The organism is Rhodoferax sp. LS1P39 (assembly GCF_056521425.1).
In genome coordinates, this window is sequence record NZ_JBWMAV010000001.1 from 570312 (window position 1) to 771571 (window position 201260).

The window sequence follows — 201260 nt, forward strand, 5'->3', positions numbered from 1 at the left end:
TCGGCCGGGCTGGACAAGGTGGTGCCCGAGGCCGATGCCAAGCTGCAGCCCGGCCCGGTCACGCTGGGTGACAACAACGCCGTGGTGGGCAGCCAGATCGTTACCCAGATCTTCAAGCTCAACTACGAGAACGCTGCCAACCTGGTGCCGGTGCTGCGCCCGCTGATCAGCCCCAACAACACCATCAACCTGAACCCCGGCAACAATTCGCTGGTCATCACCGACTACGCCGACAACCTGCGCCGCATTGGCCGCATCATCGCGGCGATGGACGTGTCCAACGCCACCGACGTAGAGATCATTCCGCTGCGCCACGCGGTGGCAGGCGACCTGGTGCCGCTGCTGAGCAAACTGGTCGAATCTGGCAGCACCGGCGGCGGTGCCGTGGCCCCCGGGCAAAGCGACAGCTCGTTCAAAACCACCATGCTGGCCGAGCCGCGCAGCAACGCCATCATCTTGCGCGCCGCCAACCCGGCCCGGGTCTCGCTGGTCAAGTCGCTGATCGCCAAGCTGGACCAGCCCACCATGAACGGCGTGAACGGCGACGCGGGCAACATCTACGTGGTGTATCTGAAGAACGCCGATGCCACCAAGCTGGCCACCACCTTGCGTGCGGCCATGAGCGGCGAGGCCCGGAGCAGCACCGGCAGTTCCGGCGGCAGCAGCTCGGGCAGCACCTCCAACCCGCTCAGCGGCCTGAACCCGACCAGCAGCGCGGCATCCAGCAGCAGCGCGACCAGCAGCGCCAACACCGGCGCTCTCAGCGGCACCACCAGCAACCAGCCCTCTACCGGCGGCCAGATCCAGGCCGACCCCAGCACCAATTCGCTGATCATCACCGCGCCCGAGCCGCAGTACCGCCAGTTGCGCGCCGTCATCGACAAGCTCGATGGCCGCCGCGCCCAGGTGCTGGTGGAGAGCCTGATCGTGGAAGTCAACAGCGACAAATCGGCCGAGTTCGGCATCCAGTGGCAGGGCGTGCTGGGCAATGTGGGCCTGGGCACCAACTTCGGCAGTGGCACCAGCAACCTGGCCACGCTGGCCGCCAGCATTGCCACCGGCACCGTCACCACCCTTAGCAGCGGCCTGAACCTGGGCGTGGCCAGCAAGGTGGGCGGCACCTATGTGCTGGGCGCATTGGCCCGGCTGATGGACAAGACCGGCACGGGCAATGTCTTGTCCACCCCCAATTTGCTGACGCTGGACAACGAAGAGGCCAAGATCGTCATCGGCCAGAACGTGCCCTTTGTCACCGGCACTTACACCAGCACCAGCTCCACCACCACGGCCAACCCGTTCCAGACCATCGAGCGCAAAGACGTGGGCCTGACCCTGCGCGTGCGCCCGCAAATTAATGAGAACGGCACGGTGAAGATGGCCATCTACCAGGAAGTCTCCAGCGTGGACCCGTCCACCAAGACCAACAGCAACGGCCCCACCACCAACAAGCGCTCCATCGAGTCCAATGTGCTGGTCGAAGACGGCTCCATCGTGGTGCTGGGCGGCCTGCTGCAGGATACCTACGGGGGCGGTGTGGAGAAAGTGCCCCTGCTGGGCGACGTGCCCTACCTGGGCAACTTCTTCAAGAGCGAAAACCGCAGCCGTGTGAAGACCAATCTGATGGTGTTTTTGCGCCCCATCGTGGTCCGCGATGCCGACACCAGCGACACCCTGGCCTCGGACCGCTACGACATGATGCGCGTGCAGCAGCAAGGCATGAAGCCGACACCGCACCCCATGCTGTCCGCCGTGCCCACGGCCAATGAATTGCCCGAACTGGCGACCACCGAGCGCAAGGCCAGCGTGCCCAAGCCGTTGACCACACTGCCCACCGACGCAACTCCTTGATCCCCGCCTGACCATGCGCCACCCCCTGCCCTACGCCTTCGCCCGCACCCAGCAAATGCTGCTGGAGGACAACCTGGGCGACTTCACCCTGTGGCTGCACCCGGCCAGCGCGCCCTCTGCTTTGAGCGAGGTGATGCGCAAATACCCCGTGCGCCAGATCGAAACCCTGGCCCTGGATGCCCTGCTGCAGCGCATCAGCGCCGCCTACGCGCAGGGCGAGTCCAGCGCCGCGTCGGTGGTCAGCGAGGTCGAGAGCGATGCCGACCTGTCGCGCATGATGCAAGAGCTGCCCGCGGTGGAGGATTTGCTGGAGATGAGCGACGACGCACCCATCATCCGCATGCTCAACGCCCTGCTGACCCAGGCCGCCCGCGACGGTGCCAGCGACATCCACATCGAACCCTACGAGCGCCATTCCAGCGTGCGCTTTCGGGTAGATGGCACGTTGCGCGAGGTGGTGCAACCCAACCGCGCCCTGCACGCCGCGCTGATCTCGCGCCTGAAGATCATGGCCGACCTGGACATTTCTGAGAAACGCCTGCCGCAGGATGGCCGCATCAGCCTGCGCATCGGCACCCGGGCCGTGGACGTGCGCGTCAGCACCCTGCCCAGCGCCCATGGCGAGCGCGCCGTGCTGCGTCTGCTGGACAAAAGCGGGGCCAAGCTGACACTGGAGGCGGTGGGTATGCAGGGCGAGGTGCTGGGCCAGCTGCAGAACCTGATCAACCAGCCGCACGGCATCATTTTGGTGACCGGCCCCACCGGCTCCGGCAAAACCACCACCCTGTACGCCGCCCTGAGCCGCCTGGATGCCAGCAGCAGCAACATCATGACGGTGGAAGACCCGATCGAATACGAGCTGCCCGGCGTGGGCCAGACCCAGGTCAACGCCAAGATCGACCTGACCTTCGCCAAGGCCTTGCGCGCCATCCTGCGCCAAGACCCCGACGTGATCATGATCGGCGAAATCCGCGACTTCGAGACCGCGCAGATCGCCATCCAGGCCTCCCTCACCGGCCACCTGGTGCTGGCCACCCTGCACACCAACGATGCCGCCAGCGCGGTCAACCGGCTGATCGACATGGGCGTGGAGCCGTTTCTTTTGAGTTCTACGTTGCTCGGCGTGCTGGCCCAGCGCCTGGTGCGCAAGCTGTGCCCCGTGTGCCAAGGCAAAAACTGCGAAGCCTGCAACCACACCGGCTACCAGGGCCGCACCGGCATCTTCGAGCTGCTGGTCACCAACGATGCCATCCAGGCCCAAATCCACAACCGCGCCAGCGAGGCCGACATCCGCACCGCCGCCCGCACCGCAGGAATGGCCCTGATGCGCGAAGACGGCGAACGCCTGGTGCAGACCGGCATCACCTCGCGTGAAGAGTTGCTGCGTGTGACGCGGGACTGATATGGCCTGCCACAACCCCTTGTCGTCCGCGCCCCCACCCCAACCCTCCCCCGAGGGGGGAGGGAGTGAACCAGGAGCCCGCATGGCCCCCTCCCCCACCGGGGGAGGGTTGGGGTGGGGGCCGGATGCCCTGACCCAAATTCTGAGCATGGGCGAACAGCAGATTACCCAAGGCCGCACCCTCCCTGCCACCCAAGCCGTCGCCCACATCCGCCAGCGCATTCTGCAAAGCTAAATCCCCATGCCCGCCTATTCCTTCGAAGCCCTCGACAGCCAGGGCCAGACCCGCAAGGGCGTGATGGAGGCCGACACGGCCAAGGCCGCGCGCGGCCTGCTGCGCGCGCAGGCGCTGGTGCCGCTGGCGGTGGAGCCGGTGAACGCCAGCGGTAGCCAGAGTGGCAAGGGCCTGCGCACCAACTTGTTTGAAAGCCGGGTCTTCAACTCCACCGGGCTGGCGATCTGGACCCGGCAGGTGGCGGGGCTGGTATCTAGCGGCCTGCCGCTGGAGCGGGCCCTCACCGCGCTGACCGACGAGGCCGAAGACGAGCGCCAGCGTAACCTGCTGGCCTCACTGCGCGCCGAGGTGAACGCGGGTGCCAGCTTTGCCAAGGCCCTGGGCCAGCACCCGCGCGAGTTCTCGGGCATTTACGTGGCGGTGATCGGCGCGGGCGAGCAAAGCGGCAGCCTGGGCCTGGTGCTGGAGCGCCTGGCCGACGACCTGGAAGAGCGCCAGGCGCTGCAGTCCAAGCTGATTGGCGCGGCACTCTACCCGGCCATCGTCACCCTGGTGGCGATTGCCATCGTACTGTTTCTGGTGGGCTATGTGGTGCCGCAAGTGGCGAATGTGTTTGCCGGGAGCAAGCGCGCCCTGCCTTTCCTGACGGTGGCCATGCTGGCCATCAGCGACGTGGTGCGCAACTACGGTTGGGCCATGCTGATTGCTATTATTGTGCTAGCTATCAGCGCCCGTGCTGCCTACGCTAACGCCTTACTACGCCAAAAAATAGATGCCGCCTTCTTGAAACTGCCGCTGCTGGGCCCGCTGGCCCGGGGCTACAACGCCGCGCGGTTTTCCGGCACGCTGGCGATGCTGGCCTCGGCGGGTGTGCCGATTTTGAAAGCCCTGCAGGCGGCGGCCGAAACCCTGAACAACACCGCCATGCGCGCCGATGCGCTGGATGCCCTGGTGCTGGTGCGCGAAGGCGCGCCGCTGGCCTCGGCCCTGGCGCAGAAGAAGCGCTTCCCCGGCCTGCTGGCCATGTTTGCCCGGCTGGGCGAGCAAACCGGCCAGTTGCCGGTGATGCTGCAACGCGCCGCCGTGCAGCTCAGCACCGAGGTGCAGCGCCGCGCCATGGCCCTGGCCACCATCCTGGAGCCGCTGCTGATCGTGGCCATGGGCCTGGTGGTGATGCTGATCGTCCTCGCAGTGCTCATGCCCATCATCCAACTCAACCAATTCGCGAAATAGCCATGCCCATCTCTCTCGACGACAAACTGGTGGTGGCGATTTCCTCGCGCGCCCTGTTCAACCTCGAAGAAGAAAACCGCCTCTTCGATGCGGGCGACGACAAGGCCTACATGCAGTTGCAGTTCGACCGGCTGGACGTGCCCGCCAAACCGGGCGTGGCGTTTTCGCTGGTCAAGAAGCTGCTGGCCTTCAACGACGACGGCATCCGCCGGGTCGAGGTGGTGATCCTGTCGCGCAACGACCCGGTCAGCGGTATGCGCATATTTCGCTCCAGCAAGGCGGGCGGTCTGCAACTGGAGCGGGGCGTATTCACCCAGGGTCGCGCACCCTTTGGCTACCTGCGGGCCCTAGGCGCGCACCTGTTTTTATCGGCCAACGAGAAGGATGTGCGTGACGCGCTGGCGGCGGGCTTTCCGGCGGCCCGGGTGCTGACCGAATCGACCCAGGCGGGCCACAACTACCCCGACGAAGTGCGCATTGCCTTCGACGGCGATGCCGTACTGTTCAGCGACGAGGCCGAGCGGATCTACCAGAGCCACGGGCTGGATGCCTTCCAACGCCATGAGACCGACAAAGCCACCATGCCCTTGCCCGACGGCCCGTTCAAACCGCTGCTGGTGGCGCTGAACCGGCTGCAGCAGGCCAACAACCCCCACATGCGCATCCGCACCGCCCTGGTCACCGCCCGCAGCGCCCCGGCGCACGAGCGCGCCATCCTGACGCTGATGGACTGGCACATCGCCGTGGACGAGGCCATGTTCCTCGGCGGTCTGCCCAAGGGCGAGTTTCTGCGCGAATTCGAACCCGACTTCTTCTTCGACGACCAGACCGGCCACGTCAACTCCGCCGCCCGCCACGTGCCTGCCGGGCATGTGAACAGCGGCGTGTCTAATCCTTCCACGTAGACCGGCGAACTAAATCGCCCCCTGCAGGTCCATCCGCCCTGCTTCCCCACCAAAAAGACCCCATGCGCCTTGCCAACCTGAAAGCCCAGACCGCCCAAGTCTGGAAGCTGTCGATCCCGTACTTCCAGTCCGAAGACAAATGGAAGGCCCGCGCCATGCTCGCCGCCATCGTGGCGCTGAACCTGCTGGGGGTCTACCTGCTGGTGCTGCTGAACGAGTGGAACCAGGTGTTTTACGACGCGCTGCAGAACAAGAACGCGGAGGTGTTCTGGCAGCAGCTGGGGCGTTTTACCTACATCGCCTTTGCGCTGATCATTCTGGCGGTGTACAAGTTCTACATCACCCAGCTGCTGGAAATGCGCTGGCGCGCCTGGATGACCACGCACTACCTGGCGCGCTGGCTGTCCAACCAGGCCTTCTACAAAATGGAGCTGGCCCGCTTCGCCAAGGCCAACCCAGAGGCCGGGCCGGACAACCCCGACCAGCGTATCCAGGAAGACCTGAACCAGTTCACCAGCCTGACCATCGGCCTGAGCATGGGCGTGCTGAACGCGGTGGTCACCCTGGTCAGCTTTGTCGGCATTTTGTGGAAGCTGTCGGGCGAATTCTCGTTCCACCTGGGCGGCAGCGAATACTTTGTGCCCGGCTTCATGGTCTGGATGGCGGTGCTGTACTGCCTGGCGGGCAGCATCATCACCTTCTACATTGGCCGCCCGCAGATCAAGCTCAACTTCCAGCAGCAGCGCGTAGAGGCCGACTTTCGCCACCACATGGTGCGGGTGCGCGAATACAGCGAGTCGATTGCGCTGGACCACGGCGAAAAGGTCGAGCGCGCCCACCTGGACACGCGCTTCGGGGCCGTGCTGGCCAACTACCTCAAGCTGTTAAAGGCCCAAAAGCGGCTGATCTGGTTCAACAGCTTCTTTGGCCAGGCGGCGGTGGTGTTCCCGTTCATCGTGGCAGCGCCGCGCTTTTTCAGCGGGGCCTTCCAGCTGGGCACGCTGATCCAGATCTCGTCCGCCTTTGGCCGGGTGCAGGACTCGTTGAGCTGGTTTGTCGACAACTACAGCAGCCTGGCCACCTGGCGCGCCACCACCGACCGCCTGACCTCATTTGAGGAACAAATTCAGGCCCTGGCGCTTATTCCATCAGCGCAAGAAGCTACAAAAACCGTAGCAGACGACACCCTGGAAGCCCGCGACCTGACGCTGCGCCTGCCAGACGGCAGCGTGCTGCTGGACGGTGTCAACCTGCAGGCCCAGCCCGGCGACCACATTTTGCTCAGCGGCCCCTCGGGCAGCGGCAAATCCACGCTGTTCAGGGCGTTTGCCGATATCTGGCCGTTCAGCAGCGGACAGATCGCGCTGCCCGCCGACGCGATGTTCATCCCCCAGCGCCCCTACTTCCCCGACGGCACGCTGCGCAGCGCCCTGGCCTACCCCACGGCCGCCAGCGGCTACAGCGACACCGACCTGCGCCAGGCCCTGGTAGACGCGCTGCTGCCCCACCTGGCCGACCAACTGGACCAGGAAGCCGCCTGGGGCCAGAAGCTGTCGGGTGGCGAACAGCAGCGGCTGGCGGTGGCCCGGGTGCTGCTGCGAAAGCCACGTTGGATTTTTGCCGACGAAGCCACCAGCGCGCTGGATGGCCCCGCCGAGAATTTACTCTATAAACGGCTGCTGGAGCAGGTGGAATCGGCACAAGGAGCTATTATTTCTATAGCACATCGACCGGGTGTGGCGGCCTTCCATTCCAAGCGCTGGACGCTGGAGCCGCTGCCCGCAGGGAGCGCGGCACGCTTCCAGATTGCGCAGACCGCGGTATAAAAAAAGCCGCTCAATGAGCGGCTTTTTGGATCAGATCCCGGTGGTCTTCTTGACGGCGGAGGGGTCTTCGTAGGTCAGCGGCCCCTCGCCCAGCTTGTCGGGGTTGAGGGTCTGGTTGGCCACCTGCGCCACATCGACGGCGTTGCCACCGGCGCGCCAAAGCTGTTGCAAAAAGTCCAACAGCTTCTTGGAGATCGGCTCGGGCGGCGGATTCTCGGGCTTCTTTTCCACCGCCTTGGGCGTGGTGGTCCAGTCGGTGGACGGGTCTTTTTCAGTGCTTAGCGGCTGGTTGGGGCCGGGCTCTTTGCCCGCCTCCAGCAGCTTGGCCGCTTTGGCGGCGCTTTCGGGGGATTCGTTTTGCAGGCCGTTGTCTGCATTTTGGGCTTTTTTGGCCGTGTCAGAGACCGCCACCTTCTGGGTGGTGGCCGCAGCCGTGCTGGCTTCCACACCGCCCACGGCTTTCACCGCCTGGGCGGCCTGCGCGCCCTCGCCCTTGGGCACGTTGCGCACGGCGGCGCGCGCCAGTTCTGCGGCCTCCAGTTTGGCAATGTCTTCCTGGGTGGCGGAAATGATGAGCTTGACCGACGGGATCGGCTTGCTGGCCGCCTCCACCTTGGTGGTTTCTTCCTGGATGGCGGCCGTCACCGGCGGGGTGCTAGGCCCCTGGGTCGCCGCCGTTCCGGCGCCAGAACGCGTGCCAGCCGCAGCGGGCGGCCAGTTCACGGTACGTTCGACAGGCGGAATTTGCATTGTATTCACCAGGTAAGTCGGTCCGGACATACTTTTTTCAGACCTCGTACTGTGGTTAACGGCAGAAATGCAGGGTTATTTAGGCCTATTTCTCAAAATATTTAAAAAACTTTACGTCCAGGCCGGTCGCTTACAGAAAACGCTCCAGCAGCTTGCGCGAACCACGGTCCAGCGCCGTCATGTCGCGCACGCTGAACTGCACACCCACGCCCGCGGCAATCAGCAGGCCGCCACGGCCCAGGCGGCGGATGTCTTCCTCGGTCTTGAGCACAAACTCGGTGTCGCCCCGGTCGGTTTCCACCGTCCATACGCTGGGCGTGGAAAAGGTGGAAACGGCCTTGACGCGGCGGATCTCGGGCACAAACTCCCGGGCGGCCAGTTCTTCCACCAAGAGGCTGTGCACGGCAGGCGGCGTGGCAGCCAGGCTGTCGATCCACACCAGTTCATGGCCCTCGGTGCCGACCAGGGACACGCCCTCGTCGGGGGCAGCCAGCGGAAAAGCGCGCACCGGCACCACGCCTTCATGGCGCTCGCCAGAGGCTAAAACCAGCACCAGGCGGCCAAACGCGTCGCGCTCCAGTTGGAAGTCAGGATTCTTGTTGCTCATAGATAGTCACTCAGGTAGTCGCTCGTCAACAGTGAGAACACACATATTCGTGGGATGCCGTGGAACCGGCTTCGCCGGGCCACTGGCATCGCCCCCTGCAAGGGGGTTGGCGAAAACACGCAGTGTGCAGCCTGGGGGTGTGCCATCAATTACCGGCAGGGTGGGCCGAGTGTTCGGCGGGGCGCGACAGGGTCATGCCCTCGTCTTCGCTCTCGGTGCGGCGCAGTTGCGCCTGGTACAGCCGCCAGTACGCGCCCTCGCGGGCCATCAGCTCTTCGTGCGGGCCGACCTCGACCACGCGGCCCCGGTCCATTACCACCAGGCGGTCGGCCTTGCGCAGGGTAGACAGGCGGTGGGCGATGGCGATGGTGGTGCGGCCTTGCACCAGGTTGTCCAGCGCCTTCTGGATTTCGTTTTCGGTTTCGGTGTCCACCGACGAGGTGGCTTCGTCCAGGATCAGGATGCGCGGGTCGATCAGCAGCGCCCGGGCAATCGAGATGCGCTGGCGCTCGCCGCCCGACAGGCCTTGGCCGCGCTCGCCCACCAGCGAGTCATAGCCCTGGGGCAGGCGCAGGATGAATTCGTGTGCATGGGCGGCGCGGGCGGCAGCCACGATTTCGCGGCGCGTCGCATCGGGCTTGCCATAGGCGATGTTCTCGGCGATGGTGCCAAAGAACAAAAACGGCTCTTGCAGCACCAGGCCGATGTTGCGCCGGTAGTCGGCCACGGCGTAGCGGCGGATATCGGTGCCGTCCACCTGGATGGAGCCGTCGGTCACGTCGTAGAAGCGGCAAATCAAATTCACCAGCGTACTCTTGCCCGAGCCGCTGTGACCCACCAGGCCGATCATTTCACCGGGGCGGATGACCAGGTCCAGCTCGCGGATCACGGCCCGGTTACCGTAGCGGAAGCCAATGCGCTTCATCTCGATCTGGCCCCGCATGCCACGCTCCACCTTGCTCACCGGCACCGGCTGGGCAGGCTCGGGCACATTGGACACGTGGTCCAGGATGTCAAAAATCCGCTTGGCTCCGGCGGCGGCCTTTTGCGTCACCGAGACGATGCGGCTCATCGAGTCCAGCCGGGTGTAGAAGCGGCCGATGTAGGCCAGAAACGCAATCAACACACCCACGGTGATCTGGCCCTTGCTCACCTGCCAGATGCCGAACGCCCAGACCACCAGCAGGCCGATATCGGTCAGCAGCGACACGGTGGGGGTGAACAGGCTCCAGGTTTTGTTCAGCCGGTCGTTCACCACCAGATTGGCCTGGTTGGCGGCATGGAAGCGGTCGGCTTCGCGGCGTTCCTGGGCAAAGGCCTTGACCACCCGGATGCCGGGAATGGTATCGGCCAGCACATTGGTGACCTCGCCCCAAACCCGGTCGATCTTCTCGAAGCCGGTGCGCAGCCGGTCGCGCACCGCGTGGATCATCCAGGCGATGAAGGGCAGCGGCAGCAGGGTGACCAGGGCCAGCCAGGGGTTGATGGAGAACAGGATGGCCGAGGTCATCAGCAGCATCAGCACGTCGGTGGCGAAGTCCAGCGCGTGCAGCGACAAGAAGACGGAGATGCGGTCAGTCTCGGAGCCGATGCGGGCGATCAGGTCGCCGGTGCGCTTTGCGCCAAAGTAGTCCAGCGACAGGCCCAGCAGGTGCTCAAAGGCAGTGGTGCGCAGGTCGGCGGCAATGCGCTCGGACACCAGGGCCAGCAGCCAGGTGCGCACCCAGCCCAGGCTCCAGGCCAGCAGCGCCGAGCCCAACAGCCCGGCCAGCAGCCACTTCACCTGCGCGACATCAATCTGTTTGCCGCTCTGGAACGGGATCAGCACCTCGTCCATGAGCGGAATCGTCAAATACGGCGGCACCAGCGTGGCGGCGGTCGAGGCCAGCATCAGCAGGAAGCCGGTCAGCAATTTGCCCTGGTAGGGCTTGGCAAAGCGCCACAGCCGCAGCAGCACCCAGGTGCTGGGTACTGTGTTGAGCTCACGGGTGCAGACGGCGCACTCATCGCTGTCGGGCGGCAACGGGGCGTGGCAGGTGGGGCACTGGCCGGGTTCATCCAGGCTGGCTTCCACCGGCTTCAGGCGGTGTTCAAACAGTTTGACCAGCTTGAGCGCCTGGGCGTCCACCCCCAGGGTGTAGCGCCAGCGGGCCAGCCGGGTGTGGGCGTTGTGCAGCTCCAGCGTGCCGACACCGGCATGGTCGAAGTGGCGCAGGACCAGATCGGGCGTGAGCGGCCAAGCTTGCCAGGTGCCGTCCTGCAGGCTGAGAAGGCGCTGGTCGGTCAGGGCCAGCAGCCCGGGCGCAAAGCGCAGCTGGGCATCCAGGTCAACGGACAGGCTGACTAGGGCGTTCTCGTGGGGAAGGAGCTGCGATTGCAAGCCACTATTGAGTTCGACGGGATGATGGTGTTGCATTTAATTGAAGACCCTCGAATTTCTGGCCCAGCGCCGGTGCTTCGTCGGGGACTGAGATTCTCGCCGATGCCAAGTCCATTTCTAATTACCATATGCACCTGCGCACATTAGCCACCAGCAGCCGGGCCGCCCGGACACTACTTACGCCAAAAACATGAGCCCCAAGGACGACATCCAACTGCTGCGCATCAACTATTTGCGCGGCCCCAACATCTGGACCTACCGGCCCGCCCTCGAAGTCTGGCTCGACCTGGGGGAACTGGAAGAATTTCCCTCCAACCTGCTGCCCGGCTTTACCGACCGCCTGGTCGCCCTGCTGCCCGCCCTGGTGGAACACCACTGCGGCGTGGGCGAGCGCGGCGGCTTCCTGCAGCGGCTGGTGGAAGGCACCTGGGCCGGGCATACGCTGGAGCACATCGTCATCGAGCTGCTGAACCTGGCGGGCATGCCCACCGGCTTTGGCCAGACCCGCAGCACCAGCCAGCGCGGCGTGTACCGCATGGTGTTCCGGGCCCGCGATGAGCAGGTCGCCCGTACCGCCCTGGCCCAGGGCCATCGCCTGATCATGGCAGCCATCAACGACCAGCCGTTTGACGTAGCCACCGCCGTAGCCGCCGTGCGTACCGAGGTGGACGACTGCTACCTCGGCCCCAGCACCGCCTGCATCGTGGGCGCCGCCACCGACCGCAGCATTCCGCACATCCGCCTGAACGACGGCAACCTGGTGCAACTGGGCCACGGGGCCCGCCAGCGCCGCATCTGGACAGCCGAGACCGAATTCACCAGCGCCATCGCCGAGGGCATTGCCCACGACAAGGACCTGACCAAGACCCTGCTGAAGTCCTGTGGCGTGCCCGTACCCGAAGGCGTGGTGGTCGACAGCCCGCAAGCCGCCTGGGAAGCTGCGCAAGACGTGGGCTTGCCGGTGGTGGTGAAGCCGTCTGACGGCAACCATGGCCGGGGCGTGGCGCTGGACCTGAGCACCCAGGCCGATGTGGAAGCCGCCTACCTGGTGGCCGAGCAGCACGGCAGCGAGGTGCTGGTGGAGCGTTTTGTGCGCGGCAACGAACACCGCCTGCTGGTGGTGGGTGGCCGTGTGGTGGCCGCCGCCCGGGGTTCGGTGGCCTGGGTCACGGGCAACGGCCAGTCCACCGTGGCCGAGCTGGTGGACGCGCACATCAACACCGACCCGCGCCGTGGTACCCACGAAGACGCGCCGCTGGGCCTGATCGAAACCTACAAAGACGAAGCCGTGCTGCTGGACCTGCAGCGCCAGGGCCTCACGCCCGACTCGGTGCCCGCCGCGGGCAAACAGGTGCTGATCCAGCGCAACGGCAACGTCGCCATAGACTGCACCGACCTGATGCACCCCGAGGTAGACCACATCGTGTCGCTGGCCGCGCGCATCGTGGGGCTGGACATTGCCGGGGTGGACGTGGTGTGCGAAGACATCTCCAAGCCGCTAGGCCCCCAGGGCGGCGCGATTGTGGAGGTCAACGCCGGCCCCGGCCTGCTGATGCACCTGAAACCCGCCGAGGGCTCGCCCCGCCCGGTGGGCCGCGCCATCGTGGACCACCTGTTTGACGAAGACGAGACCGGCCGCATCCCCATCGTGGGCGTGGCCGGCACGCAAGGCACGCACACCATCGCCCGGCTGGTCGCCTGGCTGCTGCACCTGAGCGGCAAACGCGTGGGCCTGGCCTGCCGCGACGGCCTGTTCCTGGACACCCGGCGCATCGAAACCAAGGACTGCGCCCACTGGGAACCCGCCCACCGCCTGCTGATCAACCGCTCGATGGAAGCCGCCGTGATCGAAAACGGGGCCGCCAGCATCCTGCGCGATGGCCTGGCCTACGACCGCTGCACCGTCGGCATCGTTACCGACCTGGGCGGCGCGGAAACCCTGGCCCACTTCGACATCACCGAAGAAGACCAGTTGGTGAAAGTGCTGCGCACCCAGGTAGACGTGGTGCTGGCCGAGGGTGTGGCTGTGCTGAATGCCGTGGACGAGCGCGTGGCCGCCATGGCCGAGCTCTGCGACGGTTCCGCCATTTTGTATGGAATTGACCCGCTACTGCCCGCCACCATTGCACACCGCGCTATAGAAGGTAGAGCAGTCGTGATCCACAAGGGCGACATCGTGCTGGCCACCGGCAGTTCTGAGGTGCCGCTGGTGAACCTGGAGCGCCTCACCGCCAGCTGGACCACCCCGGCGCAGCTGGAGCCCATCCTGGCCTCGATTGCCGCCGCCTGGGCGATGGATATTTCGCCCGACCTGATCGTGGCCGGGCTCAAGACCTTTGAGCTGGAACTCCCTGCCGACCGCCCTGCGCCTGCTGTGCGCCCCACCCAGCCCCCAGCCGCCCCCCGTACCGAACAAGAAGATAGAAAGACCGACTGATGGAAGTCTCACGCATCCGGGCCCTGCGCGGCCCCAATCTCTGGAGCCGCCACACCGCTGTGGAAGCCGTGGTGGCCTGTGCGGAATCCGAACAGGCCATCGCCCAGCTTCCCGGCTTCGAGGTCGCCCTGCGCGCCCTGTTCCCGGCCATCGGGCCGCTGCGCCCCAACCGCGAACACGCCTCAGTCTCGCTGGCCCATGTGCTGGAAGCCGCCACGCTGGCGCTGCAGGCCCAGGCGGGCTGCCCGGTCACCTTCAGCCGCACCTCGGCCACCGAACAAACCGGCATCTACCAGGTGGTGGTGGAGTACAGCGAGGAAGCCGTAGGCCGCCAGGCCCTGGAGCTGGCCCAGGCCTTGATACAGGCCGCGCTGAACCACACCGCTTTCGACAAAGATGCTGCCATCGCCCAACTGCGCGAAACCGACGAAGACGAACGCATGGGCCCCAGCACCGGTGCCATCGTGGATGCCGCCGTGTCCCGGGGCATCCCGTACCGCCGCCTGACCAAGGGCAGCATGGTGCAGTTTGGCTGGGGCTCGCGCCAGCGCCGCATCCAGGCCGCAGAGTTCGACCTGACCAGCGCCGTGTCCGAAGCCATCGCCCAGGACAAAGACCTGACCAAAAAGCTGCTGCACGCTGCCGGTGTGCCCGTGCCGCTGGGCCGCCCGGTGGAAACGCTGGAAGAAGCCTGGCAAGTGGCGCTGGAAATCGGCCTGCCCGTGGTGGTGAAGCCGCAAGACGGCAACCAGGGCAAGGGTGTCACGGTCAACATCGTGGACCGCGCGCATCTGGACATCGCCTTCGCCGCCGCCGCCGAAATCGGCGAAGTGATGGTGGAAAAATTCTTGCCCGGCAGCGACTTCCGCCTGCTGGTGGTGGGCAACAAGCTGGTGGCTGCCGCCCGCCGCGACCCGCCCCAGGTGCTGGGCGACGGCGTGCACACCGTGCGCGAGCTGGTGGACATCGTCAACTCCGACCCCAAGCGCGGCGAAGGCCATGCCACCTCGCTAACCAAAATCCGCTTTGACGACATTGCCATCGCCCGGCTGGCGCTGCAAGACCTGGCGCCCGCGTCCGTGCCCGATAAAGGCCGCCGCGTCATCCTGCGCAACAACGCCAACCTGAGCACCGGCGGCACCGCCACCGATGTGACCGACGACGTGCACCCTGCCGTCGCCGCCCAGGCCGTGGCCGCCGCCCAGATGATCGGCCTGCACATCTGCGGCGTGGACGTGGTCTGCGAAAGCATGCTCAAGCCGCTGGAAGACCAGCACGGCGGCATTGTGGAAGTGAACGCTGCGCCCGGCCTGCGCATGCACATCTCGCCCTCGTTCGGCAAGGGCCGCAATGTGGGCGAGGCCATGATTGGCAACCTGTATGCCGCAGGCGACGATGGCCGCATCCCGGTGGTCGCCGTCACCGGCACCAACGGCAAAACCACCACCGCCCGCCTCATCGCCCACCTGTTCACCAGCAGCGGATTGCGCGTGGGCATGACCAACACCGACGGCGTGTACGTCAATGGCCGCCAGATCGACAGCGGCGACTGCTCCGGCCCCAAGAGCGCCCGCAATGTGCTGATGCACCCCGACGTGGATGCCGCCGTGTTTGAAACCGCCCGTGGCGGCATGCTGCGCGAAGGCCTGGGCTTTGACCGCTGCCAGGTGGCCGTGGTCACCAACATCGGCGCGGGCGACCACCTGGGCCTGAACTACATCACTACGGTGGAAGACCTGGCGGTGCTCAAGCGCGTGATCGTGCAAAACGTGCCCTCCACCGGCTACGCGGTGCTCAACGCCGCCGACCCCATCGTCGCCGCCATGGCCACGGCCTGCCCCGGCAACGTTATCTACTTCACCGCCGACCGCCACCACCCGGTGATGGCCACCCACCGCGCCCAGGGGCGGCGCACGGTGTATGTGGATGGCGACCACATCGTGGCCGCCGTGGGCTCGTGGCGCGAGCAGATCGCCCTGCGCGACGTACCGCTCACCCGGGCAGGCACCATTTCCTTCCAGGTGGACAACGCCATGGCCGCCGTGGCCGCCGCCTGGGGCGTGGGCATGAACTGGGACACCATCCGCCGCGGCCTCTCCAGCTTTTCCAACGATGCCGACAACGCGCCGGGCCGCTTCAACGTGATGGACTACAAGGGTGCGACGGTGATTGCCGACTACGGCCACAACCCAGATGCCATGCGTGCCCTGGTGTCCGCCGTGGAGGCCATGCCCGCCAAGCGCCGCTCAGTGGTGATCAGCGGCGCGGGTGACCGGCGCGACGAAGACATCCGCGAACAAACCGTGATTCTGGGCGACGCGTTTGACGACGTAATCCTGTTCGAAGATGCCTGCCAGCGCGGCCGTGCCGACGGCGAAGTGGTCAAGCTGCTGCGCGAAGGCCTGGCCAACGCCCAGCGCACCCGCCAGGTGGACGAGATCTACGGCGAATTCATCGCCATCGACCACGCCCTGGCCCGCCTGCAGCCGGGCGACCTGTGCCTGATTCTGGTGGACCAGGTGGAAGAAGCCCTGGCGCACCTGGCGCAACGGGTGGCCGCGGCCTAAAAAAGCAGTTTTGCTGCACTGCAACAGGGCAGGATGGTGAGAGCCATCCTGCCCTGTTGCCTTTGGATGGTGCACACCAGAGTAGTTACAAGCTTTTTAGGCCGCTTGCGCTTATGGAATGGGCGTGGGCAGCTATAAATTTTGAAAAATATGTAAAACTTTGTTGGCATGGTGTTTGCACTGTGGAAGTGGGCATTCAGTTCACTTAACCACCAGGGATACACGATGAAAACTACACGTACAGGCGCGGTGCTTTTGGCAACCGCAGCAGCTTTGGCCACCGGCGCACAAGCTGCCGACTGGAGCGACACCTCCATCGGCTACCGCTACGGCACCAGCTTTCGCGAGCCGTTCAACAGCAAAGACCTGTCCAAAAACATCATCAACATCACCCACGTCAGCGGCTACAAGTACGGCACCAATTTCCTGAACCTGGACCTGTTGCAGTCCGACGCCGACGACAGCAGCGCCCAAGAGGCCTATCTGGTCTACCGCCATACGCTGGACCTGGGCAAGGTCAGCGGCAAAAGCTTTGCCATGGGCCCGGTGCGCGGCCTGGGCCTGACCGCCGGGTTCGACTGGAACACCAAGAACGATGCCAACTACGCGTCCAAAAAGCGCATGCTGGTCATCGGCCCCACGGTGATGGTGGACGTGCCGGGCTTCTTGAACGCCAGCCTGCTGCTGCTCAAAGAAAGCAATATGCCCAAGTCCATCACCAGCCGCTACACCTACAAGACCCACCCCATGCTGAACCTGGCCTGGGGCATCCCGATCAGCGGTACGGGTTTGTCGTTCGAGGGCTACCTGAACTACATCGCCTCCAAGGGGAGCAATGAATTCGGCGGCCCCACCTCGCCCGAAACCAATTTCGATGGCACGGTTTTCTACGACCTGAGCCCCGCTCTGGGTGCCAGCCCCAAGACCCTGCGCGTCGGTGTGGGCTACCAATACTGGCGCAACAAGTTCGGCAACCCCGACACCATCACCGGCACCACGGCCAAAACGCCGATGGTCCGCGCCGACTACCATTTTTAAGCGCAAAAGCTATCCTGCCGGACTTCCAACCGGCAGGGCCTGCCCGCAGCGGGAGTCGGGAGCACGGGCAGCGGTAAAATCGCGCCTTTGTCGCCCTTTCCCCCTCCTACTCCATCCATGTCGTCTGTAACCGCCGGGTCCACCCGGGCCTGCTTTGACCTGAAAAGTGCCACGCTACCCCTGATTGCGGTGGTACTGAAAACCGCCGACCTGGCCGCCCTGGCCCAAGAGATGGAAGTCCGTTTTGGCGACACCCCCGATTTTTTCGACCAGGACCCGGTCGTCATCAACCTGCTGCCGGTAGCCGATAGCGCCGACCCCATCAATTTCAAGCTGCTGGTCGAGCTGTTGCGCAGCTACCGCATGCAACCGATTGCCGTGCACGGCGGCAGCGCAGCGCAGCGACAGGTGGCTGTGCAGGCCGGGCTGGTGGACGCACCCGACATCACCAACGCCGCGCCCCTGCCCCCCGCTGCGCCCCCCGTGGCCGCGCCTGCACCCGAACCTGCTGCGGTGGTGCCCAGCGGTGCGCTGGTCATCGACAAGCCCTTGCGCTCGGGCCAGCAGGTCTACGCCCGCGGCAGCGACCTGGTGGTGCTGGCCATGGTCAGCAACGGTGCCGAGGTGCTGGCCGATGGCAGCATCCACGTGTACGCCCCGCTGCGGGGCCGCGCCATTGCCGGGGCCAAGGGCAACGAAGACGCACGCATTTTCAGCACCTGCCTGGAGGCCGAGCTGGTCTCCATCGCCGGTGTGTACCGTACCTCCGAAATCCCCCTGCCCGCCGAGGTGCTGGGCAAACCGGCCCAGGTGCGGCTGCTCAGCGAAAAGCTGGTCATGGAAGCCCTGTAATGGCCACACGCCGCAAGCAAAACCCGGTTCGCCGCCCACCGCCGTCGGCATCCATCACCCCATTCAAACCCAGAAATCTGAAAGACCCGCAACCCATGACCAAGATCATTGTGGTGACATCCGGCAAAGGTGGCGTTGGCAAGACCACCACCAGCGCCAGTTTTGCCTCCGGCCTCGCGCTACGCGGCCATAAAACCGCCGTGATCGACTTCGACGTCGGCCTGCGCAACCTCGACCTGATCATGGGCTGCGAACGCCGCGTGGTGTACGACCTGATCAACGTGATCCACAACGAGGCCAACCTGAACCAGGCGCTCATCAAGGACAAGCAGTGCGACAACCTGTTCGTGCTGGCCGCCTCGCAAACCCGTGACAAGGACGCGCTGACGCAAGACGGCGTGGAGCGCGTGCTCAAAGATTTGGGCGAGATGGGCTTTGAGTACATCGTCTGCGACTCGCCTGCGGGCATCGAGACCGGCGCGCTGATGGCCATGCACTTTGCCGACGAGGCCCTGGTGGTCACCAACCCCGAAGTGTCTTCGGTGCGCGACTCCGACCGCATCCTGGGCATGCTGGGCTCCAAGACCAAGCGCGCCATCGAAGGACTGGCCCCCATCAAGGAGCACCTGGTCATCACCCGCTACAACCCGGTGCGGGTGGAAGATGGCCAAATGCTGTCGCTGGAAGACATACAGGACATCCTGCGCATCCCGCTGATGGGCGTGATCCCCGAGTCGGAAACCGTGCTGCAGGCCTCCAACCAGGGCCTGCCCGCCATCCACCTGACCGAAACCGATGTCTCGGAAGCCTACAAGGACGTGGTGGCGCGGTTTTTGGGCGAAGACAAGCCCATGCGTTTTGTCGAAGCCGTGAAGCCCGGATTTTTCAAGCGCCTTTTCGGAGGGAAATAAGCCATGTCTTTCCTGTCGTTCTTCCTGGGCGAGAAGAAAAAAACCGCCACGGTGGCCAAAGAGCGGCTGCAAATCATCCTGGCGCACGAGCGCAGTGGCCGGGGTGCCAGCCGCCCCGACTACCTGCCCGCCCTGCAGCGCGAGCTGCTGGCGGTGATCTCCAAGTACGTGTCGATCAACGCCGAAGACATCAAGGTCCACCTGGAGCGCCAGGACAACCTGGAAGTGCTGGAAGTAAAGATCGAACTACCCGAAGCATTGCGCTAGAACTGGAGACTCGGATGAAGCTGAGGACTTTTACAACAGTTACTTTGGCACTGGCAGCCACCTGCATGGCGGCCCAGGCCGAGCAAATCGGCGCGGTGGATACGGCTTTCCAGTGGATCGGGCCCGACCACAAAATCGTGGTGGAAGCCTATGACGACCCGCTGGTGCAGGGCATTACCTGCTTTGTGTCGCGGGCCAAAACCGGCGGGCTCAAGGGCGCGTTTGGCCTGGCCGAAGACAAGGCCGAAGCCTCGATTGCCTGCCGCCAGGTGGGCCCCATCAGCTTTACCAAACCGCTGCCGCAAAGCGACGAGGTGTTCAACGAGCGCCTGTCCATCCTGTTCAAAAAACTGCGCATCGTGCGCATGGTGGACAAAAAGCGCAACGCCCTGGTCTACCTCACCTACACCGACAAGCTGATCGACGGCTCGCCAGAAAACGCGCTCACCGCCGTAGCGGTAGACCACGCCACCGCCATTCCGCTCAAATAAGGCTCAAGCCCAGTCGCTGGCGCTGTCGCCGCCCATATCCAGCCCGTCATCGTTGCCAAATACGTCGGTGTTGGCATCTGCGACCGATGGCACCGCCTCGGACGCAGCCGCTGTCGGCTCGCTCAGGCCAAAGGCCGTAGCCGGTGTGCCCGCCAAGGCACTACTGCTGCTGTGGTGACCCATCAGGCTCTCTATTCCCTGGAACAAAAACGCCCCTGCGGCCACGCCCGCGGCGGTGGTCGCCATGCTGGTCAGGAAGCTAGGGGCCTGGAAGCGCGAGGGTGTTGGAGCGGCTTGCGGGTAGGCCGGTGCAGGGGCATAAGCCGCGACCGGGGCCACAGCGGGCGCTACCGGGGCCCGGCCCCAGCCGTTGGCATCCAGAAAGTTGGCGACAGGCTTGGCCTGCTGCAACTCGGCTTGCAGGCTAGCGATCTGCGTCTGGGCGGCTTGCAAGGCGTTGTCTTGCAGCAGGCAGCGCTGCACCAGCAGATAGGCCGCGTCGGGCTGGCGCGCCAGTGCGGTATCGATCAGCGTTTGTGCCTCTGCGTCCTTCACCGCGGCCCGTGCCTGGCCGAGTTGCTGCAGAAAAGTAGTGAGTTGCTCGCGCTCTAGGGTGTTCATGGAAACCTCAACGGTATTGGTGAATGCACAGTAGATACCGCCCAAGTCCCAAAAATTCAATGCCTGCACCGGCTTGCGGTGGTGAAGTGGCCGTAAAGATGGAGGTGGCCCACTTCACAAATGCTACTTTTTTAGTAGCTGCTTGCGCCCATTCCATCAGCGCTAGGGCCTTATTTTTTATAAATTTTTGCTTATGGACTGCTGCGGGCCGTGGTGGCCTCTGGCCGCACATCCCGCTGTAGGGCACCAATGCGATACTTGAAGGCTTGCCCGTTGGGTAAGTTTGCCCCCTCCGCCGCCCAGAAACCAACCGCCTCCGGATGCGAACCGCCACAGCCACGCCCTCCACGCCAACCCGCGCCACCGCAGTACCGCCGCAGACCAAGGGCTGGTGCCCGGGTGCCCTGCGCCCGATGCTGTCGGGCGACGGCCTGGTGGTGCGGGTGCGCCCGCACGGGGGATGGCTGACATCGGCCCAGGCGGCAGGTATCGCTGCGCTGGCCCGCCAGTACGGCAACGGCCTGCTGGACCTGACCAGCCGCGCCAACCTGCAACTGCGCGGTATCCGCCCCGAAGCCCACGCCGACTTGCTGCTCGGCCTGCAGGCTCTGGGCCTGGTGGACGGCAGCGCAGAGCAAGAATCCCGCCGCAACATCCTCGTCAGCCCGTTCTGGCAACCAGAAGACGACACACAAGCCATCGCCGCCGCACTGGCCCAGGCCCTAGCCGCAACCGATGCCCCCGCCCTGCCCGGCAAGTTCGGTTTTGCGGTGGACTGCGGCGCGCAGGCGGTGCTGCGGGCCAGCTCTGCGGACATCCGTATTGAACGCGGACCCGGCGGCTTCACCGTGCGCGCCGAAGGCTATGCCACGGGTGCCTGCGTCAACGCCGAGGACGTTGTGCCCACCGCGATGGCGCTGGCGCGGTGGTTCATGGCGCAGGGCGGCAAACGGATGGCCGCGCTGGCACCAAAGCATGCGCTGCCGCAGCGCTTTCAGGCGACCCGCGACTTTTCTGCGTCCGCCCCCCCACCCCAGCCAGGTCCAACCGCCGTCGGCTGGCTGGTGGGTGCCGAATTTGGCCAGTTGCAGGCCGACACCCTGGCCGCCCTGTCCACTTTGGGCGCGCTGCGGCTGACACCCTGGCGCATGCTCCTGGTCGAGGGCCTGCAACACGCATCCAATATCAAAGGCCTGGTCGCCCAGCCCTTGGACCCCCGCATGCGGGTCGTGGCATGCACCGGCGCACCGGGCTGCCTGCAAGCTGCCGCAGCCACCCGGCCACTGGCCCGTGCACTAGCCGCCATGGTCCCGGTAGACCAGTTGCTGCACATCTCCGGCTGCAGCAAAGGCTGCGCCCACCCACGCGAAGCCCTGACGCTGGTGGCCACACCTGCGGGCTTCAACCTGATTCGCCATGGCACAGCAGCAGCCATCCCCGATCTGCTGGCCTTGGCCCCTGAAACGATTGCTTCCCATTTGTTCCCGACACCCCATGCGCCACGAATTTGAAACTGACGGAACCGCCATCTACCGCCAGTCCTTTGCCATCATCCGGGCCGAGGCCGACCTGGCCCGCTTCAACCCCATTGAAGAGCTGGCCGTGGTCCGCATGGTGCACGCCACCGGCATGGTCGGGCTGGAGGCCCATGTGCGCTTTACAGACGGCATGGCAGAAGCCACGCGCGCGGCCCTGGAGGCTGGAGCCCCCATCCTGTGCGACGTGCGCATGGTCAGCGAAGGCATTACCCGCAGCCGCCTGCCTGCCGACAACCAGGTTATCTGCACGCTGAACGATCCCCAGGTGCGCGAGCTGGCCCAAAGCATGGCGACCACCCGCAGCGCTGCCGCGCTGGAGCTGTGGCGACCGCATCTGGCCGGTGCCGTGGTGGCCATCGGCAATGCACCCACCGCGCTGTTTCACCTGCTGAACATGCTGCAAGACCCCAGTTGCCCACGCCCGGCAGCCATCATCGGCTGCCCGGTGGGCTTTGTGGGCGCAGCCGAATCCAAGGCCGCGTTGATGGCCGCACCGCCCGTGCCCGCCATGGTGGTGCAAGGCCGACTCGGTGGCTCGGCCATCACCGTCGCCGCCGTGAACGCACTCGCCTGCCGGAGGGAAATTTGATGGGCCGCATCCTCTGCGCAGGGCTCGGCCCTGGCGACCCAGACCTGATGAGCGTACGCGCCGACCGCGCCATCCGCAGCGCCCGCCATGTGGCCTATTTCCGCAAAAAAGGCCGCCCCGGCCAGGCCCGGCGCATCGTGGACGGCATGCTGGCCCCCGATGTGGTCGAGTACGCCATGGAATACCCGGTGACCACCGAGCTGCCGTTCGACAGCCCGGAATACATCGCCTGCCTGGCCGCGTTCTACGACGACTGGACCACCCGGCTAGCAGCCCTGGCGCAGTATGAGGACGTACTGGTGCTGTGCGAGGGCGACCCGTTCTTTTACGGCTCGTTCATGCACCTCTACACCCGCCTCCAAGGCCGGGCCACGGTGGAAGTGATACCCGGCATCCCCGGCATGGTGGGCTGCTGGTCGGCCACCGGCACCCCCATCACCTGGGGCGACGATGTGCTGGTGGTGCTGATGGGCACGCTGCCCGAGGCCGAACTGCTGCGCCACATGCAATCGGCCGATGCCTTGGTGATCATGAAAACCGGTCGCAACCTGCCCCGCGTGCGCAGCGCGCTGGCCGCGGCTGGACGGCTGGACCAGGCCTGGCTGGTCGAGCGCGGCACCATGCCGGGCGAGCGCGTTGTGCCCCTGTCCGAAGTGGATGGCACCGACTGCCCCTATTTCGCCATCGTGCTGGTCCACGGCCAGGGCCGCCGCCCCGAGGTGCAGGAATGAGCGGCTGGCTGTGCATCGCCGGTCTGGGCCCGGGCGATGCGGCTCTGGTCACTCCCGAAGTCACCCATGCGCTGGAGGCCGCCACCGACATCGTGGGCTACATCCCCTACGTGGCCCGCATCGCAGCGCGCCCCGGCCTCACGCTGCATGCGTCTGACAACCGGGTGGAAATGGACCGCGCCCGTGCTGCGCTGCAGATGGCTTCTGAGGGCAAACAGGTGGTCATCGTCTCATCTGGCGACCCGGGCGTGTTTGCCATGGCCTCCGCCGTGTTCGAAGCGCTGGAAGGCCGCGCGGACTGGCAGGCGCTGGATATCCGCGTGCTGCCCGGCATCACCGCCATGCTGGCCGGCGCGGCACGCGCCGGTGCGCCACTGGGCCACGACTTCTGCGCCATCAACCTCAGCGACAACCTCAAACCCGCCGCGCTGATCGAAGCCCGCGTGCGCGCCGCTGCCGGGGCCGACTTTGCCATGGCCTTCTACAACCCCCGCTCGGCCAGCCGCCCGCACACTTTTGGCCGTGTGCTGGAGATATTGCGCGAGACTTGCGGCCCAGACCGGCTCATCACCTTTGCCCGCGCCGTGAGCACGCCGGAAGAAAAGCTGCTGACCGTCACCTTGGCAGAGGCCACGCCCGAGATGGCCGACATGCGAACCGTGGTCATCGTGGGCAATAGCGCCACCCGCCGCGTGGGCCGCTTTGTCTACACACCGCGCTCGGCGCTATGAATTTTCTAGCTGCTCACGCCATGGATACGGCGCAGGACCTCGTTTACGCTATGAACCACCGTGCGCGTAGGAATGAAGGGCCGGGCTATCAGAATCACCGGCACGCCCAGCTCCCGCGCCGCCGTCAGCTTGGCCTGCGCGCCTGCGCCACCCGAGTTTTTGGACACCACATGGGTGATGCCGTGCGCCTGCAGCAGGGCCAGGTCGCCCTCCAGGGTGAAGGGGCCCCGGTCCAGCACCACCTGGCCGCGCTCGGCGGGCAAGTCCAGTACCGGGTCTACCAGCCGCAGCAAATACCAATGCTGCGCAAACGCCAAAAACGGTGCCAGGTGCTGGCAGCCAATAGCCAGGAACACGCGGGCGGGCTCGGTGGGCAGGGCCTGCACAGCAGCAGCCATATCCGGCACGTATTGCCACACATCACCACTCTGGGCCTGCCACGCGGGCCGCTCCAGCGCCAGCAGGGGCACGCCCGCCGCCGCACAGGCCAGCACGGCGTGGCTGCTCATCTGCGCGGCAAACGGGTGGGTGGCATCGACTACCTGGGTGATGCGCTCGGCCTGCAGAAAGGCCTGCAAACCCGCCACCCCGCCAAAGCCCCCCACGCGGGTGGGCAGCGGCTGGGCGATGGGCGCGCTGGTACGGCCTGCGTACGAAAAAATACCGTCCACGCCCGCCTGCGCCAAGGCCTGGGCCAGGCGGCTGGCTTCCGTGGTGCCGCCCAAAACGAGGACCCGTGGAAGGAGGTGCTGAATGGCTGAACCCTGGCTATCAATCATAGGTATCGGAGAAGATGGTCTGCATGGCCTGGGCGATGGTAGCCGCTCGGCCCTGGCGCGCGCGCAGCACGTCTTTGGCGGCGCGCGGCACCTGGCGCTGGCCGGTGTGGGCAGCCGGGGCCTGGAGTGGCCGCTGCCGTTTGACATCGCCCCGGTGCTGGCCCTGCGCGGCCAGCCGGTGGCCGTGTTGGCCTCGGGCGACCCGTTCTGGTTTGGTGCGGGTGGCAGCCTGGCAAGCCATTTGGCACCCGGCGAATGGCAGGCTTTTCCGGCACCCTCGACCTTCTCGCTGGCCGCATCGCGCCTGGCCTGGCGGCTGGAAACCGTGCACTGCCTGGCCCTGCACGCCGCGCCCTTTGCCCGTAGCCGCCCGGCATTGCACCACGGCGCGCAACTGCTGTGCCTGCTGCGCGATGGCCCGGCGGTGCGCGACTTTGCGCAGTGGCTGACCCAGCAAGGCTTGGGTGCGTCCCCCGTCTGGGTGCTGGAAGCCCTGGGCGGCCCGCGCGAACGCATACGCCAGTGCGTGGCCAGCACACTGGACTTTGCAGACATCCAAAGCCCTGTTGCGGTCGCTGTACAGGTATCGGGCCCTCTGGGCTTACCGCACACACCCGGCCTGCCCGACGACGGCTTTGCCCACGACGGCCAAATCACCAAATCACCCATCCGCGCCCTCACCCTCAGCGCCCTGGCACCCCGCCCCGGCGAACACCTGTGGGACCTGGGCGCAGGGTCGGGCTCGGTGTCGGTGGAGTGGTGCCTGGCGGGCGGCACGTCCAGCGCGGTGGAGCAGCACGCCGAGCGGGTAGTGAACATCCGCGCCAACGCCGCATCCTTTGGGCTAGACCACCGCCTGGGAGTGCACTTTGGTGCCACACACGACCTGCTGGCTGAGTTGCCTTCGCCCCACGCCATCTTTGTCGGCGGTGGTTTTGATGCAGCCTTGTTCGGCAGCTTGCAGTCCGCAGCCCCCGCAGGCTGCCGACTGGTGGTGAACGCGGTAACGCTGGAAACCGAATCCGCCCTGCTGCAATTGCACGCCCAGCATGGCGGCACGCTCCTGCGCATCGAGCTGGCCCAGGCCGCCCCCCTGGGCCGCATGCGCGGCTGGCAGCCCAGCCGCACGGTGGTGCAGTGGAGCGTGGTGCTGTGAGCGTGGCGGGCCTGGGCTTTCGCGCCGGGAGCAGCGTGGCATCTCTGCGTGCAGCACTGGATGCCGCACTGCAAGCCCCCACCCCAACCCTCCCCCGGAGGGGGAGGGAGCAAGACCTGAACCCCGCATTACCCCCTCCCCCTCCGGGGGAGGGCCGGGGTGGGGGCCGGTATGCCCGCCTCACCGCCCTGGCCACTGCCGCCGACAAGGCCAACCACCCAGCACTGCTGCAACTCGCCACTGAGCTGCAACTGCCCATCATCCCCATCCACCTGCCGCTGCTCGCAGCCCAAGCCGCCACGCCCAGCGCCCACGTGCCCTCCCGATACGGCGCGCACAGCGTGGCCGAAGCGGCGGCGCTGGCCGCTGTAGGCCCGGCGGCCGTGCTGCGGGTTGGCCGCTGCGTCAGCCCCGACCGCCTGGCAACAGCCGCCATTGCCTCAACTGAAAAGACCCATTCATGACCGTTCACTTCATCGGCGCAGGCCCTGGCGCACCAGATCTGCTGACCCTGCGAGGCCGCGACCGGATTGCCGCCAGCCCGGTGTGCCTCTACGCGGGCTCGCTGGTGCCCGAAGGCGTGCTGGCCCACTGCCCGCCCGGTGCGCGCATCGTCAACACCGCGTCGCTGTCGCTGGAGCAGATACTGGACGAGATCGGCACCGCGCATGCTGCCGGGCACGACGTGGCGCGCCTGCACTCGGGCGACTTGTCGGTATGGTCGGCCATGGGCGAGCAACTGCGCGGCCTGCGCGCGCTGGGCATTCCGTACACCGTCACGCCCGGCGTGCCCGCGTTTGCGGCAGCAGCGGCCACGCTGGAAGCCGAGCTGACGCTGCCGGGCCTGAGCCAATCGGTGGTGCTCACCCGCACCTCGGGCCGCGCATCGGCCATGCCCAGCACCGAATCCTTGGCGAACTTTGCCGCCACCCAGGCCGTGCTGGCCATCCACCTGTCCGTCCACGTGCTGCCGCGCGTGGTGGCCGAGCTGATCCCCCACTACGGCGCGGACTGCCCCGTGGCCGTGGTCTGGCGCGCCAGCTGGCCTGACGAGCGCGTGGTGCGCGCCACGCTGTCCACCATCGAGGCCGCCGTGGGCGAAGGCATGGAGCGCACGGCGTTGATCTTGGTAGGCCACACCCTGGGCGCAGAAGAGTTCGCCCACAGCCGCCTCTACGCAGGCGACTACGACCGCCGCTACCGCCCACTGGGCACCGCACCCCGCTTCCCGGCAGGCACAGAATGATCGACCTCTGCCTCGTCGGCATAGGCACCGGCAACCCAGACCACGTGACCCGCCAGGGCGTGAAAGCGCTGAACGCCGCCGATTTGATTCTGGTGCCGCGCAAAGGCGCAGGCAAAGCCGATCTGGCCGAACTGCGCCTGCAACTGTGCAGTGCATTGGTAACCAACCCCGCCACCCAGGTCGTGGGCTTCGACATGCCCGTGCGCGATGCCGACGACCCCGACTACCCCAGCGCCGTGCACCGCTGGCACGACGCGATTGCCGAGGTGTGGCTGGCCACCATCCGCGCCCATTTGCCCGCCGGTGGCCGTGTGGCCCTGCTGGTATGGGGCGACCCCTCGCTGTACGACAGCACCCTGCGCATCGCCGAGCGCCTGGCGGTGCACCTGCCGCTGAAAGTGTCTGTGGTCCCCGGCATCACCGCCCTGCAAGCCCTGACCGCTGCGCACGCCATCGCCTTGAACGACATCAACGCCCCCGTCACCATCACCACCGGCAGGCAACTGCGTGACTTTGGGTGGCCGGTGCATGCGGATACGGTGGCGGTGATGCTGGACGGGCACTGTGCGTTTCAGCATCTGCCGCCGGAGGGGATCACGATTTGGTGGGGTGCTTTCCTGGGGATGCCGCAGCAGATTTGCATTGCGGGACCGCTGGCCGAAGTGAGCGCGCGGATTCTGGTGGAACGGCAAACGGCGCGGGCGGCGCATGGGTGGGTGATGGATACTTATTTGATGCGGCGGAACACGCGGGGTTGATCGGCAGCTACGTCTGCAAAGCAGCGGCAGCGGTCTACCGCTTCATCAAACTCGCCGTCGTATAGCAGGCCTTCAACATTCTGAACGATCAGCGGTTAAATGCCCGGGCGTTCCAGCGCTGTGCGCGCTGAAATCAGAGGCTTGAGCAGCAGCAGGTAGTCGTGACGAATTCGGGGGCAGGTGCGCTGCTTGACATGTCAGTGGTGATCGGAAAGTCGTTGTGCGTGCATTCTCAATGGATTCCGAAGCCACAGAACCACGGACATCGCCAGCCTTTTTTTCGTGAGTTGGAAGCTCGCTGGCGGGGTGCATCGTGTCGTGCTCGAATGGCGCGTTCTGCCTGCTAGACTGACCCGCCGATCAGGCGCTCGGGGGAGTGCACTGGGTTTGCGCCTTGCTCGTCCCCGCCAAGGAGTCAGTGCCTGATGTATCCACCATTCAACGTACTCAGACGCGCATGCTCAAACTCGAAGAAATCGCTAAGGACGAGCAAATCACCGGGCTGGTCCCAGATGCCTGAACGCGCAGCAAGGAACAAAGATGCTCAAAGCACTCAAAGTTAGTAATTTCACGGTGTTTGGTAGCGACGTGGAGCTCATATTTTCCCCAGGCTTGAACGTCATCGTTGGCGAGAACGGTGCGGGCAAGACCCATGTGCTCAAACTGGGCTACCTGTTTTCGCGTGCGTGGCCCGATCTCACAGCCCAACGGCTTGCGGTGAACAAGGAGCGTGCGCAGGCGTACTTGGCTGAGCGCCTGGCCGATTTGTTTCAAGTGTCCGATCTTTCGGCCTTGATACGACGTAATGCCAGAGGCGGCGCGGTGCTGCAAGCACAGGTCGATGGTCACATTCCCACCGTGCAGATTCGCATGGCAGATGAGCCTGAGTTCACCTCACCAGGGTTGCCGGAGACCATGCCGTGGAAGGTGCAGATTCAACGAAAGGACCAGTCCGGCCTGCTCAAAGCGACGGTGCTGCCAGACGAAGTGCCAGATGCCGCAGCACGGAATGCTTTTTTGCCGCAACAGGTGCTGGTGCCCAGTAAGGAGATGGTTTCCCTGTTTAAGGGGTTGATTGGACTGTTCGACAAGTACCGTGATTTCCCGTTGGACATCAGCTACCGCGATTTGGCCGTCGCCATGTCCACATTGGAGCCACGCGAAAGACCGCCGTTGATGTCGGATGTGGCTCAGCGCATGCAGAGCCTATTGGGCGGAAACTTGAAGCTGGAAAAGGGAGAGCTGGTCTTCGAGCGCGCTGACGGATCGCAGATGGACATTTCTTTGATGGCAGAGGGCTATCGCAAGCTGGCCATGCTGATTTATCTGCTGCGTTACGGTGTGGTGGAGCGTGGTTCTACTTTGTTCTGGGACGAGCCAGAGGCCAACCTCAACCCTGCCGCGTTGAAGCTGCTGGCTGAGGCCTTGTATGCACTGGGTAACGCTGGGGTTCAGGTGGTTGTGGCCACGCATAGTCTCTTCTTGCTGCGCGAGTTCGAGATTTTGCAGATGAGGTCAGGGCAAGGACATGCCAACCAGCTTGCCAACAAATACTTTGGCCTGGGTCGCCAGAAGAAAGATGGCCCGGTTTCCGTGACCCAAAGTACGGACATCGCCGACATCGAGCCTTTGGTTCTGTTGGACGAGAGCTTGCAGCAGAGCGACAGGTACATGGAGGCGAACCCATGAGTCGGACGGCAGATGTGGATGGCATGCGCCTGACCATGCCGGCGGGGTGGTGGGTGTGGAAGTACGACGACTCCGACTTTCACCAGACTCAGTTCCAGAACTTTGCAGGTGGTGTCAAGGCCATGGATGCTATCGCGCTCGATCCCGCACAGACCTTGTGGCTGATCGAGGTGAAAGACTACCGACAGAACAGGCGGCGAAAACCCAGTTCTGTATTTGCCGAGGTGGCGGATAAGGCACGCGATACCTTGGCAGGTTTGGCGGTTGCGCGCGTCACTGCGATGGTGCAGCTAGAGCGCTCTTTGGCGCAGCAGGCGCTGGGTTCCAGGCAAATTCGCGTGGCGTTGCAATTGGCCCAATCAGCCCATCCCCACCGGCTGTTCCCACAAGTGGTTGAGTCCGCCGATGCGGATATCCAATTGCGCAGAGCGGTCAAGCAAGTGGACGCAAAACCAGTTTGTGCCGTTGGCAGCTTGGGACAGCACAACAGCGTGCTTCCGTGGAATACGGTTGCCATTTGAAATACGCACCTCTCGACCATAAAACCCTGGCGCGAAATCGCTCCCCACAAGGACGTGCTGGAAGGTACCTTCAAGCAAAACGAATTTGCAGCTGACATTTCGCAGGTGCATGCAGGTATCCGATTCACCCGGAGGTGCTTGATCGGCTGTATCAGGACTGGTCCACGCTGGACAAGTTTCAGCGCACGCGGGGGGTGTTGCGGTACATGGCCATCGTCATCCACAGGCTGTGGGACACCGTCACCGTCGAAATCGAGGCGCGCACGCGCGATGGGTTTGAGGCAGGCTTGCAGCGGACCATCAAGGAAAACTGCGGGTGCTGAAATTCCGCTCCGCCAACTTCGAGCAGGAATAGCCTGCTGTTGCTGTTGCTGTTGCTGTTGCTGTTGCTGTTGCTGTCGCTGTTGCTGTTGCTGTTGCTGTTGCTGTTACTGTGGCTGTGGCGGAGGTGCGCAGAGCGGACGTTGGTGAGCTTCTGCTTTCAGCCTTTTGCCGACCACCGATCTAATCACCCCCAAGAACGCGTCAACAGTTCATCCAACGCATCAGCAATAGCCTGCCCATGCTCGGCCAAGGAGGTGACATGCCCCCCAAGCTGGTCCAGCGCCACCGAAACCATGTCCAGCGGATGCAGCACCACCGGCACGCCCTCCACTTCAAACACAGGATTCATGCGGGAGCCCACTGTGGCCGTATTCCCGGGTAGTGCGCTGCGGCGCACCAGCGGCACCACCATGCGCCTGCGGTAGCGGTCAAACAAGGACGACTGGACAAGCACCACAAAAGGTATGGACTCTTTCAGCGCGCCCTTGTTGCGGTGGACATCAAACTGGGCCATTACAGGGTGGAGTGCTCGTCTGCAAATGAACCCACGGTGGCATGCACGGCATTCCAATCCATAGCCACCGCATCCGCCTGCTGCTGGCGCGATAGGCGAGTTTGCTGTTGCTGGACCACATAGGCCGCCAGCAGCTCTTCCATGGTGGCAGAGAGGTTGCTGGTATAGGTCTTGGCCTGTGCGACCAAGCCTTCGTTCAAGGTCAGGTTGACCGCGCGTTTACGAACAGGGGCAGTGGATGTGGCCAGCATGGTGGGTTCCGGGTGTTGAATCTATGCGCATATTATGCGCATAGATTGCAGCAACACATTTGCTACTCTATTCATAGCTTCTCACGCCGATTGAATAAGCGCCAGGGCCGATTTTTCTTAGAAACCCAATTTGGGAATGTTCCAACCCAAACTGGGTATGACAAGCACCCCGCCTACCGAGCCGCGCCTACCGCCCCCGCATCAGCCACGCCCGCACCTTTCAATAAAGCCAACAACCCCGGCTGCACCCAGCGCTGGAACGCCAAGCCGCCCACCAGGCCCATGCTGGCCCAGAACGACAGTGAGATCCAGGTGGTGGCCCAGATGAACTGGGTGCCGAGTTGGCGCAAGGCGGTTTGGGCCTCGGGGCCAAAGCCTGCCAGGGGGTCGGTACTGATGTGCGGCGCGCCCACCACGTAGGGCAATGCCAGCCATGCTGCCGCAGCAGCCCAGCGCAAATGGCTGCGCAAACCGGCGATGGACGCACAGGCCAACGCTGCGCTGCCAGCAGCCAGCAGCCACCAGCCCTGGCGCGAACCCAGGCGGGCTGCGTCCATGCCGGGTATCTCGGCATGCAGCCCCAGCGACGGCCAGAAGTGGAACACCAGCCAACCGGCGGCTGCTGTCCACAGGGCCAGGGGCAGCGCGCGCAGGGATGCGCCGCGCCACAGGCACACACCCATCACCGCAAACACCAGCAGCGCCATGCTGAAGGCGTGCAAGGTATTGGCCACCCAGGTCCAGCCGGTGCGCTCCAGGCCGTTTTCGGGCTCCCATTCGGGGGCCGCGGCGTGGTCATGGGCCGCTGCTTCAGCGTGCACATGGGTGACAGGAGCCACGGGTTCAGGGGCTTGGGCTTTTTGCGATTCAAAGACCTCGGCGGCCAGAATCAGCGGGGCGGCCTGCAGGTGCTGCACACCGGTTTGCACGCTGCCCACCACCACGGCGGTGGCCAGCGCCGCCCAGATCAAGCGTTGAAAAATCATGGTGTGCTTTCAGTGGCAAGGCTTGACGGTGATGTGGCGCACGTCGTGCGCGGCGTTGTGGGCCAGCGGGCTCTCGGCAAAGGCCACGCCGTACAGCACGACCATGCCGAGGGCGGCACCGGCGGCAAGCTGCAACAAGAGGCTGCGCACCGCGCTGGAGGTGCGAGGCAGTTCGGTGGTGGTGGATGGATGCATGGAGGACTCCTTTTAAAAAACAAAAAAACCGTGCGGCCGCGGGATTACGGATGCACTACGGAAAAGCTATGCCAGCGCAGGCAGGCGCGCCAGGATGCCACTGCGCAGCCGCTCGGGCCGCTCCTTGCGCAGCAGGTTGCCGTCGGCACTCAGGGCGTGCAATTGGGCGCAGGCCAAGACTTCGGCGGCGGTCACGTCATCGGCGACCAGATCGCCGAAGTAATAGGTGTACTTGCCCGGTGCCTGCAGCGCCACGGTGCAGGCCCGGGAGCAGCCGCTCATGCAGGCCAGGCCGCGCACGTGGACGCGGGCTTGCTGGGCATCGTCCAGGTCCCAGGCCGCTACCTGCACGGCTTCCAGCAGCGCCTCGCCCGCAGCGGGCATATCGCGCGAGACGCCAGCGGGGCGGCAGGTGGTGCAGATGATCAGCTCGGTGATGGGAGAAGCGTTTGTCATGGCTGGCATACCATCACCCTCTCCCGCGCGGCGGGAGAGGGAGTAAGGCAGGACATCCGGCCCCCACCCCAACCCTCCCCCGGAGGGGGAGGGAGCAAGACAGGACGATTTACTTTGGATGGGGTTGGCATAGGTTGTTTGTCTCAATAGGGTTGAATGGTCACGTCACCCGCCGGTACTCTGCGCCCCAGCGGGCGGCCCAGGCGGCGCAGCGGCCAATAGTGGGGGTGCGGTCGTCAAAATCCATCACCACGGCATGCTCCACGCCGGTGGGTGCGGCGGGCTGCTCCAGGGCGCGGCCATCGGTGAGCAGCCACAGCCAAGCGGGGCCACTACGACCACGCCGATCCGCCTGCGCCAGCAAGGTGTTCGCCACCGCCAGCGCCTGCCGCAGCGGCGTGCCGCCGCCACCGCCGCATTGGCGTACCCGTGCTGCACCGGCGGCCCGGGCCGGACCGGGGGGCAGCACCAGCTCCACACCACTGCCGCCAAAACACAGCAGACCCACGTGGTCGCCAGCCCGCGCCGCCAGCTCGACCAGGCGGACGGCATGGCCTTTGGCCAAAGCCAAGCGGCCACCCTGGCGCATGGAGCCCGAGGTGTCCAGCACGATCAGATGCAGGCGCGGCGCGGCTGCAGCCTGGGGCTGGTAGCGCAGGTGGTCGCGCTGCAGCGCCCGCGGGCCCTTGGCCAGCAGGGTGCGCAGCCAGGCAATCGCGGGGCTGTCGCCCTGCGACTGCACCGCGGGTTTGAGAGAGGGTGGTGTCTGCATGGTGGGGTTGCGCCACCGCACACTGCCCGCCGCTGTGGACGGCTGGCGGATGCGGTGGCTCAGGCTTTTTTTGCGGGCCAGGCTCCTGGGGATAGCACCCGGGTAGTGGGTGTGGGTTGTGGAGGCAGTGCGCCCCAATCGCCTTCAGAGATGGCGTTGGATGGTCGTGTCGCCTCGGGCTTTGGGCCCGCGCTGTCGTTAGCCGATGGCTCCACCGTGCGGCGGTGCGCCAGCGCCAGCTCGGCCACGGCATCCACGTCTTGCAAGGTCACGGCATCGCGGCCCTCCAGGGCGGCCAGGGCGCGGGCAGCGCGCAGCATCACCAGGTCGGCACGCATGCCATCGACACCGGCGGCCAGGGCCAGCGTGGCGGCGTGTTGCAGCACGGCATCTGGCCAGGCCAGGTGAGACAAAGCAGCCTGCGCTGCAACTACGGTGGCCGCCAAGGTCTTCAACGGTGCGGCGTGCGCTGCCATCAGCGCCTGCGGGTCTTCGTCGAAGGCCAGACGGGTGCGCAAAATGTCCAGCCGCTGCTGCGGGTCCAACGGGTTGCCCAGCACGACCGACAGGCCAAAGCGGTCCACCAGCTGGGGCCGCAGTTCGCCTTCTTCGGGGTTCATGGTGCCCACCAGCGCAAAGCGGGCGGCGTGCTGCTGCGAGATACCATCACGTTCCACCGTGTTGACACCGCTGGCGGCGACATCCAGCAGCGCGTCCACCAGCGCGTCGGGCAACAGATTGACCTCGTCCACGTACAGCACGCCGTGGTGGGCGCGCGCCACCAGGCCGGGTGCCAGGCGCAGCTGGCCCGCGCGCAGTGCGTCTTCCACGTTCAACGTGCCCACCAGCTGCTCCAAGCTGGCCGCCAGCGGCAAGGTGACAAACGGCGCATCCGGCAACAGGGCCGCCAGGGCCCGCGCTGCCGTGGACTTGGCCGTGCCGCGTGGGCCGCTGACCAGCACGCCGCCGATGCGCGGGTCAATGGCCACCAGCAGCAAGGCGCGCTGCAGCAGCGGCTGGCCGACCAGCGCGGTGAAGGGGAAGGCCACGCGGGTGGCGGTGTGCACAGAGGTCATGGTCAGGAGGCTTCCAAATGGTTTTCCAGCGCCAACAGGTGGTCTGTTATGCGCTCGCGCTGGTCGCCCGGCTCAGCCCACAGGCCGCGGTCCATGGCTTCGAGCAGGCGCTCGCCGATGCTGCGCAGGGCCCCGGGGTTGTGCTGCTGCAGAAAGTCGCGGGTGGCATCGTCGTGCACATAGGCATCGGCCACCAGCGCGTACTGGTGGTCGCCCACTACGCCGGTGGTGGCGTCAAAGGCAAACAGAAAATCGACCGTGGCGGCGATCTCGAACGCACCCTTGTAGCCGTGGCGCTTGATGCCGTCCAGCCACTTGGGGTTCACCGCGCGGGAGCGCACCACGCGCGCCACTTCCTCGCCCAGCGTGCGGATGCGCGGCGCACCGGGCACGCTGAAGTCGCCGTGGTACAGCGCGGCGGGCGTGCCGCTCAGGTGCTCTACCGCCGCGGCCATGCCACCCATGAACTGGTAGTAGTCACCGGAATCCAGAATGTCGTGCTCGCGGTTGTCCTGGTTGTGCAGCACCGCGTCCAGCCCGGCGATGCGCTGGGCGAACGCCTCGGGCGCGGCCGTGCCGTGCGCGTCCTGCCCATAGGCGAAGGCCCCGGCGCGCAGGTAGGACTCGGCCAACTCGGACCGCTCGGTCCAGTTGCCGCTGGCAAGGCTGGCCTGCAAGCCCGCACCGTAACCGCCGGGCCGGGGGCCGAACACGCGCCAGGTAGCAGCACGCTCATCCGTTTGGACGGCCATCTCGGCCTGGACGCGCACGCGGATGGGGTTGACATCGTCCGGCTCATCTTCAAACGAAATGGCAGCCACGGCGCGCACGGCCGTGTCAAACAGGTCAATCACATTGGGAAATGCATCGCGGAAGAAGCCGGAGACGCGCAGCGTCACGTCCACGCGCGGGCGGCCCAGCACGGTCATGGGCATGACTTCAATGTCCACCACGCGGTTGCTGCCCGGTGCCCACTTGGGCCGCACGCCCAGCAGCGAGAAGGCCTGGGCCACATCCTCGCCGCCGGTGCGCATGGTGCTGGTGCCCCAGACCGACAGGCCCATGGCCGTGGGATAGGCACCATGGTCTTGCAAGTGGCGCTCCACCACCCGGTCTGCGCCCTTGGCACCCATGGCGTAGGCAGTCTGGGTGGGGATGGCGCGCGTGTCCACCGAATAGAAGTTGCGCCCGGTGGGCAGCACATCGGGCCTGCCGCGCGACGGTGCGCCGCTGGGGCCGGGGGGGATGAAGCGCCCGTCCAGCCCGCGCAGCAGCTGGCCGATCTCGTTGGGGCCACAGGCATCCAGACGCGGGGCGAGCGTGGTGTGCAGGCGCTCCAGCACCGGGGCGGTGTGGGGCCACGCCTCTGGCGCAAGCGCTACGCCGTCTTGCACCAGTTGCACGGCCAGAAACTCCAGCCGCTCGCGGGTGTGGCCCGCATGGCGCCAGGGGTCGGTGCTCAGGGCTTGCAAGACCGGCGGGCGTTCGCCGGTCCAGGGTGTGGCCCAGTCGGGGCTGAGGGCATCGAAGTCTTTCAGGCCCAAGTCGTGCGCCAAGGCGACCGTCAGGCTGCCTTGCGCGGCACCCGCACCGCCGGGGTAGCGGGCCAGGGCGACCAGCGTGTCCACCCGCTGGCGGCCGGTGGGCGACTGGCCGAAGATATGCAGGCCATCGCGGATTTGCGATTCCTTGATTTCGCACAGGTAGGCATCCAGGCGGCGCAGCAGGGCTTCGCGCTGCGCGTCGTCGGTAGGAGGGGTGAAGCCCAGCTCGGCGTGCAGGCCGTCTGCCAGCACTTTCTCCAGAATGCTGGCGCGCAGCAGCTTGGCGCGGCGCGGGTCCAGCGAGAGGGCCTCGTAGTACTCGTCCATGCGGCCTTCGAGCTGCTGCAAGGGGCCATAGGTTTCGGCCCGGGTCATGGCGGGCATCAGGTGGTCGATGATGACGGCCTGGGTGCGGCGCTTGGCCTGCGCGCCCTCGCCGGGGTCGTTGACGATGAAGGGATACAGGTGCGGCAGCGGGCCCAGGATGGCATCGGGCCAGCAAGCCGCCCCCAGCGCCACGCTTTTGCCGGGCAGCCATTCCAGGTTGCCGTGCTTGCCCACGTGCACCACCGCATCCACCGCGTAGGCACGGCGCAGCCAGAAGTAGAACGCCAGGTAATTGTGGGTGGGCACCAGATCGGCATCGTGGTAGGTGGCGACCAGATCCAGGTCGCGCCCGCGTGCGGGCTGGTTGCCCACAAACACATTGCCGTAGCGCTGGCCCGACACCATGAAACGGCCAGCGCGCACCAGCGGGTCGTGCTGCGGCAGGCCCCAGAGCGTGTTGATGGCGGCCTGGCTCTCAGCAGGCAGGGCACAGAAGTCGAGCAGGTAGTCGGCCATCGCCAGGCTTTGGCCTGCGGGGCGATCGTCGTTGGCATCCAGCTTGTTGGTGATGCCGCGCACCAGGTCGGCCATCAGCGCGTCACCATGCTGCGGCACATCGCCGGTGGCGTAGCCTGCGGCTTGCAGGGCTTGCAGAATGACGACGGTGGACGCAGGCGTGTCCAGGCCCACGCCATTGGCCAGGCGAGAGTCGTCATTCGGGTAGTTGGCCAGCACCAGGGCCACGCGCTTATCGCTATTTTTCTTATAGCGCAAGCTGCACCAGCGACGGGCGAGGGCAACCACAAAGGCTATGCGTTCTAACTCGGGCTGGTAACGCACCACGTCGATCTCGGCGCGCTCGCAGCGCCAGGCCAGGCCCTTGAAGCTGATAGGCCGGGTGCCGATGCGGCCATCCACCTCGGGCAGCACGATTTGCATGGCCAGGTCGCGCGGGGTGAGGCCGTGCGGGTCGTCTTGCCACTGGGCTAGCGAGCAACCGGCGGTGATGAGCTGCAACACCGGGGCATCGCCTGCCAGTAGCACGGGCTGGGCGGCATCGTCGTTGCCATCCATCGCGCCCACGGCAAAACTGGTGGCGTTGAGCACTATGTCTACCCGGTGCTCTTGTGCCAACGATTGCAGCAGCGCCATGCTGCCGGGGTTTTTAAGCGAGTCCAGCGCCACGGCCAGGGTGTTGAGGCCCTGCCCTTCCAGCGCGGCCAGCATGGCATCGAAGGCCACGGTGTTGCCTGACTGCCAATGCGCTTTGTAGAACACCAGCAAGGCCACGGGGGCCGCCTCGCGCCACGGTGTCTGGCCCATGGCGGGCGTGTAGCGGATGGCGGCGGGCACCACGGCTGCCGGTGCGGGGCGCTCACCCTGGCCGAAGGCGGCGTGGGCAATCAGGTTGAAGAAGTTCTGGGCGTTGTCGCGCCCGCCTTCGCGCAGGCAGCGCCAGAGGTGGGTGCAGTCGTCTTTGGTGGCGGTGCTGCGCAGCAGGAGTTGTGCGTCTTCTACGCACTCGCCCGACACCATCACCAGCCACTGGCCGCGCGCCTGGGCAGACGCGCACACCTGGTCCACGATGTAGGCCCAGTCGCTGGGGCTGCCCAGGTGTTCGATGATGATGGCCTTGGCGTGGCGCAGCACGTCGTCCATGTACATGTCGATAGACGCGGGCTGGCGCAGCCACATCAGGTTGGCCAGGCGCACACGGGGGAAGTCCTCTGGCAGGCTGCTGGCGACTTCGGCCAACAGGGACAGCGTGGTGTCTGCCACGGTAAGCACCACGATATCGCCCGGCGTTTGCTCCACGCGCACCACGCCCAGGCCATCGTCTTCAACATGGCCGCCGGGGCGGGTGGAGAGTAGGTGCATGTTTTAGTTCAGTCAGCAGAAACGGTTGTGGCGCGCCGCAGAGGGCGGTGTGGGTAGCTACGCGGATGTCCCCCGCAGCGGCCTAGGGCCGGCTGCTCCTCCTTTATTCCGCTGCGCCACCCACACCACCCTCTACGGAAACCAGCGTGCGGCTTGCGTAACGGTTGATTCAGTCCAACCGTAATTGGCGCTGGTCGATGGGGTGCTTTGCGCAGCGACATAAAGGAGGAGCCCGCAGGGCGGAGGACAGTCGCGGAGCAGAGTACCCCGTCGGCCTGCGACCACCCCCAACGGCAAAGGCCAGCCCGCATCACCCCAAAGCCGCCTGCAACTCGCCCTGCAACACACCCGCATCCAGGTGGTCCCCAATCACCACCAAGCGCGTTACACGGGCTTCATCGGCGCGCCAGGCCCGGTCGAAATAGCTGTCAAACCGCTGCCCCACGCCCTGCACTACCAGGCGCATCGCAGCCCCCGGCACGGCCACAAAACCTTTGACACGGTAAATCTCGTGGCGCTGCACCAGGGCGGCCAGGGCGGTGAGCAGCTTGGCGCGGTCTTTCACGTCCAGCGCAATCGACACCGAATCGAAGGCATCGTGGTCGTGGTCTTCTTCTGCGTCGTGGTGGGTTTTGCGGGCATCGATCACGTCTTCTACCGCGCGCTCCAGGCCCAGCAACACGTCCATGGGCACGTTACCGTGCGATGCGCGCACCAGCTTCACACCGGCGGGTGCTTCGGCGCGGATGGTGGCTTCTACGGCTTCGAGTGCGGCGGCATCCATGCCGTCTACCTTGTGCACGATCACCAGGTCGGCGGTGGCCAACTGGTCTTCAAACAGTTCGTGCAGGGGGGAGTCGTGGTCGAGGTTGTCGTCGGCGCGGCGCTGGGCATCCACGGCCACCGGGTCTTCGGCGAAGGTGCCTGCGGCCACAGCGGGCGCGTCCACCACGGTGACCACCGCGTCCACGGTGAAAGCGTTGCGCAGCGCGGGCCACTGGAAGGCCTGCACCAGCGGCTTGGGCAGGGCCAGGCCGGAGGTCTCGATCACCAGGTAATCGATCTGTTCGCGGCGGGCGGCCAGTTGCTCCATCACCGGGGCAAATTCTTCCTGCACCGTGCAGCACAGGCAGCCGTTGGCCAGCTCGAACAGCTGGCCGTTTTCGACCCCGTTCTCGTCGCAGCCAATGCCGCAGCCGCGCAGCAATTCACCATCAATGCCCAGTTCGCCGAACTCGTTGACGATGACGGCGATGCGGCGGCCCTGGGCGTTGGTCAGCAGGTTGCGCAAGAGCGTGGTTTTGCCGCTGCCGAGGAAGCCGGTGACGATGGTGGCGGGGATTTTTCGGGTTTGCATTTTGTTTTCTTTCAATCTTCAATGCCACGTTGGGCGGGAACACCGGCTTTGAAGTGGTGCTTGATGAGGGTCATCTCGGTCACGGTATCGGCCAGCTCCACCATTTCGGCGGGTGCGCCACGGCCTGTGAGCACCACGTGCACGTGCGGCGGGCGTTCGCGCAGGCAGGCCAGCACGGGTTCCAGCGCGATCCAGCCGTAGCGCAGCGGGTACATGATCTCGTCCAGCACCACCATGAAGTGTTCGCCCGCGCGCACCGTGGCTTCAGCCTGGGCCCAGCCGGCCTGGGCCAGCTCGGCGGAGTGGTCGAGATCGCGGCTTTTCCAGCTGAAACCGTCGCCCAGCCCGACGATGGGGATGCCTAGCTGCTCAAACAAACGGTGCTCGCCAAAGCGCGCGGTGGGCACCTTCATGAACTGGTAGACCTTGACCGCCTTGCCCCGGCCATGGGCGCGCAGGGCCAGGCCGAATGCAGCCGTGCTTTTGCCCTTGCCGGTGCCGGTGTGCACGATGACCAGGCCGCGCCGTTCGCCCTGGGGCTTGGGGGTGTCGCGCAGCAGCGGTGGGGATTCGATTTCCATGGTGAGGTCTTGGTTAGTCAGGCGGGCGCGAAGAGCTTGGCGACGGCGTTGGGGTTGGACGGAAAGTACAGGTGCATGAACGAGGCGTGGAGCCGCCCGCGGCGGAACACCGGCTCGGCGTGGCTGCGTTCGCGCTGCGGCTCGGTAAAGGCGGTGGCAGGCAGCGGCGTGTCCATGCGTGCATGGTGGAAGCTGTGGCCGCGCAGCCGCCCCTCGGGCAATTGGGCGGCGTGCATGCCGAGGTTGACGAAGCGTTTTTGCAACGTCCCGGTCCCGGGCAGCAAGCCCCACATGGGCACGGGGGTGCCGTCATGGCCCGCCAAGCTGTCCAGCAGCGCCAGCATGCCGCCGCACTCGGCCACGGTGGGCTTGCCCTCCAAATGGTGGGCGTGGATGGCTGCGCGCATGGGCTGGTTGGCGTGCAGGGTGGCGAGGTGCAGCTCGGGGTAGCCGCCGGGCAGGTACAGGCTGTGCGCGTCGGGCAAGCTGGCATCGGCCAGGGGCGAAAAGAACACCAGCTCGGCCCCCAGCGCGCGCAGCGTATCCAGATTGGCGGCGTAAATGAAGGAGAAAGCGGCATCCCGTGCCACTGCGATGCGCACACCGGCCAGCAGCTGGGGCGCGATCTCTGACGGGCTGGGCTCAAACCGCACCGGGCTGGCCATCCCCTCCACGCTAGGCCCGATGGCCTGGGCGGCCAGGGCGATGCGCTCGTCCAGATGCGCCACCTCAGAGGCCTGCACCAGGCCCAGGTGCCGCTCGGGCAGCGCGAATTCGGCAGAGCGCGGCATGGCGCCAAACCAGCGCAGGCCTGTTGGCAGGCTGTCTTGGAGCATCTGCGCATGGCTGGCGCTGCCGACGCGGTTGGCCAGTACTCCGGCAAACTGCAGGCCAGGGCGAAAGGTGGACAGGCCGTGCGCCACGGCACCAAAGGTTTGCGCCATGGCCGAGCCGTCGATCACGGCCAGCACCGGCAGGCCCAGGGCCTGGGCCAGGTCGGCACTGCTGGGCGTGCCGTCGAACAGACCCATCACGCCCTCAACCAGAATCACATCGGCTTGCAGCGCTGCCGTGTGCAGCAGCGCCCGGCAGTGGGCCTCGCCGCCCATCCACAGGTCGAGCTGGTACACGGGGTGGCCGCTGGCGCGCTCCAGAATCGTGGGGTCCAGAAAATCGGGGCCGGTTTTGAACACGCGCACCCGGCGGCCCTGGCTGCGGTGCCAGGCGGCCAGCGCTGCTGTCACCGTGGTTTTGCCCTGGCCGGACGCAGGCGCAGCCACCAGCAACGCATGGCAGGTTTTAGGCATCAAATAGCCCCTCTGTGCTTATGGATTAAGCGTGAGCAGCTATAAATAAAATAGTAAATGGTTGACCCCTGCACGCCCGCCGCGTGGTTGTGGAACGGTGTGACTGGGGATGGGGAAAGGGATCAGTAGGCGGGACGCAAACGGACCTGTACTGGGACAGAGTTGCGCGGGGGCCTGCTGAGATCTTCGCCCGCCGCAAAGTCACGCTAAATCAGCAGGCCGGTCTCCGGGCTCACAGGTGCAGAGTGGAGACTCTGCTGCGGGGCCACCTTCCCATGCACTTGCACAGTGGTGGGGACATACGTCCCGGGCCTCGCTTTGACCTGTTTACCGTTGCGGGGGCAGCGTGGGCATGGCGCAGTAGCAACTACTGCGCTTCACCAACTTCCCGTTTAATCCGCAGCGCGCAAGCTGCAAGACACCTATTGAAGTTTTCAGTGTAGCAGCAGCCGTTTTGCCGAGCCTGGACGATGCCGTCGTTACATATCGTTGCCATAAAACAACAACCAGAAGTAACAAGTGTCGATATTTATTACAAGCTTCGTGACATATTTCCGTTTTCTCCATGCAAATCAACGACATAAGTAACTGGTGCGAAGATTGCTTTACAGGCTGAAATAAGGCGTTCACAAAAATTCACGCAGTGGATGTCGCCTTGAAACAGGGGAGATTTTTGAATGAAAATCATCGACCGGGGCTGCTCCAGCCCCCGCTGCCACGCTAGCCACTCCAGCGGCGCGGCCTGCTCCCTGCCCGCGCAGCGGGTTGCGCCGGTATCGCACGGATGCCCCTGTCCGACGCACCCCATTCCCCTGCCTTCGTAAGCCCCCGGCGCCCAGCCCGGCTGGCCACGCCCCCCGTTTTGCACCCATTGAACTTGTTCCGCCACTTGCTTTGGCGCGCCTAAGGCCGCCTTCTTACACCTCGGAGATTTCGTGCCATGAGCCTCTATCCTGAATCCACGGTCAACACCTTCAACGCCAACACGCAAAGCAACCCCGATACCGCGGTATTGGCCGATGGCAGCTATGTCACCGTGTGGCAGTCGTATGACCAGGATGCCAACAACACCTGGGGGGTGTACTACCAGCGGTTCAGCGCGTCGGGCGTGCCGCTGGGTGGCGAATTCCGCGCCAACACGGCCACGGCAAGCGCGCAAGACTATCCCCACGTGGCCGCCACGTCAGACGGTGGATTTGTGATCGTGTGGGACGACGACAGCGGCGTGGATGGTTCCGGCCAAGGCGTGATCGGGCAGCGCTTCAACGCCACCGGTGTGGCCCAGGGTGCCAACTTTGTGGTCAGCACCGTCACGGCCAGTACCCAGTACCAAAACGCCGTGGCGGGCTACACCGGCGGCTTTGCCACCGTCTGGGTGTCCTACATCAACAGCAATTACGACGTGTACCTGCAGCGCTGGGACAACACCGGTGCCAAGGTGGGTGGTGAGACGCTGATCAGCAAAACGCCCGGTGCCGCCACCGCGCAATCGGGTACCCAGCAGTATCCCGACATTGCCGCCAGCGCCAACGGCAACCTGGTGATCGTGTGGACCGACACGAACGGTTCCGACGGCAGCGGCTACGGCGTATATGGCCGCTCGTACAACGCCAGCACCAGCACCTACTCCGACACCTTTTTAGTCAACACCACCGTCTCCAGCCAGCAGTCCCAGCCCAGTGTGGCCATGCTGAGCGGCGGCGGCTATGTGGTGGTGTGGACCTCCGCTGGCACAGACGGAAGCGGTGATGGCGTGTACGGTCAGCGCTTTTCGGCGGCTGGAGCCAAGGTGGGAAGTGAGTTCCTGGTCAACCAGTCCACCAGCGGTGGCCAGTACCAGCCCAGCGTGGCCGGCCTGTCCACCGGCGGCTTTGTGGTCAGCTTCTACAACGACAACTACGGCGTGGGCGACACCAGCAGCTACCAGGACGTGTACGTGCGCGAATACGACGCCGCTGGCGCCCCCCTGGGCAGCCAGACCAAGCTGGCATCGGGTTACGGTTTCGACCAGGAAAGCACGCCGGTAGTGGCCAGCCTGGGCAACGGCAACTATGTGGTGTCGTACACCAACGGCATCCGCGTCGCAGACGGCGGCAACGGCACCGCCGAAATCGGCCAGCAGATCTTTGGCAGCGCCGCCACCCTGCCCCGCCAGCAAGATCCACAACTGGGTGGCTTCAGCGGCACGGTCACGCTGGGAGAAAACCTGGTCAACGCCACACCACAAGTCATCCGTGCCACCGTGGCCCTGACCGACATCGACTCAGTCAACTTCGAAGGTGGCCAGATCGACCTGTTTTACGTGCAAAACGGCGACACCACCGACCAGCTGGGTGTGCGCAGCGTGGGCAACGGCAGCAACCAGATCAGCGTGACCGGCAGCACGGTGCGGTATGAAGGCAACATCATCGGCACCATCAGCGGCGGCAGCAATGGCAGCAACCTGGTGGTCACCCTGACCGCTGCCGCCACCCTGGATGCGGTGGAAGAGCTGGTACAAAACCTCACCTACGCCAGCACCTCGTCCAACCCCGCGGCCAGCCGCAGTGTGGGCATCCGGGTGTCCGATGGCGACGGTGGAGCCAGTGCCTCCAGCACGGTGGAGATTCTTGTCACGCCCGAGCTGGACGGCGCACCGGTGGTGTATGGCGAGTCGCAGGTCAACACCTATACCGACAGCACCCAGGCCGTACCGCAGATTGCCGTGCTCACCGACGGCAGCTACGTCATCGTATGGGAGTCTTATGGGCAGGATACGGTCAACACCTACGGCGTGTACGGCCAGCGCTTCAGCGCCCAGGGCGTGGCCATCGGGGCCGAGTTCCGCGCCAATACCGCCACCGCCGCCGCACAAGACGGTGCCCACGTGGCGGCACTGAGCAACGGCGGCTTCGTCATCACCTGGGACGATGCCAGTGGCGTAGACGGCAGCGGCCAGGGCGTGATTGCCCAGCTCTACAGCAGCACCGGTGCCACGGTGGGTACCAACTTTGTGGCCAACACCACCACTAGCAGCACCCAGCAGTACAGCGATGTGGCGGGCTATGCCGGTGCAGGCGCGGTGGTGGCCGGTTTCACCACGGTGTGGGCATCTGCAGGCAATTCCGGCGGAAGCAGTTACGACATCTACCTGCAGCGCTTTGACAACAGCGGGGCCAAGCTGGGGGGTGAGGTGCGCGTCAGCACCACGCCAGGGGCTGCAACAGCCCAGGTCGGGAACCAGCTCTACCCGCGCGTTGCCTCGCAGAGCAATGGCGACCTGGTAATCGTGTGGACCGACCAGGGCGGCAACGACAGCAGCGGCCAAGGGGTCTATGCCCAGCGCTACACCGCCGCGACCGGCCTGCTCTCAGGCAGCTTCCTGGTCAACAGCGTCACCGACGGTACCCAGTACGAGCCCGATGTGGCCATCCTGTCGGACGGCGGCTTTGTGGTTGTGTGGCGCTCGGACAGCCAGGACGGCTCCAGTGCCGGGGTGTACGGCCAGCGCTACAACGCAGCGGGTACCAAGGTGGGCGCAGAGTTCAGAGTGAACGAGACCACCACCGGCGGCCAGTACCAGCCCGTCGTCACCGGCCTGTCCACCGGCGGCTTTGTGGTCAGCTTTTACAACGACAACTACGACTTCACCGGCGCGGGCAGCTACAACGACGTGTACATCCGCGAATACGACGCATCCGGCACACCCATTGACGGCCAGCGCAAACTGCCCACCGCTACGGCCACCGGCAGCAACCAGGAATACCAGCCCGCCATTGCCGACCTGGGCAGCGGCAACTTCGTGGTGGCCTACACCGACCATGTGCCCACCATAGACGGCGGTAACGCCACCTTCGAGATCACGCAGCAAATCCTGGGCTCTGCGGCCGAACTGGCACGCCAGCAAAACCCGGTGCTCAGCGACTTTACCGGCAGCGTAACTTTTGCCGAGAACCTGATCAACGCCACGCCCCAGGTCATTGATGCCGCCATCAGCCTCAGCGACCTGGACTCAGCCAACTTTGCAGGCGGTGCGGTCAACCTGTTTTATGTACAGGGCGGCGAACCCAGCGACCAGCTGGGTGTGCGCAACGTCGGCACGGCGGCCGGGCAAATCGGGGTCAGCGGGGCCAACATCAGCTATGGCGGCACCAGCATTGGCAGCATCAGCGGCGGCAGCAACGGGGCAAATCTGCAAATCAACCTGAATGCCGGTGCCAGCCTCAGCGCCGTCGAGGCCTTGCTGCAAAACCTCACCTATGGCAGCACCTCGTCCAGCCCGACCAGCGTCCGCACTGTGGGTTTGCGCGTCTCCGACGGAGACGGCGGCAGCAGCAACGCCACCACAGTGCAGATCACCGTCACCCCCAGCCTGGACGGCGCGCCGGTGGTGTATGGCGAATCGCAGGTCAACACCTTCACCACCAACACCCAAGGCGAGCCGCAGATTGCCGTGCTCACCGACGGCAGCTACGTCATCGTCTGGCAGTCCTACGACCAGGATGCCAACAACACCTACGGCGTGTACGGCCAGCATTTCAGCGCCCAGGGCGTGGCCATCGGGGCCGAGTTCCGCGCCAACACCGCCACCGCCGCCGCACAAGACGGTGCCCACGTGGCGGCCCTGAGCAATGGCGGCTTCGTCATCACCTGGGACGATGCCAGTGGCGTGGACGGCAGCGGCCAGGGCGTGATTGCCCAGCTCTACAGCAGCACCGGTGCCACGGTGGGTGCCAACTTTGTGGCCAACACCACCACCGCCAGCACCCAGCAGTACAGCGATGTAGCGGGCTATGCCGGTGCGGGTGCGGTAGTGGGTGGTTTCACCACCGTGTGGGCCTCCAGCGGCAACACCGGCGGCAATGGCTACGACATTTACCTGCAGCGTTTTGACAACAGCGGGGCCAAGCTAGGGGGGGAGGTGCGCGTCAGCACCACGCCAGGGGTGGCCACCGCCCAGGCCGGGCAGCAGTACTACCCGCGCGTTGCGGCGCAAAGCAACGGCGACCTGGTGATTGTGTGGCGTGACGATAACGCCAATGACGGCGGAGCCTCGTACGGGGTTTTCGCCCAGCGCTACACCGCGGCCACCGGTACGCTGTCGGGCACGTTCCTGGTCAACAGCACGGTGGTGGGCAACCAGTACGAGCCCGATGTGGCCACCCTGTCCGATGGCGGCTTTGTGATCGTGTGGCGCTCGGACAGCCAGGACGGTGCAAGTGCCGGGGTCTACGGCCAGCGCTACAACGCCGCAGGCACGGCCGTGGGTGGCGAGTTCCGGGTGAACGAAACCACTGAAGGCGGCCAGTACCAGCCCAGCGTGACCGGCCTGTCTACCGGCGGCTTTGTGGTCAGCTTTTACAACGACAACTACGACCTCACCGGTGCGGGCAGCTACAACGACGTGTACATCCGTGAGTACGACGCATCCGGCACACCCATTGACGGCCAGCGCAAGCTGCCCACCGCTACGGCCACCGGCAGCAACCAGGAATACCAGCCCGCCATTGCCGACCTGGGCAACGGCAACTTCGTGGTGGCCTACGCCGACCATGTGCCCGCAGTGGACGGTGGCAACGCCACTTTCGAAATCACCCAGCAGATCTTTGGCTCCGCCGCTGAACTGGTGCGCCAGCAAAACCCCGAGCTGGGCGACTTCATCGGCACGGTGACCTTCGCCGAGAACCTGGTCAACGCCACGCCGCAAATCATCGACGCAGCAGTCAGCCTGACCGACCTGGATTCGGCCAACTTTGCAGGTGGCAAGCTCGACCTGTTCTATGTGCAGGACGGTGAATCCACCGACCAGCTGGGCGTGCGCAACACCGGTACCGCCGCCGGGCAAATCGGCACCAGCGGAGCCAACGTCACCTACGGTGGGGCGATCATCGGCACCCTGGGCGGCGGCAGCAACGGAGCCGCACTGCAAATCACCCTGACCAGTCTGGCCACAGTGGAAGCGGTAGAGGCGCTGATCCAGAACCTCACCTACGCCAGCACTTCGTCCAGCCCCGCCGCCAACCGCACCGTGGGCATCCGCGTTTCCGACGGAGACGGCGGCAGCAGCAACGCCACCACAGTGCAGATCACCGTCACCCCCAGCCTGGACGGCGCGCCGGTGGTGTATGGCGAATCGCAGGTCAACACCTTCACCACCAACACCCAAGGCGAGCCGCAGATTGCCGTGCTCACCGACGGCAGCTACGTCATCGTCTGGCAGTCCTACGACCAGGATGCCAACAACACCTACGGCGTGTACGGCCAGCATTTCAGCGCCCAGGGCGTGGCCATCGGGGCCGAGTTCCGCGCCAACACCGCCACCGCCGCCGCACAAGACGGTGCCCACGTGGCGGCCCTGAGCAATGGCGGCTTCGTCATCACCTGGGACGATGCCAGTGGCGTGGACGGCAGCGGCCAGGGCGTGATTGCCCAGCTCTACAGCAGCACCGGTGCCACGGTGGGTGCCAACTTTGTGGCCAACACCACCACCGCCAGCACCCAGCAGTACAGCGATGTAGCGGGCTATGCCGGTGCGGGTGCGGTAGTGGGTGGTTTCACCACCGTGTGGGCCTCCAGCGGCAACACCGGCGGCAATGGCTACGACATTTACCTGCAGCGTTTTGACAACAGCGGGGCCAAGCTAGGGGGGGAGGTGCGCGTCAGCACCACGCCAGGGGTGGCCACCGCCCAGGCCGGGCAGCAGTACTACCCGCGCGTTGCGGCGCAAAGCAACGGCGACCTGGTGATTGTGTGGCGTGACGATAACGCCAATGACGGCGGAGCCTCGTACGGGGTTTTCGCCCAGCGCTACACCGCGGCCACCGGTACGCTGTCGGGCACGTTCCTGGTCAACAGCACGGTGGTGGGCAACCAGTACGAGCCCGATGTGGCCACCCTGTCCGATGGCGGCTTTGTGATCGTGTGGCGCTCGGACAGCCAGGACGGTGCAAGTGCCGGGGTCTACGGCCAGCGCTACAACGCCGCAGGCACGGCCGTGGGTGGCGAGTTCCGGGTGAACGAAACCACTGAAGGCGGCCAGTACCAGCCCAGCGTGACCGGCCTGTCTACCGGCGGCTTTGTGGTCAGCTTTTACAACGACAACTACGACCTCACCGGTGCGGGCAGCTACAACGACGTGTACATCCGTGAGTACGACGCATCCGGCACACCCATCGACGGCCAGCGCAAGCTGCCCAGCGCTACCGCCACCGGCAGCAACCAGGAGTACCAGCCCGCCATTGCCGACCTGGGCAACGGCAACTTCGTGGTGGCCTATGCCGACCATGTGCCCGCAGTGGACGGTGGCAACGCCACTTTCGAAATCACCCAGCAGATCTTTGGCTCTGCCGCTGAACTGGTGCGCAGCAGCGCCAACCCGGTACTGAGCGACGTACGCGCCCAGCGCACCCTGACCAACAACGCCGCCGATGCCCTGTTTGCGGGTAATGCGCAGCTGCTGGACACCGATGTGTCGGTGGTGGATACCGACTCCGTCAATCTGGACGGCGGCACGCTGGTGGTCAACATACTGTCGGGCGGTAGTGCCACCGACGTGCTGGGCATCCGCAACCAAGGCAGCGGCAACGGCCAGGTCGGGGTATCGGGCAGCAACGTCACCTACAGTGGCGTGGTCATCGGCAGTTTTACCGGCGGCGGTGCGGGTGGAGCTACGCTCACCATTACCTTCAACGCCAACGCGCTCACGGTGGATATCCGCGCGGTGGTGCAAAACATCACCTACCAGAACACCGCCCCCCCGGCGGGCACGACCAGCCGGACCATCGGCCTGCGCCTCACCGATGGTGACGGTGGTGCGAGTGACCCCAGCGATATCGAGGTGTTGATCCAGAACAGCTTCGTCCCGCCGACCGTATTTCTGGACGATATTGCCCCCAACGTGTCCATCACGGAGACACAGGCCCAGGCAGGCGTGCTGCTGGACAACGCGGTGCAGCTCAACTACGCAGGTGCCACCGGCTTCCTCAACGGCCATCTGGTGGTGTCTTACCTCAGCTCTACCAGCCGACCAGACGACCAGATCACCGTGCGCAACCAGGGCACAGGTGTCAACCAGGTCAGCCGCGTAGGCAGTGATGTGCTGTACGAGAACGTCTCCATCGGCACTATCAGCGGCACGTTGAACGGCACCAATGGGGCCAACCTGGACATCACCTTCAAAGCCACCGCTACTGACCAGGCCATCGAGCGGGTGATTGAAAACCTGGTCTACACCAACCCGTCTGCCGGGCCACTGGCCGACCGGTCCATCCGCGTCGTCGTCACCGACGGTGCCGGAGCCTCCAGCACCGCCCGCGATGTGGACATCCATATCGACGCGGTCAATGCCCCTACTGCCGCCGTGCCGCTACTGGCCGAGCAACAGGTCAACACTTTTGAAGCAGGCCAGCAAACCGCCCCCTCTGTGGGCCGCCTGCAGGGCAGCAACAGCGGTAGCTACGTGGTCACCTGGGCATCACAAGACGGCCAGGATGGCAGCGGTTACGGTGTATTTGCCCAGCGCTACGCCGCCAACGGTGCAGCCATCGGCCCCGAATTCCAGGTGAACAGCCAGACCCTGGGCACCCAAACCGATACGGCGGTGACCGGCCTGGCGAATGGCGGCTACGTGATCGTCTGGCGTGCCGACAACCAGGACGGCAGCGGCACCTATGGTGTGTACGGCCAGCGTTATGCGGCCAACGGCAGTGCCGTGGGCAGCGAGTTCCGCGCCAACACCACCACCACTGGCAACCAGTACGAACCCGCCTTGCTGGGCCTGTCGGACGGCAGTTTTGTGGTGGCCTACCGCAGCGACTACTCCAACGCAGCGGCCAACTACACCTACGACGTATTGGCACAGCGCTTTGATGCCAGCGGCAACGCGGTGGGGGCCGAGATCACCCTCAACGCCAGCGGCGGCGCGACCCAGTACCAACCCCAGTTGTCGGCCCTCACCGGCGGCGGCTACGTGGCCATCTGGACGGACACCAGTGGTGATGCCAACGGCTCTGGTGTGGTCGCGCAAGTGTTCAACAACGACGGCAGCAAGGTCGGCTCCCAGATTGCCGTCAACACCTCTGTCACGGGCAGCCAGACCGGCCCCGACGTGGTGGGGCTGGCGGGTGGTGGATTTGTGGCCGTATGGGAATACTCCAACACCGTCTACATGCAGCGCTTTACGGCAGCAGGTGCTGCGGTAGGTGGGGAAATCACCGTCAACACCGCCGACTCGCCTGCCAACCAAAGCGACTATGTACGGGTGGCGGCACTGGAAACCGGCGGTTTCATCGTGGCCTGGGACGGCAATCCGAGCAACGTTCTCGGCGGCAGCGGCGCGGATGTGATGACCCAGCAGTTCGATGCCAGCGGCAACAAGATAGATGGCGTGCGCGTGGTCAACAGCACCATTGCCAGCACCCAGTACCTGCCCGATATCGTGGGCCTCACCGGCAACAACGCCGTGGTGGTGTGGGCCGGCTACAACCAGGAGCGTGACACAGATACCACCTATGGCGTGTTCCAGCAGATTCTGGGCACGGCGGGGTCGCTTGCCACCTCCAGCGCCCCCGTGCTGGTGGATATGGTGCAGACGCTGAGCTTTGACGAAAACCTGGTCAACGCCACACCGCAAACCATCGACGCGGGTGTCAGCCTGACCGATGCCGATTCGACCAACTTCGACGGCGGCCGCCTGTGGGTGAGCACCATCTCGGGCTACGGCACGGTAGAAGCCGCCCAGCTCTCGGAAAGCCTGCCTGCGCAGGACCAGTTTGGCATCCGCAACCAGGGCAATGGCGCGGGCCAGGTGGGCGTGGCGGGCACCGTGGTGCGTTATGGCAATGTGGTGATCGGCAGCATCGAAACCACCGGTGCCTTTGGTGCCGATCTGGTGGTGCTGTTCAACGCCAGCGCGTCGGCCCAGGCGGTAGAGGCGGTGATCGAGAACCTGACCTACGCCAACACCTCGTCGGCCCCGGTGGCCAGCCGCACCGTGAGCATCAGCGTGAGCGACGGCGACGGTGGCACCAGCATTCCGCGCACGGTGACCATCAACGTCGACCCTGAAGCCGACGGTGCCCAGCCCTTGTTTGGCAACGAGACCGTCAACACCTACCTGGCCAGTACCAAGTCTGCGCCGGCCACGGCAGCGCTCTCGGACGGTGGCTACATCACCACCTGGGTGTCCGTCGGTCAGGATGGCTGGGACAACGGTGTCTATGCCCAGCGCTACGACAACCATGGCGTGCCCGTAGGGGCCGAGTTCCGCGTCAACAGCACTACCGCCTACCACCAGACGGAGCCCACCGTGATCGGACTGACCGGCGGCGGCTATGTGGTGGCCTGGACCTCGGCCAACCAGGACGGCAGTGGCAGCGGCATCTACGCACAGCGCTTCACCAACGATGGCACGCTGCTGGGCAGTGAGTTCCAGGTCAACACCGAAACCTACCAGGGCCAGTCCAACCCCACGTTGGCCGCCACCGCCGACGGTGGCTTCGTGGTGGGCTGGGAAAGCGACTACTACGAACCCACCTTCACCGAATACCGGGACATTTACTTCCAGCGCTTCAACGCGGCGGGCGTGGCCCAGGGCAGTGAGACCCAGGCTAACCCCATGGGCGAAGGCACGGTCACCCAGTCGGAACCCAGTTTTGTCGGCCTGGCCGGTGGCGGTTTTGTCGCCCTGTGGACAGACCACAGCAAGGACGGCAGCAGCTACGGCGTGTACGGCCAACGCTTCAATGCCGACGGCAGCGTGGCGGGGGCCTCTTTCAAGGTCAACACCTACACCGAGAACGGCCAGCTGCAGCCCAACGTGACAGCGCTGAACGACGGTGGGTTTGTGGTGGTGTGGACCTCGGACTCTGGCCAGGACGGCAGCGGCTACGGCGTGTTCGGCCAACGCTACAACAGCAGCGGCACGGCGGTGGGCAGTGAATTCCGGGTCAACACCGCCAACAACAGCACACAGTACCAGCCCTCGGTAGCGGCCCTGTCGCACGGCGGCTTTGTGGTGACCTGGAACTCCAACAGCACCACCATCGCCCAGCAGTTCGATGCCAGTGGAGCGCGCATCGACGGCGAAGTGCGGGTAGACACGGCAGACAACAACGCCACCGCCTCGACCCCCACCGTGGTGGGCTTGGCCAATGGCGGGTTTGTGGTCACTTGGCCCGACTACGACTACAGCATCGGCAACTACGAAATCTACCAGCAGGTGTTTGGCAACCCTGCCACCCTCACCCGGCAAGCCAATCCGCAACTGGTGGATGTGAGCAGCGAGGTGACCTTTCTGGAAAACAGTGTCAACGCCGCACCCCAGTTGATCGATGCCCAGGTCGGCCTGACCGACCTGGATTCGGCCAACTTTGCCGGTGGCATGCTGGAGGTGAATTACCTCACCGGCTACGACCTGCAAAACCAGCTCGGCCTGCAAGGCCTGTCGGTGCAAGACCAATTGGGCCTGCGCAACGAGGGCAGCGGTGCGGGCCAAGTGGGCATCGTCGGCAATTCGGTGCGTTACGGCGGGGTCGAGATCGGCACCATCACCAGCAACGGAGTGAACGGCAGCAAGCTCACCGTGCTGTTCAACGCCCAGGCCACCCCCGACAAGGTGGAGCAGGTGGTGGAGAGCATCACCTACGCCAACACCTTCTCGGATGCCAGCCTGGAGCGCAGCATCTCCATCCGCGTGTCCGATGGCGACGGCGGTGCCAGCGTGGCCCGCGCGGTCACCATCCACGTGACCCCCGAGTACGACGCAGCCCAGCCACTGTTCAGCAACGAACAGGTCAACACGTTTGAACCCGACACCCAAAACGCGCCCGCCATGGCCTTGCTGTCCGACGGCAGCTACCTCACGGTGTGGACCTCCAATACGCAGGACGGCTGGGGCTACGGCGTTTATGGCCAGCGCTTTGCGGCCAACGGCGTGCCCATCGGCACCGAATTCCAGATCAACACCTACACGCCAACCAACCAGACCGAACCCAGCGTGATCGGCCTGACCGGCGGCGGCTATGTGGTGGCCTGGACCTCGGCCGACCAGGACGGTAGCGCCGCAGGCATCTACGCACAGCGCTTTGCCAATGACGGCAGCTTGCTGGGCGACGAATTCCTGGTCAACGCGCAAACCTACCAGGGCCAATCCAACCCCAGCCTGGCCGCCACGGCGGACGGCGGCTTTGTGGTGGGCTGGCAGTCGGACTACTACGACCCCACCTTCACCACCTACCGGGACATCTTCTTCCAGCGCTTCAACGCGGCGGGCGTGGCCCAAGGTAGCGAAATCCAGGCCAACCCCACAGGCGAAGGCACGGTCACCCAGTCAGAACCCCACTTTGTGGGCCTGGCCGGTGGTGGCTTTGTCGCCGTGTGGACGGATGACAGCAAAGACGGCAGCAGCCAGGGCATCTATGGCCAGCGTTTTGACGCCACCGGGGTCGCAGCAGGCACATCGTTCCTGGTCAACACCTTTACCGAAAGCACCCAGTTCCAGCCCTCTCTCACAGCACTCAACAACGGCGGCTTTGTGGTGGTGTGGACATCCGTGAACCAGGACGGCAGCAGCTACGGCGTGTACGGCCAGCGCTACAGCAGCAACGGCACCGCCGTGGGCAGCGAGTTCCGCGTCAACAACACCACCACGGGCAACCAGTCCCAGGCCCATGTGGCATCCCTGTCCACCGGCGGCTTTGTGGTCACCTGGGAATCCGGCAGCCACACCATCGCCCAGCAGTTCGATGCCAGCGGTGCCCGGCTGGACGGTGAGCTGCGGGTGGACACCATCGACAACAATGCCAACGGCTCCACACCCGTGGTACTGGGCCTGGCCAACGGCGCGTTTGTGGTCACCTTCCCCGACTACAACTACACCACCAACACCTATAACGTCTACCAGCAGCTCTACGGCAACCCGGCCCAGATCGTGCGCCAGGCGAACCCCGAGCTGGTGGATGTGTCGACCCGCGTGACCTTTGCCGAGAACCTGGTCAACGCCGCACCCCAACTCATCGATGCCGGTGTGGGCTTGACGGATACCGACTCCAGCAACTTTGCCGGTGGCATTCTGGAGGTCAACTACCTGACCGACTACGGCGCACAGGACCAACTGGGCCTGCAGGGCCTGGACAACCAGGACCAGTTGGGCATCCGCAACCAGGGTAGCGGCGCGCACCAGGTGGGCGTGGCGGGCAATGTGGTGAGCTATGGCGGTACGGCCATTGGCACCATCAGCAACAACGGTGCCAACGGCGGCAAGCTGACGGTGCAGTTCAACGCCAGCGCCACGGCCGATGCGGTGGAGCACGTGATCGAGAACCTCACCTACGCCAACACCGTCTCCAACCCCATCTCCAGCCGCACCATCTCCATCCGCGTCACCGACGGTGATGGCGGTGCCAGTGTGCCGCGCAATGTAGAGATCGTCGTCACCCCCGAGATCGACGGTGCGGTGCGCTTTGGGCTGGAAAAAGTGGTCAACACCACCATCACGGGTGCGCAGCAAGAGCCCTCCATCGCCCACCTGAGCGACGGTGGCTACGTCGTCGTGTGGCAAGACGAAAACGGTGCCGACGGCAGCAGCAACGGCGTGTACGGCCAGCGCTACGACGCCAACGACAACGCGGTGGGCGCCCAGTTCCGCGCCAACACGTTCACCGCAGGCAGCCAGTACGAAGCGCAGGTCACCGGCCTGAACGGCGGCGGCTTCGTCGTGGTGTGGCGCTCGGACGGCCAGGATGGCAGCGGTGCCGGGGTCTATGGCCAGCGCTACAACGCCGCAGGTGTGGCGCAGGGCACCGAATTCAAGGTCAACACCTCCACCGACCAGAGCCAGTACCAACCCACCATCACCGCCACCGCCGACGGCGGCTTTGTGGTGGGCTGGTATGACAACTACTACACCAACGCCACCAACACCGAGTACGCGGACATCATGTTCCAGCGCTTCAATGCGACCGGCGTGGCCCAGGGTGTGGAAACCCGCGCCAACCCCAATGGCGAAGGCACGGTGGCCCAGTACGAGCCCAGCATCACCGCCTTGGCCGGTGGCGGCTTCATGACCGTATGGACCGATGCCAGCAAGGACGGCAGCGGCAGCGGCATCTACGGCCAGCGCTTTACCGCCCTGGGCGTGGCGGCAGGGCCTGTGCTGCAGATCAACTCCTACATCACCACCACCCAGAACCTGCCCTCGGTAGCCGGGCTGAAGGATGGTGGCTTTATTGCGGTGTGGCAATCAGAAGGGCAAGACCTCTCCGGCACCGGCATCTACGCCCAGCGGTTTGATGCCACCGGGGCCAAGGTGGGCACCGAGTTCCGGGTCAACACCCATATCAGCAGCACGCAATCCGAACCCACCGTATCGGCCCTGGAAAACGGCGGGTGGGTGGTAGGCTGGACCGACAACAGCAACCCCGCAGGCAGCAGCAACGACGTGTTTGTGCAGCAGTACAACGCCTTGGGCCAGGCAGTCGATGGCGAAACCCGGGTCAACACTTACACGCCCCATAACCAGTTCGCACCCAGCATCACCAGCATGGCCGATGGGGGTTTTGTGGTGGCCTACACCGGGCTGGTGTACTCAAGCGACCAGAACGGCGACGGCACACCCGACGGCGGCAACGACACCTACGAGATCCGCCTCCAGCGCTTCAGCAACACCGCGCCCAATGTGTCCAACGTCAGCGCCAACGGCCTGGAAGACACGGTGCTGGTGCTCACCAACACCTTGTTTGAGGGCGGCTTTGTGGACCCCGATGGGCAGTCGCTACAGGCCATCAAGATCATCAACCTGTCGGCCGAGGGCACCCTGCGGCTGAACGGTGTGGCCGTGACGACCAACCAGGAAATCGGCCTGGCCGATCTGCAGGCCGGGGCCCTGACCTACCAGGGCCGGGCCGACTACTTCGGGGCCGACCAGTTCCGCTGGACCGGCTCAGACGGCATTACCTTTGCCAGCACCCCGGTGTTTACCAACATCCTGCTGTCCAACGTGAACGACGGCCCGCGCCTGGGCACACTGACCAACGCTACCAGCAGCGAAGGCAGCTTCTTCAGCCGCACCCTGGCCATTGGCGACCCCGACCCCGAGGGCCACCAGATCACGGTGAACTGGGGCGACGGCAGCGCCAACTCGGTGTTCAGCACCAGCTCGGCTGCGCCGCAAATCCAGCACGTGTATGCCGACAACGGCAACTACAACGTCAGCGTGACGGTGAACGACCAGCAAGGCCTGGCCAACAGCATCGAGAGCACCGGCTTCAGCGTGGCCGTGGCCAATGTGGCCCCCACCATAGGCACCACCGGCAACACCACGGTGCAGCAAAACGTGGCCTACACGCTGGACCTGCACGGCGTGAGCGACCCCGGCACGGACACCGTAGACCAGTACACCATCAACTGGGGCGACGGCAGCGCCGCCGAGGTCTACACCCCCGCCACCCTGCCCGCCAACGGCATCCTGACGCACACCTACGCCACCACCGGTGACAAGACCATCACCGTGGGCCTGCGCGACGAAGACGGCACCTACGCCAATGCCGGTGCCCGCACCGTCACCGTCAGCGCCCCCGCCGAAGTCATCACCGTCAATGCGGGCAGCGACATCACGGTCAACGAAGGCACCACCTTCACCAAGACCATCAACTTCACCGATGCCACCGACCAGGGCCCTGCCGGGCGCACCTACACCGCTGTCTGGGGCGACGGGCAAACCAGCACCGGTGGCATTGCCGCCGGGGCCACCAGCGTGAACATCAGCCACGCCTACGCCGACAACACCGGCCCGTACACCGTGGATGTCACGGTGCACGACAACGACGGCGTGGTGCTGCAGTCGGGCAGCGACAGCTTTGTGGTCAACGTCAACAACGTGGCACCCAGCGTGGGCTTGAGCGGCGCGGGTTCGGTCAACGAGGGCGGGGTCTATACCCTCACGCTCAACCCGTCCGACCCCGGCACCGACACCATTGCCCAGTACAACGTGCAATGGGGCGATGGCCAGGACCAGATCGTGCTGGCCGCCAACCTGCCCGCCAACCGCCAGCTCACCCACACCTATGCCGACGGCAGCGTCAGCTACACCATCAAGGTCGATGTGGTCGATGAAGACGGCGTGTTTGTGAACGTGGGCACCGGTGGCAGCCTCACCGTGTTCAACGTCGCCCCCACCGCACCCGTCACCGGGGCCAACACCGTGGCCGAGGGCAGCGTCTACACCCTGAACGTGGGCGCGGTCACCGACCCCGGCCAGGACACCCGCACCGGCTACAGCGTCAACTGGGGCGACGGCACGCCCACCGACAACTTCACCCCGGCCCAGTGGACCACCTTGCAGGCCGCCGGGGGCAACATCACCCATACCTTTGCCGACGGTGCAGGCGTGGGCACGCCGCGCACCGTGACCGTCACCGCGTCGGACGAAGACGGCACCTTCGTGCTGGGCAGCAAGATCCTTAACGTCACCAACGTAGACCCCAACCTGGTGCTGGGCGGCAATGCCGCCACCAACGAAGGTGCCAGCTACACCCTGGCCATTACCGGCACCGATGCCGCCGGAGCCGCCGACCCGCTGAGCTACAGCATCGACTGGAACGACGGCAGCGCCGTGCAGACCCTTACCGCCGCGCAACTGCTGGCCTTGTCGGGCAATGTGACCCACACCTTCGCCGACGATGCCGATGGCGTGGTGAACAGCACGCCCCGCACCATCAGCGTCACCGCCAACGACGGCGACGGTGGCGTGACCACGCAGACCAAGGTGGTCAACGTCAACAACGTCGCCCCATTGGCCGCCGTCAGCGGAGCCGCCACGGTCAATGAAGCCAGCGTCTACACCCTGAGCGTGGGCGCAGTGACCGAGCCCGGCGCAGACACCCGCACCGGCTACACCATCGCCTGGGGCGACGGCAACACCAGCAGCTTCACCCCGGCGCAATGGGCCACAGCCGCAGGCAGCTTCACCCACACCTATGCCGACAACGCGGCGGCCACCATCACGGTAAGTGCTACCGATGAAGACGGCACGTTTGTACTTGGCACCCAGGCTGTAACTATTAATAACGTAGCACCTACCGCCCAATTGACGGGCGCTGCAAGCACAAATGAAGGTGCAAGCTACAGCCTGAACATCGTCGGCAGCGACGTGGCTGGAGCCGCCGACCCGCTGAGCTACAGCATCGACTGGAACGATGGCAGTGCGGTGCAGACCCTCACCGCCGCGCAGTTGCTGGCCTTGTCCGGCAATGTGACCCACACCTTCCTCGACGACCAGGACGGAGCCGTCAACAGCACGCCCCGCACCATCAGCGTGACGGCCAACGACGGCGACGGGGGCATCACCACCAGCACCAAGGTGGTCAACGTGAACAACGTGGCCCCCACCATCGCGGTCACGGGCGCAGCCACCATCGAGACCGGCCAGACCTACACCCTGAACCTGGGGGCCGTCACCGACCCCGGCACCGACACGGTCAGCAGCTACAGCATCAACTGGGGCGACGGCAGTGCAGCCCAGGTGGTGACCACCGGTGGCAATGTGACCCACAGCTTTGCCACCGCAGGGCCACGCACCGTGCAGGTGTCACTGACCGACGAAGACGGCACCTACACCAACGTGGCTTCGGTCGCCGTGACCGTGGGCACGCCACCGGCCACCGTCAGCGTGGAAGCCGGTGCGGACACGGCACTCAATGAAGGGGCCACCTTCAGCCGCACCATCGCCTTCACCGACGGCACCGACAACGACGCGGCAGGTTGGAGCTACAGCATCAACTACGGCGACGGCAGCGCAGCGGTGACCGGCACCACCCTGGTCAACAGCATCAATCTGAGCCACCTGTACGCCGACGGCACCGCCACCCGCACCGCAACCGTCACGGTGACCGACATCACCGGCGAAGCCTCCACCGACAGCTTCCAGGTCACCGTGGACAACGTAGCCCCGGTGGCGGTGGTCAGTGGTGCCAGCACCGTGAACGAGGCAAGCGTCTACACCCTGAGCGTGGGTGCCATCACCGAACCCGGTGCCGACACCCGCACCGGCTATACCATCGCCTGGGGCGACGGCCTCACCAGCAGCTTCACCCCGGCCCAGTGGACGGCAGCAGCAGGCAGCTTCACCCACACCTATGCTGACAACGCGGCTGCCACCATCACGGTGAGTGCGACCGACGAAGACGGCACCTTTGTGCTCGGCACCCAGGCCGTTACTATCAATAACGTAGCTCCTACCGCCCAATTGACGGGCGCTGCAAGCACAAATGAAGGTGCAATCTACAGCCTGAACATCGTCGGCAGCGACGTGGCCGGAGCGGCCGACCCGCTGAGCTACAGCATCGACTGGAACGACGGTAGCGCCGTGCAGGTGTTGACGGCAGCACAACTGGCTGCGCTGTCGGGTAACGTGATCCACACCTTTGCCGACGACCAGGATGGGGCCGTCAACAGCACCCCACGCACCATCAGCGTGACGGCCAATGACGGCGACGGTGGCACCACCACCGCCACCAAGGTGGTCAACGTGAACAACGTCGCCCCCCTGGCCGCCGTCAGCGGAGCCGCCACGGTCAATGAGGCCAGCGTCTACACCTTGACGGTTGGCCCGGTCACCGAACCCGGCACCGACACCCGCACCGGCTACACCATCGCCTGGGGCGACGGCCTCACCAGCAGCTTCACCCCGGCCCAGTGGACGGCAGCAGCAGGCAGCTTCACCCACACCTATGCCGACAACGCGGCGGCCACCATCACGGTAAGTGCTACCGATGAAGACGGCACGTTTGTACTTGGCACCCAGGCTGTAACTATCAATAACGTAGCACCTACCGCCCTATTGACAGGCGCTGGCAGCACAAATGAGGGTGCACTCTACAGCCTGAACATCGTGGGCAGCGACGTGGCCGGAGCCGCCGACCCGCTGAGCTACAGCATCGACTGGAACGACGGTAGTGCCGTGCAGGTATTGACCGCCGCGCAACTGCTGGCCTTGTCGGGCAATGTGACCCACACCTTCGCCGACGACCAGGATGGGGCCGTCAACAGCACCCCACGCACCATCAGCGTCACGACCAACGACGGTGACGGTGGCAGCACCACCGCCACCAAGGTGGTCAACGTGAACAACGTGGCCCCCACCATCGCGGTCACGGGCGCAGCCACCATCGAGACCGGCCAGACCTACACCCTGAACCTGGGTGCTATCACCGACCCCGGCCAGGATACGGTCAGCAGCTACAGCATCGACTGGGGCGACGGCAGCGCGGCGCAAGTGGTCACCACCGGTGGCAACGTGACCCACAGTTTTGCCACGGCGGGCGCACGCACCGTGCAGGTGTCGCTGACCGACGAAGACGGCACCTACAGCAACCTGGCCTCGGTGGCGGTCACCGTGGGCACGCCACCGGCAACGGTCAGCGTGGAAGCCGGTGCGGATACGGCGCTCAATGAAGGCAGCACCTTCAGCCGCACCATCGCCTTCACCGACGGCACCGACAACGGCGCGCAGGGCTGGAGCTACAGCATCAACTACGGCGACGGCAGCGCGGCTGTCACCGGCACCACCCTGGTCAAGAGCATTGACCTCAGCCACCTGTACGCCGACGGCACCGCCACCCGCACCGCAACCGTCACGGTGACCGACATCACCGGCGAAAGCAGCACCGACAGCTTCCAGGTGGTGGTCAACAACATAGCCCCCACTGCCACCGTCAGCGGCGCGGCCACGGTCAATGAAGCCAGCCTCTACACCCTGAGCGTAGGTGCCATCACCGACCCCGGTGCCGACACCCGCACCGGCTACACCATCGCCTGGGGCGATGGCAACACCAGCAGCTTCACGCCCGCACAGTGGACCGCAGCCGCGGGTAGCTTCACCCACACCTATGCCGACAACGCCGCCACCACCATCACGGTGAGTGCTACCGATGAAGACGGCACGTTTGTACTCGGCACCCAGGCCGTTACTATCAATAACGTAGCTCCTACCGCCCAATTGACGGGCGCTGCAAGCACAAATGAAGGTGCAAGCTACAGCCTGAACATCGTCGGCACCGATGCCGCCGGAGCGGCTGACCCGCTGAGCTACAGCATCGACTGGAACGACGGCAGCGCCGTGCAGACGCTGACGGCGGTGCAACTGGCCGCCTTGGCGGGCAATGTGGCCCACACCTTTGCCGACGACCAGAATGGCCCCGTCAACAGCACGCCCCGCACCATCAGCGTCACGGCCAACGACGGTGACGGTGGCACCACCACCGCGACAAAGGTGGTCAACGTCAACAACGTGGCTCCCGTGGCCGCCGTCAGCGGGGCCACCACCGCCACCGCAGGCAATGCCTACACGCTGAATGTGGGCGCGCTCACCGACCCCGGCACCGATGTGCGCTCCGCCTACAGCATCGACTGGGGCGACGGCAGCACCACCACGCTCACGCCAGCGCAATGGGCTGCGGCAGCGGGCAGCTTCTCGCACACCTTTGGCAGCAGCAGCCCCAACCCCACCATCGTGGTCACCGCCACCGACGAAGACGGCAGCTTCACCCTGGGCAGCCAGCAGCTCACGGTAGGCAGCCAGGCCACGGAAACCCTGCGCATAGGCGGTGGCCCCGACCGGCAGGTCGGCGCGGGTGGCCAGTGGGCCGCGGCCTGGGGCAATGCCGATGTGGCCATCGGCCACAAGCTGGACTACACCAGCGCGCTGGAAGCCTGGTCTGCCGCCAAGTTCACCGCCGTGTCGCCCCAGCTCCTGGCGGGTGGCGATATCTACGCGGGCGACCTGGGGGTGAGCGGGCAGTCCATGGCCACCTCGGCGGTGCGCCAGGAAATCGACGGCAAGGAAGGTCTGCGCTTTGCCCTGACCGACCCGCAAGACTCCGCCACCAGCATGACGCTGTACCTGTCTCGCCTGTTCACACAAGACGACGGCGGTGCCTTTGTGGAAAGTGGCCGGGTGCGCTTGCTGGATGCGGCCGGCACGGTAGTGGGCGAATCGGTGTTCCACGCCAGCGATGCCAGCGGGCAACTGCAAGTCACCCTGTCCTCCACCACCGCCTTCACCACGATCGAGCTGAGTGCCGGGGTTTACGACGGAAGCACCTTCGTCTACGGCGGCTATGCGCTGGCGAATGGCAGCTTTGGCTCGGGCGTGACCACCGACGGTAGTGGCGTATTGCACGGCAGCGACTTCCTGGTGGACGCGGTGGAATTCAAGCTGCCGGTACTGGGCGTGCCCCCGGTGGTTGTTTAAAACACTTGTTACATTTTGTCGATTTTTTTTACACAAAAATCGACACGATCGCACAAGTTATTGATTTATTTGGTGAATTTCACCTGGCCTCATTCTTGCGCATAGGGCAGGAATTACCTTGATTGGAGAGCGGCATGGCGTTTTTGAACTCTGTAGGCACATGGCTGGGTGGAGCGGTTCTGGGGGCGGCACTGCTGGCATCCCCCGTGCAGGTATCGGCTGTGGTGTTGTCCAGCATGGGACCCAGCACCGCGCTGGCAGGCCAGCAATCTGATGGAGGCACGACTCCCTACGTCGAGAACATCAATATTACCGGCCCTGCCTTCGTCACCGGCATCACCTGGTGGGGCTACTACCTTGCGGGCGAAGACCCCAACATCGATAACTTCGTCATCAACGGCACCGCCCTGACCAGCTTCCCCGCGATCGTGCGCACCGATGTCGGCGACCTGGACGACGGCAACGGCGGCACGGTCAACCTCTACCAGTACTTTCTGGACCTCAGCGGTATCAATGCCGAATACTTTCCGGGCGGCCCCGTCGACCTCGGCATCCTCAACGACAGCCTGGACCTGGAGTGGTACTGGCAGGGCGCGTCAGCCGACCCCTTCGGTCCACGCGCTTACCTGGTAGAGGGCGACCTGGTGCGCCAGGAAATCCCCGAGCCCAGCTCCATCGCCCTGTTTGGCCTGGCGCTGCTGGCCCTGGGTGCATCCCGCGCCCGCAAGCTGCGCTAAGTTTTTTGGCCCGTTTTCGGAATGGCCCAAGCCCCCCCAAAGACAGGCGAACTCAAACAGGCGCTGCTGGCGTTCCATAGCGCCTACGTCACCATCGGGGCGTTCAGCTTCATCATCAACCTGCTGATGCTGGCCCCGTCGATCTACATGCTGCAGGTGTACGACCGGGCGCTGGGCAGCCGCAACATGACCACCCTGGCGGCCCTCACCGGCATGGTGCTGGGCATGGTGGCCCTGATGGCCTTGCTGGAATGGGTGCGCTCCATGGTGCTGGTGCGGGTGGGCGCGCGGCTGGACATGGACATCAACGTGCGCATCTTCAACGCCACCTTCGAGCGCAACCTGCGCCTGGCAGGCCAAAACCCCGCCCAGGCCATGCACGACCTGGCCACCATCCGCCAAACTCTCACCGGCGCGGGCGTGGTGGCCGTGATGGATGCGCCGTGGATGCCGGTCTACATCTTCGTGATCTTCTTGTTCCACCCCTACCTGGGCATATTTGCCATTGTGGGGGCGTTGATTTTGATTGCCCTGGCTTTCGCCAACGAACGCGTGTCCAAAGTACCCCTGGCCGAAGTGCAAAAGCTGGCCATGGCCACCAACGCACTGGTCAACAACAACTTGCGCAATGCCGAGGTGATCGAGGCCATGGGCATGCTGCCCGCCATCCGCGCGCGCTGGTTCGACCTGCAGCACAAGCTGCTGGTGCAGCAGGCCCAGGCCAGCGACAAGGCCGGTCTGCTGGGCGCGCTGACCAAGTTTGCCCGCATCGGCATGCAGTCGCTGACCCTGGGCTACGGCGCGCTGCTGGCCATCGAGGGGCTGATCACCTCGGGCATGATGAGTGCCGCCTCCATCCTGGTGGGCCGCGCCCTGGCCCCGGTGGAGATGCTGATTACCAACTGGAAGCAACTGGTCAACGCCTACTCGGCCTATGGCCGCCTGTCCGAGCTGCTGCGGGTGTTCCCCGCCCGCGAAGGCGGAATGCCCCTGCCCAAACCCAAGGGCGCGCTGGTGCTGGACAGCGCCTGCACCGCCGCGCCCGGCACCAATGTGATGATCCTGAAAAACGTCAGCCTGAAAATCGCCGCAGGCGAGGTGGTGGCGGTGATCGGCCCCAGCGCCTCCGGCAAGTCCAGCCTGGCGCGGCTGCTGGTGGGCATCTGGCCGGCCGTATCGGGCTCGGTGCGGCTGGACGGTGCCGACGTGTACCGCTGGAACAAGGACGAGCTCGGCCCGCATGTAGGCTACCTGCCGCAAAACATCGAGCTGTTTGACGGCACCGTGGCCGACAACATTGGCCGCTTTGCCACGCCAGACTCCGAAAAAATTATCGCCGCCGCCCAGGCCGCCGGTATGCACGAGCAAATTTTGCAGCTACCCAAGGGCTACGACACCCCGCTGGGCGACCAGGGCAGCGCGCTCTCGGGCGGGCAGCGCCAGCGCATCGGCCTGGCCCGCGCCCTGTACGGCGACCCGGCCCTGGTGGTGCTGGACGAACCCAACTCCAACCTGGACGAACTGGGCGAGCAAGCCCTGGCCACCACCATCCGCGGACTCAAGGCCAAGGGCTGCACCGTCATCATCATCACCCACCGCATGACCACCGTGGCCGTAGCCGACAAGCTGCTGGTGATGCAAGACGGCACGCCCAAGATCTTCGGCCCGCGCGACGAGGTGATCGACGCGCTCAAGCAACCCCAGGCCCCGGCCCGGCCGCACCCCGTGGCACATCCCGCCCTGGCACGCCCCACTGCCTGACCTTATGGCCAACGAAACTCCCACCGATGCCCCGACCAGCCTGGACATCAACCACGCCAAAAGCTCGCGCCTGGGCTGGTGGATTGCACTGCTGGGTTTTGGCGGCTTTGTGCTGTGGGCAGCGCTGGCCCCGCTGGACGAAGGCGTGGCGGCCACCGGCCAGGTGGTGGTATCGGGCAACCGCAAAATAGTGCAAAACCTGGCCCCCGGCATGGTCGAGGCCATCCTGGTGAAGGACGGCGACACGGTCAAGAGCGGCGACGTGCTGGTGCGCCTGGATGCCACCGCCGCCCGTGCGCTTTTTGAAACTGCCCGCGCGCAGTGGATCACCGCCAAGGCCAGTGAAGCCCGCTTTCTGGCCGACACCACCGGGCAAAAAGACATCCGCTTCCCCGCCGAATTCACCAGCAGCACCAACACCGCCGCCGACCAGCGTTGGAGCGCCGCCATGGCCGTGCAGACCCAGTTGCTGCGCGCCCGCCGCGCGGCCCTGGAAGCCGACCTGAATGTGCTGCGCAGCAGCGTGGTGGGGCTGGAGTCCACCCTGGTCGGCATCGAGGCCACCCGCCGCGCCAAGGAAGACCAGGCCCAGTTGCTGCGCACAGAGCTCACCGGCCTGCGCACCCTGGCGGGCGACGGCTACCTGCCGCGCAACCGGCTCTCCGAACAAGAGCGGCTGCTGGTGCAGCTGCAAGGCGCGGCTTCCGAAGATGCCGCCAACCTGGGGCGCACACGGCAAAGCATCGTCGAGCTGCGCATGCGCATGCTGGCCCGCCAGCAGGAGTACCGCAAAGAAAACGAGGTCGGCCTGTCCGAGGCCCAAAAGGAAGCCAGCAGCCTGGACAGCCGCCTCGAAGGCCTGGCGTACGAGCTGGCCAACACGGTGGTCAAAGCCCCCAGCGAAGGTGTGGTGGTGGGCCTGAACGTGCACACCGTAGGCGGCGTGGTGCCCGCTGCCCACCCGCTGATGGAAATCGTGCCCAAGAACGAAGAGCTCAAGGTCGAGGTGCAAATCCCCACCAACATGATCGACAAGGTGAAGATCGGCCTGCCGGTGCAGATTATGTTCCCGGCATTCAACCAGCGCACCACCCCGCAGATCCCGGGCCGGTTTGTGCAGGTGGCCGCCGATGCCACCACCGACCCGCAGGGCAAGATGCCCCCGTTCTACAAGGGCCAGGTGGTGGTCACCCCCGAAGGTATGGGCAAGCTGGCTACCTATGAGATCAAGGCCGGCATGCCCGCCGACGTGTTTGTCAAAAGCGGCGAACGCACCCTGCTGAACTACCTGTTCAAACCGCTCAGCGACCACATGCGCGCCGCGCTGACGGAGCAATAGGCATGCGGTGCACCCTGCTGGCGGCGGCTCTACTGGTGTGCACGGCATCCCACGCAGGCGGCCTGCTCGAGGCCTACCAGCAGGCACTGGAAAACGACCCCACGCTGCGCGCCGCCCGCTACGAGCGCGAGGCCGGGCGCATGGCCCCGGCGATTGCCCGGGCCGCGCTGCTGCCCAACCTGTCTTTCAGCTCCAGCCGCTCCGGCAACCAGGGCGACCGCAGCCTGGCCCCCGGTACCCCAGAGCAAGACCTGAAATACCGCTCCGCCCAAGACACCCTGGCGCTACGCCAGGCGCTGTACAACGGTGAAGCCAACGTGCGCTACCAGCAGGGCCTGGTGCAATCCGAGTACAGCGAATTCGTGTTTCTCAAGAAGCAGGACGACCTGGCCGTGCGCGTGGCCGGTGCCTATTTCGACCTGCTGCTGGCCGCCGAAAAGCTGGCCTTTGCCAACGCCGAAGTCAATGCCTTCAGCGCCCAGCAGACATCGGCCGAGCGGCGCTACAAGGCAGGCGAAGGCACGGTGACCGAGATTGCCGAGGCCAGCGCCCGGGGTGCCATTGCCGAAGCCAACCGGGCCGATGCCACCGACCTGCTGCTGGTCGCCCGCCAGGCCCTGGAGGCCATGACCGGCCAGCCCGCGCTGGGCCTGCCGGTGCTCAAGCCCGGCTTCGCCCCCAGCGTGCTGCAGCCCGGCAGCCTGGAGGCCTGGACCGCCCTGGCCCTGGACCAGAACCCCGATCTCGCCGCCCAACGCAAGCTGGTGGAATCCACCCGGCTGGACATCCAGCGCAGCCGCGCCGGGCACCTGCCGCGCCTGGACCTGGTGGCCAGCATCAGCAAATCCACCAGCGACAGCCTGACCACGCTGAACCAGCAATCCACCGTGCGCTCGGTGGGGGTGCAGCTGACGATTCCGCTGTTCTCGGGCCTGGGCGTGGTGTCGCAAACCGACCAGGCCCAGGCCAACCTGCAGCGGGTGGAGGCCGAGTTGGATGCCAGCACCCTCAAGGTGCAACTGGACCTGCGCCGCTGGTTTCTGGCCACCCGCACCGGCATCACCAAGGTGGCTGCGTTTGAGCGCGCGGTGGAATCCAGCCGGGTGGCGGTAGAGGGCACGCAGCGCGGCCTGGCCGCAGGCATCCGCACCAACACCGAGGTGCTGGATGCCGAACGGCAGTACTTCTCGGCCCTGCGGGACCGGGCTCAGGCGCGTTACGAATTCCTGAACAACCGCCTCAAGCTCAAGGCCACCGCTGGTGCACTGGATACCGCTGACATCGCGGAGGTCGACCTGCTGCTGGAGCCCCAGACCCTGGCTGCAAAAAAACCATAATAATCTGCCTTCAGCGCTTATTTCATGAGCACGAGCAGCTATAATTAGCATAGCAAAATTTACTTTGCTGTATCTTTCATCGTGGCGGGTGCACCCGTCAGTTTTGTAACAAAGCCATACCAAGAACTCTTTTAACCTCTAGCAAAGGAGCGAAGTGCCACGGTAACATTCTTCCCATGCAGTCCTCACCCCGTGCTTACAGCCGATTTGGCTGGGTCCATACGCTCAAGTTCAAGATCATTGCGGTGGCGGTCATAACAGGGGTTTTGTCGGCCTTGGTCACCACCCAGTTGGTGCTGGTAACCACGCAGGCCCACATCCAGCGCATGCTGATGCAGGGCGAAAGCAACGAGGTGGAGCGTACCGCCGCACTGCTGGGCACCAAGGTGGGCATGCTCAGCGGCGCATTGCAGGCCGTGGCACAGCGGGCACCTGCCGAGATATGGCATGAAGCCACTTCGGTCCAGCAGTTTCTGGCGGGCCAGTCGGCATTGAATACGCTGTTTGAGAACCTGCTGGCCATGCGTACCGATGGCCAGATGCTGGCACGCGTGGGTGCCGATACGGGCTCCAACGATATGCCCAATATTGCTGACCGGGCCTATTTTCAGCAGGCACTGACCAGCAACCCACCGGTGATTTCCGACCCGCTGCTGGCGAAGATCGCCAAAACGCCCGTGGTGGTCATCGCCACTGCGACGCGGGATGCCAAGCTCCAAGTCACCGGGGTGCTTGCCGGAGTCGTGCGACTGCAGTCCAGCAGCCTGTTTTCAGAGGTAACCCGCGTGGCCCGCCAGGATGGTTCGCGCGTGCTCATCATGGACCAGGCCGGGGTGCTGCTGGGCCATACCCACACTGCCCGCTTGATGGCCCAGGCGGCGGATGAACCGGGCCTGGCGGGCGTGTTCCAGCGCTGGCAGGCCAGAGGCGGCCCGATCGAGACCACCGGAACCGCCGTTCTGGAACAAGGCCACCTGGTGGCCATGGCCGGAATTCCCGGCTCACGCTGGACGCTGGTGCGCCTGACCCCGCTGGAAGTGGCCATGCAGCCCGTGAAAGCGGCCCAGGCCACCGCCTGGAAAGCCGCTGTGGGGGTCGGGCTGCTGGTAGCCCTGCTGGCCGGTGTCATGGCCTGGCGCCTCACCCGCCCCATTTCCGAACTGCGCCTGCGCGCCAAAAAGATGCTGTGGGAAGGGGCCAACCCCGCCGAGGCCTGGCCGAGCGACCGGGGCGAAGTCGGCCAACTGGCCCACGCGTTCCAACAGGTGGTCGAGCAACGCCAGCAAAAACAAAGCGAAACCCAGGCCCTGCTGGCCAAGCTGGCCGCGGTGCTGGACCATGCCGAGGTCGGCATCACCCTGACCCGCAATGGGCACTTTGAACTGGTCAGCCGCCAGTTCTGCCAAATCTTTCAGCTCGACAAGCACCAGCTCGTGGGCCAGCCCACGCTGCGCATCCACCCCTCGCCCGAGGCCTACCAGGCCCTTTCGGCACGGGCCCACCCGGCCTTCATGCAGAGCGGAGCTTTTGAGGGCGAAGTGGAACTGCAGCGCAGCACGGGCGCGCTATTTTGGGCCCATATGCGGGGCCGCGCCGTGGTGCCGGGCGACCGCTCGCAAGGCACCGTCTGGACGGTGGAAGACGTCACCGCCTCGCGCGAACATCGGGAACGCCTGGCCTGGACCTCCAACCACGATGCGCTCACCGGCCTGGCCAACCGCCCGGCCTTTGAGGCCCTGCTGGCCCGCGCCACCGACCGCGCCGCCAGCGTGCCGTTTTGCGCCATGTTCATCGACCTGGACCACTTCAAACTGGTCAACGACACCGGCGGCCACGCCGCAGGCGATGCCCTGCTGCGCGACGTGGCCCAAACCCTGGCCGCCCAGGTCCGCCAAACCGACACCGTAGCCCGCCTGGGCGGTGACGAGTTCGCCATCTACCTGGGCAGTTGCCCCCTGCCCCAGGCGCTGGAGATCGGCGAAAAACTGCGCAGCGCCGTAGAAGCCTACCGCCTCCCCTGGGAAGGCCAGAGCTTCAGCGTCACCACCAGCATCGGCCTGGTGGCGGTAGACGGCAGCTACACCACGGTCGCCGACGTGCTGCGCGCCGCCGACGCCGCCTGCTACGCCGCCAAGGAGAAGGGGCGCAATGCGGTAGCGGTGTTTGAGGCGTTGGGGGTGAAGGTGGAGGCGGGTTAACTATCCGCTCCGATCCGCTTGATGATGAAAACCTACTCTATTCTGTTTGTCTGCATGGGCAACATCTGCCGCAGCCCAACCGCCCACGGTGTGTTCCAGCACAAAGTGAACGCGCTCGGTCTGGGCCATCGCATCCAGGTGGATTCCGCGGGTACCCACAACTACCACCCCAACAGCCCGCCGGACACCCGCTCCCAGGCCCATGCGTCCCGGCGCGGCTACGACTTGTCAGGCTTGCGGGCGCGGCAAATCCTGGATGCCGACTTTGAAAAGCACGACCTGGTCCTGGTGATGGACTGGGACAACCTGGCTCTCGCGCAAAGCGCCAGCCCACCCCGCCACCACCCCAAGATCCGCCGCTTGACCGAGTTCTGCGAAAGCCACGACAACCCGGTCGTGCCAGACCCGTATTACGGGGGGGAGCGCGGGTTTGAGGAGGTGTTGGATCTGGTGGAGGATGCGTGTGAGGGCTTGCTCAGGCATGTGCGGCGGGAGTTGGGGTGAGGTGGGGGTGAGGTGGAGGCATACTTTGAAGGACCGGCCTTTACGAAAGCTGGTGCGGCTCAGTTCGTCGGCCATATACACACAAACACTCGGTAAAAGACCTCTATCTTCATGTCTTGTCTTCTCTGTCGGTGCGCGTCGCGGAAGAGGCCTTCGGTCGCAGTAGCGCGTGCGCCGCCATACCCAAAACCACGCCCCAGAATGCCGAGCCCAGACCGAACAGCGACATGCCCGAAGCTGTCGCCAGGAACGCAATCACCGCAGGCTCGGTGGAGCCACTGTCCTGCGCCAGCAGGCTGATGTTGGAGACGATGGCGCCGATCAGTGCCAACCCCGCCAGCGCTGCGATCAAAGCCGACGGGAAGGCACTGAACACCAGCACGATGGTGCCGGCGAACGTGGCGCCGACGAGATAGAACACGCCGCTGGAGATGCCGGCCACGTAGCGCTTGCCGGCGTCAGGGTGCGCGTCCTTGCCGGTGCACAGGGCCGCCGTGATGGACGCCAGCACGATGGTGATGCCGCCGAAGCAGGCGACCAGCATGGACGCCAGGCCCGTGCCCATGACCACGGCGCGCGATGGCGTGCGGTAGCCGGCCAGCCGCAGCACCGCCATACCCGGCAGGTACTGCCCGGTGAGGCTGACCATCAACAGCGGCACCGTGAAGCTGAGGAAGACTCCAGCGTCGAACTTTGGCACGGTGAACACAGGCAGGGCCATAACGAGTTCCAGCGTGCCCAGGTGCGTCGTACCCGTCGCAACCGCGACCGCCAGCCCGATCAGTGCCACGAGCACGATGGCATAGCGCGGCCACCAGCGTTTCCCTAGCAGGTAAGCGGCCAGCATCGCGAACACCACGGACGGCAACTCCATGCTGGCGCGAAAGGCCTGCGTACCGAACTGGAACAGGATGCCGGCCATCATCCCCGCCGCGATACCTTTGGGGATGCGGTTGACGATCTTTTCGAAGCTGCCCGTCACGCCGATGGCGATGACCAGCGCCGCCGCCATCAGGTAGGCCCCCACCACCTCGGGCATGGTGATGTGGGGAAACAGGCTGAGCAGCAAGGCCGTGCCGGGCGCGGACCATGCCGTGATGATGGGCTGGCGCAGCCACACGCTCAGCACCAGGCCACTGACGCCCGCACCGATGGAGATCGCCCAGATCCAGGACGTCAGCATCTGCTGCGACATGCCGCCCGCCTGCGCGGCCTGGATGAAGATGACCAGCGGGCCGCAGTAGGAGATCAGCACCGCCAGGAAGCCCGCCACCCAGGCGCTGATGGAGAAGTCCTCGCGTCGCATGGCGGCGGCCAGCAAGGCCAGGGGGCTTCTGTGCAAGGCCATGGACTAGACGATGGACGAGGGATGCTTGGCCAGCGGTGTGACCGTGATCTGCATGAACGGGAATAGCGGCAACTTGCTTAGCGTATCGTGCAGCTCGTCGTTGCTTTCCACGTCGAACACGCTGTAGTTGGCATATTCACCCACCACGCGCCAAAGATGGGGCCATTTGCCCGAACCTTGCAGTTGCTGCGAGTAGGCCATCTCCTCGGCCTTGATGCGGGCCGCTTCCTCGGGTGCGAGTGTGGACGGGATGTTGACGATCATGTGAACCAGATACAGCATGGGATGTCCTTGTCGGTCAGGAAATGGGTTGTGGGGTGGCGAGAAAGTGAAGCACCGCCTGGTCGAACGCACGCGGCGCCTCCAAGTTGGAAAGATGGGACGCGGGCACCACGGCAAGCCGCGCGCCCCCAATGCCCGCCTGCATGGCCTGGGCATCGGCCACAGTGGTCACCGGGTCAGACGCGCCCGCCAACAACAGGGTGGGGGTGGTGATGCGGTGCAGGTCGTCACGCAGATCCGATGCCGCCAGGGCCTCGCAGCAGGCGGCGTAGCCTTGCGGGGCGAGGCCGGCGATCCAGGCTTGGGCGCGCTGCACCGTGGCCGGTTGAGCGTTGACGAAGTCCGCGGTGAACCACCGGCCGGGGGAGGATTCGGCCAGCGCCTGCATAGCGGCCTGGCCGCCGTCGCGGACCATCGCCGCCCGCTCGTTCCAGCCCTGCGGCGTGCCGATCTTCGCGGCACTGTTGCAGACCGAGATGGCGTTGAAGCGGTTGCCCGCATGCACGCCCAACCATAGACCGGTGTGGCCGCCCATCGAGATGCCGCAGAAGGCAGCCTGTTCGATGCCCAGAGCGTCCAGCACGGCCAGCACGTCTTGCCCCAGGTCCGCAAAGGTGTAGGGGCCGGGCGTGACCGGACTGCCACCGTGGCCCCGCGCGTCGTAGCGGATCACGCGGTAGTGCTCGGAGAACGCGGTGACCTGCGGGTCCCACATTTCCAGCAGGGTGCCCAGCGAGTTGGACAGGATCAGCGCCGGTGCGGCGGCATCGCCGTCGATGGTGACGCGGAACGCGCCGCGTGCGGTCTGCAGCGATACGGGTGGTGAATGGTGGGCTTGCGACATTCCTTGTCTCCCTCAAACGCGTTCGATGATCAGCGCGATGCCCTGCCCCACACCGATGCACATGGTGCACAGCGCGTAGCGGCCACCCGTGCGGTGCAACTGCTGGATGGCCGTGGTCACCAGGCGCGCGCCACTCGCACCCAAAGGGTGGCCCAGCGCGATCGCACCACCATAGGGGTTCACGCGGGCATCGTCATCGGCCAGGCCCAACTGGCGCAGCACCGCCAAGCCTTGCGAGGCGAAGGCCTCGTTGAGCTCGATCACATCCATCTGCGCCAGGCTCAGTCCGGTCTGCGCCAGGACTTTCTGCGTGGCGGGCGCGGGGCCGATGCCCATGGTGCGCGGTGCCACACCAGCGGTGGCCATGCCGACCACGCGGGCGCGCGGCGTGAGGCCGTGCTGTTGGGCTGCTGCCGCGCTGGCCAGCAGCAAGGCGCAAGCACCATCGTTGACACCGCTGGCATTGCCCGCCGTCACGCTTCCGCCTGGGCGCACCACGGGCTTGAGCCTGGCCAGCGCTTCGAGCGTGGTCTCGCGCGGGTGCTCGTCCACGCTGACCAACACCGGCTCGCCCTTGCGCTGGGGTACCGCCACCGGGACGATTTCGGCGGAGAAAAGGTCAGCCTTCTGCGCCGCGGCGGTCTTGGCCTGGCTGCGCCAGGCGAACAGGTCCTGGTCCTCGCGCGATACCTTGAATTCGTCGGCCACGTTCTCGGCCGTCTCGGGCATGGCGTCGACACCATGCAACGCCTTCATCTTCGGGTTGACGAAGCGCCATCCGATGGTCGTGTCCTGGATGGAGTTGGCACGCGAAAAGGGCGAGTCGGCCTTGGGCACCACGAAAGGCGCGCGGCTCATGCTCTCCACGCCGCCCGCGATCATCAGGCCGGTCTCGCCCGACTTGATGGCCCGCGCCGCGATGCCGATGGCGTCCATGCCCGAGCCGCACAGGCGGTTGACGGTAGTGCCCGGCACCTGCAAGGGCAGGCCGGCCAGCAGCAGCGACATGCGCGCCACGTTGCGGTTGTCTTCACCGGCCTGGTTGGCGCAGCCAAAGATCACGTCGTCGACGGCGCTCCAGTCCACTTCGGCGTTGCGCTCGGTCAGCGCCTTGAGCACGACCGCGCCCAGGTCGTCGGGCCGCACGGAGGACAGCGCGCCGCCGTACTTGCCGAAGGGGGTGCGAATGGCGTCGCAAATAAACACGGTTTCAGTCATGGGTTTTCTTTCGTGGCGGGCGCAACAGGTGCAATGGGCAGACCCACGATGCCTTCCAGCGCTTCGCGGCTGAGCCCTTCGACGGCATCGATGAGCTGCAGTCCCTGGGGTGTGCAGGCGAACGTCGCCAGGTCCGTATAGACGCGCTTGACGCAGGCTAGGCCGGTCAAGGGATAGCTGCACCTCTCGACCAGCTTGCTGGTCTGCTGCTTGGTGAGCAGGTCCATCATGACCCAGGTCTGCTTGGCGCCGATGGCCAGGTCCATGGCCCCGCCCACGGCGGGAATGGCACCGGGCTCACCTGTGCTCCAGTTGGCGAGATCGCCGGTGGCGGAGACCTGGAACGCGCCCAGCACACAGATGTCCAGATGGCCTCCGCGCATCATCGCGAAACTGTCGGCATGGTGGAAGTAGGCGCCACCGGGCAGCAGCGTCACCGGCTGCTTGCCGGCGTTGATCAGGTCGTAGTCCTCGTGCCCCTCGGCCGGCGCAGCGCCCATGCCCAGGATGCCGTTCTCGCTGTGCAGGATGACCTCGCGCCCGGCGGGCAGGTGGTTGGCCACGGCGGTCGGCTGGCCTATGCCCAGGTTGACGACGGCGCCGGCGAAGATGTCGGCAGCCACGCGCGCGGCGAGCTGGTCCTTGGTGCGACGTTGGTAGGTGGGTGTTCCCATGCTCATGCTGCCTTCTTGAAACCACCTGCCTGGGTGGCAATGCGGTCGATCTGGACGATCTTGTGGACGAAGATGCCGGGTGTCACGATGGTCTCCGCGTCCAACGCGCCGAGCTCCACGATGTCGTGCACCGTGGCGATGGTGCGCCGCGCGGCCATGGCCATCACGGGGCCGAAGTTGCGCGCGGCCTTGCGGTAGACCAGGTTGCCCCAGCGGTCGCCCGCCTCGGCCTTGATCAGGGCCACGTCGCCGTGGATGGGGTACTCCAGCACATAGTGCTTGCCGTCGATCACGCGCGTCTCGCGGTCGCCGGCCAGCTCGGTGCCGAAGCCCGTGGGGCAGAAGAACGCGCCGATGCCGGCACCGGCCGCGCGGATGCGCTCGGCCAGGTTGCCCTGCGGCACGAGTTCGAGCTCCAGCTTGCCTGCGCGGTACAGGCCGTCGAACACCTGGCTGTCCGCCTGCCGCGGGAAGCTGCAGATGATCTTGCGCACGCGGCCCGCCTGCAGCAGCGCGGCCAGGCCGACCTCGGCATTGCCGGCGTTGTTGTTGACGACGGTGAGGTCTTTTGCGCCCTGCGCGATCAGGTCGTCGATGAGTTCGTTGGGAATGCCGGCGGTGCCGAAGCCGCCGATCAGGACGGTGGCGCCGTCCTGGATGCCGGCCATGGCGTCGGCGACCGAGGGGGCGATCTTGTTGATCATGAAAACGTCTCTTTCAGGGAAATGTGGCGTAGCGTTGAAGCGACTGGGTCACTTGGCGGCGACTGCGGGTTGGCCCGGCGTCGCAGCACTATCTGCACCATGCGTTTGCGCGGCACGGCCGTGCCGGATGCAGAACACCGCCACTGCCGCGATCACCGCCGGCAAGCCGATAGCCAGGAAGTTCTGCTCCAGCGGAAGCGCCATGGCGACCAGGCTGCCGATCACGATGGGTGCCAAGATGGCGCCGCTGCGGCCCACGCCTGACGCCCAGCCGATGCCGGTGGCGCGCACCGCCATCGGGTAGTACTGGCCCACATAGGCATAGGTCACGATCTGCGTGCCGATGGTGGATGCGCCCGCCAGGCCGACCAGCAGGTACAGCACCTCGGTCGGCACCGGGTAGCCCAGCAAACTGATGGATACTGCAGCCAACGCATACATGCCCACCAGCACGTATTTGATATGGAAGCGGTCGGCTAGCCAGCCGCCGCCGATGGCGCCGACCATGCCGCCGAAGTTCAACACCAGTACGAAGGTCAGCGCCGAGCCCAGCGTGTAGCCAGCGCCTGCCATCAGCTTGGTGAGCCACGAACTGAGTGCGTAGACCATGAACAAACACATGAAGAAAGCGATCCAGAACATCACGGTACTGAAGCCCCGACCGTCCTGGAACAGCTTGCCGATGGGTGCGCCCGCCGCGCGGTCCTGCTGCGGAAGGTCGAACGAATCACCCGGTTGCGGCCGGTAGCTCGGGTCGAGCCGAGCGGCGATTTCCTGCAGGCGTGCCTTCTGCCCCGTCTTGATCAGATAAGGCATGGACTCGGGCATGGACTTCAGGATCACCGGGATCAGCAGCACCGGCAGGCCCGCCGCCAGGAACACGGACTGCCAGCCGTAGCTTTCGATTAGCCCCTTGCCCACCACGGCGGCCAGCATGCCGCCCACCGCGTAGCCGCTGAACATCAGCGTGACCATAGTGCTGCGGATCTTGCGCGGCGAGTACTCGGTCATCTGCGCCACCACGTTCGGCATCACGCCGCCGATACCCAGGCCCGCCAGAAAGCGCATCACGCTGAAGCTGACCGGGTCGCTGGTGAAGCCCGCCGCTGCGGTGAACACGCTGAAGAGTGCGATGCAAATGGCGATGGCGCGCCGGCGGCCGATCTTGTCAGCAATCGTGCCGAGAAAGATCGCGCCGAACATCATGCCGAACAGCGCCGAGCTGACCATGAAGCCCGCATTGGTCGGGCTCACGCCCATCTCTTTCATGATCGACGGCAGGGCGATGCCCGCGACGGCCAGGTCGTAGCCGTCGAAGATGATGATGAGGGCGCACCAGAGCAGCACGCCCCGGTGGAAGCCGTTGAACCTGGCGTTGTCCGCCAGTTTGTGCAGGTCGATATGTTTCATGTTTTGTCTCTGTGGTGTTGTAGGTGGGCTCAGCCGAGATCGCCGCCAGCGACGGCGAGGATCGAGCCAGTGATGTACGAGGATTCGTCGGACGCGAGGAACAGGATCGGGGCCACCTGCTCATCGATGGTTCCGTAGCGGTGCATGAGGCTCGATTCCTTGGTCTGGTCGACCACGCCCTGGTACCACTGCGTCTCGATGGCCGATGGCTGGCTGGCGGGGGCCTGGTTGCGCGGCACGCGTCGCGGCGGCGCGTCGGTGCCGCCGGGCGCGGTGGCGTTGACGCGGATGCCATTGCGCGTGTGCTCCATCGCCAGCGACGCGGTCAGCGCGTTCACGCCGCCCTTGGCCGCCGAATACGGCACCCGGTGCACGCCCCGCGTGGCCACCGACGACACGTTGACGATCACGCCCTGCTGGCGCACCACCATGTGCGGCAGCACCGCGCGGCAGCACCACAGCGTGGGGAACAGCGAGCGGCGGATCTCCGCCTCGATCTGCTGCTCTTCGTAGTGCTCGTAGGGCTTGGCCCAGATGGTGCCGCCCACGTTGTTGACCAGCACGTCGACGCGGCCGAAGCGCGCCAGGCATTGCGCCACCACGTGCTGCGCGCCCGCATAGGTTTCGAGATCGGCTTGCGCCGCAGCAGCCACACCACCGGACTCGCGGATCTGCGCGACCACCTCGTCGACGATGTCCGACCGGTCTACGGCCAGCACCTGGCCGCCTTCGGCCGCGATGCACAGGGCCACGCCACGGCCGATGCCCTGGGCTGCGCCGGTCACCAGAACGACCTTGCCCTGGAAGCGTTGTGCCGTGTTCATGCCGCCACCGCCGTCTGGTTGGGTGTGAACTTTTCGTAGTGGAAGCTGGTGGGCGCAATGCCTTCGGCCTTGAAGTACTTCTGCACCGCGTCCACCATCGGCGGCGGGCCGCACAGGTACACGTCGACATTGCCGCCGTGCAACGCCTCGGCGGGCATGTGCTGGGTCACATAGCCCTGGCGCTCGTGCACGGTTTGCGGGTCTGCCACGCAGGTGCCGTAGGTGAAGCCGGGGATGCGGCGGGCGTAGTCGGCCAGCCGGTCGACCATCACCAGGTCCTGGTCGCGCGTCACGCCGTAGATCAGGTGCACGGGTTGCTTCGCGTCCTGCTGCGCGAGGACTTCGAGCATCGACAGGAACGGTGCCAGGCCCGTGCCACCCGCCAGGAACAGCAGCGGCCGCGTGACGGCCCGCAGGTAGAAACTGCCCAGCGGGCCCGTCATCTGCAGCGGCTGCCCGGCCTGGGCGCTGCCCAGCCAGCCACTCATCAGGCCACCGGGCACCTGCTTGATCATGAACGTCATGCGCTTGTTGCCTGGCGCAGAGCTGAACGAGTAGGAGCGGTGCTGGCCACTGCCCGGCACGTCGATGTTCACGTACTGGCCAGGCAAGAACACGGGTGCCTCGGCCGGGATATCGAGCACCAGTTCATAGGCTGCGTCAGCAAACGCCGTTACCTCGCCAACCGCGGCACCGAACTGCGCCGTGCCAGTCTTGCAGGCCGTCGACGGCACGGGCACGGCGATCACGCAGTCCGATTTTGGAATCATCTGGCAGGTCAGCACCAAGCCAACGGCTGCCTCGTCGGCCGTCAGTGCCTCGTCGATGTAGTCGTCGCCCAGGTCGTAGCTGCCGTTTTCGGCGCGGCACTTGCAGGTGCCGCACACGCCGTCGGAGCAGTCCATGGGCAGGTTGATGCGGTTGCGGAAGGCTGCGTCGAGCACCTTCTCGTTGGCGCCGCAGTCCACGAAGCGGGTGACCCCGTCCTCGAAGTTGAGCGCGATGCGGTAGTGGTTGTTCATTGTGTGTCTCCTGTTGCTTCTTCGTGCATCAGAGGTGGTAGATGTCGACGACCTGGCTGATGTAGTCGTCCTTCAGCACGATCTTCTTGCGCGCGATCAGGTAGCCCGTGTCGCCGCCCTGGCGCAGCGTGGCGAAGATGGTGCCGAAGTAGTGGTCGGTCTTCTTGTAGCGGTGGCTCAGCGTGTGAAAGTTGTAGCGAATGTCCACCTCGTCGCCCCGCTCGGCCAGCACCTCCACGTTGGCCAGCATGTGGTTGGTGCGCGGCTCAGGCATGGACGCGCTGGAGCGCTCCGTCTTGATGCGGAACACCCGGTCTTCCAGCCCATTGCGGTTGGGGTAGTAGATCAGCGAGATCTGGCTGTGCGGGTCTTCGGTGAGCTGGTCGTCATCGTCCCAGGCCGGCATCCAGTACTCGACATCCGGCGCATAGAGCTGGAGCCAGGGCTCGAACTCGCGGTCGTCCAGATGGCGCGCCTCGCGGTACAGGAATGCGCAGATGGCTGCGAGATCGGCGAAAGATGTTGTGACTTCGCCTTCGGCTACGAAGCGAGCGCCTTCGGGCGGCCGGGCGGCGCTCATGCTTGCTCTCCTGCGCGTTCCTGCTGCACAGCCTTGCGCATGGCCTTGGCCCAGTAGTCGTGCTGGCAGACGAAGAGGCCTTCGTCTTCGCTGCGCGCCCCGCTGATCAAAGGCTTCATGCCCATCTTGGTGGCGTTCTCATCGGCGCCCTCGACCCACAGCGGCGCACCGCGGCTGAGGTCGTTCCAGGGCGCGGCCTTACCGGCATAGCCAGTCTGGCAGGAGCGGAACTCTTCCAGGTCATCGGCCGTGCCCATGCCGGACACGTTGAAGAAGTCTTCGTACTGGCGGATGCGCACGGCGCGGTCTTCCGCGCTCTCGCCCTTGGGCGCAAAGCAGTAGATGGTGATCTCGGTCTTATCCACGCTGATGGGGCGCGTCACGCGGATCTGCGTGGAGAACTGGTCCATCAAATACACGTTGGGGTACAGGCACAGGTTGCGCGTCTGGCTGACGATGAACTCGGCCTTGCTCTCACCCAGGCGCTCCTTGAGCTCTTCGCGGCGGCTGTAGACCGGACGCACTTCCGGGTTCATGGTCTTGGTCCACAGCAGGATGTGGCCGTTCTCGAAGCCGTAGACACCGCCCACGCTCTTGCTCCAGCCGGCCGCGTCCACGGCCTTGGTACCGCCCTCGGCGCGGCGGCCCATGGTGGCGGCGTAGTTCCAGTGCACGGAGCTGACGTGGTAGCCGTCGCTGCCGTTTTCCATCTGCAGCTTCCAGTTGCCGTCGTAGGTATAGGTGGAGCTGCCGCGCAGCACCTCTAGCCCATCGGGCGCCTGGTCCACGATCTGGTCGATGATGACTTTTGTCTCGCCCAGGTAGTCGTCCAGCGACTGCACGTCGGCATTCAGGCTGCCGAACAAAAAGCCCTTGTAGCTCTCGAAGCGCGCCACCTTTTTGAGGTCGTGCGAGCCTTCCTTGTTGAACTGCACCGGGTACTCGGTCGTCTTCTCGTCCTTGACCTTGAGCAGCTTGCCGGTGTTGTTGAACGTCCAGCCGTGGAAGGGGCAGGTGAAGCTGCCCTTGTTGCCGTGCTTCTTGCGGCACAGCATCGCGCCGCGGTGGGCGCAGGCGTTGATCACCGCGTTGAGCAGCCCGTCTTTGCCGCGCGTGATAACGATGGGCTGGCGGCCGATGGTGGTGGTGAAGTAGTCGTTGATCGCGGGGATCTGGCTCTCGTGCGCCAGGTAGACCCAGTTGCTTTCGAAGATGTGTTTCATCTCCAGTTCGAACAGCGCGGGGTCGGTAAAGATATCTCGGCGGCAGCGGAAGATGCCGGCCTCCTTGTCGTCCTGCAGGGCGCTGTTCAGCAGCTGTTCGACATCGGCGTACCGGTCGGTGGTGGCGGTCGTGTTCATGGTGTGAGGTCTCTTTGGGGTGAGGTCATCCCCCACGACCTGCGTCGCGGTTGAAAACCTGTGGGAATGACGGTCTGACTGGTGCTGCGACGGCCTGCGCCGCAGCACGCCTGCACTCAGGCGGCCAGGCGGGGGCGGTCGACGATCTGGTTGTCCACGCCCTGCACCAGGGCGCTGAGCCGGATGTCGAACACGATCTCGGCGAACGGCCCGTTCAAGCCTTCGGCCTGGATGCTGGCCGCGTCCGTGCGCTCCAGCAGCGGTGGCACCAGACCTTCGCGCGTGGCGTAGGCGAAGTCATCGAACACCAGCGGGTCGCCGTCGATGTTGATCTGCGTGGTCAGCTTGCGGTGCCCGTCGGCGGTGACGAATAAGTGGATGTGCGCCGGGCGGTTGCCGTGGCGGCCCAACTGGTTGAGCAGCGCCTGCGTGGGGCCGTCGGGCGGGCAGCCATAGCCGACCGGCACGATGCTCTGGAACTTGTACCGGCCCTGTGCGTCGGTGACGATGGTGCGGCGCATGTTGAAGGGCTGCTGTTCGCCTGTGGGGTCGAAGTGCGAGTAGAAGCCCTTGGTGTTGGCGTGCCAGACCTCGACCGTGGCGTTGGGCAAGGGCTTGCCGTTGGCTGCGTAGACGGTGCCGTGCATGACCAGCGTGTGGCCAGCCTTGTCGCTGCCGTCGTCCAGGCGTGCATAGCCCTTCTCCACCGGTGCACCCGCCACGTACAGCGGGCCCTCGATGGTGCGCGGCGTGCCGCTCTCGACACCCAGCGCCGCATCCTCTGCATCCATGCGCATGTCAAAGTACCGGTCCAGGCCCAGGCCCGGCGACAGCAGGCCAGCCTCGCCACGTGCGCCGAGCTGGTTCAGATAGGCAATGCCAGCCCAGTATTCGTCGGAGGTCACGTCCAGGTCTTCAATGGCCTTGAACAGGTCGGTCAGGATGCGGTGGACGATCTTCTTGGTGCGGGGGGTGCCGCCGTCCTGGTCAAGGCCGCAGGCCAGGCGCAGGAAATCCTGGACTTCGGTGGTGTTGAAAATGTGAACGCTCATGGGGTGTCTCCGTTTCGTGGGGGGGGGGGAAGGGGTCAGGTCAGGGATGTGGCGGCCGGGCCGACGGTGGTGCGCGTGCGGTCGCGGCGGAAGTGCGCGACGCGGTCTTCGTCCAGCGCTATGCCGAGGCCTGGCAATGTGGGGACGGTGAGATGGAAGTCCTTGTATTCAAGCGGCTGGGCCAGAATCTCCTCCGTCAGCAGCAGCGGGCCAAACAGCTCGGTGCCCCAGCGCAACTCGCGGAAGGTGGCGAACACATGGGCCGAGGCGATGGAGCCGACTGCCCCCTCCAGCATCGTGCCGCCGTACAGCTCGATGTGGGCCGCATCGGCAATGGCTGCCACGCGCTGGGCTGCCTGAAGGCCACCGGATTGCTCGGTTTTGATGGCAAACACGTTGGCACCGCCGACCCGTGCCAGTGCAAATGCACTTTCAGGGCCGACCAGCGATTCATCGGCCATCACCGCAATGGGGTACTTGCCGGTGAGCCGGGCCAGGGCGTCTACGTTTGCGACGGGCTGCTCGACCAGTTCGCAGCCCGCATCCACCAGAGCGGCCAGCCCATGCTGGGCCTGCAACTCGCTCCAGGCCATGTTCACGTCTACACGCACCGAGGCCAGATCGCCCAGCGCCTTCTTGATGGCGGCAACATGCGCTACATCTTCGCGCACCGAACGGCGACCGATCTTGAGCTTGAAGATCTGGTGCCGACGCAATTGCAGCATTTGCTGCGCTTCTTCGATGTCTTTGCCGGTGTCGCCAGAGGCCAGGGTCCACGCCACTGGCAGCCGGTCGCGCAGCCGCCCACCCAGCAGTTCCGACACGGGCAAGCCGGTGCGGTGGCCCAGCGCATCGAACAGCGCGGTCTCGACAGCGCATTTGGCGAAGCGGTTGTCGCGGAAGGCGGTGTTCAGGCGGTCCATCAATGCGGGCACACGGTTCGCGTCCGCGCCGATGAGTTGGGGGGCGAAGTAGGTGTCGATGGCCAGCTTCATGCCCTCGGGCGATTCGGCGCCGTAGGCCAGGCCACCGATGGTCGTACCCTCGCCAATGCCCACTGTTCCGTCCGAGCAGCGGATGCGCACCAGCATCAGCGTCTGGCCGTTCATGACGGCCATCGACAGTTTGTGCGGACGGATCGTCGGCAGATCGACCAGCATTGTCTCGACACGTTCGATGACGACGGCGCCGATGGCGGCTTGTTGATAGACAGTGTGTTGCATAGGCTGTATTGGACGATTGCAGCCGCTTACCAGCAAACACTAAATTCATCTGGGTCAATACCTATTTGGTATCATGTGCTAGTTTTTATTTGGAAATCAAACACTTAGAGCGCAACCAACTTCATTAACTATGGTTTTCCCCTATGGATCTGCGTCAACTCCGATACTTCGTGGCGGTGGCTACCACCAAAAACTTCACGCGCGCTGCAGAGCAGATGCACATTGCACAGCCGCCGCTCAGCCGCCAGATCCAGCTACTGGAAGAGGAACTGGAAGTCCAACTCATCCAGCGCAGCAGCCGCCCGGTGCGACTGACCGAGGCAGGCCGGTTGTTCTACGAGCAATCGCTACAGGTGCTGCACCGGGTCGACCAGATGAAGAACACTGCGCGGCAGGCGAGCCGCAACCAGCGGCAGTCGATTTCCATCGGCTACGTTCCATCCACGCTCTACGGCGGCCTGCCCATGCTGGTGCGGATGTTTCGCCAACGCTACCCCGATACCGACGTCCATCTGGTCGATCTGGGGTCGATCCAGCAGATCAGTGAGCTCAAGTCCGGGCGTATCGACCTGGGGTTCGGTCGCATTCGAACCAATGACACCACGGTGGCTCGCACGGTGCTGCGCGAGGAACGGCTGGTGCTGGCCATCCCGTCGGCCTGGCCGTTGGCGGCTGATAAAGGATCAGTGGACCTTGAAGACCTCGAACACCACAAGTTGATCGTGTTTCCGAAAGAGCCACGCCCCAGCTTTGCAGACCACGTGCTGGGCATGCTGCATGAAAAGGGCATCAAGCTGGCCGAAGTCCATGAGGTGCGCGAGTTGCATGCCGCGTTGGGCCTGGTCGCCGCAGAGGTGGGACTGTGCATCGTGCCAGCCGCCGCGCGGCTACGTTCGGACCTCGTCTACCGCTTGATTGCCGACGAAAATGCGACCTCGCCCATCATCCTCAGTCACCGGCTCAACGACGACTCGTGGTATCTCGTGGCGATCAAACAGCTCATCGTTGAGATGTATGCCCAGAACCCGCCGTGGCTGGACTTTCAGACCAACGCCTTTCCGTCCAGTCTGGCGACGGACGCGGCGGTACTGTCTGATCAAAGTGTTCCCGCCAACCCAAAACTGACCACCTAAGCCCGCAAGTGCCAATCCAAATTGGACCAGGGTGTTCCACTGACCTGCTGAAACTTTCGGCGGGGATACAAGGTGATCACCATGGACATGATTGGCAAGGTCAGACGCTACAAGCTTCTTCCGAGCAAGGCTTCTGTTCTTCGCCATTAATGTGTGAGACAGACTCTCCACTGAAAAGCGCTGCTTTATGTGCTGCGTCTACAAGCTGAAGTCTGAGACAAATGCAACTAGAGCGGGTTGCAATCACAGACCTCGGCAGAGAACTCTGAGACCCCCTCCATTCGTAGGTCCGAGAAAACTCTTACCTCAACACCACCGTGCGCAAGCCGTTGATGAACACCCGGTGCTCCAGCACATAGCGCAGCGCACGGCCCAGAGCCAGGCATTCGACATTGCGCCCGGTGCTGAGCAGTTGCTCGGGACTGAAGGCGTGGTCTACGCGCTCCAATGCCTGCTCGATGATGGGGCCTTCGTCCAGGTCGCTGGTGGCAAAGTGGGCAGTGGCACCGATCAGCTTGACACCGCGGGCATGTGCTTGCTCGTAAGGACGTGCGCCCTTGAAGCCGGGCAGGAAGGAGTGGTGGATGTTGATGACCCGACCGGCCAGGGCGTGGCACAGCTCCTCCGACAAAACTTGCATGTAGCGCGCCAGCACCACCAGTTCAGCGCTGTATTGCGTGATGCGTTGGAGCAGCGCGGCCTCCTGCTGCGGCTTGGTAGTGGGGGTGATGGGCAGGTGGTGAAAAGGAATGCCTTCTGCTTCGGCCAAGGAGCCTAGGTCGGCGTGGTTGGACACCACGGCCACGATGTCCATGTTCAGCTCCTTGCGGCGCCACTGGGCCAACAGGTCACGCAGGCAGTGGTCGGCCTTGGACACCATGATCAGCACCCGCGTGGGACGGCTCATGGCATGCAACGCCCCCTGGCCGTCGGCGAAGCTAGCCACTAGCGTATGAAAGGCATGCCGCAATACCTCGATTTCGGAAACATCCAGGCGAAACACGATGCGGATGTAGAAGCGCGACACCAGGCTGTCGTCGAACACGGCGAATTCTTCGATATAGGCACCATGCCGCTCCAGCAGGGCCACCAGGGCAGCCACCTGGCCCCGGTCGCTGGCCACGGAGAGGGTCAGCACATAGCGGCCGGCATCGGGTGTAGGCGTGGGTTTCAGAGTCTGCATGGGGAGACTCATGGGAAGCGGTGGGTGACCAGCCCGCAGGCCTGGGTGGTACGCTCCAGCATCAGCCAGACGTAGCCTTTGAAGCTGCTACGCACCAGCATTTCGTAGACGGGCACGTCGTCGGTCTGCCACAGCCAGACGGATGCCTTGAAGAACAACGAGCCCGCGCTGGAGCCCGGCCCGAACTGCCGGGGGTGCAGGTCCAGTGGGCAGCCCTGTGCCAGCACCTGCCGCACCGGTGTGCCGCTGAGCTGCAGCACGGTGTAGCCGCTGCTGACATCGGTGACGGCATGGTGCTGGCCCACCAGGGCCTGGCGCAGCAGCGAAGCAATGGCGGCAGCCTGGCCTTTGGGGCCGATCACAAACCAGTCGTCCGGCCCGACCCAGACCAGCCGGTGCGCGGCATTGGCATGGCTGGTGCACGGACGCACTGGCAGTTCCAGCCCCAGCGCCTGGGACACCGCAGCGCAAAACAGTGGGTCTTCGCCGTTGCCGCGCAGGTTGACGATGGACAGGCCGGTGCGCCAGCCGGCCAGCAAGGCCTGTTCGGTGACGGAGCGGTTGGGCGCTGGGCGGCCAAGGGTTGGGGAAGATTCACGCATTTTGGCGCTCCGCTTTGGGGTCGAAGAAGACTGGGCTGGCAATGGTGGCGGTGGCGGTGCGGCCACCTTGCATGGAGACGAACACGCGTTCGCCCATGCGGCTGGCGCCGCCCTTGACCAGGGCCATGGCGATGGAGCGTTGCAGCGTCGGGCTCATGTAGCTCGATGTCACGTGGCCCACCATAGGCGCGATGGCGGCCACCGGCGCGTGGTTGAGGATTTGCGCGCCTTCGCTAAGCACACAGGAGGGGTCGTCGGGCAGCAGCCCCACGAGCTGCTTGCGGTCGGCACGCGCCGTGTCCTCGCGGGACAGCGAGCGCTTGCCCAGGCAGTCCTTGGTCTTGGTGACCAGGCCACCCATGCCGAGGTCGCCGGGGGTGACGGAGCCATCGGTGTCCTGGCCGATGATGATGTAGCCCTTTTCAGCGCGCAACACGTGCATGGTTTCGGTGCCGTACGGGGTGATGCCGAACTCGGCCCCGGCAGCGTGGATCGCCGACCAGACCCGCAGGCCGTCTTCGGCGGCCACGTTGACTTCGTAGCAGCGTTCGCCCGAGAAGCTGATGCGCATGATGCGCGCTGGCAGGTCTGCCACCGTGCCTTCGCGGTACGACATGAAGGGAAACGCGGCGTCGTCAAAGTCCACGTCGGGACAGATCTTCTGCAGCACGGCGCGGCTCTTGGGGCCGGCCACGATGGAGGTGGACCAGTGGTCGGTGGCGCTGGTCAGATAGACCTTGAGGTGGGGCCATTCGGTTTGCAGCCAGCGCTCCATCCAGGCCAGTACACGGGCTGCACCGCCCGAGGTGGTGTGCATCAGGTAGTGGTTTTCGGCCAGGCGCACGGTGACGCCGTCGTCGAATACCATGCCGTTTTCATCGAGCATCAGGCCGTAGCGGCATTTGCCTATGTCCAGCTTGGACCAGGCGTTGCTGTAGACCCAGTTCAGCAGCACGCTCGCGTCCGGGCCTTGGATGTCAATCTTGCCCAGGGTGGAGCCGTCCAGCGTGCCCACGCCGTTGCGCACCGCCAGCGTCTCGCGCGCCACGGCGGCATGCAGATCTTCGCCCCTGCGCGGGTAGTACCAGGGGCGCTTCCACTGGCCCACGTCCTCGAACAGCGCCCCCTGCTGCACGTGCCAGTCGTGCATGGCGGTGGTGCGGATCGGGTCAAAGGCATCGCCCAGCTCCAGCCCAGCCACGGTGCCAAAGGTGACCGGGGTGTAGTTGGGGCGGAAGGTGGTGGTGCCCACCTGGGGGATGGTCTTCCCCAGCACCTGGGCCGCGATGCCCATGCCGTTGATGTTGCCGGTCTTGCCCTGGTCGGTGCCAAAGCCCATGGCGGTGTAGCGCTTCACGTGTTCGATCGACTCAAACCCTTCGCGCACCGCCAAATGGATGTCGGACGCGGCCACGTCGTTTTGCAAATCGACAAACTGCTTGGGTGCCCGACTCACCTTGCGGGCATGCGGCACCAGCCACAGGGGGCGAATGTTGCCACTATCGATGGCGGCCACCAGGGGAACAATGGGGGCCGAAGGCGGCAGGCCGAGCTTTTGCACCGCCAGACTGCCTGCAGCTGCGCCATCCTGCGCGCATTCTTTCAGGGACAGCATGCCGCCACAGGCACCAGCCGAATGCTCAGCCTGCGCGGGCGTGCCGGGTAGAAAGGCCGCCTGGCCATCGTTCCACGCGGCTTTGCTGCCCGCCTGGCACTGCAGGTGGATCACCGGGCTGAAGCCACCCGACACTGCGACCAGGTCACAGGCCAGCGCGCGCGGGGTACCGGTCAGCCGGTCTTGCGCATCGATGGGCTGTACCCATACGCTACTGACGCGTTTGCCGCCACGGGCTTCGGTGACGAGATGGCCGGTCAACACCGCAATGCCTTGGCTCCGGGCGCGCTGGCCCAGCGTACCGGTGGGAGACGTGCGGGCATCAACCACCTGGACCGTAGCGCCCGCGGCTGCCAATGCCAGTGCCGCGTCATAGCCCGCGTCGTTGTTGGTGAACAGTACCGCCTGGCGGCCCGGCAGCACGGCGTAGCGGCGCACATAGGTGGATACGGCACCGGCCAGCATCACGCCTGGCAGGTCGTTGTTGCCAAACACCAGCGGGCGCTCGTGTGCGCCCGTGGCCAGCACCACCTGCTTGGCCCGCACGCGCCACAGCCGTTCGCGGAACACCGGGGCCTGGGCGGTGGGCAGGTGGTCGCCCCGGCGCTCGGCCAGGGTCACCAGGTCGTGGTCGTGGTAACCAAAGGCGGTGGTGCGGGGCAGCACCGTGACTTCGGGCAATGTGGCCAGCTCGGCCAGTGCCTGGGCCACCCACTGCGCAGCGGGAATGTGGTCGATCAGCGTATCGCTGGACAGCAGCCAGCCGCCGGGTTCGGACTGCTCATCGCACAGCAGCACACGCGCCCCGGTGCGCCCAGCCGTCAGCGCCGCCGTCAGGCCTGCAATGCCCGCGCCCACCACCAGTACGTCGCAGTGGGCAAAGCATTTTGCGTAGCGGTCAGGGTCACCCTCGGTGGGAGACGTGCCCAGACCGCTGGAGGCGCGGATGTGTTTTTCAAAGAAGTGCCAGGCCGCTTGCGAGGCCATGAAGGTCTTGTAATAAAACCCCGCCGGGATCAGGCGCGAGAACCAGCCGTTCACTGCGCCGGTGTCGAATTGGATACTGGGGCGGGCATGGATGGAGCGGGCGCTCAGACCCTCCACCAGCGCCACCTCGGTCATGCGGGCATTGGGCACGGTGCGTTCACCGTCAAACAACTGCACCAGCGCATTGGGCTCTTCCACCCCGGCGGACAGAACGCCCCGTGGGCGGTGGTACTTCCAGCTGCGGGCCACCATGCTGACACCGTTGGCCAGCAGAGCCGAGGCCAGGGTGTCGCCCTCTAGGCCCTGGTAGGCGTTGCCGTTGAAGCGGAAGTTCAGGATGCGTTGGCGGTCGATCCGGCCACCGGTGGACAGGCGGGCGTTCATTGGGCAGCTCCGGTCGACACATGGGCCGCGGCTGCGGCGGGTACGGGTTCGCTGATCTTCCAAGTGGCCTCAAAGCGGTAACTCACGGTATGGCGCAGCGCATTGAACCAGCGCCCGCAGCCGCTGCTGTGTCGCCACTGCTCATGGTGCAGGCCCTTGGGGTTCTTGCGCATGAAGACGTAGTCGCCCCATTGGGTGTCGCTCAGGGTGTCGGTGGCCAGGGGGCGCACGATGCCGCCCTCCCCGCCACAGGTAAATTCAATTTCGGCGCGTGTGCCGCACCAGGGGCAGTCGATTTGCAACATGGGTGTGTTTCCTCAGTGGGCGACGCCTGCAGCGCCGTGTTCGTCGATCAGGTGGCCGTTGTAGAAGCGGTCCAGGGATAGCGCTTCGTTGAGCGCATGCGGGCGGTCCTGGGCAATGGTGTAGGCCATGGCCCAGCCGGAGCCGGGCGTGGCCTTGAAGCCGCCGGTTCCCCAACCACAGTTGATGTAGAGGCCCTTGACCGGGGTCAGACCCATGATGGGGCAGGCGTCGGGCGAAACATCGACGATGCCGCCCCACTGCCGGTTCATGCGGACCCGCGAGAACAAAGGGAACATCTCCACGATGGCCTGCAAGGTGTGCTCGATGGTGTGGTAGCTGCCGCGCTGACCGTAGCCGTTGTACTGGTCCACCCCCGCGCCAATCACCAGATCGCCCTTGTCGGACTGGCTGATGTAGGCGTGGATGGCGTTGCTCATCACCACGTTCGGGAAGATGGGCTTGAGCGGCTCGGACACCAGTGCCTGCAAGGGCTTGCTCTCGATCGGCAGGCGGATGTCGGCCATGCTGGCCACCACGCTGGAGTGCCCGGCGGCCACGATGGCCACCTTCTTGGCCTTGATGAAACCTTTGACCGTGTCCACCCCCACCACCTGCCCACCTTCGCGGCGGATGCCCGTGACCTCGCAGTTCTGGATCAGATCGACACCATGCGCATCGGCCGCCCGGGCAAAGCCCCAGGCCACCGCATCGTGGCGGGCCACACCGCCCCGGCGCTGCAATGAAGCGCCCAGCACCGGGTAGCGCGTGTTCAGGTTGATGAACGGAATCATCTCCTTGATCTGCGCGGGGGTGACGACTTCGCCGTCCACCCCGTTGAGTCGGTTGGCATTGACGCGGCGCTCGATGTCGCGCATGTCCTGCAGCGAATGGCCCAGGTTGAGTACGCCGCGCTGGCTGAACATGACGTTGTAGTTCAGGTCCTGCGACAGGCCTTCCCAGAGTTTCATCGACTTCTCGTACAGCGCGGTGGACTCGTCCCACAGGTAGTTGGAGCGCACGATGGTGGTGTTGCGCGCGGTGTTGCCGCCGCCCAGGTAGCCACGTTCGATCACGGCGATATTGCGCACGCCGTGCTCCTTGGCCAGGTAGTAGGCGGTGGCCAGGCCATGGCCGCCCGCGCCGATGATGACCACGTCGTATTCGCGCTGGGGCTCGGGTGAGCGCCACTGCTTCTGCCAGCCTTCGTGGTAGGACATGCTGTTGCGCAGCAATGACCAGATGGAAAATTTTTGCATGTGTGTGTTCCTTGGCTCAGCACTCGATGATGTTGACGGCAAGACCTCCACGAGAGGTCTCCTTGTATTTGGTCATCATGTCGGCACCGGTTTGCCGCATGGTTCGGATGACCTTGTCCAGACTGACGATGTGGGTGCCATCGCCCCGCAGCGCCATGCGTGCGGCGTTGATGGCCTTGACCGAGGCAATCGCATTGCGCTCGATGCACGGGATCTGCACCAGCCCGCCGATGGGGTCGCAGGTGAGGCCCAGGTGGTGTTCCATGCCGATCTCGGCCGCGTTTTCCACCTGCTCGGGTGTGCCGCCCATGACCTGGGCCAAGGCCCCGGCCGCCATGGAGCAGGCCACGCCCACCTCGCCCTGGCAGCCGACTTCGGCCCCCGAGATGGAGGCGTTCTCTTTGTAGAGGATGCCGATGGCGGCGGCGGTCAGCAGGAAGTCGATCACGCCCTGGTCGTTCGCACCAGGTACGAAGCGGCTGTAGTAGTGCAGTACCGCCGGCACGATGCCCGCCGCGCCATTGGTGGGAGCCGTCACCACCCGCCCGCCTGCGGCGTTTTCTTCGTTCACGGCCAGTGCGTACAGGTTGATCCAGTCCATCACCTGCAGCGGGTCTTTCAGCGCGGCTTCGGGGTGGGCCGTCAGGTTGCGGTGCAGATCGGCGGCGCGCCGCTTGACCTGGAAGCCGCCCGGCAACATGCCTTCGGTGGCGATGCCCCGGCGCACACAGGCCTGCATGGTGTTCCAGATATGCAGCAGACCCGAGCGCACCGCTGCCGCATCGCGCCATACCAGCTCGTTGTGCCACATCACCTGCGCAATACCCATACCGCTGTCGCGGCAGCGTTGCAGCAATTCATCGCCCGTGGTGAAGGGGTAGGGAAATGCCTGGGTATCGGGCACCAGCAGGGGTTGGCCCGCCTCGGCCTGGCTGATGATGAAGCCACCACCCACCGAGAAGTAGGTCTTTTCCAGCAAGGTCTCGCCCTGTGCATCGAATGCGTACAGCCGCATGCCATTGGGATGGAACGGCAAGGGCCTGCGCAGCATCTTCAGGCACTCACGCTCGTTGAAGGCAATCGCGTGGATGCCCAGCAGCTTGAGGGTCTGCGTGTCACGTACGGTTTGCAGGCGCGGCGAAATGGTGTCGGGGTCGATGTGGTCGGGTTCTTCCCCCTCCAGGCCCAGCAGTACGGCTTTGTCGCTGCCGTGCCCCTTGCCGGTGGCCCCCAGCGAACCATACAGTTCGCAGCGCACGGCATGCACGGCAGGGAGTAGCCCACCGGATTGCAGCGACTGCGCAAACAAATGTGCGGCGCGCATCGGGCCCACGGTGTGTGAGCTGCTCGGACCGATGCCGATTTTGAACAGGTCGAAAGTGCTGAGTGCCATGGGTCAGGCCGGTGGTTCAGCGGTAGACCGGGAAGGCGGCGGTCAAATCCGCCACGGCGGCGCGCACGCGGGAAACCACGCGCTCGTCTTCCGGGTGGTCGAGCAGGTCGGCAATCAAGTGGCCCACCTGCTGCGCCTCTGCTCCCTTGTAGCCGCGTGTGGTCATGGCCGGAGAGCCCAGGCGTATGCCGCTGGTCACCATCGGCTTTTCGGGGTCGTTGGGAATGGCGTTCTTGTTGACAGTAATGTGGGCACGGCCCAGCAGGGCTTCGGCAGCCTTGCCCGTCATGCCCTTGGCGCGCAGGTCCACCAGCATCACATGGCTCTCGGTGCGGCCCGAGACAATGCGCAGGCCGCGTTGCACCAGCGTTTCGGCTAGTGCGACGGCGTTCTTCACCACCTGCTGCTGGTAGGCTTTGAATTCGGGTGCCAGGGCTTCGTGGAATGCCACGGCCTTGGCTGCAATCACATGCATCAGCGGCCCGCCTTGCAGGCCGGGAAAGATGGCGCTGTTGATCGCCTTCTCGTGTTCTGGCTTCATCAAAATAATGCCGCCACGAGGGCCACGCAGGCTCTTGTGCGTGGTGCTGGTGACAATGTCGGCATGGGGGATCGGGTTGGGGTACTCGCCCGCAGCGATCAGGCCAGCGTAGTGCGCCATGTCCACCATCAGCAGCGCCCCCACGTCTTTGGCAACCTTGGCGAATCGCTCGAAATCGATCCGCAGGGCATACGCCGAGGCACCGGCGATGATGATTTTGGGGCGGCATTCATGGGCCTTGCGCTCCATCGCGTCGTAGTCGATTTCTTCCTGTGCGTTCAGGCCGTAGCTCACTACGTTGAACCACTTGCCGCTCATGTTCAGCGCCATGCCGTGCGACAGGTGGCCGCCCTCGGCCAGGTTCATGCCCATGAAGGTATCGCCCGGCTGCATGAAGGCCATGAACACGGCCTCGTTGGCCTGTGCGCCCGAATGCGGCTGCACGTTGGCGGCCCAACCATGTTGGTCGGCCCCAAACAATTGCTTGACCCGGTCAATCGCCAGTTGCTCCGCCTGGTCCACAAACTCGCAGCCTCCGTAGTAGCGGCGGCCCGGATAACCCTCGGCATATTTGTTGGTGAGCTGGCTGCCCTGCGCCGTCATCACGGCAGGCGAGGTGTAGTTCTCGCTGGCAATCAGCTCGATATGCTGCTCCTGGCGGCGGTGCTCTTGCTGGATGATGGACCACAGGGCCGGGTCGGTGGCTTGGAGAGACTGTGTGCTATAGCTGAACATGGCGGGTTTCCTTGGGTGAATCAGATGGAACAAAGCGCCTGGCAATCGTCGTTGCCAGGCGCTTTTCAGGTCATGCAGATCACGACAATGTGTGTGCCGTCTCCGACATCCGCATGCCGTTCAGACTTGGCTAGAAACCCCGCTGCTTTGCCCGCGTACGCTGGATGGTGTGACCCCAAACTCGGCCCGAAACCGGCTGGCGAAATGCGACTGGTTTTTGTAGCCGCACTTCAGCGCCACGGCATACAGCGGCTCGGTGGCGGTGCGCAGCAACTGCCTGGCCCGGGCCAGGCGGAACTTCTCGCCAAAGACTGCGGGCGTCATGCCCAGGTCGCGCAGAAACAGGCGTTCGATCTGCCGCGCACTCAGGTGAATGCGCTCGGCAATGGCATCGATGGTCAGAGGCTGGTCGCATGACTGCTCAATCAGCAGCACGGCTTTGCGCACCCGCGCGTCGATCTTGCCTGGTGTGGGCAGCGATAACGGCTGCGGTGTGGTGGCGGGCAAAGGCTGGTCTTCGATCAGGATGCGCAGCGCTTTCTGAGCCTGGCCGCTGCCGAAGTGCAAGGCGATGAGGTGCGAAGCCGCGTGCACGACGCTGGTGCCACCGGCGCAGGTGATGCGCTGGTGGTCCACCACGAACAGCTCCGCCGATGTGGCGGCAATGTCCGGAAACTCGGCCACAAAAGCCTCGTGGTGGAACCAGCTGACACAGCACCTGCGGCCCTGCATCAGCCCGAGCCGGGCCAGTACAAAGGACCCCGTACACAAGCCCACCAACGGCACCCCCAATCCGTCGGCTCGTAGCAAAAATTCCTGTAGGGGCTGCGGGCAAGGTGGGCCATTGGTCAACCCGCCCACCACCACCACGTAGTCGAAATGGGCGGGGTCCACAATCTCGGCGGTGGGCATGACCTCGATGCCCGCGCTGGAGCGGATGGGCCGCATGTCGTGGCTAAGAATGGTCCAGCTGCAGTGGATGGGGCGGCTACGGTCGCCGTCGTCGGCGGCCAGCCGCAAGGCATCCAGAAAGGCAGACAGCGCCACCAAGGTAAAACTGGGACACAGCACAAACCCCACCGACAGCGTGGCCCGGGCCGCGCCGTTCATTTTCTCGCGCCCTTGGTATTGCGTTTGCCCTGCAAGGCAGCCCGCGACAAACGGTCCAGCAGCAGCGCTACGGCCACGATACACAGCCCCGAGCGCAGGCCCAGGCCCATGTCCATGCGCGTCAGCCCACGGGTCACTTCGGCCCCCAGACCACCCGCTCCCACCAGCCCCGCCAGCACCACCATGCCCAGGGACATCAGAATGCACTGGTTCAGGCCGAGCAGAATCGTGGGCTTGGCAGCCGGGATCTCAATCTTGAACAGAATGGTGTTGCGGGTGGCACCCAGTGCTTGGCCCAGCTCGATCAGTTCGCGGGGCACTTGCTTGAAGGCCAGGGTGGTAAGCCGGAGCATGGGCGGAATGCCGTAGACCACGGTAGCGATCAAGGCCGGGACACGGCCCAGGCTGAAGAAGATCACCGCCGGTATCAGGTAGACCCATGGCGGCACGGTCTGCATGATGTCGAGCACGGGACGGACGGCGGCCTCCAGCCGCTTGCTGCGCGATGCCAGCACGCCCAGCGGAAAGGCCACTACTACCGAAATGCACACCGACACGGTCACCAAGGCCAAGGTTTGCATTGCACCGGTCCACAGGTTGGTCAACACACAAAAGCCCAGCGTTGCCAGGCACATCAAAGCGGTGCGCCCGTGGAGCAAGACCGCCACAACCACCGTCACGGTAGCGATCATCCCGTAGGCAGGCACGGCCAGCAGTCCGGCCTCCAGGCTGTCAAGCACGGCTTCAAGCACCTGGCTGATCAACAAGAACACAGGGTGCAGATTGCGGTTGAGCCAATCGACAGCCGGGGCCACCAGTGCACCTGGCGAAAAAGTGAAAGGGGTCATTGGGTGCTCCCAGTGCGGGTTTTGGCGGCGCTTTGGGTCATGCGGTCCAACACCATGGTGAGGATGACAATCGCCACCGTAGCGTCGATGGACTGCGCGATATTGAGGGTGCGAATGGCGCCGTAGATGGTCTCGCCCAGGCCGCCCGAGCCTACGATGCCCGCGATCACTACCATGCCAAACGCCATCATCAGGCTTTGGTTGATGCCCGCCATGATGCTGGGCACCGCAAACGGCAAGCGGATCTTGAAGAACATTTGCAACGTGGTGGTGCCGGTGGCCTGCCCCAACTCGATGAACGCATGGGGTGTGCGGCGGATGCCCAGCGAGGTCAGCTTGAAGGCGGGCGGAATCGCCACGATGACGGTGGCCACCAGCGCCGTGGCCGGCCCGTAGCCCATCAACGCAATGGCAGGCAGGAGGTAAATGTACGGTGGCAGGGTCTGCACCATGTCGAGAAGTGGTTCCACCAGCCTGTCGAGTGCGGGAAAGAATCCTGCAATCACCCCCGCCGGAATGGCAAACACCAAAGCCAGCGTGGTAGCGGCCAACACCAGAGCCAGTGTGTCCATGGTGACCGACCACAGGCCCATGGCGGCACAGGCCAACATGCCAACGCCGGCCAGCACGCCAAAGCCCAGGCCCACCAGCCACCAGCCCAGGGCCAGGATGAGTGCGCAGACCAGGTAAAAAGGCGGGGTGGACAGCGCCCAGTTGATGGCGTGGTAGAGGCCCTCCAGACCGCTGCGTGCGGTGTTGAAGATGTTGCCCGCGTTGTCACTTAGGTGGGCCAGCGCGGCCTCGACACGGGCATCGAAGTCGGCGGCGAATTGTTCGGTGTCCATTCAGCCCGCCTTTGCCTGTGGTTCTGGTTCAGGCTGCGCTGCAGCGCCCTTGAAACCCATCAACAGGGTCTGTACAGTCACGATGCCCAGAATGCCATCCCCCTGGGTGACGGCAATGGCTGCGTCCTTGGCCACCAGCATGAGGGAGATAAGGGCATCCAGATCGGCCTCGCTGCTGGCGCGCGGTAGCTGCGCAATGTCTACCTGCGGATGTGTGGCCTGGTACTGTGCGACCGGGCAGACCACCGAGTGGGCCTTGACCAGGTGCAAGGGCGAGATGCCACCCACAAATTCACGCACGTAGTCGTTGGCGGGGTGCATCACGATGTCTTCAGCGGTACCGGTTTGCACGATCACGCCGTCTTTCATGATGGCGATGCGGTCGCCAATGCGGATGGCCTCTTCCAGATCGTGGGTGATGAAGACTGCCGACTTGCCCAGCTCTTTGCTCAGTTGCCGGAACTCGTCTTGCAACTGGCGTCGAATCAGTGGATCGAGCGCGCTAAAGGGCTCGTCCATCAAAATGATGTCAGGGTCGGCCGCTAGGGCTCGGGCCAGACCCACACGCTGCTGCATGCCGCCCGAGAGCTGGCCCGGATAGCGGTTCGCCCAGTCGGAGAGTCCTACCTTGGCCAGCGCCCTTTCGGCCACCTTGAGCCGTTCGGCCTGTGCTACGCCTTGCACCTCCAGGCCGAATGCCGTGTTCTCCAGCACGGTGCGTTGCGGTAGCAGAGCCACGCTCTGGAACACCATGCCAATGTGCTTGGCACGCATGGCGCGCAGCTCCTTGGCGTTCATGTCCATCAGGTTCTGGTTCTTGATGCGGATAGAGCCGCCACTCGGATCAATGAGCCTGTTGAGCATCCGGATCAGCGTGGATTTGCCGCTGCCCGACAAGCCCATGATGCAAAAGATCTCACCCTTGCGCACCTGCAGGTTGACGTTGGATACGCCGACCACGCAGTCAAATTCCTGCAGCACCTGGGTCTTCGTCAACCCCCGTGCCTCAATCGCCTGCAGGGCCTGGGGTGCTTTGTCCCCGAATATCTTCCACATTGATCGACAGTCGATCAGTACTTCATCCACGCCGGTGTCTTGCTTCATCATGATTGCCCCATTTACCGCTCTGGCGGCATCGACTGGCTGCTTGTGCCAGCCGCTGCGACCGTTTCATTGGGAAATACCTTGGCGGTATCTCCGGCTTATTCCGCCTTGATGTTTTTCCAACGTTTCATCAGGTCGGCGTTGGCATCGGTCCAGTCTTTCACGGCGACATCCATGGTCTTGCCATCTTTGACGGCACCGTTGATCTCGGTGATGGCTGGCAACGGTACATAGACGCTGGAAATCACTTCACGGGCACGGGGGTAGCTGGCGGAGAAACCCTTTTGGCCAATCCAGTAGTAGCCCTGGGCCGGGGGAAAAACGCCTTTGGGGTCACGCAAGAACTTCACGTCAAACTTCTGCATCATCCAGGAGGGGTCCCACAGCGTGGCAACGATCCACTCTTTGCGGTCGATGGCCGATTTCAGGGCTGCCGTCATGGCTGCCGTACTGCCTTCCACCAACTTGAGCTTGAGGCTGTATTTGCTAACGGCACTGGTGGCATCCCGCATCAGACCCGAGCCTGGTTCGATGCCAATGATCTTGCCGCCGAACTTGGCGGCATTGGCATTAAGCTGCTCAATGGAGTCGATGGGCACGTACTTGGGCACAACGAAAGCCTGGTACAAACCGTGCGATACCGGAGAAATTTTCTCCAATCGGGCCTTATTTTTGTCCCAGAAATCGTGGGCTGCGTAATCTGTCTGCGAGGCCAGCATCTGGATGTCACCCTTGGCCAGAGCCGCATAGGCAATGCCCCATTCGGCGAAGGTGGTGACCTTGACGGTGTAGCCCTGGTCCTCCAACGCCTTCTTGGTGATGCCGGTGATGGGTGTGAGGTCCTCCCAGGACAGTGTCCCCATAGAAATGGTTTTTTCCTCTGCTTGTGCCGAGAAAGTGGCCATACCGGCCAGTGCCAGGGCACATAGTGTTTTCCAGAAACGCTTCATACGAGACTCCTTACCTTGCTTACATTGAAAGTGTGAAGACTGGCTTGCGGCCAGAACTTCGCTGTTGCGACAGCCCGTTGCATGCGGTTTCATGCTTCGCGGCCTGCGCGCAATTCCTGCCACCGGATCACCGCATTGATGCCCAACCAGGCCATGGGCTCGGGCGGGATTCTTTGCGGGGCGGCTTGATTTCTGAAGGACTCCAGGGCCAGGGACTGGACCCCGGCTGCCAGGTCTACGGCCATCACCCCGGCCAGCGTGCTTTTGACGGTGCCCAGGCCGTTCTCACAGCAGGCCGAATACAGGCCGTCGTCGATCTCGCCGAAGGCGGGTACGTTGTTGCGGCTCAGGCACAGGCGGCCTGCCCAGCTGTACTCCAGTGGCACCGCGGCCAACTCGGGAAACCGGGCCACAAACGATGCGCGTTGGTCGGCGGCAATGCCCGCCACCCGCGCCGGAGTCACCTGCATGCTGGGGTCGTAGGTAAACCGGGTGCGCACGACGATGCGGCTCTTGCCCTGGTCGGAGATCTTGCGCACCGTGGCCCCCATGGGGTCGGCTGGCAGCAGCGCCCAGCGGGGCGCACCGGAAGCATTCTGGCCAAAGCCGGTGGAGTCAAAGGCAGCCGTCATCGATGCATAGGTGAACACGTGCATCAACCGGCCCTTGAAGTAGCCAAAGTCCTGGATGTGCCCGTTGACGGCCAGGATGACTTTAGGAGCGGTCACCGCGCCCTGGGGCGTACGCACCGTCCACACCTGGCCGGTGCGCTCCAGGCCTGTCACCGGCGAGTTTTCATAAATCTGCACCTTGGCATGCAAACCTGCCGCAAACGAGCGGATGTACTGCGCGGGCTGGATCAGCACGGCACCCGGTGTTTTCAGGCCGCCCAGGTAGTAGCGGCTGCCGGTGATCTCGCGCATGGCCTGCGCGTCGAGCAGGGTGCTGGCTTCACCAATACGTGCCAGCGACGCGGCGTACCGCGCGTTGAAGCCCATGCCCCGTGGAGTGGCGGCGGCGTTGATTTTTCCGCAGGGGTCGAAAGTGGCTGCGTCCATGCCGTATTCCGCGGCTGCCGAGGCGGCAAACTCGATGGCAAAACGGTTCTGGGCAATTTCCAGCGCCGTGGCCTCTTCGCCTGCGGCCGAGTATTCGCCAGACGACAGGTTGTGCGGCACATCGATCATGTAGCCAGAGTTACGCCCGGCAGGCCCTTCGGCCAGCGCCTTGGCATCGAGCACCACCACCTTGTCCTTCGGGCGCATCTGGGTCAGCCTGCGTGCCGCAGACAACCCGGCAAAACCGCCCCCCACAATCACCCAGTCCGCCTGCATGGGCGCATCGAGCACCCGCAGGGGATGCTGGCGCGCGCAAATCGCCTCCCAGCCCGAGCGGCCGGTTTCCACAGGCAGGCGTTTGACGCTCAGGCGGGTCATGGGGCGCTGGTCTCGGCGGGTTCCGACACATCAATCCACACCGTCTTGATCTCGGTGTACTGGTCGTGCGCATGGATGGATTTGTCGCGCCCGCCGAACCCGGACTCCTTCTGGCCGCCGAAGGGCGTGGAGACATCGCCCTCGCCAAAGCAGTTCACGGTCACGGTGCCGGTGCGGATCTCGCGCGCCAGCTTCATGGCATGGCGCTGGTTGGCGGTGAACACCGATGCGGCCAGGCCGTAGTCGCTGTCATTGGCCAAGGCAATGGCTTCCTGCACCGTGGTAAAGGTAGTGACGCACAAGACCGGGCCAAAGATTTCTTCGCGGAACAGGCGCGACTGGCGGGTTACGCCATCGATCACCGTGGGTTCGACAAAGATGCCGCCGCTGGCCGTGCCGCCAAACACCACAGTGCAGTTTTCTGCCTTCGCCAGTTCCAGGTACGACACCACCTTTTGGTAGTGCGCGGTGCAGATCAGCGCCCCAATGCGGTTTTGCGGGTCCAGCGGGTCGCCGGTCTTCCAGGCCGCCAGGGACTTGCCGATTTCGGCGAGCAAGGCATCTTTGATGGATGCGTGGACGATCAGGCGGGAGGTGGCCGAGCAGTTTTCGCCCATGTTCCAGAAGGCCCCGTTGGCCACGTGTTGGGCCACCGCTGCCAGGTCTTCCGCATCGGCCAGCACGACGGCAGGATTTTTTCCACCGCACTCCAGCACGATGCGCTTGAGATTGGAGTCGGCGGCATAGCGCAGAAAGCGCCGCCCCGTGGCCGTTGATCCGGTGAAGCTCACCATCGCCACGTCCGGGTGCAGGCCAAGGGGTTCGCCCGCATCCTTGCCCGTGCCCGTGACCACGTTGAACACCCCGGCCGGAATACCCGCCTGGGCCGCCAGCTCCGCCACGCGCAGCGTGCTCAGGCTGGTCAACTCGGCGGGTTTGACGATCACCGAGCAGCCCGAGGCCAGTGCCGGGCCGATCTTCCAGGCCAGCATCAGCAGCGGAAAGTTCCAGGGCAGCACGCAGGCCACCACGCCAATGGCTTCGCGGGTGATGAGTGCCAGGGTGCTAGGGCCTGCAGGTGCGGTGGTGTCGTAGATCTTGTCGATCAGCTCGGCGTGCCAGCGCAGCGTTTTCACCGTCTCGGGCACATCCACCGCCGCGCATTCGCAGACCGGTTTGCCACTGTCCAGGCTTTCCAGCACTGCCAGTTCCTGCTGGTGGTCTTCGACCAGTTGCGCCAGACGCAGCAGCGTGGCTTTGCGCTCAGCGGGGTGCAGCTTGCTCCAGCGGCCATCCTCGTACGCCGTCTTGGCCGCTTGCACCGCCACATCCACGTCGGCGGCGCCACAGGCCGCAATCTCGGCCAGCACCTGGCCTGTGGCCGGGTTCAGGGTGGCAAATACCTCGCCCGAGAGCGCGGGGCGAAACGTACCGTCGATGTAGGCCTGGGTCGGGAAGGACAGGGCCTTCGCGATGGCGATGTAGTCGGTGTGGGTGGGCAAGTCACTCATGGTGGGTTCCTGAAGATGTAGGCTCAACAATTCGCCCAGACGCGGCTCTCCCTGCGCAGGCTTCTGCGCTATTCAAAATGGGAGGGAGCCGGGCTGGCTAGGTGGTCAAAAAGGGCGCAGTTATCCAGACCTGTGTCAGGCCTGCATCAGGTGCTCGTACACCCGCTGGAACTGGGTTTTCTCGTCCGCGCTTAGCGGCAGCAAGGGGCGGCGCGTCACGCCCACCGGCGTACCGGCCAGCTCGCAGCCGTACTTCACGTACTGGCAGAACTTGCCGCCCTGCTCCAGCAGATTCAGCATTGGCAGGAAGCGGGCCGCCAGTGCCCGGCCAGCGACCATGTCCTGGTCCACCACGCAGGTCTTGTACAAGGCCACATGCTGCTGCGGGGCGAAGTTGGAAGCCCCTGCCGTCCAGCTGCGTGCACCCCAGGCAAAGAACTCCAGCACCTGGTCGTCCATGCCGCAGCTCACCTGGAGCTGGTCTGCGTGCTCGGTGATGAGGCGGTGCATGCGCTCCACCGAACCCGTGCTCTCCTTGATGGACTGGAAGTTGGGGCGGCTGCGCAGCGCGTTGATGAAATCAAAGCCCATCTCCGTGCCGGTGCGGGCCGGAAAGTTGTAGAGCATGGCGGGCAGGTTCAGGGCGTCATCCACCGCCAGGGCGTGGGCCAGCAGCTCTTGTTGCGTGGGCTGGCAGTAGTAGGGGGCGGCCAGCAGAATGCAGTTGTAGCCCACATCCTTGGCGTAGCGGCCCAGGTCCAGCGATTCATCGGTGCTGGTGGCGTTGATGCCCGCCATCAGCGGCAGGCGGCCCCGGTTCAGCTTGGCGATCACATCCAGCAGTTGCTTGCGCTCGGCATTGCTCTGGGCGTAGTACTCGCCGGTGGTGCCGCCAACGATGATGCCGCTCACCGCGTGCCGCACCAGGTTCTCCAGCAGCGGTTCGAGTGCTGCGGTATCGATGTTGCCGTTTGCCCCGAAAGGGGTTGCGATCGGTGTCCAAATGCCGTCAAAGTTCATGCTTCTTCCTTGTGTTTGCGCGTCCAGCATGGCTTGCTGAACAGGCCTTAAGGTTAGGTTGAATGCCCATGTCACACAAACGACATTTCCGTCCTGCGATCGATAACGGCAGGTAATGGATCAGTATTAACCCTGAAAAAATAAGCAGGTAAAGCACCGTTGCAGTGCAGTTCGAGGGGCTGTGTGGTGCATGCCTGCAGGCCCACGCACAGCCGGGGTGCTGGCTTGCAAAACCTGGCAGTTTCAGCCGGGAAACTGGCCCAGGATCCAGTCGCGAAACGTCGAGCAAGCCGCGTTGTGCTCCACATCCGAGCGGATGCTCAGGTAGTGGCACCGCTCGGTGTGCGACACCTCTTCGGCAATCGGGCGCACCAGCAGGCCATCGGCCACCAGATGGCCCACCAGGTGGTCCCAGCCCAGCACCACACCCTGGTGTTGCAGCGCCAACTGCACCAGCATGTTGTAGTCATTGGTGCTGAACGGCGGGCGGGCAGCCGGAGCGCGTTCACCCAGGTCGATGCCGTGGAAAGCCAGCCACACCGACCAGTCAATGTGCTCCGCCAGTTGCGAGCGCCCATAGGGGCTGAGGTCCAGCAGATCCGCTTCCCGCAGGCTCTGTAGCGTGCGCAGCGTGGGGTGCTCGTCCAGGTACTGCGCCGAGCACACCGGGTAGATCAGGTCGTGGAAAAGCCGCACACTGCTGTACCAACTGCGCACATGGGCCATCTTGGAGATGAACACGTCCGGGCGCAGGCTGGACTCCATCGCCAGATAGTCTTGCGTCACCACCACGCGCAGCTCAATCTCGGGGTTGGCGTAAAAGAAATCCGGCAGCCGGTCTTGCAGCCACAGCGACGCAAACGCGGGCGAACAGCAAACCGTCAGCGTGTGCCGCGCCCGGTCCTTGGAGCGCAGCCGCTCCGCCGCCTGCGAAATGTTGATGAACGACAGTTGCGCAGCGTCAAAAAAAACCAGCCCATCGGCACTGAGCTTGACCGTGCGCCCCGAGCGAATGAAAAGCTCCGTCCCGAGATGGTTTTCCAGCTCCCGGATCTGGCGGCTGATGGCGGCTTGCGTTACGCAGAGCGCTTCGGCCGCCCGCGTAAAGCTCTGGTACTTGGCCGCCGCCACAAACGACTTGATAGCCCGCAGCGAGGGCATGCGGACCAGGGTCTGGTCGGGGTCGGAGCGTGGTTCCATGGTGGTCAATAGCCGCGTAGGTGGTGCATGGCCAATGGTAGTGCGCCTGGGCCGGTGGAGCGGCTCAGGCTATTTTCTAGCCAAATCGGCCTCTAGCGCTTTATTTATAAGCGCCGCTAGCTATATAAAAAATAGTGAATTCTGATAAGACATATGGATGCCCCCGTCATTCGACGGTCACGCTCTTTGCCAAATTACGCGGCTTGTCCACATCCGTCCCCCGCGCGCAGGCCGTGTGGTACGCCAGCAATTGCAGCGGCACCACGTGCAGGAGCGGTGACAGCGCGCCGTAGTGTTCGGGCATGCGGATCACGTGCAGGCCTTCGCCGCTGGCGATGTGGGAGTCGGCATCGGCCAGCACGTAGAGCACGCCGCCGCGGGCGCGGACTTCTTGCAGGTTGCTCTTGAGCTTTTCGATCAGCGTGTCGTTGGGGGCCACGGCCACCACGGGCATTTCGCTGGTCACCAGGGCCAGGGGGCCGTGCTTGAGCTCGCCTGCGGCGTAGGCTTCAGCGTGGATGTAGGTGATTTCCTTGAGCTTGAGCGCGCCTTCCAGGGCGATGGGGTAGTGCAGGCCACGGCCCAGGAACAGGGCGTTTTCTTTGGGGGCGAAGTCTTCGGCCCAGGCGATGAGCTGGGGCTCCAGCGCCAGCACGGCTTGCAGGGCGGCGGGCAGGTGGCGCATGGCTTTGAGGTGACCGGCCTCTTCTTCGGCGCTCAGGCGGCCCTTGGTTTTGGCCAGGGCCAAAGTCAGCAGGAACAGGCCCGCCAACTGGGTGGTGAAGGCCTTGGTGGAGGCCACGCCGATCTCGACCCCGGCGCGGGTGATGTAGGCCAGCTCGCACTCGCGCACCATGGCCGAGGTGGAAACATTGCAGACCGTCAACGTGTGTTGCATGCCCAGGCCCTGTGCGTGGCGCAGGGCGGCCAGGGTGTCGGCAGTTTCGCCCGACTGGGTGATGGTGACGATCAGGGTCTTGGGGTTGGGCACCGAGTCGCGGTAGCGGTATTCGCTGGCAATTTCCACCTGGGTAGGCACCTTGGCGATGGATTCCAGCCAGTACTTAGCGGTGCAGCCGCTGTAGTAGCTGGTGCCGCAGGCCAGGATGAGGACCGAGTCGATGTCGGCAAACACCTTGGCGGCATCGCCACCGTTGGGGCCGTCAAACAGGCCGGGCACGATGGCGGTCACGCCTTCCAGCGTGTCGCCGATGGCGCGGGGCTGCTCGAAGATTTCCTTTTGCATGTAGTGGCGGTACGGGCCCAGCTCGGCCGCGCCGCTGTGGGCGTGCACGGTTTTAACGGTGCGCTGGGTGGGCTTGTGGGCCTTGTCCACGATCCAGTATTTGCCCAGTTGCACGTCCACCACGTCGCCCTCATCCAGGTAGACGATCTGGTCGGTCACGCCAGCCAGCGCCATCGCGTCGCTGGCCAGAAAGATTTCGCCCTGGCCCACGCCCAGGATCAGGGGCGAACCGGCGCGCGCACCGATGATGCGGTGCGGCTCGTCTTTGCTGAACACGGCAATCGCGTAGCCGCCGCGCAGTTGCAGCACGGTGGCTTTGACGGCTTCGAACAGGTCGCCGTTGTACAGGCTATCGACCAGGTGGGCGATGACTTCGGTGTCGGTCTGGCTGGTGAACACGTAGCCCTTGGCTTGCAAGGCGGCGCGGAGTTCGTCGTGGTTTTCGATGATGCCGTTGTGCACCAGGGCGATACGGCCCACGCGGTCGGCGGCATCTTTGCCAGGGCCGTGGCTGAAATGGGGATGGGCGTTGTGCACCGCCGGTGCGCCGTGGGTGGCCCAGCGGGTGTGGGCGATGCCGGTGCCGCCTTCGATATGGTCCTCGGCCACCTGGGCCATCAGCTCGGCCACGCGCGAGGTGCTGCGGGCGCGGCGCAGGGCACCGGTGTTTTGCGTGGTCTGGCCGTTGTCCTGGATGGCCACGCCGCAGGAGTCATAGCCCCGGTACTCCAGCCGTTGCAAACCCTGAACCAGGATAGGGACGATATTGCGGGTAGAGACTGCGCCGACGATGCCACACATAAAAACTCCAGTTAGTTGAGTGTGCGGATGTTAAGCCTACGCCTCACAACAAAGGTTTCAATATTTCACATTTTTTGCAGTTTAATTTCTCACTCACAAACACAAGAAATTAAGTTTCATATACATTTAATTTATGGAACAAATAGAACTAGACAGCACCGATCTGCGCCTGCTGCACCAGCTGCAAGTGGATGCGTCGCTGAGCAACCTGGCCCTGGCCGAACTGGTGCATGTGTCAGCCCCTACCTGCCTGCGGCGGGTCAAGCGGCTGGTGGAGGCGGGGCTGATCGAGCGGCAGGTGGCGATTTTGAGCGCCGACAAGCTGGCAGTGCAGCAGGGCCACGGCCTCACCGCCATTGTGGAGATCACGCTGGACCGGCAGGACGAGGAGCGCCTGGCCGCCTTCGAGCTGCGGGTGGCCTTGGATGAGTCGGTGCAGCAGTGCTACCGCGTGTCGCCCGGGCCTGATTTCTGCTTGGTGGTGTTTGCGCACGACATGCCGGGCTACCTGGCGCTGGCGCAGCGCTTGTTTACCAGTGACGCGAATGTGCGCAACGTGAAGGCATTTTTCAGCCTGAAACGCAGCAAATTCGCGCCGTTTGTACCTGTGCTCCCTGCGTGACACACGGCTTTACCGCCTTGGGAGGCAGAGCCGCCCTGTATGCATTTACATTACCCGCACCATGACGCATTACAAAACGATTTACAAATGCAGCCAATGCGGTGCCACCAGCTACCAGCCCGTGATTGGCCGCGATGCCAGCGGCGCTCTCATGCCCACCGGCGTGTACCGCTGCACCGGCTGCCGGGTCACTTTTACCGATCCCAAAGACTGGTGGGGCCACCCCGGTGCCACCGCTGCTGCCCCCGCACCCGCCAACCCGCATGCAGGCACTTCGCCGGGTAGCTGATTGCTATATTTTTAACCTAAAATTTAAGACATAAAAATAGCTGCTACCGCTTATTTATTAAGCGTGAGCAGCTATTTTTTTAGGAGTGAATTTGCACACCCCTAGGCTGCAGTGCTTCGCATCTTCCTCCAACCCCCTTGCAGGGGGCAACACCAGCAGCCTGGCAAAGCCAGTTCTGCGGTGTTCCTGGAAGAGAAGCGTTATGTCTGCACGAGGGAGCTCGATCATTACTTTTCAGGAGTAACAACGTCGGTCAATGCGCGTCGGCCATCTTGGCGGCGGCGATGGCCTCTTCGGCCCCGCCCTTGGCACCGTTGAAGTACAGGTTCAGCGCCACGGCGGCGATGGATGCCAGCAAGATGCCGGACTCAATCAGCGAATGCAGGCTGTGCGGCATCCACTGTTTGAAGTTGGGCGCAATCAGCGGCACCATACCGATGCCGATGGAAATGGCCACGATCAGCGCGTTGAAGCGATTGGTTTTGAAGTCCACCCCGCCCAGGATGCGGATGCCGGTGGCGGCCACCATGCCAAACATCACCAGCCCCGCGCCGCCCAGCACCACGGTGGGTAGCGACTCCACCAGCGCCGCCATCTTGGGCAGCAGACCCAGCACGATCAGCAGCAAGCCCCCGGCCACGCAGACAAACCGGCTCTTCACCCCGGTTACCGCCACCAGGCCCACATTTTGCGAAAAGCTGGTGTAGGGGAAGGTGTTGAAGATGCCGCCGATCAGCGTGCCCAGGCCGTCGGTGCGCAGGCCCCGGGTGAGTGCGGCCTGGTCCACTTTGCGCCCGGTCATGTCGCCCAGCGCCAGAAACATGCCGGTGGACTCGATCATCACCACCACCATCACCAGCGACATGGTGAGGATCAGCATGGGGTCGAAGATGGGCAGCGCAATCTCGAACGGCAGCACCAGGTCAAACCACGCGGCCTTGCCCACTTTGTCAAAACTCATCAGCCCCAGCGCGGTAGACACCACACCGCCCACCACGATCCCGAGTAGCACCGAGATGTTGGCGAAAAAGCCCTTGGCGTGCTTGGCAATCAGCAAAATCGTCACCAGCACCAGGGCGGCAATGCCCACGCCGGTGAGCTCGGCGTACTTGGGATTCGGCACGCTGGGCGCAATGGCCAAGCCGCTGGGCACGGGCGGCAGCGGCGAGCCGGGCGCGGTGGCCACGGCGGCGGCGTTGGCCAGCCACTGGGCGTGGTCGGGGTTGACCACGCTGGGCGCGGTGGGGCCAAACGGGTTGCCAAAAATCCAGTTGATGCCCACCCGCATCAGGCTGATGCCGATCACCGCGATGATGGTGCCGGTGACCACCGGCGGAAAGAAGCGCAGCAGGCGGCTGACCAGCGGCGCAATCACGATAGACACCACGCCCGCGCCAATCACCGCGCCAAACACCAGGCCCGCGCCCTCGGCACCGGGGTGGCTGTTGGCCATGGCCACCATGGGGGCCACCGACGCAAAGGTCACGCCCATCATCACCGGCAACTTGATGCCAAACCACTGCGTAGCCCCCAGCGCCTGGATCAGCGTGACCAGGCCGCAGCAAAACAGATCGGCCGAAATCAGCATGCCCACCTGCTCCGGGCTGAGCTTGAGCGCGCGGCCCACAATCAGCGGCACGGCCACCGCACCGGCGTACATCACCAGCACATGCTGCAGGCCCAAAGCAGTGAGCTGGGTGGCGGGCAGGCGTTCTTCTACGGGGTCTGGCGGGGCGGAAGACATGGGCTGGCTCTCTGGTGAATGGAGGTACGCGGGTGTGAAGCATGAAACAGGCCACCCACGCGCACAGATTTCTTCACCGTTTGCCACCAGAAATTTCAGCCCCCCGCAGGGCGAGCGCTGCTTATAGTCACCCACCCGCTGCACACACCTACGATGAACACCGCCCCACCCCAAGACCGCACCCCGATACAGGCCCGCCGTGCCGAGGTCGCCAGCGCCCTGGCCGCCGCCCTGCCCCGCCACGCCATCCTGTCGCGCACCGAGGACACCACGCCCTACGAGTGCGACGGCCTCACCGCCTACCGCGCCCAGCCGCTGGTGGTGGTGCTGCCCGAAACCGAGGCCCAGGTGGCGGCGGTGCTGCAGATCTGCCACCGCTTGAATGTGCCGGTGGTGGCCCGGGGCGCGGGCACCGGTTTGTCCGGCGGGGCCATGCCCCACACCCTGGGTGTGACGCTGTCGTTGGCCAAGTTCAACCGCATCCTGAAAGTAGACCCGCTGGCCTGCACCGCCACCGTGCAGTGCGGCGTGCGCAACCTGGCCATCAGCGAAGCCGCCGCGCCCCACGGCCTGTACTACGCCCCCGACCCCAGCAGCCAGATCGCCTGCACCATCGGCGGCAACGTGGCCGAAAACTCCGGCGGCGTGCACTGCCTGAAGTACGGCCTCACCCTGCATAACGTGTTGCGGGTGCGCGGCTTTACCGTGGAAGGCGAGGCGGTGGAGTTTGGCTCGGAAGCGCTGGACGTACCCGGCCTGGACCTGCTGCCGCTCATCATCGGCAGCGAGGGCATGCTGGCCGTGACCACCGAGGTCACCGTCAAGCTCATCCCCAAGCCGCAGATTGCCCGCTGCATCATGGCCAGCTTTGAGACGGTAGAGGCCGCGGGCAACGCCGTGGCCAGCGTGATCGCCGCGGGCATCATTCCCGCCGGGCTGGAGCTGATGGACAAGCGCATGACCGCCGCCGTAGAAGACTTTGTGCACGCCGGGTACGACCTGAACGCCGCCGCCATCCTGCTGTGCGAAAGCGACGGCACCCTGGAAGAGGTGGAAGAAGAAATTGCCCACATGCGCAGCGTGCTGGAGGCCAATGGCGCCTCCGGCATCGCCATCAGCCGCGACGAGGCCCAGCGCCTGAAGTTCTGGAGCGGCCGCAAAAACGCCTTTCCGGCCTCGGGCCGCATCAGCCCCGACTACATGTGCATGGACTCCACCATTCCGCGCAAAAAGCTGGCCGAAATTTTGCGCGCCATCGAGGCGATGGAGGCGCAGTACGGCCTGGCCTGCGCCAATGTGTTCCACGCGGGCGACGGCAACCTGCACCCACTCATCTTGTTTGATGCCAACGACCCCGACCAGATGCACCGCTGCGAGCTGTTTGGTGCCGACATTCTGGAAACCAGCGTGCGCCTGGGCGGCACGGTGACGGGTGAGCACGGCGTGGGCGTGGAAAAGCTCAACTCCATGTGCGTGCAGTTCAGCGCGCCCGAGCGCGAGCAGATGTTTGCCGTCAAACGCGCCTTCGACCCGGTAGAGCTGCTGAATCCCGGCAAGGTCATCCCTACGCTGCAGCGCTGCGCCGAATACGGCAAGCTCACCGTGCTGCGCGGCCTGCTGCCCTTCCCCCACCTGCCAAGGTTCTGATGAACGCCCCCATCCTCCAGCGCCTGATCGACCAGGTGCGCAGCGCCCACAAGCCCCTGGACATCCAAGGCGGCAATACCAAGCACTTTTACGGCGAGATCTCCCACGGCGAGGTGCTGGACATGCGCCCTTTGAACGGCATCAGCAGCTACGAACCCAGCGAGCTGGTGGTCACCGTGCGGGCGGGCACCAGCCTGGCCGAGCTGGAGCACCGGCTGGCCGAGAAAGGCCAGTGCCTGCCCTTCGAGCCGCCACGCTTTGGCGATGGCACGGTGGGCGGCATGGTGGCCGCCGGGCTGTCCGGCCCATCCCGCGCCGCCGTAGGCTGCGTGCGCGACTACGTGCTGGGCACCACGGTGCTGAACGGCCACGGCGAGGTGCTGAGTTTTGGCGGCCAGGTCATCAAGAACGTGGCCGGGTACGACGTGTCGCGGGTGATGGCCGGGTCGCTGGGCGTGCTGGGCGTCATCTGCGAGGTGTCTTTGAAAGTGCTGCCCATCGCCACGGCCACCGCCACCCGGGTGTTTGTGATGGACGAAGCCGCCGCACTCAAGCAACTCAATGCCTGGGCGGGCCAGCCGCTGCCCATCAACGCCAGCGCCTGGCACCACGGCCAGTTGCACCTGCGGCTGGCGGGTGCGCAGGCGGCTGTCAACGCGGCCTGCGAAAAGTTAGGCGGCACGGTGGTGGAGCCCGAAATAGCGGCCAGCTGGTGGGACAGCGTGCGCGACCACCAGCATGCCTTCTTCCGCCTCGACAGCACGCACCTGGCCAAGGGCGAGCACCTGTGGCGCATTGCGGTGCCCGCCACCACCCCGCCGCTGGACCTGCCGGGCCTGCAGTTCATCGAATGGGGCGGGGCCCAGCGCTGGCTGCGCGGCATCGCCACGGCCAAACAGGTGCGCGCCGCAGCGGCCCAGGCGGGCGGCCACGCCACCCTGTTCCATGCCGCCGCGCCACGGGCGCAGATCTTCACCCCGCTGTCAGAACCCCTGCAGCGCATCCACAAAGGCCTGAAAACCGCCTTCGACCCCCGGGGGATCTTCAACCCTGGCCGCCTGTACCCAGGGCTTTAAAGCATGCAAACCAACCTAGCCCCCGAATTCAAGAACACCGCCGACGGCCAGGCCGCCGAGGCCATCCTGCGCAAATGCGTGCACTGCGGCTTTTGCACCGCCACCTGCCCCACCTACCAGCTGCTGGGCGACGAGCTGGACGGGCCCCGGGGCCGCATCTACCTGATGAAACAGGTGCTGGAAGGCGCGGAAGTCACCCGCAGCACCCAGCAACACCTGGACCGCTGCCTCACCTGCCGCAACTGCGAAACCACCTGCCCCAGCGGCGTGGAATACGGCGCGCTGGTGGACATCGGGCGGCGCATCGTCGATGCCAAGGTAGAGCGCCCTACCCTGGAAAAAGCCGCCCGCTGGCTACTCAAGGAAGGCCTGACTTCGCCGCTGTTCGCCCCGGCCATGAAAACCGGCCAGGCCCTGCGCCCGCTGCTGCCGCCGGTGTTGAAGAAAAAAGTGCCTGCTGCCCACCCCGCAAAACCCTGGCCGACCCGCGAGCACGCCCGCAAGGTGCTGATGCTGACCGGCTGCGTGCAGCCCGCCATGATGCCCAACATCAACAGCGCCACCGCCCGCGTGCTGGACGCGGCGGGCATCCAGACCCTGGTGGCAGACAAGGCCGGTTGCTGCGGCGCCCTGCGCAGCCACCTGGGCGACCACGCCGGTGGCCTGGATGACATGCGCCGCAACATCGATGCCTGGTGGCCGCTGCTGCAAGCCCACAAACCCGAGGCCATCGTGATGAACGCCAGCGGCTGCGGCGTGATGGTCAAGGACTACGGCCATGCCCTGGCCGCCGACCCGGCCTACGCCCACAAGGCCACGCTCATCAGCGAACTGACCCGCGACCTGAGCGAACTGCTGCCGGACCTGGTGGAGGCCTTGCGCGGCAAGGTAAAAGTGGGCGCTGTGGGCCAGCTTGCGTTCCACCCGCCCTGCACGCTGCAACACGGCCAGAAGCTGCGCGGCGGGGTGGAGACGCACCTGGGCGCGCTGGGCTTCAAGGTGCAGATTGCAGGGTCAGAAAGCCATTTGTGCTGCGGCTCGGCGGGCACCTACTCGGTGCTGCAGCCCACCCTGTCCACCCAGTTGCGCGACCGCAAACTCAAAAACCTGGAGCCGCTGGGTGCGCAGGTCATCGTGTCGGCCAACATCGGCTGCATCCAGCACCTGCAAAGCGGCACAGCCACACCGGTGAAACATTGGGTGGAAGTGTTGGACGCGGCAATTATTTAGGACCAAATTGGCCTCTAGCGCTTATAGGATAAGCACGAGAAGCTATAAAAAACGCAGCATCAGTCTACCGGTGCGGTGGCTACGGTAATCTCACCTTCCAGCACCCGGTGGATCGGGCATTTGTTGGCAATCTCCAGCAGCTTGGCGCGGTCTTCGGGCGTGATGTCGCCCTCGATGTGCAGGCTGCGCTGGAGCTGGTAGCGCACGCGGCCATCCTCGGTTTTGCCTTCCACGTGGCTGATGTCCACCCGCAGGTCGGTCACGGCCAGCTTGCGGCGGCGGATGTACAGCTCCAGCGTGAGCACGGTGCAGGCGGCCAGGGCCGAGTCCAGCAGGTCGTGCGGGTCGGGGGCCAGGTCGTCAGAGCCCAGGGTCTTGTCCACGTCGGCGTGCCAGGCGTGGTGGCCGTTGGTGAGGGTGGTGAGTGCGCCTTGGGCGCGGTGCAGGCGGGCTTGGATGGGCATGGTGGGCTCTGGTAGGTGGGTCGGTATCGGCACTGTACAGCCCTGGCATGGAACTTCGCACCCCAGCGCCACTCCTAGTAAATACCCGTATTGCAAGTGAAATATAGGGCCCTTAGCACTCCACCCTATAGAGTGCTAATATTGCCGCTTAGAGAAAAGGAATCTGGTATGAACCTTCAAACTGGAACGATGTCCTCCGCGCTGGCCGCCCCCAATCCCTGGGCAATGGTGCCGTCGCTGGGCAACCTCGACGCTTATATTTCGGCAGTCAACCGCATGCCCATGCTCACGCTGGAGCAGGAGCAGAAGTTTGCCCGCCAACTCCGCGACGACCACGATGTGGATGCCGCCGGGAAGCTGGTGATGTCGCACCTGCGTCTGGTCGTTTCGGTGGCCCGCCAGTACCTGGGCTACGGCCTGCCCCACGGCGACCTGATCCAGGAAGGCAACGTCGGCTTGATGAAGGCCGTGAAGCGCTTCGACCCCGACCAAGGCGTGCGTCTGGTGAGCTACGCGCTGCACTGGATCAAGGCCGAGATGCACGAATACATCCTGAAAAACTGCCGCATGGTCAAGGTGGCCACCACCAAGGCGCAGCGCAAGCTGTTCTTTAACCTGCGGTCGATGAAGCAGGGTTTCAAGTCCGACTCCGCTGCGGCCGATGCCGGTACCCACCGCGAGACGCTGAGCGAGTCCGAAATCGACTCCATGGCCACCCAGCTCAAGGTCAAGCGCGAAGACGTGATCGAGATGGAAACCCGCTTGTCGGGCGGCGACGTGATGCTGGACCCCGGCCCGGGCGACGACGGTGAAGACAGCTACGGCCCCATCGCCTACCTGGCCGATACCCACCAGGAGCCCACCGCCCTGCTGGAAGCCCGCGACCGCGACTACCTGGCGGGCGACGGCATCCAGAGCGCCCTGGACGGCCTGGACGAGCGCAGCCGCCGGATTGTGGAAGAGCGCTGGTTGAAAGTGGCCGATGACGGCTCGGGAGGCATGACGTTGCACGACCTGGCAGCGGTCTACGGTGTCAGCGCCGAGCGGATTCGCCAGATCGAAACTGCGGCGATGAAGAAGATGAAGAAATCACTCGCCGAATACGCCTGACCACACGGTCGGCCCCATGAAAAAAGGACCCTACGGTCCTTTTTTTACGCCTTCTGCTTGAGCAGCAGCTGCAAATCCCCGGCCAGCGCCGCCGCGCCACCGCCGTAGCGGGCGTACAGGCGCAGGCGGCCCTGGGTGTCGTACACGTAGCTGCCCGCAGAGTGGTCCATGGTGTAGCTGGTGGGCGTGGTGCCCTCCACTTTCTTGTAATAGGCCTTGTAGTCTTTGGCCACTTTGGCCAACTGTTCGGGCGTGGGGATCAGTGCCAGGAAGCTGGGGTCGAAGTTGGCCATGTAGGCCTTGAGCACCTCCGGCGTGTCGCGGGCGGGGTCTACCGTGATGAAGATGGCCTGCAGCTTGTCGCCATCCGCGCCCAGGGATTTTTTGACCTCGGCCAGCTCGGCCATGGTGGTGGGGCACACGTCGGGGCACTGGGTGTAGCCAAAGAACACCACTACCAGCTTGCCCGCGAAGTCTTTGATGCTGCGCGGCTGGCCGGTGTGGTCGCTGAGCTGAAAATCTTTGGCGTAGTCGGCCCCGGTCAGGTCGATGGCAGCAAACTTGGCCGCAGGCTCAGAACAAGCAACAAATAGGCCGCTAGCGCTTATGGTAAGGGCGTAAGCAGCTATTTTTTTAATAGCATCACGTTTATGCATATCAGACCAGGTAATGGTCCAGCAGCAGCGCGGCAAACAAGGCGCTGAGGTGGATGAGGGAGAAACGGAAGGTTTTGCGCGCCAGGGCATCCGAGTAGTTGCGCCACAGCGCAAAGCCATAGCCGCAAAAGCCCAGGCTCAACACCACGGCCACCGCCAGATACAGCCAGGAACTCATGCCGTAGATGAAAGGCATCAGGCAGCCCGCAAACAGCACCAGGGTGTACAGAAACACCTGCAGCCGGGTGAACTCGTTGCCGTGCGTCACCGGCAGCATCGGCAGGCCCGACTTGCGGTAGTCCTCCACCCGGTACAGGGCCAGCGCCCAGAAGTGCGGCGGGGTCCACAAGAAGATGATCAAAAACAGAATCAGCGCCTCGGGGCCGACGTTGTCGGTCATGGCGGCCCAGCCCAGTACCGGCGGCATGGCACCCGAGGCCCCGCCGATGACGATGTTTTGCGGGGTCAGCGGCTTCAAGATCATGGTGTAGACCACGGCATAGCCCACAAAGGTGGCAAAGGTCAGCCACATGGTCAGCGGATTGACCCACACGTACAGCAGCACCGAACCGGCTGCGCACAGCAGGGCCGAGAACAACAGGGTTTGCCAGTCTTGCAGTTCGTTGCGCGCGGTGGGCCGCCAGGCGGTGCGCTTCATGCGCGAGTCGATGCCTTTTTCGACCAGGCAATTGAACGCCGCCGCCGCGCCCGCCACCAGCCAGATGCCCAGGCAGGCGATCAGCCCCTTTTGGGCTTCCATCCAGGTGGGTACGCCGGGCACGGCCAACACCATGCCGATCAGCGCGCAGAACACGATGAGCTGGATCACGCGCGGCTTGGTCAGCGCGTTGTACTGCCGCAGACGCGACGGCAGGCTGGTCACGGACGGGGCGGTGGGTTCAACAACACTCATGCAGACAATCTCGATCTATTAGGGGAAACAGCCGGGGTGGCCACCCGTGCAGTGCGCTGGGCGCAGACCGCCCAGGTCAGCACCACCACCAGCGCAGCGGCACCGCCGGTATGGGCCACGGCGGCCAGCAGCGGCCAGCCCAGCACCACATTGCTCAGGCCGGTGGCGAACTGTAGCAAGGTCAACCCGGCCAGCCAGCGGGCCTGGCGGCGGGTGGCCGGGCTGCGGTGCAAACGCCAGGCCACCCACGCCAGCACCAGCAAGACCAGGTAAGCCATCAGCCGGTGGGCATAGTGGATGGCGGTGAGCCCGGCAAAGCTCAGGTAGCTACCGTCCTGCATCCGCCCCAGGGGCCGCCAGATTTCAAACGCGTGCTGAAAATCCATCGCAGGCCACCAGCTGTCTTGGCACAGCGGGAAGGTGTTGCAGGCCAGCACCGCGTAGTTGGTACTGACCCAGCCGCCCAGCACGATCTGCACCGCCAGCAGCACGCAGGCCAGGCCCAAGCCCACACGGGCGACAGGCATGGCGCGCGGGCGGGTAAAGCCTACGGCCTGTGCGCACAGCAGAGCCAGCAAGACCAGCCCGCCCACCAGATGCAGGGTGACGATGGCCGGAAACAGCTTCATGGTGACGGTGAGCGCGCCAAAAGCGCCCTGCACGCAGACCCACACCAGTGTGAAGGTGGGCCACCAGGGGTTGATGGAGGCGTCCTTTTTACGCGCCCACCAACTGGCGATGGCCAGCGTCAGAATCAGCACGCCCACGCCGGTGGCCAGGTAGCGGTGGACCATTTCGACCCAGGCTTTGCTGTGGGTGACGGGACCGCTGGGCATGGCCGTTTGCGCCTGGGTGATCTCGGCCACTGCGCCCAGTGGGCTGGCGTTGCCGTAGCAGCCGGGCCAGTCGGGGCAGCCCAGGCCGGAATCGGTCAGGCGGGTGAACGCACCGAACAGCACCAGGTCGAAGGTCAAAAACAGCGTCAGCACCGTGAGGGCCTGCAGGCGCCGTGCGGGTGCGGCGTTTTTATTGCGCAGCCAGACCCAGGCCAGCGGGCCGAGGGCAATCACCACGCCCATCAGCATCAGGCGGATAGCGGGCGACAGGTCGTACAAGGCTTGGGATTCCATTCAGCGCCCCGCGTCGTCCCAGGAGTTGGAGCCGCGCAGCAAGCGGTCGAGGTCGCGCTTGGCTTTGGAGGCACCTTCGATGTCCAGCCCGGCAGGAAAACGCATCATCCAGTTGCCCATGGGGTCCACCACGTACAGGTGGTCAGGCAGCAACTGGCCGACGGCGGGCGACAGCCATTGGGACAGTTGCAGCTCGCCCACGCGCAGCACGGTGGCGGTTTTGAGGGCCGGGCGCAGGGCTTCGGCAATGGGCGCGTCGTCGGTGACCAGCCAGACCCAATCGACACGGTCTTTTTCCTTGCCCAGGGTTTCGCGCAGTTGGCGCTGCAGGTACAGGTGCTTTTGGCATGCGTCGTCGCACGCCCCGCCCGCCACGCTGACCAGCAGCCACTGGCCCTTGAGGCTGCGCAGGTTGCCGGGCTGGCCATCCAGCCCCACCACCGCCTGGTCAGGCAACGGGCGCTGCGGCTCGATCAGCTCGCCCAGGTTGGCACGGCCCTGGGGACGCACCACGTAGTAGGTGAAGTAGGAGGCAATGACTGGCGCGGCGCAGGTCAGCAGCACGCCCAGCATCTTCCAGCGGCCCATGACCGTGCGGCGGCGTGCGCCGTCCATGGCCTGCTCGGGCGTGGGCAGGTTGTGCACGGTGAGCCCCAGCGGGTGGTCTTCAGGTGGACCGCTTTGGGGCCGGAAAGATGGTGCGTCGGACAATTTGGAACCAGACATAAAGAATTGCGATCAAGGCGCTGAGCCCAAACCATTGGAATGCGTAGCCGTGGTGTTTTTCAACACCTAGATTGGCGGCCGGCCAGTCGCGCTGCAGGCGGCCCTCGGTGGGGCCGGATTGCAGCACCGACAGCGGCAGCAGGGCCAGCCCGGTCTCGGCGCTGAACTCTGCAAGATCGAGATTTTGCCGGATGGCACCGGACTCAACACCTTTGAAGGCATAAAGCTTGGACGGCGGCGGGGCCATCCGCCCTTGCACTTCGACCTCGCCTGCCGGACTGTCCACCACGGGCAAGACGGTGCGGTCCAGAAAATTGCGCGCCACCCAGCCGCGTTGCACCAAGATGGCGGTGTTGCTGCCTGCCAGCTTCAGGGGTGTGACGACGTAAAAACCGGCCAGGTCGTGCATCTGGCGGTTGTCCAGAAACACGGTGTTTTGCGGCACCCACTGGCCACGCAGGCGCACCTGGCGGTGTAGCACATCATCCACCTTGAAGGGCGCAGTCAGGTCCGCAAAGCCTACAGCCGGGCGCGTGTGCTGCGACTGGATGGCCGCGTACAAGGCCTCTTTCTGGGCAGCGCGCGACAACTGCCAGCGCCCCAGGGAGAAGGTCACCGCCAGGCCGATCAAAGCCCCTGCCGTCAGCAAGGCAAAGCGTAGCTTGGGGCTCACGGGATAATACCGGGCATGACTTATCTCGCCCTTGTCGCTTTTGCGGCCATCTTAGCCAGCCTTGGTGCTGCCCTGTACTTCATGCTCAAGGGGAGCGGGAAAACCGAGGCCGAGCAGGCAGCCAAATCCGGACGCATGGCCAAAGCGCTGGCGTTTCGTATCGGACTGTCGGTGCTGCTGTTCATCTGCATCCTGGTGGGCTGGAAGTTGGGGTATTTGCACCCGACGGGTATCCAGTCGGGTCAATAAAAAAGCGCCGGGTGGCGCTTTTTTGTTTTGGCGAAAGCAAGTCCATCAAGTCCAGTAGACAACGACGTACAGACCCAACCACACCACGTCCACAAAGTGCCAGTACCAGGCAGCACCTTCAAAACCGAAGTGTTTGCTGGGGGTGAAGTGGCCCTTCATCAGGCGCAGAGTAATGAACAGCAGCATCAACATGCCCACGAACACGTGGAAACCGTGGAAGCCGGTCAGCATGTAGAAGGTGGAGCCGTACACACCGGAGGTCATCTTCAAGTTCAAATCGTTGTAGGCATGGACATACTCATAGCCCTGCACAAACAGGAACACCGTACCCAGCAAGACCGTAGCCCACATGAAGGCGATGGTTTTGCCACGCTCGCCCTTGACCAGCGCATGGTGGGCGATGGTCAGGGTGACACCCGAGGTCAGCAGCAAACCGGTGTTGATGGTCGGCAGCCAGAACGGGGTCATGGTCTGGAACGGCTCGATGATGTTGGCAGGAGAAGCCGTCACACCGGCGGCAATGCTGGGCCACACGGCTTTGAAGTCGGGCCAGAGCAAGGCGTTGTCCAGGCTGCCCAGAGCAGGCACCGAATGGCCGCGCGCCCACCACAGGGCGGTAAAGAACGCGCCGAAGAACATCACCTCGGAGAAGATGAACCAGGTCATGCTCCAACGGTAAGAAAGGTCGATCTTGTGGCTGTACAGGCCGCCTTCGCTCTCGTTGATGGCATCGCGGAACCACTGGTACAGCACGCCCCACCAGAACAGCATGCCGAAGGCCAGCGACCACTTGCCCCAGTCCGCTCCATTGATCCACTGGCCTGCGCCCAGGATGACAAAAAACAGGCCCAAAGAAGCCATGGCCGGATGGCGTGACGGGCCGGGTACAAAGTAGTACGGTGTTGCAGCGTGTGCGGTTGAACTCATGTCAGCTCCTTGCTCTCTCGATTCTTGTAAGACCTATTGGGCAAATTTACTTTGCCACCACCCAATTCACCAAAATAACCAAACCCACCACGATCAACAGCACCGCCACCAAGCCCACCGCAATCACATGCAAGGGGCTGATTTTGGCCAGATCATCCTCAAAACCGCTGCGTTTGCGGATGCCCACAAACGACCACGCAACCGCCTTGACCGTTTGCAGCAAGCTGGCCTTGCCAGCAGGCGCACTCATGACCCCTGCCCGGCTTCTACATGCCGACCGGCATCGACGGTGGAGGTCGGCGCAGGCGGTGTCTTGCCACCCACTTCAAAGAAGGTGTACGACAAGGTAATCGTGGTCACATCTTTGGACAGCTTGGGATCGATGATGAACGCCACCGGCCATTCTTTCTTCTCGCCCGGGTCCAGCGTGTACTGGTTAAAGCAAAAGCATTCCAGCTTGTTGAAATGCGCCGCCGCCTGGCGGGGGGCGTAGCTGGGAATCGCCTGCGCTGCCATGCGCCGGTTTTGCGTGTTCTGGAATTCGTAGACCACCGTGGCCAGCTCACCGGGATGGACTTGCAGCGAACGCTGGGCGGGCTTGAATTCCCACGGGCCACGCGCATTGGCATCGAACTCGACGGTGATGGTGCGGCTCAAATCCACCTGCGTGTTGGCAGGGGAACTTGCGCTATTGCCCGGCGTACCCAGGCCGGCCACCTGGCGCTCGGCGATCGACAGGATGTTGATGCCCGTCATTTCGCAAATAGCCTTGTACAGCGGCACCAGACCGTAGCCAAATGCAAACATGGCTACGGTGATGACGGCCAGCTTGCCGACCATTTTGAAATTTTCGCTGCGAACGTTCATAACCGCTGGATGGCCATTCAAGGCTGGTTCAACAGGACCATCTTGGCGAAGAATCCAATGAAAAACACCACCGCAATGGACGCCAGGATGAGCCCGGTGCGCAGGTTGTTTTTCTTTTGCTGGGGAGTCAACATGCTTAAGCAATCACGCGGGTTGCGGTGATGTCCAGCTTGGGCGGTGTCTCGAAGGTGTGGAATGGTGCAGGCGAAGGCACTTCCCACTCCAGACCTTCGGCAGCTTCCCAGGGCTTGGCCGAAGCCTTTTCGCCCTTGCCCAGCATGGCTGGCAGCACGATGAAGAAGAAGAAGTACACCTGGGCAAAGCCAAAGAAGAACGCGCCCACCGAAGCCACCGCATTGAAGTCGGCAAACTGCATGGGGTAGTCGGCATAACGGCGTGGCATACCGGCCAGGCCCAGGAAGTGCATCGGGAAGAAGGTGATGTTGAACGAAATCAGCGACCACCAGAAATGAATCTTGCCGCGACGCTCGCTATACATCACACCGGTCCACTTGGGGCACCAGTAGTAGAAACCGGCAAACATGGCGTAGAGCGAGCCCGCCACCAGCACGTAGTGGAAATGCGCCACCACGTAGTAGGTGTCCTGCAGCTGGATGTCGATCGGTGCCACGGCCAAGATCAGGCCGGTGAAGCCACCCATGGTGAACACGAAGATGAAGCCCACCGCAAACAGCATCGGGGTTTCAAAGGTCATGGAGCCCTGCCACATGGTGGCGATCCAGTTGAAGATCTTCACGGCGGTCGGCACGGCAATCAGCATCGTGGCGTACATGAAGAACAACTGGCCCGTCACCGGCATGCCGGTGGTGAACATGTGGTGCGCCCAGACGATGAAGCTCAAAATCGCAATCGACGAGGTGGCATACACCATAGAGGCGTAGCCAAACAGCTTCTTGCGGGCAAACGCGGGCACGATGTGGCTGATGATGCCGAAGGCCGGCAAGATCATGATGTACACCTCGGGGTGGCCAAAGAACCAGAAGATGTGCTGGTACATCACCGGGTCGCCACCGGCGGCCGGGTTGAAGAAGCTGGTGCCAAAGTGGCGGTCGGTCAGCGTCATGGTGATGGCACCGGCCAGCACGGGCATCACGGCGATCAGCAGGTAGGCGGTGATCAGCCAGGTCCAGCAGAACATGGGCATCTTCATCAGGGTCATGCCGGGGGCGCGCATGTTCAGGATGGTGACGATGATGTTGATCGAACCCATGATCGACGAAGCACCCAGGATGTGCATGGCAAAAATACCCGCGTCCATCGACGGGCCCATTTGCAGGGTCAGCGGTGCGTACAGCGTCCAGCCCGCAGCGGGTGCGCCGCCGGGCATGAAGAACGAACCCACCAAGGTAGCCGCCGCCGGAATCATCAGCCAGAAGCTGAAGTTGTTCATGCGGGCAAAAGCCATGTCGGAGGCGCCAATCTGCAGCGGAATCATCCAGTTCGCAAAACCCACGAAGGCCGGCATGATGGCACCGAACACCATGATCAGGCCGTGCATGGTGGTGAGCTGGTTGAACAGCTCAGGGTTGACGAACTGCAGGCCAGGCTGGAACAACTCGGCGCGGATGACCAGCGCCAGCAGGCCGCCGACCATCAACATCGTAAAGCTGAACAGCAGGTACAGCGTGCCAATGTCCTTGTGGTTGGTGGCAAACACCCAGCGCCGCCAGCCGGTGGGGGCGTGGTGGTGGTCGTCATGACCATGCTCGTCGTGTGCGTGGTCGTGGGGATGGAGAACTGCACTCATCTTGGCTTTCCTTGGGAATCTTGTACGTTAACGAGTGCAGCTTATTTGCCGCGCTGGGCCAGGATGTCAGCGGGCTGCACCAGTTGGCCCGTCTTGTTGGACCAGTTGTTCTTGGTGTAGCTGATGACCGCCGCAATGTCGGTATCGCTGAGTTGCTTCCAAGCGGGCATGCTGCCGTTGTTCTGGCCATTGAGCAGCACATGGATCTGCTTGTTGATGTCGGAGTCCAGCACCACAGCCGCGCCATCCAATGCCTTGATCGGACCTGCGCCCTTGCCGTTGGCCTGATGGCAGGCCGCGCAATTAGCCGCGTAGACCTTTTCACCGCGCTTGGAGATGTCGTCCAGGGTCCAGACCTTGGATGGATCGTCGGCCTTGGCGGCCATCTTCTTTTTCTCGCCGTCAACCCAGGCGGAGTAGTCTTCGGCCGACACCACCTTCACGTGGATGGGCATGTAGGCGTGTTCTTTGCCGCACAGCTCGGCGCACTGGCCGTAGTAGCTGCCGATCTTTTCGGCGCGGAACCAGGTGTCGCGCACAAAGCCGGGGATCGCATCCTGCTTGATACCGAAGGCCGGTACCATGAAGGCGTGGATCACGTCGTCGGCGGTAGTGATGATGCGGACCTTTTTATTGACCGGCACGACCAGGGCGTTGTCGACCTTGAGCAGGTAGTCATCGACCACTTCGCCCGCCTTGGGGCCGCCGTTGTTGGACATGGCGCGCTGGGTACTGTCGAGCGTGGACACAAAACCAATGCCTTCGCCTTCGCCCTTAAGGTAGTCGTAGCCCCATTTCCACTGCATGCCGGTGGCCTTGATGGTCAGGTCGGCGTTGGTGGTGTCTTTCATGGCTACCACCACCTTGGTGGCGGGCAAGGCCATCAGGATCACAATGACAAACGGAACAATGGTCCAGATGATTTCCACGGTAACCGACTCGTGGAAGTTGGCCGCCTTGTGGCCCTTGGACTTGCGGTGCTTCCAGATGGAATAAAACATCACGCTGAAGACCGCGATGAAAATGACCAGGCAGGTGTAGAGCATGCCCATGTGCAGGAACTGCTGCTCTTCCGAGATCTTGGTGACACCCATGGGCAGGTTCAATTGGCGCACGCCGGGGCCACCCGGAAGATCATTGACCGCATGGGCAGCCGCCGCAGTACAGACAGCAGCGGATACGCCGATTTTTTGCAGCAGTGAAGCCAACTTGTTAGGAATCATCTTCATCGTTTTCACTTATTCAACACCTCAATTGAACCAATCTTGCCGCGCCAGCCATATGCCCCTAGGGACCTGTCTCATGCGCTGCGCAACGCCATCCGAATTTCCCGTGCCAGAGCCGACCGCAGCTCCGGGCTCACATACCGCCCTACTTCTACCGACCGCCCCTGGCCCGAGACCTCGATCAGGGAGCGATCGCCCGTTTTGGGCTCGATACGGACCCATTCACGGCGAAACTCTGCCCGCTCCAGGCGACCGGCGCTCTCCAACTCGACCACCAGCTGCGTACCTTGCAGCGAAATCTTCTCGCCATCGGTGGCGTGCCGGGAGTACACCAAAAATGCCGCCCCCACCGCCACCAATTCCAGCCATGCAAACGGCAACACCAACTTGGCCCCTTGCATCCAGAAAAACGTCGCAATACCCATGGACACCACACAGATCGATGCATACATCCAACCCAACTGGGCCGGTGTCACCGAACAGTTGCGCTTCAGGAACCAGTGGATGTTCTGGCCCGAAACTGTGGCGAAGCGAAATACCAAGTTCGGCACGTTTGGCACTCACAAAAATGAGGCAGATGCCATGGCGAACGTGCCGCCTGTGGGTCTGCCTAGATGCGTGGGGAGATACCCAAATTCATTTTTCTTCATGTGAATTGTAGCCTTGCTTTCCAGGGCCAAGCCCGGTAGGGGGCTTGAAACTCACCTGTCAAACCCCATGTGCCTTGCCCTGTTGCAGCATGTCGCGCATGTCGCGCAGCGAAACCGCGCTGTGGGCACTCACGCGCAGTTTCGGTTTGGGCTTCAGGGCGTGGCCATAAATCAGCTCAAACGTCAGTGGCAAACGGCCATTTTCCGCCGTGTCGGCCAGTTGCAGGGCCAATTCGCGCTCCAGTTTTTCACGCCACTGCCGCCCGCGCAGGCCGACAAAGCGCTGCGGATGCAGGTTGCGCCCCACCTCGCGCAGCTCTTGCAGCAGGCGCGCCGGGCTCTCGTAGGTCAGGCGGATGCGCTCCATGTCCATCACCGGCTCGGCAAACCCGGCGTGCACCAGCATGTCACCCCAGTCATGCATGTCGGTGAACTGGTGGCCGGGCAGCGGCCAGCCCAGGGCGCTGTAGACACCGCGCAGCTCCTGCACCGTGTCCGGCCCCAGGCACGAGAACATCACAAAGCCATCCACCGCCAGCGCCCGGTGCCATTGGGCGATCAGCGCCTGCGGGTCGGCAGCCGAGTGCAGCACCATGTTGGCCCACAGCATCTGCACGCTGCCGTCGGGCGGCAGCGTGGCCTGCTGCGCGGGCGCACGCCAGCCACTGGGCTTCCACCACGGCTTTGCTACGGATTGAATAGCTGCTTGCGCTTGTTCCATATGGTTTTCAACCACAAAACATGCTGAATTGGGATACCGCTCGGTGAGTTTGGCGTGGGCCTGCAGGCCGCCGCGCGTGGGCTGCCAGTGCGCCCAGGCCTCGGGCTGCAGCTTGATCCACTGCAGGCGGTCTTCCATGCGCCTGGCGACTTCTTCGTGCAGCCAGGGGGATTGGGCCGTGCGCAAATGGGCCCAGCGGGCGGCAGCGGCGGGGTCGATAGTGGGGGGAAGTTGGGTCGTCATACGGTAGCCTGCGAGTATATTGATGCGATGTTTCGCGCGCTTCTGCACCGGGCGACAACCCTGCTTCCCAGCCAGTGCGCCGTGTGCCGCGCCTGGCCCAGCCAGCCGGTGTGCGGGGCCTGCGTGGCGCGCTTTGCCCAGCCGGTGCCGCGCTGCCGTACCTGCGCCCTGCCTGTGCCCGAGGGGGTTGGCCAGTGCGGAGCCTGCGTCCTGCGCCCGCCTGCGCTGGATGCCTGCCTGGCCGCAGTGGCCTATGCCTACCCGTGGTCGATGTGTATTGCGCAGTTCAAATTCAACCAGCAGGTGGGCTGGGCGGGCACGCTGGCAGATTTGCTGCGCCACAGCCCCTGGGTAGAGCCCGCGCTGGAGCAGTGCGACAGCGTGCTGCCCATGCCCTTGTCGGCCCAGCGGCTGCGCGAACGCGGCTTCAACCAGGCGCTGGAGCTGGCCCGCCACCTGTCCCCGCAGAAAACCCGCGCGCAATTGCTGCTGCGCACCCGCCACACCGCGCCCCAGCCCACCCTGAAACGCGCCGAGCGCCTGCGCAATGTGCAGGGCGCGTTCGCGCTGGAGCCGCTGCAGGCCGATGCCCTGCGCGGCCACCGCGTGGTGCTGGTGGACGACGTGATGACCAGCGGCGCGTCGCTGTTTGCCGCCGCGGAGGTGCTGAAACAGGCCGGGGCGGTGCATGTCACCGGGCTGGTGGTGGCGCGCACGCCAGTGGATTAAAAACTGCGAATCACCTCGGCCACGCGCCGCACGTCGGCCTCGCTCACGTCCAGATGGGTCACCAGGCGCAGCTTGTACAGCCCAGTGGCCAGCACCTGGTGGCCGCGTAAATGGGCCAACAAGGCCTCGGCCCGCTCCGGGGTGGTCTGCAAAAACACCATGTTGGTGGGGCCCGCCTCCACCTGCAGGCCCGGCACATCGGCCAGCAAGGCCGCCAGCAGCCGGGCGTTGGCATGGTCGTCGGCCAGCCGGGCCACGTGGTGTTCCAGCGCGTACAAACCGGCAGCGGCCAGCACCCCGGCCTGGCGCATGCCGCCGCCCAGCATCTTGCGCCAGCGGCGGGCCTGGGCGATGAAGTCCTTGCCGCCCAGCAGCACCGAGCCCACCGGCGCACCCAACCCCTTGCTCAGGCAGATGCTGACCGAGTCAAATCCCGCCACCAGCCGGTGTTCCGCCTGCGCCAGGCCCTCGCCCGCGTGCTGCGAGGCCACCACGGCGTTGAAAAACCGCGCGCCATCCAGGTGGCACTGCAAACCCCGGCCATGGGCCAGGGCCACTGCCTCCTCCACGTAATCCTGCGGCAGCACCTTGCCACCGAGGGTGTTTTCCAGCGCCAGCAAACGCGTGCGGGCGTGGTGAAAGTCATCCGGTTTGATGGCCCCGGCAATGCGCTCCAGCGGCAGGCTGCCGTCGCTGGCGTGGTCCAGCGGCTGGGGCTGCACACTGCCCAGCACGGCAGCGCCGCCCGCCTCCCATTTGTAGCAATGCGCCTCCTGACCCACGATGAACTCGTCGCCGCGCTGGCAGTGCGTCATCAGCGCCAGCAAATTGCTCTGGGTGCCGGTGGGGCAAAACAGCCCGGCCTCAAAGCCCAGGCGCTCGGCCAGCGTGGTCTGCAGCAGGTTGACGGTCGGGTCGTCGCCAAACACGTCGTCGCCCAGCGGCGCGCTGGCCATGGCGGCTTGCATGCCTGGGGTGGGGCGGGTCACGGTGTCGCTGCGCAGGTCAATTGTTTGCATGGGGTTTCATAGGTTGGGGACTGGGCCCGAGTCTCTCGGATAATTGGCTTCTATGTTTAACATCGTCCTGGTCGAACCCGAAATCCCGCCGAACACCGGCAACGTCATCCGCCTGGCGGCCAACACCGGCTGCAATTTGCACCTGGTCGAGCCGCTGGGCTTTTCGATGGACGACAAGCACATGCGCCGCGCTGGCCTCGATTACCACGAGTACGCCACCCTCACCCGCCACGCCGACTGGCCAAGCTTTCTGGCTACCGCCCAACCCGACCCCCAGCGCCTGTTTGCCCTGACCACCCGCGGCACCGGCAGTGTGCACGGCAGCGCCTTTGCCCGAGGCGATTGGCTGGTATTTGGCTCGGAAACCAAGGGCCTGGCCGAGAACGTGCGCGCCGCCTTTGCGCCGGAGCGGTGCCTGAAGCTGCCCATGCGCCCCGGCCAGCGCAGCCTGAATTTGTCCAACGCGGTGGCGGTCACGGTGTTTGAGGCCTGGCGGCAGTGCGGCTTTGAGATGCTATAGATTAAGTAGCTTGTCACGCTTACGGAATAAGCGCTAGAGGCTTATTTCTTATAAATTTACAAGGTATAGCGCAGCAGGGATTCGGCCACACAGGCGGGCTTGGGGTGGCCCTCCAGCTCCATGGTGGCTTCCAGCGTGATCTGCACGCCAGACGCAACCAGCGGGCTGCAGTCCAGCAGCTTGAGATGCGCGCGCACCCGGCTGCCCACCGGCACGGGGGTGATGAAGCGCACCTTGTTCAGGCCGTAGTTCACCGCCATGCCCGCCTCGGTAATGGCAAACGAGGTTTCAAACAGGCGCGGCAGCAGCGCCAACGTGAGGAAGCCGTGCGCAATCGGCCCGCCAAACGGCCCGGCGTTGGCCCGTTCGCCCGCCATGTGGATCCACTGGTGGTCGCCCGTGGCATCGGCGAACTGGTCCACCTGCTGCTGGGTGATCGGGCTCCAGTCGCTGACGGCGATATCCTGTCCCACGGCCTGGGCCAGGGCGGCAAAGGTGTCAAAGCTGCGCAAGATCAGGCATCCAGCCAGGCGGCCAGGGGGGCCCATTGCTCCAGGTCTTTTTCGACCCGGCTCGGGGCCACGTCGAACAGGCTCAACCCACCCGCGGCCAGGTGCAGGTAGTTTTGCGTGTCGCGCAGGTTGGTGATCACCGGCACCTCCAGCCCGTCCAGATATTCGCGCAGGCGGTCGGCGGCAAAAGTGCGCTCGTCCACCCGCATGCCCACCAAGCCCACCTGCATCTTGTCGATACGGCGGTGCTCGGCCAGGCGGTCCAGAAATTTGCGGGTGGCAAAGATGTCGAACACGCTGGGCTGCAGCGGCACCACGATCTTGTCGGCCAGGCGCATCACGTCCTTGAAGCGCTTACCGTCCAGCCCGCCAGGCGTGTCCAGCACCACCACGTTGCCCGCCTTGCCACCTTTAGGCGGCTTGGCAATATCGTCCGCATCCACCTCCCAGGCCTGGATGGGGTTGGCCGTGGCCGGGCGCAGACCCAGCCACAAATGGGACGACTGCTGCGGATCCGCATCACCCAGCAGCACGGTGTGCCCCTGCGCAGCGTAATAGCCCGCAATCTGGGTGGACAGCGTGGACTTGCCGACTCCGCCTTTGGGGCTGGCAACAACGACGATGGGCATGGGAACTCCTGAAAAAGACGGGCGACAAAATTTTGCTATGTTAGCGGGATGCATCCACCTTCCCTTTCACCCAATCTTCCTACACCCCCAAAGATCTATCTGCTCGCCGCGCATCCCAACTGGCGTGCTTCTCGCGTCAACCAGCGCCTGCTGGCGGCGGCCCGCACGCTGGCAGACGGCAACCCGCAGCTCGACGTGCAAGACCTGTACGCCAACTACCCCGACTACGCCATCGACGTGGCCGCCGAGCAGGCCCGCATGGAAGCCGCTGACCTGCTGGTGCTGGTGCACCCCATCCAGTGGTACTCCATGCCCGCGCTGCAAAAACTCTGGCTGGACGAGGTGCTGACCTACGGCTGGGCCTTTGGTGCGGTGTCGGCCGAGACCGAAGAGGCCGCCCCTACCGGCGCCCCCGGTACCGCCCTGCGCGGCAAGGCGCTGTGGCTGGTGGTGACCACCGCTGGCCAGGAGGACTCGTACCACCCCGAGAGCTACAACCGCTACCCGTTCGACGCGTTCCTGCCGCCCTACGCCCAGACTGCTGCCCTGTGCGGCATGCGCTTTTTGCCGCCACTGGTGCTGCACGGTGCCCACAGCGCAGGCAAGCAAGAGGTGCTGGACCACATCGCCCTGTTCAGCCAACGGCTGCAGACCTATCCCCACTGGCCTACACCGTAAACCGCTATGGAACATGCACCTTCGTGGCTGATCAACAGCTTCATTTATCTGAGCGCCGCCGTCATCGCCGTGCCGCTGAGCAAAGCCCTGGGCCTGGGCTCCATCATTGGCTACCTGGCCGCAGGCATTGCCATCGGCCCCTGGGGCCTGGGCCTGGTCACCGAGGTACAAGACATCCTGCATTTCGCCGAATTCGGCGTGGTGCTGATGCTGTTCTTGATCGGCCTGGAGCTGGAGCCCAAGCGGCTGTGGAGCCTGCGCCGCCCGATCTTCGGCTGGGGCACGGCCCAGGTCGTGGGCTGCGCGGTGGTGATTCTGTTGGGGGCCATGGCTGCGGGCGTGCCGTGGCGCATTGCGCTGGTGGCGGCGCTGGGCCTGGCCTTGTCCAGCACGGCGATTGCGCTGCAGGTGTTTGGCGAACGCAACCTGCTGCCCACGCGCAGCGGGCAGGCGGGGTTTTCCATCCTGCTGTTCCAGGACGTGGCGGCCATTCCGATTCTGGCGCTGATTCCCTTGTTGGGCAGTATTTCTGAACAAAATGAGGCCTTAGGCCATACAGGACAAGCGCTACAAGCTCTTAAAACAGTAGCAGTCATTGCGGGCATCGTACTAGGTGGGCGCTTGCTGTTGCGGCCCTTGTTCCGCTGGATTGCGCGCTCCAATACGCCCGAGATCTTTACCGCTGCGTCTTTGCTGCTGGTGGTGGGCATCGCCTCGCTGATGCTGTCGGTGGGCCTGTCGATGGCGCTGGGGGCCTTTTTGGCCGGCGTGCTGCTGGCCGAGAGTGAGTACCGCCGCGAGTTGGAAACCGACATCGAGCCTTTCAAGGGCCTGTTGCTGGGCCTGTTCTTCATCGCCGTGGGCATGAGCGTGGACTTTGGCGTGCTGCGCCAGTCGCCGGGGTTGATGGCGCTGATCGTAGCGGGCTTTCTGCTGGCCAAGCTGGCCGTCATTTACGCCATTGCCAAGTACATGGGCGTGCCCTTCCAGGAGCGGCCGGTATTTACCGTGCTGCTGGCGCAGGGCGGCGAGTTTGCGTTTGTGGTGTTCCAGACCGCCACGGCGGCCAACGTGTTCTCCAGCCAGACCTCGTCGCTACTGATTGGCTCGGTCGCCATCTCGATGCTGGTCAGCCCCATGCTGCTGCTGGCCATCGACAAACTGCTGCTGCCCCGTCTGGCGCAGCGCGGCGGCAGCCAGATGGAAGAGCTCGCCGAGCAACAGGAAGCGCCCATCATCATTGCCGGTTTTGGCCGCTACGGCCAGATCGTGGGCCGCACGCTACAGGCACAGGGCCTGAGCGCCACCGTGCTGGACCACGATGCCGACATGGTGGAGGCGATCCGCCAGTTTGGCTTTCGGGTGTTTTACGGCGATGCCACCCGGCTGGACCTGCTGCGCCTGTCGGGCGCGGCCACCGCCAAGATCCTGGTCGTCGCGGTGGACGACAAAGCGCAAAGCCTGAAGATTGTGGATATGGCCCGCGAACACTTCCCCAACCTGGAGATCGTGGCCCGCGCCCGCGATGTGCCGCATTGGAACGAACTGCGCGCCCGGGGCGTGCTGCGGGTGGAGCGCGAGCTGTTCGAATCCAGCCTGCGCAGTGCCCGCTCGGTGCTGGAGATCCTGGGCTACCCGGCGCACGAAGCGCGCCAGCAGGCGATGCGCTTTCGCCAGCACAACCTGGCCTTGTTCGAGCAGATGTACCCGCACCGCAAAGACCGGGCGAAATTCATCGCCGTGGCCACCGAGGGCCGCCAGCAGCTGGAAGAGCAAATGGCCCAGGAGCGCGCGCAGCAGGCGCAGCGGCGGCCCAAGGGCTGGGGGAAATAACGGGTTCAGTCGAGCGCAGCGTCGTCCAGCATGCCGTCTTCGTCCAGCGGCGCGGCCGACTGGTACATGGTGGCCATCTGCGCCACCTCCTCGGTCACCGCCTGGCGCAGGCTGGCCGGGCCCAGCACCTGGCATTGCGCCCCGTACTGGAGGATTTTCTCCATCAGCTCGCGTGGGTCCATGTAGGGCACACGCAGCAGGTAGGTGCCATCGTTTTGTTGCTTTCCCTGCTGCAAGGGATGCCATTGCACATTCGCCACACTGCAGGCTTTGTCGCGGCTGAACTGCAACCGCGCCCAGCGCACCCGGCCGCTGGCAAACACCCCGTACGCCGGGCCAAACTGGGCATCCAGTTTGTCCTCGCCCACTTCGATGGCGCTGCTGGGCAAGACGCGCGCGTCGGTGATGGCATCCACCGCAAAGCTGTACAGCTCGGCCTGCGGGTGGCACCAGGCCTCCAGGTGCCAGCTGCCGCGGAAGTGCACCAGCCGCTGGGGCGACACCTCCCACTCCAAAGGCCCTGCGGTCGAGTCAGCATAAGCCACCACCAGGCGCTTGCGCCGCACCAGTGCCAAGCCAATCCGCTCAAAGTAGCGCGGTGTCGCGGTTTCCTGCACCAGGCCAGGAATGCGCACCCGTTGCCGCAGCTCTTGCAGCTCGATATCGTCACTGGTCAGCAAGGCATTGAGCCGGTCGGCCACGGGCACCGGATTGATGATCAAACCACCCGTATCCAGATGCACCAGCAACTGCTGCATCGTCAGTAGGGCGTGGATTTCAGTCGATGAAAACCACAGGCCCGGAAGCTCATGGGTGCTGGTGGGTGGCTCACCGGTCGATGCCAATCGGTAGCCACCTGCTGAGCGGCTCCATTCGATAGGCAGCTTGAGGCGGGTTCGCAGATCATCCAGATCGCGTTTCAAAGTGGCTCGCGAGACATTCAGCTCCGCTTGCAAGGCAGCAAAGCTAATCACTTTGTGCTGGCGCAAAAGCTGGTCAATTTTGTAGAGGCGCCCGGTCTGGTCCATGTCGTTGCCGAAAGTCGATTCGGTTTTTTGTAATAGGTGTAACTATTTGATTCCATAGCGAGGAAGAGAGCAAGGCACTTTCGCACAGACGATGTGCGCATGGTCCTGCGAAGCCAGTGCATTGCGGTATTAGTGCGCACTCCACTGGGATTTATTGGACATTTTTCGAATACCACCAAAGATATCCATACCACCGAAAAGCCCGTCAAAAGGCGCTTCCCAGCCATTTCCAGAAAAGACTCCAAACGCAACAGACTGCAGCAGCGACAACGCAAAAGACACACTTTGTGGAATTGCGTGCATTTCGCAACAACCCGCTCTTGCCCAACGGCACAGTCCGCCAGGGCCTCCAGCGTGGGCCATGTGCGCGTGGTTTCACCGTGGTAGGCTCATACCCATGTTCAATCCATCCCAAGCCGATGTTCGCCGTTTCTTTTGCGCTGTGTATGCCAAGGCAAGGACCGGGCAGGCGCTGGAAGCTATTGAAACCATAGCAAGCCAGTGGCTGGACGAACACCCTGAATACCATGCCGACATGCTGGATGCAGAAGCTGCAGTAGCGCGCAATTACGACGCAGAAGCCGGCAAAACCAATCCGTTTCTACACCTTTCGATGCATTTATCGATCAGCGAGCAGTGCTCGATTGACCAGCCGCGCGGTATTCGGCAGTCGGTTGAATTGCTGACGCGCCGCCGCGACTCATTGCACGATGCCCACCACGAAACCATGGATTGCCTGGGTCAAATGCTATGGGAAAGCCAGCGGGCAGGCCGCCCTCCCGACGGTGCCGCCTACATCGACTGCGTACAGCGCCGCGCCACGCAAGACTGACCCGAGAGACGCAAAAAAGCCCGCTTACAGCGGGCTTTTTTATGGGATGGACTTGTTTAGCGAAAGCGCGACTGCGGCACGACCTTCAGATCGCCGTCCAACGAGTGCATATAGCTGGCCATCGCCTTGAGCTCCGCATTCGAAAACTGCTTGGCCACGCCGCCCATGATGGCGTTGGATCGCCCCACCAAGGCGTTGCCTTCGGTTTTGTACGACTTCAAGGCCACGAACAAGTAATCTGCGTGCTGGCCCGCAATCTTGGGATAGGTGGGGTCGATCGGCTTGGAGAAGTTGTCACCATGGCAAGAAACGCAGGCACCCTTGGTCAACAGTGCGGCCACCTGGGCACTGGGCACGGCAACGGGTTTGGCGGGCAACGCGGCCCCCTCGACCACACCACTGGCGCTGTAGTACGCCGCTACGTCGGCCATGTCCTGGTCGCTGAGCGAATCCGAGATACCGCGCATGGTGGGATGCTTGCGCTCGCCCTTTTTGTAGGCGTTGAGTGCCGAAATGATGTACTTGGCACCTTGTCCCGATATTTTGGGCACCTTGTGCACTTCGGGAAAGCTGGCCTGGTAGCCAACGATGCTATGGCAGCCGATGCACATATCCACCTTGGCGTGGCCTGCTTTGGCATCCCCCACGATGTCTTGGGCACTGGCCACATTGGCAATACCTGCTAGCGAAACAGCAGCAAACGCGAACACCGTGGTCAGTAATTTATTCATTTTTGCGCGCACAATCTGGGGAAAAATCAAGCCTACATTCAGCCCTGTTTAGCAGGCTTGCCATCAACCGCAGATTATATGCGGCCCCATATTCATCCCCCGCTCTTGTCCCACCACCATGAAGTTCCAAGGCTCCAACAACTACGTCGCCACCCAGGACCTGATGCTGGCCGTCAATGCCGCGGCCACCTTGAAACGCCCGCTGCTGGTCAAGGGCGAGCCCGGCACCGGCAAAACCATGCTGGCCGAGGAAGTGGCTGCCGCTTTAGGCATGCCACTGCTGCAATGGCACATCAAATCCACCACCAAGGCACAGCAGGGACTGTATGAATATGACGCGGTCAGCCGCTTGCGGGATTCGCAATTGGCCGGCATCGAAGATTCGGCGCGGGTTAAAGACATCCACAACTACATTGTCAAAGGCGTGCTGTGGCAGGCTTTTACCGCCGACGAACCGGTGGCGCTGCTGATCGACGAGATCGACAAGGCTGATATCGAGTTTCCCAATGACTTGTTGCGCGAAATCGACCGCATGGAGTTCTACTGCTACGAGACCCGCGAGCTGGTCCGAGCCAAGAACCGCCCGCTGGTGTTCATCACCTCCAACAACGAAAAAGAGCTGCCCGACGCTTTTTTGCGCCGCTGTTTCTTCCACTACATCAAATTTCCCGATGCCACCACGATGCAGCAAATTGTGGACGTGCACTTCCCCGGCCTTCAACGCGAGCTGCTGGCAGCGGCCATGAAAACGTTCTACGACATCCGCAACCTGCCCGGCCTGAAGAAAAAGCCCTCCACCTCGGAGCTGCTGGACTGGCTCAAGCTGCTGGTGGCCGAGGACATTTCGGCCGAAGCCTTGCACAGCCAGGACAACATGGTGTCGGTGCCACCACTAGTAGGTGCGCTGCTGAAAAACGAGCAGGATGTCAGCCTGTTTGAAAAACTGGTGTTCATGCAACGCCACCACCGATAGCTTGAACCAATGCTTATCGACTTCTTCTACACTCTGCGCTCCGCCAAACTGCCGGTTTCGGTAAAGGAGTATCTGAGCCTGCTGGAAGCGCTCAAGGTGGGAGTAGTAGGCCCCAACAGCGAAGATAGCTACAAGATCGACGATTTTTACTACTTAAGCCGCTGTACGCTGGTCAAAGACGAAAAGCACTACGACAAGTTCGACCAGGCCTTTGCTACGTATTTCAAAGGCGTGGAAGCAGTTACGGACTTCACCCAGGATATCCCCCTGGAATGGCTGCGCAAAAACCTGGAGCTCGAACTCAGCCCCGAAGAAAAGGCCAAAATCGAAAAAATGGGCTGGGACAAGCTCATGGAAACGCTCAAGAAACGCTTTGAAGAACAAAAAGACCGCCACGAAGGCGGCAGCAAATGGATCGGCACCGGCGGCACCAGCCCCTTTGGAGCCAATGGCTACAACCCCGAGGGCATCCGCATCGGCCAGGACAAGAGCCGCAACAAAAGTGCAGTGAAGGCGTGGGACCAGCGGGCCTACAAAGACTACGACGACAGCCAGGAGCTCGGCACACGGAACATCAAGGTGGCATTGCGCCGCCTGCGTAAATTTGCCCGCGAAGGCCATGCCGACGAACTGGACCTGGCCGATACCATCCGCTCTACTGCTGCCAACGCCGGTTATCTCGATATCAAAATGGTGCCGGAACGGCACAACAACGTCAAAGTGCTGCTATTGATGGATGTGGGCGGCAGCATGGACGAGCATGTACAGCGGGTGGAGGAGCTGTTCAGCGCCAGCAAAAGCGAGTTCAAGCACCTGGAGTTTTACTACTTCCACAACTGCGTCTACGACTTCATGTGGAAGCACAACCGCCGCCGCTACACCGAGAAATTCTCTACCTGGGACGTGATCCGCAAGTACAACAAAGACTACAAGTTGCTGTTCATCGGCGATGCGACCATGAGCCCCTATGAGATTTTGCAGCTCGGCGGCAGCGTGGAATACAGCAACGAAGAGGCCGGAGCCGTGTGGCTGCAGCGGCTCACCAACGCCTTCCCCAAGTTTGCCTGGATCAACCCCGAGCCCCAGGGCCTGTGGGAGTACCGCCAAAGCATTAGCATCGTCCAGCAGCTGGTGGGCCAACGCATGTTTCCCCTGACGCTGAAAGGTCTGGAAGACACCATGCGGCTGCTGTCGAAGTAAGCAATGCGCAGATTCGGCATGCGGGTGTGGGCTTGGTGCGGGCTGTTGTTACTGCCCGGGCTGCTGTGGGCACAAACTCCCGCCACTGCAGCGCCTGCGTTTGCCTTCGACCTGCAAGTCGTGGCCCCAGACAAAATCCGGGATCTGCTTCTAAAACACCTGGAACTGCAGCGTTATCGCAGCCTGACGGACCTGGACAGCACCGAACTGGCGCGGCTCATGCAGGCCGCCGAACGCAACGCGCATGACTTGCTGGCCACGCAAGGCTACTTTGCGGCCCAGGTTACGCTCAAGCTGACTCTGACCCCTCAGAGCACCAGCGCCCCGCGCGACATCACCATCACCGCGGAGCCAGGTGAACCGGTCCGCATCCAGGCAGTGCAGGTGGACTTCACCGGCCCGATCGCCAACGACCCGGCGGACGCATCGCTGCGCGACACCATCCGCAGCGACTGGTCGCTGGGCCCCGGCACGCCGTTTACCCAGGATGCCTGGGACGATGCCAAGACCCAGGCCCTGCGCAACCTCACGGTGCAGCGCTTTCCCACGGGTGAGATCCGCAACAGCCTGGCCGATATCGACCCCGACACGCAAACTGCCCAGCTCAACGTCACCCTGGCATCCGGCCCAGCCTACCGGTTTGGCCCGCTGGACCTGCGGGGCCTGCAGCGCTACGGCCCAGAGTTGGTCAGCCGCCTGGCCCAGTTGCCCACCGGGGCCGATTACAGCCAGGCGCAACTGCTGCAAACCCAGCAACGGCTGGCCGACAGCGGCTACTTCGACTCGGTATTTTTGACCCTGGACACCAGCGGCGACCCGCAGGCGGCCCCGGTGGTAGCCCAACTGCGCGAGGCCAAACTGCAAAAACTGGTGCTGGGCGTGGGCTTCAGCACCGACAGCGGGCCGCGCCTGTCGGCCGAGCACACCCACCACCAGTTGCCCTGGCTGCAATGGCGCGCTATCTCCAAGCTCAGCCTGGACAAAGACACCCAAACCCTGGGCACCGAGCTCACCGCCCCACCCGATGCCAGCAACTGGCGCTGGGTGACCTCGGCCCAGGTACAGCACCAGAAGCTGAGTGAAACAGTCACCCGCAGCCAACGCCTGCGGGCCGGGCGCACCCAGGGCAACGACCACATCGACCGCAACATCTACCTGCAATTCGACCACGCGCTGACCACCAGCGGCACCGACCCCACGGTGGCATCCAGCGCCATCAGCGCCAACTACGCCTGGACGCAGCGTAACTTTGACGATATCCGCACCCCTACCCAGGGCTACGGCGTGGCCGTGGAGCTGGGTGGCGGCTTCACCCTGGGAGGCAACCGCCAGCCCTACACCCGCAGCCTGGCACGTTGGCTGGGCTATGTACCCCTGGGCAAACTGCTGCCCGGTGATGGCCTATTCATGCGCGCGGGCCGCCTGGCGCTGCGGGCCGAAGTGGGTGCCGTGGTGGCCAAGGCCGACGCAAATGTGCCCAGCACCCAGCAGTTCCTGACCGGTGGCGACACCACCGTGCGCGGCTACGGCTACCAGGAAATCGGCGTGGCGGGCAGCAGCGGATCGGTCACCGCCGGGCGCTATATGGCCTCGGGCAGCTTTGAATGGCAGCGGCCCATCGTCCTCAACGGCAAGGCCAGCCCTTGGGAGACGGCACTGTTCGTTGATGCCGGGGCCGTCGCCAATACCGTGGGGGCCCTGGAAGCCAAGGTGGGCGTGGGCGGCGGCATTCGCTGGCGCAGCCCCGTGGGGCCGGTGCAGATGGACATCGCCTATGGCCTGGCCAGCCGCAAGGCTCGCCTGCACATGAGCGTAGGGTTCAGCTTTTGAGTACCGAAGCAGCCCCATCCACCCAGCGGCGCTGGATGCCCTCTGGCAAACGCCTGCTGTGGCTGCTGTGCGCGCCGCTGCTGGTACTGGCTGCACTGGCTGCGGTGGTGGGCGCGCTCTGGGTCTGGCTGGGGACCGACACCTCGCTGGCCACCACACTGGCCCGCGCCGCCGCCTACCTCCCCGCAGGCCACACGCTGGAGGCCCGCGGCGTGACCGGCTCGGTCCGCCAGGGTGGCCACATCGGCAGCCTGGCCTACCGCAGCCCCAGCCTCCAGGTGGATGCCCAGGACATCGCCGTGGACTGGCGGCTCGACCGGCTGCTGCAGCGAGAACTACAGCTGGGCAAGCTGCACATCGCCCAGCTCAGCATTGCGCAAACCCCGTCTACCGAACCCACGGCGCTACCCACCGAGATCGTGCTGCCCCTGCAGGTAGACCTGCCCTTCGAGATTGCCGACCTGCGCTGGCAAGGCCCACCGCCGCTGCAACTGTCGCAGATAGCCGGCCACTACCGCTATGACGGCACGCAGCACCAGCTCAGCGTCAGCAGCGTCCAGGTTGCTTCAGGCCAGTACGCAGGGCAGGCCACCCTGCTGGCCCGCAGCTCGCTCACGCTGCAAGCCGCCGTACAAGGCCGCGTGGACACCACCCTGCCCGGCAACACCCGCCCCACCACCATCACGGCCACCGCGTCCGCCAGCGGAGCCTTGGCCGGGCAAGATGCACTGCTGGACATCCAGGCCCAGCTCACGCCCGCCACCCCCAAGGCCTTGCAGGCCACACTGGCCGCACAAATCCACCCCTGGGCGGCGCAGCCGGTGCACCAGGCCGATGCCACGTTCCAACAACTCAATCTGGCCGACCTGTGGCCTGACGCACCGCACACCCTGCTCAGCGGCAGCGCCCACGTGCGGCCTGATCCTCTACCTACTGGCAACGCCTGGCGCGCCGAGGCCAACATCGACAACCGCCTCAGCGGTCCCTGGGACAAAAACCGCATCCCGCTGGACCACGCCAACACCCGGCTGCAGTACCAACAAGGTGCCTGGGTCATCGAGTCGCTGAGCGCCCAGCTCGGCAAAGGCGATGTGCAACTCCAGGGCCGCTGGACAGGCGCGGGCGCCACCGACTGGACGGCCGAGGCCAAGCTCTTGCGCATCAACCCCGCCGCCCTGCACACCCGCATGGCACCTGCTTTACTGGACGGTCGGGTCACCGCCAGCAGCACCACCGCCGCCATCCACTTCGATGCCGCCCTGCAGCCATCGGCCAAAGCGCCCGCCATTGCCGCCTTGCAAGGCCTGCGCATCCAGACGGCCCAGGCCACAGGCCGATGGGCTGCAGGCACCCTGAGCCTGTCGGCCCTGAAACTGCAAACCGACGACGCACTGCTGCAAGGCCAACTGGACCTGACCCTGGCCACCCGCGCCGCCAAAGGCCAACTGCAGCTGAGCCTGCCCGGTGCGCAGGCCGATGTACAAGGCCAGATCAGCGCGTCACAAGGTGCGGGCGACTTTGCCCTGCGCGTGCCCGACGCAGGCAAGGCTACCCGTTGGCTGGCCCGCCTGCCCGGTGTGGCGGCCAGCCTGCCCGGCACCATCCTGGGCCAGGCCGAGCTGACCGGGCGCTGGACCGGTGGCTGGGCCAATGCCCTCTCTACGGCACCGGTGAAGGCGGGCACGCCCCCTTTCCAACTCAACGCCCAACTGGCCGTACCAACCCTGGAAGTACGCCCCGCCACCGGCAACCCCATCCGCCTGAACAAGCTGCAGCTGGATGCGTCCGGCAGCCTGGGTGCGCTGGACGTTGCCCTGCAAGGTGAGCTGGCCACCGGCACCCAGCGCGCCAGCCTCAGCACCCGTGCCACCGGCGGCCTGGGCACCGCCAACCAGTGGCGGGCCCGCATCACCAGCCTGGCCCTGGAAATGCAGGACAGCACCCGCCCCGGGCCCTGGATGCTGCAGCTGGACCAAGCCCTGGCGCTCAAGGGCACCCGCACCTCGCTGGATGCAGCCGCAGGCAGTGCCAGCGTCAAAGGCCCGGTCCCCGGCAGCGTGCGCATTGCCTGGCAGCCCGTGGCATGGTCGCGCAACGGCACCCAGACCCTGCTGCGCACCCAGGGCACGCTGCAAGGCCTGCCCATGGGCTGGCTGGAAACCCTGGCCGCGGGTAACGGGCAACTGGCCCAGCTGGGCCTCAAAGGCGATCTGCTGCTGGACGGCGACTGGAACGTGCAGTCCGCCCAAACCCTGCAGGTCAGCGCCAACCTGTACCAAAAAAGCGGCGACCTGCAACTGCTGACCGGCGACGATGCCGCCAACGGCACACCCAACACCATCAGCGCAGGCATCCGCACCGCCCGCATCGGCCTGCGCACCGACGGCAACAAGCTCAGCGCCAGCTTGCGCTGGGACAGCGAACGCGCAGGCCAGGCCGAGGCCGAGCTGAGCACCCAGGTGCGCCAAACCGACGGCACCTGGCTCTGGCCCGCCGACGCACCGCTCAACGGCACGGTGCGCGCATCGCTGCCCCGGGTCGGCATCTGGTCGGTGCTGGCACCGCCCGGCTGGCGGCTGCGCGGCACGCTGGCCGCCAACGCCACCCTCAGCGGCACCCGCCTGGCACCTCTGTGGACCGGCACGCTGCAGGCCGACGACCTGGCGCTGCGCTCGGTGGTCGAGGGCATCGAGCTGCGCGATGGCCGCCTGCGTGCCAGCCTGGACGGCCAGCGCCTGAACATCACCGAATTCAGCCTGCGCGGTGCCCCCAGCGCCACCAACACCGCGGCCAACACCACCACGGCCCCGCCCAGCGGCGACGGCGGCAGCCTCAGCGCCACTGGCAACGTGCGCTGGAACAACACCGCCCCGGCAGGCATCCAGATGGACATCCAGGCCCGGGCCAAAACCTTGCGCATCTCCGCCCGCGCCGACCGCCGCCTCACCGTATCCGGTAACCTGCAAGCCACCCTGGCACAGGGCAAACTGGCGCTGCAAGGCGCGCTGCGGGCCGACCAGGCCTTGTTCATCCTGCCCGACGAGACCGCACCCACACTCGGAAGCGATGTGGTAGTGCGCAAACGCAGCGCCACCCTACCCACCCCATCCACCACCACACAGCCCACCGCCGTGCCCGTGGCAAACACCAACACCCCCGAAGTCAACATCACGCTGGACCTGGGCGACGATTTCCACTTGGTCGGCCGGGGCCTGGACACCCGCCTCACCGGCAAGCTCGTGTTGCGCGCGGGCCCCACCCTGGCCGGGCCACGCATCACCGGCGAACTGCGCACCGCGCGCGGCAGCTACAAGGCTTACGGCCAGGCGCTGGACATCGAAGAAGGCATCCTGCGTTTCAGTGGCCGCTATGACAACCCGTCGCTCGACGTGCTGGCCATCCGGCCCAACCTCAGCGTGCGCGTCGGCGTGCAGATCAACGGCACCGCGCTGTCGCCCAACATCCGCCTGTACTCCGACTCCGACCTGTCCGATGCGGAAAAGCTGGCCTGGCTGGTGCTGGGCCGCAGCGCCGCCAACGGTGGGGCCGAAGGTGCCGTGCTGCAACAGGCCGCGCTGGCCTTGCTGGGCGGCAACGGCAAAGGCCTGTCGGGTGGGCTGGCCTCGGCCCTGGGCCTGGACGAATTGTCGCTCAGCGGCACCGGCAGCAACGCCGACGGCACCACCAGCGCCGCCGCCGTCACCTTCGGCAAGCGCCTGTCGCGTAATTTTTACGTGGCCTACGAGCACAGCCTGGCGGGCACACTGGGCACGCTGTACATCTTCTACGACCTGAGCAAGCGCTTCACCCTGCGTGGCCAAACCGGCGAGCAAAGCGCCATCGACCTCATCTTCACCTTGCAATACGACTAAGCGCGGCTAGAAAAACGGCCCGGCGCAGGCCCTACAATCCGCCCTCCCCCTTGTAGTTCAATGGATAGAACGAGTGCCTCCTAAGTGCTAAATACAGGTTCGATTCCTGTCGAGGGGACCAACTCTCCTGCTGTACAGGCACCCACCGATTTATAAAAAATCGGCACTCTGCGCTTATCCAATGGGCGTGGCAAGCTCTCATTTCAATAGCAACGGCAATCCACCGAAGCCACCGACCTGGAGACCCCCTGTATGGCCGAATTCACCGCCACCGTGGTCTGGCAGCGTGCCACCGACCCGCCAGAGCCCTTTACCGACCAGCGCTACAGCCGCCGCCATGCCTGGCAATTCGACGGCGGCTTGGCGGTGCCTGCCTCGTCCTCGCCGCATTCCGTACCGCTGCCGTTCTCGGACCCGGCGGCGGTAGACCCCGAAGAAGCGTTTGTGGCGGCGCTCTCCAGCTGCCACATGCTGTGGTTTCTGCACCTGGCGGCCAAGGCGGGCTGGGTGGTGGACCACTACGCCGATGCAGCCGTGGGCCAGATGGGCCGCAACGCGGCAGGCCGCATGGCCATGACCCAGGTGCTGCTGCGCCCCCATGTGCAATTCGCGCCAGGCCACGCGCCCACCCGCACCGCACTAGAACAACTGCACCACGCCGCGCACGATGCCTGCTACATCGCCAATTCGGTCACCACCGAAGTGGTGTGCGAACCCGTCTGACAAACCGCATGACCTACCTGCCCAAGCACTTCGAAGAAACCGACCCCGCCACCCTGCACACGCTGGTGCGCGCCCACCCGCTGGCCACCTGGGTGGTGCCGCAGACGGATGGCGAGCTGCTGGTCAACCACATCCCGTTTCTGCTGGATGCCGACCGAGGCCCTCACGGCACGCTGGTCGGCCATGTGGCGCGGGCCAACCCGGTTTGGCGGGCGCTGGGCGCTGCTGCCACGGTGGCGGTATTCCAGGGGCCCGAGGCCTATGTGTCGCCGTCCTGGTACCCCAGCAAGCCGGTGCACGGCAAGGTCGTGCCCACCTGGAATTACGCCGTGGTGCACGCCCACGGCATCGCCCGGGTGTTTGACGACCGAGAGCAGTTACGGGCCCTGGTGACGCGGCTCACCACCCGGCACGAAGCCGCCCTGCCCCTCCCCTGGCAGGTGGCCGATGCACCGGCTGCTTACATCGACACCATGCTGGGTGCTATCGTCGGCATCGAGATCCCGGTGCAGCTCTGGGTGGGCAAGTGGAAAGTCAGCCAGAACCGCACGGAAGACGACCGGCTGGGTGTGGCAGCAGGCTTGCAGGCGCGGGGCACAGCGCAGGCGGAGTCAATGGCGGTGCTGGTGCGAAATGCAGCAGATTCAAAAAGCAAATGAAATAAGGCTCTTGTGCTTACTCTATAAGCATTGTTAGCTATCTATTTGGTAGCTCTTCATGCGGGTAAGCCTGCCGCCAGGCTGCGGTACACGGCCTCGGTTTCCTCGCAGGTTCTGCGCCACGAAAACTGCTGCTGGCGCTGCTGACCCAGCGCGACCAGCTCTGCACGCCGTCCGGGCTGGTACAGAACCTCCGTCATGGCCGCATGCACCGACTGCGCATCCTTGGGCTCGAAATACACCGCGGCATCGCCCGCAATCTCTGGCAGCGAGCCCGCGTGGGCCAGTACCGCCGGACAGGCGTTGCTGAACGCCTCTAGCACGGGTATACCAAATCCTTCATACAAAGACGGAAACACAAAAGCCAGGGCCCGCTGGTACAGCAACGCCAGTTCGGTGTCACTTGCGGCATGCTGGTGCACCCTGTCGGCAATACCGTGGGTTTCAAAGAAGATTTTTTCATTTTTATGAAAAGGACCACCGGTGCAAAAAATATGCAAAGTCGGGTCCGCGTCCATCAAAGCGCGCATGCTGTTAATGAAAAAATAGAAATTCTTGTAAATCGTGCGGGCACCTACAAACAAGATATAGCGTTCTGGCAATGCCGCGGTCAAGGGCGACGTAGTTACCCCACCCGCAACTGCGCGCATGGAGGTCGCCAAATGCGTTATCGCTATTTTGTCGGGTGCAACTCCGAAAAATCGGATCAAATCTTTTTTTGTGCATTCAGAGATAGCCACGATCTTGTGTGCCATTTTGGCCAAACCTCTTTTTTGCTCAGACACCTTGTCTGCCAAACTGAAGCATTCCGGGTATATCTCATGGATCATGTCATACACTGTCAGCACAAATGGCTTTTCACCCATGTAAGGCAAGAAATAATCATCGTAGTAGGTAGGATGGAATACATCAAAATCCTTCTTTTTCAACGCTTCGATTGACAAGGACTTATTTACTGCATCTGTTTCAATAGGTTTTTTTATTTTATTTCGCGCAGAATATAAATTCCATTTTCCCTTGAAATCACGTCCTGGTATAAAATTCTCATAGGCACCTGGATCATCGTTGGCCTTATGGGAAAAAATAGATTTTCTAAGATATTCATTTTTCGAATACATCAGTGATACATCTACCTTGGCATCTCCATTCTGACTCAAGCCCTCCATGATTTCGCAGAAATAACGAGAAATTCCACCAAATTTCTGCTGTTCAAAAATCTGGTGGTCGTATAGTATTTTCATGGCAATTTGATTAAAAGCTAATGCGCAAATAGAAAACTATGCCGCAGCCATGGCCGCCACTACATCGGGCATGAGTTTTTGGGCCTTCCAGCCTAAAACACGCTCTGCTTTAGAGGGATCACCTGCAATCAACAACGGATCTGTAGGACGTAACAAATGCGAGGCCTGCTCCACATGCTCTCGCCAATCCAGTTCAAAATGCATAAATGCCAAAGACACAAACTCTTCCAGTGAATGCGTGACTCCGGTTGCAATCACATAGTCTTGCGCCGTGTCGTTTTGCAAAATTCGCCACATGGCATCCACATATTCGGGCGCCCACCCCCAATCCCGCTGAATATCCAAACGTCCTAACTGAAGTTTTTCATCAGACCCTTGGGCAATACGCCGTGCGGTACTGATTATTTTTTGGGTAACAAACCGCGCAGGCCGCAAAGGTGATTCGTGGTTGAACAAAATACCCGTGCAAGCATGAATGCCATAGGCGTTGCGATAATTGTCCAGCAGCCAATGGGCCGACGCTTTGGCCACTGCATACGGACTACTGGGCTTGAAAGGTGTTTCCTCATTAGCCAACTGGCCATGGGTATCGCCAAAGCATTCACTGGAACCCGCATGGTAAAAGCGGATCGGATAATCCATCAATCGACAGGCCTCCAACACATTGAGCACACCAACCACCGTACTCTGTATAGTTTCTGCTGGTTGCTCAAATGAAAGCCCCACAGAAGACTGGCCGGCAAGATAATAAATTTCGTCCGGCTGGCTTTGCCGGACAGCCATAAATACCGACCGAAAATCCCCAGGCACCAGGGAAAGCGTTTGGATCGACCCTGCAATTCCCAATGACACCAAATTGCGAAAACTGGCCCCTTGCACGTCCCGGGAGGTACCCCATACGGTGTAACCCTTTCCCAGGAGGAACTGGGCGAGATATCCGCCGTCCTGCCCCGCCACGCCACATATCAGAGCTGTTTTACTTTGGGGTGATTTCATACAGTTTTTTATATTTTGTTACTAAATTTAACGATAGAATATCATAGACCAGGCTTCGGTACAAGTCGATGCTACTTTTATAGCGCCTGGATGTGACCGCATGAAATTAAACAGCCATTTAACACCTCTTGAAAAATGCAAAAAACTGCATCACCAAAAGTTTCCATAATTATGCCCGTGTTCAACACAGGGAAATATCTGAACGAGGCCATTCAATCGGTACTGGAACAGCAACCCAGCATGGATTGCGAGGTTCCTACTTTTGAACTGGTGGTGGTAGACGACCACAGTACCGATCCGTATACGCTTGAGATTTTGCAGATTTTTTCCAATGCCGATCCGCGCGTCACAGTACTCAAAAATCAAAGATCAAAAGGTGCTGCCGGCGCCCGCAATACCGGCATTGTTCACTCCCAAGGGGAATGGATTGGATTTCTTGATTCAGATGACATATTAACCCCTCAGTCGCTTATATCACGCTGGCATGCCATTCTGAAAAATCCCGAAATTGAATGGATTGGAGCCAAATTCAAACTATTGAAACCTAAAACAGATGCCTCTGGTGTTCCATTTTTCGAAACAGCCAAAGAACTGATCGCCCATATTCCACCCAACAGTTTGCCTGCCACAGCAAAACGACTGCAAAGGCCAGTAGAAGATTTTTCCAAGAGTTGCATGATTGGCATCATGACTGTGCTGATTAAGCGAGAGCTTATTACTGGAAAAGGCATGTTCAACGAGAAACTGCGCCGCGCCGAAGATTACCATTTATGGTTTCAATGCGCGTTTCAGCATGATCTGTGGATACTGGATGCCGATATTGCCTTTTACCGCATCCATTCCGCCAGCCTGACCCATGGCGATGCGCCAAAGTTACTGCATGAAGATGCCATGATCGAGTTGCTGTTGAAAGACCCGCTAGGTATGGCGCACAAAGAGTTGCTGCTTAAGCGTTTTGATCTTGTCATGCAAGACAATTGTTACTTTTATCGCGGTAAACGGCGATTTGGAACCGCCTTGCGCAACACATTACAATGGCTTACAAAACGGCCCGGCAATCCTGCGGCCTGGAAAGAGTTGCTTGCCTGCTGTCTCAGGGTTGCCTGAGTCACTCCATTTGACAAACGCCCCCTGGATCAAGGATCACCTGATGGGAAAAGAAGTTCTGGTGTCGGCGATTGTGTCCACCTACCGTTCCGAGCGGTTTATGCGCCATTGCCTGGAAGACTTGGAACGCCAGACCATCGCAGACCAGTTGGAAATTATCGTTATTGACAGTTGCTCGCCTGAAAATGAAGGCGACATCGTCAGAGATTTCCAAAGCCGCTACAGCAATATCGTGTACCTGCGCACCGACCAGCGCGAAGGGCTTTACACCGCCTGGAACCGCGCCATAGCCATGGCCAAAGGCAAGTATTTGACCAATGCCAATACCGATGACCGCCACCACCCCAGCGCATTTGAGAGGTTGGTAAAGCAATTGGATGACGCACCCGAGTGCGTTCTGGCCTACCACGACCAATTCACCAGCACGATTGAGAACGAGTGCTTTGAAGCCTGTGCTGCCCGCAATCCCCGGCAATTCAAACTGCCTGATTTTTCGCATGACACGCTGATTCTGGGCTGCCTGACGGGTTCGCAGCCAATGTGGCGCAGGAGCGTGCATGCCGAGCATGGGGTGTTCAGCGAGGAATACCGGATCGCTGCAGATTTTGAGTTCTGGATGCGGATTGCGCAGACGCATCCCTTCGTCCATATTGCCGAGCCATTGGGCGTTTTCTACGATTCTCCGAACACTTTATCGGGTGCGAATAACCGGTTTGCCGTAGATAAGGAAACCCTGGATGTGCAGTTGGTGTATCTCGACCGCGCCCCCTGGAATAAAAACCCCAAAAATCGCACCCGGCTGGCACAAACGGTATTTGCCATCGGTTACCACTATGTAGAAAAGCTGCAGGATCTGACCAAGGCCAAGCTGTTTCTATGGACGGCGTGGAAGCTGGACATCACCAACCTGCATCTGGCCAAGACGTTCCTGCTGCGCGGCGTTCTCAAAAGCCAACATGGCCTGAAAGCCTGAAAGCCCGAAGGGCTCAGGGCTGTCGCAACTGTTCCACGGTGCGCTGCAAATCCTGCGCCCAGGTGCGGCGGTCGCGGCCCTCGGCGCGTTCGGGTAGGCCAAAACACACTTCGGCCCCCAAGTCGTTGGCTCCTAGCGTGCGCCACAGCGACCCCAGCAGGGTCTCGTCCCCCACAAAACTGGGCGCGAAGTGCAAGGCCCCGGTGTGCACATCTACAAAGCGCAAGGCCAGTGGCAGCACCGGCACATCGGCCGATATCGCTGCCTGCAGCAGATTGGCGTGAAACGGCAGCATGGCGCGGCCATCGCCCGTGGTGCCTTCGGGGAACACGGCGACGACCTCGCCCGCCTGTAGCCGCTCGGCCATGTGGTGGACCACGCGCATCGCGTCGCGGCGGGATTCGCGCTCGATGTACAGCGTGCCCGCGCCGGTGGCTAGCGTGCCGACAATGGGCCAGTGCTTGACATCGGCTTTGGACACAAACCGGCAGTAGCCCGCCGCATGGATAACCGCAATGTCCAGCCACGAAATGTGGTTGGCCACCAGCAGCAAGGGGCCCTGGGCCGGGGGCGTGCCCTGCACCCGCAGCGTGATGCCCAACACCTTGAGCACCTGCAGCGACCAGGCCTGCACCCGTTGGCCGCGTGCGGCATCGTCCATCTGGGGAAAGTGGCGGCGGATGGTCCACCAGCCTACGGCGATGTGCCGCACCAGGTGGAGCAGCTTGGCCAGGACGCGAAATAGTCGCATGAAATTTATAAGAAATAGGCCGCCAGCGCTTATTCCGTAAGCACGAGCAGCTATTTATTTGATAGTTAAACCAGGCGGGCCTCAAAGGCCACGTGCCCGGCCACTACCGCGCAACGCACCCGGCCCGGCAGCTCGTAGCCCGAGAACGGCGTGTGCTTGCCCTGGCTGCGCAGGCTGTCGGCGGTGACGGTCCAGCGGGCCGCAGGGTCGTAGACGCAGACGTCGGCCACGCCGCCCACCACCAACTGGCCCACGCTGGCTTGCAGCGTACCCAGGCTGGTGCCCAGCACGGCGGCGGGGGCGCTGGTGACGGTGGCCAGCGCGCGGTGCAGGGGCACGCCATCGTCTTCGCTCCACTTCAAGGCCAGGCTGAGCAGCAACTCCAGGCCGGTGGCACCCGGCTCGGCTTCGGCAAACGGCAGGGCTTTGGCATCGGCCTCGACCGGCGTGTGGTCGGACACCAGCGCGTCGATGGTGCCGTCGGCCAGGGCGGCGCGCAGGGCATCGCGGTCCCGCTGCTGGCGCAGGGGCGGGGTCAGGCGGGCGCGGCTGTCGAAGTAGCCGATGTCGGTGTCGGTCAAATGCAGCGAGTTGATGCTGACGTCGCAGGTCACGCGCAGGCCGTCTTTCTTGGCCTGGCGCACCAGGGCGATGCCTGCGGCGCTGCTGATGCGGCACAGGTGGACGCGCGCGCCGGTGGTCTTGAGCAGCTCGAAAATGGTGTGCAGCGCAATGGTTTCTGCGGCCACCGGCACGCCGCCCAGGCCCATGCGGGTGGCCAGCGCGCCGCTGGCGGCCACGCCCTTGCCCAGGTGCAGCTCTTGCGGGCGCAGCCAGACGGGGTAGTCGAAGGTGGCGGCGTATTGCAGCGCGCGCTGCAACACCTGGGTGTTGCCCAGCGGCACTTCGGCCTGGCCGAAGCCGATACAGCCCGCGCCGGTGAGCTCGACCATCTCGGTCAACACCTCGCCCTGCAAGCCCCGGGTGAGCGCGCCCAACGGGAACAGGCGCGCCTGGTGGTTCTTTTTGGCGCGGAACTTCAGCATCTGCACCAGGCCGGGCTCGTCCAGCACGGGGTCGGTGTCGGGCGGGCAGACCAGGCTGGTCACGCCACCTGCCGCTGCCGCCGCCATTTCAGACTCCATCATGCCTTCGTGCTCATAGCCAGGCTCGCGCAGGCGGGCGCACAGGTCCACCAAGCCGGGCAGCACGATGCAGCCACTGGCATCGACCACGCGGTCGGGCGTGAAGTCGGGCAGATCGCGGCCCATGGCAATGATGCGGCCCGTGGCGATGGCGATGGGGCCGGTGGTGTCCAGGCCGCTGGCGGGGTCGATGATGCGACCGTGTTGGATCAGGGTTTTCATATTTTTATACCAAATAGGGCTCTAGCGCTTATTGAAAAAGCGCAAGCAGCTATTGATTGCATAGCAACCACGGTCAAGCTTCGTTGCCTGCGACGATGCCCATCACCGCCATGCGCACGGCGATGCCGAAGGTCACCTGCGGCAGGATCACGGCCTGCTTGCCGTCGACCACGGCAGAGTCGATTTCCACGCCCCGGTTGATCGGGCCGGGGTGCATCACGATGGCATCGGGCTTGGCCAGAGCGAGCTTTTCCGGTGTCAGGCCGAAGCTGCGGAAATACTCCTGGCTGGACGGCAGCAGCGCGCCGCTCATGCGCTCGTTTTGCAGGCGCAGCATGATGACCACGTCGCAATTCTTGATGCCCTCTTCCAGCGTGTGGCAGACGCGCACGCCCATCTGCGCCATGTCGGCCGGCACCAGGGTTTTGGGGCCGACCACGCGCACTTCGGCGCAGCCCAGGGTAGTGAGCGCGTGGATGTCGGAGCGGGCCACGCGGGAGTGCAGCACGTCGCCGACGATAGCCACGGTGAGGTTGCTGAAGTCTTTTTTGTAGTGCCGGATGGTGTACATGTCCAGCAGACCCTGGGTCGGGTGGGCGTGGCGGCCATCGCCTGCGTTCACCACGTGCACGTGGGGTGCCACGTGCTGGGCGATCAGGTAGGGCGCACCGGATTCGCTGTGCCGCACCACAAAGATGTCGGCGGCCATGGCGCTGAGGTTGGCGATGGTGTCCAGCAGCGACTCGCCCTTGGCGGCGCTGGAGCGGGCAATGTCGAGGTTGATCACATCCGCGCTCAGGCGCTTGGCCGCAATGTCGAAGGTGGTGCGGGTGCGGGTGGAGTTCTCGAAGAACAGGTTGAACACGCTTTTGCCGCGCAGCAAGGGCACTTTTTTGACCTCGCGGTCGTTCACGCTGACGAAATTGGCGGCGGTGTCCAGAATCTGCGTCAGGATGTCTTTGGGCAGGCCTTCGGTGGACAGCAGGTGGACCAGCTCGCCGTGCTTGTTGAGTTGGGGGTTGTTGCGTTTGTAGAGCATCTTGTCAGCCTTCTACGTTGAAACTGAAGGCACCGGTGGCGCTGCGCGCCAATTCGAGCTTCTGGGTGGCGGGCAGCGCCACGCGGGCAGCGGCAAAGTCGGGATGGATAGGGAGTTCGCGCCCGCCACGGTCCACCAGCACAGCCAGCTTGACTTTGGTCGGGCGGCCATAGTCGAACAACTCGTTGACCACGGCGCGGATGGTGCGGCCGGTGTAGAGCACGTCGTCCAGCAGGATGATGTCGGCCCCATTCACGTCAAAGTCCAGCGCGGTCTGCCCGCCACTGCCCGACACCATGCCGCGCTGCGAGAAATCGTCGCGGTGCATGGCGGATGAGATCACGCCGGGCTTGCCGGGCAGTTGCAGGTCGGCCTGCAGGCGCTCGGCCAGCCAGGCCCCGCCGGAGGTGATGCCGACCAGGCGGGTGTCGGCATTCAGCAAGGCTTTGACACCCTTGAGTAATTCAAGGTAAAGGGCCTCGGCGTTCAGCATGAGTGTGCTCACGGGATACTCCTCAAAAATTGTTCCAGGATGATGCAGGCGGCTGCGGCATCTGCGTCTTTTGCGCCCATCTCCAGCGCTTCTGTGGTGCTATAGCGCTCATCTACCTCGAAAACCGGCAGATTGAAGCGCCCGCGCAACTGGCGGGCAAACTTTTGCGCACGCCGGGTGTTGTCGTGGGCCGCGCCGTCGGGGTGGAAGGGCACGCCGATCACCAAGGCATCGGGCTGCCATTCCTTGACACGGGCGGCGATGGGGATGAAACGGGCATCGCCCTCGGCAGTGATGGTGCCCTGCGGCGTGGCGGTGCGGGTCAGGCGGTTGCCGACGGCAACGCCGGTGCGCTTTTGGCCATAGTCGAAGGCCAGGAAGGATTGCAAATGTGCGGGGACGGGCTCCGTCATGCGTGGCCCGCTTCGGGCGAGAGCATCCACGACTGCAAACCCAGCAGCAGCAAAGCCTGGTCGTAACGCTCGGCCACCGGGGTGTCGAAGATCACGCCCAGGTCGGCTTCTACCGTGAGCCAGCTGTTTTCGCCCAGCTCGGCTTCCAGCTGGCCCTCGCCCCAGGCCGAATAGCCCAGGGACACCAGCACCCGGCGCGGCCCGGCCCCGGTGGACAGGGCTTCGAGCACGTCTTTGGAGGTGGTCATCTCCAGCCCACCGGGGATGGCCATGGTGGAGGCGTAGACGGATTCCGAGGGGTCGATATCGGTGCCGATAAAGGCCTCGTGCAGCACAAAGCCGCGCTCGGTCTGCACCGGGCCGCCCTGGAACACCGGGCTATCGCTCAGGTCGGCGCGCCGCAGCGGCAGCTCGACCTTGTCGAACAGGCTTTTCAGGCTGATGTCGCTGGGTTTGTTGATCACCAGGCCCATGGCACCGCGCGGGCTGTGTTCGCACAGGTAAACCACGCTTTTGGCGAAGGCTTCGTCCTCCAGACCAGGCATCGCAATCAAAAAGTGATGCGTCAGGTTCATGGGGGCAGTGTCGGTGGTCATCCGGCGATTTTAAGGGTTCAATCGGCATAGAAATGCACGGGCTGTAAAGCGACAAATTTGACGCAATCCGACGGAATGTCGAATTTGAACAAGTGTGCGTCTGCGAGGCGCAAGGTGACACACGGGCGACATCCAACAATGCAGCCAGATTCATTGGACCCCCACGAGAGCACTATGCGCGGCCAAAACTACTCCCTCTGGAGCCTGCTCAAGCACGGCTTTAAAAACCACCAAACCTGGGAACCCGCCTGGGAACGGGTGGCCTTGAAACCTTCCTACGACGTGGTCATCGTCGGCGGTGGCGGGCACGGCCTGGCCACAGCCTACTACCTGGCCAAGAACCACCCTGAGGTGGGCAAGATCGCAGTGCTGGAAAAAGGCTACCTCGGCGGCGGCAACACCGCCCGCAACACCACCATCGTGCGCTCCAACTACCTGTGGGACGAGTCGGCGGCGATTTACGAGCATTCGCTGAAGCTCTGGGAAGGCCTGACCGAAGACCTGAACTTCAACGTCATGTTCAGCCAGCGCGGCGTGTTCAACCTGGGCCACACCCTGCAAGACATGCGCGACATCGAGCGCCGGGTCAATGCCAACGCCCTGCAAGGCGTGGATGCCCACGTGCTGAACGCACAAGAAGTCAAAGAAAAAATCCCCCAGCTCGACTGCAGCCGCAGCCGCCGCTTCCCCGTATTGGGTGCCAGCTGGCAGCCCCGTGCCGGTGTGGCCCACCACGATGCAGTAGCCCGGGGCTTTGCCCGCGCCGCCAGTCGCCTGGGTGTGGACCTGATCGAAGGCTGCGAAGTCACCGGCATGGACATCCAGAACGGCCAGATCCGAGGCCTGCAAACCAACCTGGGTGCCATCAAGACCGAACGCGTGGGTTGCGTGGCCGCGGGTCACTCCTCGGTGCTGGCCAAGATGGCCGGGCTGCGCATGCCGCTGGAAAGCCACCCGCTGCAGGCCTTTGTGTCTGAATCCATGCAGCGCGTGATCGACACCGTGATCATGTCCAACGCGGTGCACGGCTACCTGAGCCAGTCCGACAAGGGCGAGTTGGTGATCGGCGCAGGCATCGACAGCTACCTGGGCTACGGCCAGCGCGGCAGCCCGCACGTGATCGAACACACCGCCGCCGCCATCATCGAACTGTTCCCGCAGTTCTCGCGCGTGCGCATGAACCGCCAGTGGGGCGGGATTGTGGACGTGACCCCGGATGCCTGCCCGATCATCTCCAAGACCGCCGTGCAAGGCCTGTTCTTCAACTGCGGTTGGGGTACCGGCGGCTTCAAGGCCACGCCGGGTTCCGGCCATGTGTTTGCCGACATGCTGGCCAAGGGCGAAGCAGGCCCGCTGTCCAAAGCCTTCTCCGTAGACCGCTTCCATACCGGCCATTTGATCGACGAACACGGCGCCGCTGGCGTTGCCCACTGAGCGAGACCACCATGTTTTTATTGCACTGCCCCCACTGCGGCGAAACGCGGGACGAAGAAGAGTTCAGCAACGCCGGTGAAGCCTATATCCCCCGCCCTGCCAAGCCCGAAGAGGTGGACGATGCCACCTGGGGCGACTATGTTTTCATGCGCCGCAACACCAAAGGCTGGTTTTGGGAGCAATGGCAGCACACCGCGGCCTGCCGTAAGGTGTTTGCCGTGAAACGCAACACCGCCACCTACGAAATTGCCGGGAGCTGGACGCTGGCCGAAGGCAAAGCACTGTTTCTGGCCGATCTGGCCCAGGAGAAATCGGCATGAGCGGTATCCGCGTCCCCCAAACCACCGCGCGCATCGACACCACGCGCACAGTGAAGTTCACTTTCGATGGCCGCGAATACACCGGCCACCCCGGCGACACGCTGGCCTCTGCCCTGCTCGCCCATGGCGTGCGCCGCATGGCCCGCAGCTTCAAATATGGCCGCCCCCGCGGCATCATCGGCGCGGGTGCGGAAGAACCCAATTCGCTGGTGCAAATGGGCGTGGGCGCGCTGACCACGCCCAACGTCAAAGCCACCCAGGCTGAGATGTACGACGGTTTGAGCGCCCGCTCCACCTCGGGCTGGCCTTCGTTGGACTTTGATTTGAAATCGGTGCTGGGCCAGGGCTCGCGCTTCATGCCTGCGGGCTTCTACAGCAAGACCTTCAAATGGCCGCAAAAGCTGTGGCCGCTGTACGAGACCGTGATCCGCAAGTTTGCCGGGTTTGGCGATGCCCCCACCGAGCCCGATCCCGAAAAATACGACCACTTGCACCACCATGTGGACGTGCTGGTGGTGGGCGGCGGTGCCTGTGGCCTGTTGGCCGCGCTGCAAGCCGGGCGCGCCGGGCTCAAGACCCTGCTGGTGGACGAACAAAATGAACTGGGCGGCTGGTTGCTGTCCGACCCCACGGCGCAGATCGATGGCCGTACCAGCGATGCCTACATCCGCTCGGTGCAAGCTGCCCTGGCCGATATGCCCCACGTCACCGTATTGCCCCGCACCACGGCCTTCGGCATGTACGAGCAAAACCTGGTGCAAGCCGTGGAGCTGGTGCAAGACCACATCGCCCCCGCCCAGCGCCAGGCCCACCTGCCGCGCCACCGCATGCACAAGATCCGCGCCCACCAGGTGGTGCTGGCCACCGGTGCCATCGAACGCCCCCTGGTGTTTGGCAACAACGACCTGCCCGGCGTAATGACCGTGTCGGCGGGCCAGACTTTCCTGGTGCGCTACGGCGTGCGGGTGGGCGAGCGCATCGTCATCTGCGGCACCAGCGACCTGGTCCACGACTGCGCCGAAGTGCTGGCCAAAGCCGGTGCCGTTGTGACCGTGGCCGATGTGCGCCATGGCGCGGTGGCCCGCAATGGCAGCTACACCGTGATGGCAGGCCACGGCATTGCCGAAGTCACCGGCGGCAGCGAGGTCAAGGGCGTACGCCTGGTGCCCCTGCACGCCACCAAGGACGAGGTGGCAGGCACCGGCACACACATCGCCTGTGACGTGGTGCTGAGCTCCGGCGGTTTGTCGCCCACCGTGCATTTGTTCTGCCACGACGGCAGCCGCCCCACCTGGGATGAAGCCGTCGCCGCCTTCGTGGTGCCGCGCACAGGCCGCAAGGGCGTGGCCTGCGTGGGTTCGGTCACCGGAGCGTTCGAGCTGTCCGACGCACTGGCGCAAACCACCCATGCCATGCAACAGGTACTGGCCACCTGCGGCAAGCGCGAATCGCTGCAAGTCCCCGCCTGCATCCAGCCCAAGCGCCTGGCGGCCCGCCCCATGTTCCGCCTGCCCGACGGCAAGCAAGAAGGTGCAGGTGCCAAGGCCTTTGTGGACTACCAGAACGACGTGAGCGCCGCCGACATCGAGCTGGCCGTGCGCGAGAACTACCACTCCATCGAGCACGTCAAGCGCTACACCGCTTTGGGCTTCGGTACCGACCAGGGCAAGCTGTCGAATGTGAACGGCTTCGTCATCACCGCCCGCGCCCTGAAGCGCCCGGTGAACCAGGTGGGCACCACCACCTACCGCCCGGCCTACACCCCGGTGAGCCTGGGCGCGCTGGCCGGCACCATGACCGAAGAGCTGTTTGACCCGAACCGCTACAGCGCCATCCATGCCTCCCATGTGGCACGCAACGCCGCCCTGGAGCCGGTAGGCCAATGGCAACGGCCCTGGTACTTTGCCAAGCCCGGTGAAGATCTGCACGCCGCCGTCAACCGCGAATGCCTGGCCGCCCGAAACGGCGTGGCCGTGATGGACGCGTCTACCCTGGGCAAGATCCAGATCGATGGCCCGGATGCCCGCGAATTCCTGAACCGCATCTACGCCAACGCCTGGACCCAGCTCGCCGTGGGCAAATGCCGCTACGGCCTGATGCTGGACGAAAACGGCATGGTGATGGACGACGGCGTGACTGCCTGCATCCAGCAAAACCAGTTCTACATGACCACCACCACCGGCGGTGCCGCCCGCGTGCTGAACTGGCTGGAGCGCTGGCACCAGACCGAGTGGCCCGAACTCAAGGTGTGGATGACCTCGGTGACGGACCACTGGTCCACCGTGGCCCTGGTCGGCCCCAAGGCCCGCGCCGTGCTGGCCAAGCTGTGCCCCGACATCGACCTCTCGCCCGAGAACTTCAAGTTCATGGACTGGCGCGCTGGCACGGTCAACGGCCTGCCCGCCCGCGTGTTCCGCATCAGCTTCTCCGGCGAACTGTCGTACGAGCTGAATGTCGAATCCGGCTACGGCCACGCCCTGTGGGAGGCCGTGATGGCCGCCGGGGCCGAGTTCGACATCACGCCCTACGGCACGGAAACCATGCACGTGCTGCGGGCTGAAAAGGGCTTCATCATCGTCGGCCAGGACACCGACGGCTCCATGAGCCCGATGGACCTGGACATGGCCTGGGCCGTGGGCATGAAGAAGCCGTTCAGCTTCCTGGGCAAACGCTCGCTGGCCCGCAGCGACACAGCCCGCGAAGGCCGCAAACAACTCGTGGGCTTGCTACCAGAAGACCCGAACACCGTGCTGATCGAAGGCGCGCAAATCATGGAAAGCCCCACGGTGGGCAGCAGCAACCAGATGCTGGGCCACGTGACTTCCAGCTACCACAGCGCCTTCCTGGGCCGCTCCATCGCCATGGCGGTAGTCGCCGGTGGCCTGCAGCGCAAGGAGCAAACCCTGTACGTGCATGCCCACGGCAAGGTGACACCGGTGAAGGTGGGCGGCAGCGTGTTTGTCGATGTGAAAGGTGACCGTCAAAATGTCTAAAGATTTGAACGCGATGCTGGAATCCCCCCTGCACGCCTTTGACCTGCCCGCCCGCGTGGCGGCACCCACCGCCCAAAACCGGGTGGTGGTGAGCGAACTGGGCAACATGGGCTACATCGTGCTGCGCGGCAAGGCCGACGATGAAGCCTTCATGCAGGCCGTGGCCGGTGTGCTGGGCCAGGCCTTGCCGACCCAGCCGATGACCGTGCTGGCCACCACCGCCGGTGTAGTGCTGTGGGTATCGCCCGACGAATGGCTGCTGGTGTGCAAGCGCTCAACCCGCGATAGCCTGCTGGCCGCACTGACCGCCGCCGTGCAAGACCTGTTTGCCCAGGTGGTGGACAACAGCGGTGGCCTGACCGCCATGCGCCTGAGCGGCCCTGACCACCTGTTGCTGCTGCGCCAGATGGGCCCGTATGACTACGAGAGCCTGGCCGTGGGCCGCTGTGCCAGCACCGTGGTGTCCAAAACCGGGCTCACCGTGGCCCGTACCGACGAAGCGGGTGTGGTGCTGGTGTTCCGCCGCAGCTTTGCCGACTACACCTGGCGCCTGCTGGAACGCACCGCCCTGCCCTACCGCCTGTGCATCACCAGCCCGGCGCAATGCGCCGACCCTGTGTTCACCCCCTTGTTTGAAACCGTTTAGGACTCTGCCATGACAACCGAAAGCTTCTTCTCCGTGGGTGTGGCCCAGGCCGACCCCGCCGTCAGCGTCGCGATGGACCACGAACTGCAACGCCAGCGCGAACAGATCGAACTCATCGCCTCGGAAAACATCGTCTCCAAGGCCGTGCTCGAAGCCCAGGGCTCGGTGCTGACCAACAAGTACGCCGAAGGCTACCCCGGCAAGCGCTACTACGGCGGCTGCGAGCACGTGGATGTGGTCGAAGCCCTGGCCATCGAGCGCCTGTGCAAACTGTTTGGCTGCGAATACGCCAATGTGCAACCGCATTCCGGCGCGCAGGCCAATACAGCGGTGATGCTGGCCCTGGTGCAGCCCGGCGACACCGTGCTGGGCATGTCGCTGTCGGCAGGCGGCCATTTGACGCACGGTGCCAAACCGGCGCTGTCGGGCAAATGGTTCAAGGCCGTGCAATACGGCGTACGCCGTGCCGATTCGCTGATCGACTACGACGAAGTCGAAGCCCTGGCCGTGGAACACCAGCCCAAGATGATCATTGCCGGCTTCTCGGCCTACCCCCGCACCATCGACTGGGCGCGCTTTCGCGCCATCGCCGACAAGGTGGGGGCCTACCTGATGGTGGACATGGCCCACGTGGCCGGTCTGGTCGCCACCGGCGTGTACCCCAGCCCGGTGCCGCACGCCCATGTGACCACTTCCACCACCCACAAGACCCTGCGCGGCCCGCGCGGCGGCGTGATCTTGACCAACGACGAGGCCTTGTCGAAGAAGATCAACTCCGCCGTGTTTCCCGGTTCGCAAGGCGGCCCGCTGATGCACGTGATTGCGGCGAAGGCCGTGGCCTTTGGCGAAGCCCTGCAACCCAGCTTCAAGGCCTACACCCAGCAGGTGGTGGCCAATGCCAAAGCCCTGGGCGCAGTGCTCAAGGCCGGTGGCCTAGACCTGGTGACCGGCGGCACCGACAACCACCTGCTGCTGGTCGATCTGCGCCCCCTGGGCCTGAAAGGCAACACCACCGAAGTGGCGCTGGAGCGCGCAGGCATCACCTGCAACAAGAACGGCATACCGTTTGACGACGAAAAGCCCACCGTCACCTCGGGCATCCGCGTCGGCACCGCAGCAGGCACCACGCGTGGCTTCGGCGCGGCCGAGTTTGAAGAAGTGGGCCGTTTGATGCTGGAAGTATTCAACAGCCTGAAGACAAAACCGGAGGGCGATGCTGCCCTGGAAGCCTCGGTCTACGCCCGGGTCAAAGCCCTGACTGCCCGTTTCCCCCTCTACGCCTAAAGGAGTAACGCCATGAGCACGCTTCACCAAGACTCCATCGTCATCGACGGCCTCATCATTGCCAAGCTGGACCGCAGCGTCTTTGAAGACATGAAAAAGGGCGGTTTGGCCGCCGCCAACTGCACCGTCTCGGTGTGGGACGACTTCCCCAAGACGGTGGACAACATCGCCCAGCTCAAACAGCTGATCCGCGACAACAGCGACCTGGTGACCCTGGCCCGCAACACGGCGGACATCAAGCAGGCCAAGGCCGATGGCAAGACCGGCATCGTCCTGGGCTTCCAGAACGCCCATGCCTTTGAGGACAACCTCGGCTACATCGAAGCCTTCCACGACATGGGTGTGCGCGTGGTCCAGCTGTGCTACAACACACAAAACCTCGTGGGCACCGGCTGCTATGAGCGCGATGGCGGGCTTTCCGGCTTTGGCCGCGAGGTCATCGCAGAGATGAACCGCGTCGGCATCATGGTCGACCTGTCGCACGTGGGCAGCAAGACATCTGAAGAGGCGATCCTGGCTTCCACCAAGCCCGTGGCCTACACCCACTGCCTGCCGCTGGGCCTGAAAGACCACCCGCGCAACAAGAGCGACGATGAGCTGAAGTTCATCGCTGACCACGGTGGTTTCATCGGCGTGACCATGTTCTCGCCCTTCCTCAAGCGCGGCAATGACTCGACCGTGCACGACTACGTCGAGGCCATCGACTACGTCATCAACATTGTGGGCGAAGACTGCGTAGGCCTGGGCTCTGACTTCACCCAAGGCCACGGCCATGAGTTCTTCGACATGCTGACGCATGACAAAGGCCGCTGGCGCCGCCTGACCACCTTCGGCCAGGTGATCAACCCGGAGGGCATTCGCACCATCGGCGACTTCCCCAACCTCACGGCCACGATGCAGCAAACCGGCTGGTCCGATGCGCGCATCACCAAGGTGCTGGGTGCCAACTGGATGAAATTCTTCGACCAGGTCTGGGGTAGCTAAGGCCCCCTCCCAACTTGCCCGCTCACTCGCCTTCCCCCTCCACAACCAAGAGTTAACTGCCATGACCATTTCGTTCTCCCCCCGCAAGCGCCGTGAGTTCATCACACAGACTTTGGGCCTGTCCGCGTTGGCCATGTCCGGCAGCGCCTTCGCCCAGACCAAGCCCACCATCAAGATCGGCTTTGTCGATGGCTGGTCGGACAGCGTAGCCACCACCAACCTGGCGGCCGTCATCATCCGCAGCAAGCTGGGCTACCCCGTGGAGCTCAAGCCCCTGGCGGCCGGCATCATGTGGCAGGCTGTGGCCCGTGGCGACCTGGACACCACCTTGTCGGCCTGGCTGCCCGTAACGCACGAGGCCTATCTGGCCAACTTCAAGGACAAGGTCGAGATCCTGGGTGCCAACTACCCCGGTGCCAAGATCGGCCTGATCGTGCCCGACTACGTCAAGGCCACCAGCCTGGCCGATCTGAACAGCCACAAGGCCGATTTCGGCGACCGCATCGTCGGCATCGATGCCGGTGCCGGTGTGATGAAGAAAACCGAAGAAGCCATCAAGGCCTACGGTCTGGAGATGCGCCTGCAGCCCAGCTCCGGCCCGGCCATGGCGGCAGAGCTGGACCGCGCCTACCGCGCCAACAAGGCAATTGCTGTGACCGGCTGGATTCCGCACTGGATGTTTGCCAAGTACAAGCTGCGCTTCCTGGCCGACCCGAAGAACATCTACGGTGCCGAAGAGCATGTGGACAGCGTGATCAACCCTGGCCTGCACACCAAGGCCCCCAGCGTGGTGGCCTTCCTCAAGAAGCTGTCGTGGAAGCCCGAGGAAATCGGTGCCGTGATGCTGGCCGTCGAAGGCGGTGCCAAGCCCGAAGCCGCCGCCGAAAAATGGATTGCCGATAACCCAGCCCGCGTCGCCGGTTGGCTTAGCTAGGCACACCCCCAGGCTGCAGTGCTGCGCATCTTTCGCCAACCCCCTTGCAGGGGGCAACACCAGCAGCCTGGCAAAGCCAGTTCTGCGGTGTTTCTGGGCTGATGTGCGTTCCGACTGAAACCTGGGATTTGCGTCATTGGCATCCTTAACAAAAACATAACCCACGACACAAAAATGCAACCCCAACTCCCCATCGAAGTCAACGAAACCACCGGCGTGTGGACCACCGACAAGCTGCCGATGATCTACGTGCCGCGGCACTTTTTCGTCAACAACCACGTGGAGACCGAAGCCGTGGTGGGCCGCGAGGTCTATGCCCCGGCGCTGTACAAGGCCGGTTACCGCTCCGCCTACTTCTGGTGCCAGCAAGAGTCTGCCACCCACGGCCTGACCGGCATGGCGGTGTACGAGCACTACCTGAAGCGCCTGTCGCAGCGCGGCTGGGGTCTGTTCAAGTTTGCTAGCGCCGATGCTGCCACCGGCCATGCGCAGATCCAGCTGGACCACTCGGTGTTTGTGCTGGCCCAAGGTATTGCCGGTGTGCCGGTGGACCGCAGCAAGGTCTGCTACCTGTTCGCAGGCTGGTTCTCGGGTGCGATGGACTGGGTATTGGAAACCAGCGGCTCCAGTGTGCGCACCACCAGCACCGAGACCCAATGTGCGGCAGAGGGCCATGCCCACTGCGTGTTCACCGTCAGCCCCCTTTAATTTCTTTCCAGAGCACCGCCATGCGCTATCCGCATTTGTTTGAGCCCATCCGCCTGAACCAGGTGCTGTTGCGCAACCGCATCGTCAGTACCGCGCACGCCGAGGTGTATGCCGAGGGTGGCAACCCCACCGAGCGCTACATCCGCTACTACGAAGAAAAAGCCAAGGGGGGAGTGGGCCTGGCCATCTGCGGCGGCTCCAGCCCGGTGTCGCGCGACAGCCCCTGGTCGTGGTGGAGCTCCATCAACCTGGCCACCAACAAGGTCATTGAGCCGCTGGCCACGCTGGCCGACACCATGCACAAGCACGGCGCGAAGCTGATGATCCAGGCCACCCACATGGGGCGGCGCAACGCCTGGCACGGCTTTGACTGGCCGCACCTGGTCAGCCCATCCGGCATCCGCGAGCCGGTGCACCGTGGCAACGCCAAAACCATCGAAATTGAAGAAATCCGCCGCATCGCCGCCGACTATGGCCGCGCCGCCAAGCGCGTCAAGGATGCAGGCCTGGACGGCATCGAAATCTCCGCCGCGCACCAGCAACTGATCGACCAGTTCTGGAGCCCCCGCGTCAACCACCGCACCGACGAATACGGCGGCAGCCTGGAAAACCGCCTGCGCTTCGGCATGGAAGTGCTGCATGCCGTACGCGAGCAAGTGGGCGCAGATTTCTGCGTGGGTATGCGCATGTGCGGCGACGAATTCCACGAAGACGGCATCAGCCACGAAATGGCCAAGGAAATCGCCCAGGCCATGAGCGAAAGCGGCCTGATCGATTTCTTGAGCGTGGTCGGCTCCGGTGCCGACACCCACAACACCCTGGTCAACTGCATGCCGCCCATGGCGCTGCCGCCCGAACCGTTTGTGCACCTGGCCGCCGGTATCAAGTCCGTCTCCAAAGTGCCGGTAATGCACGCCCAGAGCATCCGTGATGCATCGCAGGCCGAGCGCATCCTGGCCACCGGCATGGTGGACATGGTGGGCATGACCCGCGCGCAGATTGCCGACCCGCACATGGTCATCAAGATCCGCGACGGTAAGGAAGACCAGATCAAGCAATGCGTCGGTGCCAACTACTGCATCGACCGCCAGTACAACGGCCTGGACGTGCTGTGCATCCAGAATGCCGCCACCAGCCGCGAAGAAACCATGCCCCACGTGATCGAAAAGACCACGGGCGTGCGCCGCAAGGTGGTCGTGGTGGGCGCAGGCCCAGCCGGGCTGGAGGCAGCCCGCGTGGCCCGCGAGCGCGGCCACGATGTGGTGCTGTTCGAGAAGAACACGCTGGTCGGCGGACAGGTGAATCTGGCTGCCAAGCCGCCCAAGCGCGAGCAAATGGCCGGCATCATCCGCTGGTTCGACATGGAGACCGTGCGCCTGGGCGTGGACCGCCGCCTCGGCGTGGCCGCCACCCAGGAGATGATCCTGGCCGAAAAACCCGACATCGTGGTGCTGGCCACTGGCGGCGTGCCGCACACCGGCCAAACCCCCGCCTGGGGTGCCGCCGAAGGCCTGTGCGTCAGCGGCTGGGACATCCTGTCGGGTGCCGTGGCTCCGGGCGAAAACGTGGTGGTCTACGACAGCATCAGCACCCATGCAGGCACCGGCGTGGCCGACTTCATTGCGGCGCGTGGAAAGCTGGTGGAAATCGTCACGCCGGACGTGAAAGTGGCCGACGACGTGGGCGGCACCACCTTCCCCATCTTCTACCGCCAGCTCTACGCCAACAGCGTGATCCAGACCCCCAACCACTGGCTGGAAAAGGTCTACCGCGAAGGCGACAAGCTGATTGCCGTGCTGAAGAACGAGTACACCGAAGCGCTGGAAGAGCGCGCCGTGGACCAGGTGGTGGTGGAGAACGGCATTCTGCCCAATGACGGCCTGTACTGGCAGCTCAAGCCCCTGTCGATGAACAAGGGCCAAACCGACATCGAAGCGCTGTACGACGCACAGCCCCAGCCCGGCTTGAGCCAGGCCACGGGCAACGGCAACTTCCTGCTGTACCGCGTGGGCGACTGCGTGTCGATGCACAACATCCACGCCGCCATCTACGATTCGCTGCGCCTGTGCAAGGACTTTTAAGATGCTCGCGCACCTCGTAAGCACGATTTTCTGGCTGGCTGTGCTGGGCCTGGTCTGGGGCATGGCCCGCCGGGCAGTCATATGGAAAACAGGCCGCTCCAGCCCATTCGATGGGCGTGGGCTGCTACAAATTCCGAAGCGTTACTTTGTCGACCTGCACGACGTGGTGGCGCGCGAGCCCTTTGTGGCCCGCGCCCACGTGGGCGTGGCGGGCGGCGCGATTCTGGCGCTGGCCCTGGTGGCGCTGAACTACGGCCTGGGCCTGTACTGGCCGGTGCTGGACGGCATCTTGCTGCTGGCCGGGTTGATGATGCTGGCCGGTGCCATGGCCATGGCCTCGCGTCGCCGCAATGCGCCTGCGCGCCTGTCCAAAGGGCCGTGGAGCCGCCTACCCTACTCGCTGATGCTGTTTGCGATAGCTGTGGCCTTGGTGGGCGCAGTGGCACTCACCGGCACCGCCCTGGCCCCATGGCTGGCGGGGCTGATCAGCCTGGCATTTGCCGCGGGCGCTGCAGAGCTGGCCTTTGGCATCGGCCTGGGCGGCCCCATGAAGCATGCCGTTGCCGGCTTGCTGCACCTGGGCCTGCATCCCCGGCCCGAGCGCTTTGGTGACAAACGCTTTGCCACCGCGCTGAAGCCCCTCACGCTCACCGCTGACGATATGGGCGTGGGCAAGCCCGCCGACTTCGCCTGGAACAAGCTGCTGTCCTTCGATGCCTGCGTGCAGTGCGGCAAGTGCGAAGCCGCCTGCCCCGCGTTTGCCGCTGGTCAGCCGCTCAACCCCAAGAAACTGATCCAGGACCTGGTGGTCGGCATGAGCGCCAAGTCGGATGCCAACTACGCTGGCAGCCCCTACCCCGGCCAGAAGGTGGGCGAACATGCCGGTGCGCCCCATCTGCCCATCGTCAATGGCCTGATCAATTCCGACACGCTCTGGTCCTGCACCACTTGCCGCGCCTGCGTGCAAGAGTGCCCCATGCTGATCGAGCACGTGGATGCCATCGTGGACATGCGCCGCCATATCACCCTGGTGACCGGCGTGGTACCCAACAAGGGCATGGAAGCCCTGGCACAGCTGCGCGACACCGATACCGTGGGCGGCTTCCCGCTCACCGCCCGCCACCACTGGGCGGCAGACCTGAACCTGCCCGTGCTCAATGAAGGTGACTCCACCGACTGGCTGGTGCTGGTGGGCGAGGGCGGCTTCGACATGCGCTACCAGCGCAGCCTGCGCGCCTTCATTAAGACGCTACAAAAAGCAGAGCTAAAGATCGCCATCCTGGGGGCGGCAGAGACCGATTGCGGTGATTTAGCACGGCGCTTGGGCGACGAGGCGGGTTTCCAACGCCTGTCCAAGCAGCTCATCGCCACGCTCAAGACCCGCAAGTTCGCGCACATCGTCACACCCGACCCGCACATCTTCCATTCGCTGAAGAACGAGTTTCCGGCCATGGGCGGCAACTTCGACGTGTGGCACCACACCCAGTTGCTGGCCGACCTGCTGGCCCAGAAAACGCTCACGCCCACCCGCGCAGGCAGCCTGGAGACCGTGACCTACCACGACCCCTGCTACCTGGGCCGCTATGGCCGCGAAGTGGATGCGCCGCGTGCCGTGCTCAAAGGCATTGGCATCAAGGTGGTGGAGATGGAACGCAGCCGTGAACGTGGCCGCTGCTGCGGCGGCGGTGGCGGCGCGCCGTTCACCGACATCCCCGGCACCACCCGCATCCCCGACATCCGCATTGCCGACGCCAAGAGCACTGGCGCGGGCGTGGTGGCTGTCGCCTGCCCCAACTGCACGGCCATGCTCGAAGGCGTGGTCGGCCCCCGGCCCGAGGTATTGGACATTGCCGAGCTGATGGCCCACGCACTGGAGGTTGCATGAACATCCGCCGTATCGACCCACGCCGCCCCGCCATCATCACCCCGGAAGGCCTGCGCCGAATCATCCTGGGCAGCAGCGAAGGCGAGCGCCTGGCCGCCCACGCCGCCCATGGCCCTGTCGTCAAGCCGGTGCGCAGCCAAGGCCCGTTTACCCGCTGCTCTCTGGTCGTCACCTACGCCGAGCGCGGTGCGTTGACCGATGGCGCGCGCCAGGCGATTGCCGCCGCCGCCATCCTGGCCACAGCGGACACCGAAGTCGTGGTGGCGGTACTGGGTGCCTGCGGTGACGATGCCGCCGCCCTGGGCGCAGACAAACTGCTGGTGCTGGACAGTTTCGACCCCAGCGCCTACCAACCCAGCGCCTGCGTGCAGTGGCTGCAAAGCCTGCGCACCACGCTGGCCCCAGCCCAGTGGCTGTTGGCCGACAGCGGAGCCGACGGCCAGTTGGGCCGCCGGTTTGCCATTGCGGCAGGCCTGGGCCTGGGCTGCGGCATCGTGGAACTGGCCGCCGACGGCATGCGCATCCCCGCCAATGTGCAGCAAGACTGGCTGTGCCCGCACACGCCGGTCATGTTGCTGGCCAAGGGTGTCGCCAGCACCAAGCTGCCGTTTGTCGGCCTGGGCCTGCGCGCCGCCGCACCCGCCTTGCCCGCCGCACCCGATGCCGGTATCGAAGACCTCGGCATGAAGGCTGGTGACCCGCAAACCCTGGCGCTGGAAGAAGCTGATTTCATCCTGGCCGCAGGCAATGGCGTGACCGACCTGCCCCTGTTCCACGCCCTGGCGGTGGAAGTAGGTGCGGCGGTGGGCGCATCGCGCGTGGCGGTGGACGATGGCCGCTTCGCGCGTGCGCAGCAAATTGGTGCCACTGGCAAAACCGTCTCGGCCTCGGGCTACCTGGCCCTGGGCATCTCGGGCGCGGTGCAGCATTTGCAAGGTATCAAGGACTGCCGCCACGTGATTGCGGTGAACCTGGATGCCTCGGCCCCCATCGCCCGCCGTGCCGACCTGACCGTGGTGGAAGACAGCGCCGCCTTGATGCAGGCCCTGCTGGGCCTGGTAAAGAAAGAAAAGGAGGGCGTATGAGCCAGATCACCGTATTGGTCGCTCCGCGCAGCCACCCCACCAGCCAGCGCCTGACCCGCTGCCAGGCCGATGCCACGGCAGCCACTCTGGCCCTGGGCTTGTCGAAGTCTGTGCGCCTGCTGTGTGCAGGCCATATGCCCGACGCGGTGGCCCGTGATTACCTGGCACTGGGCGCACCCGTGGTGGAAGTGCTGCAGTCGGCCACCGATGCCGCTCTGCTGGACACCTTGCTGCCCGCCCTGCGCAATGTGGCCCTGGTACTCACCGGCACCCGCTCCGAAGCCGACCAGGGCTCGGGGGTATTGCCCTACGCCTTGGCAGCAGCCCTGGGGCGGCCCGTGGTCACCGACGTGCTGCATGTCGAAGCCGACGGCTCCGGCTGGATCGTTACCCAGGCCCTGCCCAAGGGTGCACGGCGGCGTTTGAAGGTCCAGGCCCCGGCGGTGCTGGCCATCAGCGCGGCGGCTCCTTTGACGCTGCGCCATTCGCTGGCCGATGCCATGGCGGGCAAGATCGTGCGCACCGCAGCCGCCACCGTGGCCCATGCCATGCCCTGCGGTACCCTGGTCGCCACGCGCAAGCGGCGCAAGCTGCTGGAAGCCAAAACCGTGCAATCCGGCCATGCCCGCATGCTGGGCGCCATCGAGTCGCCCTCTACCGGCGGCATGGTGCTCCAGACCGGCAGCGCCGATACCAAAGCCCAAGCAGTTCTTGACTACCTGCGCACCCATTCTCTTGTGACCTTTTGAGGAGACCCCCCATGACCACCCTTTCCGCGCAAACCCTGCTGACCCGCGAACTGCTGGCCCGCCGCCGCCCTGGCTACAGCCTGGAGGCCCCGTTCTACCTCAGCGAGACCATCCTGCAGACCGACATGGAACACATCTTCGGCAAGCACTGGATCTTTGTCGCGGTGGAGCCGCAGGTGCCCGAGGCCGGTGACTACATCACCGTCGATTTCGGCACCAATTCGATCCTGATCGTGCGCGACGACGACATGAACATCCAGGCCTTCCACAACGTCTGCCGCCACCGCGGCTCTCGCCTGTGCGCCGAGCCCAAAGGCATCGTGGGCAACATCGTCTGCCCCTACCACCAGTGGACCTACGACCTCACCGGCAAACTGATCCATGCCAAGCACATGGGCGACGACTTCGACCCCAGTGGTTTGGGCCTCAAGCCCGTGCACATCCGCAACATGGCCGGGCTGCTGTTTATCTGCCTGGCCGAAAACCCGCCCGAAGACTTCGAGCAGATGGCCGCCGAGATGACGCCCTACATCGCCCCGCACCAGCTCAGCCAGTGCAAGGTGGCGGCGCAGATCGACATCGTGGAAGACTGCAACTGGAAGCTGACGATGGAGAACAACCGCGAGTGCTACCACTGCATGAGCAACCACCCCGAACTGACCATTTCGCTGTACGAGTACGGCTTTGGCTACCAACCCAACGAAGACAACAAGGCCGACCTGCAGCGCTTCCAGGACATCATGGCCGCCAACCACGAGCGCTGGGAAGGCATGGGCCTGCCCTCGGCCGAGATCGACACGCTGGACGACCGCATCACCGGTTTCCGCACCCAGCGCCTGCCCATCGACCGATCCGGCCAGTCGCAAACCATGAACGCCGAAGTCGCCTCCAAGAAGCTGCTGGCCGACTTTGTGGACCCCGCGCTGGGCGGCCTGTCGTTCTGGACCCAGCCCAACTCCTGGCACCACTTCATGAGCGACCACATCGTCAGCTTCACCGTGCTGCCGATTTCAGCCACCAAAACCCTGGTGCGCACCACCTGGTGCGTGCACAAGGATGCGGTGGAAGGCGTGGACTACACCAAGGAAAACCTCACCGCCGTGTGGAACGCCACCAACGACCAGGACCGCCGCCTGGTGGAAGAGTCGCAGATCGGCATCTCCACCGGGGCCTACCAGCCCGGCCCCTACTCGCCCTTCACCGAAGGCTTGGTGGAGAAGTTCTGCAACTGGTACGTGAACCGCCTGAGCGTCCTGACGCGTTGAACTGAGCAAAGCCCGCACATGCCCACCCCTTTCTACGCCCCCGACTTCGCGGCCCCGGTATCGTCGCCCTGGAACTCCGACCAGGACGAAAGCCTGCGCTGCGTGCACATCCGCCAGGAAACCCATGACGTGAAGACTTTTGTGCTGGCCGCCAACGGCCCGCGCAACTTCCGCTACCTGCCCGGCCAGTTCCTGACCCTGGAGCTGGAGATTGGCGGCGAAAAAATCAACCGCTGCTACACCTTGTCGAGCACCCCCACCCGGCCCGACCTGGTGAGCATCACCGTCAAGCGCGTACCCGGCGGCACGGTGTCCAACTGGCTGCACGATAACGTGCGCGTCGGCATGGAACTGGGCGCGATGGGGCCGTCTGGCGAGTTCAGCTGCTTCAAGTCGCCCGCCAAAAGCTACTTGTTCCTGTCGGGCGGCAGCGGAGTCACCCCGCTGATGTCCATGTCCCGCGCCCTGCACGACCTGGGCAGCGATGCCGACATCGTATTTGTGCACTGCGCCCGCACCCCCGCCGACGTGCTGTTTGCCGAAGAGTTGACCCTGATGGCGCGCAACATGGCGCACTTCCGGATTGCTTTGGTCTGCGAACAGCACACACCCGGCAGCAACTACGCAGGCCACCTGGGTCGGCTGGACGCCGCCCGCCTGGCCCACATCGCCCCCGACTTCATGCAACGCGATGTCTACACCTGCGGCCCGGCGCCGTTCATGGGGGCGGTGCGCGGCCTGCTGGTCGGTGCCGGGTTTGACATGCCGCGCTACCGCGAAGAGAGCTTTTCTTTTGAAACCCTGGTGGCCGATGCCGCACATGCGCCAGTTAATCCTGAGGCCCCAAAAGAAAATACCGAAATCACATACAAAATTGATCTGCAGAAAATGGGCAAGTCATTTACCTGCCCTTCCGATCAAACTGTATTGCAAGCCTCGGTTGCCGCTGGATTCCGTTTACCCTCGTCGTGCAGCGGTGGTGCATGCGGCACCTGCAAAACTAAAAAAATATCCGGTACGGTAGAAATGAAACACGCCGGTGGTATTCGCCAACGGGAAATAGACCAAGGCTGGTTTCTGCCCTGTTGCAGCAAGCCTACGAGTGACATCGTCATGGATCGCTAGCCTAAAGTAGCGCATCCACGCACAAGACGGTGCAAAAAAGCCCGCCTGACATCCTGTTTTGGCGGGCTTTTTGTATCTTGAAGTTAATCAAACCCACTATTGGTGCAATTCCCCCCACCATCTTAAAGTTCTCATGGATTTACCCTATGTTCTAAATCAAACTTTCGTCAGAAAATGGTGGCACGTTGCTTGCTAATAATAAATATTCCAACGTGCCTTGTCGTACCCAATTCTCGGAGACCCGCGATGCCCCAGCCCAAGATCAGTGTTAGAAATTTATACAAGATATTTGGAAGCAATATCGCCCCCGCCCAAAAAATGCTGGCCGAAGGGCGCAGCAAGGACGAGGTTTTTGCCACCACCGGCCATGTGGTCGGGGTCAACAAAGTCAGCTTTGATGTCGCCGCGGGCGAGATCTATGTGCTCATGGGCCTGTCGGGTTCGGGCAAGTCCACGCTGATCCGGCTGATCAACCGCCTGGTAGAGCCATCTTCGGGCTCCATCAACATCGACGGCGAAGACATCGCCAAGCTGCCCCAGCCCGAACTGGTGAAGTGGCGGCGCAAGCGGGTGGCCATGGTGTTCCAGTCGTTCGCCCTCATGCCGCACCGCAACGTACTGGATAACGCCGCCTTCGGCCTGGAAATGGCCGGAACAGACCGCAAAACCCGCGAAACCCGCGCCATGGAGGTGCTCAGCCAGGTCGGCCTGCAAACCTATGCCGCCAAGTTCCCCTCGCAGCTCTCGGGCGGCATGCAGCAGCGCGTAGGCTTGGCCCGTGCCCTGGCGGTCGATCCCGACATTCTGCTGATGGACGAAGCCTTCTCCGCGCTCGACCCGCTCAAGCGCGTGGAAATGCAGGGCCTGATGCTGGAGCTGCAAAAGAAGCAGCAGCGCACCGTGCTGTTTGTGTCGCACGACCTGGAAGAAGCCCTGCGCATCGGCACCCGCATTGCCATCATGGAAGGCGGCAATCTGGTGCAAGAGGGCACCGCCCACGAAATCATCACCAAGCCCGCCAACGACTACGTGCGCCGCTTCTTTGAAGGCGTGGACACCTCGCGCTACCTCACCGCCGCCGACCTGCTCGACCCGGCGCTGAACGGCCACTCCTACAACGGTGGGCCGCGCCTGCCCTGGTCCACCCCCCTGCCCGAGGCCATGAAACTGGTGCTCGGCGGCGACCAACCCGTCGGCGTGTTCAACGATGCCGAACAATGCCTGGGCTGCATTTCTGCCCGCAGCCTGCTCGTCAAAATGTCCCAAGAGGCCCGCCATGTCTGATCTGCTCACCCAAGTCACCGAAGCCACCCGCAACCTGCTGCCCCTGGGCAAATGGGTCAACGCCGGGGTCAAAAGCCTGCTGGACAACAGCGCCACCGTGTTCGACTCCATCGGCGTGGTGGTCGAAGGTTTTGCCCAGTCCATCGAGCAAGGCATGCTGGCCATTCCCTTCTGGCTGGTGATTCTGGTGGCCACCGTGGTGGGCTGGCGCCGCCTGGGCTGGAAGTTTGGCGTGTTTGTTGCTTTAGCCCTGATGCTGATTGTGGTGACCGGCTTCTGGCCGCAAACCATGGTGACCCTGGCGCTGACGCTGTCGGCCACCATCATCAGCCTGATTTTTGGAATTCCACTGGGCATCTGGTGTGCCCGCAACAACCACATCAACGCCAGCGTGCGCCCCATCCTCGACTTCATGCAAACCATGCCAGCCTTTGTGTACCTGATCCCTGCGGCCATGCTGTTCGGCCTGGGCCGCGTGCCTGGCACGATTGCCACGGTGATCTTCGCCATGCCGCCGGTGGTGCGCCTGACCAGCCTGGGCATCCGCCAGGTCAGCTCCGAGCAGGTGGAAGCCGGTAACGCCTTTGGCTGCACCGCCACGCAGTTGCTGTTCAAGGTGCAGTTGCCGATTGCCCTTCCCACCATCATGGCCGGAGTCAACCAGACCATCATGATGGCGCTGTCCATGGTCATCATTGCGTCCATGGTGGGCGCGGGCGGCCTGGGCAACGACGTGCTGGCCAGTATCCAGCGCCTGGACATCGGCCTCGGGTTTGAGAGTGGGCTGGCCGTGGTTTTGCTGGCTATCATTCTGGACCGGCTCACCGAAAGCTTCGGTGTGGCCCGCAAGAACAGAGAAAGTTAAGGAACCGTACCGTGCCCCGAACCGTGCCTCGCACCTCCCCCGAATCCACCCAGGCTGCCGCCGTGGGCGCGAATGACTCCCTGGCCGCGGCCGGTACGATCCACGTCGGCTTCATTCTGCTGCCCGAGTATTCGATGATCGCCTTTGCCAACGCGGTGGAAACCCTGCGCATGGCCAATTACATCAGCCGCCAGACCCTGTACCGCTGGACCGTGGTCAGCCCTGGCGAGCAAGCCGCCGTAGCCAGCAACGGCCTGGCCATCAGCGCGGTGGGCGATACCGCTGGCACTGTCGGAGTGGCCGGACTGGCCGACTGCAACATGGTATTTGTCTGTGGCGGGGTCAATGTGCGCCAGGCCACCGACGACACCGTGCGCCAGTTGCTGCGCCAATGTGCAGCGTCGGGTGCCACCATGGGCTCGCTGTGCACCGGGGCGTTTGCGCTGGCCCATGCCGGGCTGCTGGACGGCTACCGCTGCGCCATCCATTGGGAGAACCTGGCCGCCATCAGCGAAGAATTCCCCAAGGTACAGTTTTCCACCGAAGTCTTCATCGTCGACCGCGACCGCATCACCTGCTCGGGCGGCACCAGCCCGCTGCACCTGATGCTGCACCTGATGCGCGAGCGCTTTGGGGCCAAGCTGGTGATGGATGTGTCCGAGCAGTTCATCGTCGAGCGCCTGCGCGCCAGCAAGGACCGCCAGCGCATCCCGCAGCCCGAGTGCATTGGCCCCGGCTACCAGCACCTCACCGAGGCCGCCGAAATCATGGCCGCCAACATCGAAGAACCGCTGCCGCTGGCCGAGCTGGCCAGTGCCATCAACCTGTCGCTGCGGCAACTGGAGCGCCTGTTCCACCGCTACTTCAGCATGAACCCGGCGCAGTACTACATGAACCTGCGCCTGCGCCGCGCCCAGGAGCTGCTGACGCACAGCAGCATGCCCATCATGCAGGTCACTGTGGCCTGCGGCTTCCAGTCGTCGTCGCACTTCTGCAAGGCCTACCGCAGCCTGTTTGGCCAGTCGCCCAGCGAAGAGCGCCGCAGCCACGCAGCCGCCACCACCAAGCCGCGCGCCGCCAACTGGCAAGAGCGGCCCGGCCCGGTGATGCGGGCGGCCTGATCCACTCCGTCATATGCTATGCATATGATAGCTTCTCGTGCTTAATCCATAAGCACGGGCGGCACTTTTCTTATAAATTAATCAATAGCTTCGTTTGGGCAGTGCGCGCTTGAGCGACTGGATGAACTGCTCGCGCTGATCCGGTCGGTCGATGGTCTGGGCGATGGTGGCGATGAAGTCCTTGAAGCTGGTGCAGTGCCCGGCTTTTTTGCGGATCAGCACCCGGGCGATGGGGCCGATGAACTTGCCCAAGCACAGCTCGATGGTGGCCAGCTCATCTGAGGTAATGGCAAACGGGTGCATAGACGACTGCGACTGCAGCTGCGATGCTGACTGGCTGGCCCCGGGGTTGCCCAGGCTGCTGGGACGGCTCACGACCGGCAGGCTAGGCGCTTGACTTAGCGGCATGGGCCGCGAACCGAGCCCATCCGGGGACAGGCTTGCGGCACCGGTGGTGGCCTGGAAGCCGCTGGGTGTGGTCTTGCTGCCCGGCTGTGGCTGGCCCGCAGCAGAGGTTCCTGCCAAAAACGAAGCCCGCGTGCGCGACTCCTGGATCGCCGGGGCCAGGGTTTCGCGCAGGTGGTTGATGTCCTGCGCCAGCGGCAGCACCTTGCGCACCAGCACCCGCGCCAGCGGGCCGATGTGGCGCGACAACTCGGTTTCGATCTCCAGCACCTTCTCGGGTGCCAGCACGTTGGCGGTCTGCAGGCGCACTGTCGTGGTGTAGGCGGTGCTACCGGGTGGCGTAATTTTGAGCGTGGTCTCGGTGCCTGGCGCCTGGCCCTCCACCGCATACACCTCGTGCAGGCGGCCATGCTTGTCGGCGTGCTGGCCCAGGTAGCGGCACAGCGCGGCCGTGCTGTCGGTAATGCGCGAGATCACATCGAAGTACGAGCGCGACACCAGCAACTGGTTGGCCTGGGCAAAGTCCATCACCCGCTTGGCCACGTTGATGCCGTCGCCCACCACGTTGACCCGTTCGTTGATATCCGAAATGATGCGCACTGGCCCCATGTGCAGGCCCATGCGCACCGCCATGTGGCTGCCATAGCGTTGCCCCAGCAGGTCGCGCAGCAGCATGGCCGACTGCAAGGCCTCTTCCGGGTCGCCCAAAAAGCAGATGGCCGCGCCGTCGCCGGTGTCGATGGCGATGCGGGTTTCTTCGGCAATGCCGTGCAAGGCCTTGACGATCAGCCCGTTGAACACCTTCTTCAGCGCCACCTGGCCATCCACCGAGCGGATCGAATAGCCCACCAGGTCCAGAAACAAAATGGTGCACAGCAGATTGCGCCGCTGGTCGGCCGGTATGCGGGCCGCGGCCGTATGGTTGGTCAGGCCGTTGTCCGGGGCCAGCGGGAAAGCCAGCATATCGTTGGCCTGCGGCTTGGCGGCCTCCACCAGCGCGGCACGGAACAAGGCCACCGTCTGCGGGCGGCGGTTTTCATCGGGCAGCAGCGCCCAATCAATGGCCTGCAGCAATTTGCTGCCAAACACCCCGGCATCGCCCAGGCTGGAGGCGGGCGGCATGGTGTCTTGCGTGACGCGGGCGGCGGATTCGGTGGGTTTCTCGCCGGTGGTCATCCAGTACATCACCGCGCCCAGCGAATAGATATCGGTCCAGGCCCCCTGCTTGCCCTGGGAGTGGTATTGCTCGAACGGCGCAAACCCCGGGCTGATGATGTTAGTCATGGCGCTGTCGCTGCTGACGCGGCGGGCCGCGCCAAAGTCCAGCAGCACCGGGGTACCGTCGGCGCGCACATAGATGTTGTCGGGCTTGATGTCGCGGTGCAAAAAGCCGGTCTGGTGCACCGCGTCCAGGCCGTCGAGCAGCGGGTGGACGATAGACAGCAGCGCGTCGCGGGTCAGCGGCGCCTGGTTCGGCACCCAGCGCTTCAGGCGCTGGCCCACCTCGTATTCCATCACGATGTAGGCGCTGTCGTTCTGCTTGAAATAGCGCAGCACCCGCACGATGTTGGGGTGGCGAAACGAGGCCAGGGCTCGGGCCTCATCCAGAAAGCGCTGCAGTCCCCAGTCGTACTTGGCCTGCGCGCTGTGGTGGCCTTCGCGCACCGCTACCGCGTGGTTCTCGCCCCGGGCCACCAGGCCGCTGGGGAAGTATTCCTTGATGGCCACCGTGAGGTCCAGGTTGTCGTCCCGGGCCAGGTAGGTGATGCCAAAGCCACCGCTGCCCAGCACGCTCTGGATCTGGTATTCGAGCATGCGGTAGCCCACCGGCAGGCTGGCCGCATCGGCCGGGGTGTTCTGGGGCACTGCGCCGGGCTCCGCCATGGGCTTAGTCGTCAATCATCTGCATGGCCTTTTCCAGACTGCGGCGCATGCGGTTGAAGGAACTGCCCAGCACGGCGACTTCGTCACCGCCTTTTTCGCTGAACTCGGGCTGGTTGAAGTCGCCGGTAGAAATGCCGTCTGCCGCCAGCGACATGCGGCGGATGGGCCGCACGATCAGCCAGCTCAGCATCACATTGAGCACGATGAACACCACCCCAAACACCCCGGCCAGCGAAGCCATAAAGGCGGTAAAGGCCCGGTTGGCGTTGGCCAGCGGCACCTCCATCGGCACCGACACCACCTGCGCGCCCACGATTTCATTGTGCTTCCAGCCAAAGCCGTTGGCCGCGCCGTAAATCTTCAGCATGGTGGGCGGCGCGGCGGCGGCCACGCTGTGGCACTGCAGGCAGGCTCCGTTGGTGATCTGGATGGGCTTGGCAATGTACAGGCTGCGCCCGGTGAGCGAAGGCCGCTCGCCCACGATCTCGCGCACGGCCTCGTGCTGGCGGAACTGGTTGACCACATCCGCCTCCCAGTCGGCCGTGCGGTCACGCGGGTTGGTGGGGTTGAGCACCGCCTCTTTGTAGCTGTACTCGGGGTAGTTCTTTTGCAGCTGGTTCAGCGTCTCGGTGGCCGCGTAGGCAGGCACGGTTTGCGGCAAAAACACCTCTTCGAGCTGCTTGAGCAGATGCGGCTGCACCTGGGTGATGGTGTAGTTGCGCACCGCACCGGCGGTTTCCATCATCAGCCGGGCATTGCGCACGACTTCGTCCCGCGCGTTGTCCTGCAACAGCTGGCGCGACACCGCCCCGGCGGCCAAAAACCCCGCTAGAAAAACCAGCACCAACACCAGATTGAATTTAAGTCGCAAGCCCATGAGATGTATCTTTTTGTTTACAACTCATTCTATCGGCAGGGCGCGGCGGCGGGGGTTGCTGGAGGTAAGGTCCAACAATCGGGGCATCGGCACGCTCGTCAGCCACGGCCTGGCTCGCATCAACTTGTAAACAATAAATCATTAAATTTCAATGTATACAAATATTAATTTAAATTGATACAGTGCTTGATGCATGAAAGCCTTATGCGCTTCCATCCAACGCCCTCCCGTACCCAGCGCGGATAGCTGGAAACCGCGACAGCATGTCACGCCGTTTTCATGGCCACTCCATAGCATGGGCGCTTTTGAATCCTGAAAGACGCACCTTGAAACGCACCCCTTACGCCTTCGCCCTGGGCCTTGTAGCCTCTGTCGTGTTGACCGCATGCGGTGGCGGCGGCAACCCGTCGCAGCCGATGGAGCTCACCATCCTGCACATCAACGACCACCACTCCAACCTGGACAGCAAGAACAAGGTGCTGCAGCTCAAAACCACCACCGGTGGCACGGCGGGCGCGGTCACCGCCAACGCAGGTGGCTTCCCGCGCGTCACAGCGGCAATAGACGAACTGGCGGCCAAGTCGTCCAACGTACTCAAGCTGCATGCGGGCGATGCGCAAACCGGCACCTTGTATTTCAACCGTGCAGGTGCCAATGGCGAGGCCGATGCCGCCATGATGAACACCGTGTGCTTCGATGCGTTTACGCTGGGCAACCACGAGTTCGACAAGGGGGACAGCGGCGTCAAGAGCTTTATCGACCTGCTGCACAAGGGCAGCTGCAAGACTCCAGTGCTCAGCGCCAACGTCACTTTTGGTGCCAGCTCGGTGATGTTTCCGACCAAGGTGCCGGGCTACGTCAACAAGTCGGTGGTGCTGCAGCGCGGCGGCCAGGCCATTGGCCTGGTGGGCCTGACGATTGCCGCCAAGACCAAGGCATCGTCCAGTCCCGACCCGGACACCACGTTCGAAGACGAGACCGTGGCCGCACAGCGCGAGATCGACGCGCTGCGCGCCAGAGGTGTCGACAAGATCATCGTGATGAGCCACATCGGCTACCAATACGACCAGGCGGTCATCGCCAAACTCAGTGGCGTGGATGTGGTGGTGGGCGGCGATTCGCACACCCTGCTCGGTCCTAACAGCCTGACCACGTATGGCGTGGGTTCACCGGCGGGCAGTTACCCCACGCAGCTCAGCAACAAGGACGGCAAAAAGGTCTGCCTGGTGCAAGCCTGGGAGTACAGCCAGGTGGTGGGCGAGCTCAAGGTGGCCTTCGACGCGAATGGCGATGTGACCAGCTGCACCGGCACACCGCACGTGTTGATCGGCGACAGCTTCACGGTGGCCGGTGTGGCCGCCACCGAGGCGCAAAAATCCAGCATCCTGGCCGACGTGGCCGCCAGCGGCTTTCTGCGCGTGACCACCCCCAGCACCGCGGCCACCGCCACGCTCAAGCCGTTCAAGGACAAGGTGGATGTGTTCAGCAAGAGCCTGGTCGCCAGCGTGCCGCAAGAGCTGTGCTCGCGCCGGGTGCCGGGCGGGGTCGGCACCACCGACTACAGCCGCTCCAGCGCAGCCTGCAATGCCTTGGGCGAAGTGGGCCTGCGCGGTGGCGACATCCAGCAGCTGGTAGCCCAGTCGTACCTGGAAGTGGCCAACGCCCAGTACGGCGGGGCCGATATTTCGCTGCAAAGCGGCGGCGGCGTGCGGGTGCCACTGAACGGCAACGTCACCGCTGCCAACGTCATCGAAGTGCTGCCTTTCGGCAACATGCTGTTCCGCCTGGAGATCACCGGCCAAGAAGTCAAGAGCATGCTGGAGGACGGCATGCACGCGGTGTACGGCACCGGCGGCTCCACCGGCCCCTACCCCTACACCGGCGGCCTGCGTTTTGACGTGAACGCCACCCAGGCCCGGGGCAGCCGCGTCACCAATATCGAGGTGCGCAACCCCAGCACCGGTAACTGGGGCGCACTCGACCTGGCCAAAACCTACAAGCTGTTTGTCCTGAGCTTCAACGCTACCGGCGGCGATGGCTACACCACCCTGGCCGCCGTGCCCGCCGCGCGCCGCCTCGACATCGGCGTGCTCGATGCCGACGTGTTCCAGGCCTACATCGACAAGCAGACCAAAGACGCTACAACCGGCCTGCCTGTGCTGCGCAAACTCGATGCCGCGCTGTACAGCACCAAGTCGTATGTGAAGCCCTGAGTTGTGCCCTGATGCCTGCGGATATGGGTGCCTGCTACCATCGTTTCCCCCAGCTGGAGACACACACCATGGCAGCCATAGGCCACCACATTACCGCCGACGGGCGCTCGGCATTCCGCGTCTTTGCGCCGCAAAAAAACAGCCTCAGCGTGCTGCTGGTCGAGCCGCCGGGCCGCATCGCCCTGACCGCCGATGCGGTGGGTTACTGGCATGGCAGCACCGACCGGCTGCCGCCCGGCACGCTGTACTGGCTGGAGGTGGATGGCCAGCGTTTCCCTGACCCGGCATCGCACTACCAGCCGCAGGGCGTGCACGGCCCGTCCATGGTGGTGGATGCCACGCCCGCCCACAGCCCCGGCTGGACGGGGGTGAAGATGGAAGATGCCATCCTTTACGAGCTGCACCTGGGCACCTTCACGCCCGAGGGCACGCTGGCTGCGGCGCAGCACAAGCTGCCTTACCTGCGCGACCTCGGCATCACCGCCATCGAGCTGCTGCCGCTGGCGGCGTTTCCGGGCGAGCGCAACTGGGGCTACGACGGCGTGTGCCTGTTTGCGCTGCACGCGGCGTACGGCAGCTATGCCGACCTCAAAGCCTTCATCGAAGCCGCGCACCAGCACGGCATGGCCGTCATCCTGGACGTGGTCTACAACCATTTCGGGCCCGAGGGCAACTACACCGGGGCGTTTGCGCCCTACACCAAGAGCGCGGCCACGCCCTGGGGGGCTGCCATCAACTTTGACGGCGAGTACAACCACGGCGTGCGCGAGTTCTTCCTGGAAAACACCCGCTACTGGCTGGAAGACATCGGCTTCGACGGCTTCCGCATGGACGCGGTGTCGCTGATTTTTGACGTGATGCCGGTGCACATCCTGCGCGAATGCACCGACCTGGCCCGCCGCATCGGCCAGGCCCAGGGCCGCGAGGTGCTGATGATTGCCGAGCACCTGCGCAACAACCGATTTGTGACCTCCGAGCAAGGCTTTGGTTACCACGCCCAATGGAACGATGACCTGAACCATGCCGTGTTTGCCAAGCTCACCGGCGAAACCAGCCGCCACTACGCCAACTTCGGCAGCTTTGCCGACGTGGCAAAAGCCCTGCGCGACGGCTTTGTGCTGGACGGCACGCGCTTTGACAATATCTACAAATACTTTCTGGGCACCGACGCGGCCAGCACCCAGGGGTGTGAGCACGTAGTGCACATCCAGGACCACGACCAGGTGGGCAACCGCCTGCTGGGCGACCGCATGCTGGCCACCCATGGCCGGGCCAAGGCGCTGCTGGGCATCACCGCGGTGCTGGCCAGCCCGTTTGTGCCCATGCTGTTCATGGGCGAAGAATACGGCGAGACCGCGCCGTTTTTGTTCTTTGAAGACTTCCAAGACCAGGCGCTGATCGACGGCGTGCGCGCGGGCCGTAAAGCGGACTTTGCCTTTGACGGTGCCGATGGCGTGGAACCACCCGACCCGCATGCGCGCAGCACGTTTGAGGCCTCCAAGCTGCAATGGCATTTGCTGGATGCGCCGGACAACCAGGCCATTTTGGCCCTGTACCGCCAACTCATCACCTTGAAACGCAGCGGCCAGCTCGGCCCCCGCCAGCGCGACCAGGTGCAGGTGGCCGCCGACCCGGCGACGGAAATCATCACCCTGGCCACCCCGCACACGCTCACCGTGCTCAACTTCTCCGCCAGCCCCCAAAAATACACGCCACCTGCCGGTTGGCAGCCCTTGCTGGCCACGGTAGAGGCGCGTGCCGACGGCCTGCTGCCGCCGTTTGCGGCCTGGGTGCTGCAGCGTGGCTAAAACCTGCCTCTAGCATCCACGCCATTGTTTGCTAATTAAAAAATAGCTGCTCGTGCTCATTGAATAAGCACGGGTAGCCTATTTAGTGCCCGGATTTTTGCCTGTTTTTCAGCACTGCCGCCCTGGAACAACTCCGCGTCGTTCTCAGCCAAGTTCTGGCGTGTCAACCTGTAAAAGTCCGGGGTGTCTTAGCCTCACCTCCAAGGAACTGGTCATGAAACTCAAACTTGCCGTTATCGCTGCCGCCACCCTCTGCGCGCAAATGGTATTTGCCGCCGACCCTGCCAGCTGCAAAGCCGTGCGCTTTGCCGACGTGGGCTGGAGCGACATTGCCGCCACCACCGGCCTGGCTTCGGTGGTACTGGAAGGCCTGGGCTACAAGCCCACGGTGACCATTGCCTCGGTGCCGATCACGTTTGCGGGCATCAAGTCCAAGCAGATCGATGCCTTCCTGGGCTATTGGAACCCCACCATGACCCCCATCATCGAGCCCTTCATCAAGGCCGGGCAAATCAAGGTGCTGGACACCCCCAACCTGGTGGGTGCCAAGTACACCCTGGCCGTGCCCGCCTACCTGTATGACAAGGGCCTGAAGACCTTTGCCGACATCGCCAAGTTCAAAACCGAACTCGACGGCAAGATCCACGGCATCGAACCCGGCAACGACGGCAACCTGGTCATCCAGGGCATGCTCGACAAGAACGAATTCGGCCTCAAGGGCTTCAAGATGGTCGAGTCCAGCGAAGCAGGCATGTTGGCCGAAGTACAGCGCGCAGGCCGCGCCAGCAAGCCCATCGTGTTCCTGGGCTGGGAGCCGCACCCCATGAACGTGCAGATGAAGATGAAGTACCTGGAAGGCGGCGACACCAGCGGCTTTGGCCCCAACTACGGCGAGTCCAAGGTCTTTACCGCCATCCCGCCCAGCTATGAAACCCGCTGCCCCAACGTGGCCACGCTGCTGAAAAACCTGCAGTTCACCACTACGATTGAGAACATGGTGATGGTGGACATCATCAACAAGGCCAAGCCCAACGATGCCGCCCGCACCTACCTGAAGAAGAACCCCGGCGTGCTGGACGGCTGGCTCAAGGGTGTGACCACCTTGGACGGCAAAGACGGCCTGGCGGCTGTCACGGCCTCGTTGAAGTAACTCCTCGCCAACTTTCCACTACCTCCGTCAGGGCACAACGGCTCTTACGCCAGGAACCCACGGGACCGGCTTCGCCGGACCGTCGGGTTCGCCCCCTGCAAGGGGGTTGGCGAAGACACGAAGTGCGCAGCCTGGGGGTGTGCAACATTTATTGCCATGACCACGACCCCCTCCACCCATTACTGCCTGAACCTGGCCTGCGGCAGCGACCAGGGCCAGGTGGCCGCCGTCTCGCATCTGCTGAACCAGCACGGGGCCTACATCGAACAGTTTTCGGTGTTTGACGACCACAGCACCGAGCGCTTTTACGTGCGCAGCGTGTTCAGCCTGACCAGTTCGGTACAGGCCTTGCACAGCGCGTTTTCCGAACTGGCGGTGGGATTTCCGCAGGCACAGTGGCAGGTGCATGACCTGGCCGTGCCCACCCGCGTGCTGATCATGGTGTCCAAGTTCGACCACTGCCTGCGCGAGCTCATCGCCCAGTGGCGGCGCGGCGAACTCAAGATGGACATCGTGGCCATCGTCTCCAACCATGCCGACCTGGCCCCGCTGGCTGCCGCCGAAGGCATCCCCTTCCACCACCTGCCCATCACCGCCGACACCAAGCCCGCCCAGGAAACCAAGCTCAAGCAGCTGATTCTGGACACCGATGCCGAGTACGTGGTGCTGGCCCGCTACATGCAGGTGCTGAGCGAAGCCCTATGCCACGAGCTGCATGGCCGCGTCATCAACATCCACCACTCCTTTTTGCCCGGTTTCAAGGGCGGCAAGCCGTACCAGCAGGCCTTTGACCGGGGCGTGAAGCTCATCGGTGCCACGGCCCACTTTGCCACCACCGACCTGGACGAAGGCCCCATCATCGAGCAGTCGGTAGAGCGCGTGGACCACGCCGACACGCCCCAGCATTTGTCGCAAGCCGGTCGCCTGGTTGAAAGCCTGGTGCTGTCGCGCGCGCTGCGTTTTGTGCTGGAGCGCCGGGTGTTCATCAACGGCATGAAGACGGTTGTTTTGCGCTGATATTTTTCCGAGATTTTTTATGACTGCATCCCTGATCCCCAGCTTCGTCAATGGCCTGCCCGTGCACGGCAGCGGCGAGCGCTTTGACACGATTAACCCCGCCACCGGCACCATGATCGCCGGTGTGCACGACAGCGCTGAAGCCGATGTCAACGCCGCCGTGGCCGCCGCCGAAGCAGGCTTTGCCATCTGGTCGGCCATGACCGGCACCGAGCGCGGCCGCATCCTGCACCGCGCCGCCCAACTGCTGCGCGAGCGCAACGACACCCTGGCCGCCATCGAGGTGCAAGACACCGGCAAGCCCTGGCAGGAAGCCTGCGTGGTCGACGTGGCCAGCGGGGCCGACTGCATCGAATACTTCGCCGGAGCCGCCGCCACCCTGGCTGGTGCCCAGTACCCGCTGAAGAACGCCTTTGCCTACACCCGCCGCGAGCCGCTGGGCGTGTGCGTGGGCATTGGTGCCTGGAACTACCCGATCCAGATAGCGTGCTGGAAGTCTGCGCCCGCGCTGGCTGCGGGGAACGCTATGATTTTTAAACCATCGGAATTGACACCGATGACCGCCGTGAAGCTGGCCGAGATTTACCTGGAGGCGGGCGTGCCCCCCGGCGTGTTCAACGTGCTGCAAGGCCGGGGCACTACCGGTGCACTGCTGGCGGCCCACCCGGGCGTGGCCAAGGTATCGGTGACCGGCTCCATCCCCACCGGCAAGCGCGTCATGGCCAGCGCCGCCGCCACCCTGAAACGGGTGACCATGGAGCTGGGCGGCAAGTCGCCGCTGATCGTGTTTGACGATGCCGACTTCGAGCAGGCCGTGACCGCCGCGATGATGGCCAACTTCTATACCCAGGGCGAAATCTGCACCAACGGCACCCGCGTGTTCGTGCAGCGCGGCATTGCCGATAAATTTCTAGCCCGCCTGAAAGAACGCACCCTGCTGCTGCGCGTGGGCGACCCGAAAGATCCTGAAACCGAAGTCGGCGCGCTCATCTCTGCCGCCCACCGCGACAAGGTGCTGGGCTACATCGATGCGGGTGTGCAAGGCGGGGCCACCCTGGTCTGCGGCGGCACAGCTGTCAGCGTCAAAGGCTGCGAGAACGGCAACTTCGTCGCCCCCACCATCTTTGCCGACTGCACCGACGGCATGGCCATCGTGCAGGAAGAAATCTTCGGCCCGGTGATGGCCTTGCTGGTGTTTGACGACGAGGCCGAGGTGGTCCAGCGCGCCAACGCCACCCGCTTTGGCCTGGCCGCCGGCGTGTTCACCCGCGACGGAGCCCGCGGCCACCGCGTGGCGGCGCGTTTGAAGGCGGGCATTTGCTGGATCAACAACTACAACATCACGCCCATCGAAATCCCCTTCGGCGGCGCGGGCGAGTCCGGCATCGGCCATGAGAACAGCATGGTTGCGCTGGAGCACTACACCCAGCTGAAAACCGTGTACGTGGAACTGGGCGAAGTCGCCTGCGGCTACCGCTGAGATCAAGCTAAATGAGCAACGAAAATTTCGACTACATCATCGTCGGCGCAGGCTCTGCGGGCTGCGTACTGGCCAACCGCCTGACCGAAGACCCGGACGTGAAAGTGCTGCTCCTCGAAGCCGGGCCGGGCGACCGCAGCATCTTCATCCACATGCCCTCGGCCTTTGCCTACCCGCTGGCCAACGACAAGTTCAACTGGTTCTACCACTCCGAACCCGAGCCCTTCATGGACAACCGCCCCATGTACTGCCCGCGCGGCCGGGTCCTGGGCGGCTCGTCCAGCATCAACGGCATGGTCTACATCCGCGGGCACGCGCTGGACTACGACGGCTGGGCTTCGTACAAAGGGCTGGAAAACTGGTCGTACGCCGACTGCCTGCCCTACTTCCGCAAAGCCGAAACCCGCGGCAAAGGTGGCGATGCCTACCGGGGCGACAGCGGCCCACTGAACGTATCCACCGGGGCATGCGAGAACCCGCTGTACCAGGCCTTTATCGAAGCCGGGCAGCAAGCGGGTTACGCCTACACCGCCGACATGAACGGATACCGCCAGGAGGGCATCGGCCCCATGGACATGACTGTCCACAAGGGCCGCCGCTGGAGCACCGCGATGGCCTATTTACGGCCCGCCATGAAGCGCCCCAACCTGCAGGTACGCACCCGCGCGCTGGTCGCCAAGGTAGCCTTCGCCCCTGATACCAGCCCGCCGCGCGCCATAGGCGTAGAGGTGGTCCACGGCCACCGCACTGACCTGATCCGTGCCAACCGCGAGGTGATTCTGTGCGGCGGGGCCATCAATTCGCCACAGCTGCTCATGCTCTCGGGCGTGGGCAACCCGGACGACCTGCGCAAGCTCGGCATCCCCATTGTTGCCGCGCTGCGCGGCGTGGGGGCGAACCTGCAGGACCACCTGGAAACCTATGTGCAGTACATGTGCAAGGAACCCATCACCCTGTACAGCGCCATGAACCCGGTGGCCAAGGTGAAGATCGGCGCGGAATGGATGCTCAAGGGCACCGGCCTGGGGGCCACCAACCACTTCGAGTCGGGCGGCTTCATCCGTAGCGAAGCGGGTGTGAAGCACCCCGATCTGCAGTACCACTTTCTGCCCATGGCCATCCAGTACGACGGTAGTGCGCCCGCCAGCTTCCACGGCTTCCAGGCGCATGTGGGGCCGATGCGCCCGACCAGCCGCGGCGCGGTCACGCTCAAGACCGCCAGCCCCAAGGATGCGCCGCGCATCTTGTTCAACTACATGGCCACCGAACAGGACCGCAAGGAAATGCGCGCTGGCATCCGCCTGACGCGCGAAATCTTCAGCCAGCCCGCGTTCGACAAGTACCGCGGCGATGCCGTGTCGCCCAAGGACGACGTGCAGACCGATGCCCAAATCGATGCCCACATCCGCGAGCACGGTGAAAGCGCCCTGCACCCGTCCTGCACCTGCCGCATGGGCACCGACGACATGGCTGTGACGGACGGTGCAGGCCGCGTGCACGGCATCGGCAATCTGCGGGTGGTGGACGCGTCCATCATGCCCGACGTGATCAGCGGCAACCTGAACGCACCCACCATCATGCTGGCCGAGAAGATGGCCGACGCGATCCGGGGCAAAGCCGCCCTGCCGCGCTCGGACGCACCGTATTTCGTCCACCCCGATTACCAAACCGCACAGCGCTAGAAAACACCGCCCCCTGCATCCCTCCCTCCCCCTCCGGGGGAGGGCCGGGGTGGGGGCCTCTCCCTCCCGCCCACCACCAGAAAGCCCACCATGGCCGTCAGTGTTTTCGACATCTTCAAAATCGGTATCGGTCCCAGCAGCTCGCACACCGTCGGCCCCATGCGCGCCGCCCGCATCTTTACCGAGCGGCTGGCGCACCAGGGCCTGCTGGGCGCGTGTGCCCGGGTCGAGGTCAAGCTGTACGGCTCGCTGGGCTCTACCGGCAAGGGCCACGGCACCGACAAAGCCGTCTTGCTCGGCCTGGAAGGCCATGACCCGGAAAGCGTGGACGTGGAAGCCATTCCCGCCCTGCTGGAAGCCATCCGCACCACCGGCCTGCTGCGCGTGGGCGGGGTGCACCCGGTGGCGTTCAAGGAAAAAGACCACCTGGCCTTCTACCGCCGCGAGACCCTGCCCTTCCACCCCAACGGCATGCGCTGCATCGCCTTTGACGCCGACGGTGCCGAGCTGCTGAACCGCTGCTACTACTCGGTGGGCGGCGGCTTTATCGTCAGCGACGAAGTGGCCGCCGACGGCAACAAACAAAAAGTGCTGGCCCCCGACACCACCGTGCTGCCCTTCCCTTTCCACAGCGGCGACGAGCTGCTGGCCCAGTGCAAGGGCGCAGGCATCTCGATTGCCGAGCTGATGCGCCGCAACGAACAGCACTGGCGCAGCGATGCCGAGATCGACGCAGGGCTGAACAAAATCTGGGCCGTCATGCAAGCATGCGTGGTGCGCGGCTGCCGCACCCAGGGCGTGCTACCCGGTGGCTTCAAGGTCAAGCGCCGGGCTGCCGACCTGTTCACCAAACTCTGCGCCAACCCCGAGTTGGCCCTGCGCGACCCGCTGCAGGTGCTGGACTGGGTGAACCTATACGCCCTGGCCGTGAACGAAGAAAACGCCGCCGGGGGCCGTGTGGTCACTGCGCCCACCAACGGGGCCGCAGGCATCGTGCCCGCCGTGCTGCACTACTACGTGCGCTTTGTGGCCACGTCCACGCCCAGCGGCGTGATCGACTTTCTGCTGACCGCCGCCGCCATCGGCATGCTGTACAAAGAAAACGCCTCCATCTCGGGGGCCGAAGTAGGCTGCCAGGGCGAGGTAGGCGTGGCCTGCTCCATGGCCGCCGCCGCCCTGTGCGCGGTGATGGGCGGCACGCCCGAGCAGGTGGAGAACGCCGCCGAGATCGGCATGGAACACCATCTGGGCCTGACCTGCGACCCGGTGGGTGGCCTGGTGCAAATCCCCTGCATCGAACGCAACGCCATTGCCTCCGTCAAGGCCATCAACGCCGCCCGCATGGCCTTGCACGGCGACGGCAGCCACTTCGTGAGCCTGGACAAGGTCATCAAGACCATGCGCGAAACCGGGGCCGACATGATGACCAAGTACAAGGAAACTGCGCGTGGAGGGCTGGCCGTTAACATCGTGGAATGCTAGCCCACCCCCGATCTGACACCTTCGCCACCGGCCTCGTCTGGTTCCGCCGCGACCTGCGCAGCTTTGACCATGCGGCGCTGTACCACGCGCTCAAGTGGTGCCAGCAGGTGCACTGCGTGTTTGTGTTTGACACCGAAATTCTGGAGAGCCTGCCCCGCGCCGACCGCCGGGTGGAGTTCATCCAGGCCTCCGTGGCCGAGCTGGACACCGCCCTGCGCGCGCTGCAGCCCGGCAGCGGCCTGATCACCCTGCACGCCGCCGCCCGCGAGGCGATTCCGGCGCTGGCCAAGGCGCTGCACGCCCAGGCGGTGTTTGCCAACCACGACGACGAGCCGCAGGCCCTGGCCCGCGATGCCATGGTGTTGGGCGCCCTGGCGCACCAGGGCATTGCGCTGCACACCTACAAGGACCACGTGGTCTTCGAGCGCAGGGAAATTTTGACCCAGCAGGGCCGCCCATATGGCGTGTTCACGCCGTACAAGAATGCCTGGCTCAAGAAGGTAGACGCGTTTTATCTGAAGTCCTACCCGGTGGAAAAATACGCCGCACGCCTGGCACCACGCCAGAATGCCCAGCCCGTGCCGAGCTTGCAGGCGCTGGGCTTTGAGCCCACCAACCTGGCCCAGCTCAAGCTGCCTACGGGGCAAAGCGGCGGGCAGCAGCTGTTTGAAGAGTTCTTCGAACGCATGGACCAGTACCACGCCACCCGCGACTTCCCCAGCGTCAAGGGCCCCAGCTACCTGGGCGTGCACCTGCGCTTTGGCACGGTATCGATCCGGCAGATGGCGGCAGCCGCCTACCCCTTGCACCTGCAGGGCATCCAGGGGGCCAGCGTGTGGCTCAGCGAACTGGTGTGGCGGGATTTTTATGCGCAGATCCTGAGCAACTTTCCGCACGCCGCCAAAGGCGCTTTCAAGCCTGAATATGACCAGATCGCCTGGGAGCATGGCAAGGCCGCCAAGACCCTGTTTGCCGCCTGGTGCGAGGGCCGCACCGGCTACCCGCTGGTGGACGCGGCCATGGCCCAGATCAACCAGACCGGCTACATGCACAACCGCCTGCGCATGGTGGTGGCCAGCTTCTTGGTGAAAGACCTGGGGCTGGACTGGCGCTGGGGGGAGGCCTACTTTGCCACCCACCTGAACGACTTCGATCTGTCGGCCAACAACGGCGGCTGGCAGTGGGCCAGCTCCAGCGGGTGCGATGCCCAGCCGTACTTTCGCATCTTCAACCCCACCAGCCAAAGCGAAAAGTTCGACCCCGAGGGCAAGTTCATCCGCCGCTACCTGCCCCAACTGGCCAAGCTACCCAACGCCGCCATCCACGCGCCCTGGCTGGCCAAACCGATGGAGTTGCAGGCCGCGGAGGTGGTGCTGGGCACAACCTACCCGCTGCCCATCGTGGCGCACGACGAGGCCCGCGCCCGCACCCTGTTGCGCTACGCGATGGTCAAGAAGCCGCATGCATTGCCTTGACAGAAACGCTATTTAATTTATAGCCTCTCACGCCCACGGAATGGGCGCTAGAGGCCTAAAACACTGCTATTTTCTGTGGTGTAACGGCGCACCAGGCTCAAGAGCTCTTCTTCCGGATACGGCTTGCCCAGGTAGTGGTTCACGCCCAGCGCACGGGCGTGCTCGCGGTGCTTTTCGGCCATGCGCGAGGTGATCATGATGATGGGCAGGTCTTTCAATGCTTCATCGCTGCGGATGTTGCGGGTCAGGTCGAAGCCGTCCATGCGCGGCATCTCGATGTCGGACAGCACCAGGGCGGGCTTTTCTTCCTGCAGCCGCTCCAGGGCCTGCAAGCCGTCGTTGGCTAGGGCCACACGGTAGCCTTCGCGCTGCAGCAGGCGCTGGGTGACGCGGCGCACGGTGATGGAGTCGTCCACCACCAGCACCAGCGGCGTGTGCTGCACCGTGGGCAGCAGCGCAGACACATCGCCCACGCCCATTTGCCACTGGCGGGCCTGTACACCGTAAACCGAGGACAGCGCCACCGGGTTGTAGATCAGCACCACCGCACCCGATGCCAGCACTGACATGCCGGACAAGCCGGGCAAACGCGAGAGCTGCGGCCCGAGGTTTTTGACCACCACCTCCTGGTTGCCCAGCACCTCGTCCACGTGCAGGGCCAGGCGCTGCGCCGCGCTGCGAAAGATCACCACCGCGCTGTTTTTGCCCACCGGCTCGCTGCTCTGCCGTGACGACTGCAGCAGCGCACCGCCCCAATAGAAGGGCACGGCCTCGCCCGCCACGTCCACCGTTTGGCTCTCATAGGCCTGGGCCAGCTCGGCCTGCGGCATGCGGCGCACCACTTCGATCACGTTGGCGGGTACGCCGATGGACAGCGTGCCCATGCGCAGCATCACCACCTGCGTCACCGCCGTGGTCAGCGGCAGCACCAGCTTGAACTGCGTGCCCTGCCCGGCGGCAGTTTGGGTTTCAATACGCCCGCCCAGGGCCAGCACTTCGGCGCGTACCACGTCCATGCCGATGCCGCGGCCCGACAGCTCGGTGATCTGCGCCGCGGTGGAAAAGCCGGGCAGGAAGATCAGGTCGGCCACGGCCGCCGGGTCCAGCTGCGCGTCGGCCTGCACCAGGCCCTGGTCCAGGGCTTTTTGGCGGATGCGGTCCATGTCCAGCCCGGCACCGTCATCGGCAAAGCGCACCGAGATGTCGTTGCCCTCGTGGTGCAGCTCGACCAGGATGTTGCCGATGGCGGTTTTGCCCGCCGCTATTCGCACATCGGGCAACTCGATGCCGTGGGCCACGGCGTTGCGCAGCAGGTGCTCGAAAGCCGGGGCCATGCGGTCCAGCACGCCGCGATCCATCTCGATGGAACCACCCGTGATGTCCAGCTTGATGAATTTGCCGGTGTCTTTGGAGGCCTGGCGCACCACGGCGTACAGGCGCTCGGCAATGCCTTCAAATTCGACCATGCGGGTGCGCAGCAGGTCGCGCTGCAGTTCGCGGGCCTGGCGGGCCTGGATGACCAAGTCGTCCTCGGTGCCCTCGATGGTGCGCTGCAGATTGCGCTGCACCGTGCCCACGTCGTTGACCGACTCGGCCATCATGCGGGTCAGTTCCTGCACCCGGGTGAAGCGGTCGAATTCCAGCGGGTCGAAGCCCTGCGCCGTGTCCTTGGCCAGGGCCAGGCGCGACTGCATTTGCGACTCGGCCTGCACCTCAATGTCGCGCAGGTGGCCGCGCATGCGTTCCAGGTTACCGGTCAGGTCGGCCAGTGCGCCACGCAACTGCGACAGGCGCGTCTCCAGCCGGGTGCGGGTGATGATGACCTCGCCCGCCTGGTTAACCAGCCGGTCCAGCAGCTGCGAGCGCACGCGTACCGACTGGTGGGCCATCAGGCGCGGCGCAGGCAGCACGGCAGCGGGCTGCGCCGGTGTCAGCAGGGTGATGATGGCCGAGGTTTCGGGCTTGGCATCGGTCTTGGGTGGCGCAGGCTGCTCCTCGGCCTCGCTGGGCACGCGCAAATGGGCCTGGCGCAGGCTGTCCATCTGGGTCTGCAAGGCATCGAAGTGCGACAACAGCGGTTCGATCTGCGCCGACTGCAGCGGCTCGGCACCCAGGCGCTCGATCTCGGTTTCAAGGCGATGGGCCATTTCGCCCAGGCGCAATGCACCGGCCAGGCGGGCGCTGCCTTTGAGGGTGTGCAGGGCGCGCAGCACCTCGTTACGGGCACCGCCGTTATCGGGCCGGGCCCACCATTGGCGCAGGGCACCGCCCAGTTGGGGCAGCAGTTCGGCGGCTTCTTCTTCAAAGATCGGAAACAGATCGACATCGATCACGTCGTCCAGATCGATCTCTTCATCGAAGTCGGACGGCGGGGCCGCAGTGAATTCGGGTAGCGCCTCAACAGGCACGGGGGCCTCGACTGGCTCCTCTACGGCGGCAATAGGCTCCTCTACCGCATCCAGCAGGGCCAGATCGGCCAGCTCCTGGGCATCGGCCTCCTCTTCGGGTTCTGGCACAGCGGCGGGCACGGGCACCGGGCTGTCTTCCAGCACATCGCGCAGGGCTTGTAGCACGCCGGGATGCGGTTCTTTGAGGAAACCGGCCGCAAACTGGTGCAGCAGGCGGCGGATCTCTTCGGCCGCGTCGGTAAAAATTTGCGCGTGCCGGGCCGTGCCCTGGGGCATCAACTGCACATGTTCCAGCGCCGACTCCAGCGCCCGCGCCATCTGCGACAGCGCCTGAAAGCCCACCGTGGCCGAGCTGCCCGCCAGCGAATGCGCCAGCGAGACGGTGGATTCGGGCAGCGGCTGGTGCAGCTCCAGCGACCACTCGCTGAGCTCAGTCAGCAGGCGGCGCGACCATTCGTCGGCCTCGTTGAGGTAGACGTTGTACAGCGGGATGCCGATGCGCAGCGGGCCGATGACCTTGGTGGCCTCGTCGGGCACCGGGGTGTCCAGCGGCAGCAGGGCGCTGTCGGTGGGCTCGGGTAGTTCCTCTGCCGCTACCTCGGGCTCCACTGCTGCCACCGCTTCGGGCAGCAGCTCAGGCAACTCGGCTGCCATGGCTTCTTCGACGACCGACTCCACCACCGGTTCTGGCATGTCGACCAGCAAGTGCGCAGGGTCCAGCACGTCGGCGGAGGCTTGCGGCACGGCCAGCGGCAGGTAGCGCAACTCCAGACGGCGGGCATCGGCAGAGGCACGGAAAGGCTGGGCTCGCCAGTGCTGGGCGGCACCCACGGCAATGTCTTCCACCCACAGGCCAAAGGCGTTCAGGGCATCGCCCGCCACCTGCAGCAGATCGGGGTGGGCCGGGCTTTGCTCGGCCAGCCAGCCGTTGACCATTTGCTCCAGGGCCCAACCGGCTTCGCCCAGCTCGGTCAAGCCCACCATGCGGGCACTGCCCTTGAGGGTGTGGAAGGCGCGGCGCAGCGTGATTTGCGGCCCGGGATCGCTGGGTGCGGCGACCAGCGCCGCCACCGCGCCCTGGCCGGTATGCACCACTTCGCGGGCTTCATCCAGAAAGATGCCCAACAGCTCGGCATCGTCTTCGGACAGCTCGGCCGCCGGGGACGGCACGGCGGGTGCCGGTGCGGGGCTGATCTCGGTGACCTGGCCCTGGTCTGGTGCAGCGGCGGTCAGGGTGAATTCTGGCTCCGGCTCGGTGGGCAGTTGCACCGACACCGGCTCCAGGTCTTCTGCGGGCGCAGATATCGGTTCAGGTTCGGAAACAGGCGCGGCAGGCTCCAGCGGAGCGGCCACGGTGGCCAGGTCCAGATCCAGCAGTTCCGGCAGTTCGGAAATGGCCCAGGGCTCGGCCTCCAGCAGCGGCAACGGCTCCTGCACCTCGGCGGCCCGCTCTTCCAGCGCGTCCTGGTACGGTGCCTGCACCGAATCTGCGGCCGACACGGTACTGCGCCCCATCGCCAGCTTGAATTCGCCCGCCGCCTCGTCGTAGCTAAACAGCTTCTTGGCCAGTGCACGCTGGTAGCCCAGCATGTCGATCAAAAAGCCCAATGCGCCCAGGCTGTTGCCCAGCCGGTCAAAACTGGCAGCTTGGGTCGCAGGGTCGCCCAGGTCGTCGGCCATGTAGCCATCGACCGTCTCGCGCATGCGCATCACAGCGTGCGAGGCCTGGTCCAGCCCCAGCACCGACAGCACGCCGCGCATCTGTGTCAGCTGGTGCGCCACCTTGGACAGCGGCACTTTCTCGCGCGGGGTGCGGAAAAACTGGTCCAGCGCCTGCTCGACCTCGGCCAGCGTATGGCGCAGTTCATCGACCACGCTGCCCATGGTTTGCCGGTCGCTGACGCGGTGGTAGAGCTCTTCCATCCACGGGGCCAGGGGTTCGGGTTGGGCACCTTGGCCCACCGCCGTCAAGCGGTCGGCCAGCAAAGCAGCCCGTGCAGCCAGCTCGGCATCGGCCTGGTCCAGCTCTTCAAACGCGGCCTCCAGGTACAGCACCGAGGTGGCGACTTCCATGCCCAGCGCGGTGGACGGCGGGGCCTTGGAGCGCACCGTGGACTCGACCGCGTGGGTCAGGGCCTGCGCCAGCACGGCGCTACCGGCATGCAGCTTGGTCAGCGATTCGCCGACCATGGCGAACTGGTCGAGGGCGGGCTTGAAGCGGTGCGTGTCGCCCCCGGCCAGGGCCGACCAGGTCTCGGCCGCCGCCGCCAGCCGCTTGCGCGCCTGGGCCAGCAAGGCCGGGTCAAACCGGCCAAAGGGCCGCATTTCATAGTCGATGGGCGCATGGCGCTGCAAACCGTAGGCCTGGCGCACGGCAGCCAGCGTGGGCGCATCGGCGGCCTGCACTGGCACCGCCTGGGCGCAGAAAAACAGCATGTCCTGCACCAGGCGGGGCGCAATGGTGGCATCGCCCTTGGCCAGGGCGGCGTACTGGGTCAGCACCCGCGAGGCAATGCGCTTGGAATACACGTCCGAGGCAAACAGCCCCAGCGACAGGGCTTCAAAATACGCGGCGGCGATGTTCCAAAACACCTGTTCGGACTGGCGCTGCTGGTGCTGGGCAAAACCCAGGCAGATGCGGACCAGTTCCTGGGCGGCCACCGGGTCGCCGGTCTTGACCACCTTCAGCACGCATTGGTCCAGCCGCGCCCGCACCGCAGGCGCGTAGGCCAGCGGGGGCACCGGTTCGGCCACGGCAATATCACGCCAGTGCGGCTCCAGCGGCCAGAGGTCGGCCGGATGCACCTGGGCCACGCCCGCCAGAGCCTGCACTTCGCGGTACTGCGGAAACAGACCCACCGACGACACCGGCTTGCTGGCCAGCACGGCCTCCAGGTAGTCCACCACGGCAAACCCGGCGCGTTCGATCTTGTCCACCGCCTCCGGGGTGCACAGGCTGGGGTTGTCCAGGCATTTGGCCACCGCCGCCTCCATGGCGCGCAGCAACAGCGACGGCGGCATCATGCCCACCATCTCCAGCGCGCCCACGGTCAGGTGCAGTTGCTGGAGCGCGGTGCCCAGGTGGCTGGTATCGGGCACGGCAAAACCGGCGGCCTGCGACGCATCGGCCTCGCGCACATAGCGCTTGAGCGATTTAACGGCGGTTTCCAGGGTTTTGCGCAGCTCGTCCAGCACCCAGGCCAGCGGGCCCAGGTCGTGCTCGGAAGCCTCTTCGGTGGGGGATGCAGAGAAGGACATGGCAGTGTCTGTGGCGGCAGTGGGCGACAACAGCATGGCCGCCTACTTGATTTTGAACCGCGCCACCGACAGGCGCAATTCTTCGGCCATCTCGGACAGCTCGCGCACCTGGGCCGCGGTGGTCCGGGTGCCCGCACCGGTTTGCTCGGTTACGGCAAAGATGTGCTGGATGTTGTCGGCCACCACGTTGGCCTTTTCGGCCTCGCGCGAAGTGGTTTGCGAAATCTGCTCGATCAGCTCGGCCAGACGGCGCGACACGTGGTCGATCTCGGTCAGCGCCGTACCCGCACTGTCGGACAGGGCCGCACCGGCCACCACACCCTGGGTGGAGCGCTCCATGGCGGCCACGGCATCCTGGGTGTCGGTCTGGATGGCCTTCACCAGCGCCGCAATCTGGCGCGTCGCATCGGCCGAACGCTCGGCCAGCCGCTGCACTTCTTCGGCCACCACCGAGAAGCCACGCCCGGCCTCCCCGGCGGATGCAGCCTGGATGGCGGCGTTCAACGCAAGCACATTGGTTTGCTCGGTAATGTCGGAGATCAGTTCGGTGATTTCACCAATCTCCTGCGAGGATTCGCCCAGGCGCTTGATGCGCTTGGAGGTTTCCTGGATCTGGTCGCGGATGGAGTTCATGCCGCCAATGGCATTTTGCACCGCCTGCAGGCCCGAATCGGCGGCCTGCAGCGACTGGCGCGCCACCGCAGCCGATTCCTGCGCCTGGGTAGACACCTCGTTGATGCGCGAAGCCATGTCCAGCACCGAGCGGCCGGTTTCGCGGATTTCGCGCAGCTGTTCGGTGGATGCGGCCAGCAGCTCGGTCGAGGTGCTGTCCACCTGCGCCGTGGTCTGGGCCACCTGGGTGGCGGTGTTCTGCACGCTGCCCACCAGGGCGCGGAGCTCTTCCACGGTGTAGTTCACCGAGTCGGCAATCGCCCCGGTGATGTCTTCGGTCACGGTGGCCTGCTGGGTCAAGTCGCCCTCGGCCACAGCCTGCAGTTCGTTCATCAGCCGCAAAATGGCGGCCTGGTTGGCATCGTTGACGCGTTTGGCGCCTTGTTGCGACGACTCGGCATCCAGGCGCTGCATTTCGGCCGTGGCCTGGCGTTTGCGGCTACCACGCAACTGCACGGCGGCCAAGCCCAGGGCACAGGCCAAGGCCAGCAAGGCCGACAACACCAGCGCCGCAATGGCCACCAGGCCCAGGCCGGTTTGGGACGACAGCTTGTCTTGCAGCGCCTCCAGCTGGCGGCGCAGCGGCTCGCTGTCGCCCACCACGGCGGTTTGCGCCTCGCGGGCCGAGACCAACCCTTGCAGGTTGCCCAGAATCGCCCCGGCCTGGGTGCGGGTTTCTTCGTACAGCTTGAGCAAGGCCTGGAGCTGCTCGCGGGTGGCCGCATCCTTGGCCGCGCCCAGGCGCAGCTCGGGGCTGCCGTCCAGCAGACCCTGGGTGATTTCCTTGAACGAATTCAAGTCCTTGCCCAGCAAAAAGACGGCCTCGGGACTCACGCCTTCCATGGTCTGGAATTCATTCGCCGACTTGCCAATGCGCTGGGTCAGCATGACCAATTGGCCTGCGGCAGAAATCTCGGTCGGGCTGGCGGCCTGCTGCAATTTGAACGAGGCCACGGTTTCCGCGATTTCCAGCAGATCGGACGATTGGCGGTTGATGGTGTGCAGTGCGGCACCCACCTGGGTCAGGATTTTTTGCTGGCCCATGACGGTGGCGGCGTTCTTTTCGGCACGCTCCATCAGCGGGGTGATTTGGGCCATATCGGTCTGGGCATCGGCGTTGACCGCGCTCAGACGGTCGTCTCCAGCCTGCAGGCCGCGCACGTTCTTGGCCAGCACGTCGGCACTTTCGGCCACATCGGCAAACGCAGGTGCACTGCCCACCAGGGCTTGGGATACCGACTTGGCCAGGCGCTGGGACTGCATCAGGGCCTGGCCGGTGGCGGCCAGTTGCTGCGCCACCGTGTCGGCGCGGTGTAGGGCCCATGCGGCCACCACAGCCAGCACCAGCAGGGCCGCCCCCATCACCACCGCCAGAATCCGCTGGTGGGAGGTGGTGTGGCGGTGGCCCAGCAAGGGCAAGCTCACCCATTCGTCGGCTGCGTCAGGCGCATGCGGGCTGACAAAGCGGCTTTCGCCGAAGTCGTGGCTGGGGTGCGCCTTCGGCAGAACCGGGTAATCGGCCACGGTATCGGTCTCGGAATCCGCAGAGTCCTCCAGGGTCGGGTGGGAGTAGGACTTGTCGTCAACAGCGGGCATGGTGCAGCTTTCTGGAGGGGCCCTAAGCACTGATGCTCAGAAAAGAAGGAAGTTGGGACAGGCTCAGCAGGTTGATTTCCTGCCACGGCAAACCGGCCGCGTCGGTGTGGATGGGGCCCAGGTAGCCAGGTGCTCCCACGGGTGCCGGGGCGGACGCGGTAAATGCATCCGGGCCGCGCAGGCCGCTGAGCTGGTCTACCAGCATGGCGCAATTGAGCTCCATGCCCGCGTTGAACGACAGCAGGCTGCACTCGGACAAGGCCGCATCGCTGCGCAGCACCGGCGTGTCGGGGGCCATGAAGCGCACCAGATCGACCACGCCGCACAGGCCGCCGCGCAGATTGGCCACGCCCATGAACCAGGCCTGGGTATAGGCGGCGGGCTGCACCGGCGTCCAGGGGAAAATTTCGCCGCACTGGGCCAGCGGAAACAGGTAACGGGCACCGCCCACCTGGGCCGCCAGCCAGCGCACCGACAGCCCTTCGCTGCGGGCCGCTTGCAGGCGGGAGGCCAATCGGGTTTGCAGTTCTCGGAGCGCTTCGCGGTTCGCCATGGCAACTGTGGCCTTACTTGAGGGCGCTGATCTTGGCCTTCAGCTCGGCGGCGTTCACCGGTTTGGTGATGTAGTCACGGGCTCCCTGGCGCATGCCCCAGACGCGGTCGGTTTCCTGGTTCTTGCTGGTGCACATGATGATGGGCACGTCGGCAAACTCGGGGTTGCGGCTGATGGTGCGGGTCAGCTGGAAGCCGTTTTGCCCCGGCATCACTACGTCCATCAGGATCAGGTCGGGCTTTTGTTCGGCCAGGCGGCGAAACGCCTCGTCGGCGTTTTCTGCGGTACGCACCGCCATGCCGTTTTTCTCCAGCAGGTCGGTCAGGTACATCAGCTCGGTCTTGGAATCGTCCACGATCAGCACGTTGTGGATAGGCATCAAATGGTTCCTTGCAAGGCGGCACCGAACTGCTGCACCGCCTGGAGCAACTGGTCTTTGGTAAACGGTTTGGTCAAATAGTCCTGCGAGCCCACCATGCGGCCCCGGGCCTTGTCGAACACGCCGTCCTTGGACGACAGCATGACCACCGGAATGGACGCAAATTTGGGGTTGCGCTTGATGATGGCGCAGGTCTGGTAACCGTCCAGCTTGGGCATCAGGATGTCGCAAAAGATCAGCTGCGGCTGGTGGTCGTTGATCTTGGACAGGGCATCGAAGCCGTCTTCGGCCAGCAACACCTCGTGCCCGCCTTGTTTCAGGAAGATTTCAGCACTGCGACGGATCGTGTTGCTGTCGTCCACCACAAGGACTTTGAATGTCGTGGCAAGCGTACTCACGTGGCACCTCTTCTGGAAAGAACAGGGGGACGCGGACGGTCGCCGCGCATCAAAGTTGGACCATCTCGAAATCTTCTTTGCGGGCACCGCACTCGGGGCAGGTCCAGTTCATGGGCACCAGGGCCCAGGCGGTTCCGGCGGCAATGCCCGTGGCGGGGTCGCCAGTCGCCTCGTCATAAATCCAGCCACAAATCAGGCACATCCAAGTTTTAGAGTCAGTCACAGCGTAAAAAGCCTTAGCTAATAGAATGAAATGGATTGTATAGACGCAGATTATTGCCTTGACCATTTTGTACGCCCCCTCAGCCGATTTAGGCCTATGACTGCTCCTCCCCCCCCAAAAAAGCCCCCTCCCGACGATCTGCCCGGCGCGTCCCTGGCCCCTGAAGCACCCGACGAGGACGAAGACGACCCGCTCGAAGGCCCGGCCTGCGTGATGGTGTTCAACGCCAGCGACCCCAGCGGCGCGGGCGGCTTGGCCGCTGACACCACGGCGATTGCCTCGGTGGGCGGCCATGCCCTGCCCGTGGTCACCGGGGCCTACGCCCGCGACACCGGCGAGATTTTTGAGCACTTCTGCTTTGAAGAAGAAGCCGTCACCGAGCAGGCCCGTGCGGTGCTGGAAGACATTGCCGTGCAGGTCTTCAAGGTCGGCTTTGTGGGCAGCCCGGAAAACGTCAGCGCGATTGCAGAAATTACCTCCGATTACGCCGACGTGCCGGTGATTGCCTACATGCCCAACCTGTCCTGGTGGGACGAGGACAAGATCGAAGACTACCTGGATGCCTTCCGCGAGCTGATGCTGCCGCAAACCACGGTGCTGGTGGGCAACCACAGCACGCTGCGCCGCTGGCTGCTGCCCGACTGGAGCGGCGAGCGCAACCCCACGCCGCGCGACATCGCCAAGGCCGCGTCCGCCATGGGCGTGCCCTACACCCTGGTCACCGGCATCCCCCTGCCCGACCAGCATGTGGAAAACGTGCTCACCAGCCCGCAGGCCGTACTGGTCAGCGAGAAGTTCGAGCTGTTTGAGGCGGTGTTCACCGGCGCGGGCGAAACCCTGTCGGCGGCGCTGGCTGCCCTGCTCGCCAGCGGCAGCGACCTGGCCGAAGCCACCAATGAAGCCATGAGCTACCTGGACCGCTGCCTGGACGGCGGCTTTCGCCCCGGCATGGGCCACATCCTGCCCGACCGCATGTTCTGGGCCCAGCCCGAAGACGGTGATGCACCTGACGACGGCAGCGATCCCGATGCCCCCCTGGACGAAGAAACCCTGCGCGCCATTGCCGCACTTGAGGCCCCGAATGAAACCCGACACTGATCTGAACCAAGCCCTGTTTGACCGCGCCACCAAGGTCATCCCCGGCGGCGTAAATTCCCCCGTGCGTGCCTTCAAGGCCGTGGGCGGCACGCCGCGCTTTGTGCAGCGCGCCCACGGCGCCTACTTTTGGGATGCCAACGGCCAGCGCTACACCGACTACATCGGCTCCTGGGGCCCGATGATCCTGGGCCACGGCCACCCGGTGGTGGTCGAAGCAGTGCAGAAAGCCCTGCTCGAAGGCTTCTCGTTCGGCGCGCCCACCGAGCGCGAGGTGGAGTTAGCCGAAGAAATCCTGTCGCTGGTGCCGTCCATGGAGATGCTGCGCCTGGTCAGCTCCGGCACCGAAGCCGCCATGAGCACCATCCGCCTGGCGCGCGGTGCCACGGGCCGCAACAAGATCATCAAGTTCGAAGGCTGCTACCACGGCCACGCCGATGCGCTGCTGGTCAAGGCCGGGTCCGGCCTGGCCACCTTTGGCAGCGCCACCAGCGCCGGTGTGCCGCCCGAGGTGGTGCAGCACACCCTGGTACTCGAATACAACCACATCGCCCAGCTCGAAGAGGCCTTTGCCCTGCACGGACGGGACATCGCCTGCCTGATGATCGAGCCCATCGCGGGCAACATGAACTTTGTGCGTGCCTCCGTGCCCTTCATGCGCCGCTGCCGCGAGCTGTGCACCCAGTACGGCGCACTGCTGGTGTTCGATGAAGTGATGACCGGTTTCCGCGTCGCCCTGGGCAGCGCCCAAAGCGTCTACGCCAAGCACATCCCCGGCTTTGCCCCTGACATGACGGTGCTGGGCAAGGTGATTGGCGGCGGCATGCCACTGGCAGCCTTTGGCGGCTCGCGCGCGGTGATGGAGCACCTGGCGCCGCTGGGCACGGTCTACCAGGCCGGTACGCTGTCGGGCAACCCGGTGGCCACCGCCTGCGGGCTGGCCACGTTGCGCGAAATCCGCAAGCCCGGCTTTTTTGAAGCCCTGTCGGCCACCACCCGCTCGCTGGTCACCGGCCTGCAGGCCGCCGCAGATGCAGAGGGCCTGGCCTTCAGCAGCGACTGCGAGGGCGGCATGTTCGGCTTCTTCCTGCTCGACACCCTGCCGCAAAACTACCCGCAGGTCATGAAGACCAGCAGCCCGCGTTTCAACCACCTGTTCCACGGCCTGCTGGACCGCGGCGTGTACATCGCCCCGGCGCTGTACGAGGCTGGTTTTGTGAGCGCAGCACACACGGCAGACGATATTGCGGCCACCGTGGACGCTGCGCACGCAGTGTTCAAGGAACTATCAAAAGCGTAGCTACTTACGCTTATAGAATAAGCGCAGAGTGCCAATTTAGTGCTAAATTTTCCATGGGAAAAATGGTAACCAGCGGGTAAAGCCGGGAACTGCGGAGGGCTTTGCGGCGTTTAATCCTCACCATGCAAAAAATCCTCCTCCTCAGCGCCTTGACCCTGGTCACAGGCTTCGCGGCCGCCCAGGAAACCGGGCGGGTCATCTCCAGTACCCCCATCCAGCAGCAGGTGGCCGTACCCCGCCAGGTGTGCAGCAACCAGCAGGTGGCGGTGGAAGCCCCGCGCTCCGGTGCGGGTGCGCTGATGGGCGGCATTGCCGGTGGGGCGGTGGGCAACGCCATCGGCGGTGGCAGCGGGCGCGCGGCGGCGACCATGCTGGGCGTTTTAGGCGGCGTGATTCTGGGCAACAACATCGAAGGCCCGGGCCAGACGCAATGGCAGACGGTGCAAAACTGCAGCACCCAAACCTTTTATGAAACCCGCAACGCGGGCTACAGCGTGGTCTACGAGTACGCGGGCAAGCAGTACACCACCACCCTGCCCAATGACCCCGGCGCGACCATTGCGCTGCAGGTCAGCCCCATGGGCTACAGCAACATACCACCGGTGCGCGCGCCGGTGCAGCAGCAGGTCATATCAGGCGACACCTACCAGCCCGAACCCGTCTACACCACGCCTGCCCCGGTGGTGGTGCAGGCTGTGCCCGCCTACCGCCCGATTCTGCCGATCGGCGTGGAGCTGAACTTCGGCTACTCCCGGCACCACTGGCGCTGAAGCCACCCGGTTTGCCTTGCTCAGAGGTCGAAATTGGTCGGCATCATCACCACGTCGCGGATGGTCATGCCGCGCGGGCGGGTCAGCATGAATTGCACCACCTCGGCCACTTCGCTGGCCTCCAGCAGGCTGCCTGAATCCCGGGCTTCCTGCAGTTTCTCGGGCGGCCAGTCGGCCAGCAGCGCGCTGATGACGGGGCCGGGCGAGATCGAGCCCACGCGGATGCCATGCTTGAACACCTGGCGCCGCACCGTCTGCACAAAGCAGTTGATCGCCCATTTGGACGACGCATAGACCGGCTCCCAGGGCGTGGGGAAATGGGCCGCCAGGGAACTGGTGACGATGATGTCGCCGCTCCCGCGCGCAATCATGTGCGGCAACACGTCGCGCACGTTCTTCATCACCACGTTGATATTCAGGTGCAACATGCGGTCGATGGCATCGTTGTCGTTGTCAACCAGGTCGCCGCCGACGTAGGTGCCGGCATTGGCATGCAGGATGTCGATCTGACCGGCCAGGTCCAGGGCCCTGGGCACCAGGGTCGCGCAGTCTTTCGGGTCGAGCAAGTTGATGCGCAGCGGGATCACCGCGTCGCCGTACTGGCTGCAGACCGCTTGCATCGCCGCCTCATCGCGGTCAACCATCACCACGCGCGCACCCGCAGCCAGCATCGCCTCGGTACTGGCCAGGCCTATGCCCGACGCAGCCCCGGTGATGACGGCCACTTTAGCTTCCAGTTCTCTTGCCATTGGGTCTCTCCTTATGGGGTGCCTTGAATTTACAAACACCTGAAATCATAGGCAGCGCCGACGATTCCATTGATGCCGGTGTGTTCCATGTTGGTACTTTTTTGCACCCAGGAACTAGGGCAGACCCTAGCCCCACCACCCCAGCGATCCAATTGCTATCGTAAAAATAGCTGCACACGCCCTTGCTATAAGGGCGGATTCAAGTCCAAGTGCAAGTGCAACACAAGGATCATTGAATGGTAGCGTGCTGAGAATGGTGTTTGAGCAAGAAATCGCGATAGGCCTCAATAGGCGAGTGCGCATTCAATGTCTTACGAGGGCGGTTGTTGATCTCATCGGCAATGGCATCGAGCTGCTCCTGGCTCACATCTGAGAGATCCATGCCTTTGGGCAGGTACTGACGCACCAAGCCATTGGTGTTT

At 64.3% G+C, this 201260-nt stretch carries 164 protein-coding genes, 1 tRNA gene and 1 riboswitch (1 of these 166 only partly in view); of the genes, 80 read left to right on the forward strand and 85 right to left on the reverse strand.

The features are described from left to right. The 6 genes from gspD to AC097O_RS02550 form a co-directional block, all read left to right on the forward strand. On the forward strand, positions 1–1848 hold the 3' portion of the coding sequence (gene gspD, locus AC097O_RS02525; RefSeq protein ID WP_479591313.1) for a type II secretion system secretin GspD. The gene continues 336 nt to the left of window position 1, outside the view; 1848 of the gene's 2184 nt are visible here — the last part of the coding sequence; its start codon lies off the left edge, out of view; the stop codon is at positions 1846–1848. Between the two features lie 13 nt (positions 1849–1861). Continuing rightward, a complete protein-coding gene (locus AC097O_RS02530; RefSeq protein WP_479591314.1) occupies positions 1862–3250 on the forward strand; it encodes a GspE/PulE family protein in 1389 nt (462 codons plus the stop codon). 82 nt (positions 3251–3332) lie between these two features. Continuing rightward, positions 3333–3485 carry a hypothetical protein gene (locus AC097O_RS02535; protein ID WP_479591315.1) on the forward strand — a complete coding sequence of 51 codons (153 nt, stop codon included), beginning with the start codon at positions 3333–3335 and terminating at the stop codon, positions 3483–3485. Between the two features lie 6 nt (positions 3486–3491). Continuing rightward, entirely contained in the window at positions 3492–4718 is a 1227-nt protein-coding gene (gene gspF / locus AC097O_RS02540) for a type II secretion system inner membrane protein GspF (RefSeq protein WP_479591316.1), read from the forward strand. A gap of 2 nt (positions 4719–4720) precedes the next feature. Then, the gene (locus tag AC097O_RS02545; RefSeq protein ID WP_479591317.1) at positions 4721–5623 is read left to right on the forward strand and encodes a 5'-nucleotidase; all 903 of its coding nucleotides are present in this window, start codon (positions 4721–4723) and stop codon (positions 5621–5623) included. A 62-nt stretch (positions 5624–5685) separates the two neighbouring features. Next, a complete protein-coding gene (locus tag AC097O_RS02550) occupies positions 5686–7449 on the forward strand; it encodes an ABC transporter ATP-binding protein/permease (protein WP_479591318.1) in 1764 nt (587 codons plus the stop codon). Positions 7450–7479: 30 nt separating this feature from the next. On the opposite strand, the gene AC097O_RS02555 is transcribed toward AC097O_RS02550, so the two are convergent. The 3 genes from AC097O_RS02555 to AC097O_RS02565 form a co-directional block, all read right to left on the reverse strand. Further along, positions 7480–8199, reverse strand: a complete 720-nt coding sequence (locus tag AC097O_RS02555) for a hypothetical protein (RefSeq protein WP_479591319.1) — start codon at positions 8197–8199, stop codon at positions 7480–7482. A gap of 130 nt (positions 8200–8329) precedes the next feature. Beyond that, the gene (locus AC097O_RS02560) at positions 8330–8806 is read right to left on the reverse strand and encodes a cyanophycin metabolism-associated DUF1854 family protein (protein WP_479591320.1); all 477 of its coding nucleotides are present in this window, start codon (positions 8804–8806) and stop codon (positions 8330–8332) included. A gap of 145 nt (positions 8807–8951) precedes the next feature. Next, the gene (locus AC097O_RS02565; protein WP_479591321.1) at positions 8952–11222 is read right to left on the reverse strand and encodes a cyanophycin metabolism-associated ABC transporter; all 2271 of its coding nucleotides are present in this window, start codon (positions 11220–11222) and stop codon (positions 8952–8954) included. Positions 11223–11376: 154 nt separating this feature from the next. Between AC097O_RS02565 and AC097O_RS02570 the strand changes: the two genes are divergently transcribed. The 7 genes from AC097O_RS02570 (at position 11377) to AC097O_RS02600 (ending at position 19749) form a co-directional block, all read left to right on the forward strand. Beyond that, on the forward strand, positions 11377–13623 hold the full coding sequence (locus tag AC097O_RS02570; RefSeq protein ID WP_479591322.1) for a cyanophycin synthetase: 2247 nt from the start codon (positions 11377–11379) through the stop codon (positions 13621–13623). After that, on the forward strand, positions 13623–16190 hold the full coding sequence (gene cphA, locus AC097O_RS02575) for a cyanophycin synthetase (RefSeq protein ID WP_479591323.1): 2568 nt from the start codon (positions 13623–13625) through the stop codon (positions 16188–16190). Before AC097O_RS02570 ends, cphA begins: the two co-directional genes overlap by 1 nt. Positions 16191–16415: 225 nt before the next feature. Beyond that, a complete protein-coding gene (locus AC097O_RS02580) occupies positions 16416–17228 on the forward strand; it encodes an outer envelope protein (RefSeq protein ID WP_479591324.1) in 813 nt (270 codons plus the stop codon). Between the two features lie 117 nt (positions 17229–17345). Continuing rightward, positions 17346–18080 (forward strand): septum site-determining protein MinC, encoded by a 735-nt coding sequence (minC, locus tag AC097O_RS02585; protein ID WP_479591325.1) that lies wholly within the window; start codon positions 17346–17348, stop codon positions 18078–18080. 95 nt (positions 18081–18175) lie between these two features. After that, complete coding sequence (gene minD / locus AC097O_RS02590) at positions 18176–18991, forward strand: septum site-determining protein MinD (RefSeq protein WP_479591467.1); 816 nt, start codon at positions 18176–18178, stop codon at positions 18989–18991. Between the two features lie 3 nt (positions 18992–18994). After that, positions 18995–19258 (forward strand): cell division topological specificity factor MinE, encoded by a 264-nt coding sequence (gene minE, locus AC097O_RS02595; protein ID WP_315205081.1) that lies wholly within the window; start codon positions 18995–18997, stop codon positions 19256–19258. Positions 19259–19272: 14 nt separating this feature from the next. Further along, entirely contained in the window at positions 19273–19749 is a 477-nt protein-coding gene (locus tag AC097O_RS02600; protein ID WP_479591326.1) for a CreA family protein, read from the forward strand. A gap of 3 nt (positions 19750–19752) precedes the next feature. Here the strand turns inward: AC097O_RS02600 and AC097O_RS02605 are convergent, their stop codons facing one another. After that, positions 19753–20370 (reverse strand): DUF2076 family protein, encoded by a 618-nt coding sequence (locus AC097O_RS02605; protein WP_479591327.1) that lies wholly within the window; start codon positions 20368–20370, stop codon positions 19753–19755. A gap of 320 nt (positions 20371–20690) precedes the next feature. On the opposite strand from AC097O_RS02605, the gene cobG reads away from it, so the two are divergent. Genes cobG through cobJ form a run of 4 tightly spaced genes read left to right on the forward strand, consistent with a single transcriptional unit; the run spans position 20691 to position 23959 of the window. After that, the gene (gene cobG, locus AC097O_RS02610; RefSeq protein WP_479591328.1) at positions 20691–21881 is read left to right on the forward strand and encodes a precorrin-3B synthase; all 1191 of its coding nucleotides are present in this window, start codon (positions 20691–20693) and stop codon (positions 21879–21881) included. Further along, complete coding sequence (locus AC097O_RS02615; protein ID WP_479591329.1) at positions 21865–22497, forward strand: precorrin-8X methylmutase; 633 nt, start codon at positions 21865–21867, stop codon at positions 22495–22497. Before cobG ends, AC097O_RS02615 begins: the two co-directional genes overlap by 17 nt. Continuing rightward, positions 22497–23228, forward strand: coding sequence for a precorrin-2 C(20)-methyltransferase (locus AC097O_RS02620; RefSeq protein WP_479591330.1), 732 nt, complete (start codon positions 22497–22499; stop codon positions 23226–23228). The genes AC097O_RS02615 and AC097O_RS02620 overlap by 1 nt, the downstream gene beginning before the upstream one ends. Continuing rightward, positions 23225–23959, forward strand: a complete 735-nt coding sequence (gene cobJ / locus AC097O_RS02625) for a precorrin-3B C(17)-methyltransferase (protein ID WP_479591331.1) — start codon at positions 23225–23227, stop codon at positions 23957–23959. The genes AC097O_RS02620 and cobJ overlap by 4 nt, the downstream gene beginning before the upstream one ends. A gap of 5 nt (positions 23960–23964) precedes the next feature. Here cobJ and AC097O_RS02630 read toward each other — a convergent pair whose 3' ends face one another. Next, on the reverse strand, positions 23965–24738 hold the full coding sequence (locus AC097O_RS02630) for a cobalt-precorrin-6A reductase (protein ID WP_479591332.1): 774 nt from the start codon (positions 24736–24738) through the stop codon (positions 23965–23967). Between AC097O_RS02630 and cbiE the strand changes: the two genes are divergently transcribed. The 6 genes from cbiE (at position 24713) to AC097O_RS02660 (ending at position 30108) form a co-directional block, all read left to right on the forward strand. Next, positions 24713–25894 (forward strand): precorrin-6y C5,15-methyltransferase (decarboxylating) subunit CbiE, encoded by a 1182-nt coding sequence (gene cbiE, locus AC097O_RS02635; RefSeq protein WP_479591333.1) that lies wholly within the window; start codon positions 24713–24715, stop codon positions 25892–25894. The two genes, AC097O_RS02630 and cbiE, sit on opposite strands and share 26 nt — an antisense overlap. 35 nt (positions 25895–25929) lie before the next feature. Continuing rightward, entirely contained in the window at positions 25930–26358 is a 429-nt protein-coding gene (locus tag AC097O_RS02640) for a cobalamin biosynthesis protein (RefSeq protein ID WP_479591334.1), read from the forward strand. Beyond that, positions 26355–27140: a precorrin-4 C(11)-methyltransferase gene (cobM, locus tag AC097O_RS02645; RefSeq protein WP_479591335.1), complete on the forward strand. Its 786-nt coding sequence runs from the start codon at positions 26355–26357 to the stop codon at positions 27138–27140. Before AC097O_RS02640 ends, cobM begins: the two co-directional genes overlap by 4 nt. Beyond that, a complete protein-coding gene (cobF, locus tag AC097O_RS02650; RefSeq protein ID WP_479591336.1) occupies positions 27137–27898 on the forward strand; it encodes a precorrin-6A synthase (deacetylating) in 762 nt (253 codons plus the stop codon). Before cobM ends, cobF begins: the two co-directional genes overlap by 4 nt. A 540-nt stretch (positions 27899–28438) precedes the next feature. Next, on the forward strand, positions 28439–29587 hold the full coding sequence (locus tag AC097O_RS02655) for an AAA family ATPase (protein WP_479591337.1): 1149 nt from the start codon (positions 28439–28441) through the stop codon (positions 29585–29587). After that, positions 29584–30108, forward strand: a complete 525-nt coding sequence (locus AC097O_RS02660) for a hypothetical protein (protein ID WP_479591338.1) — start codon at positions 29584–29586, stop codon at positions 30106–30108. The genes AC097O_RS02655 and AC097O_RS02660 overlap by 4 nt, the downstream gene beginning before the upstream one ends. Positions 30109–30616: 508 nt before the next feature. On the opposite strand, the gene AC097O_RS02665 is transcribed toward AC097O_RS02660, so the two are convergent. From AC097O_RS02665 to AC097O_RS02715, 11 genes are all read right to left on the reverse strand, one after another. Continuing rightward, positions 30617–30946 carry a CcdB family protein gene (locus tag AC097O_RS02665; protein WP_479591339.1) on the reverse strand — a complete coding sequence of 110 codons (330 nt, stop codon included), beginning with the start codon at positions 30944–30946 and terminating at the stop codon, positions 30617–30619. Continuing rightward, complete coding sequence (locus AC097O_RS02670; protein ID WP_479591340.1) at positions 30946–31197, reverse strand: type II toxin-antitoxin system CcdA family antitoxin; 252 nt, start codon at positions 31195–31197, stop codon at positions 30946–30948. Before AC097O_RS02670 ends, AC097O_RS02665 begins: the two co-directional genes overlap by 1 nt. Before the next feature lie 173 nt (positions 31198–31370). Further along, entirely contained in the window at positions 31371–32183 is an 813-nt protein-coding gene (locus AC097O_RS02675) for a CbtA family protein (protein WP_479591341.1), read from the reverse strand. 9 nt (positions 32184–32192) lie between these two features. Then, entirely contained in the window at positions 32193–32378 is a 186-nt protein-coding gene (locus AC097O_RS02680) for a CbtB domain-containing protein (RefSeq protein ID WP_479591342.1), read from the reverse strand. A gap of 66 nt (positions 32379–32444) precedes the next feature. Next, complete coding sequence (locus tag AC097O_RS02685; protein ID WP_479591343.1) at positions 32445–32834, reverse strand: DUF1636 family protein; 390 nt, start codon at positions 32832–32834, stop codon at positions 32445–32447. A 160-nt stretch (positions 32835–32994) separates the two neighbouring features. Beyond that, positions 32995–33606, reverse strand: a complete 612-nt coding sequence (locus AC097O_RS02690) for a vWA domain-containing protein (RefSeq protein ID WP_479591344.1) — start codon at positions 33604–33606, stop codon at positions 32995–32997. A gap of 59 nt (positions 33607–33665) precedes the next feature. Then, positions 33666–34682: a magnesium chelatase ATPase subunit I gene (locus tag AC097O_RS02695; protein WP_479591345.1), complete on the reverse strand. Its 1017-nt coding sequence runs from the start codon at positions 34680–34682 to the stop codon at positions 33666–33668. A gap of 2 nt (positions 34683–34684) precedes the next feature. Then, a complete protein-coding gene (gene cobN / locus AC097O_RS02700) occupies positions 34685–38431 on the reverse strand; it encodes a cobaltochelatase subunit CobN (protein WP_479591346.1) in 3747 nt (1248 codons plus the stop codon). 310 nt (positions 38432–38741) lie between these two features. Continuing rightward, a complete protein-coding gene (gene cobW, locus AC097O_RS02705; RefSeq protein ID WP_479591347.1) occupies positions 38742–39788 on the reverse strand; it encodes a cobalamin biosynthesis protein CobW in 1047 nt (348 codons plus the stop codon). A gap of 11 nt (positions 39789–39799) precedes the next feature. Then, complete coding sequence (gene cobO, locus AC097O_RS02710) at positions 39800–40369, reverse strand: cob(I)yrinic acid a,c-diamide adenosyltransferase (RefSeq protein ID WP_295959063.1); 570 nt, start codon at positions 40367–40369, stop codon at positions 39800–39802. Between the two features lie 17 nt (positions 40370–40386). Then, complete coding sequence (locus AC097O_RS02715; protein WP_479591348.1) at positions 40387–41676, reverse strand: cobyrinate a,c-diamide synthase; 1290 nt, start codon at positions 41674–41676, stop codon at positions 40387–40389. A gap of 200 nt (positions 41677–41876) precedes the next feature. After that, positions 41877–42117, reverse strand: a riboswitch (cobalamin riboswitch). A 499-nt stretch (positions 42118–42616) separates the two neighbouring features. On the opposite strand from AC097O_RS02715, the gene AC097O_RS02720 reads away from it, so the two are divergent. The 7 genes from AC097O_RS02720 (at position 42617) to AC097O_RS02750 (ending at position 70778) form a co-directional block, all read left to right on the forward strand. Then, positions 42617–62902 (forward strand): beta strand repeat-containing protein, encoded by a 20286-nt coding sequence (locus AC097O_RS02720; RefSeq protein ID WP_479591349.1) that lies wholly within the window; start codon positions 42617–42619, stop codon positions 62900–62902. A gap of 134 nt (positions 62903–63036) precedes the next feature. After that, the gene (locus AC097O_RS02725) at positions 63037–63639 is read left to right on the forward strand and encodes a PEP-CTERM sorting domain-containing protein (protein WP_479591350.1); all 603 of its coding nucleotides are present in this window, start codon (positions 63037–63039) and stop codon (positions 63637–63639) included. Positions 63640–63660: 21 nt separating this feature from the next. Further along, the gene (locus tag AC097O_RS02730) at positions 63661–65400 is read left to right on the forward strand and encodes a type I secretion system permease/ATPase (RefSeq protein WP_479591351.1); all 1740 of its coding nucleotides are present in this window, start codon (positions 63661–63663) and stop codon (positions 65398–65400) included. 4 nt (positions 65401–65404) lie between these two features. Then, entirely contained in the window at positions 65405–66739 is a 1335-nt protein-coding gene (locus AC097O_RS02735) for an HlyD family type I secretion periplasmic adaptor subunit (protein WP_479591352.1), read from the forward strand. A 2-nt stretch (positions 66740–66741) separates the two neighbouring features. Continuing rightward, positions 66742–68076, forward strand: coding sequence for a TolC family outer membrane protein (locus tag AC097O_RS02740; protein ID WP_479591353.1), 1335 nt, complete (start codon positions 66742–66744; stop codon positions 68074–68076). A 176-nt stretch (positions 68077–68252) separates the two neighbouring features. Next, complete coding sequence (locus AC097O_RS02745) at positions 68253–70274, forward strand: sensor domain-containing diguanylate cyclase (RefSeq protein WP_479591354.1); 2022 nt, start codon at positions 68253–68255, stop codon at positions 70272–70274. A gap of 24 nt (positions 70275–70298) precedes the next feature. Further along, the gene (locus AC097O_RS02750) at positions 70299–70778 is read left to right on the forward strand and encodes a low molecular weight protein-tyrosine-phosphatase (protein WP_479591355.1); all 480 of its coding nucleotides are present in this window, start codon (positions 70299–70301) and stop codon (positions 70776–70778) included. Between the two features lie 109 nt (positions 70779–70887). On the opposite strand, the gene AC097O_RS02755 is transcribed toward AC097O_RS02750, so the two are convergent. The 13 genes from AC097O_RS02755 to AC097O_RS02815 all read right to left on the reverse strand — a co-directional run bounded on the left by AC097O_RS02755 (position 70888) and on the right by AC097O_RS02815 (position 83320). Continuing rightward, the gene (locus AC097O_RS02755) at positions 70888–72084 is read right to left on the reverse strand and encodes a benzoate/H(+) symporter BenE family transporter (RefSeq protein WP_479591468.1); all 1197 of its coding nucleotides are present in this window, start codon (positions 72082–72084) and stop codon (positions 70888–70890) included. Between the two features lie 45 nt (positions 72085–72129). Continuing rightward, positions 72130–72408, reverse strand: a complete 279-nt coding sequence (gene catC, locus AC097O_RS02760; protein WP_479591356.1) for a muconolactone Delta-isomerase — start codon at positions 72406–72408, stop codon at positions 72130–72132. A 16-nt stretch (positions 72409–72424) separates the two neighbouring features. After that, positions 72425–73252 (reverse strand): 3-oxoadipate enol-lactonase, encoded by an 828-nt coding sequence (gene pcaD, locus AC097O_RS02765; RefSeq protein WP_479591357.1) that lies wholly within the window; start codon positions 73250–73252, stop codon positions 72425–72427. A gap of 12 nt (positions 73253–73264) precedes the next feature. Continuing rightward, positions 73265–74470: a 3-oxoadipyl-CoA thiolase gene (pcaF, locus tag AC097O_RS02770; protein ID WP_479591358.1), complete on the reverse strand. Its 1206-nt coding sequence runs from the start codon at positions 74468–74470 to the stop codon at positions 73265–73267. Beyond that, complete coding sequence (locus AC097O_RS02775) at positions 74467–75150, reverse strand: 3-oxoacid CoA-transferase subunit B (RefSeq protein ID WP_479589346.1); 684 nt, start codon at positions 75148–75150, stop codon at positions 74467–74469. The genes pcaF and AC097O_RS02775 overlap by 4 nt, the downstream gene beginning before the upstream one ends. Then, a complete protein-coding gene (locus tag AC097O_RS02780; protein ID WP_479591359.1) occupies positions 75147–75848 on the reverse strand; it encodes a 3-oxoacid CoA-transferase subunit A in 702 nt (233 codons plus the stop codon). The genes AC097O_RS02775 and AC097O_RS02780 overlap by 4 nt, the downstream gene beginning before the upstream one ends. 48 nt (positions 75849–75896) lie before the next feature. Continuing rightward, on the reverse strand, positions 75897–77258 hold the full coding sequence (locus AC097O_RS02785) for an MFS transporter (protein ID WP_479591360.1): 1362 nt from the start codon (positions 77256–77258) through the stop codon (positions 75897–75899). A 29-nt stretch (positions 77259–77287) separates the two neighbouring features. Next, positions 77288–78082: a benzoate diol dehydrogenase BenD gene (gene benD, locus AC097O_RS02790; RefSeq protein WP_479591361.1), complete on the reverse strand. Its 795-nt coding sequence runs from the start codon at positions 78080–78082 to the stop codon at positions 77288–77290. Then, positions 78079–79104, reverse strand: coding sequence for a benzoate 1,2-dioxygenase electron transfer component BenC (gene benC, locus AC097O_RS02795; RefSeq protein WP_479591362.1), 1026 nt, complete (start codon positions 79102–79104; stop codon positions 78079–78081). Before benC ends, benD begins: the two co-directional genes overlap by 4 nt. A 28-nt stretch (positions 79105–79132) precedes the next feature. Continuing rightward, positions 79133–79684, reverse strand: coding sequence for a benzoate 1,2-dioxygenase small subunit (benB, locus tag AC097O_RS02800; protein ID WP_479591363.1), 552 nt, complete (start codon positions 79682–79684; stop codon positions 79133–79135). Then, positions 79681–81045 (reverse strand): SRPBCC family protein, encoded by a 1365-nt coding sequence (locus tag AC097O_RS02805; protein ID WP_479591364.1) that lies wholly within the window; start codon positions 81043–81045, stop codon positions 79681–79683. Before AC097O_RS02805 ends, benB begins: the two co-directional genes overlap by 4 nt. 116 nt (positions 81046–81161) lie before the next feature. Continuing rightward, positions 81162–82097: a catechol 1,2-dioxygenase gene (gene catA, locus AC097O_RS02810; protein WP_479591365.1), complete on the reverse strand. Its 936-nt coding sequence runs from the start codon at positions 82095–82097 to the stop codon at positions 81162–81164. Between the two features lie 35 nt (positions 82098–82132). Continuing rightward, positions 82133–83320: a muconate/chloromuconate family cycloisomerase gene (locus AC097O_RS02815; RefSeq protein ID WP_479591366.1), complete on the reverse strand. Its 1188-nt coding sequence runs from the start codon at positions 83318–83320 to the stop codon at positions 82133–82135. Between the two features lie 143 nt (positions 83321–83463). Here AC097O_RS02815 and AC097O_RS02820 point away from each other — a divergent pair, with 143 nt between their 5' ends. Further along, positions 83464–84453 (forward strand): LysR family transcriptional regulator, encoded by a 990-nt coding sequence (locus AC097O_RS02820; protein ID WP_479591367.1) that lies wholly within the window; start codon positions 83464–83466, stop codon positions 84451–84453. A 301-nt stretch (positions 84454–84754) separates the two neighbouring features. Here AC097O_RS02820 and AC097O_RS02825 read toward each other — a convergent pair whose 3' ends face one another. The 17 genes from AC097O_RS02825 to glmS form a co-directional block, all read right to left on the reverse strand. Then, the gene (locus AC097O_RS02825) at positions 84755–85636 is read right to left on the reverse strand and encodes a formyltetrahydrofolate deformylase (protein ID WP_479591368.1); all 882 of its coding nucleotides are present in this window, start codon (positions 85634–85636) and stop codon (positions 84755–84757) included. Positions 85637–85644: 8 nt separating this feature from the next. Beyond that, complete coding sequence (locus AC097O_RS02830; RefSeq protein WP_479591369.1) at positions 85645–86238, reverse strand: sarcosine oxidase subunit gamma; 594 nt, start codon at positions 86236–86238, stop codon at positions 85645–85647. After that, positions 86231–89224 (reverse strand): sarcosine oxidase subunit alpha family protein, encoded by a 2994-nt coding sequence (locus AC097O_RS02835; protein WP_479591370.1) that lies wholly within the window; start codon positions 89222–89224, stop codon positions 86231–86233. Before AC097O_RS02835 ends, AC097O_RS02830 begins: the two co-directional genes overlap by 8 nt. Next, a complete protein-coding gene (locus tag AC097O_RS02840) occupies positions 89221–89529 on the reverse strand; it encodes a sarcosine oxidase subunit delta (RefSeq protein ID WP_479591371.1) in 309 nt (102 codons plus the stop codon). Before AC097O_RS02840 ends, AC097O_RS02835 begins: the two co-directional genes overlap by 4 nt. 12 nt (positions 89530–89541) lie before the next feature. Beyond that, positions 89542–90786, reverse strand: a complete 1245-nt coding sequence (locus tag AC097O_RS02845) for a sarcosine oxidase subunit beta family protein (RefSeq protein WP_479591372.1) — start codon at positions 90784–90786, stop codon at positions 89542–89544. A 16-nt stretch (positions 90787–90802) separates the two neighbouring features. Then, a complete protein-coding gene (locus AC097O_RS02850; protein WP_479591373.1) occupies positions 90803–92179 on the reverse strand; it encodes an L-serine ammonia-lyase in 1377 nt (458 codons plus the stop codon). A 16-nt stretch (positions 92180–92195) separates the two neighbouring features. Further along, positions 92196–93455, reverse strand: a complete 1260-nt coding sequence (gene glyA, locus AC097O_RS02855) for a serine hydroxymethyltransferase (RefSeq protein WP_479591374.1) — start codon at positions 93453–93455, stop codon at positions 92196–92198. Positions 93456–93575: 120 nt separating this feature from the next. After that, positions 93576–94565 carry a GlxA family transcriptional regulator gene (locus tag AC097O_RS02860; RefSeq protein WP_479591375.1) on the reverse strand — a complete coding sequence of 330 codons (990 nt, stop codon included), beginning with the start codon at positions 94563–94565 and terminating at the stop codon, positions 93576–93578. Then, positions 94562–95413: an ABC transporter permease gene (locus AC097O_RS02865; protein WP_479591376.1), complete on the reverse strand. Its 852-nt coding sequence runs from the start codon at positions 95411–95413 to the stop codon at positions 94562–94564. The genes AC097O_RS02860 and AC097O_RS02865 overlap by 4 nt, the downstream gene beginning before the upstream one ends. Next, positions 95410–96258 carry an ABC transporter permease gene (locus AC097O_RS02870; RefSeq protein WP_479591377.1) on the reverse strand — a complete coding sequence of 283 codons (849 nt, stop codon included), beginning with the start codon at positions 96256–96258 and terminating at the stop codon, positions 95410–95412. Before AC097O_RS02870 ends, AC097O_RS02865 begins: the two co-directional genes overlap by 4 nt. After that, positions 96259–97362, reverse strand: coding sequence for a quaternary amine ABC transporter ATP-binding protein (locus tag AC097O_RS02875; protein WP_479591378.1), 1104 nt, complete (start codon positions 97360–97362; stop codon positions 96259–96261). It abuts the gene before it with no gap. 98 nt (positions 97363–97460) lie between these two features. Further along, entirely contained in the window at positions 97461–98312 is an 852-nt protein-coding gene (locus AC097O_RS02880) for a glycine betaine ABC transporter substrate-binding protein (protein ID WP_479591379.1), read from the reverse strand. A gap of 89 nt (positions 98313–98401) precedes the next feature. Next, positions 98402–99748, reverse strand: a complete 1347-nt coding sequence (locus AC097O_RS02885; RefSeq protein WP_479591380.1) for an NAD(P)/FAD-dependent oxidoreductase — start codon at positions 99746–99748, stop codon at positions 98402–98404. Continuing rightward, positions 99745–101259, reverse strand: a complete 1515-nt coding sequence (locus AC097O_RS02890) for an aldehyde dehydrogenase (RefSeq protein WP_479591381.1) — start codon at positions 101257–101259, stop codon at positions 99745–99747. The genes AC097O_RS02885 and AC097O_RS02890 overlap by 4 nt, the downstream gene beginning before the upstream one ends. 135 nt (positions 101260–101394) lie before the next feature. Next, positions 101395–102279: a dihydrodipicolinate synthase family protein gene (locus tag AC097O_RS02895; RefSeq protein ID WP_479591382.1), complete on the reverse strand. Its 885-nt coding sequence runs from the start codon at positions 102277–102279 to the stop codon at positions 101395–101397. A gap of 243 nt (positions 102280–102522) precedes the next feature. Next, the gene (locus AC097O_RS02900; protein WP_479591383.1) at positions 102523–103479 is read right to left on the reverse strand and encodes a LysR substrate-binding domain-containing protein; all 957 of its coding nucleotides are present in this window, start codon (positions 103477–103479) and stop codon (positions 102523–102525) included. Positions 103480–103645: 166 nt separating this feature from the next. Then, a complete protein-coding gene (gene glmS, locus AC097O_RS02905) occupies positions 103646–105526 on the reverse strand; it encodes a glutamine--fructose-6-phosphate transaminase (isomerizing) (RefSeq protein WP_479591384.1) in 1881 nt (626 codons plus the stop codon). Between the two features lie 133 nt (positions 105527–105659). Here glmS and AC097O_RS02910 point away from each other — a divergent pair, with 133 nt between their 5' ends. Both AC097O_RS02910 and AC097O_RS02915 read left to right on the forward strand, forming a co-directional pair. Further along, positions 105660–106148 (forward strand): Lrp/AsnC family transcriptional regulator, encoded by a 489-nt coding sequence (locus AC097O_RS02910; protein ID WP_479591385.1) that lies wholly within the window; start codon positions 105660–105662, stop codon positions 106146–106148. A gap of 61 nt (positions 106149–106209) precedes the next feature. Beyond that, positions 106210–106437, forward strand: coding sequence for a hypothetical protein (locus tag AC097O_RS02915; protein ID WP_479591386.1), 228 nt, complete (start codon positions 106210–106212; stop codon positions 106435–106437). 253 nt (positions 106438–106690) lie between these two features. On the opposite strand, the gene AC097O_RS02920 is transcribed toward AC097O_RS02915, so the two are convergent. Further along, a complete protein-coding gene (locus AC097O_RS02920) occupies positions 106691–108181 on the reverse strand; it encodes a nucleobase:cation symporter-2 family protein (RefSeq protein WP_479591387.1) in 1491 nt (496 codons plus the stop codon). Between the two features lie 153 nt (positions 108182–108334). On the opposite strand from AC097O_RS02920, the gene AC097O_RS02925 reads away from it, so the two are divergent. From AC097O_RS02925 to glcF, 3 genes are read left to right on the forward strand one after another with little or no spacing between them, the layout of a single operon-like run. Continuing rightward, positions 108335–109828: an FAD-linked oxidase C-terminal domain-containing protein gene (locus tag AC097O_RS02925; protein ID WP_479591388.1), complete on the forward strand. Its 1494-nt coding sequence runs from the start codon at positions 108335–108337 to the stop codon at positions 109826–109828. Then, entirely contained in the window at positions 109828–110904 is a 1077-nt protein-coding gene (gene glcE / locus AC097O_RS02930) for a glycolate oxidase subunit GlcE (protein WP_479591389.1), read from the forward strand. The genes AC097O_RS02925 and glcE overlap by 1 nt, the downstream gene beginning before the upstream one ends. A 3-nt stretch (positions 110905–110907) precedes the next feature. Continuing rightward, positions 110908–112134 carry a glycolate oxidase subunit GlcF gene (gene glcF, locus AC097O_RS02935; protein ID WP_479591390.1) on the forward strand — a complete coding sequence of 409 codons (1227 nt, stop codon included), beginning with the start codon at positions 110908–110910 and terminating at the stop codon, positions 112132–112134. Between the two features lie 59 nt (positions 112135–112193). On the opposite strand, the gene AC097O_RS02940 is transcribed toward glcF, so the two are convergent. After that, entirely contained in the window at positions 112194–112598 is a 405-nt protein-coding gene (locus tag AC097O_RS02940; RefSeq protein WP_479591391.1) for an OsmC family protein, read from the reverse strand. A 168-nt stretch (positions 112599–112766) separates the two neighbouring features. Between AC097O_RS02940 and rpoH the strand changes: the two genes are divergently transcribed. Continuing rightward, positions 112767–113708: an RNA polymerase sigma factor RpoH gene (gene rpoH, locus AC097O_RS02945; protein WP_479591392.1), complete on the forward strand. Its 942-nt coding sequence runs from the start codon at positions 112767–112769 to the stop codon at positions 113706–113708. 44 nt (positions 113709–113752) lie between these two features. Here rpoH and AC097O_RS02950 read toward each other — a convergent pair whose 3' ends face one another. The 5 genes from AC097O_RS02950 to AC097O_RS02970 are packed head-to-tail and all read right to left on the reverse strand — an operon-like array spanning position 113753 to position 117806. Continuing rightward, a complete protein-coding gene (locus AC097O_RS02950; RefSeq protein ID WP_479591393.1) occupies positions 113753–114364 on the reverse strand; it encodes an SCO family protein in 612 nt (203 codons plus the stop codon). Position 114365: 1 nt separating this feature from the next. After that, the gene (cyoE, locus tag AC097O_RS02955) at positions 114366–115277 is read right to left on the reverse strand and encodes a heme o synthase (protein ID WP_479591394.1); all 912 of its coding nucleotides are present in this window, start codon (positions 115275–115277) and stop codon (positions 114366–114368) included. Then, positions 115274–116407 (reverse strand): COX15/CtaA family protein, encoded by a 1134-nt coding sequence (locus AC097O_RS02960; protein WP_479591395.1) that lies wholly within the window; start codon positions 116405–116407, stop codon positions 115274–115276. The genes cyoE and AC097O_RS02960 overlap by 4 nt, the downstream gene beginning before the upstream one ends. After that, positions 116408–117133, reverse strand: coding sequence for an SCO family protein (locus tag AC097O_RS02965; protein ID WP_479591396.1), 726 nt, complete (start codon positions 117131–117133; stop codon positions 116408–116410). Continuing rightward, positions 117075–117806 carry an SURF1 family protein gene (locus AC097O_RS02970; RefSeq protein ID WP_479591397.1) on the reverse strand — a complete coding sequence of 244 codons (732 nt, stop codon included), beginning with the start codon at positions 117804–117806 and terminating at the stop codon, positions 117075–117077. Before AC097O_RS02970 ends, AC097O_RS02965 begins: the two co-directional genes overlap by 59 nt. Before the next feature lie 15 nt (positions 117807–117821). On the opposite strand from AC097O_RS02970, the gene AC097O_RS02975 reads away from it, so the two are divergent. Beyond that, positions 117822–118055: a twin transmembrane helix small protein gene (locus AC097O_RS02975; protein WP_315182376.1), complete on the forward strand. Its 234-nt coding sequence runs from the start codon at positions 117822–117824 to the stop codon at positions 118053–118055. Between the two features lie 45 nt (positions 118056–118100). Here AC097O_RS02975 and AC097O_RS02980 read toward each other — a convergent pair whose 3' ends face one another. From AC097O_RS02980 to AC097O_RS03015, 8 genes are all read right to left on the reverse strand, one after another. Then, positions 118101–118982, reverse strand: a complete 882-nt coding sequence (locus AC097O_RS02980) for a cytochrome c oxidase subunit 3 (RefSeq protein WP_315182378.1) — start codon at positions 118980–118982, stop codon at positions 118101–118103. A 46-nt stretch (positions 118983–119028) separates the two neighbouring features. After that, the gene (locus AC097O_RS02985) at positions 119029–119232 is read right to left on the reverse strand and encodes a DUF2970 domain-containing protein (RefSeq protein WP_315182381.1); all 204 of its coding nucleotides are present in this window, start codon (positions 119230–119232) and stop codon (positions 119029–119031) included. Continuing rightward, on the reverse strand, positions 119229–119849 hold the full coding sequence (locus tag AC097O_RS02990; RefSeq protein ID WP_315182384.1) for a cytochrome c oxidase assembly protein: 621 nt from the start codon (positions 119847–119849) through the stop codon (positions 119229–119231). Before AC097O_RS02990 ends, AC097O_RS02985 begins: the two co-directional genes overlap by 4 nt. A 17-nt stretch (positions 119850–119866) precedes the next feature. Next, entirely contained in the window at positions 119867–119983 is a 117-nt protein-coding gene (locus AC097O_RS02995) for a cytochrome oxidase small assembly protein (RefSeq protein WP_315182387.1), read from the reverse strand. A gap of 2 nt (positions 119984–119985) precedes the next feature. Continuing rightward, positions 119986–121617, reverse strand: a complete 1632-nt coding sequence (gene ctaD, locus AC097O_RS03000; RefSeq protein ID WP_479591398.1) for a cytochrome c oxidase subunit I — start codon at positions 121615–121617, stop codon at positions 119986–119988. A gap of 41 nt (positions 121618–121658) precedes the next feature. After that, positions 121659–122846: a cytochrome c oxidase subunit II gene (gene coxB, locus AC097O_RS03005; protein ID WP_479591399.1), complete on the reverse strand. Its 1188-nt coding sequence runs from the start codon at positions 122844–122846 to the stop codon at positions 121659–121661. Between the two features lie 71 nt (positions 122847–122917). Continuing rightward, complete coding sequence (locus tag AC097O_RS03010; protein ID WP_315182396.1) at positions 122918–123394, reverse strand: DUF2244 domain-containing protein; 477 nt, start codon at positions 123392–123394, stop codon at positions 122918–122920. 157 nt (positions 123395–123551) lie between these two features. Beyond that, the gene (locus tag AC097O_RS03015; RefSeq protein ID WP_479591400.1) at positions 123552–124457 is read right to left on the reverse strand and encodes a class I SAM-dependent methyltransferase; all 906 of its coding nucleotides are present in this window, start codon (positions 124455–124457) and stop codon (positions 123552–123554) included. A 27-nt stretch (positions 124458–124484) separates the two neighbouring features. Here AC097O_RS03015 and AC097O_RS03020 point away from each other — a divergent pair, with 27 nt between their 5' ends. Next, positions 124485–125186, forward strand: coding sequence for a phosphoribosyltransferase family protein (locus AC097O_RS03020; RefSeq protein WP_479591401.1), 702 nt, complete (start codon positions 124485–124487; stop codon positions 125184–125186). Here the strand turns inward: AC097O_RS03020 and ltaE are convergent. Further along, positions 125183–126205 (reverse strand): low-specificity L-threonine aldolase, encoded by a 1023-nt coding sequence (gene ltaE, locus AC097O_RS03025; RefSeq protein ID WP_479591402.1) that lies wholly within the window; start codon positions 126203–126205, stop codon positions 125183–125185. The two genes, AC097O_RS03020 and ltaE, sit on opposite strands and share 4 nt — an antisense overlap. A 52-nt stretch (positions 126206–126257) precedes the next feature. Here ltaE and AC097O_RS03030 point away from each other — a divergent pair, with 52 nt between their 5' ends. Continuing rightward, entirely contained in the window at positions 126258–126725 is a 468-nt protein-coding gene (locus AC097O_RS03030) for a TrmH family RNA methyltransferase (RefSeq protein ID WP_315210025.1), read from the forward strand. Between the two features lie 56 nt (positions 126726–126781). On the opposite strand, the gene AC097O_RS03035 is transcribed toward AC097O_RS03030, so the two are convergent. After that, on the reverse strand, positions 126782–127273 hold the full coding sequence (locus tag AC097O_RS03035; protein ID WP_479591403.1) for a MaoC family dehydratase: 492 nt from the start codon (positions 127271–127273) through the stop codon (positions 126782–126784). Then, positions 127240–127866, reverse strand: a complete 627-nt coding sequence (locus AC097O_RS03040; protein ID WP_479591404.1) for a ParA family protein — start codon at positions 127864–127866, stop codon at positions 127240–127242. The genes AC097O_RS03035 and AC097O_RS03040 overlap by 34 nt, the downstream gene beginning before the upstream one ends. A gap of 48 nt (positions 127867–127914) precedes the next feature. Here AC097O_RS03040 and kefF point away from each other — a divergent pair, with 48 nt between their 5' ends. Continuing rightward, entirely contained in the window at positions 127915–128544 is a 630-nt protein-coding gene (gene kefF, locus AC097O_RS03045) for a glutathione-regulated potassium-efflux system oxidoreductase KefF (RefSeq protein WP_479591405.1), read from the forward strand. 6 nt (positions 128545–128550) lie between these two features. Further along, positions 128551–130377, forward strand: a complete 1827-nt coding sequence (kefC, locus tag AC097O_RS03050) for a glutathione-regulated potassium-efflux system protein KefC (RefSeq protein ID WP_479591406.1) — start codon at positions 128551–128553, stop codon at positions 130375–130377. A gap of 5 nt (positions 130378–130382) precedes the next feature. On the opposite strand, the gene AC097O_RS03055 is transcribed toward kefC, so the two are convergent. After that, complete coding sequence (locus tag AC097O_RS03055) at positions 130383–131405, reverse strand: helix-turn-helix transcriptional regulator (RefSeq protein WP_479591407.1); 1023 nt, start codon at positions 131403–131405, stop codon at positions 130383–130385. A gap of 129 nt (positions 131406–131534) precedes the next feature. After that, positions 131535–131708: a hypothetical protein gene (locus tag AC097O_RS03060; protein WP_479591408.1), complete on the reverse strand. Its 174-nt coding sequence runs from the start codon at positions 131706–131708 to the stop codon at positions 131535–131537. A gap of 94 nt (positions 131709–131802) precedes the next feature. Here AC097O_RS03060 and AC097O_RS03065 point away from each other — a divergent pair, with 94 nt between their 5' ends. After that, positions 131803–132237 (forward strand): DUF1841 family protein, encoded by a 435-nt coding sequence (locus AC097O_RS03065; RefSeq protein ID WP_315182430.1) that lies wholly within the window; start codon positions 131803–131805, stop codon positions 132235–132237. A 56-nt stretch (positions 132238–132293) separates the two neighbouring features. Here AC097O_RS03065 and AC097O_RS03070 read toward each other — a convergent pair whose 3' ends face one another. After that, positions 132294–132968, reverse strand: a complete 675-nt coding sequence (locus AC097O_RS03070; protein ID WP_479591409.1) for a c-type cytochrome — start codon at positions 132966–132968, stop codon at positions 132294–132296. Positions 132969–133086: 118 nt separating this feature from the next. On the opposite strand from AC097O_RS03070, the gene AC097O_RS03075 reads away from it, so the two are divergent. The 7 genes from AC097O_RS03075 to AC097O_RS03105 all read left to right on the forward strand — a co-directional run bounded on the left by AC097O_RS03075 (position 133087) and on the right by AC097O_RS03105 (position 142225). After that, positions 133087–133941 carry an AAA family ATPase gene (locus tag AC097O_RS03075; RefSeq protein WP_479591410.1) on the forward strand — a complete coding sequence of 285 codons (855 nt, stop codon included), beginning with the start codon at positions 133087–133089 and terminating at the stop codon, positions 133939–133941. 9 nt (positions 133942–133950) lie between these two features. Next, complete coding sequence (locus AC097O_RS03080; RefSeq protein ID WP_479591411.1) at positions 133951–135141, forward strand: vWA domain-containing protein; 1191 nt, start codon at positions 133951–133953, stop codon at positions 135139–135141. Between the two features lie 3 nt (positions 135142–135144). Beyond that, positions 135145–136971, forward strand: coding sequence for an autotransporter assembly complex protein TamA (locus AC097O_RS03085; protein WP_479591412.1), 1827 nt, complete (start codon positions 135145–135147; stop codon positions 136969–136971). After that, positions 136968–140843 carry a translocation/assembly module TamB domain-containing protein gene (locus tag AC097O_RS03090; RefSeq protein ID WP_479591413.1) on the forward strand — a complete coding sequence of 1292 codons (3876 nt, stop codon included), beginning with the start codon at positions 136968–136970 and terminating at the stop codon, positions 140841–140843. The genes AC097O_RS03085 and AC097O_RS03090 overlap by 4 nt, the downstream gene beginning before the upstream one ends. Before the next feature lie 46 nt (positions 140844–140889). Beyond that, a tRNA-Arg gene (locus AC097O_RS03095) sits at positions 140890–140964 on the forward strand. Positions 140965–141095: 131 nt separating this feature from the next. Next, positions 141096–141566, forward strand: coding sequence for an OsmC family protein (locus tag AC097O_RS03100; protein WP_479591414.1), 471 nt, complete (start codon positions 141096–141098; stop codon positions 141564–141566). Between the two features lie 8 nt (positions 141567–141574). Continuing rightward, positions 141575–142225: an FMN-binding negative transcriptional regulator gene (locus tag AC097O_RS03105; protein ID WP_479591415.1), complete on the forward strand. Its 651-nt coding sequence runs from the start codon at positions 141575–141577 to the stop codon at positions 142223–142225. Between the two features lie 56 nt (positions 142226–142281). Here the strand turns inward: AC097O_RS03105 and AC097O_RS03110 are convergent, their stop codons facing one another. Continuing rightward, positions 142282–143466, reverse strand: a complete 1185-nt coding sequence (locus AC097O_RS03110) for a glycosyltransferase family 4 protein (protein WP_479591416.1) — start codon at positions 143464–143466, stop codon at positions 142282–142284. Between the two features lie 36 nt (positions 143467–143502). Then, on the reverse strand, positions 143503–144462 hold the full coding sequence (locus AC097O_RS03115) for a GDP-mannose 4,6-dehydratase (RefSeq protein WP_479591417.1): 960 nt from the start codon (positions 144460–144462) through the stop codon (positions 143503–143505). A 135-nt stretch (positions 144463–144597) separates the two neighbouring features. Here AC097O_RS03115 and AC097O_RS03120 point away from each other — a divergent pair, with 135 nt between their 5' ends. Both AC097O_RS03120 and AC097O_RS03125 read left to right on the forward strand, forming a co-directional pair. Further along, on the forward strand, positions 144598–145569 hold the full coding sequence (locus AC097O_RS03120) for a glycosyltransferase family 2 protein (RefSeq protein ID WP_479591418.1): 972 nt from the start codon (positions 144598–144600) through the stop codon (positions 145567–145569). Positions 145570–145612: 43 nt separating this feature from the next. Then, the gene (locus tag AC097O_RS03125; protein WP_479591419.1) at positions 145613–146542 is read left to right on the forward strand and encodes a glycosyltransferase; all 930 of its coding nucleotides are present in this window, start codon (positions 145613–145615) and stop codon (positions 146540–146542) included. A gap of 13 nt (positions 146543–146555) precedes the next feature. On the opposite strand, the gene AC097O_RS03130 is transcribed toward AC097O_RS03125, so the two are convergent. The 6 genes from AC097O_RS03130 to AC097O_RS03155 form a co-directional block, all read right to left on the reverse strand. Further along, entirely contained in the window at positions 146556–147293 is a 738-nt protein-coding gene (locus AC097O_RS03130) for a lysophospholipid acyltransferase family protein (protein ID WP_479591420.1), read from the reverse strand. A gap of 65 nt (positions 147294–147358) precedes the next feature. Then, complete coding sequence (locus tag AC097O_RS03135; protein WP_479591421.1) at positions 147359–148660, reverse strand: dihydroorotase; 1302 nt, start codon at positions 148658–148660, stop codon at positions 147359–147361. A 73-nt stretch (positions 148661–148733) separates the two neighbouring features. After that, the gene (locus AC097O_RS03140; RefSeq protein ID WP_479591422.1) at positions 148734–149699 is read right to left on the reverse strand and encodes an aspartate carbamoyltransferase catalytic subunit; all 966 of its coding nucleotides are present in this window, start codon (positions 149697–149699) and stop codon (positions 148734–148736) included. Positions 149700–149703: 4 nt separating this feature from the next. Next, positions 149704–150192 carry a bifunctional pyr operon transcriptional regulator/uracil phosphoribosyltransferase PyrR gene (gene pyrR, locus AC097O_RS03145; RefSeq protein WP_479591469.1) on the reverse strand — a complete coding sequence of 163 codons (489 nt, stop codon included), beginning with the start codon at positions 150190–150192 and terminating at the stop codon, positions 149704–149706. A gap of 8 nt (positions 150193–150200) precedes the next feature. After that, positions 150201–150605: a Holliday junction resolvase RuvX gene (gene ruvX, locus AC097O_RS03150; protein WP_479591423.1), complete on the reverse strand. Its 405-nt coding sequence runs from the start codon at positions 150603–150605 to the stop codon at positions 150201–150203. Then, on the reverse strand, positions 150602–151201 hold the full coding sequence (locus AC097O_RS03155) for a YqgE/AlgH family protein (RefSeq protein ID WP_315228996.1): 600 nt from the start codon (positions 151199–151201) through the stop codon (positions 150602–150604). Before AC097O_RS03155 ends, ruvX begins: the two co-directional genes overlap by 4 nt. Before the next feature lie 174 nt (positions 151202–151375). Between AC097O_RS03155 and AC097O_RS03160 the strand changes: the two genes are divergently transcribed. From AC097O_RS03160 to AC097O_RS03240, 17 genes are all read left to right on the forward strand, one after another. Next, positions 151376–152635: a sarcosine oxidase subunit beta family protein gene (locus AC097O_RS03160; protein WP_315246838.1), complete on the forward strand. Its 1260-nt coding sequence runs from the start codon at positions 151376–151378 to the stop codon at positions 152633–152635. A gap of 11 nt (positions 152636–152646) precedes the next feature. After that, complete coding sequence (locus AC097O_RS03165; RefSeq protein WP_479586416.1) at positions 152647–152955, forward strand: sarcosine oxidase subunit delta; 309 nt, start codon at positions 152647–152649, stop codon at positions 152953–152955. Continuing rightward, entirely contained in the window at positions 152952–155948 is a 2997-nt protein-coding gene (locus AC097O_RS03170; RefSeq protein WP_479591424.1) for a sarcosine oxidase subunit alpha family protein, read from the forward strand. The genes AC097O_RS03165 and AC097O_RS03170 overlap by 4 nt, the downstream gene beginning before the upstream one ends. After that, a complete protein-coding gene (locus AC097O_RS03175; RefSeq protein ID WP_479591425.1) occupies positions 155941–156594 on the forward strand; it encodes a sarcosine oxidase subunit gamma in 654 nt (217 codons plus the stop codon). The genes AC097O_RS03170 and AC097O_RS03175 overlap by 8 nt, the downstream gene beginning before the upstream one ends. A gap of 9 nt (positions 156595–156603) precedes the next feature. Continuing rightward, positions 156604–157878 carry a serine hydroxymethyltransferase gene (gene glyA / locus AC097O_RS03180; RefSeq protein WP_479591426.1) on the forward strand — a complete coding sequence of 425 codons (1275 nt, stop codon included), beginning with the start codon at positions 156604–156606 and terminating at the stop codon, positions 157876–157878. Positions 157879–157890: 12 nt separating this feature from the next. After that, positions 157891–158862 (forward strand): dipeptidase, encoded by a 972-nt coding sequence (locus AC097O_RS03185; protein WP_479591427.1) that lies wholly within the window; start codon positions 157891–157893, stop codon positions 158860–158862. A 61-nt stretch (positions 158863–158923) separates the two neighbouring features. Next, a complete protein-coding gene (locus tag AC097O_RS03190) occupies positions 158924–159796 on the forward strand; it encodes a glycine betaine ABC transporter substrate-binding protein (RefSeq protein WP_479591428.1) in 873 nt (290 codons plus the stop codon). Positions 159797–159970: 174 nt separating this feature from the next. Further along, the gene (locus AC097O_RS03195) at positions 159971–160504 is read left to right on the forward strand and encodes a DUF5943 domain-containing protein (protein ID WP_479591429.1); all 534 of its coding nucleotides are present in this window, start codon (positions 159971–159973) and stop codon (positions 160502–160504) included. 20 nt (positions 160505–160524) lie between these two features. Then, on the forward strand, positions 160525–162585 hold the full coding sequence (locus AC097O_RS03200; protein WP_479591430.1) for an oxidoreductase: 2061 nt from the start codon (positions 160525–160527) through the stop codon (positions 162583–162585). 1 nt (position 162586) lies between these two features. Next, entirely contained in the window at positions 162587–164470 is a 1884-nt protein-coding gene (locus AC097O_RS03205; protein WP_479591431.1) for a (Fe-S)-binding protein, read from the forward strand. Continuing rightward, complete coding sequence (locus tag AC097O_RS03210; RefSeq protein ID WP_479591432.1) at positions 164467–165555, forward strand: electron transfer flavoprotein subunit alpha/FixB family protein; 1089 nt, start codon at positions 164467–164469, stop codon at positions 165553–165555. Before AC097O_RS03205 ends, AC097O_RS03210 begins: the two co-directional genes overlap by 4 nt. Next, entirely contained in the window at positions 165552–166304 is a 753-nt protein-coding gene (locus AC097O_RS03215) for an adenine nucleotide alpha hydrolase family protein (RefSeq protein ID WP_479591433.1), read from the forward strand. Before AC097O_RS03210 ends, AC097O_RS03215 begins: the two co-directional genes overlap by 4 nt. Positions 166305–166315: 11 nt before the next feature. Beyond that, positions 166316–167569 (forward strand): aromatic ring-hydroxylating oxygenase subunit alpha, encoded by a 1254-nt coding sequence (locus AC097O_RS03220; RefSeq protein WP_479591434.1) that lies wholly within the window; start codon positions 166316–166318, stop codon positions 167567–167569. Between the two features lie 18 nt (positions 167570–167587). Continuing rightward, positions 167588–168694 (forward strand): FAD-binding oxidoreductase, encoded by a 1107-nt coding sequence (locus AC097O_RS03225; RefSeq protein ID WP_479591435.1) that lies wholly within the window; start codon positions 167588–167590, stop codon positions 168692–168694. Positions 168695–168940: 246 nt separating this feature from the next. Further along, the gene (locus AC097O_RS03230; protein WP_479591436.1) at positions 168941–169978 is read left to right on the forward strand and encodes a quaternary amine ABC transporter ATP-binding protein; all 1038 of its coding nucleotides are present in this window, start codon (positions 168941–168943) and stop codon (positions 169976–169978) included. Next, positions 169971–170843: an ABC transporter permease subunit gene (locus AC097O_RS03235; RefSeq protein WP_315182528.1), complete on the forward strand. Its 873-nt coding sequence runs from the start codon at positions 169971–169973 to the stop codon at positions 170841–170843. The genes AC097O_RS03230 and AC097O_RS03235 overlap by 8 nt, the downstream gene beginning before the upstream one ends. 23 nt (positions 170844–170866) lie before the next feature. After that, positions 170867–171964 carry a GlxA family transcriptional regulator gene (locus AC097O_RS03240; RefSeq protein ID WP_479591437.1) on the forward strand — a complete coding sequence of 366 codons (1098 nt, stop codon included), beginning with the start codon at positions 170867–170869 and terminating at the stop codon, positions 171962–171964. An 81-nt stretch (positions 171965–172045) separates the two neighbouring features. Here AC097O_RS03240 and AC097O_RS03245 read toward each other — a convergent pair whose 3' ends face one another. Together AC097O_RS03245 and AC097O_RS03250 are read right to left on the reverse strand one after the other, a co-directional pair. Further along, positions 172046–174253 (reverse strand): protein kinase domain-containing protein, encoded by a 2208-nt coding sequence (locus AC097O_RS03245; RefSeq protein WP_479591438.1) that lies wholly within the window; start codon positions 174251–174253, stop codon positions 172046–172048. 4 nt (positions 174254–174257) lie between these two features. Further along, a complete protein-coding gene (locus tag AC097O_RS03250; RefSeq protein WP_479591439.1) occupies positions 174258–175130 on the reverse strand; it encodes a Tll0287-like domain-containing protein in 873 nt (290 codons plus the stop codon). A gap of 263 nt (positions 175131–175393) precedes the next feature. Between AC097O_RS03250 and AC097O_RS03255 the strand changes: the two genes are divergently transcribed. From AC097O_RS03255 to AC097O_RS03290, 8 genes are all read left to right on the forward strand, one after another. Further along, on the forward strand, positions 175394–177343 hold the full coding sequence (locus AC097O_RS03255) for a bifunctional metallophosphatase/5'-nucleotidase (RefSeq protein WP_479591440.1): 1950 nt from the start codon (positions 175394–175396) through the stop codon (positions 177341–177343). 68 nt (positions 177344–177411) lie between these two features. Beyond that, the gene (gene treZ / locus AC097O_RS03260) at positions 177412–179151 is read left to right on the forward strand and encodes a malto-oligosyltrehalose trehalohydrolase (protein ID WP_479591441.1); all 1740 of its coding nucleotides are present in this window, start codon (positions 177412–177414) and stop codon (positions 179149–179151) included. 214 nt (positions 179152–179365) lie between these two features. Next, positions 179366–180301: a choline ABC transporter substrate-binding protein gene (locus tag AC097O_RS03265; RefSeq protein WP_479591442.1), complete on the forward strand. Its 936-nt coding sequence runs from the start codon at positions 179366–179368 to the stop codon at positions 180299–180301. A gap of 156 nt (positions 180302–180457) precedes the next feature. After that, positions 180458–181318, forward strand: a complete 861-nt coding sequence (purU, locus tag AC097O_RS03270) for a formyltetrahydrofolate deformylase (protein ID WP_479591443.1) — start codon at positions 180458–180460, stop codon at positions 181316–181318. A gap of 19 nt (positions 181319–181337) precedes the next feature. Then, on the forward strand, positions 181338–182798 hold the full coding sequence (gene betB, locus AC097O_RS03275; RefSeq protein WP_479591444.1) for a betaine-aldehyde dehydrogenase: 1461 nt from the start codon (positions 181338–181340) through the stop codon (positions 182796–182798). 11 nt (positions 182799–182809) lie between these two features. Beyond that, entirely contained in the window at positions 182810–184480 is a 1671-nt protein-coding gene (gene betA, locus AC097O_RS03280; RefSeq protein WP_479591445.1) for a choline dehydrogenase, read from the forward strand. Positions 184481–184570: 90 nt separating this feature from the next. Continuing rightward, the gene (locus AC097O_RS03285; RefSeq protein ID WP_479591446.1) at positions 184571–185962 is read left to right on the forward strand and encodes an L-serine ammonia-lyase; all 1392 of its coding nucleotides are present in this window, start codon (positions 184571–184573) and stop codon (positions 185960–185962) included. Further along, a complete protein-coding gene (locus AC097O_RS03290) occupies positions 185956–187437 on the forward strand; it encodes a cryptochrome/photolyase family protein (protein WP_479591447.1) in 1482 nt (493 codons plus the stop codon). The genes AC097O_RS03285 and AC097O_RS03290 overlap by 7 nt, the downstream gene beginning before the upstream one ends. Before the next feature lie 47 nt (positions 187438–187484). On the opposite strand, the gene AC097O_RS03295 is transcribed toward AC097O_RS03290, so the two are convergent. Genes AC097O_RS03295 through AC097O_RS03320 form a run of 6 tightly spaced genes read right to left on the reverse strand, consistent with a single transcriptional unit; the run spans position 187485 to position 196924 of the window. Further along, a complete protein-coding gene (locus tag AC097O_RS03295) occupies positions 187485–193103 on the reverse strand; it encodes an Hpt domain-containing protein (protein ID WP_479591448.1) in 5619 nt (1872 codons plus the stop codon). A gap of 42 nt (positions 193104–193145) precedes the next feature. Beyond that, complete coding sequence (locus AC097O_RS03300) at positions 193146–195371, reverse strand: methyl-accepting chemotaxis protein (RefSeq protein WP_479591449.1); 2226 nt, start codon at positions 195369–195371, stop codon at positions 193146–193148. A 22-nt stretch (positions 195372–195393) separates the two neighbouring features. After that, on the reverse strand, positions 195394–195924 hold the full coding sequence (locus tag AC097O_RS03305) for a chemotaxis protein CheW (RefSeq protein ID WP_479591450.1): 531 nt from the start codon (positions 195922–195924) through the stop codon (positions 195394–195396). 13 nt (positions 195925–195937) lie between these two features. Next, the gene (locus AC097O_RS03310) at positions 195938–196303 is read right to left on the reverse strand and encodes a response regulator (RefSeq protein WP_479591451.1); all 366 of its coding nucleotides are present in this window, start codon (positions 196301–196303) and stop codon (positions 195938–195940) included. Further along, positions 196303–196701 (reverse strand): response regulator, encoded by a 399-nt coding sequence (locus AC097O_RS03315; protein ID WP_295956710.1) that lies wholly within the window; start codon positions 196699–196701, stop codon positions 196303–196305. The genes AC097O_RS03310 and AC097O_RS03315 overlap by 1 nt, the downstream gene beginning before the upstream one ends. A 49-nt stretch (positions 196702–196750) precedes the next feature. Continuing rightward, a complete protein-coding gene (locus AC097O_RS03320; protein ID WP_315182571.1) occupies positions 196751–196924 on the reverse strand; it encodes a rubredoxin in 174 nt (57 codons plus the stop codon). A gap of 96 nt (positions 196925–197020) precedes the next feature. Between AC097O_RS03320 and thiD the strand changes: the two genes are divergently transcribed. The 3 genes from thiD (at position 197021) to AC097O_RS03335 (ending at position 200089) form a co-directional block, all read left to right on the forward strand. After that, positions 197021–198022, forward strand: coding sequence for a bifunctional hydroxymethylpyrimidine kinase/phosphomethylpyrimidine kinase (thiD, locus tag AC097O_RS03325; RefSeq protein ID WP_479591452.1), 1002 nt, complete (start codon positions 197021–197023; stop codon positions 198020–198022). Next, on the forward strand, positions 198006–199319 hold the full coding sequence (gene hemL / locus AC097O_RS03330; protein WP_479591453.1) for a glutamate-1-semialdehyde 2,1-aminomutase: 1314 nt from the start codon (positions 198006–198008) through the stop codon (positions 199317–199319). Before thiD ends, hemL begins: the two co-directional genes overlap by 17 nt. A 122-nt stretch (positions 199320–199441) precedes the next feature. After that, positions 199442–200089: a glycine zipper 2TM domain-containing protein gene (locus AC097O_RS03335; RefSeq protein ID WP_479591454.1), complete on the forward strand. Its 648-nt coding sequence runs from the start codon at positions 199442–199444 to the stop codon at positions 200087–200089. Positions 200090–200109: 20 nt separating this feature from the next. On the opposite strand, the gene AC097O_RS03340 is transcribed toward AC097O_RS03335, so the two are convergent. Then, a complete protein-coding gene (locus AC097O_RS03340) occupies positions 200110–200838 on the reverse strand; it encodes an SDR family oxidoreductase (protein ID WP_479591455.1) in 729 nt (242 codons plus the stop codon). A gap of 229 nt (positions 200839–201067) precedes the next feature. Continuing rightward, positions 201068–201260, reverse strand: a 193-nt coding sequence (locus AC097O_RS03345) for a transposase (protein ID WP_479591456.1), incomplete at its 5' end; no start/stop codon positions are given.

Coding starts and splice junctions, on each gene's coding strand:
- AC097O_RS02530 (WP_479591314.1), top strand. CDS start 1,862: ATGCGCCACCCCCTGCCCTACGCCTTCGCCCGCACCCAGCAAATGCTG.
- AC097O_RS02535 (WP_479591315.1), top strand. CDS start 3,333: ATGGCCCCCTCCCCCACCGGGGGAGGGTTGGGGTGGGGGCCGGATGCC.
- gspF (WP_479591316.1), top strand. CDS start 3,492: ATGCCCGCCTATTCCTTCGAAGCCCTCGACAGCCAGGGCCAGACCCGC.
- AC097O_RS02545 (WP_479591317.1), top strand. CDS start 4,721: ATGCCCATCTCTCTCGACGACAAACTGGTGGTGGCGATTTCCTCGCGC.
- AC097O_RS02550 (WP_479591318.1), top strand. CDS start 5,686: ATGCGCCTTGCCAACCTGAAAGCCCAGACCGCCCAAGTCTGGAAGCTG.
- AC097O_RS02555 (WP_479591319.1), bottom strand. CDS start 8,199: ATGCAAATTCCGCCTGTCGAACGTACCGTGAACTGGCCGCCCGCTGCG.
- AC097O_RS02560 (WP_479591320.1), bottom strand. CDS start 8,806: ATGAGCAACAAGAATCCTGACTTCCAACTGGAGCGCGACGCGTTTGGC.
- AC097O_RS02565 (WP_479591321.1), bottom strand. CDS start 11,222: ATGCAACACCATCATCCCGTCGAACTCAATAGTGGCTTGCAATCGCAG.
- AC097O_RS02570 (WP_479591322.1), top strand. CDS start 11,377: ATGAGCCCCAAGGACGACATCCAACTGCTGCGCATCAACTATTTGCGC.
- cphA (WP_479591323.1), top strand. CDS start 13,623: ATGGAAGTCTCACGCATCCGGGCCCTGCGCGGCCCCAATCTCTGGAGC.
- AC097O_RS02580 (WP_479591324.1), top strand. CDS start 16,416: ATGAAAACTACACGTACAGGCGCGGTGCTTTTGGCAACCGCAGCAGCT.
- minC (WP_479591325.1), top strand. CDS start 17,346: ATGTCGTCTGTAACCGCCGGGTCCACCCGGGCCTGCTTTGACCTGAAA.
- minD (WP_479591467.1), top strand. CDS start 18,176: ATGACCAAGATCATTGTGGTGACATCCGGCAAAGGTGGCGTTGGCAAG.
- minE (WP_315205081.1), top strand. CDS start 18,995: ATGTCTTTCCTGTCGTTCTTCCTGGGCGAGAAGAAAAAAACCGCCACG.
- AC097O_RS02600 (WP_479591326.1), top strand. CDS start 19,273: ATGAAGCTGAGGACTTTTACAACAGTTACTTTGGCACTGGCAGCCACC.
- AC097O_RS02605 (WP_479591327.1), bottom strand. CDS start 20,370: ATGAACACCCTAGAGCGCGAGCAACTCACTACTTTTCTGCAGCAACTC.
- cobG (WP_479591328.1), top strand. CDS start 20,691: ATGCGAACCGCCACAGCCACGCCCTCCACGCCAACCCGCGCCACCGCA.
- AC097O_RS02615 (WP_479591329.1), top strand. CDS start 21,865: ATGCGCCACGAATTTGAAACTGACGGAACCGCCATCTACCGCCAGTCC.
- AC097O_RS02620 (WP_479591330.1), top strand. CDS start 22,497: ATGGGCCGCATCCTCTGCGCAGGGCTCGGCCCTGGCGACCCAGACCTG.
- cobJ (WP_479591331.1), top strand. CDS start 23,225: ATGAGCGGCTGGCTGTGCATCGCCGGTCTGGGCCCGGGCGATGCGGCT.
- cbiE (WP_479591333.1), top strand. CDS start 24,713: ATGGCTGAACCCTGGCTATCAATCATAGGTATCGGAGAAGATGGTCTG.
- AC097O_RS02630 (WP_479591332.1), bottom strand. CDS start 24,738: ATGATTGATAGCCAGGGTTCAGCCATTCAGCACCTCCTTCCACGGGTC.
- cobM (WP_479591335.1), top strand. CDS start 26,355: ATGACCGTTCACTTCATCGGCGCAGGCCCTGGCGCACCAGATCTGCTG.
- cobF (WP_479591336.1), top strand. CDS start 27,137: ATGATCGACCTCTGCCTCGTCGGCATAGGCACCGGCAACCCAGACCAC.
- AC097O_RS02655 (WP_479591337.1), top strand. CDS start 28,439: ATGCTCAAAGCACTCAAAGTTAGTAATTTCACGGTGTTTGGTAGCGAC.
- AC097O_RS02660 (WP_479591338.1), top strand. CDS start 29,584: ATGAGTCGGACGGCAGATGTGGATGGCATGCGCCTGACCATGCCGGCG.
- AC097O_RS02665 (WP_479591339.1), bottom strand. CDS start 30,946: ATGGCCCAGTTTGATGTCCACCGCAACAAGGGCGCGCTGAAAGAGTCC.
- AC097O_RS02670 (WP_479591340.1), bottom strand. CDS start 31,197: ATGCTGGCCACATCCACTGCCCCTGTTCGTAAACGCGCGGTCAACCTG.
- AC097O_RS02675 (WP_479591341.1), bottom strand. CDS start 32,183: ATGATTTTTCAACGCTTGATCTGGGCGGCGCTGGCCACCGCCGTGGTG.
- AC097O_RS02680 (WP_479591342.1), bottom strand. CDS start 32,378: ATGCATCCATCCACCACCACCGAACTGCCTCGCACCTCCAGCGCGGTG.
- AC097O_RS02685 (WP_479591343.1), bottom strand. CDS start 32,834: ATGACAAACGCTTCTCCCATCACCGAGCTGATCATCTGCACCACCTGC.
- AC097O_RS02690 (WP_479591344.1), bottom strand. CDS start 33,606: ATGCAGACACCACCCTCTCTCAAACCCGCGGTGCAGTCGCAGGGCGAC.
- AC097O_RS02695 (WP_479591345.1), bottom strand. CDS start 34,682: ATGACCTCTGTGCACACCGCCACCCGCGTGGCCTTCCCCTTCACCGCG.
- cobN (WP_479591346.1), bottom strand. CDS start 38,431: ATGCACCTACTCTCCACCCGCCCCGGCGGCCATGTTGAAGACGATGGC.
- cobW (WP_479591347.1), bottom strand. CDS start 39,788: ATGCAAACCCGAAAAATCCCCGCCACCATCGTCACCGGCTTCCTCGGC.
- cobO (WP_295959063.1), bottom strand. CDS start 40,369: ATGGAAATCGAATCCCCACCGCTGCTGCGCGACACCCCCAAGCCCCAG.
- AC097O_RS02715 (WP_479591348.1), bottom strand. CDS start 41,676: ATGCCTAAAACCTGCCATGCGTTGCTGGTGGCTGCGCCTGCGTCCGGC.
- AC097O_RS02720 (WP_479591349.1), top strand. CDS start 42,617: ATGAGCCTCTATCCTGAATCCACGGTCAACACCTTCAACGCCAACACG.
- AC097O_RS02725 (WP_479591350.1), top strand. CDS start 63,037: ATGGCGTTTTTGAACTCTGTAGGCACATGGCTGGGTGGAGCGGTTCTG.
- AC097O_RS02730 (WP_479591351.1), top strand. CDS start 63,661: ATGGCCCAAGCCCCCCCAAAGACAGGCGAACTCAAACAGGCGCTGCTG.
- AC097O_RS02735 (WP_479591352.1), top strand. CDS start 65,405: ATGGCCAACGAAACTCCCACCGATGCCCCGACCAGCCTGGACATCAAC.
- AC097O_RS02740 (WP_479591353.1), top strand. CDS start 66,742: ATGCGGTGCACCCTGCTGGCGGCGGCTCTACTGGTGTGCACGGCATCC.
- AC097O_RS02745 (WP_479591354.1), top strand. CDS start 68,253: ATGCAGTCCTCACCCCGTGCTTACAGCCGATTTGGCTGGGTCCATACG.
- AC097O_RS02750 (WP_479591355.1), top strand. CDS start 70,299: ATGAAAACCTACTCTATTCTGTTTGTCTGCATGGGCAACATCTGCCGC.
- AC097O_RS02755 (WP_479591468.1), bottom strand. CDS start 72,084: ATGCGACGCGAGGACTTCTCCATCAGCGCCTGGGTGGCGGGCTTCCTG.
- catC (WP_479591356.1), bottom strand. CDS start 72,408: ATGCTGTATCTGGTTCACATGATCGTCAACATCCCGTCCACACTCGCA.
- pcaD (WP_479591357.1), bottom strand. CDS start 73,252: ATGTCGCAAGCCCACCATTCACCACCCGTATCGCTGCAGACCGCACGC.
- pcaF (WP_479591358.1), bottom strand. CDS start 74,470: ATGACTGAAACCGTGTTTATTTGCGACGCCATTCGCACCCCCTTCGGC.
- AC097O_RS02775 (WP_479589346.1), bottom strand. CDS start 75,150: ATGAGCATGGGAACACCCACCTACCAACGTCGCACCAAGGACCAGCTC.
- AC097O_RS02780 (WP_479591359.1), bottom strand. CDS start 75,848: ATGATCAACAAGATCGCCCCCTCGGTCGCCGACGCCATGGCCGGCATC.
- AC097O_RS02785 (WP_479591360.1), bottom strand. CDS start 77,258: ATGAAACATATCGACCTGCACAAACTGGCGGACAACGCCAGGTTCAAC.
- benD (WP_479591361.1), bottom strand. CDS start 78,082: ATGAACACGGCACAACGCTTCCAGGGCAAGGTCGTTCTGGTGACCGGC.
- benC (WP_479591362.1), bottom strand. CDS start 79,104: ATGAACAACCACTACCGCATCGCGCTCAACTTCGAGGACGGGGTCACC.
- benB (WP_479591363.1), bottom strand. CDS start 79,684: ATGAGCGCCGCCCGGCCGCCCGAAGGCGCTCGCTTCGTAGCCGAAGGC.
- AC097O_RS02805 (WP_479591364.1), bottom strand. CDS start 81,045: ATGAACACGACCGCCACCACCGACCGGTACGCCGATGTCGAACAGCTG.
- catA (WP_479591365.1), bottom strand. CDS start 82,097: ATGAGCGTTCACATTTTCAACACCACCGAAGTCCAGGATTTCCTGCGC.
- AC097O_RS02815 (WP_479591366.1), bottom strand. CDS start 83,320: ATGCAACACACTGTCTATCAACAAGCCGCCATCGGCGCCGTCGTCATC.
- AC097O_RS02820 (WP_479591367.1), top strand. CDS start 83,464: ATGGATCTGCGTCAACTCCGATACTTCGTGGCGGTGGCTACCACCAAA.
- AC097O_RS02825 (WP_479591368.1), bottom strand. CDS start 85,636: ATGCAGACTCTGAAACCCACGCCTACACCCGATGCCGGCCGCTATGTG.
- AC097O_RS02830 (WP_479591369.1), bottom strand. CDS start 86,238: ATGCGTGAATCTTCCCCAACCCTTGGCCGCCCAGCGCCCAACCGCTCC.
- AC097O_RS02835 (WP_479591370.1), bottom strand. CDS start 89,224: ATGAACGCCCGCCTGTCCACCGGTGGCCGGATCGACCGCCAACGCATC.
- AC097O_RS02840 (WP_479591371.1), bottom strand. CDS start 89,529: ATGTTGCAAATCGACTGCCCCTGGTGCGGCACACGCGCCGAAATTGAA.
- AC097O_RS02845 (WP_479591372.1), bottom strand. CDS start 90,786: ATGCAAAAATTTTCCATCTGGTCATTGCTGCGCAACAGCATGTCCTAC.
- AC097O_RS02850 (WP_479591373.1), bottom strand. CDS start 92,179: ATGGCACTCAGCACTTTCGACCTGTTCAAAATCGGCATCGGTCCGAGC.
- glyA (WP_479591374.1), bottom strand. CDS start 93,455: ATGTTCAGCTATAGCACACAGTCTCTCCAAGCCACCGACCCGGCCCTG.
- AC097O_RS02860 (WP_479591375.1), bottom strand. CDS start 94,565: ATGAACGGCGCGGCCCGGGCCACGCTGTCGGTGGGGTTTGTGCTGTGT.
- AC097O_RS02865 (WP_479591376.1), bottom strand. CDS start 95,413: ATGACCCCTTTCACTTTTTCGCCAGGTGCACTGGTGGCCCCGGCTGTC.
- AC097O_RS02870 (WP_479591377.1), bottom strand. CDS start 96,258: ATGGACACCGAACAATTCGCCGCCGACTTCGATGCCCGTGTCGAGGCC.
- AC097O_RS02875 (WP_479591378.1), bottom strand. CDS start 97,362: ATGAAGCAAGACACCGGCGTGGATGAAGTACTGATCGACTGTCGATCA.
- AC097O_RS02880 (WP_479591379.1), bottom strand. CDS start 98,312: ATGAAGCGTTTCTGGAAAACACTATGTGCCCTGGCACTGGCCGGTATG.
- AC097O_RS02885 (WP_479591380.1), bottom strand. CDS start 99,748: ATGACCCGCCTGAGCGTCAAACGCCTGCCTGTGGAAACCGGCCGCTCG.
- AC097O_RS02890 (WP_479591381.1), bottom strand. CDS start 101,259: ATGAGTGACTTGCCCACCCACACCGACTACATCGCCATCGCGAAGGCC.
- AC097O_RS02895 (WP_479591382.1), bottom strand. CDS start 102,279: ATGAACTTTGACGGCATTTGGACACCGATCGCAACCCCTTTCGGGGCA.
- AC097O_RS02900 (WP_479591383.1), bottom strand. CDS start 103,479: ATGGAACCACGCTCCGACCCCGACCAGACCCTGGTCCGCATGCCCTCG.
- glmS (WP_479591384.1), bottom strand. CDS start 105,526: ATGTGTGGCATCGTCGGCGCAGTCTCTACCCGCAATATCGTCCCTATC.
- AC097O_RS02910 (WP_479591385.1), top strand. CDS start 105,660: ATGGAACAAATAGAACTAGACAGCACCGATCTGCGCCTGCTGCACCAG.
- AC097O_RS02915 (WP_479591386.1), top strand. CDS start 106,210: ATGACGCATTACAAAACGATTTACAAATGCAGCCAATGCGGTGCCACC.
- AC097O_RS02920 (WP_479591387.1), bottom strand. CDS start 108,181: ATGTCTTCCGCCCCGCCAGACCCCGTAGAAGAACGCCTGCCCGCCACC.
- AC097O_RS02925 (WP_479591388.1), top strand. CDS start 108,335: ATGAACACCGCCCCACCCCAAGACCGCACCCCGATACAGGCCCGCCGT.
- glcE (WP_479591389.1), top strand. CDS start 109,828: ATGAACGCCCCCATCCTCCAGCGCCTGATCGACCAGGTGCGCAGCGCC.
- glcF (WP_479591390.1), top strand. CDS start 110,908: ATGCAAACCAACCTAGCCCCCGAATTCAAGAACACCGCCGACGGCCAG.
- AC097O_RS02940 (WP_479591391.1), bottom strand. CDS start 112,598: ATGCCCATCCAAGCCCGCCTGCACCGCGCCCAAGGCGCACTCACCACC.
- rpoH (WP_479591392.1), top strand. CDS start 112,767: ATGAACCTTCAAACTGGAACGATGTCCTCCGCGCTGGCCGCCCCCAAT.
- AC097O_RS02950 (WP_479591393.1), bottom strand. CDS start 114,364: ATGCATAAACGTGATGCTATTAAAAAAATAGCTGCTTACGCCCTTACC.
- cyoE (WP_479591394.1), bottom strand. CDS start 115,277: ATGAGTGTTGTTGAACCCACCGCCCCGTCCGTGACCAGCCTGCCGTCG.
- AC097O_RS02960 (WP_479591395.1), bottom strand. CDS start 116,407: ATGGAATCCCAAGCCTTGTACGACCTGTCGCCCGCTATCCGCCTGATG.
- AC097O_RS02965 (WP_479591396.1), bottom strand. CDS start 117,133: ATGTCTGGTTCCAAATTGTCCGACGCACCATCTTTCCGGCCCCAAAGC.
- AC097O_RS02975 (WP_315182376.1), top strand. CDS start 117,822: ATGACTTATCTCGCCCTTGTCGCTTTTGCGGCCATCTTAGCCAGCCTT.
- AC097O_RS02980 (WP_315182378.1), bottom strand. CDS start 118,982: ATGAGTTCAACCGCACACGCTGCAACACCGTACTACTTTGTACCCGGC.
- AC097O_RS02985 (WP_315182381.1), bottom strand. CDS start 119,232: ATGAGTGCGCCTGCTGGCAAGGCCAGCTTGCTGCAAACGGTCAAGGCG.
- AC097O_RS02990 (WP_315182384.1), bottom strand. CDS start 119,849: ATGAACGTTCGCAGCGAAAATTTCAAAATGGTCGGCAAGCTGGCCGTC.
- AC097O_RS02995 (WP_315182387.1), bottom strand. CDS start 119,983: ATGTTGACTCCCCAGCAAAAGAAAAACAACCTGCGCACCGGGCTCATC.
- ctaD (WP_479591398.1), bottom strand. CDS start 121,617: ATGAGTGCAGTTCTCCATCCCCACGACCACGCACACGACGAGCATGGT.
- coxB (WP_479591399.1), bottom strand. CDS start 122,846: ATGAAGATGATTCCTAACAAGTTGGCTTCACTGCTGCAAAAAATCGGC.
- AC097O_RS03015 (WP_479591400.1), bottom strand. CDS start 124,457: ATGACGACCCAACTTCCCCCCACTATCGACCCCGCCGCTGCCGCCCGC.
- AC097O_RS03020 (WP_479591401.1), top strand. CDS start 124,485: ATGTTTCGCGCGCTTCTGCACCGGGCGACAACCCTGCTTCCCAGCCAG.
- ltaE (WP_479591402.1), bottom strand. CDS start 126,205: ATGCAAACAATTGACCTGCGCAGCGACACCGTGACCCGCCCCACCCCA.
- AC097O_RS03030 (WP_315210025.1), top strand. CDS start 126,258: ATGTTTAACATCGTCCTGGTCGAACCCGAAATCCCGCCGAACACCGGC.
- AC097O_RS03035 (WP_479591403.1), bottom strand. CDS start 127,273: ATGGGCCCCCCTGGCCGCCTGGCTGGATGCCTGATCTTGCGCAGCTTT.
- AC097O_RS03040 (WP_479591404.1), bottom strand. CDS start 127,866: ATGCCCATCGTCGTTGTTGCCAGCCCCAAAGGCGGAGTCGGCAAGTCC.
- kefF (WP_479591405.1), top strand. CDS start 127,915: ATGCATCCACCTTCCCTTTCACCCAATCTTCCTACACCCCCAAAGATC.
- kefC (WP_479591406.1), top strand. CDS start 128,551: ATGGAACATGCACCTTCGTGGCTGATCAACAGCTTCATTTATCTGAGC.
- AC097O_RS03055 (WP_479591407.1), bottom strand. CDS start 131,405: ATGGACCAGACCGGGCGCCTCTACAAAATTGACCAGCTTTTGCGCCAG.
- AC097O_RS03060 (WP_479591408.1), bottom strand. CDS start 131,708: ATGCACGCAATTCCACAAAGTGTGTCTTTTGCGTTGTCGCTGCTGCAG.
- AC097O_RS03065 (WP_315182430.1), top strand. CDS start 131,803: ATGTTCAATCCATCCCAAGCCGATGTTCGCCGTTTCTTTTGCGCTGTG.
- AC097O_RS03070 (WP_479591409.1), bottom strand. CDS start 132,968: ATGAATAAATTACTGACCACGGTGTTCGCGTTTGCTGCTGTTTCGCTA.
- AC097O_RS03075 (WP_479591410.1), top strand. CDS start 133,087: ATGAAGTTCCAAGGCTCCAACAACTACGTCGCCACCCAGGACCTGATG.
- AC097O_RS03080 (WP_479591411.1), top strand. CDS start 133,951: ATGCTTATCGACTTCTTCTACACTCTGCGCTCCGCCAAACTGCCGGTT.
- AC097O_RS03085 (WP_479591412.1), top strand. CDS start 135,145: ATGCGCAGATTCGGCATGCGGGTGTGGGCTTGGTGCGGGCTGTTGTTA.
- AC097O_RS03100 (WP_479591414.1), top strand. CDS start 141,096: ATGGCCGAATTCACCGCCACCGTGGTCTGGCAGCGTGCCACCGACCCG.
- AC097O_RS03105 (WP_479591415.1), top strand. CDS start 141,575: ATGACCTACCTGCCCAAGCACTTCGAAGAAACCGACCCCGCCACCCTG.
- AC097O_RS03110 (WP_479591416.1), bottom strand. CDS start 143,466: ATGAAAATACTATACGACCACCAGATTTTTGAACAGCAGAAATTTGGT.
- AC097O_RS03115 (WP_479591417.1), bottom strand. CDS start 144,462: ATGAAATCACCCCAAAGTAAAACAGCTCTGATATGTGGCGTGGCGGGG.
- AC097O_RS03120 (WP_479591418.1), top strand. CDS start 144,598: ATGCAAAAAACTGCATCACCAAAAGTTTCCATAATTATGCCCGTGTTC.
- AC097O_RS03125 (WP_479591419.1), top strand. CDS start 145,613: ATGGGAAAAGAAGTTCTGGTGTCGGCGATTGTGTCCACCTACCGTTCC.
- AC097O_RS03130 (WP_479591420.1), bottom strand. CDS start 147,293: ATGCGACTATTTCGCGTCCTGGCCAAGCTGCTCCACCTGGTGCGGCAC.
- AC097O_RS03135 (WP_479591421.1), bottom strand. CDS start 148,660: ATGAAAACCCTGATCCAACACGGTCGCATCATCGACCCCGCCAGCGGC.
- AC097O_RS03140 (WP_479591422.1), bottom strand. CDS start 149,699: ATGCTCTACAAACGCAACAACCCCCAACTCAACAAGCACGGCGAGCTG.
- pyrR (WP_479591469.1), bottom strand. CDS start 150,192: ATGCTGAACGCCGAGGCCCTTTACCTTGAATTACTCAAGGGTGTCAAA.
- ruvX (WP_479591423.1), bottom strand. CDS start 150,605: ATGACGGAGCCCGTCCCCGCACATTTGCAATCCTTCCTGGCCTTCGAC.
- AC097O_RS03155 (WP_315228996.1), bottom strand. CDS start 151,201: ATGACCACCGACACTGCCCCCATGAACCTGACGCATCACTTTTTGATT.
- AC097O_RS03160 (WP_315246838.1), top strand. CDS start 151,376: ATGCGCGGCCAAAACTACTCCCTCTGGAGCCTGCTCAAGCACGGCTTT.
- AC097O_RS03165 (WP_479586416.1), top strand. CDS start 152,647: ATGTTTTTATTGCACTGCCCCCACTGCGGCGAAACGCGGGACGAAGAA.
- AC097O_RS03170 (WP_479591424.1), top strand. CDS start 152,952: ATGAGCGGTATCCGCGTCCCCCAAACCACCGCGCGCATCGACACCACG.
- AC097O_RS03175 (WP_479591425.1), top strand. CDS start 155,941: ATGTCTAAAGATTTGAACGCGATGCTGGAATCCCCCCTGCACGCCTTT.
- glyA (WP_479591426.1), top strand. CDS start 156,604: ATGACAACCGAAAGCTTCTTCTCCGTGGGTGTGGCCCAGGCCGACCCC.
- AC097O_RS03185 (WP_479591427.1), top strand. CDS start 157,891: ATGAGCACGCTTCACCAAGACTCCATCGTCATCGACGGCCTCATCATT.
- AC097O_RS03190 (WP_479591428.1), top strand. CDS start 158,924: ATGACCATTTCGTTCTCCCCCCGCAAGCGCCGTGAGTTCATCACACAG.
- AC097O_RS03195 (WP_479591429.1), top strand. CDS start 159,971: ATGCAACCCCAACTCCCCATCGAAGTCAACGAAACCACCGGCGTGTGG.
- AC097O_RS03200 (WP_479591430.1), top strand. CDS start 160,525: ATGCGCTATCCGCATTTGTTTGAGCCCATCCGCCTGAACCAGGTGCTG.
- AC097O_RS03205 (WP_479591431.1), top strand. CDS start 162,587: ATGCTCGCGCACCTCGTAAGCACGATTTTCTGGCTGGCTGTGCTGGGC.
- AC097O_RS03210 (WP_479591432.1), top strand. CDS start 164,467: ATGAACATCCGCCGTATCGACCCACGCCGCCCCGCCATCATCACCCCG.
- AC097O_RS03215 (WP_479591433.1), top strand. CDS start 165,552: ATGAGCCAGATCACCGTATTGGTCGCTCCGCGCAGCCACCCCACCAGC.
- AC097O_RS03220 (WP_479591434.1), top strand. CDS start 166,316: ATGACCACCCTTTCCGCGCAAACCCTGCTGACCCGCGAACTGCTGGCC.
- AC097O_RS03225 (WP_479591435.1), top strand. CDS start 167,588: ATGCCCACCCCTTTCTACGCCCCCGACTTCGCGGCCCCGGTATCGTCG.
- AC097O_RS03230 (WP_479591436.1), top strand. CDS start 168,941: ATGCCCCAGCCCAAGATCAGTGTTAGAAATTTATACAAGATATTTGGA.
- AC097O_RS03235 (WP_315182528.1), top strand. CDS start 169,971: ATGTCTGATCTGCTCACCCAAGTCACCGAAGCCACCCGCAACCTGCTG.
- AC097O_RS03245 (WP_479591438.1), bottom strand. CDS start 174,253: ATGGCGGAGCCCGGCGCAGTGCCCCAGAACACCCCGGCCGATGCGGCC.
- AC097O_RS03250 (WP_479591439.1), bottom strand. CDS start 175,130: ATGGGCTTGCGACTTAAATTCAATCTGGTGTTGGTGCTGGTTTTTCTA.
- AC097O_RS03255 (WP_479591440.1), top strand. CDS start 175,394: ATGTCACGCCGTTTTCATGGCCACTCCATAGCATGGGCGCTTTTGAAT.
- treZ (WP_479591441.1), top strand. CDS start 177,412: ATGGCAGCCATAGGCCACCACATTACCGCCGACGGGCGCTCGGCATTC.
- AC097O_RS03265 (WP_479591442.1), top strand. CDS start 179,366: ATGAAACTCAAACTTGCCGTTATCGCTGCCGCCACCCTCTGCGCGCAA.
- purU (WP_479591443.1), top strand. CDS start 180,458: ATGACCACGACCCCCTCCACCCATTACTGCCTGAACCTGGCCTGCGGC.
- betB (WP_479591444.1), top strand. CDS start 181,338: ATGACTGCATCCCTGATCCCCAGCTTCGTCAATGGCCTGCCCGTGCAC.
- betA (WP_479591445.1), top strand. CDS start 182,810: ATGAGCAACGAAAATTTCGACTACATCATCGTCGGCGCAGGCTCTGCG.
- AC097O_RS03285 (WP_479591446.1), top strand. CDS start 184,571: ATGGCCGTCAGTGTTTTCGACATCTTCAAAATCGGTATCGGTCCCAGC.
- AC097O_RS03290 (WP_479591447.1), top strand. CDS start 185,956: ATGCTAGCCCACCCCCGATCTGACACCTTCGCCACCGGCCTCGTCTGG.
- AC097O_RS03295 (WP_479591448.1), bottom strand. CDS start 193,103: ATGTCCTTCTCTGCATCCCCCACCGAAGAGGCTTCCGAGCACGACCTG.
- AC097O_RS03300 (WP_479591449.1), bottom strand. CDS start 195,371: ATGCCCGCTGTTGACGACAAGTCCTACTCCCACCCGACCCTGGAGGAC.
- AC097O_RS03305 (WP_479591450.1), bottom strand. CDS start 195,924: ATGGCGAACCGCGAAGCGCTCCGAGAACTGCAAACCCGATTGGCCTCC.
- AC097O_RS03310 (WP_479591451.1), bottom strand. CDS start 196,303: ATGCCTATCCACAACGTGCTGATCGTGGACGATTCCAAGACCGAGCTG.
- thiD (WP_479591452.1), top strand. CDS start 197,021: ATGACTGCTCCTCCCCCCCCAAAAAAGCCCCCTCCCGACGATCTGCCC.
- hemL (WP_479591453.1), top strand. CDS start 198,006: ATGAAACCCGACACTGATCTGAACCAAGCCCTGTTTGACCGCGCCACC.
- AC097O_RS03335 (WP_479591454.1), top strand. CDS start 199,442: ATGCAAAAAATCCTCCTCCTCAGCGCCTTGACCCTGGTCACAGGCTTC.
- AC097O_RS03340 (WP_479591455.1), bottom strand. CDS start 200,838: ATGGCAAGAGAACTGGAAGCTAAAGTGGCCGTCATCACCGGGGCTGCG.